Raw genomic sequence first — 230686 nt, 5'->3', positions numbered from 1 at the left:
AAGGCATCATCATATTTTTTGCTACTATTTCAGGCATTCTTTTTGTCAATGTTCGTCGAACCCCTTTCTCCTACTTATAGAATATGAGAAAGGGAATAAGCGGTTACGAATTTGGTGATTTTCAGGCGAATGACCTGTACAAGCTGACCTGAAATACATATGCATAATAATAAGTGAGACAAATATCAGATTGGAGGTTATTTTTAAATGGATAGTAGAAAACACATCACTTGGTCTCAATCACAAGTCTCAAAAGAAAATCGGCAAAAATTACACAATCATAAAAGTTGTATGGTTTGGTTAACTGGATTATCAGGTTCTGGTAAATCAACCATAGCAAATATTGTACAAACTAAATTATACGAATTAAATATGAGTACTTATCTATTAGATGGTGATAACTTACGGCACGGTATCAATAAAAACTTAGGATTTAGTAGTGAAGATAGAAAAGAGAATATTCGACGCACAGCTGAAATAGGCAAATTATTTGTAGATGCAGGTATTGTTGTTTTGGCAGCACTAATTTCCCCGTTCGAGGAAGATCGAAAGCTAGCCCGCTTTCTTTTTACCGAAGATGAGTTTATTGAAATATATGTGGAATGTTCTTTAGAAGAATGTGAATTGCGAGATCCTAAAGGACTTTACAAGAAAGCCCGTTTAGGAGAAATCAAAAATTTTACTGGCATTGATCAAATATATGAACCTCCGCAGTCTCCAGACCTTGTTATTTCGACTAACTCAAAATCACCTGAAGAGTGTGCAAATGAACTTGTAAACTACTTAATTGAGCGACTTAAGTGAAGGAGGAATAATAGAAATGACAAACTCTATTCCACATGGTGGACATTTAATAAATAGAAAAAACATAAATGCAAACACGAGCCATATCACTAAGCATATCAATCTCGATGTTACCTCTTTATCTGACCTTGAACTAATTAGTAATGGTGCTTATAGCCCTTTAGAAGGTTTTCTATGTTCAGCTGACTATTATTCTGTCCTGCATGAAATGAGACTAGCCAATCACCTTATCTGGAGCATTCCAATTACATTACCTCTATCAAAAAAAGAAGCCGAGTTGTTAAAAATCAATGATAAAGCGAATTTAGTCTATGATGGTTGTGTTTATGGATATATTGAAATTAACGATATTTTTCTGCCAGATAAACAAAAAGAAGCCAGTATAATTTATCAAACACTCGACCGCAATCACCCAGGTGTCGACAAACTTTTTAATCGTGGTGAAGTTTATGTGGGTGGCAACGTCACATTGACAAAAGAAATCAAAAAACCATCTTTTCTTCAAGGGTTTCAATTAGAACCAGCAGAAGTAAGAAAATATATTGCTACCCAAGGATGGGAGACGGTTGTGGGATTTCAAACAAGAAACCCCGTTCATCGCGCACATGAATATATTCAAAAATTAGCATTAGAATTAGTCGATGGCTTACTGCTTCATCCCCTTGTTGGCGAAACAAAAAAAGATGATATTCCAGCAGAAACAAGAATGAAAAGCTATCAAGTTTTACTAGCACATTATTATCCGCAAGAAAGAGTTTTATTGTCATCTTATCCACAGGCAATGAGGTACGCGGGCCCAAGAGAAGCACTTCATCACGCGATTGCACGAAAAAATTATGGATGTACACATTTTATTGTTGGCAGAGACCATGCTGGTGTTGGTGATTATTATGGCACATATGATGCCCAGAAGATATTTTCAACATTCCCTAAGGAAGAACTAGGAATAACCATATTACCTTTTGAACACACCTTTTATTGCATTAAATGTGATGGCATGGCCTCACATAAAACATGTCCCCATGATACTTCTTTACACCTTCATCTTTCAGGAACAAAGGTAAGGGAAATGTTAAAACAAGGAACTACTCTCCCGAAGCAATTTAGTAGGCCAGAGGTTATTGAAATAATTATGGATGCTATGAAAAAGAAGGATTAAAGAATGTTTTGGGTTTTTCCATTCCTCATGGAGATAACTTCGTCTCAAATATAATTCTGTAGACCCTTTCATACATGCATTTGCTATTGGTACCTTGTCCTTATAAGCCAGGAATTAAAATCTCAACCAACTCTAAATAGTTATCATGTATATAGTATTTATCTAAGGGTTCCTGGCTGATTTCAAACAATTAGTACCATCGCCTTTGAGCAAATACCTCCTTCATCTTTACCTATGCTGCCATTAATCAATCCGCTTATCTGGAGGATTTGTTCTTAGCTTATTGGACATCCTCTTAATAAACTCCCTTAAAATTCTTGAAAGCCCATTATTCTTATGATAAATATAACCAAATGCATACGTATTATTAAGCGGGGGAGCGAAATCGACAATAACAAACTCACTACTTTTTGATAAACCGACATCTGTCTTAAAAGCATAATCAAATCCAATGTTGATTGCTGTATTGTTCTCTAGTGAATTCTTAATCGTATCAATATTATTTGTTATAAGACGAATATCTAAAGCGGGTAAATTAAACCTTTTCATAAAATCAGATATATAAATATCATCATACAAGATGATTGGTTGTCCTTTAAGCATTTCTTCAGTAATTTGGCTGTATTTTGTTAGTTGAGAATTCTTATTTATTGCAGCTACCATATGTCCATCCAATAACTTATTAAAGATCAACGCACGATATTTATGTTCTTCCTTCTCGTTATAAGTAATAAGGCCAACATCAACCTCACCATCTTGAACTTTTTTAATAATTGCTTCTGTACTATTCTCATAAACAGCCGTTTTAATATCCGGATAATCCATTTTTAGTTTTGAAATAACTTCCACCAAAATGCCCATGGGGCCAGGGTAAGTAGCAACTCTTATTTCCCCACTCATTGTATTTGTATAAGCTTCTGCTTCATCAATAAAATCTTGGTATGCTAATAGGACATACTTTGCTTTTTCGATAAGTTTATGCCCTTCCTCAGTAGGTACAGATCCCCTTCGTGAACGATGAAACAAAGTAATATTTAATTCACCTTCTAAACTTTTAATCGATTGACTTAATGCAGGTAAAGTCAAATGTAATTCATCTGCTGCTTGTTTTAAAGAACCTGTTCTAGCTATCACAACAATATATTTCAATTGTTCAATATTCATAAGAAGCATCCTCTTTAGTTAAGTTTTGATTAACCTTAGTTAATAATAACTAAATTTATCATAAGGTAAATTAGTTGTATACTTTTAATCGTAACAAATTATACAAAATATTTAGGGGATGTAATGATATGAAAGCATTAAGATGGCATAACCAAAAAGACATTCGTCTAGAAGATATTGACGAACCTATCGTTCAATCAGGGCAAGTAAAAATAAAAGTCAAATGGTGCGGTATTTGCGGAAGCGATTTACATGAATATCTAGGCGGACCTATTTTTATACCTGTTGATAAGCCACATCCATTAACAAATGAAACAGCTCCGATTACACTAGGACATGAATTCTCTGGAGAGATTGTCGAAATTGGCGACAGTGTAAGTAAGCTCAAAGTTGGTGACCGAGTAGTAGTAGAACCAATTTTTGCGACACACGGACACCAAGGTGCTTATAACTTAGACGAACAAATGGGATTTTTAGGCCTAGCAGGAGGTGGCGGTGGTTTTAGTGAATACGTAGCCGTTGATGAAGAGCTACTTTTTAAACTGCCAGATGATCTCTCTTTTGAACAAGGAGCCCTTGTCGAACCTGCTGCAGTAGCTCTCTATGCAGTACGATCTAGTAAAGTGAAAGCTGGAGATAAGGTAGCTGTATTTGGCTGCGGCCCAATCGGTTTACTTGTAATAGAAGCTTTAAAAGCCGCTGGCGCAACAGATATTTATGCTGTTGAACTTTCACCTGAACGACAAGCAAAAGCAAGAGAATTAGGGGCAACTATAATAAACCCAGCCGAAGTAGATGACACTGTTGCGGAAATTGCTAGATTAACTAATGGTGGTGTGAATGTCTCTTTTGAAGTTACTGGCGTACCAGTTGTACTTAAACAAGCAATTCAATCTACTGGAATTGGTGGGGAAACAATTATCGTAAGCATTTGGGAAAAAGGGGCAGAGATCCTTCCAAATGATATTGTAATGAAAGAACGGACTGTTAAAGGAATCATCGGATATCGTGATGTTTTCCCTGCCGTATTATCACTTATGCAAAAAGGCTACTTCCGAGCCAGCCAACTCGTTACGAAGAAGATTACCTTAGACGAGGTAATTGAAGAAGGTTTTGAAACATTGGTTAAAGAAAAAGCACAGGTCAAAATTTTAGTAAAATCTGAACAATCATGACATTACCACCCTAGCCAGCTATTTTAGCTGGCTACTTTTATATGAATTTAGATTCATTTCTCTTTAGCAAAATCCTCTATATCATTTCCCCATAAATGAGGTATTCCATTTGAGAAACACCTCATCTCATACACTTTCCATGCACTCTTGTACAAAAAAATCATATGTTAAATTAGATTACTTTTAAAGGGGAAGGACTATGAGGAAACTAATTATTTTTGCCTTTATTGGTTTTTTTGCACAGTTAATAGATGGCTCCCTTGGCATGGCGTATGGCGTAACTTCATCAACTCTTTTACTTACTTTTGGAATCGCTCCTGCTGTCGCCTCAGCATCTGTCCATTTAGCCGAAGTTGTAACGACTGCTGCCTCAGGTGCATCACACATAAAGTTTGGCAATGTTGACAAACAAGCGGTTTTTCGTTTAATTATTCCGGGATCAATTGGTGCATTTATAGGAGCTTGCTTCTTAAGTCAACTACCTGGTGATGTGGTTAAACCTTATATTGCTGGATTTCTACTTCTTTTAGGTTTATTTGTTTTTTTTCGGTTTCTTTTCCAATACGAAGTAAAAAGACAAAAACAAACTTTACATTTATCGCGAAAGCAAGCAATTCCACTTGGACTTATTGCCGGCTTTGCAGATGCAACAGGTGGTGGTGGATGGGGACCAATTGCCACACCTGTTTTACTATCCAAAAAAGGGATATCTGCTAGAAAAGTAATTGGCACAGTGGATACTAGTGAATTCGCCATTGCACTGTCTGCTAGCGTTGGTTTTTTCATTGCTTTAGGCTGGGAGGAACTGAATTGGACTTGGGTCATTGCTTTAATGATCGGTGGCATTATTGCTGCTCCTATTGCAGCTTGGTTAGTTAAAGTGTTGCCACCATATCTATTAGGAGTACTCGTTGGTGGATTTATTGTCCTTACTAACGCCAGGACGATCTTATTGACCTTCCAAACGCCTGATATATGGATTTATCTAATCTATGTCGTTATTTTCTTACTTTGGATTAGTGGTATTATTTTTGTCATCAGCAAGAATAAAAGAAATAAGAACTAGTCTCCATTACAAAAAAAGTCATCTTCTCTCGTTTTGGAAGATGACTTTTAAAATGGAAAAGAATGTGAGCGATAGTTAATTCCAAGTTCATTGAACCACTGATTGATTCCAGTCCAAAGATGCTCACAAGCTTCATATACAATTTCACTAATGTCCCAATCTCTTTGAAGAATAAGTTTCACTAATTGTTCATAGCCATGAGGTTTGGTGGCAATTCCTAATGATTCTTCAAGCATCCTTGTTTTTGAACGAAAATAATAACGATTAGCTAAGCCAATTAACTTAGCACCTTGTTCACAAAACTCCACTGCATTTAACAACAATGATGTTTCATCCTGAAGGAGCCTTAAGTTTCTTATTTTAGCCATCTTCACGTACAACTCTTCAATCATACACTTTTTCATTACATCTTTTATCTCGTAGCTAGATATTTGCAGGGGGATGCTTTTCATTTTTGAGAAAAACATAATCGGATCATAGATAGGCATCGTATGTATGAAACGTGCAACGTTTAATGACCAATCTGAATTTATTTCTTTCGCAGACGTTATGTATTGCTGTTTTTGCAGCGACTCAATGGTCACCTTAAACGGCGGATAAATAAACTGAAAATCATCGATTCGTTGTCCATCAAAAACAATCACTTGAAAATTTATATCTGAATAAGGACCATCCTCATCAAGGGCAAATGAGCCATAGACACCGATAGCCATGATTTTCTCATCATATACTTTTAATAAACGTTCCTTCACAATATCGATGAATCTGTCTTTTTCAATTCGAGATGTTGGTTGTGGAAGTAAAAACATGATATCACTGCTTTCGTTGACTGAAGATTTCCTTTAGAAAATGATAATAGGATAGGCATTCACAATATAGGATGATATTAACCGGTATACTTCTCTTCTATTATCGGTTAAATTTGAAAATAAGTCATCATTTTTGCAGAAAACTTACTTTGTCAGTTTGGCTCTTTTTACTCTATGGCTCTATGAAGGTATATATTGATAGTGAAGTAAAAATACAACTTCCATAAAAACTTTGCACGGTAAAAAATTCAAAATATTTTGATTTATTTTGAAGAACGAGTTATAATAAACAATGTATCATTAAATTATTATAAGGAGGATTATTAAAAATGGGTCATTCATATGTCAGACTTCGTATCTCAACTTTGAACTCATAAATTTAATACGTTCAAAGGCTCTGTTTTGTGTATACAGAGTAAACGGGATTAGTCTGCCCTTTTTAAATAATCTTCATTTCCTACAAAAAATATGTAATGTGAAGAAAGGCTGAGTTATGCTTTTCTTTTTTTACGTATGATTACCTTTCTTTTTTAGCAAAAAGTAGGTTTATTTGGTTGCGACTATCTAGGATTTCCCCTTATCTTATGAAGATAGGCTTTCTTCCCTCTACTCTGAATCACAGGCAGATCCCTTTGATTTATTAATTTTCGAAGGGAAGAGATAGTATGACGAGGAAGAGTAAGAAGACCCATAAATACTGTGAAAAAAAATTAAAAAGTATGAAGTTCCCCAATTTTTCTGGCCAGCATCTGATGAGTAATAAGAAATTACTTAATGAAATTATTGAACGAGCAAATATAAATAGTAGTGATATAGTTTTAGAATTAGGAGCTGGGAAAGGAGCTTTAACCTCATTATTAGCGAACAGTGCAGGAAAGGTCCTTGCAGTAGAATATGATTTGAAGTATGTCGAAATTCTAAAGAAAAAAACGGCACAGAATATTAACACGCAAATTATCCATAAGGACATTATGAAGGTTTTTTTACCCAATGAGCATTTTGTCGTTGTCTCGAATATACCCTACTCCATTACAACTCCGATCATGAAGATGCTTTTAAATAATCCATCAAGTGGATTTCAAAAAGGGGTCATTGTAATGGAGAAAGGGGCTGCAAAACGCTTTACCTCAAAGTCAGTCAAAGATTCTTATGTGTTAGCTTGGAGAATGTGGTTTGATATACACTATATCAAAGACATCTCAAGAAATAATTTTTCTCCCCCACCCAAAGTAGATTCTGCAATGGTTCTAATAACTAGAAGGAAAGAACCCATTGTCCACAAAAAATATTATTTAGCTTTCCTTGGACTGGCACAATATGCCCTAAAGCAATCTAATGCCCCTTTAGATATTGCTTTGCGAGGAATATTTACACTTCCACAGTTAAAACATATAAAAAAAAGCTTAGGTATTTCAAATGGAACACCCATTGGTTCTTTAACAAATACGCAATGGGGGATTGTGTTCAATACGATGATTAATTATGTTCAACGACCTTTATGGCCAAAAGTTAAAAAGAAGTAACTGGCTGAGGAAGAAACGAGTTATCTCTCTAATTCAAAGAAATGATTGAAAATTGAAATGTAATTATTGTACACCTATGTCAATAATTAGACCCATAAACCTGATGTTCTTCGTTTTAGTTATTTTGTACTCTAAGGAATGTCTAACTTTTGTAGACATTCCTTAGATCAATCTAATAATATTTTCCCCTTCTAAAACAAACCCGCCCCCTGCTTAAGTACGATGTTTCACAATGTGTTCATGTAATGTTTAAATTAAAGAGTTTCTTATGAGTCGCTTAGTACAATTTTTTTAGCAGATTGGTTTTTATTGAGGGATGGCTTTAGCTCAGCAATTAAGATTGCAATCATAATTAATACCGCACCCGTAACGGGTTTCAATAGAGAATTGTGCATTCCGCACATCCTATAATGTGTAAACCCGACTAGCAGACCAAAAAAACTACTACAGTAGCTAGTGACTGCAGCATTCACATTAAATTTAAGCGATAAAACGAATCATGGCAATCTCGTCACAAGCATCATTTTTAGGGCATGACATACAATCTACCCAAACCTTCTCTGGTAGTGAATGGCGAGACACTACAGTAAAATCACATTTAGCAAAGAATTCTTGCTCATAGGTTAATGAGATAAGCCTTTGTATCCCTAATTTCACAGCTTCTTCTGCCACTTTATTGACTAGCAGACGGCCGATTCCATTACCCGCATATTGATCATCTACAACAAGGGAGCGAATTTCAGCTAGATCTTCTCCCAATACATGTAAACCGGCAACGCCGACAATCTTCCCCTCTTCTTTCATTACATATAAACACTGTAAATGTTGATAGAGTGATAGATATGACCTTGGCAGGACAATGCCCTTATCAGCGTATACTTTGATTAATTGATGAATTTGTTTCACATCCGTACTAACTGCATTTAAAATTTCCATTGCCGTGAACCCCTTTTATGTGTAATATAATAAAAATACATCATAACGGATTTTTATTCAATATAATAATATGAAAAAAGGGAAAATTCAAATAAAAAATACAGATAGCTAAAAAGCTATCTGCAACTTTGTATTATTATTTTTCAACTATGCGCTTCATTGCATGAATTTGACCTAGATGATTTGCTTCATGGTAAGCAGACAACATTGCTAGTTGGCCTACAGTTTTTTGCCCTAATATTGCCTCAGGTAATTCTTGATTGAATACATCATTGGGGATTTTATTTATTCGAACGATTTGATCTTGTAGTTGATCAATTAAAAAATTTACAGACGGGACTTCTCCTGTCCAATCACTCGGCTTTGTGCCGTAACCAAATAACTGCAAATAATTCTCAGAAAGATGATCTGTGTTGTTTGGATAATTCATTATGAATTGCTCAGTCACTGTTAGAACATGTCCAATATGCCAATGGATTGTGTTATTGAAGCCTTCAGGTTGAACATCTAATAAATCTTGCGGGATGTTTTTTACTTCTCTTAATAGATTGTTTCTTGTTAATTCTAGTTGATACTTGATTGCTTCACTCATTTGTTAAACACTCCTTAAAATAAAATTTAACAGCTGCCATCTGTGCAAGCATCGCCTTGTTTAATTACATTCAATGGTTGGCTTTGCTTTTCCTCTTCGATTACTTTTGTTAATACTTCAGAAAAAACATTTGAAGGTTGAGCCCCTGAAACGGCATACTTGCGATTAAAGACAAAGAATGGAACACCTTGCACACCTAACTGCACACCCTCTTGCATATCTGCCTCTACTTCTTTTTTATATTGATCAGAAGCTAGAACAGATGTTACCTCTTCTTTATCTAATCCTACAGCTGCTGCGATATCAACTAATGATTCTATTTCCCCTACATGTTTTCCTTCGACAAAATAACTTTTAAGTAATTGCTCTTTCATTTCGCTCATCTTACCTTTTTCTTTTGCTAGGTGGATTAGGCGATGAGCATCTAAGGTATTTGTCATTTTAGCATCGTTTAGATGATAATCTAAGCCTACCTCATTCGCTTGTACCGTTACTTGTTTTTACATTTGTTCAACTTGCTCAACAGACTGGCCGTATTTCTTTGCCAGCATTTGATTCATCGTTTCTGTAGTATTTTGTGGAGCATTTGGATCCAATTGAAAGCTTTTATACACCACTTCTACCTCATCTTTTTGATTGAAGCCATCAAGTGCATGTTCAAACTTTCTTTTGCCAATATAACAGAAAGGGCAAGCAATATCTGACCAAATTTCTACTTTCATTTTATTCCCTACTTTCTATAAACCTTTTAGTATTTGTTTAGTGACTGATAGTGCATCCATTACACGATCACTATTTGTTTTCGTACTGCTCATTACATTTATACCTTGAATGATCACCATAAGAAACCGCGCCAACAACAAGCTGTCTGTATGCGAAGTTATTGATTGATCTTTCTTTCCTCTATCAATAGCACTAATAAATACTTCTTCTATTTCTTGAAATTGCTCATTAATGAGCTGACAAAACGCTTGATCATGTGGACCCATTTCAATCGCTTCATTGCTTGTCATGCAACCACATGGTAAACCATCCTCTGCATGAACAATTTTTAATAAGAAGGTTTCTATTGCCTCATAACCATTAACGCCATTTTGTATGATGTCCTGAAGTTGTTTGAGCTGTTCCTCATGATACATACGAAAGGCGGCTATAAATAAGTCATATTTATTACCGTACGCTTGATAAATACTACTTTTACTTAAACCGGTGACTTCTTGTAGATCAGAGAGAGATGTTGCATGATATCCTTTTTTCCAAAACAAGATCATGACAGCTTTTAATTTTAATTGCGGATTAAAATTTAATGGACGAGCCAAAATGTCCTCCCTCCTTAATAAATGTAGTATACCAATTAAGTACCGATTAGTCCAAAACTAAAGTTACGCCATATATATAAACAGATCCTTTACTATGCAGGTCTGTATAGAAAAAATTTCCTTATAGCAAAAGGTTAATATTAAATGACCCGCATTGAAAATATAATTACAATTTTAGGAGAAGACGCCATACTTCCAAAAAATTGCGGCATGCTATAACAAATAATTGTTGATTGAGACCATTATATTATACATATAAAAGGTAAGATAAATAGATAACTAAAGATACAGTTAAACTGCTTAATAATGTAGAATAGAGCACAATTTGAGCAGTCAACTGAGGTTCCACGTTATATTCAAGAGCAATTGTAGCTGTATTTCTTGAAGTAGGAAAAGCACTGGCAATAAATAATGATTGTGCTAAAATCCCTTCAATTCCAAGAAGTGTAATAATAAGAAATGAAAGAGCTGGCCCTAATAATAAACGTCCAATTAAGCTCCACGTAATCACACGATGAAACGTTTTTAATTGTATTTGTGATAACTGCGCACCTAACAATAATAAAGCTAAACCAATAAACCCAGCTGCCAATTGATCTAAAGGAATCTCTATAAAAGTGGGAAGAGGGATGTTGAATAATAAGAAGAGATATCCTAATAGAAGGGCATGAATCACAGGCAATTTTACGAGCGACAATAGAAGTGAACCTATCGATCGGCTAGTTGAAAGAAGATTATACATACCATATGTAAAGGTTAAAATATTTTGCACTACAATTATAATAATTTGTACGGAAACACCTAGTGGATTAACAGTAAAAACAAGTTGACTCACAGGCAAACCATAATTATTTGAATTCATCAAGGAAATACTATTTTTTAACGTGGCTGCCTCTCCCTTATTTAAAGATAAACACTTCGCCATGATTTGCCCGATAATCATTAAAGCCACCGTAAAAATAAACAAATAGCTCAACAGTTGGCCTAATAAACTCGCATCAAAAGATGAGCGATAAATATGTAAAAAAATAGCTGCTGGCATAAAACAATTGGTTACTAACGTAGATAGTTGCTTCAATTGAAAAGAAAACTTTCTTTGCAAGAAAGCACCTAATGCCAATAAAAGAAGAATAGGGAAAATAATTTGCAAGAATATCTCAATAAAAAATGGCATATAGAAAAACACCTTTCCATTATAAACCTTCTATTCTTAGCTTAAGCAACACTAGGCCATAAGTAAATTCAATATTTATTATGTTTTTCAATAATTTTTCCTAATGTTCTGTTTGCATTTCTCAATAAATTGTTTGACAAGGATGGATTGTTCCTCGTTTTTACGTGTACAAATGGCAATTCTATGTTGTACAGAAACGCCCTCTACATAAACCCTTGCTAGTTGCCCATTTTTGATATGGTCTTTGACAACGAGTGAGGAAATAAAATTTGCTCCATATCCGGATATGACCGTAGAAATTGTTTCACTTAGTCCATCAAATTGCAGGGCAACCTTCGGCGGATTTAATTGGTTAGCATAACAAAGCGAGACCAAATGCTCACGCATGGAACTGCCTTCTTCTCGCATAATGAATGGCTCTTTGACCATTTCTTCAAGTTTAATCGTTTGATTAGCTAATCGATGATTTGCCCCTACAACAAACCATAGTTCATCTTCTAATAATTCGTACCAATCAACATTCTCCGGGCGTTCACCAATTCCACCATATATAGCAATATCTGCTTTATAATGTTGAAGTTGATCAAAAGCATCTTTCGTATTACTTGTAGAAATGACCAAATTGACCTTTTCATGTTCACGCTTAAAACTGGCTGCTAACTTAGGTAATAATAAGTTTGCAGGTAAATAGGTGGTAGCAATCCTTATCGTTCCTTCCTCACCATTACGGTAATCATCTATAAATGCTTCAATTTGCTTTTCTAAAGAAAACAAATGCTCTGCTTTACCAGCCAAAGCTATACCAAATTCAGTAAGAACGGCTTTTCTACCATTTTGTTGAAATAAAGGCACACCAATTTCATGTTCGAATTTCTTAATTTGGCTAGAAACAGCCGGTTGGCTAATATTTAATTGCTCAGCCGCTTTAGTGAAACTGCCGATTTTTGCCACTTGATAAAATAGTCTTAATCCATGTGTGTTCATTCAATCACCCTTTATTATAATTATTATTTATAAAACTATAAAAATAATATATTTTTTTTATTATAAATCATAACATATACTTAAAATAAAGAAACATACATTTTTCATAAAAGGGGAGATAATGATGGAAGATAAAATTGTGTGGTCTGATGTGGATGATTACTTAATCGACAAATTAATTACAATTGATAGTGAGCTCGAAGATATACTACGAGCAAATGAGGAAGCAGACTTACCTGCCATTGATGTATCACCAACTCAAGGAAAGCTTCTTTACTTAATCACAAAGTTACGTTCCCCTAAAAACATTCTAGAAATTGGCACCCTTGGAGGCTATAGTAGTCTTTGGTTTGCAAAAGCACTCAATAAAGGGGCTAAAATTTATACATTAGAAGCTAATTCAAAATATGCCAATGTTGCTCGTAAAAACATTGAACAGACTCCATTTTCAGATCAAGTTGAAATCATTGAGGGTAAAGCTTTAGAAACATTACCTATTCTTGATGAAAGAGAAGTGCAATTTGATTTAATATTTATCGATGCTGATAAAGAGAATAATCCAGCATACTTAAATTGGGCCTTAAAATTAGCTAATAAGGGAGCAGTAATTATTGCCGACAATATCGTTAGAAATGGAGAAATCATTGAAGAACATAGTACGGACCCTCGCATACAAGGTGTACGCTCCTTCTTCGACCTTCTTGAAAATCATCCCCAAGTAGAATCTACAGCTATACAAACAGTTGGTCAAAAAGGTTACGACGGATTTGTATTAGCCATTGTTAAATAGAAAAAAACTGAGTGATGATTATCACTCAGTTTTTTTATTAGTACAGGTATTGTCGGGATTCCTTTTATAGCTTTCTAACTTTTACTTCTGTCACACTATGGCCTTCGCCTTTTTCAATAATTAAATCAGCACGGTTCTTCGTGGGTAATATATTCTTCTTTAAATTTGTATGATTCGTTTCCTTCCAAATTCGGTCAGCAATTGCTAAAGCTTCCCCTTCACTCATTTTGGCAAACTTATTAAAATAAGATTTCGGATTTTTAAAAGCCGTACTCCTAAGTAGTTGGAATCTTTCTTTGTACCATTTCTCAACATTCGCTTCCTCAGCGTCGATATAAATAGAGAAGTCAAAGAAGTCTGAGATAAAGGGCTTATCTTTACCTCTCACATTTTTAGGTGGCTGTAAGACATTAATTCCTTCAACAATGACAATATCAGGCTCCGTAAGCGTTTGCATCTCATCACGAACAATATTATACGTTAAATGTGAATAGACAGGTGCCTGCACAACTGATTGACCCGATTTTAATTCAGAAAGAAACTTGAAGAGCTTACTAATATCATAACTTTCTGGGAAGCCTTTCTTCTTCATAAGTCCCTTTGATTCTAATATTTCATTTGGGTAGAGAAATCCATCCGTTGTTACTAGGTCTACCTTAGGCTGTTCAGGCCACTCCGAAATCAAATATTGAATCATTCTAGCCGTTGTACTTTTACCAACTGCCACACTTCCTGCAATACCAATAATATAAGGAACCTTCTTTGTTTCCATCTGTAAGAAATGATTGCTATCTTTATGCATGTTTTTTGCATTTAAATAGTACAAATTCAAAAGTTGGGAAATAGGCTGATATACTTCTGTTACTTCTGACAATGATAATCGGTCATTTACCCCTTGTAATGACTGCAAATCCAAATCCTCTAAAGGAATGGTTGATCTCCTACTGAGTGCTGACCATTCACTTCGATTAAAAGTTAAATAGGGTGAGTAATCCTTTGTTAATTGTTTATTCAACTTTTTGTCCTCACTAACCTTAACATTTTCAATTCTTGAGTTTATTTTAACATATCATACAGTTTTTTCAGCTTTTTTATTTTTCCAAATGGAAAAAATCGATTTTTCAAGCGTTTATCTATTATCCCGTACTACAACGTCACTATACTTCTTACTTTACTCCGAATATAAGATTTTAATCATATCGTCATTACTTTCCCCATTCTTTCACTCCACATTCCAATTACCATATCTAACCTTAATTTTCGTCTTTTTCTTACATGTCTTATATGGTTTCACCCCTCATTCTCATTGTTGTTAGGTGTTCACTATATATCATCGAAAAAAAAAGCACTGCGACATGCAGTACCTTTTTCAATATAATTGTTAATTATTCTTTAATCTTATCCCTACTAAATGGCCACCTCTTTCCAGTGGGCCGTTTCGCATAATCAAGTAGGATAAAGCCATACCGCATAAACCAGCGAATCCTAATATGTGAATGAATGTAAGTAAATGATTAATAAATAAGTCAATTATTTTACCCATTCCTTCATTTGTAAACCAAACAACCAATATGCCACCGAAAATCGTTATCCCAATTAATAGCCTAATTGTACCTAAATAAAACCATAGACTATTGACTAATAATAAGACACCAAATAAAAACACACACAGCACAACATCAGCCCACCAATAAAGAACTGGATTATCACTTTGAAATAATAAGCCAACATGTTGCAATTGAACTGGATTAACATTGTTCTCTGATAAATATAAATTTAACTGATACATCACATTAAGAAAAGCCGTATTAATACAGATAAATAAAACTGTATTAATTATTGTACTTAAAAGATACTGCCGCCTTGTTCCTCCTAGTGAAAGAACATACTTATATGTTTTATTATAGAGTAAAAACGGATAAATGAGAAAAAATCCATATATAGGTCCAAAAATCGCACCAGTGAAATTCTCACCAATTAAATAGCCACTAATAGAAAATAGAATAAGTATGCTCACAGTAATAGAGAGAATAATAATTGTCTGTTTCTTCAAATCTTCGAACATTAATTTAAACGGTCCATTAAATGTAGAGAACATGTTAATCTCTCCCTTCCTGCGTCATTGTTTTGTGCACCAGATAGTCTTGCAACGAAACATTTTCTAGACGAACCTTATTTGCATTCGCGATTGTGTGCCATTCATCTGTTATTACATCATCAATCATTACTTGCATTTGGTTACGTAACTTTTTCTGTTGAAGTATTTGGTGGTGACTCTGCACTAGCTTTTGCACTTCTTCTACAGGCCCAGTTAACATGAGCCCCCTTCGCTTTAACTCTTCCGTATCGGTATAACTAGCTAATGTTTTGTTATGAATAACAGCTATTTTCTCACATAGTGGTTCAATTTCCTCTATATGATGAGAGGAAAGTATAAACAAACGTGGATGGTCTTCATATGTCTCTAACAATACATCATAGAATTGTTTTCTTCTAAATGCGTCTAACCCATTTGTCGGTTCATCCATAATTGTTACTGGCGCCTTACTAGCCAAGCCAATGACGATTTTTATCATTGTTTGCATCCCTTTAGAAAATTTCCTTATCAGCTTCTTCTTAGGTAATTCAAATAATTCCACCAGCTCTTCAGCATATTGCTGATCCCAATTTGGATTGAAATACGCTCCAAACATTAATGCATCTTTCACATTCCAAAACTCAGAAAACGGATGATTTTCCTGCATATAAGCAATATACTTCATCCCTTCTGAATGATTGTAGGGCGAGATTCCATGAATATCAATGACGCCATTTTTGGGTTTCTCCAAACCTGCCAACAGCTTCATTAATGTCGTTTTACCTGCGCCATTCCGACCCCAAAGTCCCATAATAATGGGCTCTTCTTCTACTAAGTTTACATTCTTTAAAGCAAGTGTGGATCCGTAGTTAAAATCGAGCCCTTGAATCTTAATCATCATTCTCCCCCCTTATAAGTCGAAGAATTTCTTCTTCATTTAAATGGATGCGTTTCGCTTCATCTAACATAGGTAGCACATATTGTTTATAGAAATCTGCTTGCCTTTCTTTTAATAACAACGCCTTCGCTCCTTTCGCTACAAACATGCCAACACCTCGCTGTTTAAATACCAGCTCTTTATCTACAAGAAGCCCTAAACCTTTTTGTGCTGTTGCTCGATTGATTTGATAAAACTGAGAAAGCTCTGTCGTCGAAGGTACTTGATCTCCCTCTTTTATGTGACCATCAACAATATCATCTGCTATCGTTTCTGCCAATTGTTGAAATATTGGCTTAGAATCATCAAAGACTGATTTCACTTTTAACCCCTTCCTACCTAGTTGATAGGTTGATTACTCGTGTAACCAACTATACATCATTTTATGTACCTTGTAAAGTCAACGTGAATACTTTTTGTAATAACCTTTTGATCACTATCAAGAAAATATAAGAAAAATAAAAAAGAACTGCCATTAATGACAGTTCTCAAAAAAATTTACCAAGGTCTTTTAGGACCCCAACCGCCTGTTTGACAAGGGTTGTAAGGCTGACCACACATGATATGTTGTTCTTTACACTCATTTACAACGGATTCAGTGTGTGGGAAGTAATGTTTGTGCGTAATACAGTGTTTATTAACATTTGTAGTATGACTAGGGTGTACATGATTGATATTTGTGTTTGAATAATTCGGCTTTACATATTGCTGAGTTGGAGAAACTTGAGTTGGACCTTGTTGTGCTGGTGAATGAGATGGGGATAAGAATTGCGGTTGACCACCCCATGGACCAGTTTGAGCACCTGCTACTTGGTGAGGCAATTGTGCACCTGTTTGCGCACCTGCCACTTGATGAGGCAATTGTGCACCCGATTGCGCACCTGCCACCTGATTTGGGTTATTCCATTGTTTATAGCTCACGCTAAGACCTCCATTCTGTTTTATTCCTTAATAAGGTATGTTGGAAGGTGATAAGTTGTCTAATACAAACACCTATATTAAGTACAGAAATTTCATTTGGTCCAATGGCTATTTAGCTGTAAACGCATAAACAGATAATGGCGTGATTTCATTTGTCACACGAAAATCTTCTAACATGGACATTTGGGAAAAGATAAGCGACTTTAACTTTTCAGGTATTTCTCCTAATTGCTCTAACTCAGTATGCAAGTCCCTTACTAATTTAGTCACTTCCCATTTTGCATCTTGCAACTCTGGAGAGAAAATAATATGTTCTTTCTCTATATCCCAGCCTGCCTCCCTCACCACTTTTTGTATATCAAAAGGGGTAAACAATGTACGAATATTAGCGTCACTCTCTTTTTTGAAAGACTCATATTGTGCCTGAATGAGAACTGATAATAAATGTGGATACTGTTCAACTACACTTATTCTCGTATCCCACTCAGCGAAACATAGGTTCTTTCCCCATTTTTTCACTTTTTTCATTAATGCGGCAAACTCCTCAATTGAGTTCATATACCATGCACAATGTGAAAAAACGATATGATCAAAAGATTTTTCCAAGAACTCAATTTGGTCAGATAATAAATCCATATGGAAATCGATATGAATTTGTTTGCCAATTTTTGAATTTAACAAATAGGAAATGGATTCACCTAGTGTGATTGGTGTTCCATAAGTAGGAGAAGCAATATCAATACCGTGAACAAACCCTTCCTCACCGACTAAATAAGCTAGTACTGCTGTGGTGTCACCTTGGCCACTACCTATTTCTAAAACACGATCGCCTTCTTTAATGCCCCAAAATTCTGCCAATTTCAACCGATGTACTGTTTGTACCTTTTGTATTTCAAAATTTGTCGCCATACAATCTGTAATGATGTCGACACCATTCATAGGTCCACCTGCCGCTTCAAATTTTATAAGAATATTTGCTATACTTTAGATAAGTATACTTCATTAAATAAAAAGGGGGTAGAAAAATTTGCAAGCACTCGCAGTCTTTTGTGGTTCAAGCCAAGGGGCACATCCCTCTTATATGAAAGGGGCACAGGTTTTAGGAGAGCAATTAGCTAAAAGAAGCATCACACTCATATATGGCGGTTCAAGTATTGGTTTAATGGGGGCAGTAGCAGATAGTACATTAGCCAACGGCGGAAAAGTAATTGGTGTCATTCCTAAATTCCTTCAAGATAAAGAAATTGCCCATCCGAACTTAAGTGATCTAGTCATCGTTGATTCTATGCATGAAAGAAAACATAAAATGGAAGAACTTGCCGATGGATTTATTATGCTTCCAGGTGGCTGCGGAACATTAGAAGAGTTTTTTGAAGTATTTACTTGGGGACAGTTAGGATTACATCAAAAACCTATTGGTATCCTCAATATTGATCACTATTTTGACCTCTTAATTTCACTGATTGCTCATATGAATGAACAACAATTTTTACAGGACAAATTTTTAAAAATGGCACTAGTTAGCGAGAGTCCTGCTGATTTAATTCAGCAATTTTATACTTATACGCCTCCTGAGGTCAAAACATTTATTAGAAAGAGCCAAACTTAAACCCTCATTTTTTTGAATAGATTTTAAAAAAAATGTGTAACTCATAAAAAAAAGGTTATATATATAGTACAATCTATTTCTAAAAAGGAGACGATCCAAATGGCTAAGAAATTATTTACAGCAACAGTTACAGTAAGTGGTGGTCGAGAAGGTACAGCGGTATCGGAGGATGGTAACTTTAATGTCGCAATAGCAATGCCAGGAACACCTAGAGCGAAAGAAATGCCCGAAGCGACAAATCCAGAACAATTATTCGCTGCAGGATATGCTGCTTGCTTTGAAAGTGCCCTGCAAGGTGTATCTAAAATGGATCGGACACCGATAGATACGGAAGTAATTGGCAATGTCAGTCTCTTTAAGGATGAAAAAGAAGGCTATAGCTTACAAGTGAAATTAAATATTAAAGCAAAAGGAACCGATCAAGCGACATTAGAAAAACTGGTTCATAAAGCGCATGAAACTTGTCCGTATTCTAAAGCTGTACGCAATAACATCGAAGTCATCTTAGAACCGCATGCAGTAGAACAATTATAGTAAATCAAAGTTAAAAAAACTCGCCAAATGGCGAGTTTTATTTTGTTTCATCCTCAACATATACTCTTTTTACAAAGAAAGATAAAACCAGTCCGATGATTGAAGCAATTAGCCCAAGATAAAACGCTGTTTGAACACCAGTTGTTAGTGCTTCAGCTGCGATAGCTGTATTTGCCATACCTTCTTTAGGTATATAGCTGGATTGGCCTGCTGCCATTAAACTAATAGCAACGGCAGTACCAATAGCACCAGCAATTTGCGATAGTGTATTCATAATAGCTGATCCATCTGGATAATGCCTTCTTGACAGCTGATTTAATCCATTCGTTTGAGCTGGCATCATAATCATCGCCACGCCGATTAACATCACCGTATGAAGGAAAATAATCAAAGCTGAACTCGTTTCCGTCGTTACTCTAGTAAATAAAAAGGTCATAATCGTTGTTAAAACGAAACCAGGTATAATTAAATACCTTGGACCAAACCGGTCAAAAAGTCGCCCTGTAACTGGAGACATTAAACCGTTAATTAAACCACCTGGTAGTAATACAAGACCTGCTGCTAGTGCAGTTAGTAATAATCCACCTTTTAAGTAGAGTGGTAATAGGATAGCAGACGATAAAATCATCATCATACATAAGAAAACCATAATGGTTCCTAAAGAAAACATTGGATGAGCGAAAACACGTAAATCGAGCATTGGCTCTGGGCTACGTAACTGGCGGATAGAGAATAACAATAAACTAATTACACCAATTACAATTGGTAAGAGTACCAAAGGACTAACCCACGAACCATTTCCCTCTCCTGCACTACTAAACCCGTATACAACGCCACCAAAACCAATCGTCGATAATAACAATGAAACAAAATCAATTCGGGGCTTCGTAATGGTAGAAACATTTTGCATAAAAGCCATTCCAACAACTAAAGTAATGATTAATATAGGTAATGATAACCAAAATATAGAATGCCATCCCCATTGATCAATTAATAACCCTGAAATGGTCGGACCGATAGCAGGTGCACACATAATGACTAAGCCCATAAGTCCCATCACACTTCCACGCTTATTTGCAGGGAAAATAAGTAGGATCACATTCGTCATTAATGGTAATAGCAATGCTGTCCCTATCGCTTGGATCACACGACATATTAATAGCATAGGAAAACTAATTGATAACGCGCCAATCAATGTACCAATAATCGAGAATATAAGGGAAGCAGCGAATAATTGCCTCGTACTGAACCATTGAATAAGTAATCCCGAAACTGGTACTAAAACACCAAGTACTAATAAAAACCCTGTTGTCAGCCACTGAACCGCATGAGGTTCAATCTGATAGTCCACCATAATATTCGTAAAAGCCATGTTAAGTGCCGTTTCACTAAATAATCCAATAAAAGCAGCAATCATTAACACAATTGCAATCGGCAAAGGCTTGATCTCGACTTGTTGTAAATCATTTATCTTCTCTGTCATTTTCTTTCTCCTTCTATAATATCTCAAATAAAACACCATCCCTCCTATTCTACATGATTCACGCCGAATTTGCCTATCAGTTAGCTCATCTTTTCAATTTGCAAATATATGCCACTTTCGTCTCTATAGAAAAGTCAATTTCCTTTTAGTGTTCTAAATTACGGTTATATAAGACGGTTGCGCTAAGCTCTTCTGCTTTTTCAACAAGTTTGACTTCTTTTAAGCCACTTGAGGTAACTACGCTTCTCCTGAGAGCCGTAGTCTCTCCTTTTTTGAGAATCATATTCTAAATGGTTACACTCTAATACTCCAACATATTATAGACTTTCAACTTTCCAAAAGAAAAAGCCAGCTCATCGCCGACTTCTCATCCTTTTGACATATCTCCAAACCCCTCACCAAACACATCGCGTACATCATGTATGGCAACAAAGGCTGTGTGATCCGTTGCTAAAACAATTTTTTTCAATTTCATAATTTCTTGTTTACTAATGACAATATATAGTACTTCCTTTGCTTGCTTTGTATAATATCCTCTTCCGTTCATTACTGTTACTCCACGGTCGAGTTTTTGATTGATTTGTTGGGCAATCGTGTCTGACTCTTTTGATATAATTGTGACAGCCTTTTTAGGATTTAATCCTTCAATAATAAGCTCCATCACTTTTGTACCGACATATAACATAATAAGTGTAATCATTACTTTCTCTGCACCAATAATGAAATAAGAACTTAAGACAACAAGAATATCAAAAAATAATAAGCTATAACTAATACTCCATCCTAAAAACTTATTTGTCATCTTCGCAAGAATGGTTGTTCCAGCTGTAGTACCACCAACACGAATAATTAATCCGATACCAACTCCAGAGAATATTCCTCCAAAAATGGCATTAACTAATATCTCATTCGAATCAATGTTCCACCCTTCAGTTAAATGTAAGGAAAGAGAAAGCGAAATAACAGCAATAATCGTATATATAACGGTTTGTTTCGTTAAAAATTTATAACCTGCAATCAATAAAATGGCATTTAATATGAAACTCACTAATCCTGGAGACCATTCAAAAAGATAATAGAATATAATTGTCAATCCAGTAACTCCGCCCTCACTAAGTTCACTCGGGATGACAAACAGATTAATAGCTAATGCAAAAAGAAACGCACCAAAGACAATGACAATACTATCCCATATATATTTTTTCATGGCTTCTATCCTCCATCATTCAATTCGCTCTCTATTTGAGGCACCACTGCATTTTATCATGGGGTGATTAGTGACGACAATAGATTTTAGAAATAATGAATGAAAATCATTCATTAAAAAATAATTATGAATTATCTTTTAACTCAAAGGTAAGGAAAAAAACTTATCATTACTTTCTACAATTAAAAAGTTGCGAGTGCCGAGCATCTCGCAACTTTTTCACACATCTTAAATGATGATATAGTTTACCTAACTCTTTTGTATCTCATGTTGACTGACAGCTAATCGCTTAACTATTTGTTCACTATCATCGTTTAAACCTCGAACTCTAACGGAATTTCCGTTTTCTTTGAGCTTCAAGATCGCTTTATCCAACGCACCAACACCTGAATCATCCCAAATATGAGCTTGAGTGAAATCCAATACAATCGTCTCTTTTTTTACGTCAAAATCTATTTTTTCTAAAAAAGCATCAACAGAGACAAAGAATATTTGGCCTTGAACCTGATAATTTGTTAAACAATTTGTGTGGTCGATTGTCTTTGTTATTTTTACCTTTGATATTTTCGCTGCGAAGCATATAGCACTTAATATGACACCTGCAATAACACCTTTAGATAAGTCATGTGTGTACACAACGATCCCGACTGTAACTAACATCACTAACGAATCAGATAATGGTGCCTTTCTCAAATAAGCAAAAGAAGACCAATCAAAGGTACCTATAGAGACCATAACCATAATACCTACTAACACAGGCATTGGAATTTGGACAACGACCCCTCCTAACACAAGGATTAAAAACATTAATACAAGTCCAGCTATAAGCGTTGATAGACGTCCTCGACCACCCGACTTCACATTGATAACGGATTGTCCAATCATTGCACAACCTGCCATTCCCCCAAAGAAACCCGTTACAAAGTTAGCAATCCCTTGCCCTCTTGCTTCTTTATTCTTATCTCCAACAGTATCAGTCATATCGTCAACAATTTGAGTAGTTAATAATGACTCAAGCAACCCAACAATTGCCAAAGCAACAGAAAAGGGGAGTATAATCATCAATGTTTCTAAATTAAATGGGACATTCGGTATGAAGAAGCTTGGTAATGTTTGTGAAATCGCTCCTAAATCCCCGACCGTTTTCATATCAGCTTGAAAAAAGATAGCGGCGGCTGAAAGGAAAACGATCGCAATGAGTGGAGCCGGTATGACCTTGATAAATCTTGGTACAATATAAATAATTAAAAGAGTAATAGCTAAAAAGATGAAAGTCATATAAGACTCTCCTAAAATATGGGGCACCTGAGCCATAAAAATGAGAATGGCAAGTGCATTAACAAACCCCATCATGACTGCTCTCGGGATAAATTTCATTACCTTAGCTATTTTAAATACACCGAATAAAAACTGAATGACTCCTGTTAAAATAGTTGCAGCAAGTAAATAATCCAAACCGTATTCTTTTACTAAAGGAACCATTAAGAGTGCCATTGCTCCAGTTGCTGCAGATATCATTCCGGGTCTCCCACCTGTAACAGAGATAATAATAGCAATACAAACAGATGCATATAACCCTACCATTGGATCAACACCAGCTATAATAGAAAAGGCGATTGCCTCTGGGATAAGTGCGAGTGCAACTACAATGCCTGATAAAATATCTCCTCTAATATTTGAAAACCACTGTTCTTTCCATGTGATCAATCCTAAACACCTCATTCACGTCTTTTTTTAGGCAATGAGAAGATTTTAACACAAAAAGTTTCATAAAGGAACGTTTTTGGGATTAATTATGTCATATCAAGAAATTTTCAGGTGATGTGATATGATATCTTTAATTACGTATGCAACTATTAGTTCTTATTTCATTTTAAGAAGAAAAGGAGCAATGATTATGTTCGCAGGATATTTACGACCTCTACATGATTTAGATATAGATGAGCAATATACTTACTTAAAAGATTGCGATATATACTTTCAAGAAGCACATACCTCACCAAAAAGAAGAAATAAATTAAAGGATTTATTAAACCATTTGCAAAAAGGTGATACAGTGATTGTCGCTAGACTGAACGTATTAGCTGACTCCACTAATCATCTCGCAGAATTATTAAATGAGTTAGATGAGCGAAAAATCTATTTCCAAGCAATACATGAAGAAATCGATACAGGTGATGAAACGGGTAAGCATTTCTTACCAATGTTAAATAAGCTTATTTCCTTTCAAAGTGACGTAATCAGTGAAAATACCAGAAGGGGATTAACAAAAGCAAAAGAAAATGGAAAATCGAGTGGTAGACCAAAAAAGCCTGATGAGAATGTTAAAAAAGCGATCGAAATGTATCAAACAAAAAATTTCACTTTATTAGAAATTAAAGAACAAACAGGGATCAGTAAATCTACATTATACCGATATTTAGAACAATTAAGTTAAAAACAACTGATTCAATGGCATACTAATAAAAATAGTTATTTAATAGTTTGTTTATCTACAAGTCCAACAGGGAATAACATGACTATCCGAGAAAAAGGAGAGGTTTAAATGGACGGTAATAGAGAAGCTTACTATATCAACCTTGAAAACGGTACAATACTTGACACAATGGATGGTCATGATTGGCAGTTTAGAGTATATGCAACAGGTGCTGAAATTGCTGAGCTAAACCGCTTTTTAGATGAGAACTATAATGCAGAGTTAAAAACCTTTGCTAGAGCTCAAGTTCCTTTTCTTGAGTATCATAAAAAATCGCCTAACCCTGAATATGATCAAATTTTGATGCGTCTTTATGAGATGATCTATCAATTAGGTGATCAAGAGGCAAAAAATCATATAAAAGAGATGAATATTATCGATACTGATAAGATATAAAAAGAAGCCACCTTCAATAGGGTGGCTTCTTTGCTTCTATTAACTTTCGGACGACTTTTCTTCTTCTCTTGTATACTTCTTCACTGCTGGAATAATGTCATTCCCAATAATCTCTATATTTTTCATTACATCAGCGAAAGGTACTCCACCAAAATCGATTTGTGCTAAAAACCTTTGCATCCCAAATAATTCATATTGATAGAGGATTTTCTCAATAATTTGCTGCTTACTCCCAACCATTAAAGCATCCCTTACATCCGGCGCTTGTGTGAATTGCTGAATAGGGTAACCCCCTCCACCTCTGATCGCTTGAAAGCCACCATTTAGATAAGGATACATTCCTTCAAGCGCTTCTCTAGTTGTATCTGCAACATAAAACAAACTCGTTGTTGCAATTGGATATTGGTTGGCTTGGAATCCATTCTCCTCTAACGTCTGGCGATAAGCATCTACCGATATTTTGAAATTATCTGCTGGACCACCTAATGTTGTTAATACCATTGGAATGCCCATTTTACCTGCTTTAACGGCACTAGCTGGTGGACCGCCAACACCTCTCCAAATAGGAAGTGAACCATTCAGAGGTCGTGGAAGCACTTCAGCATTATCTAATGGCGCACGGAATCTTCCCGACCATGTCACCCTTTCTTCCTCATTCAGTTGCTTTAATAAAGCCAACTTTTCCTCAAAGATATCTTCATAATGAGCCAAGTCTATACCCAATAATTGATAAGCTCCTACTCTAGAACCTCGACCCGCGACAATTTCAGCACGGCCACCTGAAAGCAAGTCAATTGTAGCAAAATCCTCATATACCCTAACAGGATCAGATACACTTAATACTGTTGCTGAACTTGATAATTTTATTTTTTTCGTTGCCTGGGCAATCGCACCAAGTACAACGGTATGTGCTTGAGTTGTAAAATAAGTTTGATGGCTCTCACCTAGGCCAAATACATCAATACCTGCTTCTTCAGCTAATTGACTTGCCTCAATGATTTCATTTAGTCTCTTTTGCGCGGATATTCGTTTGCCTGTTTTACCACTAGGAATGTGATCACCCAATGAGTACAAGCCGAACTCCAGACCATTCTCTTTATTTATCCGGTATTTTTCCATTATTCATTCTCCTCTATAGGTTTAAGCATCTTTTCTATTTCTTCTCGGCGTTCTTCGAGGAATGGCGGAAGATCTAAAGTTTCTCCTAAATGCACGAGATCGGTATCAATTGTGAACCCGGGACCATCTGTCGCAATTTCAAAAAGGATACCATTAGATTCTCTAAAGTATAGGCTTTTAAAATAATAGCGATCGATAATACCATTTGTTAAAAAACCTTTTTCTCTTACTTTACTTTCCCAATATTTCAGTTCCTCTTCGTCTTTTACTCGGATTGCTAAATGATGAACACTACCTCGTCCTGGTCTCTCATCTGGTCCATCTTTTTCAATCACCACAATTTCACCGAACGGTTCTCCTGCTAATGATTGATAGACCGTTAATTTTTCTTCTCGATAAGAAATAGAGTAGCCAAACATATTCACTAGCGTGTCCTGTAACTTCTCGGGTCTTCTCACTGTCATTTCAACTGGGCCCATGCCCATAATTTGATGCTCCTTAGGGATAAGTGATTGAGACCAACCTCTCCAAAATGACAGGCTTTGCTCAGAGACAATAAGCACTAATTGCAAGCCATCGGGATCTTCAAATGATAGACTGGGGCGTTGCGTATATTCTGTAATTTCTCCATGTTTTACTTTTAATTGCTTAAAACGTTCAGACCAAAACAGTAAACTCTCATAGGATGGAACAAGTAATCCAATGCGGGTAATACTATTTGTTCCTTTATGGGTTCTACCTGCCATCGGTATTTCAAAAAATGTTAATTCTGTGCCTGGACTTCCGATTTCATCTCCGAAAAACAGATGATACATAGAGGGATCATCCTGATTTACAGTCATTTTAACCCGTCTTAAACCAAGTATATTCTTATAAAAGTGATTATTTTTATTCGCATCCTTTGTAATCATCGATGTATGATGATGACCTGCAATGTACGTCATTTAATCCTCTCCTATATAATGGATTTTTTCTTCTGATCACTATTTTTTTGTAGTTTTGATAATAACTGATAAAGAATCTTCTGCTCATCCTGTGATAGTGATTCATCAAAAAAGGAGGTTTGAAAATGTAATTGAGCCTCATATGCAGCAGCTAGTTTTGTCTTCCCTTTTGCTGTAAGAGAAATTTTTTTTGTTTTCCATTTTACTTCTTTTATAATCAATCCCTCTTTTTCTAGTTTTGAAAGCATTCTAGATACCCCCCCTTGGCTTACGGTTAATTTATCAGCTAGCTCTTGTTGGGTAATGGGTTCGTAAGCTGCTACCTGTGTAAGAACATCAAATTGGGAAGCAGTTAATTGATATTTTTTTAAAAACTCATTAGATAATAAGTTACTTTGATGTGTAAATCTAGCTATCCTCATCCATAATAAAGACCCTAAAGTATGCTTTTTCATTTTTAAAGTCACCTCGTTATATTTATCACTTTACCACTCAAATGATTTATCTTCAAGTGAAATATCTCGAATTAATAATATATTTTTTTCTATTTCATGCTACATTTACAAATAAAACGGGAAGTATGTACATATGAAAGGGGGAATGTAGTTATGAATACTGTAGCGATTATTTTAAATCCTAATGCAGGGAACAAGAAATTAATGAATCAAATTGAAGAAATTGAAACAGAATTAAAAGAAACTTTTACAAATGTGAAAATATATCAAACAAAACAGGAGGGTGACGGCGCTAAATACGTGGAAAAACTTGCGTCTTCAGTGGATTTAATTATCGGCGCTGGCGGAGATGGAACAATCTTTGAACTAGTCAATGCATTAGCACCATTGCAAGAGAGACCAGCATTTGCTATCTTACCTGGAGGCACATGTAATGATTTTTCAAGAACCATTGGCATAAGTCAAGAACCAATATTAGCCGCTAAACAGATTAAAGAAAAAAAGATAAAACAAATAGATATCGGTACTTTTAATAATCAATACTTTTTGAACTTCTGGGGAATTGGCTTAATTTCCAAAGTATCAGAGCAAATGGATAATAATAGTAAAAAACTTGGTAAAATGTCTTACTATATTCAAGCGTCTAAGCTTATTTTTCAAAACGAAGTCTTCCATTTAAAAATTGAAAGTGATCATTGCACCTATGATGATGATGCTGTCATGGTGGTAATAGGAAATGGTTCTTATTTAGGCGGTATGCAATCCTTCTTTCCTCAAGCAAATATCCAAGATGGCTTACTTGATGTGTTAATTATTAAACAAGCCAGTATGCAAAATTTTTGGACCTGGTTCCAATCACAAGTAAAAGACGATTATCCAGATAAAAATAATGATGAAATCGTCTATTTCCGAACAAAATCATTAAAGATAGAAGCTCAACCAATTCAAAAAATTGATTGTGATGGAGAATTAATTGCCGAAACACCCACTTCAATTTCTATCTTACCTCAACATATGACAATGGTAGTCGGCGATGTTTGACTAGGAGAGTCTGCTCAACAAATATTTAGTAGGGCAGACTCTCTTGGCAACTCAGTAAGGATAAGTTTCTTATTTTAGTTGCTCTTGCTCAACTGCCCACTCCTTCCTGTATTCATTGTGAGGTGGGATAAAGACAGCTTCATGACTACCTCTTACGACTGAAAAATGATCAACATTATAGTGACCATGAAGGGTTTGATTATGGTGAGCAATTATTTTCTCAGCAGGTAAAACTGTTGAATCAATTGTCGAGTGTCCATCTTTAATTAAAGTAACATCAAAACCATTAACAGTTGCATATCGGACAGCTGTATCAATACAATATTCCGTTTGACATCCTGCAATAATTAGATGTTGAATATTCCTCTCTTTTAAGTAATTTAATAAACCAGTTTCGTAAAAAGCATTCGTCGCAAGTTTATTAAACATTTTTTTGGAAGATTTTTCAGGTACCTTAATTAAGTGATGTACTTGAAAGCCATCTCCACTCCCACCGCCTACATCTAGATCTCTTACAAATATAACGTCAATATCATTTTTCTCCGCTTGTTCAATTAATATATTTATTGTAGTAATCAGCTGCTCTTTTTGATAGACGGGCGTTTGACCGTTTTCCCCCTCAATTAATGCTTCTTGTGCATCAATTATTAATAAAACTTGATTCACTTCACATCTTCCTCTCTATTATTACTTAAACTATACTCATTCCTGCTCTGATTGAAATACTCCTTCTTTACTTAAAGAAAAATTGAAAATTAAATGAAGTTCTCTTTCTTCACTATCAATCAGGAAATTTGCACTGTATCTAGGAAAAAAATATAGGTATAATAATAAAGGTGGCAATAATGTAATGTATATAATAGACTGCCGTGCATATAATAATAGAAAGAAGGGACAACCTCTATTATTTTTCATTAAAAAGGAGTTTTCATATATGCTTGATTCAATAGAAAGACAATTGATGGAAAGAGAATTGCATTTTTTGCAAGATATGAAAAAACATATTACTAACCCCCAAGATCCAAGAATTCATATTATCGATGAACATATCTCTCTTTTGCAAGAAGTGATCGATACTGATCAAGTTGTCGATTAAATGTGGTGGTTTCCCAATGTCAAAAAAACTTTCTAGAATCCGTAGTCTTTAAAAAACTTGTCCTTTTATTGCTTGAGCGAGACATTTATTTGATCCATAGATGTTTCTATGACAAAGAAAACTTCTAATTTCCTATGCCCTAAACCTACTTAACTCCTCCATTACCTACCCACTTTATACCTTTTCGTAACTATTGATTAATCAATACAAGTTCAATCTGTGCAGATTTTCCATGACTTTTTAAATAGGTGCTCAAATTCTAAATAAGAAGAGTTCCCCTCCATATTCTTCCTATCATTTGTCCATAAAGAAACTGCACCTCCATTTGTTAGATTCTAACAATTGAGATGCAGTCCAATTTGTTCAGATGAATGATTCATCCTATGCTTCTATACATTTATTTGTGTCTTTTCATCACGATTGGCAACAGTGAAGAAGAGGGTAAAACCAATAAAGGATGTAACGAACAAAATGGCTCCCATCGGTATAGCTGTTGATTCATTCAACCCTACTAATGGAGAAACCGTCGCTCCTACCACAAGAGGAAGCATTCCTAAAATGGCACTTGCACTGCCTGCACGATGTCCTTGGAATTCCATTGCTAATGTAAACGAACTTGTCAAAACCATTCCCATTGAGAGCATATAAATAAAGATTGGAATGACGATTAATGCAAGCGGTCCTTTTATAATCGTCATCAAAAGTAAGAATAATGTCGACGATGCAGCGACTGTGACCGCGATTTTTAACAATTTTTTCTCTGTCACTTTTCCACCTAAACGACCTACGATGATGCTCCCGGTTATAATTGCAAGTCCATTTATGCCAAATAGAATACTAAATACTTGCGGTGAAACACCATAAATCCCTTGATAAACAAACGGTGTACCTGAGACATAAGCAAAACTTCCTCCATGAACAAATCCAACGATTAAAGCATAGCTAATAAAAGAACGGTCTGTACTCAACTCTGCCATTGTCCGAAACGTGGATTTCAAAGAGCTTGGTCTTCGCTTCTCTACAGGTAAGGATTCCTTAAGTTTTAAAAATACAATTAAGAAAATGATTAAACCTATGATTCCTAAGCTTATAAATATCCAATGCCAACTCGCAGAAGGAAAAAGCAAAATGCCTCCCCCTGCAATGGGAGCGACTAACGGAGCAACCGCATTAATGACCATCAATAGCGCAAAAAATTTCGTTAGTTCTCTTCCACTAAATGTGTCTCTAACAACCGCTCTCGATAAGACAACTCCCGCAGAGGCAGTAGCTCCTTGCAAAAATCTTGCAATAACAAGGGTTGTAATATTAGGGGCAACTGCACATAAAAAAGAGGCACCAGCAAAAAGTAGAATAGAAATTAAAAGTGGTTTTCTCCTTCCTTTTGCGTCACTAATCGGTCCAATCACCAATTGTCCAAAAGCCAAACCAATTAAACAAGCCGTTAAACTCAATTGGACCATAGAAGCCGATGTCGCTAAGTCCGAAGCAATACTCGGAAAGCTTGGTAAATACATATCTATATTTAATGGTCCTAATGTCGCTAGCATCCCTAAAAGTAATGCTAGTATCAATCGTTCTTTACCCTTTGGATTATGAGTCAATGAACTCCCTCCTTTCTAATATAGGTAAGAGCTCGACTAACTTATTGATTTCATAAGTGGGTGTAATGTCTGTGTCATTAGCTACTTTTGCAACATTCATCCAACAAGCATCCATTCCAGCAGCAAGACCACCTTTTATATCAGCTACTAAAGAATCACCAATAATGAGTGCTTTTCCACAATTAAACTGATCTATACGCTGGAAACAATAATCGAAGTATGCTTTCATAGGCTTATGAAAACCAGTTTCTTCTGAGATAAAGATATTTTTAAAATAAGGAAACAACCCGGAATCACGTAACCTGCGATTTTGCGTTTGCGCTACACCATTCGTCATAATAAAAAGTTCATATTGTGTCGATAGTTGTTGAATAAGCGAAAGCGCTCCATCTAATTGTTCATGTCCTTCGGATAAGAAATTGCGGTAACTCCGTTCCATTGTTAAGCCGTCTACTTGCTTTCCATGAAGTCGGAAGAACTCGGTAAATCTCGTGTTTAAAAGTTCCTCTTTGCCAATCTCTCCCCGTTCATGCGCATGCCATAACCCTTTATTAAAGCGGTGATAATCCCCTTTTATGTCATCAGTTAATACGATATTTTCTTGTTCAAACAAACGCTCTAATGCCCTTTTTTCCGTATGTCTAAAATCTAATAATGTGTCGTCCACATCAAAAAATAAATATTGATACTTTTTCATATATAGCCTCTCCTGTTGTTTCATTCATATAGGGACGAACCAGCCATTTCCCGCAGGCCCTCCCAATCTTTAATCTGAATCCATTTGTCTTTTCTTTCAACTAAACCAAGTTCACTAAACTGTTGAATCACTCGATTTAAGTGGCGATAACTCGTTCCAATGAGATTAGCAGTATCTTTTAAATTTTTTGTACTATGCATACCCGTCACTAATGAGTGTTCCTCATCAAATGAATGCGATAATAAATAGCTAGCTAGTCTGACTTCTACTGGATAAAGCACATTCAATTTTAAAAAATTTGACTTTGCATTAAATTTATCCGTAATAACCTTTAGCAAAAACATAAGAAACGGTGAATATTGTTCGCAATGTTTACGGAGAAATTTATATGGGATTTTTATAACTGTTACTGAAGATACCGCTTCAACTGTATTGATAATATCAATGTTTTGGATATATTCAATATCCCCGATCAACTCAATCGGTGTTTGAAATGAAAGTACAAGTGTTTTTCCTTCCATAGATGTTGTAAATACTTTTGCTTTTCCTTTTACTACGATGTACAATGCCTTCGCCTGTTCTCCTTGTCTACAAAGCTGCTCTCCCTTTTCTACAGTATGCAAGCTCAGATGAGGATACAGCCTTTCCGGTAACACCTCGTGCAGATTATATTTATCCATATAAAACTGAACGTCCACTCGACTCATGTCCAACACCCATCTCCTCTTCATTCCTTTTCTTATTTAAAGATAACAAACATTTTTTGAAAAGGACATATGTCCCAATAATTCGTACTTTAATAAAAAAATAACAATAAAGAATGTAAGGAATCGATTATTTTTTATGAAGAAATTGTGGGAGGATGTGAAAGGGGGACAAACAATAACCTACAAAAAACGTGAGCCAAATGAAATATTATTTAAAATCCTCATTTGCCAAATCACCTGAAACTGTTATAGCAGTACGCGAACCATCGCCAACAGCAATCGCTACTTGAGAAGGAGATATAAATGCAGCGTCACCAGTCGCATACACACCAAATATAGTCGTCCGATTATGAAGATCACGAACTACTCTACCATTTACATCTTTCTTGCAGCCTAATCCATATAAAATGGTGCCATTATGTTCCCATCTTGGACTGACAAAAAGGGAATCAACCCTTTCAGTTCTACCATTTGTAAAGAGTATAGCAGAAAGACTTCCTGCTTCTCCAACTAATTCCTTAATCGGAAAATCTATGATAAGGATTTGTTTACTTTGTAACTGATCCCTTGTTCTACTATCTATCGGAAAACCATTAGTACATACTACTATGTGTTTAGTTATTTGATGAATAAGTTTGATCAAATGTAGCGAACCAAGATGATCGTATAAAACAGCAATTTTCTTCTCTCTCAACTCCCAACCATCACAATAAAAACAATTATGCACACTTTTTCCATACAAAGAGGCTAATCCTTTAATTTGGGGTAGTCTTTCTCTAATTCCGGTTGAAACGATGATTTTTCTTCCTTCGAATACTTCTTTATCTAACGTCACTATAACGAAAGATTGGTCATTTTTCCTTGCATGGATTACTTCATAATTTTTTATTGTAACAGAAGGGTAATGCATGATTTCCTCATAAGCTGTCTGTCTAAACTGTTCTACTTCTATACCATCACGTGTCAAAAAACCATGTGAATAGGTGGTAAATCGGTTCCTCGGACGATGATGATCAAGTATCAGTACAGTTCTATTTGCTCGACCTAATACTAAAGCTGCGCTTAACCCCGCAGGACCACCGCCTATAATGATACAATCATACATCATGCTCGTCCAACCCCCTTATATATCATTCAGTAAAAGCTACTTTACCATCCTATGCAACGGCATTTTAAAATATCCTCTCCTTTTACTTAGAATCATATTTTGCATTCGAACATCGTTAATATTAATAACTAAACTGAATTCCATCAAAAAAATCTAAGTAATCGTGATGATGCACTGAAAAAGAAATGAAGAAAACATTTGAACTATTTTTTTGGAAATACTCACGATAAAAGTCCCCCATTATACAAAAATTCTTGTTCTTCTTTGTTATTCTAAGGAAATTCTATAACAAAAACCCTTCTTTTCTCCTCTATCAAAAAAAATAGAAAATAGTTACTATTATGTTGAAAAATAGATTATTTATTATATGGTTTCGAGTGAAGATTAAAAAATGAATACAGAGGAGTTGTGTCGATTTTGATAAGGAAAATTACTTTTTTATGTCTTACTATTATCCTCGTAATTTCTTCTTTACCAAGAATTTATCAGGCAGAGGCAGCAGAAACGAATCATTTTCCAAATCCTTTTAAAAGCAAAGTAGATATTCGCTTATTGGGGACGACTGATATTCACACCAACCTTTCCAACTACGATTATTATCAAGACAAAGAAGTGGAGGATTTCGGACTAGCAAAAACAGCCACATTAATTAAAGAAGCAAGGACGGAGGAGAGCAATAGCTTTCTTTTCGACAATGGTGATCTGATTCAAGGGAATCCATTAGGGGATTATAAAGCTAAGATCAATCCGATCAAACCTGGAGAATTACATCCGGTATTCCAAGCTATGAAGCTTCTAGATTATGATGCTGCTACTGTAGGGAATCATGAATTTAATTATGGATTATCATTTTTAAATGAAACATTAAATGATGCCCCCTTCCCTTATGTGAACAGCAATGTCTATCACGTAAAAAAAGGGAAAGGGAAGGAAAAGCAGTATTTCCAGCCATACAAAATCATTAGAAAAATAGTAAGAGATGAGAGGGGATTTCCTCACTTATTAAATATCGGTGTAACTGGTGTTGTGACACCACAAATAACTGAATGGGATAGAGCGAATTTAGAAGGGAAAGTCTATACGAAAGATATCGTCCAATCTGTTAAAGAAACCATTCCTAAAATGAAAAGAGCCGGTGCCGATCTAGTTATTGTCCTCGCTCATTCTGGAATGGGAACGGAAAATTATACAGAGATGGATGAAGATGCTACATATGCGCTAACAAAAGTAAAAGGAATCGATGCTATTATTTCTGGTCATAACCATAAGCTCTTTCCAGGAGACTTTTCAGACTTACCGGGAGTGAATGAAGAGAAAGGGACAATTAATGGTGTACCCGTTGTTATGCCTGGTAACTGGGGTAATCATTTAGGTGTCATTGATTTATCACTTACCACTTCCTTTGGACATTGGAAAGTAAACAATGTCCAGTCTGAATTGCGAAGCGTATATAATTCAGAAAGCGAAACCAATACAATTGCCGATCCAGACATACTCGATGCCATCCAACTTTCTCATGAACAAACTTTAGAATATGTAAGACAACCTGTTGGCAATACGACTGCCAATATTCATAGTTACTTTGCATTAATAAAAGATGATCCCTCCATTCAAATTGTTACAAATGCACAGAAATGGTATTTAGAAAAACAACTAGCTGGCACACCAGAAGAGGGTACTCCGATTTTATCTGCTGGAGCTCCTTTTAAAGCTGGCGGACGTAATGGAGCAAATTATTATACTTATATACCTGAAGGAACGATAGCGATTAAAAATGTCGCTGATTTATATTTGTATCCAAACACGGTTGCAGCCATTAAAGTCACCGGCGCTGATATAAAAGAATGGTTAGAAATGTCTGCTGGTCAGTTTAATCAAATCTTACCTGGTGAGGAACAAACACAACCTTTAATAAATGAGCAATTTCCAACATATAACTTTGATGTGATAGACGGAGTCACTTATGAAATTGATGTAACAGAGCCTGCCAAATATGATACTGAAGGAAAGTTGATCAATGAAAATGCGAATAGAATCAAAGGTTTAAGCTATAATGGTTCACCGATTAATCTTGAGCAAAACTTCATTGTAGCGACTAATAATTATCGCGCAAGTGGGCAGTTCCCAGGTGTAAGAAACCAACAATCAGTTACTATGTATCCAGATGAAAACAGACAAGTAATCATTGATTACATTCTTGAGCAAGGCACCATCGATCCTACGGCAGATAATAACTGGACATTCACGTCTGTTTTAAATACACCAAATATTCAATTTGAATCGTCCATAGAGGCTAAAGATTTACTTAATGAAAATAGCCCCATTCAATATATTGGGCTAAGTAATAATGGATTTGGTCTATACTCCATCACAATAGAATAGAGAAGTATTGTTTTTATAAAGAGGCTTCGAGTAATTCTCTTAGCCTCTCTATTAAACTAACAATCATTTGAGAGGAGCGATTTTACATCAGATGACTACGACAAAGAAATTTTCTATCTTGCCCGAAGAGAATCGATTAAATAATATTCACCTCCACCAGATACTCCTAAATATTTCTGATGGCTGCTATTATTTAAACAAGGATATGCAACTTTTATTTGTTAATCGTTCAGCAGAAAATATGTTTAATATCGTAAAAGACGAAATACTAGGCAGAAATATTTGTGAGGCTATACCAGATTTATGTAGGAAAGTATGTAAACAGTTATATCAATCATACAAGAAGCAAAGAGGGATTAGTTTTGACCTCTCATACGCAAATACTAATTATTTTAAAGTGAAAACAATACCCGATACAAAAGGTCTTCTAGTGATTATGCAGGATATAACAGAGACGAAGAAAGAAAATGAAAGAAGAGCTTATTATGAAAAATTACGGTTGATTGGGGAAATGGCAGCTGGTGTAGCGCATGAAGTGCGTAATCCACTAACAACTGTGAAAGGCTTTCTTCAGTTAGTAGAAAAAAATGAAGATTTACTAAAATACCAAGAAATTTTTCTATTAATGATTAATGAAATTGATCGTGTCAATTCCATTATTAGTGAATTTCTAGATATGGCCAAGAATAAGCCTAGTCGAAAAGAGAAGGAACATCTCAACGAAATTATTCAATCTATCTATCCATTGCTAGAGACGAGAGCCATTAAAGAAAATAAAAAAATCCATCTTCAGCTGCACCCTTTACCACTATTAAATTTAGATCAAAACGAGATTCGTCAATTAATTATTAATATGGTAAATAATTCTTTAGATGCAATGCATGCGAAAGCATCTATACATATCAGTACATACTTAGATCGTGGTCAAGTCGTATTATCTATAACAGACGAAGGTACAGGAATTGCCCCTGAAGTAATGAACAAGATTTCTACCCCCTTTTTTACAACAAAAGAAAAGGGAACTGGTCTAGGGCTAGCTATCTCGTTTGCCATTGCCAAAAGAAATAATGCTAATATTGATTTTACTACAGACTCTTCTGGGACAACCTTTTCCATTCGTTTCACGATTCAAGATCATTACTAATTATTCAAAGGGGTTGATTTTCATTCAACCACTTTTTTTATTCCCAAGTTCTGCTGCGATTAATTTCACTCTTTTGTACAAAGGCTTTCTCTAAATCTATATCTAATTTATTCGCTAGCTCGCACACATTCCATACTACATCATATAGCTCTAAACCTAGGCGTTCTTTCACCACTTCCTTATCCTCTTCCCATGAAAGTGATAATACTTCCTTTGCCACTTCACCTACCTCCGTCATTAGAAAGAGTGCACGAGCCTCGACGCTGTTTTTATCAAAGCCTTTTTCTTTACTAAATTGTCCAACCTCTTTTTGTAACTCTGCTATATTAATCATTCGATGCTTACCTACTCCCATGTTTTATTCAATTGCTCGCGATAAAAATGAATCGCTTCTTGATAAGCAGTAATTGATTCATCCCTTGAAGTATTAGCCAATAATCTCAACAAATGATTCATCGCTAATTCATGTTCCCCTAAGTTATATAAAGTCATCGCTAAAAATGTCACTAGTGCTCCGTTATGGGGAAATTGATGGAATCCTTCCTCTAATACTGCTTTAGATTTTTCATATTCCCCTAACGTTCTAAGTGTACTGCCTAAACCAATATAAGCCCCTTCCAGGTCCTCTTTCATTCCTTTTTGAATGGCTTTTTCATAGAGGGGCACGGCTTTTCTTTCTTCACCGAGCAAGTCGTAACTCCAAGCACTTTGGTATAAAAGGTTTGCATCATCGGGAAAAGATTCCAACATCTTCAAAAAAAGCTGATTAGATAATAACCATTCACCTTGCTTTCTTAATCTTAACGCTTCCATTATCTCATCTTGCATACTTGCCTCCTCCCTTCATTTAGACTCTATGAGGCAGAATGTTTAAATAAATCCAGGGATTATAATGTATTTCCCCCAGCTTCACTTTTATTTTATTTTTCCGACGATCACTTCAAGGTCAACCGTAATTTGATTATGATCACCCTCAATAAATAACCTCTTCGTATTTTCTTGCCCACTCCATGTGAGGGGCGTCATTTTTACAAGTTGTTTCTTCTCTTCACTACTAAGTTCTACAGTGTAATGCAAACTTTTTTGACTGATAACATGAAAATGTTCTTTAAACAATTGTAGTATCTCTTGATTATCATAGTGATTATTTTTCGATAACGCACTTCTTAACTCAAATAAATAATTAGGACGGGGGACAACCTTAATTACGATGCCACCCTCTCGTAACACCCTTTTAAACTCCTGATAATTAGAAGGTGATAGAATATTTAATAGCACATCTACAGAATGGTCGGTGAAGGGTAGATTCGCCAAATCCCCAACAAGCCATATCCACTCATCATCATTGCCCGCTGCCATTTTAACTGCTTCTTTAGCAATATCTAAACCGACTCCTACATACTTTTGCTCAGTTACATTTAGCTTTTCTAAGATCATATGTAAATGCGAGCCTTCACCGCAACCAGCATCAGCAATCATCTGTCCTGGACTAAGCTCCTTTATATGCGAAATAATTAATTGTTGTAACGGATTGTATAGTTTTGTTTTTGTGATGATTTGTTTTCTTGCTTCAAATAACTCCTTATCATAATGACTGTTTACTTTATGAGTTAGGACGTTGATATAGCCCTGCTTTGTAATATCAAAACTATGAAGGTGGCTACAGATTAGTCGGCTATTGTCTTCTACCTTCAAATCTCCCTTACAAATAGGACATCTTAATGGTGAATGCAAACGTGTTATTTGCTCAATTCTCTTCTGCTTTTTATTCATGGTTCATTCCTTTCTCAATTTAGTGGGTTATATAGTTAACGTCGAACTAATAATACGCCTCCACAATGAGAGATTTGCTTATAATCTACTTTAAACTTTAATGCTATTAATTCTTCCTTTATTTCCTCATAGACGGTATAAAATTCACTATGATCCCAATCCTCATAACTTCTGTTTTTACATTGATCATGCGCACTTCTTGTTTCAAAGGCAATATCTCCAATAATAATTGACCCTCCTTCATGCAACGAAAAGGAGAGCTGTTGAATCCATTCAATTTTTTTTCTATCTGTTACATGATGAAGTGCATAGGTAGAGATAATGGTATGAAATTTTTCCTTCTCAAATTCGAATGGAAGACCTTCTTCCATATTTTTTTGAAAAAGATTAGCGTTAGGCATTTTTTCCTTAGCAATGGCTATCATTTCTTTTGAGAAATCAATTCCATAGATGTTATGGCCGTCATCGTACAATCGCTTTGTTAATGTCCCCGTACCAAACCCTACATCTAAAATGGTTGATGACGGTTTATGTCCTGCCATATGATATACAAGATTAATTACATCTTGATAACCAGCAAAAGGATAAGCCTCTTTTCCCTCAGATAATCTTACGGATTGATCATAATCCTTCGCCCATTCATCGAACCCTCTATGATTTAATACCAATTAACATTCCCCCGTACCTCTATTATTTTGTCACCTGCACATATTTAATAATTACTTCCTGTTTCATCTCGAACACTTCTCTCCATTTTGAATATTTTTAGTTTATCACATGCCACGTGAATAGTGGGATAACCGGTAATAAATTGCTTTAATACTGTCTCGACAAAAGTTTTGTGAATGAACGAATACAATAAGACAATCATTATTATTCAATTATAAATACCATAAGCAGTTTGATTAGAAACTCCCCCGCGCAAATTAGTTGAGGAATAATTTATAATTAAAATGGATGGTGTAATAAAATTTCTATGAATGTTTAAAAGTATCTCATTGTAAAGGAGATTTTGGAATTGAGAATACCGATTTATCAAATTGATGCATTTACTAATGAACGTTTTAGAGGAAACCCAGCGGCGGTATGTCCGTTAAATGAGTGGATCAAGGATGAACTCATGCAAAAAATTGCAAATGAGAATAATTTATCTGAAACAGCCTTTTTTGTAAAAAAGGAGAATGAATATGAGTTAAGATGGTTTACTCCAAAAGGAGAAATAGATTTATGTGGGCATGCCACATTAGCATCAGCTTATGTCATAAACTCATATTTAGATGAGAATTTAAAAAATATAAAGTTTACAACTAAAAGTGGAGTTCTAGAGGTTATTAATGAAGACAGCCTTTATACTTTATGTTTCCCTTCAAGAAAAGGGAAACAATCTAATCCCCCAGAAGCTTTGATTAAAGGTTTAGGTAAAGTACCTGAAGAGGTCTATAAATCTAGAGATTACATGGCAGTATTTGAGACAGAGCAGGATATTTTAACTCTTGAATTAAATATGGATGAACTAAAAAAATTAGATGGTTTTGGTGTAATAGTGACAGCAAAAGGAAAAGAAGTAGATTTTGTATCAAGATTTTTTGCTCCAAAGGCTGGAGTAGACGAAGATCCCGTTACAGGATCTGCTCATTGTACTTTAGTTCCTTTTTGGAAAGATAGATTGAATAAAGATAAGCTTATCGCATTACAATTATCAGAAAGAGGAGGAAAACTATATTGTACTGATTTAGGTGAGATTGTAAAAATAGCTGGAGAAGCTGTAGCTTATTTAGAGGGGTATATAGAGGTTTAAAAAGAGTTTCTAAATTTATGTTCTCCAACAACAGACAGCGTTAGCACAACCATAAATGATTTTGGTTGTTATTGTAAATGAGGCCATTTGTTGTACAAAGGGAGGATAGATTGAGCATATTTTCTATACTCAACTATCCTCTTTAAACAAGTATTATATCCATTAATATCAATAGTATATTAGAATGCTGCTGTCCAACCAGCATCAGCAGTAATGACCGTACCATTCACGAAGCTAGATTCATCCGAAGCTAAGAATAAAGCCACTTTCGCAATTTCTTCCGGCGTACCAACACGTGGCATGACTGCAGACGCTAAACTTGTACGACTCATTCCGAATTCATTTGGTTGTTTTAAGGCTGACGCAATATTTGTTGCCACCCCACCCGGTGCAATAGCATTACAACGGATTCCTTCTTTTGCATACATGAAACCAGTGTTTTTTGTTAAGCCAACAACTGCATGCTTAGATGCACCGTAAGCTGCACCAGCATGCGCACCGTTTAAACCACCTGTTGAAGCTGTGTTTACAATCACGCCTTTTCCTTTTTCGAGGAAAATCGGAATAGCTTTGCGCATAGCTCGCATCACACCTTTTGTATTGATATCAAAGATAAGATCCCATTTTTCATCTGTAATATCTCCTACAGGTTCCATTGCATCCATGATACCTGCATTATTGACTAGAATATCTAACGTACCGAATTCTTTTACCGCAGCATCAATCATTCCTTCAACTTCATCTAATTTAGCAATATTCACACTAAGAGCTATTGCTTGACCACCATTTGATTTAATGGTGTCCACAACTGCTTCTACACCCTCTTTATTTAAATCGGCTGCAACCACTTTTGCACCTTCTTTTGCGTATAACTCAGCAATTGCTTTTCCCATACCAGATGCTGCACCTGTTACAATGGCTACTTGATCTTTTAGTTTCATAGAAAATTACCCCTTTCATTTATGCACTTTCATTAAAGCGCTATCAAAATAGTTTGTACTCTTTCAGTTTAATCTTCTATAATTTAAGTAACAATATGCAAAACAGATAGCATTTGTTCAATAATAAATACATTGGCTATCACTTGTATATTAATAAAAGTTAATCAACAAAGGGAAGGTGAATTGTTGATGAAAAATGATCGAAGAATTCATAAATCTAAAAAAGGGCTAAAAGATGCTCTTATTACTCTAATGGCTGAAAAAGAGTTTGAAAAAATCACAGTGACTGACCTTGTACAAAAAGCGGATTTAAATCGCGGCACCTTTTATAAACATTTTCAGACGAAAGAAGAATTATTGGAAGAATTAACTAACGATATACTAGATGACCTTATTCGGAGCTATCGCGAACCATATATCGGCATTGGAAAATTACATATTGAAAATTTAACAACATCAAGTGTAAAGATTTTTGAACATGTATATCAATACGGAAGTTTCTATTCAGTTATGATTCATTCTCACGCACTCTCTGGATTTCAAGATAAGATTATTTCCGTTTTAACGCAGCTTTCCTATGATGAAATTGGCTTTGATCATATCCCAAATGCCATTAATCATGAATTATTAACAAACTATCATGTATATGGCCTCTATGGACTTATTATATCCTGGGTAAAAGGAGGCTTTAAATATAGTCCGACTCATATGACGGAACAGTTGATAGAAATGCTGAATTATACCTCTAAGCTGCCAATCGTTAATATTAAACAGAAGGAAGAAAGAAAACCTTAAAACATTCGGAAGTCAGGGCGCTACTTTTACGCCATTAACTATTTGTATTGATGAAAAATTCAATTCGCTCACCTGAAGGATCCGGTAGCATCTGATCTATAAATAATGGTTAAAGAAAATAACTCGGCGACTTGACACTACTTTTAGTCGCCTACTCGTCAGGTATCCAATTAATTTTTTCTACCGTCATGGATTTTTGACGCGTTTCTTACCTTTTCCTATCAAATTTTTCTCTCGACACGGATTTTTGACGCGGTTCTTGTCTTTGCCAATCAAATTTTTCTCTCGACATGGATTTTTTGACGCATTTCTTACCTTTTCCTATCAAATTTTACCATCGACTCGGATTTTTGACGCGTTTCTTACCTTTGCCAATCAAATTTTACCATCGACTCGGATTTTTGATGCGTTTCTTGCCTTTGCCAATCAAATTTTCCTCTCGACATGGATTTTTGACGCGGTTCTTACCTTTTCCTATCAAATTTTCCTCTCGACACGGATTTTTGACGCGGTTCTTACCTTTTCAAATCAAATTTTACCCTCGACACGGATTTTTGACGCGGTTCTTGTCTTTTCCAATCAAATTTTTCTCTCGACACGGGTTTTTGACGCGTTTCTTACCTTTTCCAATCAATTTTCACCATCGACACGAATTTTTGACGCGTTCCCCCCCTATTCTGATCATCATCACATGCACTAAATGCGAACTAGAAAGAACAAACATCGAACTGCCCACTGCCCAACTTGCACAGCAAATAAAAAAACTCGAACACTGTATTGTTCGAGTTCAAATGATGCTAAGATCGCATACTTAATTACTTCAAATTAAAAATAATCCCTACTAAAGAATAAATAATTACCGTTGAAAAAAGGACTGTCATATGGATAAGTGAATAGGCGAATAAAGCGTTTGCCCATTTCTTCGGATCCATCTTCTTATAACCATAGATACTAAGAATTAACCAACCAATACCAAGTAACAATGATACAAGCGTTAACCCAGGGCTTAATGGCCAAAATAAAAAGCTTGTTAAAATTAACAAAACAAGATAGACATTTGTCTGTAAATAGGTGCGACGTATTCCTTTTACAACAGGTAACATCGGAACATTTGCCGCTTTATAGTCATCATGTTTACGAATGGCAATCGCATAAAAATGTGGCATTTGCCAAATAACTTGAATGACGAACAAGCCTAATATTGCCGGGTGTAAAATATCTGGATGAATAGCAGCCCATCCAATTAAAGGAGGCATTGCTCCGGAGATACTCCCAACTTCCGTATTATAAATGGTTCTTCTTTTTGTCCACATAGTATAAGGTACAACATAAAAAAACCAACCTAAAAAACCGAGCAATCCTGCTAGCGGAGTTGCTAATGATAACAAAATAATACCTACTAATCCCATCACTGTCGCTAGAATTAACACTGATTTAGTAGTGATATCTCCTGTTACTGTTGGCCTAGTCTTCGTACGCTCCATGATAGAGTCAATATCTCTATCATAAATATTATTGAAGGCACCGGCAGAGCCGATAATAAAAATAGAGCCAAATAAGGCAAATAATATTGCTGGTATCTTGTCTAAAATACTATAATCATACGTATATAAGGCTAGCGTTAACCCTGCGAACATCGGAAACAAATTGGATTTTATAATCCCTGTTTTAATGGTAGCAGCTAGAATTCTTGTAATTGGTTGACGCTTTTCGAGTTGCTGCATTGAATTATTCATGCTAATACCTTTCTCCATAACAAGAGGAACTTTCCCTTCCATAAGAAATTTCAATTATATTGTAACACTAAAAAAGTATTTATAACTTTTTAAGTAAACCTTTTCACAATATCTTCAAAAAGAAGTGACAATCTATAGCTATAAAAATACAACCTCTTCCATTATAATCATAAGAAAGACATTTGACTAGATACCCCTAGATGATTGAATAAGTATGAGAAAAGGAGAACCTCATGACTGTATTATACGGCATTATAATCTTTTTACTCATTGTTGCTATTGTTGGTACTTTGTTATTGACAAGTCGCAGTGATGACAATTATCGATCTTCTACAAAGAAAAACAGTAGAAACCTTTCACTTATATATATTATCCTGATTATCCTATCTATTATTGCACTAGGTTTATATATTATCATTTACTAATACTTCTAATGAAGGAGATGATTATGATCAACCAACAATTAACTGAAGTGACTACCATTCATACAATGCTCCCAAACTATTGGCCACATTTTATCGCTTCACCTTATGCCTATTATGATCATGAGTCTGTTTGTTTATATCATCATCCACATTTTAATGGTCAAGAAGTCATACTACCATGGAACAATCAATTTACGGGCTCTACCTCAATAATTTTCGAAAATGAAGTAACAGCCATTGTCGACATAAATAATCTTAATAAAGAGGAAGTATACGCCACCCTTATTCATGAGCTTTTTCATTGCCATCAATATCATAAGAAAGAAAAACGTTTTCCCAATGAATTAGTAGGAATTGCTTATCCTCTTGAAAGAGAAAATATTCAATGGAGAATCCAAGAAAGAGAGTGTCTTAACCACGCATTACGTATTACTAATATCAATAGACAAAGAGAAGCGATTCAAGCCTTCATATATTGGCGAGAAAAAAGAAAAGAGCAGTACAATGAGTTGGTACAGTATGAAAGCCGTATTGAAACAATTGAAGGACCGGCGTTTTTTATCGAATTCCTTGCATATAAAGATATCGTCAACCAAACAGATGAACTGGTACTTGAGCGTTATATTAAGTCATTAACAGACTACTCTATTATGACAAATAGAATAAGACATAGTTGCTATCCCTCAGGTTTAGCTCTTTGTTTATTACTTGAGAAATTCTCTCCACAATGGAAAGAAGAATTATTCGAACATCAACTAACTATTTATGAAATCTTACAAAAAGAATTTGAACCAATAGCTAGAGCACCAAAGAAAATGCATCTGCCATTTTCCTTAGACGATCTTATTCAGGAAGCTGAAATGAATAAAGAGCTTGAAATTAGCAGTTTTAAAAAAACAAATGGGTTCCTTCTAACACTGATAGGCAAAGGAAGGATTCAACAATTTGACCCTATGAATACCATACAATCGCATAAAAACTTCCTTCATAAAAACGGTTTGACCATACGTCTTCAAGAGCAGTCCATATATTTTTCACGACCTGTATTAGCCTTAACAGAAAATAGATTAAACGATGTGTTACAGCTACAATTTGTCATTAATCACCCTCCGGAACAGACAATAGATGGCATCTTTATAGAAGGGATTGGCCATTTTTTGGGAGAGATCAAGCAAGTGGGTAATAACATCTATATCATATTAAGTAATTAACCTATGAATCAATATTGAACAAAGTTTTGGAGAATTTTCTTCCCCTTATCCCATATCATCTTTAGCGCGTTTTTCCTTAGCGAATGACGCCTAATTTTTTTCTGCTCGGATCTTCTTTTTAGCTACAATTCTCCCTTTTTTTTCTTCTTGAGTAAGATATACATCTGTTTTATATTTTCACGTAATCAATTTCCACTTACAATGAACGGCAGATTACATTGAGATTATTTCAAGCGACATTTCTACTTTTACGGCCATTCCATTTTCACTTCTATAACCTGACCCTTTATCTCTTTTTTATAAATCACAAACCTCATCCTTTCCAAAAATAATTGCCTTGGTATCAATGACCAAGGCAAAACATCATTCATTATCTTAAGGGGTCATAAGGAGTAAGATCAAATGGTAAAGTATGATTCAAAGCGATTTCACTAGCTACTACGCCTATGTAAGGCCCCATTGTTATCCCCGACGGCCCCAAGCCTGTGGCTATAGTGACATTATGATGTCCTTGCAGTTTACCTAATAACGGAAGGGTGTCGGGTCCCATTGGTCTAAAACCTACACGCATCTCGGAAATTGAACTATTTTCTAATGATGCTGCCATCTCCAGTCCTGCTTCAATTACTTCTTTCACTCCTCCAGCTGTCAATCGATAATCAAATCCTGCCCCCGTTTCTCTCGTTGCACCTACAACGATTCTTTGATCATCAAAGGCAAGCATATAGTAACTAGAATCCGGTATAACAACTGGCCAGTCTGAAGTAATATGTTCCTTTACACCGAAATGAATAATTTGCCCACGTTGTGGTTTAATAGCAATAGAACAATGAAGGGGTGAAAGAAACTCATTTGTCCATGCGCCAGTCGTTACAATGATTTGGTCACACGCATATAATTCTCCATTTACCTCTGCACCAACTACATGCCCATTCTTTAGAGTAAGACATGCTTTGCCTTCTACAAATTGAGCCCCATGTAAGGAAGACGCTCTTTGCATCGCTTGACAAAGTAAATGTGCATCCACTCTAGCTCCCCCACTCACATAAAGTGCTTGATATTCTATATTCAATAGCGGGAATAAACCTCGTGCTTCCTCCCCTGATAAGCGCTTAATATCTCCTACCTCAGGCGTAGCCGCAGCTCGTTTGCTCATTGCCTCCGCTTGAAATTGTTTTATTACCTCATCCTCTTTGCTTATTGCCAGTGCACCAACCTGTTTATATCCTATATCCCATTCACCATCATTTTCTAATTCTTTAGTGAGCTCTCCATAATACAAAGCTCCCCTTCGAGCCAATGTATACCAATCTGGATGTTTATGATGAGTAATCCATGGACAAACAATTCCAGCTCCTGCAGCAGATGCCCTACCTTCGTGGTTCGCATCAATTACAGTAACATCGATGCCGTTTCTACTTAAATGATAAGCAGCACTCGCTCCAACTATGCCTGATCCGATAATGATCACCTTAATTGTTAACATCTCCTTAATCAAACTGTGATATTTGCCGTTTTTTTATGAACGGCACCCTTTTTTTGAGAGGATTCACTATGTATACATATACTAATATAAAGGCTACTTCAGAGGTCCATTACAAATTTTATAGAAGGAGGAATGTCCATTGATATCTTTTAAAGTTCTACTTATCCTTCTCATCTTTTTGTTTTCGATCTTGATAAGCTTACTTTTCAGAAAACTCACCTTTCAGTACTTTGATAGCATTGTCTTTCTTCTCATATCTATCGCCTCTTGCATTTCTATATTTTTCCTAAAAGGGAGTCATCAATATTTCTTCCTAATAGCCTGCATAAGCAGCTTTTTGCTTTCCTGTATATATTTTTTTCTCTCATTCTATGAATAAGAATTATATATTTTGTTTGATTGTTAAAAACATTTTTTCTATTACTGTTTCTGGTATAACCGTAACTGCATCACCAAAACTAATTTCAGCAAAATACTCGTTATCTTTCTTTTGAACTCTAGATGTGATACCCACACCGCATTCCTCATACACCAATTTCAACAATTGTTCTATATCCTCGATGTCTTTTTCAAAATAAAGATGGAACATATTTGATTGGGGTATTTTTGGTTTTGTATATAAACCATTTATTTGATTAAATCGCACAGCGAAGAATCGTGATATTTCATAATATCTCTTCATTTTATCTTTTCTTTTTTCATAATAATAGTCTGCTGGAATGATATAAGGGTAAAGACTAATGAGATCTCCGCCGAACCTTTTTTTCCAAATCTTTGCTTCTTCAATAAAAGACTCATCACCTGCTAAAATTGCTCCAGCTATCCCACCTACACCTTTATAAAAAGAAAGATATACACTGTCAAATAATGCACTTACTTCTTCTGCGCTCTTTTCATAATAAGGAAGCACTTCTAATAATCTCGCACCATCTAAATGTAGTTTAATATTATTCTCGCGGCAATGATTCGCCATTTGCAGAAGTTCTGAAAATGGGGGTACGGACCCGCCTATTTCTCTCTGCGGCAACTCTAATAACAATGCAGCGAACGACTCATCTAAGTGACTAATCTCTTCATAGCCTACAGGTCTACTTTCTTCACTGACGAATGTTACATCAAACTCGTGTAGCATCTTAGGGCCATCTTGTTCATGAATTTCTAGGTGGCATAATGGATGATAGGCAATTTTTTTTGATTGTTTTTTATCACTCCAGATTCTCAGAGCAATTTGTTGCGCCATTGTTCCACTCGGAAAGAAGACTGCTTTTTCTTTTCCTAATAATGTTGCCATCTTTTTTTCAAATTCTGCAATGATTTGACCTTCCCCGTAAAAATCGCTAGTGACATCTTCTGGTACATGACGGAAGGCTTCTTTAAGCACTTCCACTTGTCGCACTCCATGACCGCTTAAAGTGTAGAGTGATTTTTGATAAATATCTTGCAATAGTGTCAAAGGTAGCGACCTCCTCATTCTGAATTTTCATAAATTATTATAACATGCCTAGAGGTGATTGGTAGGTAGAAAACTTCGCGTTACGAAATGATTGTAGTTATTTTATCAAACTCTAAAAAATCTTAACTACTTTTATCCTCGATGGCAGACAACAATTTCCCCCTGACAGTGACCATATTGTTTTTTTATGTGGGCTTTTTGTATACCTTCAATATTCAACGGATACACATGCGCCAAAACTGGGGTTAGATTACCTTTTTCTACTAATTGTTTTATCTGTTCTAACCCCTTCTTAATTGAATATGTAGTAATATATCTTATTGACAAACATTCTTTATCAACGACTTGAAATTTCGGTTTTGTGAATTTTAGCACTTCTGCTTCTGGCTTCAACCACCTTAACGCACTTAAATATGGATAGCCTTGTCCAATTGTATCAATTAGTAGATCAAAGCGTTGTTGCTTATGAATAGGATCCAGACAATCCCCATCAATATGAATGACATCTTTCTGCTTTACATCTTCGGAAAGTATGCCTACCACTGTGCCCATTGCCTTTAATAATTGAATGAGCATCAAACCTACATTCGTTTGACTACCTAAAATTAGAACATGGCTTCCTTCCCTCACCCTCCCTTCAACTGTTGCTTGCCATGCCGCTATACTACTTTCTAATAGAGCAGCCGATTCAATGAATGTTAAATTATTAGGCATGAGACAAACATTAGATGATGGTACTAACGTTTCGTTGGCATATGTCCCATATGTAGAAATAGTTGTTAGAAAGAAAACTTTGTCACCAGCTTTGAACTGGGAGACGTCTTTTCCAATTGCTTTAATGATTCCGGCTCCCGAACTTCCTAGAATGACCGGTAAGTTAAGATTGTCACTCAAACGTTGCCCCGACCTTAATTGCCAGTCACTCTCTAACACGCCACTCGCTTTTATTTGAATTAATATCTCGTCATCACCAACTGGTGGTGTTACTAATACAATTTCACGTAATTGGTGAATATCGCCATATTGAAGAATGCCAATTCCCTTCATAGAATGCCTCCGCTTATTATTACTGTTTATATTGTTCATTTTTACCAACTAGATATATTCTTAAAAATACATCTTGCACACATAATTTTATTGATGTATCACATTCTAATGATAATAATGTTTTTAGAGGAGGGTAAACTTGAGTGCAGCTAATTTCTTTCGTGTATTTAATGCCATCATCTTATGGGGAACGATGTTTTTTATTCCTGGTAAATCAATTAAAAGGTTTCTTCCTGTTACTTTATTTTGCTCTTGCATCCTTTTAATTGAAACATTATTTTCGTTTGTTTTTAAATGGTGGAGGGTAAAGGGCGGAAAGAAATACATGCTTTATGATTCAATTGCCTTTATATTGGGACCCTTATTCACAATTAATATTTGGGTGTTCCATTTAACATACGGGAAGTTTTTTCGATATGTCGGTCTTAATCTAATTATTGACCTTTTATTTGCCTATCCTTTCAATGCTTTCTTTCAAAAAATTGGTCATTATAAATTGTATAAATTCACATCATTTTCATTATTTATTTCTGCCTTCGCCTATGCATTAATTAATTATGGCTTTCAAGTATTATATGAACGATATCCGAAAGAATATATAAAAATGGATAAGGTGAGTAAAACAGAACCTACTGTTAAATGACCTTATCCTCTTTTATTCGGGAAAAAAAGCATTAGATAATTTTTGCTATTTTTTCAAGAGAAGTATTGATGGTAGATATTTGCTGTTGAAGAGAACATAATTGTTCATACGAATAAGTATTAAATAAGGCATTAATATAGGCCGCTCCCTCTTGTGTTAAACGAACACTAACAATTCGACGGTCATTATGTGCTCTACTTTTAGTTACAAAACCAAGTACCTTTAATTTATCACTCATATTCGTTGCAGCTGCTGGGGACATATAGAAATCTGTAGAGATATCCGTGATTTTCATTTCACCACGCTTTTTCAACTTCATCATAAGCCAAATAAGGTTATCATTGAGCGTTTCTTGTTTATGCAATAACACATTAATAAAGTATTTATTACTGGCCATTTCCCCAATTAGGTGCTGTATAATTATTTCATTCCTTGCGTTCATTTTTTCATTTCTCCTAATCTTTTATGAAGTAAAATAATTAAGGAAGGTTGACGCTCGGCTGTATAACCGAACGCCTATACAATTATTCTTCTGTCAATATAGTTTTTGCTAATGTATCATCTAATTCTTCAAAATCATCATAGCTGATTGTTTGATATAGTTCTTTTCTTGTTTGCATATTAGCAAGTGCATCTTTTTGTGACCCTGTTTCTTTAATGATATTAAAAACGTTTTCATATGCCTTCGCTGCCACTCTTAATGAAGTAACAGGGTAGATAACCATTTGAAAGCCCATTTGTGAAAATTCATCCGCTGAGTAGTACGGTGTCTGACCAAATTCAGTCATATTTGCTAGTAAAGGAATTGAAATCGCTTGTGAAAATAGACTAAACTCTTCTTCCGTTTTTAATGCTTCTGGGAAAATAGCGTCCGCTCCAGCTTCTGCATATGCTTTCGCTCGTTCAATCGCTTCATCAAGTCCTTCCACCGCTCGTGCGTCTGTTCTTGCTATTATCATTAGATGAGGGGCAACTTCTTTAATTACTCTAATTTTTTGTATCATTTCTTCTGATGTTACAAGCTGTTTTCCATTTAAATGGCCACATTTTTTCGGTAACTTTTGATCCTCTATCTGCACAGCAGCCACTCCAGCTTCTTGCATTTCTACAGCTGTTCTTGCCGCATTTAATATCCCACCGAACCCTGTATCAATATCAACAAGTAATGGCAAATTAGTTGCTCGAATAATTTCTTTCGCCCTTTCTGCCATCTCAGTAGATGTAACCATACCTAAGTCTGGCAGTCCTTTACTTGCCGTATATGCAGCGCCTGATAAGTACAGAGCATGAAAGCCTGCTTGTTTTGCCATTAAGCCTGCCATTGCATCATGCGCCCCAGGTATTTGCAATATATTCTTATCTAGCATTTTTGAACGAAATTGCTCAGCTAAATCTTGTTGAGTCACAGGTTTATGAACAATCCATGCCATCTTGCATCCCCTCCTAGATTAAGAATAAATTCATAAATTCATTTACTGCCATCTCTTTTAACGTTTCTTGATCGGAAATAGCTCCAGCAATGCTTTTTTGTGCCTTGTTTGAAAAATGAGTTTTAATATTATACTCGAATTTCTGCAATACTTTTGGAATCGCTTCGTCACGGCGGAATCGATGACCTAATGGATATTCACATTCAATCTTCTCAGAAGAAGTTCCATCCTTATAATGGATTTGAACTGCATTAGCGATTGAGCGCTTGTTCGGATCTAAATAATCCTTCGAGTATTGCAGATCTTCCACTACCTCCATCTTCTCTCGTAAGGTGTCTACTCGGGGGTCGCTAGCTACATCATCCTCATAATCCTCAGCGCGAATATTTCCTTTTAATAAACCAATAGCTGTAATGTACTGAATACAGTGATCGCGGTCAGCTGGATTATGTAATGGACCTGTTTTATCGATAATCCTAATCGCTGATTCATGTGTGGTAATCGTAATTCGATCGATATCGCTTAAATCACCCACATCGCCATTTTGATGAAGTGAAACGGCACACTCCGCTGCAGTTTGCGCGTGAAATTCTGCCGGATAAGAAACTTTGAATAACACATTTTCCATTACATAAGCACTTAACTCTCTTTGTAGGGTAAGTTTTTGCCCTTTAAACAGAACGTCTTCAAATCCCCAGTTAGGTGCAGATAAGACACTGTTATAGCCCATTTCACCTTTCACAGCCATCATAGCTAACTGAACACCCCTACTTGTCGCATCTCCAGCAGCCCATGATTTTCTTGAACCCGTATTTGGCGCATGACGATATGTCCTTAATGCAGAATTATCCACCCATGCAAGTGATAATGCATGAATCACCTCTTCTTTTGTTGCACCAAGCATCTTTGCCGTAACAGCAGTTGTTGCCACTTTAACAAACAGTACATGATCTAAACCCACGCGATTTAAACTATTATCTAGCGCTAATAATCCTTGAATTTCATGAGCCTTGATCATCATTTCCAGGACTTCAATCATTTTAACTGGCTCTTTACCAACTGAAAGACGTTGCCTACTTAAATAATCTGCAACTGCCAAAATACCACCAAGGTTGTCAGAAGGATGCCCCCATTCAGCAGCTAACCATGTATCATTGTAATCCAGCCAGCGAATCATACAGCCAATATTAAATGCACCTCTAATGGGGTCTAATTCAAATGATGTACCAGGGACTCTTGTTCCATTAGGTACAACCGTTCCTGGCACAACAGGACCAAGTAGTTTTGTACATTCAGGATAATCAAGCGCTAATATTCCACAACCAATTGTATCGAGCAAGATATAATGTGCCGTGCGATAAGCCTCTTCACTTGTTATTTCATAATCCAATACATAATCAGCAATTTCCGTTAAAATAACATCGGTTTCAACCTTTTCATTCGTTTTCAGCATTTACTCGTACTCCTCCTCAATTTGGTAAAGTATGACGTGCACCTGAATAAATGACCCGCGGTCTAAATAAGCGGTTGTTTTCATGCTGTTCAATGACATGGGCACATAAACCAACCGTTCTTGCACTAAAGAAAATCGGTGTGTAAAGTGGGATAGGAATTCCTAACATGCCATAAACCGGTGCGGCATAATAATCTAAATTAGGGTATAGCCCTTTCTCAACTTCCATGATTCTTTCTCCTGCTTCACATTTTCGAAGCAACGAATCATCTCCATTTTGTATGGATAACTCCTGTAGAGCTTCCTTCATCATTAATGCTCTTGGGTCCATTTTTTTCATATAAACTCTATGACCAAAGCCCATAATCTTTTCTTTTTTAAATAGTTTTTTATAGAAGAGACCTTCCACGCCAGCGACACTTTCCGCTTCATTCAACATGTACATAACCGCTTCATTTGCACCGCCATGCAAGCTACCTTTTAAACTTGCAACTGCGCCCGTTAACGCTCCAAATAGATCGGATTGCGTGGAAGCAATTACTCTTGCTGCAAATGTTGAGTTTGGCATTTCATGTTCACTATATAAAAGTAATGATTGGTCAAATACTCTTTCTTCTAAATCGGAAGGTACTCTACCAGTTAACATATAGAAAAAGTTGGCACTATATGATAGGGATTTATCCGGTTCAATTCTCTCCAGACCTTGTAATATACGATAACTGTTAGCTACAATTGTCGGAACTCCGCCAAGTAGACGATAAGCTCTTTCTTTATTTGCTTGCTTCGACCTATCATCTAAGGTCGAATCATATCCAGCCAAGCTTGAGATGCCAGTGCGGAGCCCATCCATTGGATGTGTTCCTTTTGGTAAATGAGTAAAAACCTCCATTACGGCCGTTGGTATTTCATAATAGGACTTTAACGTATTAGCTAATGAATTTTTTTCCTCGTCTGTTGGTAATTGATCTTCTAGAAGTAAATGGATAATATCTAAATAGCTTTTCGTTTTTGAAAGTTGAATTAAGTCATAACCTTTTATGACAATCTCTCCATGAACAGTATCTAAAAATGAGATGCTGGTCTCAGAAGCTATGATTCCCTCTAACCCTGGTATATACTTCTCCTCCATGCTCACAATCATTTTCCTCCCATCCAATTACATCATGCCTGACAATGCTGTAAGCCCTTTCAGCATTCCTTAAATATATTTGGATCTTCTCTTCTTCTACAGAGAGTGTTCGGATGTCTTCTTTATACTGATCTAATACTCTTTTTAAACTATAACTCTCAGCAGAATAGCTGTTCATCATGATCGTTGATTTCATTATGTTCACATAATAAGGAACGGTTCCAAACAAAGCTTTTTCCTCCGTTCTTGCTCACCTTTTTACCATATCAATCCATTAAAAAAACAACTTCTAGAAAGAAGTTGTTAAGTTCAAACGAATACTAAAATAAACATGCGACCTTGGCATGTATTCATTACCCGTACTTAACACCTCCTATATCCACGTAGGAATTGATGTTTACACTAAACAGGCAGGTCTCCTGGCTTATGGTCAACATGATACGAAACCTTCCCATCTCCATTTTTAGGAAACAGTGGTATCTTTCATATCACTCGCAAATACAGTTGCGGGACAGCGACGGAATCCAACCGTACTTCCCTTTTAAGTAAATAGACAAGCGAGCATTCTATTTACACCTATTTTTGAAAATATTCAATTGTTCTATTTAAATATATCAATATTTTAGAAAATTGACAATTATTTTCTTAATTGTACTACTTTTCACTTTTAACTAACACTTGTTATTATAACAATTTAAATGTCGCCTACAAACATCTCTTAAAAGAAATACAATTTTAACATAACATTTACCATTTTACAGAAAAAAATCTATCGCCCATAGACAGACAAGACGGCTTTTTGTTATAGTATATTAGTTACCATTGATAACTATTTTAAATGAGGTGAATATTATTATTGCTAGCCAAAGGTTCTTTCATCACTTTATGATGCTTTATCGCCCTTTTGAGAATAGACTAAACAGCTTATTAACGAAACATCAATTACAACGGGCACAGTGGACAATCCTTTATTATCTCTACCATTTTGGTCCAACAACTTTAGTAGAGATTGCTGCATATCAAGGTGTCGAAAAGCCAACAGTTACGAGGACCATAAATCAGCTTGAGGAATATGGATATGTAGAAAAAATCCCAAGCATGGATAAACGTGAAAAGAAAATGAAAATAACGAACGAAGGTGAACGCATATACAAAAAAATCCGCATTCCGATTGATCAGTTCGAAATGGAAATATTAGAGGGAATCACACCTGAGGAACAAGAAGAATGTATTCGTATTTTTGATAGTATTAAAAGCAATTTGTAAGGAGGAAGAAAAGAATATGAGTTCAACAAAAGAAAAATTATGGACCAAGGACTTTATCACCGTTTCTTCCGTAAACTTTTTTCTAACATTAGTGTTTTATTTATTAATGGTTACGATTGCGGTGTATGCCGTTGAAGCACATCATGCGACCGCCAGCCAAGCTGGCTTAGTTACTGGCATATTTATTATAGGAACATTGGTAGGAAGATTGTTTATCGGTAAATATATTGATCGTATTGGACGGAAGAAGACTTTAATCATTGGCTTACTATTATTTAGTTTATCAACAAGTCTTTATTTTATTGAAATTGATGTCAATTTCTTACTTATTACCCGCTTTATCCACGGTTTAACATTAGGGATGGCAAGTACAGCAAGTGGTACAATTGTCGCTTCAGTTATACCGCAAACAAGGAAAGGTGAAGGAATCGGCTATTTTAGTATGAGTAATACTTTAGCGACAGCAATAGGACCTTTTATCGGTATGTTAATGAGTCAATACACAACTTTTCATACGATTTTCATTTTTTGTTTGATTCTTGGTATTATTGGCCTACTTATCGGGTTAACTGTGAATGTGAAAGAGTTAACTGAAGATCAAAAAGCTCAATTTCAATCATCTGGTTTTCAATTATCTAGCTTTATTGAACCAAAGGCACTTCCAATTGCACTCGTCACATTAACAGTCGCATTTTGTTATTCAAGCGTCTTGTCTTTTATTAACTTTTATGCAATTGAAAAGGACTTAGTAAATGCTGCTAGCTTTTTCTTCTTTGTCTATGCCATCGCTGTCTTACTATCCCGTCCTTTCACTGGTAAATTAATGGACAGCAAAGGGGCAAATTACGTGATGTATCCAGCGTTCATTTTATTTGGAGTAGGTCTATTCTTACTTAGTAATTCATCAAATGGTGTTATGTTATTAGTGGCGGGGGCTTTGATTGGCTTAGGCTTTGGTAATATGCAGTCTTGTACACAAGCGATTGCGGTCAAATTAACGCCATCCCATCGCATGGGGCTAGCTACTTCCACCTTCTTTATCTTTCTCGATGGTGGTTTAGGTTTTGGACCCTATTTATTAGGTTTACTGATTCCTATAACTGGCTACAGTATGTTATACATTTACATGGGGATAGTGTCGATTGCTTCAATTATTCTTTACTTTTTAGTTTATGGACGAACCGAACATAATGGGAGTAAACAGACACATCAAACAGCATCAATGTAAAATAAGGTATGCTATAATGAAAGAAGAGACTCCACGTAATGGAAGTCTCTTCTTTCTAATTAAAATGGTTTATTCGGTTCATATGTCGGTTGTTGATTCGTCACTTCATACTCATAACTTTTCTCCATTGCTGCTTGTACTTCTTCTGACTGTTCTAATTCTGTATCCATTTGATTGTATTGTTGAGCTTCATTTTGAGCAGCAATAATTTTCTCATCCACTTGATTATCATACTTTTTTTCCATTGCTTTCACTCCCCTTTTATAAGATGTCTCGCCTATTTTCCCCCTCAAAAAAACGATTTATACAAAATAATAAAAAAGGAGACTGTTCCATGAAGGAATTAATTAAAAACCATCTCCCGCATCTTCAGGAAATACAGATTGAAAGCAATCATTCTGGTTGGGATCATCATATTTATATTGTTAATCAAACATATGTCATCCGAATACCAAAAACAAAACAAGTATTAGTGAAAATAAAAAAGGAAATAAAGCTACTTCACCAGCTCTCATATCTTTCTTCCATTATTGAAATACCAAATTATCTTCCATTTTATAATAAAGACGGACAAATGATTGGTGTTTTTTACCACTTCATTAAAGGACAAGCATTATCTCATTCATTGATTACTCCTCCTTTATATGAAGCCAAGCGGTTAGGAACATTTCTTACAGAATTACATCGTCTGGATATAGATGAAGCAAAGAAATGTAATATAGAAGAACTACATAGTGAAAATTATTGGGCGCAATTACATCAAGCCCTGATTAAAAAAATATTTCCGTTCTTAAAAGACGCAGAAAAAGAAGAAATTGATAAAATGTTTTTAGCGGTGTCAAAATTTAAAGAAGCAAAAGTGGTGATTCATGGTGATCTAACAAGTGCCAATATCCTTTATCATCCAAGCAAAAAGGAAATATCAGGAATTATAGACTTTACAGATACGCAAATAGGGGACCCGGCGTTTGACTTTGCAGGGCTATATTGGGATTTCGGAGATCAATTCACCAAAGAAGCTCTCGCATCTTATCAAACAAAATTCAATAAAGATGAAATGTATAGAAGAGTCACTTCCTTTTACGGCTTACAACCAATATTTCACAAATGGTTGAAAAACGTCAATGACCAGGATGAAAAAGTTGTTCGACAATCCATAAGTACAGGAATGACCAAAATACAAATTATGCACAGATAAGTTTAACAGTATTCTACAACTATTATTAGAAACCGGACAAATCCATATAATTTTGTCCGGTTTCTTGCTTATTATTACTTCGTTATTCCATCCACGCTGGCTTTCCAAATCCTTGAAACTCTTCGTCGATAATTTTTTCAAATTCTGCAGACTCGACCACTTCTTTTAAGTCTTTCGCATATTGTTTATCTTCAAAGTCTGCTTTAACTGCAACCACGTTGCGATAATCATCAAGCATATTTTCTAGTGCTAATGCACTTAATAAGTCCATATCGGCTGCCAACGCAAAGTTACCAGGAACTGCAGCAAGATCCACACCCTCAAGAGATCTTGGTAATTGTCCTGCTTCAATCGGTTGAAAAACTAAATTCTTTTTATTCTCCTTCACATCTTTTTCAGATACTGTTAGTGGATCGGCGTTTTCATCAATCGTAATTAGACCTTCGTCATTTAACGTATTTAAAGCGCGTGCTGCATTCGTTGGGTCATTTGGAATAGCAATGGTTGCACCGTCTTTAATCTCATCAATTGAATTAAACACATTCGAGTAAATCCCCATTGGGGCTGTTGGTACAATAATTAATGGTGCTAAGTCCATGTTATTTTCTTTCTCAAAATTCTCCAAGTAAATTGTATGTTGGAAAAGGTTAGCTTGTATATCATCTTCATTTAAAGCTTTGTTAGGTTGGATATAATCGCTAAACTCTACGACAGTTACTTTATATCCTTTTTCCTCTAGACCAGGTACAATAGCTTTTTTCAACATATCACTATAAGGACCGGCAGTAGCACCAATTTTTAGTTCTTTCGTTTCATCCACCTTTTCTCCACTCGTGTCTGAACCTCCGCCACATGCTGTTAGTAAACAAACAGTTGCAATGAATAAAACAATTAGCCACTTTCTCATTATGTTTCCTCCCCATAGCTGTAACCAGAATTTTAACCAATAAAAAAAGCCACTATTCATCATCTGAAAGAGGCATTGGTTTTATTCCGCCTTATCTTTCAGAATGAATGGATATCATTCTGCAGGAATTGGCACCTTCCCAATATTGGGGGTTGCCGGACGTCATAGGGCCTAGTCCCTCAGTCTCTCTGGATAAGCTTTTCATTTAATTTTTATGATATGATATTACTACTCTCTTTTATTTTTGTCAATGTTCGAAATAATGCTACATCCAATCTCCCAAGAAAATGGGTTTAGTGATCCAACTACCTTTCCTTTATTCTTTTAAAACAAAAAAGGAAATCGAATATTTCCTTTTATATAAAATTAACTGGACAATTTGTCTTTTTGGTTATAAAATGCGTTCGTATATAGATTAAATGAATGAAGGTGGATTAAAATGGAATTATCGCATCGTTTGAAGCAATTACCTCAACAATTTTTTGCTTCCCTTGTTCAAAAAGTTGCTGCTGCAAAACTTGAAGGCAGAGATGTTATTAACCTAGGACAAGGCAATCCCGACCAGCCAACACCTGCACATATTGTACAATCACTTCAGCAAGCTGCAGAAGACCCAATGACACATAAATATTCTCCTTTTAGAGGAATTAATGAATTAAAGAAGGCCGCCGCTTCCTTTTATGCGCGTGAATATGGGGTAGAAATTGAGCCTGAAAAAGAAGTAGCTATCCTTTTTGGCGCAAAAGCAGGTTTAGTAGAAATTCCATTATGCCTACTCAATGAGGGAGATTTAATGCTCTTACCAGATCCAGGTTACCCTGATTATGAATCTGGTGCGGTTTTGGCAAATGTAAAATACGAAACCTTTCCTTTAAAAGAAGCAAATCAGTTTCTACCTGATTACTCGCAATTTACAGAAAAACAAAAAAAGGATGCCCGCCTACTATTTTTGAATTATCCTAATAATCCAACAGGCGCGACAGCTGATTCCACATTTTTTGAAGAAACTGTTGCTTTTGCTAAGGAAAACAACATTACCATCTTGCATGATTTTGCTTATGGTGCTATCGGCTTTGATGGAAAGAAACCTGAAAGTTTCTTAGCCACAGCCGGAGCGAAAGACGTTGGTATTGAAATGTATACATTATCAAAAACATATAATATGGCTGGGTGGAGAATTGGATTTGCAGTTGGAAATGAACAAATCATTGAAGCCATCAACCTTCTTCAAGACCATATGTATGTAAGCTTATTCCCTGCGATTCAAAAAGCTGCAGCCGATGCATTAAATGGGGATCAAACAAGTGTAGACGAACTTGTTGCTCGATATGAGAGACGTAGAAATGCATTCATGAACGCTTGTGAAAAGGTTGGCTGGCACGGCAAGTCTCCTTCAGGATCGTTTTTTGCTTGGATGCCAGTGCCTGAAGGATACAATAGTGAAGAATTTGCTGACTACTTACTGGAAAAAGCTGATGTAGCTGTTGCCGCAGGAAAAGGCTTTGGGACCTTTGGAGAAGGTTATGTTCGGGTGGGATTACTTGTCGATGAAGAACGATTAATTGAGGCAGTAGAAAGAATTGGCCAACTCAAATTATTTTAATATAAGAGGTATGGCAGCCACAAACCTAGCCCATAGAAACATGTATAACTTATGTTCCTATGGGCTAGGTTGTGTAACTTGGAGGCTTTTATGAACGAACTAAAGCTTCATATTCTCTTCCTTTTAAATTCGCATTCCCGTTACAAGGTATCATCTTCATTGTTACATATGTCTTTACTTAGTTTTTTCGGAACGTATCGTTATCCGACAATCTTTTCTTTTAACAAAGCCAACCTATAAACACATGTACAAACATATACATTATCCAAGTAGGCTCTCAGTTTAATAAATGTTCATATAGCATGATCATTTATCACTGATTGAAGAAAACTTTGTAACGATTGTTCCGTATGAACAACATTTCTTAATTGATAAGGCTGAAGTGCTTTTGCTAGACTCGGATTTATACCAATGAGTCTCACTTCTCCTCCTGTCATTAGAAGAATGCTCTTGATTAAAAGCTCTAAGCCGCTCGTTCCCTCTTTATATACTTTAGCAACCGCTGTTAAATCAATCAGTATCCACCTGTAATCATGATCTGACAGACGGGCAAGCGTTTGCTCCATAATCGTTGTAAATTTATCGCCCGTCATATCGCCAAACAAAGGAATATAACAGATCTCTTTTGTTAAAGAGATAAAAGGACCTGATAATTCATCCAACCTTTGCAATGTTTTTTCTAATGTTTCCTTCTGCTCATAAAGCTCAAAATCTGTCTTTGCTAATCTGTTTTGTAGGGCCTGTAATTTCTCCATTAATGGTTCATTATCATCATCTTTGAATAAAAATTGCATGGACGCATTACCTTGAAAATCCCAACTGATATGAATATCAAATAGTGCTATCGGTATACTTCTTGTTTTTAAATTAGCTTCAAATCTCATACTCTTTTCTGGTATGGCAGCTACCCTTTCAAACTTAGAGATACTCCCTTCATCAACTATACTTTTAATCATACCTTCTGATAAATCAAAGACTTCATCCGCTTTAGATGTATAGCTAATGATTTCACCATTCTTATTAGCTAGTATATACGGTATCGGCAAATGTAGATCAATTAATCGCATTTTTCCTCCCCTCCGTATTAAAAGCAGTGATCCATTTATCTACAGCATATAAGTTTGAAATAATTTCCGGCTTAATAGCGGTAAAAGAAGCTAAATCATATAAATTTGTCAATCTTCCACCTAATAAAATCCTAGGTTTCTTTGGTAAATAAGAAAAAGCTTCCATATATTCCGTAAGTGCCGGTAAATGGGTAGCAATCGAAACTGATAAGCCAATTACATCTGGTTTCCAATCCTTCGCAGCCTGCAATGCATATTGTACAGGTAAATTTGCTCCTAAAAACTTGGTTCTCCATCCATTCTCTGCAAATATACTGGCTACCATCTTTAATCCCAAATAATGCTGCTCTCCTGATAAACAAAGAAACATGGCGGTCGGTGCATCCTTAACAGGTTTAAACTTGTGCTTTGCAGCTAATCTTGAAAGAATGAAATCGCAAACTCCAGATGCCAAATGTTCATCTGCAACTGTTATCTCAAAATTTTCCCATTTAAGACCAATATTAACCATAGCTGGTGTAATAATATCTTGATAAATTTCTACATTAGTCAAATAATCGAATCGCTCAATATATTCCCAAGCATCAGCAACAGCTCCAGATAAAAGGATTTCTTCTAGATCTTCTCCTCTCGTCACTGTGCCTCGCCTCCTTGAACATCTCTTAAAATAGACACAGCCTCTCCTAACAAACCAATATATGCAGAACTAATTTCACTTTCTACCACCGTACATTTCTCTAATTCCTCTTCTAAAAAAAGAAAATTATCAATCAAGGTTTGCGTCGTCATACCATATTTAATTAAGATACCTCTTAACCAAAGGGCATAGTCAGTGAAAATCTTTGACGTATTTAATTCCATTGCCGTCTTTAAATAATCTAAGTGATGCATATTATCAATAAATGTTTGATTTCTCCCACGTTCACCATATCGTTCAATTAATGTAGGGTCTTCTCGAAATATCCTTTTTGTTACTTCTTCTGCGATTATTTCATATTTACTCACTTTACCACAACCTTATATTGCGACACTTTTGGAATGACTGCTGCTAATTCTTTATCTGGATATTTCTTTTCAAGATCATGAATTCGTTGAAAATCTTTACTTCTTACCCAGCGTAAATAATCTTCCTTTGTTTCAAAAATTAATTGTACTGTCAATTCTCCTTTACGTTTATCATTCTGAAGCAACATAAAGTCGACGAACCCATCTGCTTTATCGACTAAACGTGAACGATTCTTATATATTTCAATCACTTCATCTGCTTTACTTTCATTTACATCAAAAGTTGAGAATACGGTATACATAACTTCACCCTACACATTTGGACTTGTGTTACTTCTCCATTCCATTACAATGGTTGGAATACTAAATCCGAAAATGGAATCATTCATTTTTCCTACTTGTTTAAATCCTTTTGAATGATAAAAATCCAAAGCAGAATCATTTCGCATCACAACAGAAACCGTAATTTTATTGACATCATAAAAATATTCAAACATCGCTTTTAGTAGGGCTGTACCAATACCTCGGCGGTGAAAACTCGGCAATATATATAAAGCACCTAATTCTATTTCTTTCTTAATATTTATTAATGAAAAATGAACGAAACCAATAACTTCTCCTTCTTCTTCAGCAACCAATAAAACCGAAGTAGATAAACTTCTCATTAAAGCGTCTTCAGTATATACAGATAATAAAAAATCAACCTGTGTTCGCTCGGGAATTAAGCCTTCATATGCGTAACGCCAACTCTCCCTAGCAACAGATTGGATTTGTGTACTATCTTTTCTTGAGAATAATCTAATTTTCATGTTCAATACCCACTAAAAGGAAGGAAATTTCCTTAAACGTATTTTATCTATAATTGTAACAGGAAATGAGGTTAAGAAAAAGGCAAAGGCAAGAATGGTATTGTTCATAAAATAAACAAACGTAAGTTTTTACTCAAAGCTTGTTCCAAAAAATCATTCTATTGTATAATAGGACTAGATAAAGGCATATATTAGAAAAGATCGGTGGTGCGGCAACACCGTCCGATCTCGCAATAGCATTAGCCAATGAACAATTGACACCATCCACCTATACATGAGGTGGATTATTTTTTATCATCGTTTTTGAATTGTAGCACAGCCATTATTAAACTTGTAAATGTACAAGCAAACACCAATGCCTCAAAAACTGACAAAGCAACACCCCCCTTCTACGGGGAATAATGGCTAAATTGACTATTGCTATTCTTATTATAGCACCACTATGTATATTTTTGGAATTTTGTGAAAAAATCACATAGATGCGATCATTCAATAGCAATTCAGCAAAAAAAGAGTTGAAACGAAAGAATAAATTTTTCATTCCAACTACTTCTCATTTCATGATTATTTCTTAAGTCCCCGTTTTAAGAGAGTGATTTCTAACTTAAAATTTCTTAGTGCTTCTTCCTTTGATTGATCCTTAGAAAATGTTTCGATAATACTCCTTAGTAAAACAGATGTAAGTATTTTCATTAAATACTTAAACTCTTCCTGATTTGAGATATGCAATATTTCTTTATTTACCTTTGATTCGAATTGGATAAACTGCTGATTCGTTTCATATCCATTGAAACTTCGACCAAATTCATGTTCCACTTCATATGTCATATTTAAAAATAAATTTTTGAGAAAGTTCCGATTCTCATCTTGTTCAGTAATCACCTTTTCGAAAAAAGCAATCATCATTTCAAAAATATCCCCATTGTGCTTATTCAATAAAAAGTAAACTTCACTTTGATTCCTTTTTACTCTCTCTTCTAGCAAGTAAAAAAAAGCATCTTCCTTATCTTCAAAATATTGATAAAAACTCCCCCTTGGAATACGGGCAGATTTTACAATATTACTAATGGATGCTTGCGATAGTGGAACACGAGAAAACTCTTGCTTTACAGCATTGATAAGCTTTTCGCGTTTTTCAATTGATAAATTATAAAAAGTGATTTTTGGCATTATACTCCCCTCCCTAAAGGAATCAATCTAAAACGAGGAACGGCGCTGTTCTTCACGCAGAAATTCCATGAATTGTGCAAGCGCCATAACAGGCTTCTCATTAATTATTATGATATATCTTTTTTTCATTTGTTCAGTTGCTATTTTGCTGTCATTAATACGTTGGATCATATAATCAACGCTTGTTTTCTCAATTGCTTTTCTGCGGATTTTCGATTCCTTAGATAAAGCCATACCTACAGCACCTAAAATGGAGTAGATGAGCAAAGTAATCCAAGTGTTTTCATCCATGGGCATGGTGAAAAGAACAATGATGATATTCATGATTGAGAAAACAACAAGCGGAAATGAAAATAACGAAAATCGAGAAGCAACTCTCATCGCTGGCGCTAAACGTTCATTTAATAATTCAATTTCTTTCTTAACAAATACAGGCATATCAGTAAAAGGATTCATATTCATGTGAATGCCATCCTTTCTATTTTATTTAATCACAAATAGGGTTTTCCCCTATCTATAGTTTCCCCTCACCTAATGGGAATACTGCCGGTAAATACATGCCGATGTTACCAAAATCAGTTGTGCATATTCCTTAAACCTTGTGGCTTTTTACATATAGAAACCTTTATACCCTGCAAACGAAGTTTCTTAACGATTTGGTTTAATGGCGTATTCAATATTTCCCCTCCCGAAAATGACAGTGTGTCATAATTAATTTTAATTTTAAATGACAACGTGTCATCTGTCAATTGAAAAACGAGTGGATTTATTTTGTAAGTCGAAACTATTGTCAACTAAACTGGACAGGAGTATAATTTAACCATAACGTTATAGTTTGGAGGTATCATATTGGGAACGAGAAACTAAAAATCGGTGAATTAGCAGAAAGAGTAAATTTAACTAAAAGAACCATTGACCATTATACAAACCTTGGGTTACTTGAAGCAGAACGTTCTCCTTCAAATTATCGCTATTATGACGGATCAGCCATAGAAAGATTACATTTAATTGAAAAATGGAAATCAGAGGGTATGTCATTAGTGGATATTAAGAAAAAGTTGGATGAAAAAGATGTTCACGAAGCAGAAGAAATTGATGTACGTGAATTAAGAATTAAGATTAATGGGTTAAAGGATGATGTTTCAGAAGTGCTTGCCCATTTAAACAAGACTGATGTAACAAGTCAGGAGTATATTAAGAAAAATGTCTCTTCCGAAAGTATGTCCCTTATTCAAACATTGCTTTTACTCTTAAAATAAACAAATAAAAAGGCATTGCTTATAGGAAAGTTGGACAATGTAATGGTAAGACATGAATTCTCGTCACTTCCTGAGACTTACATTCATGAAGCAAAAAAATAGGAGGTGAAAGTCTTACCAAAAGTAAGACGATTACATTTTGACGGTAACGTTAAATTTAATATTACTTGTTATACTTATTGCTTTAACTGCTTTTTTCGTGTCGACGGAATTTGCAATAGTTAAGGTTCGAATGTCTAAGATTGATCAATTGATAGCGGAAGGGAATAGTAAAGCTGTTTCAGCAAAAAAAGTAGTCACCCATTTAGATGAATATCTATCCGCATGTCAGCTTGGAATCACTGTAACAGCACTTGGATTGGGGTGGTTAGGTGAACCCACAGTACTCAAGTTATTACAGCCATTATTTAATAATTTAAATCTTAATGCCTCTCTTACACATGTGATTTCGTTTGGTGTATCATTTGCGATTGTGACTTATTTACATGTGGTCCTTGGTGAATTGGCCCCAAAAACGATCGCTATTCATAAGGCAGAAGCCATTACCCTTGGTTTTGCTAAACCTATTATTTGGTTTTATCGCATTACCTATCCTTTTATTTGGGTGTTAAATGGATCAGCCCGTCTAATTGTAGCGCTTTTCGGTTTCAAACCTGCATCTGAGAGCGAAGCAGCACACTCGGAAGAAGAGTTACGAATTTTAATGTCTGAAAGTTATAAGAGTGGTGAAATCAACAAAAACGAATTAAAGTACATGAATAATATATTTGAATTCGACGAAAGAGTAGCGAAAGAAATCATGGTACCACGAACAGAAATTATTACTTTTTCTATCGATGATTCCTTTGAAAACCTTAGAAATATTATTAAACAAGAACGTTACACTCGTTATCCAGTTGTCGATGGTAATAAAGATAATATTGTCGGTTTTGTTAATGTTAAAGAGTTTCTTACCGCAAACCTTCAGCCTGAACAAACAAAGAAGCTTTCTATACATGATTTCATTAATCCTGTGTTGCGTGTTATTGAAACCATTCCAATTAACGACTTATTAATAAAAATGCAAAAAGATCGTATACACCTCGCAATCTTAATGGATGAGTATGGTGGAACGTCTGGATTAGTAACCGTTGAAGATATTGTTGAAGAAATTGTAGGTGAAATTCGTGATGAATTTGACGAAGATGAAATTCCTGAAATTCGTAAGATAAAGGAAGGCCATTATATTCTTGATTCTAAAGTATTAATTGAAGATGTTAACCATTTGTTAGACCTTGACTTGCCAGATGATGAGATTGATACAATTGGAGGATGGTTCCTCACATTAAATTTTGATGCGAAACTTGGTAGTCAATTAGAGTTGGATGGATACTTGTTTACTGTAACCGAAATTGATGGTCACCAAATACATTATCTCGAGGTAAAAAAAATGGATGATCCTATCATGACAAACAAAGAGCCGCTTATTGATTAATGAACGGCTCTTTGTTTTCACTTATACTAACTTTTTATCATCGAGTTTGAGCTGTTCTTCTAATTCTCTTCTCATTTTATCCGTTTCTAATAAATAATTTTGATGTTTTAATTCTTCTAATTTTATTTGATCTTCAATTATTTTCGCCTTTAATTCGGTTTGAGAACTTAAATGGCTAGTAATAATCGCAACGATCGGTATACCAAAAATCATTATGACTGATACTAATCCAATAATCATTCTGCCTATCCCTCCTCTAACAAATCGATCTTATTTACTATATTCTATGTTCAAAACAGCATTTCCTTTACCCTTAAACAACAAATGAGGTAATGTTTCACTTTTCAAAAGGCAAGTCCTGACCTATATTAATTCAAAATATGAAGTTACTTTCTTGGTACGAACCTTTCTATATATACGGTTTATGCGAAAAAAAGTTTCATCTTTCAGGTATAAATGACTATTTCAAAATAAAAAGGACACCGTCAATCGATGTCCATTCGTTAAATTTGTAAATTTTCAATAATGGTGGATATACCGAGTCCACCGGCGATACAAAGTGTAACAAGAGCATATTTCTTTCCTGTTCTTTCAAGTTCATGGATAGCCTTTGTTAAAAGAATTGATCCAGTTGCTCCAATTGGATGCCCCATAGCAATGGCCCCTCCGTTCGGGTTTACTTTTTCTATGGATAATCCAAGCTCTTTTATAACAGCTAGAGCTTGAGCTGAAAAAGCTTCATTTAACTCAATAATATCCATATCCTCTATTGTTAATTGAACTTGTTTTAACGCCTTTTGTGTGGCAGGTACAGGGCCTATCCCCATATATCTAGGGTCAACACCAGCAGCTGCTTGAGCAATGATTTTCACTTTCGGTTGAATTGAGAACTCATCTGCTTTCTCCCTTGACATCAAGAGTAATGCAGCTGCACCGTCATTTCTACCACTGCTATTACCTGCAGTGACTGTCCCTCCTTGTTTGAATACTGGCTTCAGCTGTGAGAGTTTTTCTATTGTCGTTACACGGGGGTGCTCATCCACCATAAAAGTTGACGATTTTTTTCTTTCATTCACAGTGTAAGGAAGAATCTCCTTTTCAAAAAAGCCAGCAGTAATAGCTGATCTTGCATTTTCTTGGCTTCTTAGCGCAAATTCATCTTGTTCCATTCTTGAAATTCGATACTTTTCTGCTAAGTTTTCAGCGGTCATCCCCATCGTTAATTGCCCATATTCTTCCACAGGTTGTGAACCAGGCTGACTTTCCGTATTAGGATCAAGTAAAAGCCCATTTCCTGACTTAAGGCCGAAGCGAATATTCCGCATATAATATGGTGCTGTGCTCATAGATTCCGCTCCACCTGCAATAACAACATCGGCGAATCCACTCATGATTTGTTGGGCAGCTGAGTGAACGGATTGTACTCCTGAGCCACATTGGCGATGTAAAGTATAACTTGGTATACTTTCAGGAAAACCTGCTCTTAATGTAGCTAGCCTGGCTAAATTAGAGGCATCTGCACTTTGTTTTGCTTGTCCGATAATAATTTCATCGATTTCATTTTTAGGTACCTTCATCTTTTCCATTAACCCTTTAAGTACATGGCTAGCTAAGAAATCGACCGTTTCATTACCTAAACTACCACCTAGTTTCCCAATCGCTGTCCTCTTCGCTTCTACAATCACTACATCTTTCATCGCGTTTGCCCCCCGTTATTATGGCAATCTTCATTAAAAGGAGCTTCCGTCTTTTCTCTTATTTCTTCAATAGTGCTATTTGGCATTATTTCTATACAGTATAATTCTCCATTTCTCACCTCAAAAACAGCGAGCTCGGTAATAATTAAATTGACACTTCTTGTGGATGTTATTGGATAAGTACATTCTTTTAAAATTTTGCTCGTACCATCTTTGGATGTATGAGACATGGTCACAATAATTTTCTTTGCCCCTGTAAGTAAATCCATTGCACCCCCAACACCCATAATATTTTTTCCTGGAACTGCCCAATTGGCAATTAACCCTTTGGCATCTACCTGTAATACACCTAATATCGCCACATCTACATGTTGTCCTCGAATCATAGCAAAGGACTCCGCACTATTAAAATATGAAGCTCCAATTGCTTCACCTACAGGTAACTTACCAGCATTCACTATATTTGGATCAATATCAGCCTCGTTAACATCCGTTACCCCTAATAAGCCATTTTCTGTATGGAAAAATATATCACCATCTGCAATATGATTGGCAACAAGAGTCGGAATACCAATCCCCAAATTGACAACTGAGCCACTTTTTAGTTCTTGAGCAGCACGTTTAGCAATTAAATTTTGCATTTCATTTTTATCCAACACTCTTCACCCCATCTTTCGTTAAAATCTTCGTTGCTTTCACGATCCCATTTACAAATAGATGGGGTGTAATGATTTCTTCTGGAGATAGTTCACCAGGTTGCACAATTTCGTCCACTTCGGCAATCACATAATCAGCAGCTGTCGCCATCATAGGATTAAAGTTTCTAGCTGTTTTGTAATAAACAAGATTCCCTAATGTATCAGCTTTCCACGCACGAACTAATGCTACATTTGCTTTTAATGCGGGTTCAAAAATATATTTCACACCATTGATCTCTTTTTCTTCTTTTCCTACGGAAAGTTCAGTGCCTACACCGGTTTTCGTGTAATAGCCACCAATACCTGCACCACCTGCACGAATCGATTCTGCCAAAGTTCCTTGTGGAAGAAGCTCTAGCTCTAACTCACCTCTTTGATAGGCATCTCCCACATCTCGATTACTCGTAAAATAAGAGCCAATTCCTTTTTTTACTTTCTTTTGATTAACGAGTATACCTAAGCCTTTTCCCTTTTCACCGAGATTGTTAGAAATGATTGTTAATCCTGAGACGTCTTTTTGTGTAAGTTCATCAATTAATGACAGCGGTGCACCAATCAAGCCAAAGCCGCCAACCATGATTGTTTGATTGCTTTCCAATTTTTCAATTGCTTCTTTTGCCGTAGAAAAAATTTTCATTGCTCATGCCCCATTCTTAAAGAGTCGCTTGCTTCGAACCAAGCTGGAATACCGGCTGTCAATAAACAAATGGCACCTGTTTCAGCTAACTCGGGCTCTTCTGCCCCACTTCGTCTCGCTTTTTCCATCCACGTTCCCGCTATCTTACCATTGAGAACAGTAATATAAATACCGCTCATTAATAAAAGCTTGTTCTTACGAGAAACATGACCATCTCGGAGAATGACCTCTTCCATATCTCCGCCATCTTTTTTCGTTTGTAGCACGTTCTCAATAAACGCAGCATTCTCACTACCGATCATTTGTATATATTGACACAATATTTCTTCAACAGTATCTATATTTATTCGGTCTAATGTCTCGTCACCGACTAACTCACAAGCATATTGCATGGACTTTAAACCAGTTAGAAGAGCTTGTTGTCCATTATATAAATAACTAACTAATAAATATTCTGCTAATTCCGGTAACGAAGCTCCACCATCTATAGCACCCTTCGTATGGTAGACCATACTCCTTTCATATAATCTCGCCGCATTCATACCGACAAGTAATATATCTTTTTCTTTTACAGACAAAGCCCCCGGTTTCATAATGTCCCCACGGAGACTTGTATACTGATCGAGCATGTTTGGACTATAATCATGCATCTGTTGTACCCATCCAGGAACTTGATCATATACTTTTTTAAAATAGTCCAATCCCTTACTACTCATATTAATATCCCACCTTTTTATAAATGTTTATTTATACGCAAAAAGGCTACTTTAAACGAGACGCCTACAAAAAGGGTAAGAGTCTGAAGAGTTTAAAGTAGCCAGTATGTCCAATAGCTTAATTAAAAAAGTTCGTTTTCTAACGGCTAATGAATAGGCTTTCATTCTGTTTGTTTTTATTTTACACCACTTTTGAAAAATTTCAACTAGTCGCATCAATATTTCTTAAAAAAGCTTTTATGCTATTGTAAATTTCTGGTCTTGAAGTAAACACTAATGTATAGTGATTGCATGGCGTCGTTATTTTCTCTATTTGCTTAGCATATACCATTGTATCAATATAATCTTCTGCATGAAATAACGGGTCCATTGCACCAATTCCACCCTCTGCATGAACAAGAAAGACTGGGCAATTCACTTCTTTAAATATTTCTTTAGGATCAAATGTATAGAAACTGTCAAAATCGGTTTTAATCTTTCCTTCACTTGCATGATTTCTCCACTTTTGACCGATTTGATGAATCTCATATAAGCCAACGTTTTGCATATGCTCATCCCAAGGCACACCTAAGTTTTGATAAATTTGTTTAATCTCATCTAAGTATGCTTGTTCACTTTCATACGCTTTGCTCAATCGGGCAAGAGAGGGTTCAACAATCTTCTTTTGATGTGGTGTACATGTCGCTGCACCATCTAGCAAGATTAATCCTCGAACTTCAGATTGAAGTCTACTGGCCACAATAGAACAGATAAAAGCGCCCATACTATACCCCATCAAAATTGGTTGATCAATATTTAACTCTTTAATCAATGCTTCAACATCTAAAGCATGCTTCCATATGCTCGTATCCTCATCCGCATCCGCACTTTGCCCTCTACCTCTGACATCAATACTTACAATACGATAATCTTTTAAACTTTCTGCATAATAGTGCATTTGCATATAATTACCCGTTAACCCATGGACAGCAATTATCGTCCCTTTCTCACCTGGGTAATCAGCTATTTGTATACTTCGACCATTAATATTTTTTTGATAACATTCCATTATGACACCTCTTTATAAAAATATAAAACTAGTTATACTCCTTATTATTTGAAATGTCAAAAACTTTCCCCATCGTTATATCCTGTAAAATCCCTTGTTGATGTTGATGGTTATACTATAAATACCACTTGTTTTTTAGAGCAATTATAAGAATAAAAAATGATACGTTTAACTATTTACTTTTAGTCATCTTTTCGAATTTGATTAATAAATTATATTGAAAGTGGAAGAATCAAATGGATGATTTCTCTTAATCTTTTATTTTACAAATCAGCTAAAGTGGGTATAATGAATAGTAACTTGAAAGAAAGGTGGGGTACGGATGACTGGCAAAAAGATATACTCTTTTGGATTACTTATCATGTTCTGTGCATTTTTAGTTGTCCACTATCCTAGCGATCATTCAAGTTTGAGCACTTGGGGAGACCATCAGCATGCAGTCTTTAACGACTCCCATTTAAGTGATACCTCTCCATTAAAAGATGAGCTCAAAAAACATCCTCTTGTTTTCGAGCATGTTTCACTGATACTCATCAGCTTACTCTTACTTGGCATCTGCCAACTCGCTTATGTTTCTATGCAAAACAGTAGACATAAGCAGCCGATTTTCTTCCAATCTAATTATCTCTAATTATTCCTTAAATTTGTAAGAATATAACACAAATTTAAGGAGGATATGATAATGATTGTTCGTATGATTATGATTAGTATGTTTTCAATAACTGCAACTACACTTTTATTTTTCCAAGGATTAGAGATTTTTCAAGCTTTCTTCGACTATTATAAAAATAAATAAATACGTTAATTTAGCCGCTCACTTTACTTGAGCGGCTTTTATTTTAATCACTTCTATTCCTTGTTTTTAGAAACAACCATTAGCAGGGTAACTAATTATTATTCTAAAGTCATTGCGATTCGCCTCATAAACCACTAGATATTTTTAATGGGCTTTGGTGGTATAGTAAAAAATGGGCAAAATCCATCCAGCCATACTGTTGAGATAGAACTAGATATTAAATTAAACAATAAAACAAGGTCGCCCATTCACTACAAGTAAAAAGACCAGAATAATTATCCTGGTCCCCTTCTATATAAAAGCTTTATTTCGCTTTTTCATGCCTTTTTTCTAAACGTTTTTCGATGACTTCAAGCTGATCTGGATTTTTTAATAACTCTTCTTTATTACGACGAACTAATTCGATGTATGATAACTTTTTCTTTCTCATAAATATTTCTCTCCTTATTTAAATGACTTTATTTTCTGAAAATAAAGTACATATCTTTTTAGAAGAAAACAGTTTTGTAAGATTTTCTGACAAAATTAATTGTCCATACAAAATCCTTTTGAGTTTTCTTTAAATTCAGATTAATATGAAACAGAAGAAATGTCAAGACTTTTGAACCAAAATGCTATCTTTATATAATTATGTCATAAAACCTTCACAAAATTTTAACAATTAAACAAACCTTATTAAATACTGTTTTATAACATATTCAAACAATATTGAGCTGTATTCATATAGGAGAATTTTCTTAGACCCATCAAATATCTGGTATATCAAAAACATATTGACATAAATACCCTTTTATATTACATTTTCTTATTTATTGATGTAATCTCCCCTCTTTAGCTAAGGTCCCAGACATAGAAAATTAACATGAAAGCCAAATAGGCAAATTTTCTGTGGTAGAATAATCCATAAATAACCGGTTTGGCTGGTTTAATAATACATTTAGCGATAAGGAGAATTTACCTTGGAATTTAAACTATTAGAAATGAATGATTTAACTAAATGCTCGGAAACATTTATTGAAGTATTCAATGATGAGCCATGGAATGATGAATGGACATTTACAAAGGCTAAAAAATATTTACTGAGTTTTTATCAGACACCTGGATTTTTAGGCGTTTTAGCAGTAGAAAACGACGAAATTATCGGCTTTATTCTTGGTGTAAAAAGAGTATGGTGGAGCGGAGATGAGTTTTTTATTAATGAAATGTGTGTAAAAACACAAAGTCAAAATAATGGTATTGGAAAAGCGCTGTTAAATCATTTAATAAAAGAGCTTCATAACAGTAATATAAGTAACATTACACTTCTCACAGATAGAGGTATACCTGCCGAAGAATTTTATAAGAAAAATGGTTTTGAAGAAATAGAAAGAATCATTTTCTTGCATAAGAACATCCAACTTTAGTTCTAGAAGTAGATTTATCCATTTTAATTGGATAAGAAAAGACTGGTGTTATAACCAATTATTGATAATAAACACCCAAATTGTAAAAGAAGGTCTTTTACTAACCAGAGTTTCTTTAGTTAAAGAGCCCATCTCGATTGAGAAGGGCTTTAGGTTTATTCATCTCGATTATCATTATCATTCATATCTTCCGGGTCTTCCACCGCATCTTCTGGATCCGGATCACTATCTTTTTCATCATCTTTAAACATAGTATCATCTTCATCTACTCCAGGTATGTTCTCATCACCATTATTATCATTTTCTACACCATTATTGGTTTCTGGAGGTGGATTCTGATCTTGATCATCATTCGCTCCACATGCTGCTAACGAGAAAGACAATAAGATACTTGAAAGAATGAATAAAAACCTTTTTGCCATAACTTTCAACTCCTTTTAAATTATTGACTCTTAAGTCGTAAATATTTTCCCCTTTTATAAGAAAAATATTTATAAAAAAGTAAACCTCCCACTTAGAGGAGATCTACTTGGAAGGAGTTATACACCAATAGTATGTTCTTGACGTATAGAAAGTATCCTTTTAATAAGGTTATTACTCATACTTAAAATATTGATCAACATAATTGAAGTTGACATCGCTTCTTGTTAGTGCATCCAATACAGAAAAACGCATTCAGATTTTAGTACTAAAAGAGTAATATGACAGAGCCAAGCTGGTTGTTAAGTATCCGATAGAAGATGAAGTGAAGTCAACTAGACTAAAAACTCAAGATGGATAAACGTACTATGGATATTTTTAAAGAACTTATTTGAAGTAACACTTGAAAAACGTAAAGATATAGATGAAATCTCAATTCACGGACTACACACGGAAGTATTTTGTTTTATAAAGGTATTTCTCTCTAAGGCATGCTGATGTAAATACAACCAATACACGCAGTTTAATAAGGGAATTAAGAAAAGTTGATGAGGATTTTACAGTGAAAGTTCTAGCAGCTTTATAATTCTTTTAAAAAATACCATTTACAAACACTCCTAAAACCTGATATTATAACCTATTGTTGACGTGGTTCGAAACCATCCCACGATAAAAAACTAGGAGTGTAATCAAATGAATATTAGAATGATTGTAGCTAATGGTCTTTTGGCTGCTATGTATATTGCCATATCAATGGTATTACAGCCAATTGCTTTTTCAGCTATTCAGTTTCGTTTTGCTGAGATATTTAATCATCTCATTGTTTTAAATCGTAAATTTATTTACGGCATTGTCCTTGGTGTTTTCTTAACGAACCTATTATTTTCACCAATGAAGCCATTTGATTTAACATTTGGGGTCGCCCATTCCATTATCTGTTTACTAATTAGCTTAGTACTTTTTAAATTTGTTAAAAATATTTGGTTACGGATGTTAGTAAACACCATCGTCTTTACTGTAATGATGTGGATTATTGCCTTACAATTAAAAATTGCTATTGGTCTTCCATTCTTATTCACATGGCTCACAACTGCCATTGGCGAATTTGCTGTTTTAATTATCGGGATGCCTATTATTTACTTTTTATATAAGCAGTTGTATAAAAGTAATTTAGATTTATCTAATGATATGAAAAAGCGTTCAACCTTTTAAAGAGGTGAACGCTTTTTTAATAACTCCAATCAAAATTTTACAATTGTTCTTTTTCTTCCTTTAATGCCTGATCTAAACGGTCGTCGTCTCCAGCTCCATCTTCATCAATTTTTTCTTTAGATAAGAACCAACCGCCTACTGCGATAAGAATAAGAACGATGTAGAACGTTGCTTTCCAAGCGGTTGAATGAGAGAATCCCTCCGGTAATACAGCCAGTGCAGGGTGTGCAAGAGTCGTAACTGCTAACTTTACACCTACCCAACCGACGATCAAAAAGGCAGTAATTTCTAACCCAGGACGTTTATGAAGTAAGTCTACAAAGATATTAGCTGCAAACCTCATAATAATTAGCCCAATCATACCACCTGCAAATACAACGAGGAATTGTCCTGTATCCATACTTCCAATTGTACCAATACCAGTTGGTGGTAATGCCATCGCTAAAGCAATTGCTGCCAAGATTGAGTCTATTGCAAAGGCAATATCAGCTAACTCAACTTTAAGAACCGTCATCCAAAAACCTGATTTCTTTTTCGGCTTGGCTGAAGGATCAGGCACGTCATGCTTTTTGACCAGAAACTTCCGGAATATATGATTCGCTGCGATAAAGATTAAATAAATTGCACCTAATGCTTGAATTTGCCATACATCAACAAGAAATGAAATAGCGAATAATGAAGCAAACCTAAATACAAACGCTCCAGCTAAACCATAAAATAATGCTTTCTTTCTTTCCTTTTCAGGTAAGTGTTTGACCATAATGGCTAGAACAAGTGCGTTATCCGCTGCTAATAATCCTTCTAATACGATAAGAACTAAAAGCACCCAACCATACTCTAATAATAATGCTGCTTCCAAATGAATTTCCTCCTTCATTTATGTAACATCCCCTGCGAATATCATCTTCAAGTAAGAAAAACAGTATTAGCATTTACTTAACATTCCCTGTTTATTTCACTTAAAAACAAAAAACCTTTACCGATATTCGGTAAAGGTTTAAAACATAAAAGACCTTCACCGAATTTGGTAAAGGTCTTGCTAACAACGATCAGAATTGTTGCCAACAAAGCCGAGAGCATGATACTCCGAATTGACGACTTTGCTGTAAAAGCTACTCCCCTTTGGAGATGCTATTCATTTGATACCTCTATCATATGCAATCATACCTCAGCTGTCAATCATTTTTTTGCTGTTCATGTATTTTTATTAAATGGGCTAATAGTTTTGGTAAAGTTTCGAAAGCAAAAGGAATTTGCAGACGCTCTGTTTTTTGATGTGCATCCCTTCCCATTGGTCCAACATTAATTACAGGGGCAGTTATCTTTGCCATTTCCTTAAATGGGATGGAATACAATTTCTCTCCTCCTGGCAAATTATCGTTATAAATATCCATATCCTTTAAATCAGCATGTAGGCCCGCATAACTCAAATCAGATATACCATTGAAATAATTGACTGGGTGAATACGCTCTTGATATTTTGTGTCAGCAAACTCTATTAAAGAAGAAGATAATTCAGCAATACACTCATTCTCACTAGAATTAACAGCAGGATAATACGGTGGGGCATAAAATAAAATAATCATCGGACCTAATTCTTGACACAGCATTGCCAATTGGTCGACAATTTGTATCGTTTGATCACGAATATCGCCCTCGGTCTCTTTGGCAATCGATTGCTCTAGTATATCTATATACTCTGCACTTGTTTTCTTGACTGCGTAAGCCCTGATTTCCTCATACAAATAAACGTGAATATGTGATAACTGTGACTCATCCAAACCATTTAATCGATATTTATCTCTTATAAATGCTTCCATTTTATCAGCGGCCTTTATAGCCACTTTCTTCATTTCATGCATGACATCAACAGGATTTCTTTTCATTAATAACACATTATAAAGACTTGCTGAACGATGAGGAATTTGTGTCGTATAGCCTTTTTTCAAATCTCTTTGCCAAAGCAATGTCGGTGGAGGAGACATCACACCATTTACCTGTTCTGAAAGCTCTTCATTCCACTCAACTTCATTCGTTAAAATAGATGACATCCAACAAGCATTCATCCCAGAAAACGGCTCACCGACATGAGATTCTTTCCCAAAACACAATGCTCCCGGCATAATTTTGCCTATCGTTCCTGTATAAAAATAATGATTATTATCTTGGGGAACTTGAGAAAACATCGGCTCGGAATTTAAATATAATGTATAATTGAGGCAATGTTCTTCTCCAAGAGAAACTAATCTTGGAATCACTTCTCTCATACCAACTGAATTCACTTCCTCGTCTGGGACAGCTACTAATAACAAATTGATGTTCCAGTCTTCATTCGCCGCTTTTTCTAACAAAGACATATGTTGAACTAATCCGCATTTCATATCCATCATACCTCTACCAAACAACCAATCTCCACTAATTAAATCTTCTTTTGCATCTTCCGGTAAGGTATCAAGACGATTATGCAGCTCTCTCGTCAATTCAACAGGATTAAAAGCGAGATGCTGCAGGTCACCATAGTCTTCAATATCTACTACGTCAAAATGACTAATCATCACTACCGTTTTTTCTGCTAAGTTATTTTTATATAGAGCCGTTAATATAGAACGACCATCTGAAGTCGGATGATTCACTACATACCCGGGATATTTTTGGTAATAAGGTAAAGATTTTAATACTTGTTCCACTCTTAAAGGAAAGTATTTCTCTCCTGGTGAAAGGCTAACACTATCAATGGACACAAGCTCTAATAAAGTGGCCAACATTTGACTTTTAGATTGAATAAACATATCTGTGCTCATATCACTTGCCCCCCTTATTATTTTCATCACCTAGGTGGTTGCCCTGAGATACTATATGCTTATGAATTAGTATAATGATGCGTGTTTTTTACTACTGTTTAAAGAATATATTAGTCCTTTGTACCAGCTAAGTAAATATATTTTTAGAAAATTGGAAAACGGGGTATATGTTAAACAATTAAAAACTTTAACAGAAACTACTCACAGTATTCATTCACATTCAGTAACTTAGGTATAGATAACACAAAGAACCTGCATATACACTTTTCTACCAGTGTATATGCAGGTTTCCCTACAGACCCCTAACATAGCTTTATCCAATTGGTAATGCGACCTCTGCAAAAAATTCTTCATACAATGCCTGAACAGCTTTCTTCTCATCTACTTCTTTAACCGCAAACATCATACTTACCTCTGAAGATCCTTGGTTAATCATTTCAATATTAACATCCGCTTTGGCTAAAGCATTCGCAGCCCGAGCCATCGTGCCAATGTTATGACGCATACCTTCGCCAACAACCATAATCAACGCCAAACTATGTTGAATATGTACTTCATCGGCTACTAATTCACTTTCTAAACGTTTAAGTAAAACTTCTTCTTCATCTTCTTGTAGTTGATTCTCTTTAATAATCACAGTCACATCGTCTATACCCGATGGTGTATGTTCATAACTAATCCCGAACTCTTCTAAAATGGCATATAATTTTCGACCAAATCCGATTTCACGATTTAATAAATATTTACTGACATAAATACTACAAAAACCAGTAGCACTCGCAATACCGACAACTGGCCCATTTTGATTTTCTCTTGTCCGTAAAATCGTCGTGCCTCTTGCCCTTGGATTATTCGTATTTTTGATTTGCACAGGGATTCCTGCTTGAATGGCAGGTATAAGCGCCTCTTCATGTAAAACAGTAAAACCTGCATACGATAATTCGCGCATTTCTCGATAAGTTAATTCTTTAATTTCTTTTGGCTGTTCAACGAAAGTTGGATTTACTGAAAAGACTGCATCCACATCGGTGAAATTTTCATATACATCTGCCTTTACCGCATATGCTAAAATCGACCCGGTGACATCAGAACCACTACGAGAAAAAGTAAATATCCCTCCGTTTTGGCCATAACCAAAAAATCCTGGAAAAATAATCAGTTCACAAGACTCACGTAGACGTCTAAGCTTTTCATAAGATTTAGGTAACACTTGCGCATTGCCATGCTCATTTGAAACAATTAGCCCTGCTTCTCTAGGATTCATATACTTAGCTTTCACGCCTTGTTCTTGGAAATAGCATGCAACCAATTTAGCATGGTTATCTTCTCCACTTGCTTTTATACAATCTAAGTATTGTTCAGGGTTGTTTTTATCTCCAGCCAGCCTCACTAATAAATCATTTTGAATCGTCTCAATGATGGTTGGCGGTAGTATAAGGTCGTCAGCAATTTCTTTATACCGAGCGACCACTTGCTCAATATAAGGACTCGGATCTTCATTATTGATTGCATGCAAACCACATGAAATAAGTAAATCAGTCACCTTTGTATCATTCTCATGTCTTTTACCCGGAGCCGACACCACAATTATTCTTCTTTCATTGTCAGAATGCACAATATCAAACACACGCTTTATATGCTTAGCATCGGCAAGCGATGAACCGCCAAATTTAACAACTTTCATCAAGACATCTCCCAATTTATTCTCTATTTTATATCTTCATTCTACTACTGAATGAGAAATAATCAAGAACTTTTTCTACTCAGTGAGAACAAATGTATTTTTAGAAAGGACATAAATGTGATGAAATGAACAATTTGTTAGTAGATACCAATGCGAAAAATTCTTGTTTTTGTAAAGAAAATCAGTGAAAATACCACTCATTTTTCTTCAAATGCCAATGATATGCTTTTTCTTAACAACAGCTAGTTGAAAATAATTTAAGCACTACTTCTAAACAATCTTTAATCGATATTTTCCTATTGCAACTATTACTCCATTCCTTACTTCAGCACTTTTGTCTTTTACTGACCTTAGGAAACTTATCTAAAAACACCGTAGACATAGTCTACGGTGCTTCAGTTCATTCATACGGGTATTTTATCAGCTATATTGATTAAATATATTGCTTTGGTGTTTGAGACTTCTCCGTCATCCATTCATATTGCTTCCATTTTAACTCAAATAATTTTAATGGATCATGGTAGACTTCTGGATTACTTCTCATTATCTCTAGTTCTTTGTTATCATTTGCAATTGTCATATGAGATTCTTTTACTGTTTCTTCTAATACCGCAAATGGTGATTGGAAAAACATTTGAATATCACGATCCAACGCTTTCTCAAAAAGTTCAAATTGCTGGATAAAGTTGTCTGTAATTTGACTTGCTACCTCACGATAGTCCTCATTGTCAACAAATTGTTTATACTTATTGTAAAGCATTGTTTTATTTTGTGGGATGAGTCCAAAGATCTTCCCTGCGCTTTTCAATAGCATTTGCGTTGGTGTATGACGTAGCATAATATTCGCTTTATCTAACCTTACAGTACCGTGAGTCAGGCGGTCAGCATCGCGCTTCCAATCTTCGAGAATACGGAAATCACAGTTTAATTGTAATTTTTCAAAGCCGTATAATTCATTGAAGCTATCCGCCATCTCTACTAAGAAAGCCTGGCCTGTCAAAAATTCTTGCTCACTTTCCATAATCCAAGCTTGAATGGATTCCCTATATTCCGGTAATACCTTTTCGGATATATACTGTTGGACTCGTTCATTCATTTCATTATTCAACTCGATATGAAGCTTACTAAAGTCACTATCTTCTCGAATCAATTGGCTACACTCACGTAAAATATCTGGAATAGCTGCGGCTAGCTTATCTTCCATCGTCTTTTTAATATCACGATAAGAGTGACTGATATTTTTCACTTTTTCTTCTTCCATATCTTCTAATTGATGAATAGCACCATTCAACTTTGTTAACATTTCTTCATGCCAGTTCATATCATCAATTAGCGCATTTTCTTTTTCTATTCGTTTATCAAGAAGAAACTTAATCGATTTTTGAATATAATGCAGCATCTTCTCTGTCCGCTCTTGCATTAAATGACGTCCTTCATTCAATCCAGCTAAAAATACTGCAAAATCTTTCAACTGTTCTGTTGGATCATATTGCGGTGAGTAAGCAAAGATTGTTGCTCTTGGAAAATAGGTAGAAACTCTATCAGCAGTTTCATCCATCCACTGCATGGCTTCTTCCTCACTACTAGCTGCATCCATATGATTTAAAATAAAATGCACCGGTAGACTAGGTGATTGCTCTCTAATTTTTACGGCAACATCTAATTCTCTATCTGTTAACGGATACTCTGCATTTAAGATAAATAACAGGCTATCGGCAAAATGCAAATATTGAAATACATCATTTCTAAACTTGTTACTGCTAGAAAGGCCTGGTGTATCCATAACCGCCATTCTTTGTTGCGATAGGAAAGGTAGAGAATGTTTATAATCGACCAATACTTGGTCCGATCGTTTTTCTCCTGTTCTTAAATCATCCATAGAGTCAAGCGGGATAATAGCAGTATCAGAAATGGAAGTGAGTTCTTTATAATCAGCATGCTTATACATCACAGTTGCCGTTGTATTCTCTGCTTTCACATGATCTCCAAGTAATTCTTGGACAAACTCGGTCTTTCCACTCCCAGACATCCCCGCAATGATGACATGATTTGTTTCTAAATCAAGTAGTTCTTTTACCATCCATTCAAATCTTGCACCCATTAATACATCGTGTTTTCTTGCCCACTCCATGATGGATTGGAATAATTGATAATTCTCTTCAAGCGTATGCTCCACTGGCGCTGCTTCTTCTATCATTCTTTCCGCATCATTCATCACTTCAGCATCAAAACTCTTAGTAAATAGATCACTCCATGCAAGAACTGAAGCCGATGCAATAAGGCGGTAAGTATCTGAAGAGATTCTCAACCAGTTTTGCAAATGAGGTGGAACGATTTTAGAAATCCCTTTTATTTGTTTTTCGCCATTTATTAATTCGAAATAAGTATCATGATAAATAACCGATAATTCGTTCCAATGATACCCGCTTTGTGTATCTAACTTTTGCATAAGTTGGTTAAATTCATCTAACCAATTAAAATAGTATTCTTCCCCTTTATAGCTTTGCCAAAATGCGACAGATACAGCTTCGAACTGGCGAACATCATTTTGATAAAGAATCGTTAACGCCTCAATAAAATACTTGGGAGCCGTTTTTTTCGTTTTCCCTTCTATAACATATCCCTTTAATGTGTGGAACCAGCTAATTTCTTGCGTTCTCATGGCTTCATTTACAGCTAATTCCACTGCATTTTGCCAATCTTGATGGTCTTCAAAAAAGACGCGTGCGATTCTTGTTACATCTGGATAATCCGGATTTAAGAAGACTGCTTTTTTAATAGCATCTACTGCCTTCTCTAATTTTCCCTGTTGTATGTATAGAGAGAATAATTGGAGGAGTACTTCTATCTTCAATACATCTGAATCTGTATCAATTGATAAATAAATTTCCTCCGCAGTACCTAAGAGGTCTAATTCAAAATAGGCATCTGCGACATTTTTCCGTGCCCATGGTTGAAACTCATTATCTATATTTTCCCATTTAAAGATGGCCGCTTCATAATCTTTATGATGAAAATATACTTCACCTTGTGCAAACCGAATCATTGTCAGGTCTGGCGATTCTTTTAAATTCTCTTGCATATAAGCATTCCCTAATACTTCAACGGGATGTGTATGTTCATGATTAATTGTAAATGTGTCATGGAATTGTTTATTAATTAATTGATTTTCTATACTCATGATTGTTCCCTCTCTTTGCAATTTAGGATAGAACCATTATCCTATCTGCTTCTATCCTGTTATTCTAACAAAATAATCACTGCAAATAATTTCATTTAGCTATCATTTTTGATACATAAATGTTGAAGAATGTAATATTTTTAACTTACATTTATATTATTCGTTGCATTGTTACCTTTTTTGCACGTTGAATAGGAATTAGTTTTTGATAGGATTATATTTTTTAGAGTATGCCGAGTTTATACTATACATACCTCTCATCAATTTCTTTAAAATGAAACCTTTTTTATCCTGAAACGTCTATAATCTTAGTGAAAGGAGCGTCATACGATGAAGAAAAAATCGAGGGTTTTATCTATTATAACAACTATTACCCTATTATTCTCATTACAAACCACTGTTTTTGCTTCAACAGGGTCAGCCGATTCTGAGGAAAGTATTAATGAGAAATATGGATTACCAATTGTTGCCTATGGTGAGGCTTTAAGTTCAAGCCAGAAAGAGGAAACCAAAAAGCTATTAGGTGTAAAAGAAAACAGTAAAGTAGAAGAAATTATTATTACTGCTGATGATATTGTTCATTATATTAAAGGTGATCCCCGCTCTAATATGTATTCCTCCGCGAAGATTACGCGCACAGATACAGGTAAGGGTGTAATCATCAACCAAATGACACCTGAAAACATTACTGAAGTAACTGATGAAATGTATGCCAATGCCTTACTTACAGCTGGTATAGAAGAAGCCATAGTTGATATCGCTTCTCCGGTAAAAGTCAGTGGTCACTCAGCTTTAGTTGGAATATACAAAGCCTATGACCAAGGTGAAGGCGAGAAGTTAGATGAGGAAAGAACAGAAGTAGCTAACGAAGAACTAAGTATTGCGACAAATTTAGCAAAAAAAGAAGGTATGGACCAAGAGAAGGTAACCGAACTGCTCACTGAAATCAAAAAAGAAATAGCTGAGCAAAACCCTGCAACAAAGGAAGATATCCAACAAATTGTTGATGAACAAATGCAAAAGCTAGAAATACAGCTTAGCGAAGAAGACCGCAAGCTCCTCTATGACCTTTTTGAAAAAATGCGAGAACTTAATATTAACTTTGATAATGTCAAATCCCAATTAGAGGATTTGGCCAATAGTGTACAGGAAAAAATTTCAGAAGCAGTTGGTGATAAAGGTTTTCTTCAAGCTGTATCTGACTTCTTTAAGAATTTAATCGATTCTATAAAAGGAATTTTCTCCTAATAAATTTGAACCAACTCCAATTACGGAGTTGGTTCTTCTCTTTTTGAAAGATTTCAGTAGGACACACAAGACCAATTTTGCGAAACTCACTTACTTTTTTATTTCTAAAGTAGTAAATGCATGATAGCAAACTATCAATATATAAGTGAAGAGACACCATGCGGGTAATCACAATAGATAGCTGGTGAAATCGAGGGTGCACGGGCTTCTTTGGGTATTCAGCATAGTTAGCTGAGCACAAATCGAAATTGCTCGGCCTTCTTGGGAGTTTTCAGCTTACTTAGCTGGACAAACCGAGATTGCTTGGGTTTCTTTAGAGTTTTCAGCTTACTTAGCTGGGCAAAACTCATGTGTTTGGCTATCACTTGAATTTCTGGCAGCAAACCTCTATAACTTTGTTAATCACCCAAGGGGACCAAACGATTGACATATAGCCTTTCTTCATTGACAATCACCAAACGATGCTATTTCTAACTAAAAATCTGCCATCAAATTCAATCGGAACGCCTTTTCCGTCTTTTTCAGCATGAATATGTAGATGTGGTTCTGATGTATTACCTGAATTGCCAACTAAACCGATTGGCTCGCCTACTTCTACCCTGTCACCTGATTGAACACGTACACTACCTTCTTGCATATGTGCTAGTAAAACCTCTACACCTTCACAGGATATAACAACTGAATTACCTGCTGCATTTTTAGGGTCTGCATTGGGAGGGACTAAATCTGCTAAATCATTCTCCGCTTGGACAACCTCTCCAGTACACGGACTTGTTAGCTCATCACCGAATATTTCGTATTTATCCAACTCATTGGGATAAATTCCAGTTGCTCGACTACCTAGCGCATTTAATTTCACGATATCTACCGCATAGGCTTGACTCTCATGAGCATGATGATAATTGATTTGGACATGACTGCCACCTTGCCCAACATAATAAACCCCATCATGCAGCGGGAAATCTAACTGTACTGCCTTCATATTCGTTGAGAAACCACTAAATGTCGATACATTATAATAACCAAAAACAAGAATAAGAAGCCCGTAAATGACCATTGATATTTTTTGCGATAAATTGAATTCTGTCTTAAACGTTAGTTTGTTCACTTTCTTCCAAGATAAAAATACAGCAGCAATGAAAAAGACCAAAATAAGAAATCGTAAGTAGTAACTAAACAAATCCCACGGAGAGGAAAAGAACAGCCAAAGGATGAGTAAACTTGTCATCGTAGCCTGTAAAAGCCAGTCTAGCTTACTATGAACCTTTCCTTTCCATAATGAAAAAGAAAAAACAACAGGTAAAACAAACTGAATAAACAATAAAAAGAGGATATCAAAGGTCATCGAATGTCTCCTTTTCTCGTAAAGTTATCTAAGATACGTCTGACGACTATTAAATGTTCCCTTTTTTTTATGAAAATGACTTTTACCCTGTAGAGCGACTGAATAAAGTACCTTCATTGCTCAGATATATTTTGTAATAACCTCTCCACTCTGTCCAAACTAATAAATAAAACAAGCATTGATCCTATGCCCCAAAAGTGCCAATATCTTGTATTATGGAAGAGTAGAACTGCTCCAACGAAAAACATTAGTAAGGAAAAAACGATACTAAGTAAGACTTTCTTATCTTTCAAAATAGTCGTTTTTAAAGAAACTCTCCTTTTTCTTACTACAATAATAGCCAAGAAACACATCCCTAAAGCAATAATATGCATAATTCCATTTCCGTTTCTACCTAATTGATCAACTGTTAAAGATAACAAAAAGCTTCCAACTACAATCATGCTCACACTTAAAATGACGCGCATTTCACCCCTCACTCCCTCTACTTAAACATCGGATCCACTCATATTCAATAGCAGGTAGCCCTTCTTCGTTATCACTACTATAGGCTATCTTTTTAAATCCTTTGCCTTCGTAAAACTGCTGTGCTTTTTTGTTTACTTCGAAAGTATATAACTTTAAACGCCCGCATGAACGAGCTTTCGCATGCTCTAATAATGCCCCACCAATCCCCAATCCTTGATGAGCTAAATGTACATATAGTTGATTAATCTCGCCTTCATTATAAGCAATCATGCCAATTGGCGTTTCATTTAGCACCGCTAAATCTACTTGAAATTGTTTTGTTAACATATGATTGAGAAAATAGATATGCTCTGTCATACTATGTATTTCCTTTTGACCAATAGCAGCTTCTTTACTCTCCCTCCAAAAGCTAACTGTCGAGAGGGCATACTTCTTTTCATAAGCAATGATTCGCCAGCCTTTCACCATATAACTCTCCCCTTCATTGTCCAACCTTATATATATTCATGACAAAAAGTTGATCCCCTCCTTATTTATATAGAGAAAAACTTTTTAAGCGCGCTTTTTTTGTATATAATAGATAGAATCAACAGGCACTTTATTTATAGGCTTATTCAGATTAAAATAAGGTAAAGAACAAGGTAGAAAGGCTGATATCGGATTGGAACAATCAAACTTTATTCGTACAATTATTAAAGAAGATTTAGAAAATGGAAAGCGCGACACTGTTGTAACCCGTTTCCCACCTGAACCAAATGGCTATCTTCATATTGGACATGCCAAATCCATCATTATTAACTTTGGTTTAGCAGACGATTTTAACGGGCAAACAAACTTACGCTTTGACGATACAAACCCACTAAAAGAAGACCAAGAATATGTCGATGCCATTAAAGAAGATGTAAAATGGCTCGGGTATGATTGGGAAGAGCTACATTATGCATCCAATTACTTTGATGAAATGTATAACCGTGCAGTGCTTTTAATTAAAAAAGGCAAAGCATATGTCGATGATTTAAACCAAGATGAAATTCGTGAGTACCGTGGGACTTTAACTGAGCCTGGTAAAGAAAGTCCTTATCGTAACCGTTCAATTGAAGAAAACCTAGACCTATTCGAAAAAATGAAAAACGGGGAATATGAAAACGGTCAAAAAGTTTTGCGTGCAAAGATAGATATGTCATCACCAAACTTAAATTTACGCGACCCTGTCATTTACCGTATCTCTCATGCGACTCATCACAATACGGGTGATACATGGTGTATTTATCCTATGTACGCTTTTGCCCATCCGCTTGAAGATGCAATCGAAGGTGTAACGCACTCATTATGCACGACAGAATTCGAAGATCAACGTCCTCTTTATAATTGGGTTGTAGCGGAATGTGAAATGGAAAACCAACCACAACAGATTGAATTCGGACGCTTAAATATTACAAATACAGTAATGAGTAAGCGAAAACTAAAGCAATTAGTAGATGAAGGAATTGTTGATGGCTGGGATGACCCAAGAATGCCAACGATATCGGGTCTGCGTCGCAAAGGGTATACTGCTAGTGCCATTCGTGAATTTGTTCAAGAAACTGGTGTCTCTAAAGGTAGTGGTGCAGTGGATGAAATGATGCTTGAGCACTATGTGCGCGAAGATTTAAAACTCAGTGCCCCACGAACAATGGGAATCTTGAAACCTTTAAAAGTTGTAATCACCAATTACCCTGAAGGCGAATCCGAGTGGTTAGAAGCGGAAAACAATCCTGAAAACGAGGAAATGGGCACAAGACAAATTCCATTCTCTCGTGAAATATATATAGAACAAGAGGACTTTATGGAAAATCCTCCAAAAAAATATTTCCGTCTTTTCCCTGGAAATGAAGTGCGCTTAAAGCATGCTTATTTCATCAAATGTAATGATGTGATTAAAGATGAAGATGGTAATGTTGTTGAATTACACTGCACTTATGATGTTGAAACGAAAAGTGGTACAGGTTTTACAGGTCGTAAAGTCAAAGGTACATTACACTGGGTTGATGCAAAAAGTGCCATCCCTGCTGAATTCCGTCTATATGAACCTTTAGTATTAGACGAGCAAATGAAAGAAGAAGCATCAGAAGACAAAGATTTCTTAGACTATATTAATCCAAATTCACTTGAAGTGGTGCAAGGATTTATTGAACCAAACTTGAAAGATGTTCAACCACAAGATAAATTCCAGTTTTTCCGTCACGGTTACTTCAATGTCGATTCTAAATATAGTACACCTGAAAAACCAGTCTTCAACCGAATTGTATCGTTAAAAAGCTCTTTTAAGCTAAATAAGTAAGATATCTTACGCGAATGATTTGAGATTGATGAACATTCGGGTGTGTATTATAAACTGTGTAAGTAAAAGAATGTGTGGCTTTTACTGCACAGTTTATTATTTTTGGTAAAATAAAAGTTAGGAGATTTATTTTACTAATAGGAAGCATAATCAAGAGTCGTTGATTTAGTGAACTTATCTTAGAAAGGTATCAACCAGAATAAGGTGGAAAGTATGTAAAATACTTAAATAATTTATTATCGTATGTTTGATTTCTAGGCTATGATGAAGAATCAAAAGATACTCTTGGTTTATGGTATAATGAACAGAAAATAACCAGAAATGGATTCAAATTTGATGAAATCAAATCTAGAGGTGTAGAAGGTATACTTTTTTATTGATGGATGGTGACAGTAGATTAAAGAATAGTACTTTTGCATTTTACTGATATTATTGCTGAAAAATGTAATCTATTTGATTCCTAACCATTTTAAAATATGTACTAAGTAAAGAATTTCTCCCTAACCTTAAGTCAAGCGATATTGCGTTTTAAACCTTCAAACCAGTGATTTTCCTATACCAGAGTATAGATCTATGGGTTCAGACTTTAACAAGTGGACCACTTATTTTATTATGGAGCCATTTGTAAATTAATTCCACAACAAATACCGTAAAGAGTATCCACTCACTCTCTTCGAAAGTTGACGAAAAAGGGAGCATTTCAAAATGACAATGCCCTTTTTAAACTCAACTATAAACTCATTAAATAATTAAGAAAATAAAAATGGAATCGGATTACAAAGCTATTCTAAATTAGATAAATAAAGGTATTCATTTCTTTCATTATATTGAATGGTTCCTTAACGATTTTTATTGAATCAGTAGGACACCCCTCAATGGCATCTTCAACATCTACTAATAAAGTTTTCTGGAATTTCTACCATTCCTAAATTATCATCTAGTGAAACGAAGCAATCCCCTCATCATCATAGTCATATATTTCAGGTGCTGTTGCTCCGCATGCCCCACATGCAATACAAGTTTCTTTATCAATTAATATATAACTCGCCACTTGAATTATCTCCCTCTTTTAATAATTACTTAAGATCTTAACGTGTAATTTCAAGCATATAAATAAACATTTTTACTAAGTTATCCACTATACTAATAGTGAAAACCATCACTCTAAATGCTACAACTAGATATCAATCCCTTCCGTGTTAACAACATTTTTATTTCGAAAATTATTCACTATAGTCAAAATAAATACACCTACTACTATTAATAAAAGGACGAGTGAAATAGGTCTTTCAACGAAAATCATATAACTTCCTTGTGAAAGTGATAATGATCTTCTTAAACTCGATTCGATAATTGGCGCTAAAACAAAGGCTAGTATAAAATAAGTAACCGAAAAATTCAGTGTTTTTAAAATATACGCTAATACTCCTAACACTAAAGCAACCCAGAGATCAAAATAAACCCCATACGAAGTATAGACTCCCACTAAAGAAAACATGATTATAGATGGTATGAGATATGAGTCTTTTATGACTAATACCTTGGCAAACATTCCTGTCATAAATTTACCCATGATGTACATCCCGATGGTTGTAAAAAGAAAACCAATAAAAATTGCATTAATCAAATCAGCATTTTTTTCTAAAACGTGAGGTCCCGGTTGGATGCCATGAATAATAAAAGCACCAGCAATAATGGCTATAGATGCAGAACCAGGTATCCCTAAGGTCAAAAGAGGGAGAAGGGAACCACCAACAACTGCATTATTTGCTGATTCGGGAGCGACAATACCCTCAGCACTACCATTCCCAAATTCTTCTGGCTTCTTGGAAGTTTTCTTTGCCAAAAGATAAGCAAACCAACTAGATGCATTAGCACCAAGTCCTGGAATAATACCAACAATTGCTCCAATAATTGATCCAGTCGTAGTAGCTTTTCTTACCTTCCAATACTCTTTAATACTTATTTTTATTTTTAAATCCTTGGCAACTATCTTTCTATTTTTATTAATATCATTTTTTAACATTTGAAAAATCTCGGTAAAAGCAAACAAACCCACAACTACAGCTATTAAATTTATGCCACCCATCAACTCAATAAATCCACCAGTAAATCGGGCTTGCCCTGTGAATAAATCAAGTCCAATAGTCGCTGTCATAAAGCCTAATATAATTGAGATAAACCCTCTTATTTTATCCTTAACTCCTAATGAAGCTACAGCGACTAACCCTAATAAACCTATTAGAAAATACTCAGGATCCCCTAATTTTAAAGCAACATTAGCTATCGGCTTAGATAAGAAAATTAGTACTAGCCCGCCAAATAAACCTCCTATTGTTGATGCAGTCAAAGAATACGCAAGAGCCTTGCCAGGGGATTTTTTTTGAGCATAAGGTTGTCCATCTAATTTTGTAGCTGCTGCCATTGCAGTACCAGGAATCCCTAATAATATAGCAGATATTGAACCTCCATATTCAGATCCTTGATAACAAGCTAGCAATAATAATATAGAATGGAGCGGACTAAGAGCATAAGATAACGGTAACAGTAATGATATTGCTAACATTAACCCTAAGCCGGGCAATGCACCTAAAAACATCCCTACAAATAAGCCTATTGAAATAACCAAGACACTAACAATAATACTCATGAAATCTAAACTAAGTAATTCCAAGTGAATCACCTCCCATTAAAAAGTTATTTTCATCATCTGGTCAAATATGATATAGACAAATAAAACTAACAGTACAGAAATAAATAAATTTTTTATTATTAATTTTTTCTTTTCTTTCAAAGACCTTTGATAGTACGTAAACATAAGAAAAAGAAATAAAAAAGTCACTATATAAAAGTAACCAACCACTTGCCAAAAAAAGATATACAGACAGATGAACAAAATTAATGTAGTAACTTTCTTTAAAGAAGCAAACTTTATTTGTTTATTCTCTTTTTTTCTAGCAACTTGAAATATGTTTATCAAACACAATACTATCAAAACACCTGATAATATATTGGGTAAATAGTCAGCACCTAAGTCCGTCTCTGTAAGTGGTGGAGCAAGACTACTAGAAGATATGTAATAAATCACACCTAAAGCAATCAGAGCGATTAAAGCCATATAATTCAAAGTTTTTTCGTTCATACTCTTTCCCCTTTTTAATTATCTGAAAGACTTCTTATTTTAAAGAATTATTCCCCTAAGCCCGTTTCTTTTATTATTTCACCAAATTTTTCATAATCACTTTCAGCTACTTGTTTAAATTCATCCGCATCTGCATATTTGGCATTCATCCCTTGCTTTTTTAACATATCTATGGTTTTTTCCTCTGCTAACCCCTTTCTAAATGCATTAGATATAATATCTTGAATTTCCAGTGGCAAATCTTTTGGCCCAAATACTCCTAGCCAGGTTTCTGTCTCAAAATCAATTCCCTTTTCTTGGAGAACTACCGAATTAGGGAAAATAGTAGATGGAGATGTAGCAAATATAACTCTTAAATCCCCTGATTCTGTATAAGCTGTCACTTCTGAGTCCTGTACTACCGCGCCTTCAATTTGCCCCCCTAAAAGCGCGGTTAAAGCTGGAGTAGAACCTTCAAACGGAATTTGAGTAGTTTGCACTTCCGCACTTTTACTAATTGACTCCATTGCTAAATGACTAATTCCACCTGTTCCTTGCGTTCCATATCTAAATTCCCCTGGGTTTTCCTCAACGAACGCCAACCAATCTTCATATGTTTTAAATTCCGAGTCAGCTTTAACTGCTAGCACTAAGGGTGTTGAAGTTAAACGAGATATCAGTGTAAAATCCTCTAGACCATAATTTGTTTGCCCAAAATGGGGTAGTATCGAAACAGGACTTAATCCTGTAATTCCAATTCTATATCCATCATTCTTAGATCTTAAAACCTCTGAAACTCCTAGTATTCCAGCAGCTCCAGCTTTATTCTCAATCACCATTATTTGATCGTTAGGTAAATGTTTGTTAGCCTCCTCTGTAACGATACGAGCTAATGTATCTGTAACCCCACCGGGAGCATATGATACTACTAATTTAATTTGTTTTACTGGGTAATCCTTTTTAGCGGATTCACTAATCTGACATCCAGACAAAAGCAAACTAAATATAATAAATATTAAAATAATTTTTCTCGAAATATATTCCATGATAACCCTCCTTCTATAAAACTATAAAATCTATTAAACAAATTTAGTCCTATTAATTCATTAGATACTCCCTCCCATATTTAGATTATGTTAGCGTTTTCAAAATATAATGAAATACAGCAGCTGTACCTTTACATTATCCCTCACTTTCGAATATAGACTAACATAGTTATGTATCGAATAAAATATATCTGTAACTATATACGGTACAATTTATATAAAAATTTTATTTTTTCGTTTTATTCTAAATTTATTAATGTATTAGCATTAATGCTATAATTAACTAATATTAAGAAAAAGGAGAGAAAATCATTATTAAAACTGAAAATAGTTATTTACTTAGCTCTGTTAAAAACGCATTAAAAGTACTAAATGCTTTTACTATAGAACAACCTGAATGGGGAATTAGGGACTTAGCTAAACATTTAAATATTTCACATAGTTCCATTAAAAGAATTATGTATACATTAGGTAGTGAAGGATTTGTAAATCAAGATTCTATAACCAAAAGATACAGATTAGGGGCTCGTATTTTAGGCTTTAATAAAATTATTACAGACAGTTTAGAAATTCATCAAGAAGCTCTACCTATTCTGAACGAATTAGTCAAAAAAACAAATGAAACAGCTCATATATCTGTATTGGAGGGAAATGGAATTGTATACCTTCATAAAGTTGAGCCAATAAAATCAATCCGTGTTTTCACAGAAATCGGAAAGGCTGCACCTTGTTATTGTATAGCAGGTGGTAAAGCGATTTTGGCACATCAAACAGGAGATCAAATAGAGAGCGTAATTGCGGAAGGGCTAAAACCTTATACAAATAAAACAATTACTGATCCTGAAGAGTTTAGGAATCATTTGAAAGAAATAAAAAGTAAAGGGTTTGCAATAAGCCATGGGGAATATTTAAAAGAAGGTGAGATACTATCAATAGCTTCACCAATATTTGATTACACTGGAAGAGCTTTTGCAAGCGTTTCCTTAGTTGGAATTGCAGAAAAAATAACCCAATCTATGTTAGATTACAATATTTCTCAAGTGAAAAAAGCAGCAAAAATCATATCTAAAAACTTAGGTTATTACCAATAAAGATGAATAATTAATGAAATAAAGCACCATATAAACTGGTGCCTTATTTCATTTAAATTTACTGTTCAGTTAATTAATTTGATTCATTTCATGAAGAATAACTGTAGTCGCCTAATCCCTTTGCAAATTCTATCTGAATTTGATTAAATTCATCTGGTTTTTCCCATTGTGGCCAATGTCCCGCATCTTTTACTATTTGAAGTTTACTATTTGGAATAAGTTGTTGTAAATATTCTGCATCCTCTATTGTAGCTGTAGGGTCATGATCAGACATGAGTATAATGGTTGGCGCTGTAATTTGATTTGTCCATACTGAATTCCACATGTAATGTTTTCTGGTTTCCCACTCTTGCAAAACAACGATATTTTTCACAGCTTCCTTAAACTCCGGTTGCGTATAAATTTTATAGCGGGACTCCACTAATTCCTGTGTAACAAAATTAGTATCATAAAATAAAAACTCTAATCTACTGCGTACAGTCTGATTATCTGCATATAAAACTGCCTTTAAAGTAGACTCCTTTAATTTTTTCATAACTTCTCTATTACCCTTTATATTACCGGGTGTATTTAATAATAACGTTCTTACATGCTCCGGATAGCGTGCCGCAAACCACGCTGATAACCAACCACCTAAAGACTCACCAGACAAGTGTACTTTTTCCAAGGAAAGAGTACGAATAACTGACAGTAAATGATCTGAGTACTCATTTAGCGTATATGGATGATTAGGTTTTCCTGTATAACCATGCCCTAACATATCTATCACAATAACACGAAAATGTTCACTTAGACTTTTGATATTTCTTGCATACGCCTCAATATGCCCTCCGATGCCATGCAATAATATCAATGTCTCACCCATCCCTGCTTCTACTACACGGGTATTCACTCCATTTGCATCAATAAAATATTGTTTAAACTCAATCCCCGAAAGTTCATTCCATATACTCACATCATATTTACCCATTTTATATCCACTCTCCCCTTTTCTAATTCTTACTAAATTGAACTATTGCCATCCCTGTTACCCATTCTGGAATAGGCTCATAATAGACCGTTTGTGCTTTAAAGTTTTTTAGTATCCCAAGTAGTACTAGCCAATTATGAATTTCTTGGCCTCCATTCCCACCACTTTTCTCAATGGATTCATAACTCCAATTCTTCAGGGTATCATGATTGCCAGCTATAATAGCTTCTAAAAACTCCCTATCCCAACTTTCATTAACTGGACCTTCAGTAATTTTTGTTACCCTCTCTTCCTTATTTTTTTTATATTCTTCAGGATTCTCTATAACTGAATGTCCATGAACCAATATATTGATCATATTTTGATCTTCTGGTTTTTTACTATCTACTTTAGGAGTAGGAACCCAATGAGATAATCCCCCTGAAGCAATGATTGCTACCTTTTTCGTACCATCTTCCCATGATTCAATAGCATTTTGTATAATTTCACCTACTTGGAAACATCGTTCCATCGTGGGTAATGGTGGTGCAGATGTATTTACTGCGATTGGAACAATAGGTATATCTAAATCCGAATTTAATAAATAAATGGCTTGGGTATGTCCATGATCAACCTTCATAGACATCGTAAATGCAAAATCCACCCCTTGAGATAATCCTTTTGTTAATATATGATTAGCCAATTCCTTTTCTACAGGGATTTTATATTTAGGAATTTTCCAATCCCCCCACCCTTCACATTCACCAATTCCAATGGTGAATGATGGCATATGATTGTAAAAATAACTATTAAAATGGTCATCTGAGATTAAAACAATAACATCTGGTGACTCACTTTTTATCCATTTTTGCATTTCTTCAGCTTTATCTAAAAACATTTGACCTTTTACTCCACCAGCTTCTTTATTAGTCATAATAAACGGACTGTGTGACATCGCAATGCCAGATATAATTTGCGCCAAACTAATCAACCTCCTATATAAATGTATTTCATAATCTATTTATCTCCTCAACTAGTTGCTTTTTACTGAAGTTTTCCCCTATGAAAACTGCTACATTATTCTCTTTCTTTCTACTAGAAATCCTCATCATTTCTAGTTCACCATGTGCATACTGAAATAACATTGGCCCCTTTTTATCTTTAAATTGAATTATCCCTTTGGCTCTATAAATCTCTTTAGAAAGATTATTAAACAGGCTTTTGAACTGTTCGACTGTTAAGAAATAATCAAAATAGTGAGTATAAACATGGACATGTGTATGGAGATTTTCATGATGATACCCATTATTAATTGCTTTCGGTTTCAAACCGTTACTTTCTAATATGGTGTAATCTATTTGGCAGTGTGAAGTCTCTTTCACCAAAGCATGTGGATTATGCTTTCGTATAATTCCTTTTAAAAAATGAATATCCTCGAAACTCACCTTATCACTTTTATTCAAAAGGATTAAACCACCGCTTTTGATTTGTTCTATAATTAAAGAAAGTGTATAATTTGACTCACTTCTTCTAAATAAATCAATTACGTAGGCAGCATCGATAACAGTAGTAATCAACTGCAAATCTATTTTCACCCTTAAAGCCACTTCTGATAATAAACTAATAACTTCCTGTGGATTTGCAACACCTGTTAACTCAATAAAAATACTATCTATATGGTAATTTTGTTGTAAATCAATAATCGTATCTCCCAAATCGTTTCCAACTGTACAACAAATACACCCACCTAATATTTCTTTTTTCGGAATATCATCATCTATATATTCCCCATCAATATTGACCATGCCTATTTCATTAATAATGACCGCCATTTTTTTATTTTGAGTCTGAAAATATTTCAAAACATTAACCAAAAAAGTAGTCTTCCCACTTCCCAAAAATCCAGCAAAAAGATAGATTGGTATAGTGTTTGAACCACTCTCTTTATTTTTTTTTGTGTACATCAAATAGAAAAACTCACTTTAACTTCGCCTAAATTTGCGAAGCTCGCCTTGAAGTTGTCTCCTTTGTTTGCCTCAATGGCAGCTGAAAGTGCGCCGGATAATATCACTTCACCTGCTTCTAGTGCAACTCCATACTCATGTAATGTATTAGCAAGCCACGCAACACTTGTTACAGGATTTCCTAGTGATGCAGAACCCACTCCTTTATTCATGATTACTTCATTTTTATATAATGTAACCTCCTCATTAATTAAATCAATTTCAGAAATATCAAATTTTCTATCACCTAAAATATATAGACCTGATGAAGCGTTATCCGCTATGGTATCTTGTATAGTAATCTTCCAATCATTACGACTATCCACTATTTCAAGAGCAGGTAAAATATAATCCGTCGCTTCAATTACGTCTTTATTAGTAATATTAGGCCCTTTTATTTCATTTTTTAATATAAAAGCTATCTCTGCCTCTACTTTAGGCTTTATAACTTTTTCCCACTGAATAGTCCCCAGATTAGGCACTGTCATTCCATCCATTAAATGTCCATAATCAGGTTGGTTAACTCCTAATAACTCCTGCATTGCTTTAGAAGTTAAACCTATCTTCTTTCCAACAACTTTTTCCCCTTCTTTAACCTTCTGTTCAATTGTCTTTAATTGAATTTTATATGCATCATGTATTTTGATACCTGAATGCATGGTAGTTATGGGGGGAACTCCTATACCATTTCTTTCTGCCCGCAGTAAAGAATCTGAAAAACGCTTTATCTCAACGTCATTATATACACTCAAAAACAATCACCTCGATAAATAAAAAATATTCAAAAAGTTACAGATGCATGGATGGGTGGGATATCCGTCTTTATTTCACCTGAGAACACTTTCATTGCATAATCTGTTTTTTCTAACGGAAAAACATGTGTAGATAATAATTCAAGTGGAAGAACATTAGATTCTATTAATTCAATCGCTGGTATTACCGTTCTAAAATCTCTACCATATACCCCTTTTATCGTGAGTTCTTTCCTAAAAATAGTATCACTCATAAAGTCTGGAACAGGTTTATTCTTTGCTCCAGCTAAAACAATTGTGCCTCCTATTCGAGCCAACTCTAGCGATAAGGAAACTGCCATTGTAGCTCCAGTAGTTATATCCATAACCACGTCCGCCATTTCCCCGGATGTAATGTTAGAGACAGCCTCAATTGGATCTTCTTCTTCAACATTAATTATATGATGAGCTCCGAGTTCTTTCGCAACCTCAAATCGTTTACTATCTTGATTCATCCCTGTGACTATAATGCAACCTGCACCAAGTTGTTTGGCAGCAATGACACATCCTAATCCATGCTGGCCTGGACCCTGAATGACTATTGTTCCACCAAGCTTCAATTTCCCAATATCTTGTACCCATCTAATTCCATTTGATATCGGGATAAACATAGGTGCTACTTCACTTTTCACATGGTTTGCGACTTTATAAACCTGGGTATTGGGATGAAGATACATATATTCACTAAACCCCCCCCATAATGATGGCTTAACTGATATCGGTACTTGTCCATATCTCCCACCATTCTTACATAATTGATAATTTAAAGACTTACATTCTCTACAATATCCACAAGGAAGAGGTTCTTCTATGACAACACGATCCCCCTCTTTTACTCCCCACTTCTTCTGTGCACTCTTTCCTATTTTTGTGATTATACCAACACATTCATGCCCTAAAATCATGGGCTTTGTAATGTTTTTATACAAGAATATATCTGCTCCACATATTCCTACAGATTCGACTTTTAATAATGCATCATCATGGCCAATTTTTGGTAGATTAAATTGTTGAATTTCTGTTATATTTGGTGCAATTGCTACTGCAGCCTCACATGTTTTCTCCAAATATCTCCCCTCCTTGTTAATATGGTAAATAGTTTTCTAAATAAGTTAAATCTAATCGCGTTAGACATTCTACTTGCAAAGGATCAAGATAAACCGTTCTTTCTCTAAGAACATCTGTTATACATAATCTTGGTCCATTTGCGCTGTTCTCGATATATACCTCTACTGTTGCAAATTCATTTTTTATTTTTATCGTTTGGTATTTATTCTCCATACAATCATCCTACATTCGTATTTAAAATAGTCTTTAGATTAACATACGCTTATTGTCAATTAGTCTTCTATTATTGTCTTATGCCAATGTTTTATCATAGCTCTAAAAATCGTATCATCACTTATATTCCCACCAACTTCAAACCCTGAAAGTTCTTTTATTTCCAAGTCATCAGAGTAACTCAATTCCCTCTCATAACCCCTAGATAAATTATTCCATTTGGTGAGTTGAGATTGATATCCTGTGTTGCACGCTTCAAAGGCTGCAATATCGTCTGGAGTACCATGGCCTACTGGACCTAAAAAATCCATATAAGCCTTTAATTGCCTTTCTTTATACATTTCCGTTTGGCCTTTAGGAAAATATGCACGCCCTTCGATTTCAGTTCTATCCACAGTTTGAGGTTGAATCACTCTAATTTGTAAAGCTGGGCCTTCCATGATCAATAAATTCGGATAAATCAACAAATGCATAGAAATCTTTTTTGTCCACTTTGCCATTAATGGGCCAACTTTTTCTTCCCATTCATCATTTCGAAAACTACTGTTAAATAACTCTTCTTTTGCATACCCTGATTTCAAAAAATCTCTATAATGGACTGTTACACCATGCCCTCTTCCAAGATAAAATTGATGATCACTCTTCCTCTCTTTAAATTGCAGAGAGGCATTATCTCTTTTGACACCTCTATTTGCAACAATATCAAAGTAACTTTTATGAACAAATAATGGATGATAATAATCTAAAGCGTTTTCTGTTTGCAATTTCCAGTTACCTATATTACCGTATTTAGTTACACCTTTAGCTACTTCAATCCCATCAGCAAACCGATCAATTACTATATCCAAGTATGGTTTTGCATTTCCTAAGTGCTCTTCTAATGAAGGGACATCATCAGTTAGACTTGCAAAAATAAACCCTCTATAAGACTTTACATGTGCTACTTTTGTTAAATTGTGATTTTTCTTATCAAATTGTGACGGATAAGCACCCTGATCAGCAACACCTACACATTCACCACTATTCCTAAATGACCAACCATGATAAAAGCAACGAAAATTTTTAGAGTTACCTTGATGCTCTCGGCAAACAGTCGCTCCCCGATGCGGACAGCGATTAATTAGCCCATGGATATTACCAGATTTATCTCTAGAAATAATAATAGGTTCCCTACCAATTTTGGTTAAAAAGTAATCGTTTGCATTTTTGATTTGATCCTCATGACCAACGTAAACCCAAGACTTTGAAAAAATCTGCTCCATTTCTCTCTCAAATAAATCTGGGTCTGTATATATATTAGAATTCACCAAAAATTCTTTTCGTTCAGTATCATCGATAAAATATTGATTTTTTAATGCCATTTCTATCACGTCACTATTCATTTAAATTCCCTCCTACTTTAGAATTTTTATATAATCATGAGATGACCACGCTTAATATTGTCGTTATTCACTATCACTTTTTTATATGTTATTAGAAAGGAATCCCCCTTACTTATAAGGTGATGCTCCATATCTCCACCAAAGAATTGTTGGACCCCCTGATTAAAACCTGTGCGAAAATCGTGTAAAAACCATTTGCTACTGACTTTGAATTCGTTTACATTATTTTGTTCAATTCTTATATTAGTGATATATCGCGTACTTCTAGGCAACGGTACCATTACATGAGCATCACCTGAATTAAGCCTCTGAACATATTCATTAATATTTTGTTTATTCCAGTATATTAAAGACAGTTCTTGACTCGGCTCCACCACCAATTGACTTTCAGTCTGCCAACTCGGAATCCAATATTTGCAATTTTCATCGTACATCTCTGCCCAATCTTCATATTGGGCGTTATCTAATTTAGCTGCTTCTAAATAAATAAAACTTTCTACTTTCTGAAACAAGAATTTACCCTCCTTCTAGCAGTATACATATTTGAATTTTTGAACTATTAAAACCAATTTAACACAATACCGTCACACATATAATACCATTGTACCTATATACGATACACGGAAACGGTTTTTTTACAATTTTCTATTCATTTTAAATTATTAAAAGTCAAAAACTAATTTTATAAAGGAGTGGTATTTCATTATCAAGTGATACAACAAATAACCACTTGTCCTAATCGACATCGAAATACAAATTGTAAGGAATGAATAAAGTATTACTTTATTGATAATCTTTACCTTAGTCATCCTACTTTCCAAAACACAATCGAGATAAAAAAATAGTGCATGTTAGGTTAAGTGAGATTTTTAAGAAAGACACTACTGATATATGTGCACCTTAAAACGACGGAACACAAGACATATAGTCATGTAAGCTAAACAAGGATTTGTGAATAAGTACCCTTTCTCTGTGATACCTGCAGAATAAAAATACTTTTTTGGAATAATCACTAGGTTATTGAGAAACTTCGGTAGAATGGGATGTTTTATTGCGGATATTTTTGATTGGGAATTATCGTGGGACAAAAATAATTGTATCTTCTTCCATTTTATTATTAGATTAAATTAGAAATCGTAAAATGGCATAGGAATTATACAATGTTGCGTTTATGCTAAAGATCCAGCTTTTAGTCCAACTCAAAGGTAAGAACAAAATACCTGGCGTAAGATAAAATTACTAATTTTTTGTCATTATTAATCGCTGTATTTTAATTGTAAACCCCTCCCCTTCTTAGTTGTATAATTAATTTTTTAGCAACTGATTTTTCCCCATCAGCTGTATAGGAGAGGTTTACTGACTAGTGATTCCTAATTTACAAATAATGCTCAAAATAACCATTGACTTTGTTTCTATATTTTTTGTATATGTGTTACTTTAAACCCTTCTTCATATTTAAGACCGTATCCTAAGGCTCTATCCATACTAATGTGAGCAGACCAGATCAAAGATGCCATCAATAATATAGGTTCCTTTATTACAAAATAAATTCCTAAAATCAATAGGGGGAAAATAAATGTATGGCCTATATTATAGAGAATCGCCCCTACTTTTTTGTTGAGGAGATAGCCAAACATAAAGACGTCTGGTAAAAACAAAAAAATAACAAAGGCAAGTATTGAGAATTCCCAAGTAATATAGGCTACTACTGTTAATAATAGTAAAAGAATATATTCCCATTTAACAATAATGCGATTACTCATTTTCCACACCACCTATTTTCATCTGTTCATATACATGGTGAATGACTTGATCTAAGTTTCTTTGGTTCTCTTTAAAGTTTCCTTCCTTTATCATGAAACGAATCTCTTTTAAAGCTTCCAAAGCAACTGTCAAAAAGTGAAGTTTCTCTTCAACACTATCAACCTTTACACCTATTAACTGCTCCGATTTTATTTTACAATCCTCTGACGGCTGAGTCCGATCTAATATAAACAGTTCACTGATTTCTTGTAAAGAGAATCCTAATTGTTTTAACACAATGATATATTTGAGTTCTCTTTCATTTTTGTCTGTATATAATCGATACCCATTTTCAGATCTTTCTGGAGTAATTAAACCGATTTTTTCATAGTAACGGATTGTCTCACTAGAAATATCATATTGAGAAGCGATTTGTTTAATATACATTTCCTTCCTCCTTTTCTTCTTATTTTGAAGATAACATTGGAGCTTACTACAAGGTCAATATATTTTTGAATTTTTCCAATCTTTATCTTGCATCACAGCGATACAATCATTTCTAAAAAATGTGATACGACATACACTTAATAAGATAAAGAGTTGAAAGGTGATGACCATGTACCCTTATTCATATAATGAAGTGCGAAACAAAGAACGAAGATTACATGTGAATGGTTTAGGAAGACTTTCCGTCCAACCTGATATAGCCACTATTCATATCGGTGTCATATCGGAAAATGAAAAAATACAGATAGCTGAAAAGGAAAATACACAAGCCACAGAATCTTTCCTTTCTGCTTTAAAACAAGCCGGTATCAATGAAAAGCAAATACAAACGACTCACTTTAATGTACATCCCATCTACCATCAACAAGATGATTCTTCGCAGATTTCAGGCTATCAAGTGACAAATGAAGTCCGCGTTACCGTCAGTCAACTTAATCAAATAGGTACAATTATTGCTTTAGCAATGGAACACGGAGCCAATCAAATAAATAGTCTTGAATTTGGATTAACGGAGAAACAGAAGTGGTATTATAAGGCATTAAATGAGGCATTAGTGGATGCGATAAGTAAAGCCCAATCTATAGCTAATGTTTTAAATGTAACAGTAGATCTTACCCCGATAAAGATTACCGAAGACAGCAGACAAATACAGCCCTTCACACAGAAAATTGCTCTTCAATCTATTGCTTCTCCGCCCATTGAACCTGGTGAAATCATCGTGGAAGCCATAATAATTGCCGTTTTTCGTTATTCATAACATGCATCTTAATCATTCATGGTGTATGATGGTCGTATAGAAATGGAGGCCATTACATGTTTTATCGACTGACAAAAGAACAGCAACAACAAATGATTGAAGAAATCCAACAGTTTTTTCTTCAGGAAAAAGACGAGGATCTTTCCGAATTCGCTGCTGAACGTGTGTTAGATTTTTTTAAAGAATCACTCGCCCCTCACTTTTACAATGCAGCTATCCAAGAGACTCAATCCATGCTAAAAGAACAGTTTGCTAGTATTGAAGATGAAGTATTAACCTTAGAACGCCCCATTCGACGTTAATAAAAAAAAGTGGCCAATTCAGCCACTTTTTTGTCTATTCCATTTATTGATAGTTGGATACAAATTCATCACAGAAATCGGTCATAACCACCTCAACGCCTTGGTTGAGTAGTGATTGAGCATCGGACCATCGATTAATTGTATAAGTACGTAATGGGATTTTGTTTTCTATTGCCTGTATACCATGTATGGATTGCACAAATTCTTTTTGACAATGAATAGCATCGGCTCCAATATTCTGAGCTACCTTAATTGCATTAGCATGTATACCTAGAATTAAATACCCTGTATTTATTTCATTATCTAATGTTCGTATTCTCTTCACACTCTCAGGGTTAAAAGATGAAAGAATGATTCGATCTCTTAAACCATATTGCTCAATTAAAGTTAACACCTTCTCCTCCATACCATCGTAACGAAAGACATCATTTTTCAATTCTACATTTATAACCAATTCATTATTCTCCTCTTTCGCCCATTGAAAAACCTCTTCTAATCGTGGGATTCTCGCATGGTTAAATTCGGTGTTAAACCAGCTCCCTGCATCAAATTGCACAATATCTTTATATTTAAAATCCCTGATAAACCCTGTCCCATCTGTTGTCCGATTGATTTTCTCATCATGAATGATGACAAGTTCACCATCTTTAGATAATTGGACATCTAATTCGATTCCGTGAACACCAGCTTTTCTTGCAGCTTCAAAAGCAAGCATTGTATTCTCCGGAAAGCGACCACTTAATCCACGGTGGGCAAATATCATTGCTCAACCATCCTCTCCCTTTTCTACAATTGTATAAAAATTATTTAAACACAGTATGAATCGTTTGTAAAAAATTCCTTTTTATTGATGTTAAAGATTAATCGAATGTAAGCAGGGTATACTCTCATATAAAGACATGTAAAGGAGATAAAATCTTATGAGAGAGTATGATTCTGAGCAACATTATATGCCTATCACCTCAACAACGAGCGGTATGATTGTTAATTCTGCAGAAGGTGTTGATTATATAAACATTCAAATCGTTAATGTTTGTTTTGTTAAAACAGCAGAGGATGCATGGGTCCTTGTTGATGCTGGTATGCCAAAATCAGCCCAAAAAATTATTGAAGCTGCAGAAGAATTATATGGAAAGGGTGCGAAACCTGTTGCGATCATATTAACACATGGACATTTTGATCACGTAGGTGCGATTCATGAGCTATTAGAAGTATGGAATGTCCCTGTTTATGCTCATTCGATGGAATTACCTTATTTAACTGGTCGGAAAGATTATCCAGAACCTGATAATACAGTTGATGGTGGATTATTAGCTAAGTTTTCGAATTTATTCCCTAATGAAGGTATTAATATTTCTCAACATATAAAACCTTTACCAAGAGACGGTCATATTGACGAAATGCCCGGTTGGCAGTGGATTCATACTCCTGGACATACAGAAGGTCATATCTCGCTTTACCGCAAAAGCGATGGTGTCTTAATTGCTGGAGATGCCTTTTGTACCGTTAAACAAGAGTCCCTTTTTAAAGTGATGACACAGGAGCAAGAAATTAGTGGTCCCCCAAGGTATTTAACCACTGATTGGCAACTAGCAAGAGAATCTGTCAGAAAACTCTCTGACCTTAATCCTCATATCGCCATCACAGGACATGGTATTCCTATGGCTGAACAAACTCTCCAACAAAGCCTTATTACTCTTGTAAGGGAGTTTGATGACATCGCAATGCCTGAAACTGGTAGATATATAAAAGACGACGAATAATAGTAATATTCAATATCTTTTATTTCGGTATCCTGAAGATTTTGCTATTATTAAGGGTAGACTTGAAAAATTTCTACCGATGGAGGATACCTTATGTCTAAAAGAAAAATGATTATCACACAAAACTTAAGCGAGGAACTTAAAACAGCCATTACAGAAATCACTCCTGATTGGGAGCACATCATAGGGAAGGATAACGAGGTTTGGGAGAGTCATATGAAGGATGCAGAAGTGATTGTTGCTTGGAAACATCGTATGCATGATACCTATGCGAATAATGCTAACCTTCGTTGGATTCAAACATGGAGTGCTGGTGTGAATTATTTGCCACTCGAAGACTTTGACAAGAAAAACATCCTTCTAACAAGTGCAAACGGGGTACATGCTTATCCAATTTCGGAGACGATTTTTGCATTGATGTTAGGTTTAACAAGAAGTATCGACCGTTATGTTAAACAACAACAAGAAAAAGTATGGGATGGAACTGGTAACAAACTCGAAATGCATGGAAAGACCATCGGTATAATTGGTGTTGGAATGATTGGACAAGAAACTGCTCGAATTGCCAAAGCGTTTAATATGCACGTCATTGGTGTTAGACATTCAGGCAAACCTGTCGATTACGTAGATGAAATGTATACTTCACTGGAACTTGACGACATCCTACCTAAATGTGATTATATTGTCGTCACCCTGCCTTTAACGAAGGATACATACCATATGTTCAGTAAAGAACAGTTCAAACGCATGAAACAAACAGCTTTTTTTATTAATATTGGACGCGGTGAAATTGTTGATGAAAACGCACTTTATCATGCTCTTTCAGAAGGAGAAATTAAAGGTGCTGGTATTGATGTTTTTGAAAAAGAGCCGCTCCCTGAAGATAGTCCATTATGGGGATTAAATAACTTAATCATCACCCCACATACATCTGGATCAACCGAACATTACAACGAAAGAGTCATTAAAAACATCTTCATTCCTAACCTAAAAAAATATTTGAATGGCGATGCTCTTGATACGAATGTAGTGGATTACAAAAAAGGATATTAAAAAACAAAGTCCGAACGATTATTTAAACGCTGCTAAAGCTTCGAATAATCGTTCGGATTTTTCACCCCTTTTAAGAGGAAATTCATTTACAAACCTATTTGTTTGCCACGTTTTTTTCTTTTATTGGCTTCATCTTCTCTGTTCTTCTTTTTCTTAATAATGATTCAATCGCACCTGATCCAAGGAGTACACCAGGAATGATAAAGACAAGACCAACCCAATGATAAACCGTGATTTGCTCCCCTAAAAATAATGCCGACCCGACAAGAGCAAAGAATGTATTTAAGTTTAAAAAGATGGCGGCTTCAGCAGGACCAATTTTACTAATCGCATAATTGTAGCCCATTTGTCCAATAGCCGTTGCTAAAATGGCAGATGCTAAGAATAAAATCCATAAAGAACTTGGAGCATCTAATAAATTTGTAAATGCCAAAGGCTCTGAAATCAAACCTATGATGGCGAGAATTATGCCCCCAAAAACCAGCATATATCCAGTGAGTAGTCTACTATCAATAGTTTTCGCTGCCTTACTGATAAGAATAAAGCTGAACGCTTGGGATAAAATCGATAAGAAAATATAAATATCTCCAAAAGAAAAACCAGATAACCCTCCATTACCGATTACAACGATAAAAGAAACACCAATAATGCCAAAGATAAAACCTATAATCTGCATACGTGAAGGCATGGTTTTAATGATAATGGCGGAGAGAATAGCCGTCAAGACTGGCCCCGAACCTAAAATTAATCCTCCGTTAGCACCAGTTGTTTCCATTAACCCATGTGCTAGGAAAAAATGATGAGCCGTAATATTAAAGAGACCACCATATATAATATATTGAAATTCCTTCCGATTTGGTCTTCTAACTTTCCCTATAACTCCGAGCATAAGAAAAACAAAAAATCCCGCAACTAGAATCCTGATAGCAGTAATCGTAATCGGTGGGAAAGATGAGACAAGGATTTTAATAGCGGAAACATTAAATCCCCATATCATCATTAATATTGTCATAAATAAAAATAGACCGAGCTTGTTCATTCCCATCCTTCTTTCCGTCTCTGTAATGAAGTAAATTTTAACATATATTTTCTTCATATGGATAGAAAGTAAGCAATTGATAAGCAAGAAAAGGTGGAAGCATCCGCCCCCACCTTTACAGAACTGAACCTTACCTATTTTAAATCCTCTTCAAGAAACATTTGTGGCTCTACCTTTTTCTCTTGTTGCTTTCTAGGTTTGATCATCCGATCAATTTGCGCTTGTTGATATACCGCCGTTCCAACAATACTAGCTACATCCTTTAGTTTTTCCTTACTAATTTTATCAATCGTATCATCTGGTGTATGGTACCAAGGTTCTGAAGGGCTGTGAATAAATAAAGCTGCTGGAATACCTACTTCGGCAAATGGCACATGATCACTGCTGCCGCCACTTCTAATCGGTGTCGCTTCTCCATTTAACCTCGAGCTAGTCTCTTGAGCTAACTCGGTAACAAGGTTTGGCTCCCCATCAATTGTGGCCAAAACTAAATTACCTGCATCTCTACTCCCGACCATGTCTAAGTTAAAATTCGCCACAATTCTATTACGCTCATCTTCAGGTAAACTATTTACATAATGTGTAGAACCAAGTAATCCTACTTCTTCAGCACCAAATGTAATAAAACGAATTTCTGTATCAGTTGGGAATAACTTAAGTACCCTTGCCAATTCAAGAGTCATCGCTGTTCCTGAAGCATCATCATTGGCCCCTGGTGCACCAGCTACAGAATCATGGTGAGCACCGATCACAATAATATCATTCGTATCTCTTAATTTTGAGGTTGGTTTTTTCGTCGCTATGACATTATGAGATGTTTTTTCTCCTGTACTTGCCCCTTCTATATTGATAGTCGCTTCTGTAACCTCTCCGGCTTCTATACTAGCAAGCAACGCATCTCCCTCTGCTTTTGACAAAGAAATCGCAGGAACAAATTGATCATTATGTGCTCCCAAAGTTCCATTTAAAGAGCCCTCACTATTATTATAAATAATTACACCCGCTGCCCCTGCCTCTCCTGCATTCAACACTTTCTCACTGAAGCTTAACTCTCCGCGTTTGATTAAAACAATTTTTCCTGTAACATCGCCTAATTCCTCTGGTTTACCTAGACCGCCATAGACGATGTCCCCATTCACATTCCCACTAATAGAATACGTAAAGTAGTCAGGGTTTAGTTGTTCATTATATCCATCGACTTGTAGTTCAATCGTATGTGGGGGTGTATACCCAACATAGGTAAACGGTTGAATATCTGCACGATAACCGTAATTCCTAAACTCTCTTTTGATAAATTCGACAGCCTCATCTTCCTCAACTGTTCCCGCAACTCTCGGCTCTTTTGCAAGATGAGCAATATTGCGATAGATTTTGTGCTCATTTACTAACTTTGTAATTAAATAGTCATAGAAGTGATGTGAATGACTCTGTGTATCAGCAGCTTCAACAGGTTTAACAACATAGCCATGAACACCTAATGCACCAAATACGAGAGTAGTAGCCAAACTAAATTTTAAGATAGATTTCTTCATTTTTTTCCTCCTATTAATCGATTTTCTAAAAGTTTAGACTATTAATTCCGAGTTAATAAGTGTAGTATTCACTATCTTTCAATAGGGAAAAAATGCTAGTTTCTCATATACGAACCTTTTAACTACAAATGATAGATGACAAATGATGGATAGAAGAGGAGGGTTACTCTCAGGTAAATATAAATAAAAAGGAGTGATAATGAGAAGGTAATTTAATAGAGAGCTTATATTTAAACAATTTCACAGATCCTTACATTCCATAAAATTTCAAATCAAAAAGTTTTCCAATACATTAAGAATGCAAAATCAGCCTTCAATTCTAAGTAAATAGGCATGTTCTCCAACAATCAATTTCAAATCAAAAAAGCTGACTATTACAGTCAGCCTTCTTAAACAACTACTATTTATTTCAATACATCATGGTCAACATAACGCTCACCATTTATCTCACTAATTACATTAATAGCTACCTTCGCGCCATCACCAGCAGTAATAATTGTATGTACACTTACACCTGCTGTCGTACCTGCAGCCCAGATGCCAGGAATATTGGTTTGACCTGATGCATCTACATCAATAATGGTTTTTACTCTTGGCTCTGTTCCCGGTTTCGTTTGTACACCTGCTTTTTCGGCTAAATCAGCCAAGAACCCTGTTGCTAAAATGACATGTTTCGCTTCATAACTACCTTCAGAAGTAGTAACAACGAAACCTTCTTCTTTTTTCTCAATAGATTCTACTGTTGCATCTACTAATTCTGCCCCAAATTTCTCTGCCTGTTTTTTCCCTGTGCTAACCAAATCCGGACCTGATACCTCTAATACACCATAATGGTTTTCAACCCAAGCCCTTTTTGTTACACCTTTGTCATTATCAATAACAATCACTTTCTTCCCCGCTTTAGCAGCAAATAAAGCTGCACTCGCACCAGAAGGCCCTGCTCCAACGATTAGAATATCATACATGTTCCATTCCTCCTCAAGAAATACTCTCTCTTTTCTAGAATAGACAAAATAATTAGAAATGTAAAACATTCTATCCTTTTAGAGGTCAAAGCTGCTTTTGTAAAATCACCATATGAATGAGTTGTTTACCACCCTCATAAATAGGGCGGTCATAATGTTTCACAAAGAAATCATCAATCTGATGAGAAATATGAAATCCACACGCCTGGTAAAAAGGGATCGTAAGGGGACTATCTCCCGTTCCTACTTGAAGCTTGCGGGCTCTCCCTTTATAGAAATCTTCCACAAGCTGAATCATCTTTTTGCCATATCCTTTTCGTTTTAAATGTGGGGCAACAGCCAGATTCTTTATTTCATATATATCTTCATTCTCCTTTGTTACAACACAAACGCCGATTAACTTTTGTTTTTCCTCGAAAATATAAAGGTCTCCCCGCTCTAAATACTGATCAATCATATTCTCTTGTTCATCTGCAAGCAGTAGCAGATCTATATATCTTTTCTTATCTTCATTAACGAGCTTTAACTTCATCATGTCACATCCTTACGTATTAATCTTCATCCTTTATATCCCGATCTTCTGGAATTGGTTCCTTCGATAACTCTTCCACCAATTTTTTATATTTTTCTAATTGTTGAAAATGGGTTTTAAATTGATCTTTATAAATGAGTACTGCTCCCTCGCTATCATGAATGACACGAATTTTACCTTGGAGGATCAACTCTTCTACATAACTGACTGATACCGATAAATATTGAGCTGTCTCTTCTATTGTTAAATACATGATTACTTCATCTCCTCCAACTAGTTTCTACTATTATAACTTATTTCTTTAACGCTTATTTCTCCTACTATCATACTTAATTATTAAAATACTCAATCTTTAATGGCAAAATTTTTCATAATCGATTACTATAAAGTATAGTGATTATTTGTTTTACAGAACAGGAGCATAGATATGAAAACAAAATTCTTAATCTTCTTTTTTTTAGGAAGTATCATTTGGGTCATTTCAACAAACCTACTCATTAGGGAATTTCATACATCATCCAACTTAATCTCCATGATACATATAAAAGAAATTTTATATATCTCCTTTACAACTTGTCTCTTCTACTATTTTATAAAAAGAATTGAAGAACTAAATACATCCAAAGAAGATAAAGAGAGATTATCCACACTTATTAATGCAATGGTCGATTTCGTAAATTTTAAAGACGAAAAAGGGAGATGGATCGAAGCAAATAAAGTCGCCCTTGAACTATTTAATCTTGAAGAAGACCAATATCGAGGAAAAACAGATATTGAACTCGGCGATCAAGCAAGAAGTTTTTACAAAAACTCCTTCGCTCATTGTATGATTTCAGATGAGGAAACATGGGATAGTGGAAAAATTGCGAGAATCGAGGAAAATATATTACAACCCGATGGAACAAAGAAGATATTCGACACAATTAAAGTTCCTCTTTTTCATGAAGACCGAAGTAGAAAAGGGCTTGTAATTATCGGTAGAGATATTTCCGAAAAAAAGAGATTGGATGAATTATTACAAGAAAGTCAACAGCAATATAAATCGCTGTTTTTGTACAGCCAAGATATGATCGTCATGATGGATTTATCCGGACGGATTACTCAAGCAAACCCCCAATTTAAGGAGATAACCGGTTATCAGCCAGAAGAAGTACTCCAACAACCCATCACCCACCTATTTCCTAAAGACTTACATGATGAATTATTTAAAAGTCTTGAACACATACGACAAACGAATCAACATATACAATGTGAGATGGCGATGAACCATAAAAATGGTCCTCAAATCATCTTAGAATGTACAGCTGTGCCTATGATTATCAATAATAAACAAGCTGGTATTATTTGTTATGGGAAAGACGTCACAAAGCTACGATTAGCTGAAGAACAATTAAGAAAAACGGAAAAATTATCTGTAGTTGGTGAACTATCAGCGAGTGTGGCTCATGAAATAAGAAACCCACTCACTTCGTTAAAAGGATTTGTACAAGTATTAACGACAGAAGACAGTAAACATGAATTTTATTATCGCATTATGGAAGAAGAATTGGATCGCATCAATCATATTGTTAGCGAACTATTACTACTAGCCAAACCACAAGAGATTAAATTCATTCAAGCAGATATCTATGAATTACTCCATAATGTCATTTCACTATTAAAAACGGAAGCATCACTCCATAATATCCAAATTCAATTAAAGTCATATTTACGTACGCAAATTTCTATACTGTGTGAACCTAATCAACTTAAACAATTATTTATCAATTTAATAAAAAATGCTATTGAAGCCTCAACTGACGGAGACGGTGAAATCATGATTTCATTAGAAAAGGAAGAGGATACTGCTATCATAAAAATATCTGATAATGGCGATGGCATGTCTCCAGAATTATTAACAAAACTCGGCGAACCTTTTTATTCATCCAAAGAAAAAGGTACTGGTCTTGGTTTAACAGTCAGCAATAAAATAGTTCAAAGCCACAATGGTTCCATTCATTTCTCAAGTATTTTACATGAGGGAACAACAGTAACTGTCAAGCTACCGATACAAATCGCTTCGCGTGTACCAGTTGGATAATGAAACAGCCAAAATGCCGGTTTACAGAAGAACATCGGTATTTTGGCTTGGCTATTCTTTAGTCTTTTAACATAAGTATTGATACTTTCTAGACATGCTCTTTCAGTTCAATTATTCTTCCATCTAAAAAGGCACGGATAAATACTAAATTAGCATTTATCCGTGCCTAATGAATTATTTATCTTTTACTTCTAATAGTTTTAGCCTCAAGTCGTTTTCCATATGGGCTAGATCACTTTCGGCTTGTTTTCTTTTATGTCGACCTTCTTCTTGGATGCGCAATGTTTCTTCAATCGTTTCGACTAGGTTTTGCTGGGTTTTCTTTAATGTTTCTATATCTACTAAACCGCGTTCGTTCTCTCTCGCTGTTTCTATAGTGTTCATTTTTAGCATTTCTGCATTCTTCAATAGTAAGTCATTCGTTGCCTTTGAGACATGCTTTTGCGCTTCTACTGCATGGCGTTGGCGAATCAAAGTTAAAGCAATAGAGACTTGATTCTTCCATAATGGAATAGCAGTCATAATGGATGATTGTATCTTTTCTACTAGCGCTTGATTTGTATTTTGGATCAGTCTAATTTGTGGCGCACTTTGGATGGTGATTTCTCGACTTAACTTTAAATCGTATAAACGTTTATCCAATCTTTCAGCAAATTGGACTAAGTCATTCACTTCCTGTACTTTCATTTGATCCTGTGATGATTCAGCTTTCTTTTTTAGATCCGGAATCGATTGTTCTCTCATTTCCTCAAGCTTTAGTTCCCCTGCAGCGATATAAATATTTAAGGCATGGAAATATTCTTTATTGCTTTCATACAGCTTATCTAGCATAACAATGTCTGAGAGAAGCAGGTTTTTACTTCGCTCTAACTTCACACTGATGCGATCAATTTGTGCGCCTACCTTTTGATATTGCGACAATACTTCATGGACAGAACCTGAAAGCTTGCCAAATATTTTTGAGAAAAAGCCTTGTTTTTCATGCTTTAAATCATCCGGGTTCACTTCATTAAATTTTTGCATAAGTTCGCCCAAAATTGAGCCTACTTCGCCGACATCTTTTCTTTGCACATGGTCAAGCATCGCATGTGAAAAATTGAGTAACTTTGATTGAGCAGGCGTACCATATGAAATCATAGCTTGATGATTACTTGGGTCGATTTGTTCAGCTAATTGGTAAGCTTTTTGCCTGTTTTCCTCTGGAATGACATCAATCAATTTTACACGACTAGATGAGTCCTCACTTTTAACCTTTGTGACTGTCTCGTCGTCATTACCAAAAGGGTCCGCTAAAAGATCATCCAATATATCTGCACCAAGGGTAGGTTGATTTGACGTATTTTTTTCTTTTGTCATTTTAATCGCCTACTTTCATCATTCGTTTTCTCATCTTTTAATTTCTTAATGTTATGTTTGGCTACATCTATTTCATAATGAAGATCATCAATATCATTCGCTAGCACTGAACGTAAATCCTTATCTACATGAACCATTAGCTCTTGCAAAGTTTTTCTGGTCTCTGTTAATGATTGCTCAAGTTCCCAATCTTTCTTTGGTTGTGAGGAAAGAAAAACATATTTTTCAGCGAGTTCTACCGCTGAATCCAAATGCGAATAGAAGAATGATTCAGCTTGATAAAAGCGTCTCGGCTCCTTTTGCACAAGCTGGTAAATCCTTTTTGTCACTTTAATAAAATCTTTACGTTGACGACCAGATGGCCAATGGCGAATTGCCATTAAAGCACGATGTAAACGACTCATCTTGATTCGGGCATCATCTAAATTATCTTGGATAAAACGAAACTCTTTCCGCTTGAGTCCCTTACTTTTCATCCAACGATGGACAATAATTATTCCACTCAACCAATACGTAAATACACCCACACCAGCACTAATTAGTCCACTCATCCAAAAACCGTAATTCATAAAAAAGTAGCTAATTAACCATGTCAACACAGACACAGGTACAGTGATAAGTATCCGTAGAAAAAACACATAGAACGGGTTCAAAATTATCGACTCCTGACTTTACCGCTTATACTATTTACGTAATTCGTCTTATTTAAGTTTCAAAATAAGTGAACTTATTTTTACTTACCCTTACAGTATAAGAATACAACATTTGAAGGAGTTTTTTCCATGGACTAAGATTGTAATTCCAACTAAGCCTTAAGTCTTAAAGCAAATATTTACAAAAAAACTCGCTTAAATAGCGAGAAAGGCTGAAATAATGATCAAATATAAAAAAATGCATTTTCAAAATATTAATGCATTCATTTATGTATCATTCTTAAAACGATGAATCCTTTTATGAATAGCCTAGTTCAACGGTTACTATTGTACCGCCACCTGGTTTACTATCAATCTTCATCGTTCCATTATGCTCTTGGATAATTTTATTGCTAACAGTTAGTCCTAAACCGATTCCTTTATCCTTAGTAGTATAAAAAGGGGTACCTAAATAATGCAAACGATCTGAGCTTATACCTATACCCTCGTCTTTAAAATTTATTCTTACTCTTTTATTTCTTAATACTTCTATAGCTATAATTACTTCTCCACCATTTGGCATTGACTCTATAGAGTTTTTTAAGAAATTAATAAATACTTGCTTTAATTGATTTTGATTACAAAGTAATTCAATTTGTTGATCTGGCTTTAAGAATCGAATTTGAACATTACACATCATGGCTTGTGGGTGAAGAAATTTGAATGTAGCTTCTAAAATCTCATAAAGGTCAAAATAATCATAATCAACTACTTGCGGCTTAGCTAAAGACATAAATTCGTTGACAATTCCGTCAATACGCTCTAGTTCATGAGAAATAATTGATAAATACTCTTTCTGTTTATCTTTCTCCTCCATATAATGTAATAGTTTTGAGAAACCCTTTAACGATGTCAGTGGATTTCTGATCTCATGTGCCACACTGGCTGCTAGTTGACCAATAATGGATAGGCGATCTAAATTTCTTAGAGCATCATCATTTTTCACACGATCAGTGACGTCCCTACCGACACAAACATACAATTGAATTTCATTAAATTCATTAAAAATCGGAGAAATATTAGACTCAATATATATGATATTCCCACTACTCGTTTTCATGCGTGATTGAAGAATTTGGGATTCTCCGGTATCATTAATTTTTTTATACAATAACTCACTGTACTCTCTTTCTTCTTTATTCATATGATCCATTACACCTTTCCCCAGATAGGTGCCTTTTTCCACCCCTAATAATTCCTCAAAGGACGGGGATACATAAATTACCTTCTTATCTAGTCCGTACAGTAAAATTAAATCTGACGTGTGCTCTGTAATTAATCGACTGATCCCTAAATTATTTGAGACAATATCCTCTATACATTCAGAATCCGCCAATTCTTTAATAAATGTAATCCCACCAGCAATTTGCTCTAACGAATCATAAATGGGATAATGCGATAATTCCAAATTAATAAGATGGCCATCTTTATGAATACCCTTTGCTTCCGCTTTATCTTGAAAGGGCTTTAATATATTGTACTTCTTCAACCGCAAATGAGTATATAAATTCGTACCAAGTGCATCTTGTTCACGGTAGCCCAATAAGTCCGTATACGATGGATTAATTTTATTTATCCGATGATTTATGCTTGTCAAAACGATAGCTGCAGATGTATGGTTCATTAATAAGTGAGTAACCTCAATTGGGTAAACCACCTTTAGGCTACTATGATTTTGAAAAAGCGCATCATTCTTTGACATAGAAACCTCCAAACTTCCTCTAACCCAGTTTATTCTACAATTTTATTTCTTTTCAGTGGTCTTAAACTGAATGACTATCAATATGTTGAATGTTTTCATATAACATTTGATTTGTGGTTGGTTGTGCTAGCTTGTGCTTTTTATACAATGCTATTACCGTTCCCGCAAAAAGCTCCACTTCACTTTTCCTTCCAGCCTCGACATCTTGTGCCATAGACGGCTTACCCTCTGCATTTAATTGATTGAGAACATTTAGCCAATACGATAAGTCATCTTCTGTTAAAGTGACCCCTTCATACTGTGCTATACGGATCACTTCTCGCATTGCTGCAATCATCGTTTCTCTCGGCTCTCCCTCTACTTGAATTGTTCCATAATTCCCCCGATAGACTGCAACTGTCTGATTCACACCCACATTCAACATGAATTTGCCCCACTGTCTCTTTATCATATTAGTATCTACTTCATACGGAATACCTGTGCGATCGAAAAATTCAGCTACTTCCTTTGTCATTTTTGATGTCTCACCAGCCTCCTGATCGCCAAAACAAATCATCCCCATATGATGATAGCTTAGTATATTGTTTACTTTAACAGCATCCATCCCTTGGGCTACGCTATATAAAACTTTGTCTTCTCCAAATACACTACCTAATATGCGTTCACTTGAAATCCCGTTTAATAAAGAAAGAATGATTGTATGCTCATTGACAATTGGCTTAGCTAATTCAATGGCAGCATCCAACCCATCTGCTTTAACTGAAAAGATGAGTAAATCAACTGGTTTTTTTATACTTTCTGGTGTTCTATAATCAAAATCGCAAAACTGTTGGTTTGCATAAATTCCTTTCTCTTTATATTTTTTCACTCTTGCCTCATCAGCAACAAATGTAAGTGCACCTTTTGGTAATGAAAGGTTCATTTGGCTACCGAAAAGAACGCCCAACGCACCCAATCCAATAAAAGAAACTGATTGAATCCCCATTCATCTAACCCTTTCATACTTTTATTGAAAATTTTATCACAAAATTCTAAAAAAATAAGGGGCTAGAGAAAGTTAGTTTAATAATTTTATATGAATAAGGATTTCTTACCTATTTATTGCTCTATATTTTCGTCTTAAGACTATTTAACTCTCTCGGCATAAATAATATATCTCTCAGGTGCATCTCCCACAAAACTAAAAGGGTAACAAGTAGTAACAATTAATTCTTCTTCTGTTTGTTGCAATGTAATGACACTTGTATCTTCTTTATCGACAATTTTTGTTTTAGTAATTTTATAATCAAATTCTCCATATGGTACTTTTATAGTGAAAATATCATTTAATTTTAACTTGCCCATCCCTCTAAAGACAGTGTCCCTATGACCTGAAAGTACAATTTGACCTCCTTCATCGGGATATAAACTCCCTAAATAATGGCCAACTCCTTTAGCCAGATCATCTGCATCAACTCCCTCAATAATGGGTAATTCTGCATCAAGCTTCGGTATCAAAAGTATCCCTGCTGCTTCTCCTTTTTTCGGCAAATAAGCTTCTGCCTTTTTCGCCCCTTCAGCTACCTTTGCCTTGGCCACTTGTAATGACTGGGATTCCTTCACATTACCAGCAACAATTGTCCAAACACTAAATCCGATAAATAATAAACCAATAAACATCATACTAAGACCGACTTTTTTCAAGCTCGTCTACACTCCATTCAAAAACGAATTAATCTACTAAATCTTAATTCCAGTATATAGTAAATCGCTAGTAATCTGGTAGCAATATTTTATTTTTTCCACCCGCTGTAAATAATAATAATTACGATTTATATTTAAAAAACTGCATACCAAAATATAGTCAACAAGTGCACAAAAAGACACTACACTTTCTGGAACATTGAATAGGATGGATTAAATATCCTTACTTATGAAGCTGGTAATCAGGTGGTTCGGTATTCGTTCAAACGAGTGGATGGAGATCAAGCCGCACCAAAGTTTGTGCAATTTAGTGACCATCGTATTTATCCAACACCAAGCGCTCATTTTCATATGTATCTAGGTAATGACATCAGAAAACTCTCCTAGAAGAACAAATGGGCCAACTTATGATCCATCAGATTTGGGTGGAGAAGAAATTGTTCACGATCGTACATTAAGACCTAAATGATATATAAAAGCTAGGTTTGTAAGAGAAAAGAAAACAGGTTTACTCACTATGAAACTAAAATAGAACACGAAAAATTTTTCGTGTTCTATTTTAGTTTAACTATTTATAATGTCTTTGTATGATGAATGGCTTGTGCCAATGAAGAATAGATTTTAATATTACGGAAATTAATACCTAATTGAACAGCTGTTTGCGCAATTTCTGGTCGAATACCTGAAAGACTGGCGACGGTACCAATTAATTTCAAGCCATCTATAACCTGAAAAATTTGAGCAGCCACCATTGTATCTATGATTGCTACGCCAGATAAATCAATTACAAGCTCTTCAATTTGCATATCGTTACATTGTTCGAGTGTCTTATCAAAAATGACTTGAGCACGATGAGTATCAATATCTCCAACTAGAGGGAGAATAGCTACATCCTGTTTAATTTTTATTACTGGTGTACTAAGTTCAATAATCATCTCTTGCTGTGCTTTTAACATACGATTAGATTCTTCGATATTTCTTCTACTAAATTCACTCATAATTTTTCTAAATGATTGCGAAATCAATCGATTAAGCGTGTTAACCTCTTTATGTGATAACACTGTCGTTGATTCTTCAATATAATTTTGAACTACATCGAAATATTGTTCTTGCACACTAAGAAATTCACTAATGATTTCATCTAAGGGCGTGCTTAAATGGGCAGGGTCCTTTGCAATAGAAGTAACCCATTCATCAAATGCTTCTGTTGGTGCCTCAGATTCTGTGTTAAATAACTCTGCAAAGATTTCATGGAATGCATGATTTTGTTTCTTTAATATAGTAATTTGAGAATCGTCTGTTGTGCTATAGACACCATCTTTACTCTTATCTAATTCCGCATACCAATTCTCTGTTAAATCCCAAGTTTTCTCCTTAAAGTACTCGTAAAATGATTTCATCCGCATTTTCTCCTAATCATCAACATTGTCAGTATCACTTTCCCCAAAATATGATACCAGAATTCTTATACCCAATCACCTAAAACTATAAACCTATTTTTATAAATTTTTTTAAATTAAACTGTTTTTACATGGAACGCCTTTTTCAACCAATCTTTTCCTTCTACTAATCTACTAACCATCATCGCGCACACCGTATTACCTGTTGAGTTCAGAAGTGTGGCTGGCGCATCAATAATTGTACTGATCACAGCTATAATCGGCAGTACTTCAGGCGGAAATCCAAATACACTCAAGATGAGCATTTCACCAATTAATCCCCCACTAGGTATCGCTCCCATAACCGCACCTACTAAAAAGGCGACTGCAATGATACTTAATATTGTTGGCAGATCTGTCATACTTTGCCCAAACAAGCTAAATATAAAAACAATCTTAATCACGCCACCAAAAACCGAGCCATCTTTATGGGTGTTTGCTCCTAATGGGATAACTGTTTCAGCTATATCTTTAGGTACGCCCATTTTCTTCGTCGCGTCAAGATTAACTGGAATACTTGCCGCGCTTGAACATGTTGCAATTGCAGTCACTGAGGGTGAAATCGCATTTTTCCAAAATACACTGATTCCCTCTTTCCCACCAGCAATAAAGGCATACAATGTGAAAAAGCCAAAATAATAGACAAGTGTTATACCTAGATATAAAACAAAAGCACGAACATACCCACCTAAAATCTGCGGTCCTAATTCACCAATGATCGTTGCAAAATAACACCCTAGACCAATCGGCGCATAATACATAACAATCTTTACAATTTTCATCATAATATCTGTGCCTGATTGTAAGAAGGTAGCCATTGGTCTGCCTTTCTCACCTACTAGTGCGGTAGCCAAGCCAAATAAGATTGCGAAAACAATAAGCTGTAACATATTGCTCTTAGAGAATAAAAGATGAAAATCATTAACAGTCACCGTCTCAACTAGTTTTGCAAGTAACGAAATATTCTCAGGTTCCTCTTCTGCCACTTCCGCCTCATCCATCATAGCAATAATACTTGAAGTATCCGTATCTTTTAATGGATCGAATAGAGAGGTACCTGCGAATCCTAATACAGCAGAAACGACTGCTGTTAAAAAGAAAACGAGGAATGTACTTCCCATAATTTTACCTAAACGTTTCATCCCACTAATATTCGCAATAGCCGATGCTATACTAAAAAAGACGAGTGGAACAATAATCATAAACATTAAATTTAAAAATAAATCTCCAAAAGGTTTCACAACTGATGTCGCAGGCCCAAACACTACCCCTGCTATACCGCCAATAAGAATAGCAGCTAATAACAAAATAGTCGTACGATAGGTCGAAAATAACTTCTTCATTATAAAAAACTCCTTCCTCTCTTATTTCATGACACAAAAAGAAAACTCACCCATTGGCGAGTTACTAATGGTAGCATTCAAATGTTCTAACTAAATTGATAACCCTTGTATTTTAGCGTATTTTCAACCTTTAAGCTAGCTATTAATGATTGGAAATGAGATTCGCTAACCCTACTTTCGCTTCTCTTATAATGCCTTCATCCTGTTTATCCATCCCATAAAAAAGTAAATAGCACATCACATGCAGCCCTCTGAACATAGCTAACGATTCCGTTTCTTTATCAATTTCACCATAAATAGAAAAAAAGCTTTCCCTCATATATGATGGAACGAACGTATAAGCAACAGCTAAATCAACCGCTCGATGGCCAAGATGCATATCCCCAAAATCAATTACACCTGCAAGTCTTAAATTATTACAAATCAGAAAGTTGCGGAAATAAAAATCCCCATGAACCAATGTATTCCTTGCCGTTACACTCGTATTTATTGCTAGTTGAATAATGGCTAAAAAAGGTTTTCGGGAGTCAATAACTTCATTTGCCTCCATCCATTCTAATCGTTGAATAACTTCTAGTTTTTTTGCATGAACGTCTAGCCTGCCAATTTCATCCCCTATGATTCCAAGAAAATGACTACTTGGTATTTGATGAAGGGCTTTTAAAAATAAGGCAATGTCCTCAACGATAGCGCCACGATCTTTCACGCTTATCTCTCGTTCATTGGTAGAAACACCCTTAATCAACGGATAACCTGTGAATGGGTATGGAAACTTACTACTTGGTTGACCAATATATATAGGTGTAGAAATTTGAATATTACTGTGTAAGTGTTGCTTTAATTGTGGTAACCATCTATTTTCTCTTTCTATTAAGGGTACAGCAATTTTTCTTCGTGGGAATCTAAAAATGACCGATTCATTTACAACGAAGACTTTATTATCCCATCCTTCACCGCTCTCTTTAATAGAGACAGGTTCAAGTATCGGAAACTGTTCCCTAATTATTTGTTGTGCTTCGTCTATAGTAACTTCAACATCGCTATCCCATATCGCAGACAAATTTCAGCCCTCCTCTTTAATAACAGTTTGCTATTTACACCTAAATCCTATATTATCACACTAACTAAAGCTTCCTTATTTATGCTTGTAAAACTTCAATTTTAAACTCCTGAGTAATAGTTCTTTTAGACACGAAAAATTCCCCTTTAACAGTCAGATTTCTTGAAAAATTTGACTACTAAAGGGGAGCATACAATCACACTACACCTGCTTTACTTTTTATTTAAGTTGTTCCGGTACGTCTGTCATAATGACCTCGACACCTGTTTCAACTAATTGTTCCTTTACTGCTCTTTCGTTTACCGTATAGACACGAAGAGGAAATCCTTTTTCTATCGCATCTCTTCCATAAGTAGAAAGAGCGAAACTTGGTTGACAATGAATGGCATCGGCACCTATATCCCTTGCTACTTTAATAGCATCCTGTTTCACACCAGCAATTAAATAACCAACCGAGATATTCGGATTTATCGCTTTTACTTTCTTTAAACTAGGTGCATTAAATGAAGAAATAATTACTCGGTCTTGTAATTGGTACCGATTAATCAAATCTAAAACTTTTCTTTCCATCCCCTCATAAGCAATGATATCGTTCTTTAATTCTATATTTAATGTAAGGTCATTGCCCTCCTCTAAAAGCCACTCTAATACTAGTTGAAGTGATGGTAAACCCTCGCCGATAAAATTAGAAGAAAACCATCCTCCTGCATCTAAGCCAAGGAGTTCGTCTAAAGTTAAATCTTTAACATAACCCTTGCCATTCGTAGTACGATTAATTTGTTCATCGTGAATAATGACCAGGTGGCCGTCCTTACTCATTTGCACATCTAATTCGATTCCCTCAACTCCAGCATCTAAGGCTGCTTGGAATGCAGTCATTGTATTTTCAGGAAAGGTACCACTCATTCCACGATGAGCATAAATAGAAACTTCCTCCACCCTCTCACTGACTCCCATTTTTTCTGTTCGCTGCCTCTAATGACTGATCTATTTCTGCTGCCGCACGCTCCAATGCTTCTTTCGGTTCAACACCTTGATATAGGCTTTCCATTGCGCTCACAACTTTTTGACGCGCTTCTGGGAAGACAGAAATTAATGCCCCTTGAGTCGCCTCAGATGGAATTGTATTTTTCAACTGATCAACTGTTACTTTTAGCTGTGGATACTTCTCCCACTCTTCTTGTACAAGCGGTAAGTCGTAGGCTGCTGGGTTAATAGAAAAATAACCTGACTTTAAATGCCATTGTGCCTGTACTTCAGGTGTAGTCACATACTTCATGAACTCCCATGCAGCACGCTGTTTTTCCTCATCAATATCTTTCGCCATCCATAAAGAAGCGCCGCCAATAATTACCCCTTGTCTGTCTACTCCATCCGGTACAGGTAAATATCCTGCGCCAACCTCAAACGGTGCATTATCAACTGTAGCTCTAATACCTGCTGATGAATCTAGATACATAGCAATTTTGCCAGATTGGAAAGCAGCCCGGATATCATCCCAATTTTGTCCAGTATTATAGAAGGTACCTTCTTTATGCATCTCACTAATTAATTCAAAGACTTTTAGTCCTTCTTCACCGTTAAATACTGCCTTTTCCGCATTACCAGTGCGTCCGTTATCATTATCAACAAATAATCCACCTTGGACCGCGATTAATTCCTCAATAAACCAGCCGTAATTTAAAATTGAAAAGCCCACCTGGTCATCGTTCGTTAATTTCTTAGCCGCCTCTTTTAATTCACTATACGTCTCAGGCGCTTTCTCTGGATCTAATCCAGCTTCTTTAAAAGCATCTTTATTATAAATAAGTACCGGAGTGGATGAGTTAAATGGCATGGAATATTGCGTGTCATCTACAGCATAATAATTAGTGATATTCTTCTCCCATTGATTCATATCGTATCCTTCATCATCAATAAATTTCTGCACTGGTTGTATTTTCCCTGAATCAATCATATATTTCGTCCCGACTTCAAAAGTTTGCATGATTGCTGGTGCATCTTCTGTTCCAGCTACCGTATTAAACTTCGTAATCGCTTCTTCATATGTCCCTTGAAAAACTGGTGTCACTGTAATCTCATCTTGTTCCGCATTGAAACCATCAGCTACTTCTTGCACAACACGCTCAAGCTCGCCACTCATCGAATGCCAAAATATCACTTCTGTTTTTCCATCTCCACTAGCTTCCTCTGTAGTTGCTGAATCATTTGAACATGCCGTCATGAATATGAGCATACATAAGATACTGACCACCCAAAGCTTCTTCATTCTTTTCATCCTCTCCCCACTTCTACTTTATTGCTCCTCTAGTTAACCCTTCCTGTAAACGTTTTTGACCAACAAAGATTAATAGTAAAGTTGGCAAAATGACGAGCATCACCCCTGCCATTACCACCCCCCATTCAGACGCAATTTCTTGTGTCTGCATCTGCTTTAAGCCAATTTGGACGGTCCTTACCTTTTCATCATTCGTGACAAGCAATGGCCATAAGTACATATTCCAAGCCGTCAAGAAGCAATAGATTCCAAGCGTAATTAAACTTGTTTTCGAAATCGGCAAGACAACCGTTAAGAAGAACTTAAAGCGACTCACCCCCGAAACCTGGGAAGCTTCATATAATTCAATAGGAATCGTCTTAAACTGTTGTCTAAGCAGAAAAGTCCCAAAGGCCATAGCGAAGAAAGGAATCGTTAATCCTGGAAAACTATTTAACCATCCTAATGACTGTATCGTTTGAAAGTTTGGTACCATCGTCGCTTCCCAAGGAATCATCATCGTGGAAATAAAAAGCATAAACAAAAGGTTTTTCCCTTTAAATTTTGTAAAAACAAAAGCGAAGGCCGCTAAACTGCAGAGTAGTAATTGTCCCAACATAATGACTGTGGATACGACCAAGCTGTTAATCAAATACCGCAGTAATGGAACCTTTTCGAAAGCATGAAGGTAATTGGTTAGTGTGAAGTTTTCTGGTATGAGCTTTCCTTGCAGAACTTCTCCCCCTTGCATAAAACTAATCATAAAAGCGTAAACAATGGGGAAAAACATGATAAAACCTGAGAGAATAAGGACTAAATATAATAAGATCTTCTTCCCGATTGTCATTGATAATGCACCTTCCTCTCACCGAGCTTGAACTGGATCACTGTCAAGATGAAGACACATAGAAAGAGAAGAACCGCCTGTGCGCTGGCAGAGCCAATATTATAGTTAATGAAGGCATCTTTATAAATGGAATACACAATCACATTGGTCGAATCGATTGGTCCTCCCTTTGTCAAAATATCGATTTGCCCAAATGACTGAAATGAATTAATCATCGTCACTGTAAGAACAAAGAAAAGTGTTGGTGATAGCATTGGGAGTGTGATTTTTCTAAAGGAATAAGAAGAACTTACCCCAGCAATTCTTGCGCTTTCATATAATTGGGAATCGATATTTTGTAACCCCCCTAGCAAAATGAGGAACGTAAACCCTGTATTCATCCAAATCGTCGCGATTGCGACTGAGAGCAAAGCAGTATTCGGATCTAATAAGAAATGCATATCAGCAAAACCAAAAAAGTTTAGTATTTTGTTTGCTATACCAATCGATGGGTTATAAATAAACATCCATATGACTGATGAGGCAGCTACACTCATGCCCATCGTTGAGGAAAAGATGGTTCTAAAGAAACCAATGCCTTTCAATTTCTGATTAGCTAGTAACGCCAAAGCAAGAGCGAGAATCACGCCAACTGGTACCGTGTATAAAACAAATAAGAAAGTGGCCTTAGCACTTGTTAAAAAACTAGTTGAAGAAAGCAATGTGGTAAAGTTTTCCCAACCCGCAAAAGACAACGGTTTTCCTTGTGTATCAGTATAGAAAAAGCTCAAATATACCGTCCTAACCATCGGATAAAATAGAAAAATAATAAATAAAATAAAAGATGGTAGTACATATAACCAGCCCTCTAAAGATGCAAGGGAAAATCGATTTTTTCTTAGAGATGGCCGCTTTGGGTCAACGTTCATATTAAGTGATGGCATAAAACTAAATCACCTCCACACCTTCAAGAAAAGTATTCTGTTTCGTTTGATCATCAAAAAAAACTAAGTCCTCTATTTTGATAGCAAAAGAAACCTTCTCTCCTAAAGGAATCGCATGCTGACCTTGCCACCTTGCTGTCCACTGCAATTTATCCGTTAACTGAAAATTAATTAGTGTTTCTGTACCAAGCATTTCTACATTCGTAACGGTAGCTTGCAATGTGGCTTCATCCGTATTCGTTGCTCTTACTAGATGCTCAGGTCTAATTCCAATCGTGAATTCACCAGCTAAATTCTGATGAATTTGTGGGAGCCTTGTCTCGCATGGGAGATGGACATTTCCATTTTGAATATATCCATTAACCATATTCATTGGCGGTGCGCCAATAAACGATGCCACAAAAGTATTCGCCGGGTGATTATAAATATCAAGCGGCTTCCCAACTTGTTGCACTTCACCTTGATTTAAAATCATCATGCGATCGGCCATCGTCATCGCCTCTGTTTGATCATGTGTGACATAAATCATCGTAATACCCAATTTTCTTTGTAACTGCCTTATCTCTGAACGCATTTTTGTTCTCAATTTTGCATCAAGATTTGAGAGTGGTTCATCCATTAGACATATAGGATCTTGTGTAACGATTGCTCTAGCGAGTGCTACACGCTGTCTTTGACCACCCGATAATTCTCTTGGTTTCCTTTTCAAATATGGTGTGAGTCCAAGCGTTTCTGCCGCTTCCTGACACCTCTGTGATTGTTCAACTTTCGTCAGTTTTTTCACATGTAGACCAAAGGCAATGTTTTGTTCAACTGTCATATGAGGAAACAGAGCATAATTTTGGAACACCATAGATAATTCTCTCTTACTTGGCTTTAACTTATTTGCATAAGCCCCGCCAATATAAAGCTCACCACTACTTATTTCCTCTAATCCAGCAATCATCCTTAACAACGTACTTTTTCCACAACCAGATGGCCCGACTAACACAAAAAATTCCCCAGGCTCAATCACAATATCAATCCCTTTTAACACTTCTATATCCGCTTGGTAAGACTTTCTCATCTGTTTTAATTCCAAAGCACGCATATTCTCTCACCCCTTTTACCGCCCCCTAAAGAAAGCCATATACCGATGAAGTAAAAACCCTTTACTCGTCGAATATACGGCTTTTTGAAAGAAGGCAAGTCTTTCCACTTGTTATATATTCATGATACTTTTGGAATATGAAGGAAATATTAGATTCTCGTATAATAATGTTAAATACGCTTTAACTTTATGGATGTACGGTAAAAAAGTGGTGAGAACAGATAATATAATCGGTTGTTCACATCGCCGTTACCCCATCCAGCTACCTACTTCCTATTTACTCATCAAATAAAAAAAAGAACATACATAGAGATATGCATGTTCTTATTCCAATATATGATTACTCGATGATAGACCATTCCTTTAGCTCTAATCGACGAGCATGATGGACAATATATGGGTCATTTTCTGCTAATGTCATAGCCTCATCATAACTATCAGCATTGTATACGACTAGCCCGCCAGTTCCATCAGCAAAGGGACCTTTAGCGAAGATTTTCTGTTCTTTCTCCAGTTTGTTTAAATACGCTAGGTGATCTGGACGAATCTCTTTACTTTTTTCAATATCTACCATATGCAGTATTGCCGCAAAATAAGCTATGACGATAACCTCCTATGAATCTATTTACTTTTTTCTAGATTATACACCAACACCAAGAGAAAAAAGAATAACCGCTAGTACAACAGCAACAATTGGAACCACTACAGTCATTAAACCGAATGCAGGATAAGCATCTTTATGCGTTTCCCCAGCAATAGAACGAATGGTTGTCACCGCATATCCTCCATGTGGTAATGAATCAAGCGTACCTGAAGATAAGGATACCGTTCTATGAAGCGCTTCTGCATTCACACCCATATCTAAATAATGAGGTGCTAAGATTGGTAAAGCAATTGTTTGCCCGCCAGATGAGGAACCGGTTAATCCAGCGATAACCATAACAGACAATGCCCCTCCAATTAATGGTGAACCGGGAATACTGGTCATAAAATCTACAGCAGAAGAAAACGCAGGAGTGATTTTTGCTACACCGCCAAAACCAACAACAGCAGCCGTATTTCCAATTGCTATAAGAGCTCCCATTGTTCCTTCGCCAACAGCTTCCCAGAAATTTCTGAAATATTTACGATTAAGTAACCATGTAGCGATAACACCACCTGTTAAGGCAAGAATTAATGCAGATTGCGCTAAAGAATCGTGGAAAACAAATGCAACAATAAGAACAACTAATAAAGGAATAAGGCTTAATAAAGGATGAGGTAATTCACTTCTTATTTCATTGTTATCCGTATCTCTTCCAACAAATTTCTCCCCCTTCCTTACCGCCCTCCGTATCACTTTCATCAATAACCAATAGCCAAATATAAGCATAAATATCGCTGTTATTAAACTAACTTCCCATCCGGCATAAGGGTTTGTCCCTAAATAAGGAATTGGAATCCAGTTTTGTATTTCTGGTGAACCTGCAGATGTCATCGTAAAAGTCGTTGACCCAAAAGCAAGTGCAGCCGGAATAAATCGCCGAGGTAAATCGGCTTCTTTAAACAAACTTACTGCCATCGGGTAAACAGCAAAGGCAACTACGAATAAACTAACACCACCATAGGTTAATACTGCACAAGAAAGGACTACTGCAAGCACAGCATGCTTCATCCCGATTTTAGTTACAATCCAATGGGAAACGCTTTCAGCAGCACCGCTATCTTCCATTACCTTCCCAAATATTGCCCCGGCTAAAAACATCAAGTACCAAGAAGTAATAAAACCGGCAAAACCATCCATATAACCCGTAATGAAATCTACTTCATCCTTACCTGCAAACTGTGGAAATAACGGAACACCGTTCAGCACTGCAACAAACAGTGCTGAAAGTGGCGCCACAATTAAAAGGTTCATCCCACGCATCACAAGGACAGTAAGTAAGACTAACCCTCCAATTAAACCGATCATACTTAACATTGAATATCACCTACTTTTTATCAAGTTAAAAGCTCATTTACTGTTGATTTCCGTATCTTCTCACACGTAGTAAAGCTTGTTCTGCATGACCTGCGAAATTCTCTAATTGACATAAACGTGCAGCATATTCACCAATATAGGCACTTTGTTCTTTTGATGTTACCTTTTGATAGGTCACTGTTTTAAGAAACTTTCCTACCCACAAGCCACCAGTATACTTCGCTGCCCCTTTTGTTGGTAGTGTATGGTTGGTACCAATCACCTTATCACCGTACGCTACATTCGTTTCTGGTCCTAAGAACAAGCAGCCATAATTCGTCATATTCTCTAAAAAGAAGTCTGGGTTTTTCGTTAATATCTCTACATGTTCAAATGCAAGTCTATCTGCTTCTTTTAAAGCTTCCTGTTCGTCCTCAACTAAAAGGATTTGTCCATAATCATTCCAAGAAACACGTGCTACATCAGCAGTCGGTAATATCTTTAATTGGCGTTCAATTTCTTTCACTGTTTCCTCTGCAATTTTTTTAGAGGTAGTTATTAATGCACCTGGAGATGTCGGTCCATGCTCTCCTTGACCTAATAAGTCAGTAACAATCATTTCAGGATCGCTGGTTTCATCAGCCACGACTAGTGTTTCCGTAGGTCCAGCGAATAAATCGATACCCACGCGACCATATAATTGACGTTTGGCTTCTGCAACAAAAGCATTTCCTGGACCAACAATCATATCAACCGCTTCCATTGTTTCCGTGCCAATTGCCATACCAGCCATTGCCTGGATGCCACCTAAAATATAAATTTCATCTGCTCCTGCTTTATGCATAGCGTACACCGTTGCTGCAGGGATTTCACCATTGATGGGAGGAGTGCAAGCGATGACCCTTTTTACCCCAGCAACTTTCGCAGTTAAAACACTCATATGTGCTGAAGCCACCATTGGATAACGTCCACCTGGAATATAACAACCTACACTATTAACTGGAATATTCTTATGACCTAAAATAACACCTGGCATTGTTTCAACTTCAATGTCTTTCATTGATTTTCTTTGCTCTTCGGCAAAATTTCTAATGTTATTTTGAGCAAACTCAATATCTAAAATAGTTTGTTCAGGAATCGAAGCGCAAATCTCCTCTATTTGTTGCTTACTTAAACGAAAAGTTTCTGGAGACCATTTATCAAATTTTTCCGATAGTTCTTTTAAAGCCTGATCCCCTTCTCTTTCAATTTTATTAATTGTGTTTCTTACAATCTCAGAAACTTTTAAATCTTCTTGTTGAATATCCTCTTCTACTTTTCCTCGTTTTAGGTAAATGACCATCATTAATTTCCTCACTTTCTGGATTTTTGCATACGTATGCAAAAGCATTCAAAAAAATATATCATTCTATTTTGCATACGTATGCAAAGGTTATGAAATAGATGATAAATGAAGCGTTTTCATTTGTCAAATATATATTTTGTTATTTTCCTATATTCAGAAATTTTTACATAAAGAAAAATCCTTGGGCTGCAAGGACTTTCCTTCTTTTATTTTGTCGTTTGACGATGGATAAACTTACCTTGAACCTTTACTGTCTTATGTCCGGTTTCCCGCTGATTTCGTTCAAGAAGGCGAATGGTTTCATCCACCATCTCTTCAATAGGTTGAACCCATGTAGAAAGATTATAATTAGGCCAAGAGGACATTTTGATATCATCAAAACCAATCACCATTGTCTGTTCTGGCACCTTTATTTCCTTGCTTTTCAATGCATCAAGAGCACCTAATGCCGTAATATCATTAGCCCCAAATATCACATCTGGTACATAATCTTTTTCAATCAATTCTTTTGTTAAGAAAAAGGCTCTCTCGTATGTATAGTCACCTTCAAGAATCTCGACGGGGATTCCTTTGTTTTTGAAGTAATTAACAAAACCTTCTTGTCTTTCCTGACTAGTTGATGTATTTATTTTACCTGTAATAAAGACGATTTTTTCACAGTACAGGTGATCGACATATTTTGCTATTTCATTTGCTGCATTGATATTATCACAACTGACAGAATTACACTCAAGATTCTTATCATAGCGATTAAACAATGTCACGGGAATATGATTATTTTTTAGTTTAGTCACGATGTTAGATGAGAGCATTGCATCTGTAATTATAATCCCCTCGACATTATATTCAAGAAAGTGATTGATTTCTTCTTGCTGTATCTCTTCATTTTCTGTATAGACAAATAAAACTGAATATCCCTTCGCTTTTAGCTTGTTCGTAAAAATCCCTAATACTTCATGGTAAAATGGGTTTTGAATATCCTTCATTGCTAATCCAATCATATTTGTTCGTTTCGTTATAAGACTTCGTGCAAGAGCATTCGGCTGATAGTTTAACTGCTCAGCCACCTCAAGCACTCGCTGTCTTGTCTTCTCGGACACACTTGCACCTGGAGTAAATACTCTTGATACAGTTGACTGCGAAACATTTGCCAACCTCGCCACTTCTATCGCCGATACTATCCTTTTCACTGTTTTTTCGACCCCTAATCCTTTTGATATGTTATAGTTTAACATTTTTTCGAGTGAATGTTAGAACCCTAACATGACGTTATCAATAAAGTTCTATTCACGAAAAAAACCTAGCGGATCAATAAACTAGGTTTTTCCTTCTCCCTTATTTAACGACCTCCATATGATCCATCGGCCAAATAACCGCTTTGGCTTTCCCAAGGATTCTTTCTTCAGAGATGACACCTATGACCCTACTATCAAGACTTCGTTTTCGATTATCTCCTAATACAAAATAATGCCCCTCAGGAACAACGGTTTGACTTACTTTCGTATCTTTGAGCTCAAAATCATCTGTAAGCATGCCTCTTTCTAGTGCTTCTTTTAACTCATCTAAATAAGGTTCATCGTATTCCTTACCATTTATGTATAAATGATCATTTTCATAGGTAATTTCATCTCCTGGCAGGCCAATTACTCTTTTAATAAAATTACGCTCTCCATCACTATCAAACACTACAATATCAAAGCGATCAGGTTCACCTAATTTACTCATAACAACTCGGCTTTGGTCATGTAATGTCGGTTCCATTGAAGCCCCATCTACAACGACAGGAGAAAAGATGAAAATACGGATAAGAAAAGAAATAATTAGTGCAATTATCAATGCTTTGATCCACTCAAACATTTCAGTTCGGACTTTTTGCACACACAATACCTCCTAATATTTCTCCATTTTCTATTCGCTATCAGGCGAGCAAACTCCTCCTGAATGTAAAATATATACATCTCACTTGTTATATTTTCTTATACATCTCTCACAAACACAACTTTTTCCCCTATTCTCCTGAGGAATTAATTCTAAGAGCGTTTGTGGGATACCACCAATATGGAAGCACCAACAATTCTTGAGCTTGCTCTCTTCAAGCCCACAGTTGTTTTGCTCACCGCAAACTGGACATTGTTGTTTATTCATCATTTCACCTCTCACCCAATACTACTCAGCTTTTATTATGGCATAAACAGGAGATGAAGTTCACAGAAAAAATAGGAAAAGCATGTAGCCTTTCCTTTAGCATCTATTCACTAAAATCAAGATTTTGCGGTTCTTTTGGTAGACTCTCTTGAAAAGAAAGGTTCGTTGTTGGCACATGTTCACTGACTTCTACTAATTGAAACCCATCCATCCAGACCTTCCCTTTTCCAATGAGTAATACCCCGAAATGAATGGACATACTCTCTTCAGACACATCTAATACAATGGTATAATGATTCCACTCATTTGTACCCGTAATGGGGCGATTATCCATATTATCGAACTGTAGTACATCACCATTATTGTCATCTACTCTCATCCAAGCCCCACATTTCTCTACATCTTCCGTCTTTATATAACATGTTAGTTTCAGTCTTTTCCCTCTATATTTCTCAGCTTGGAACTGTTGCATAATAGTAGCGAATTGCTGGCTATTCACATCACTAATATTTTTAAGTAGAGCAGATTGATGCCCAGTATGGAAAGTTTGTTGATCCAATGTCATTTGATAATGTTCTGGGGCGCTTCCACTTAATATCCAGCCATGAATAATTGTTTCTTTCGTCATCTTATTGTTCTCCTCCTTTAAATGGATAAGACTAAATAACTTACGGTACTTGCCCGGTGGTAGAGAATAAATCTCTTTAAAAGCTCTCGTAAAAGCCTCTTGAGATTGAAAATGAAGCAAAAAAGCAATCGAAAGAATAGATTCATCACTTTCTATTAATAACGACACTGCTAAAGCAAGCCTACGAAAACGAATATATTCACCAATTGTCCGACCTGTTTCTTGTTTGAATACCCTTATTAGATGAAACTTGGAATATCCTACATTCCTTGTTAAATCATCAAGTTGAATCTTATCTAGTAGATGCGTTTCTATAAAGCAAATTGTTTTTTGCGTCGTTTCACTATACTGCACTCTCACTCACCTCACCTTTATTTTACGATAGTTGATTGAGGTTTTTTTGATGGGGATTGCTAAAATAATTAATTATTATCCTACAGGGGGAATTTATTCGATGGTTACTTGTTGCTCATATATTGTAAATAAATGTTTAAAAAGTAGAATCAATATGAACTTCTTTTATAGAAGTTCTTCCCCGTCCGAAAACGCGAAACTCAAAGACTTCTGATTAAACACTTTAAATGACAAAAGGATTAGTCCTTTATTTTACGGCTCTGTTTTCTTTTGTACTTTCCCTTCAAATCAGTACTTCAATTATCCTGCTCATGAGGGCTATTACTATCAGTTTACTTCATTTTTTATTTGGAAGCCCTCTCTGTTCATATGGTATAATTTAACTAAATGGGAGTGATAAGACATGAAAACCATAAGCAAAGGGAAGTATCTATGGCTTTTTTTATTAATGGCGGTTCTCTTTTTCAATACCCTTCTATATCAGACCTCAGTTGGTGCATTGATTCTACCGGCAAATGCGCAAGACGTTGTTTTAGGTTCATTGATTGACTTCATGATCATGTTGCCATTATTTTTCATGTTATATAAAGGGAAGTTTTCTTTAAAATCTGCATTGTTACTTTGTGCGAGTGGCTGCCTTTTGGCAAGATTGATTATACCAGCGGAATTGCTGGCGCCATATTCCTCTTTTGTATGGGGCGTTATTTTAATCGAGGGTATATTTATTTCTTTAGAACTTTTACTTATTGTAACCTTTATAAAGTATATGCCAAAAATTATTAAGGAAGTAAAACAAAGCTCATTACCTACTGTGTTCTCATATTCAAATGCTGTTGATCACTACACAAAGAAGTATCAGATTATTCGTATTGTTTGTTCGGAATGTTTGATGTTCTATTATGCTTTTGCTAGTTGGAAAAAAACACCGCGAGAGGGAATAACACTTTATAAAAACTCCAGTTATATTGCTTTTCAGATAATGCTTATCCATGCCATCCTCATTGAAACTATCGCGATTCATTGGTTAATCCATCAATATTCTATCGTTTTATCAATGATCCTATTTATCAGCAATGTGTATGCTGTTATTTTTTTCATTGGTGACATACAAGCAATGAAATTAAACCCTATTTATTATCAAAACGGTACTCTATACCTATCACTCGGATTAGTGAAACGAGTGGTTATTCCAATTGAAAATATTAAAACACTGATGGAGGAAAAATCAGTACTTCAAGGGAAATTATCAAAGGATACCGTTGAATTTATGACTAGAGATTTAGAAAAAGTGTACCCAGATATCATTCTAGAACTAAAGGAACCTGTTCATGTAACTTATTTTATGGGATTTAAGAAAGCCTATAAAAAAGTAGCGATTCGCTCTGATTCTCCTTTACAGTTGAAAGAGTGGCTCACTTTATAAATCATCTTCCCACCTTCAAACCTAAAAAGAGCGTGCACCTCAGGATTGTGCACGCTCCTAGCTTATTTATTGATCTCTTCTGCCACTACATGACTTAAAATTTCGATTCCCTTTTTAATTTCCTCTTTACTCGCATAGCTAAATGATAAACGTAAGAAGCTTTTGCCTTCATCTTGGTGTAAGAAGAAGTATTGGCCAGGTACGTATGCTACGCCTGCTTTTTTCGCTTTCGCAAGCATAGCCGTTGTATCGACCCCAGGCACTTCAATCCACATAAAGTAGCCACCTTCTGGGCGGTACCATTTCACACCCTCAGGCATGAAATGAATCAATGCTTCGTATAAAATGACTGCTTTTTCTTCATATTTTTCTGTTAGTAAAACAGAACGATGGGCTAAATTCACTTTTTCTAGATAAGCAGACATTACCGACTGGGCAAAGGGATGCTCTAAATCCTTCTTGAACCAGAAAAGCGCTTCTATCCACTCACTATGTGCAGCGATCCAGCCAATACGCATGCCTGGAGCGACTATTTTCGATAGCGAGCCGACATAAAACACACGATCCTCTTCATCTAATGATTTTAATGTTGTTGGACTCTCTCCAAACGCAAGCTCCCCGTAAGCATCATCTTCAAGAATGAGAAAATCATACTCTTTTGCTAGTTTGATTAATTTCTCCCGCCTAGCGAAAGATAACGTCGTGCCTGTTGGATTCTGGAAGGTTGGAATTGTATAGAGAAGCTTTGGAAGAGGTTCTTCCTTCTTCGTCCGTTCGATTAATATACCTTCCAATTGTTTCGTGTCCAAACCATCTGCATCAATAGGGATTGTGATGATGTTTTTCGTGTAATTTTGGAAGATTTCCAATGCCTCCATATAAGTCGGTGACTCGACGATAATGAAGGCATTTTCATCTAATAAAATACGAGCAATAAGATCGATGGCCTGACAAGCACCTGAAGTCACAAGTACTTCATCCTCTTGCACTTCCATCTTTCGTTCGTTCATACGCTCAATCAATTGTGTTTTTAATTGATCAATTCTTGGACTACCAATATAGTGAAGCGGCAAATCTTGTTCTTCTGTCAATAATCGGTCTGTAGCTTCCTTTAATTCAGTTGACGGAACAAGGTTAGCAGCCGGATAACCCGAGTTCAGGCGAATACATCCTTCCGGTACTGCCGACATCCATGACCCTGGAGGTATATTGCTGAGGGCCTGCTTAACGACCTCAGGGAAATAGGCTTCTCTCTTCAATTGTACCAAGCACCTTTCTGTTTTCATTTATAAAATTAAATAGATTTTAAGCTTTCTTCTCGTATTAATGATAACAGTTCTTCTTTGTATTGTGCGAATTGATTTGTCGCTTTCACACTAAAGTCTCTTGGTCTAGCAATATCAATCGGCACCTTTTTCTTCAGCCTTCCTGGTCTAGCTGTCATTACATAAACCGAATCAGCTAGAAAAATTGATTCATCGACATCATGCGTAATAAAGAGAATCGTTTTCTTCGACTTTTCCCATGCCTTTAATAAAACCTCTTGCATAATATTTCTTGTTTGCGCATCAAGTGCACCAAACGGTTCATCCATCAATAATACCTTCGGGTCATTTGCTAACGCACGAGCGATGGCCACACGCTGTTTCATCCCTCCAGAAAGTTGAACAGGATAATGATTCTCAAATCCCTCTAATCCAATTAATTGAAGATAATGGCGAGCGAGATCATCTCTTTCCTTTTGTTTTGCTCCCTTTAATTTTAAGCCAAAAGAAATATTTTCTTTCACCGTCAACCAAGGATATAGAGTATACGATTGGAATACCATGCCCCTATCTGGGCCAGGCCCATCGATAGGTTGGCCATCTAATAATACCTCACCAGTTGTCGCTTCTTCTAAACCAGCAACAATTCTTAATACCGTTGATTTACCACAACCGGAGGGACCAAGAATCGTGACAAATTCACCATCATCAATGGTAAAGGATGTTTTTTGTAGTGCGGTTGTGTCGCCGCTTTTTGTTCTAAATATTTTATCCACATCTTTAATTTCAAGCTTCGGTGTAGTCATATTACAATCCTTCCTTTCTCATCCATGAAAAAGATTTACGGTAAATCCATTTAAAGATGAGGTCAGTCAATAATCCTAATAAACCAATAATCAAAATACCAACAATAATTTTATCAGGTTGTAGGAATCTTGATGCCTGCATAATCATATAGCCGATTCCACTGGAAGCACCAACAATCTCTGCCACAACTAAATAAGTCCACGCCCATCCAAATGTAATTCTTAATGTATCAACAATCCCAGGCATGGTTGCCGGGAGTATTACTCTCGTAAATACTTGTAACTTAGAAGCACCTAATGTATAAGAAACATCAATTAAATCATTATGCACATTCTTTGTTACATCCATGATCATTAGCGTTAATTGAAAGAAAGTTCCGAGAAAGATAACACTCATTTTTTGCGTTTCTCCAAGACCAATCCATAAAATTAATAATGGAATAAACGCTGAAGCTGGCATATAACGAATAAAACCAATGAGTGGCTCAAATGCGCCTTGCATAATTTTTAGAGAACCCATTAATATCCCAAGTGGTACACCAATTAAGGCTGCCACTAAGAAACCGACTAATACTCTTGAAAAACTAATGCCTATATCTGAAAGAAGATTTCCATTGGTAAATAAATCTATGCCTGTAGTTAATACCGCCGTAGGTGTTGGTAAAAACAACGGGTTAACGAGCCCAGTATAAGTAATCCCTGCCCATATTCCTAATACAATAAGAAAAGTGATAATGCCCACTGATGAATAAAGGGACTTTGGAATTTCTTTATTCGGGGTTAATAATTTTCCTAACATTTTTTCTCACCCATTTTCTAATTTTTCCTTCTTCAACCAATTACCAGAGATAAAAATAACCTGAGCCTAACCGCTGACTGCTTGCGGTTAGGCTCCAAATGATTCATATCATTACTTGATAAAAGTGGGGTTAATAATATCTTCTGCTGCTGGTTCAGCTGTAATAATCTCTTGTTCTTTATAGAACTTTGCCGCGTTTTCAGTCGATTGGTAAATGCCGCCTTTAGCGTCTTCTGTACCAAATAATTCCTTATTCGCCTCATTATCCAAGAACTTTAATCCTTCTGCCGTTGCAACAAATTCTTCTACATCAATTTTTAAGCCTTTTGCCATGATTTCATTCGCTTCATCTTCGTTTTCTTTCCAGTAGTCCATTGCTTGACCCATGGCTGTTACAAATGCTTGTACATCTTCAGGACGCTCTTCAATGACTTTTTCCGTGAAACTAACTGTATCAACAATAATACCAGGAAGATCTTTCGTTGTTAGTAATACTTTACCGTTCGCTTCAGAACCGTTAGATAACCAAGGCTCCCATGTAACTGCTGCGTCTACTTTACCAGCTGCAAATGCTGCTCCTGCATCCCCAGCAGACATTGGTACAACTTCAACATCTTTTTCAGTTAAGCCTCCATCTTTTAGTGCTGTTAAAGCTAACATATGACTTGTAGACCCGACTTCAAAAGCAACTTGCTTGCCTTTTAAGTCACTGATTTCTTTAATATCATCTTTGACTAAAATACCGTCTCCACCGTAAGAATCATCCAATAACCATACCACATTTAAAGGAATATCTGATGCAGCTAATGATACTTGCACATCAAGTGCAGTTGCCATTCCATCGATTTGTCCGCTTGCTAGGGCTTGTTTTCTTTCTCCAAGACCTTCAACAATTGAAAGTTCAACATCTATTCCATTCTCTTCAAAATAGCCTTTTTCTTTTGCTAAAAATAGCGGTCCATAACCTGTCCATGTTGGTAAAGTAACTTTTAATGGTTCTTTGTTTTCGCCAGAACCCTCTTCAGATTCACCAGATCCGCCGCAAGCAGCTAATGTTACAGCAAGGACCATCATTGTAATTGCTAAAAACCATTTTTTCATGACTTATTTTCCTCCATTAACCATTCTATTTATTTTTTTAACATGTCTTTTCCGTATTCATCTGCTTGCTTGACAGCTGTGATAACCATATCTGGTGTCACCGCAAATGGCATATTCTCCATATCTTCAATAGTCACTGAAACGTCTCCAAGTTCCTGCCACTGTGATTCAGACAATTCAGGCACATTCATTTGCTGTAGTGTATATGGTAGATTCACTTTTTGATAGTAAGCAATTAACGCTTTGATTTCGCTTTCTTCTTCATTTTCCATTGCTAGCATCGATAAAATACCAAAAGCAACAATTTCACCATGATACGTTTCATGTATTTCTGGGAATATCGTCAACCCAGAGTAAATGGCATGCGCACCTGCAGTTCGACAATCATCACCGCCGTACCCACTTACACTTCCACTAATTAACAGAATCGCATCAATCATATCTTCAAGCTCAGTTGACAATTCCTTATTTTTCATAGATGCAACTGATTGCTCACCGATTGCTAACATCGTTTTGTATAACTGATTAGCAATAGCAATCGCTGTTTGATTCCTTGCATTTGGTGTTGCTTTTTTAACTGAAGTCTTCGTTTCGAACCACTTAGCTAACGTATCACCAATTCCAGCAATCAGATATCGGACAGGCGAGTGCAAAATAACTGTTGAGTCAACAACAACCATTTCTGGCACCTTCGCATCTCGACTGATGGCAAGAAATTCACCTTGTTCACTATATGTAATCCAAATAGGAGTCGTTGCTGCGCATGTCGCTGCAATCGTCGGGATTGCAACAAGAGGTTTATTTACGTGTGCGGCTACTGCCTTAACAGTATCAATCGCTTTCCCTCCACCACATACAAGGATGACATCATAATCGATTGTACTGAGTTCTTCTATTAATCTCTCAACATTTTCTCTAGAAGATTCTCCACCGTACCAAATGGAAGCATCCAGTGTCATTCCCTCATTATTGAAACTGTCTCTTATATGACTTTCCACTATTTCACGACTCTTTATCCCACCAATAAGGACGACTTTTTCTCCAAATTTCTTTACATTACTGCCAATTTTCATAAGTGCGTTTGGCTCTCTTATATACTCCGGTGTACCTACTGTTATTTTCATTAGAAAGAACCCTTTCTATCCAATTGCATAGATATGAATATTTATTAATTTTATTTAATCAATATACGACTTTCCACCTAAGCTGTCAATGAAAAATTGTGATTTTACCCTGATAAAATTTGTTGTACCAGTCAGTTTTTAATTAATATAAATAAAGTGATTTTTCTAAGTTCTTATAAAGATAACTTTTTGAAAATAAAAACGAATGGTTTGTGGAAAAAGAGGAGGACTTTTAGCAGCTTGGAAGGCAGAGATAAATACAAAGTTATAGTATAATCAGCCTTATCAAAAACGATGGGAGACCTGTTTGTGAAAAGTAAAGGTGTGATTTCTTTCGGTGAAGTAATCATGGATCGCATTATTTCACCTAATAGCCAATCATTCATGAAAGTAGGAGGAGCAACCGCTAATGTAGCCATCCGTCTAGCTAGGAAAAGTGTTCCTACCTTTTATATGACAAAAATAGGTACTGATGAGCATAGTCAATATGCCAAACAGCAATTAGAAGATGAAGGTATTAATATGTCTGGTACCATTACTTCAGTTAATAAAAAGTTATGTATAGTATCAATTGTGCAAGAGGATGGAGAGCGTGAATTTCAATCTTACGAAAATGACACCCCTCATATATGGTTAGAAGCAGACGAGTTGAATGAAAGCATCTATCAAAAAACGCATATCTCCTATTTCGGTTCCGGGACGCTTTTTCATGACATCGCAAAGAAGACAAGCTTGAAAGCACTTGAATTAGCAAAGAAATATCAGCATTTCATCGTCATGGATGCAAATATCCGTTTAAAGAGATGGAAGAATGAATCAGATTGTAGAAAGACAATCAATTCCTTTTTAAAAGAGGCAGATCTAATTAAAATGACGGAGGAAGAGCTGCTATTTCTTTGTAAAGCCAAAGATTATAGAACAGCATTACAACAGCTTTCTTCATGGTCTAATCAGTGGATACTGATTACTAGGGGTCGTTTAGGTGCAACATTACTTCATAAAGAGAAGAGTATAACCGTTGAAGCACCTACCGTAGATGTTGTTGACACAACTGGAGCAGGAGATGCCTTCTTATCAAGTATTTTGCACGATATTTATTATCACGGGATTCCATCAAACGAGCTGGAATGGAAACATGTACTCCTTCGAGCAAATACAGAAGGAGCACATGCTGTTTCTATTTTCGGTGCTTATTAAATAGTCTACCATTTAAAGCAAAGACAATCATAAGCTGAGGCAGAGTGGGTAATGCCTCTTCATTTATATTGAACTTGGGATGATGGTTTAGGATAGCGACTATTTTCACTTCATCCCAACATTTACAAATGCAACAACCTTCCCTTTATATAAATCCAAAATCTTTTAGCTCCCGTTGAAGGTTCTAGCTCGGAAAAAGTATCCTTTCAAACGGTTCATGAACCTTTACCTTTAGAAACTTTCGGGATGATTATATGTGGGAGGCTTCCATGGTATGAAATGACATGTTTAATAATGGATGAAGTATTAGTTCGTTATCTACTCAAATTGCGCCGCGCTCAGCTTCTACTTTTGCTTCAAATGCGGCGATTCCCTACTCAATTTCGTATCATTCTGAAAGCAGTGATTCATCGGCTCATTACTACCTTTCAAAATATATCTACCCATATTTTCACAGCTGTAGCTAGTATTAATAATGCGAGAATCATTTGCAGCACTTTCGTATTCATTTTTTTACCTGCCATTGCACCTAAAGGTGAAGCAATTAAACTAGCAATAACCATGATGATTGCCGGATAATAGTCAACTTGCCCAGTAGTGACTTTTCCAACAGTTGCACCAATGGATGATATTAAGGTAATAGCAAGAGAAGAAGCAATCGTCATTTTTGTTGGGATTCTTAATACGGTTAACATAATCGGGACTAATAAAAAGGCACCTGCAGCCCCAACAATCCCTGCTGCCACACCGACGACAAGCGCAAGAGCTGCCGCTAACCATTTATTAAAAGTCACTTGATCAAATGGGATATCATCTAATCCCTTTTTAGGTATAAACATCATGACTGCAGCAATTAAAGCTAGTATACCGTATACGAGATTAATGCCACCTTCTGACATGAGCTTCGATCCATAACCGCCTATAAAACTACCTATTAAAATACTAGCCCCCATATAAATGATTAATGTTTTATTCAAATATCCACCTTTACGATATGCCCAAACCCCGCCAATCGTAGCGAAGAAAACCTGGACAGCACTAATACCTGACACTTCATGCGCAGTAAAAGTCGCGACACCTAGTAATGGTGGAATATATAATAGCATCGGATATTTAATGATAGAACCACCGATACCAAGTAATCCTGATAAGTAAGAGCCAATAAAACCAATTAAAAATATCGTCACAATAAATGCTAAATCCATTATGCTCATCTCCTTAAAGCTGACCTAAAAAAGGGACCAATCTCCGGTCCCTCTATATGAATATTTCTTTATCTCACCGCACAGCGATTGGGTCCAATCTCCATCTCTCTTTGTTTATCATTATCTGGAGTGATTTTCCCCATATTTGTTTGACGTATTTCTTGATACGCATTGGGTTGCGGTGGGAGATTTTCAGTGACAATCTTTCTAAATTCACTTTCGTCCTCAATATTTAACCCATGGTTCTGTTTAAAAAGAACACCTAATTTTTTGGCAACACTGCCATCATCATTCAATTCATCAATCATCATAAAATGGGCAGGTAAAACGATGAGTTCACTTGATAGTTGTTTATATCGCTTATATAAACTCTCACGTAAATCTCCAACCCAGTCATCTGCAAGCCCAGCTAAATCGGGTCTACCGATAGAATCAATAAACAATATATCGCCTGTTAATAAATACCGTTCATCTACGACAAATGAAGTCGAGCCAATGGTATGTCCCGGTGAATAAAGGGCATGAATATTGATAGATGTTTCCCCAATTTTTACTTCACTACCATCTTCTAGTTTGGCATAATTGAATGTTACTTCCCCTGCATCTTTAGGTGGTAACCAATAAACAGCGTCCATCTTTGCTGCGATGTCACGTCCGCCAGAAATATGGTCTGCATGTAAATGCGTATCAAAAACATGCGTAATTTTCACCTTTTTTTCTTTGGCAAAATCAAGATATACATCTATCATTCTCGTAGCATCGATAATTGCTGCTTCACCATCTGAAATGACCATATAAGATAGACAGCCTTTACCCATACGGACGAATTGATACATTTCTCCTCCTGTACTCAATTCCCCTACTTTAACAGGCTCTAAATGCTCACTCCACGCTTTCATTCCACCTTCTAAATAACTGACCTCCAACCCTTCATCTGATAGCATCTCCGCCACCATGATAGAAGAGCCTTCTTTCGCACATACAACTAAGATAGCTTGATCTTTAGGCAGCTGCTCAATGATTCCTTCTACACCGTCTAATAGGTCAAAGTAAGGTATATTCAAATAGTTAAAATCATGACCTTCTACCTTCCAATCTTGAAAATCAGCTTCATTACGAACATCTAGAATAAATAATGGCTCTTTATTTACTACCATCGTTGTTAATTCACTTGCTTTCATTTTATTAAAAGACATCATTATACCCCCAATGGTATTTATTATTTCAAAATTTTTTGTGCTACAACCATATTTTCATTTATTATTTTTAAATTCCTTCCACTTTCCCATTCCAACTATTCATACCTGGCACAACATTGACTGCTTTAAATTCCTTACTTTCTAAAAGTTGTGCTGCCATATCACTTCGGTTACCGGTACGACAAATAACATAAATAGGCTCATCTTGATTAAGTTTATTTAGTTCTTGCTGCAAACGTCCAAAAGGTACAGATAACGCACCAGGTATGTGACCAAAAGCATACTCCGCTTCTTCTCGAACATCTAGAATCTGTATAGACTCCCCGTTAGCGATTTTCTCTTTCAGCTCATCATTCTTAATGACATGTGGATGGTGCCGTTCTGGTTGTTCCTCATAATCAGAAGCCTTACGAACATAATGCTTTAGTACTTCCCCTTCCTCTACAGTACCTAGATATTGATGTCCTGTACTTTCAGACCAAGCTTTGAGGTCAGCTTTAGACCCTTTGTCAGTTGCTAGAATTTCCATTACTTGCCCTGCCTCTAATTCCTTCATGGCCTTTTTTGTCCGGACAATTGGCATCGGACAAGCTAACCCTTTTGCGTCGACTGTTTGATTTGCTTTCACTTCATTCATCTCTTTGGCCCTCCTTATATACCTATATGGGTATATTTAAATGTAAAAAAAATTATACTACCTTACCATCCCATGCGAGCATTCCACCTGACATGTTCTTCACACGATAACCATGTTGTTCTAATAAAGCTGTTGCTTGCCCACTTCTTGCCCCTGAACGACAAACCATTATATAATCTTTTGATTTATCTAATTCATGCATTCTGAACTCTAATAATCGTAATGGTATATGAATGGCTGATGGAATTTTTCCTTGTTCTACTTCTTCCACTTCTCTTACATCCACAATGCTCACATCATAGTTGTTTTGCAAGAGGTCTTTGACACTTTCTGATGATACTTGAATCATAATAAAACTCCTCTCTTACCAGGCATTCATCCCGCCTTTTATATTTGTGATTTTTGTATACCCTAGTTTCTTCAATTGTTTCGCTGCTTGCATACTCCTCAAACCACTTTGACAAATGACTACTACTTCTTTGTCTTTGTTTAAATTCTCTGCTTGATCCTTCAATTGCTGCAACGGAATGTTTTGGAAAGAAGGAATAGACCTACCTTTAAACTCTGAATGAGTTCGAACATCAACAAACTGTTTTTCCTTATCTTTTAGCACCATTCGTAAATCGGCAGTTGAAATCTGCTTTATTCCTTTCACTGATATAAAACGTGTAAGAAAAAAGGCAGTAATAAAGAATAAAAGGACATAATTGATCATTTCCATTTCATATCCCCCTATTGATTAGATAAATAAATTCACATTCCCATCTTCAGCATCTGCTAAATAAGCAGCTACACCTGCATACTCAATACCGTCTAATAGTTCCTCCTGTTGTAACCCCAACAAATCCATTGTCATTGTACAAGCAACCAGTTTGATATCTTGTTCTTGTGCCATTTCAATTAAATTAGGGAGAGGGACTGCATTATGTTTTTTCATCACATTTTTAATTAATTTTGGGCCCATACCTGCAAAGTGCATATTAGATAGCCCCATGTTATCGGCACCTCTAGGCATCATTTTTGCAAACATCTTTTCCATAAAACCTTTTTTTACTGGTACTAACTCTTCTTTTCTTAAAGCATTTAGTCCCCAAAAAGTGTGAAAAATTGTTACTTCATGATCGTAAGCTGCTGCACCATTAGCAATAATGTAAGCCGCCATAGCTTTATCATAGTCCCCACTAAATAAGATAATAGTTGTTTTTTTCTTTTCTACCATAATAGCCTCCTTCTTACCCTTTTTTAATCCAGAATTTAAAAACATTATTTTCTTCAGTATGATCGACTAATTCATGGCCACCAGATTTAGCCCATGCTGTTAGATCACTTTTTGCTCCTTTATCTGTTGCGTGAATTTCTAAAACCTCACCACTTTGCATGTCATTCATTGCCTTTTTCGTTTTCACAATCGGCATTGGACACGCGAGCCCTTTGGCATCTAATACTTTGTTTGCATTCATTATTATTTCCTCCTTTTTGATATACATATACCCCTATAGGTATAATAAAAGATAAAAAAATATATTGTCAAGAGAACTCTATCTACTTTTTACTAACATCGATACAGCCTCTTTTACCATTTCTTCATTACTTGATCCTTCAGTCCCATTTAGTACGCATTCAACTAAATTATTGCTGACGATTAAACCAATCGTCCGATCTGCTGCAGAACGAACAGCTGAGAGTTGTGTTACAATTTCCCGACAATCTTTATTATCTTCCATCATTTTTACGATACCGCGTAATTGTCCTTCCATTCGTTTTACACGGTTGATCATTTGTCGATTATATTTCATTAATGCCTCCCTCCTTACAACAACCATCATATACCCCTATAGGTATAATGTCAAATGGAAGTAAAAAGAAAATATTAAATTTCTAATATCCCTCTAAAATATTGTTTTACTCCAACCTTATTTGCCCAGCTTTTTGTTCCATATTCATAATGCCACCACTCATCTATATTCGAGATGAAACCAGCATTCAACATCGTTCTTTTTAATAGTTTTCTATTGGCTAGGTAAATATTTTCGAGCGAGGTCAATGGTTTTTTTTCCTCAAAATAATCTAACTGCGACCTTTCATGAAATTCATCAAATTCACTTCCCATTGGTAAGAGCCCATTGCCATCAAATAAGGTAAGGTCAACTGCTCCACCACTTAAATGCGGAGAAGGGTGATCAACATCTTTTGTAGGCTTAGCCACATATTTTGCTAGTTCCCTTTCTAAAGAAACACCTTGAAACCCCTTTAGCATTAACTCCTTCTTTGTTGCTTCATAAATGGCAAGCTGTGTTTCAAAAGAGCGCCATCCATCCCATACGTTAACCCCGATTCCTTCCGGTAGAAAAGTAACTACTTTCAAAAGTTGAGTAGCAACCTCACTTCTCACATAGCATTCGTTATGAGTACCGTTTAGTCCTATTTTGTAGTAGTACGGTTCAATTTTAATTCTTTCCGATAAACGAGAGAGCGGCACCATTCGTTCGGTCATTCTTTGTTCACCTCTTTTCACGTCATTTTCTATATTTAATTTAGTAGCTTCTCGTCTCTGTTATTCTTAAAAGTCATCTTTAAGCATCTCAAAGATTCATGTCCTAATTTACCAAAAGTAAATTAGGACATACACACTTTGCTTGACAATTCCCTACTTATTTTTGGGGTGTGATCTGGTTGACTTTCCACTCAGTTGTATTTGTTTTTCCTATTTCCTTTTTCAAAATTTTCCATCTCATCCTGCTGATTTTCATTCTGGATGTTTTATCATTTATTTATTCGTTACTTATCGCCATTACCCTTTCTAGTCATTTCATTTTCTTTCCTCATTGGCTCCAACATTTACTGAAACATTAACCAGAGATTTTTCACATGTGCCAGCTTCATCTTTCTGATACTATGTGATCGTTTTTCTTGAATATATTACACAGAACTGTTCTGTGTCACTGGTATCCAAATAGCTGTTTTCACTTGATCAGCAGATAAGTCTTTAGTTTGGATAGAGACAATTTCAGGTCCTTCAAGTTGTTGGTAGTTAGTTGAAGGAAACCATTCTGCGTATATTCTTCCCCAAGCTTCTTGCAATGTCTTTGGAAATGGGCCGATTGTTTCAAAAATTGCCCATTCCATAGCTGGCACTTCAAGTGCTGAATATCCTTCCACTTTATTTGAGATAGAAGCAACACCAATATAATGATCGAGCTCTCCTTTTTCTTCCATTCTTCCTTCAGAAAAATTGGTTGAGGCTTGGATGATGCCATTTGGTTCAACATTTGATAATGTTAATAGCTGTTGAATCTTTTTCTCATCTAGTTGATGCCACATTTCTTTAATTGCTGGATTTACACCCTTAAATACAATTGGTACTCTTTTTTGTAATCCGATAATCCAAAAAGCCTCTTTTTTTACGATATGATAATCCATTTCTACTCCTCCCTGTATGATTAATTGGAAGGTCATCTTAGGAAAAACTTTTAAAACATGTTGATTATGTCTTACCATTCTTGGAGTAACTCCATGAAATGAATAAAATGCTCTAGAAAAGGCATCAGCGGAACGATATCCATATTTTACAGCGATATCTATTACTTTCAGATTCACATGATCTTGTATATCTATTGCTGCTAATGTTAAACGTCTTTTTCTTATATACTCAGATAAGGGCATACCCGCTAAGAAAGAAAAAGTTCTTTTAAAATGATAAAGTGAACACCCAGCTACCCTAGCCATCTCTTTTTCATTCATTTGTTCAGTTAAATTTTTTTCGATGTAAGCTAGAGCATCATTTAACCCTTTCATTTGATTCATTATCTGACCTCCCATAAATATAGAATAGCAACAGATACTAAGTAAGAGTCCGACAATTCTTGCACTAATATTATCGGGAAGAAGTTATCCTCCAAGTTTTGGGATTGGGGATTTGTCCTAGCTAAGCGGAAGCCCATCTCACTTGAAGATGTCGATATTTCTGTTGAGACAAAGTTTTTACGAATGAGGTATTAGAAGGACTCACTGCATTCGGAAAAGATATCGATGAGAAAATGAGAGATAGTAAAGGCATGCCTATTGAGCCGGAAGTGAATACCTTAATCCATCCAACCTTAATCGAGAAATATGAACGTGCTTGGAAGAGCTATTAAAATAGAATATCTTACACTCACTCTTAAGTAGTTTTGTCCTTTCTCTACCTTTTTTTCATATGAAAGACGTTTTATTACATCTTAGTTTCCTCGTTGCTTGAATGAATACGGAATTTATATTCTTATATATCTGTTGTTATTCGTTCAAGCAAACTTGTTTACGATTATTCTTTGCTACTATCAAGAAGATGGATTTTCTAATTGCATGCCTAATTTTGAACTCCTATTCCTGATTAATTCAGTAGCAATAATAAATATAGAATGAGCTGGTTGGTTTAAATTTTCGTTAAGGTTACCACTTAAATAGCTTTACTTTTATTGTTATAAATGAGAAAAGGAATGACAGTCGCCATCCCTTTATTTTCCTACTGGTTCGTAGCATATACAATTAGTCACATGATCATTAACCATTCCCACAGCCTGCATAAAACTATATATGGTTACAGGACCTACAAATTTAAATCCCTTCTTTTTTAAATCTTTACTTATCTGGCTAGATAATTCCGTTTGAGCAGGGACTTGATCTTCGGATTGCCACTCATTCTGATAAGGTATATGATCTACATAGCTCCAAATGTACGCTGCAAAGCTGCCGTATGTTTTTTGAACTTCCAATAAAACGCGAGCATTATTTCTAACTGATTGTAGTTTGGCTAAATGCTTAATCACACCGTGGTTCTCTTTAATGGCTAATAGGTCGGCGTCTGTTAAACTTGCACAATATTCAATATCAAAATTATGGAACGCCTCATGGTAGTTAGCTCTTTTAGATAGAACAATCTGCCAAGATAGACCTGCCTGAGCACCTTCCAATGAAAGCATTTCAAACAAATAGCGATCATCTTTACTAGGAATACCCCATTCCTTATCATGATAAGTCTGCATTAATTGATTGCTATTTGACCAAGAACATCTATACATATATATGCCTCACTTTTTTTCTTTGACTATAACATTGTTTAATGGTCATTGCATGTATAAGAAAGACAAGATTATTTTACTAAAATATAATTCCAACTTTATACCCTCAATCAAAAGAGGCGTAAGGTTAGGGAGCTCATCCTAATCGATAAAGCAAGCATGATAACATACGATTCGGCATATTTACCATAAAATACTGATAGGATAAACAGGAAATTATTTTACAATTCGAACAGAAAAGAGGAATGGCGATGAGTAAAGTAAAAGCTTCTCTATGTGCATTATTAGTTATTTGTCTTATCCCTATTACTGCTACGGCTAGTAGTGGATGGGATTATTTAGGTGAACAGAGTTTATCAAGTAACGGAGCAGAAAGTGAAATTTATGCTTCTACTGGTGGCGACTATATGATTTGCCGTGATAACTATGTTGGTCCAAAAGGAAAAGTGAAAGTAGAGTTATGGGAGTACGATCCCGAAAGCTATAATGATTATGTCGGCTATCGCAATATTGCAAGGGGAGAATGCGGGATTTTCCGTAGTATCGGTAAATTTGTTGACGGAGGAAATGAAGCAGAATTTTTCGCTAAATCTCGTACCAGTAGTAATATTCATTTAATTTTTTACGATTAATAAGCAAAAAGTGCGCGCCGGCTTACGAGGTAAGAAGCTGGTGAGCACTTTTATCTATGGGTTATCTTTTCACCCTTGAAATGGTTAAACCATCTCCTATTGGAATTAAAGTAGACTCTAGTTGAGGATGACTAGCGACTATTTGATTAAATCTCTTCATATTTTCTGTATAACGTTTAGGTTCACTACTTTCATCCGCTACACTTCCATTTGCAAGTACATTATCACAGACGATTAATGCACCATCCTTTGCAAGCTTAATACAAGCAATTAAATAATTTTCATAGTTTTCTTTATCGGCATCAATAAAGAAGAAATCAAATTGTCTCCGTTCCTCTTCAAGTACTGCTAAACTTGTAAGAGCTGGACCTACGATATAAGATACTTGCTCATTAAACCCCGCTTTAGCTAAATTGCCTGAAGCTAGTTCGGCATAGCTTTCTTCTATTTCTAAAGATGTTAGTTCTCCCGACTTCCCAAATCCTCGTGCTAAACAAATGCCACTGTATCCACCGAGCGCACCAATTTCTAGAACATTCTTTGCTCCTGATGTTGATACGAGCAATGTTAAAAGCTTCCCGGTAGAAGGAGAGACAGAAATGGCTCTCATTCCATTTTCATTAATTGATTGAAGTACCTCCTCTAGGAGCTCATCGTATTGATAAAACACCTTATCAATATATCGATTAATTTGTTTCATGCTCATCCCCCTTATCCGTATTCAGTTCTGACTCTCTCGCTAATTCGTTCAAATGAAAATGATGGATGTATTCTTCAATAATCATATCTATTGCTCTCAACTCTCCCACTAATATAGGGTTAATGGTCTGCAATTCTGGTGATGTTAATTGTTTCTTCAAAATCGATTCCTTGAGCCTTAAGCTCTCTAAAAAAGTGAGCGCTCGTCCTCTACGAAATGTTTTAGCCCCCTCTTTATGCGGGCGGTTTCTTTTGCCCCTTCGCTCACCTCTAGGATGATCCTCGAATTCACTTTGTTTATCTTTCATTATCTCACCTCCTTCGTACATTACAATTGTATACAAACGTATACAATTAAGTCAATCTAGATTATATGGGTGACTGTTAGTAGCTAGTGAATGTTCACTTGCCTTTTTCTTGAGTCATCCCCCTCACACATGCTACCATTAAAAGTGACATAAATCGGAGGCTGTGACTATTGACAATACAAATAGAAGAACATTTACAGCAAATAACTGAAAGAATCATTACTCAAAAATCTTTATTAGCAGAAAAGCGACATATAGCAGCTAATCAATCCTATACAAAGAAAACACAAGTGGATATCAAACTTTGGCGAGAAAAGTTAATAAATATTTATGCTCAATCTATCTCAACATCCGAAGAGCACACGTTTGAAACCTTACAAGAATGGGGAAAAGAAACGGTTAATTTATGGGCAAATCTTAACTTGAATCTTGAAACTGCAATTGAGGAAGTAAGATACTATCGATCACTGATCGGTGAAATCATCAAGAAAACGGCCAATGATTTCGCTCTAAGTATTGATGTATTTTACGATATCATTTCAAAATTTGATGCTGTAGTAGATCGTGCTGTTTATTGGCTGAGTATGTCTTACTCGAAACAGTTTAATCAGCGAATCCTTAGTGCAGAAACTGCAGCCGAAGAACTTTCAATTCCCATTGTAAGAATTACAGAAAAACTCGGGGTCATCCCTTTGATTGGTATTATGGATACAAATCGTGCACAAAAACTGATGCATGTCTCAATAACGTCTGCTTCTAATCTTGAATTAGAGCATATCATCTTTGATTTATCAGGCGTACCCATTATTGACACGATGGTCGCCAAGCAATTATTCGATGTAATTGAAGCACTTCAATTAGTCGGCATTTCAGCGAAAATCTCGGGTATTCGCCCAGAAATCGCTCAGACAATGGTTTCACTTGGCGTTAGTTTTAAAGTAAAAACCTACTCTAGTCTCCACCTCGCTGTAAAGGAAATCCAATAAATGAGAAAAAGAAGGGGCCAGCTTTGGCCACCTCCTTCTTTTATAAATGTGTATAAAAATCTCTGACACATTATTTCACTCCCCAAAAACAATTGATTAACTCTAGTCCCTCATCCAAGCAACAGAATTAAGAGAAAATATGTATATTGGATAGACAAAAAAGCCTGCAAGAATAAATAATCCTGTAGAGGGATTAGGGCTGTCTCCAGGATAGGTAATAGGAAACAAGACGCTGTTTACATAAGAGAAAACAACTAAATAAGGAAGCCATAAGAGAAGCGACCAATAATGAATCTTTCTCTTTTCAAACCATTGAAGAATAAGAAAAATAAGCCATACTGTGATAGCAATAAAGCCGATCAAAATAGCACTTATAATAATGATATTCACTGTTCTAGTTTCAAAACCTGATAACCGTGCAAATCGATAAACGTTTGCCATAAGTGTTATTGGAAGATAAAATATAAGAGCTAAACAGATGCTAATGACATTTATGCGGAAAAAGTTCTGCAAGAATTGCACTCCTTTTCTGTAAATATATAACTGTATATTAGTAATATATTTATCGAATTTCAATAAATAATATTGCTAATACAATAAATACATAAGGATTCCAACCCATTAGGCACTAGCTAATCCAACTCAAACCGACAAACATATTGATCATTTATCTCCCAGTTTTTTCGCGAAACTTCTCCTAAGAAAATCGATTGTTTCTTCCCATGAATGCACGCTCGCTTTTGCTGTTTGTGCTTTTGTACCACCGGTAAAGCCATTGGCTACAATCGGTAAATACGGTATTCCAATTTCATGGCCTGCGGCTTCATAAAAATGTTTTTGAATATGTTCATGTGTACATACATCATGAAAAACAGAAGAACGAAAATTAGCGTCTTCTTTTCCAGATATCAATAAGAATTCCTTTTTGGTTTCTTCAATAGGGATAATGGCTTTATTGAGTTCATACAAACAATCGTACCAGTACGATAATGGATTCCCTCCTTTCATCCATCGTGCCCTACAGTAAGATGCTACCTCTACAGGGTTTTCTTTAGAGGCATAGGGTAAGGCTTGTCCGCGAAAATTCCAAGCAGGCGGTAACGTTCTTTCTTCAGACCATGGCACAATGCCTGCAAAAGAAACGGCTGAACCATTAAGAGAGACAGCTGCTGTGATTTCATCAAACAAGACAGCCGACCACAAAGCTAGCTCACCACCCCTTGATGTTCCATGGATTCCTATCCAGTTCGGATGAGCATCCCTTCTATTGGTCAACCAAATAATTGCATTTTCAATGAGTTCTAGAGGGACCTCTACCAATCTATCATTTAATCCTTCTTCACCAAAATAAGCTAAAGCCAATGTGTTAAAGCCATATGCAGTTAATGCACTCGCTGCAAAATCGTTTGTCCCCCCTTCAGAACCTGAAACGACTATAAGGGAAGGTCTTACTTTATAATCCCGATGATAATAATATCTCCCAATCAAGCCATCACCATTAATTGGAATACTATCCACTTTTTCATCTTTATACCATTTCTTCACTATTATTTTCTTATCTAAACAAATATTATCTCTATAAAGAGCAATTTCATATTCATGAGGATTTAATCTTATGTACGGCTCGCTTTTATGAATAATAGTCATCTCTTAACCTACTTTTCGATATTTTGTTGCTTCATTTCTCTTTCAATTGAACGGACCATTTCTTTTAGCTCTGCTATCTCCGTCAGCAATTTCTGCTGATCTTGTACTTTTGGTTGAAAAAACAACCGATAAAGCTGCGAAATTCCCCAATATACCATATATAAACTAATACCAAATACAAGGAATATAATCGCAATGGGTATAATATTCTCCATTAACAATACACCTCCATTTGTATTTCTTTCCTTTGTCATTCTCTCTTTAGAAGGTTTTTCAGATAACTATATTATATATCACAATTTACTTTTTTGTATTTTTTTTACAAATAAACCATAGTTTTTTTACTTCTATTAAATTAATAATGGAAAATAATGTAATAATTCTAACTTTTGAGTGCTAAATTGGTATCGATGCCGTGTGAAGTATAAGGGATTGCTTGCCTTATATAGTGGGGGTTATTCTATTATTAAGAAAAAGAGTTCTATAGGGAAATATCCAAGTTGAGCTGCAACCCTTAAGTGAGATGGTAATTAAGAAAAGAACAAAGACTATCTTAGCTTTGTTCTTTGAATTCATAGCATATAATTGTTCCATTCATCATTTCTTATTGAGCTGCAACCCATGGCGATAGTTGCAGACTTACATCACTTGTATTAATGTTTTGGCCAATAAAAAACCCCTGCAAATTTTGTGCTCTGAAATTAATTGATGGTGCATCTTGTGTACTCGCATAACCTGCCGTTTCAGCACCAATATTACATCCATTTACTTGATTATATACAGCTAAATAGTATTGTTCTTCTGCTAGTAATGTGACTGGTGAAACGAGTGGTAAGTTGAATACTCCTGGTGTAATTGTAGTAACAAGAGGTGTGACCGCTATTACGGTTGCATTATTATTACCCACAGGACTTAAGATAGCCATTTGAAAATCGCCTGTTACGTTCCCATCTTGAACAATGTAGCAGGAAAGTTCTGATACCGTTTGCTCTGTTTGATTAAATACTAATGCACCGACTGCCTGAAAGTTCCCTCCACCTGCGTTAAATGGTAATTCTGCATTGATGCTACCCATTGTTAATGTTTGAAGGAAATTTCCACCACCTCCACCACTTGGACCAGTTGCACCCGTCGGACCTTGTATGCCTATTCCTGTTGGACCAGTGGGGCCCGTTGGACCTATGGGACCTGTTGCTCCTGTCGGACCTGGTGGGCCTCCCGCTGGACCGGTTGCACCCGTCGGACCGGTGGGACCTCCCGCTGGGCCGGTGGGACCTGTAACTCCTGTTGGACCAGCAGGGCCGCCTGATGGTCCTGTGGGGCCTGTAATTCCTATTCCTGTCGGACCTGTTGGACCCGTTTGTCCTGTGGGACCAATCGGGCCGGTTGCTCCTGTTGGTCCCGGAGGTCCTCCTGCTGGACCGGTGGGCCCAGTAGGACCGGTAGGACCACCGAATGGACCAGTGGGACCTGTGACTCCTGTTGGTCCTGGAGGTCCTCCTGATGGTCCAGTTGGACCGGTTACTCCTATTCCTGCCGGACCAGTGGGGCCTGTTGGACCAGTTAAACCGGTTACTCCAACTCCAACTGGACCGGCTGGACCCGTTACACCAGTCATACCGGTAACTCCAATTCCAACTGGACCGGTTGGACCCGTTACACCAGTCATACCGATAATGATTGTACCAGGACAACATATATTACAGTTATCACAATGGGAGTAATATCTTTTATTACATTTACGACAATATTTCTTTTTCTCTCTACTAACTAACACGATGAAACCTCCCTTTTTTTAATCTATATAATTATGTTATTTGTACAACTTCCTTTTGATTGTATTCTTGCCTATAGGCTAATACTTTGTCATATCAATTCAAAATAAAAGAGCTGCCTCAGCAGGCAGCTAATTCTAAAAGCTTCAATCATATGGTTGATACTGAATAGGGTGAAATTGTTTTTGTTGAGTATGTTGAGTTTGAGAATTAGGTTGGTAATAGTGTTGATGGGGATTATGATGTTGGGTTGTTTGTCGTTGACAATCCGCCGATGGGCCAATGATTACTGTGTTAGTAATAGGTGAAATCGCTTCTTCCCATTTATTCTGATCAAGACAATAGTTAGCAGACATCACTTTACTTGGAGTTAATCGCAAAATATCTGAGCCATATATAGCTTGTGGATAAGGAGCATCAAAAATAGCTAATAATTGCGTGTTATCCTCGGTCGCTACCTCATAATGCCAAAAACCTTGAGGGACATTTGCTACTTGCCCTGGTTGAATTGGTATATTTTTCAACTCATTCGTAAAGGGATTAATAAAAGAAACGACCGCAGAACCTCTCACACAATAGACCAGTTCTGAAGCATTTTGATGAATATGAGGTTCTACATATTTCTCTTTACTAAGAAAAATATCTAACATTGACACATTCCCAAGCGTGTTTAGCTGATCCCTCCCTAAAGCATTAATATAGTTTTGGTTATCCCTTTTGAAAAGTTGGTTATTTCGTAAGTCATACATATATTGGTTATTAGGTGATTGATAATCTATATATAAAACAGCCATACCACTCACTCGCCTTCCTTAAATCTCATTCGCTTTAGTATATGGGCTGGGCTGTAAGAGGTGAATACTTTTTATTCTGTGATTTGATTCCATGAAAATTCTTTAGAATCAAGTATCATAAGGAATTTGAAGTTTCTCATACGACAGTGAAAAAGATTGGTTATTATAAGGAGCATTTCATTTAATACATCCCACTTTCCGTTATCAGTCGTCAATACAGCGTGCGGGGCAGTTAGCTAAAACTATACCCTAACAAAAACCGGATTAAGGATATGTCTGTTCATCACCTTTGAAAAGAGGGTAAGGACGATGATGCCTATGGATAATCAACTCTTCCTATCTATCATTGTATATCTTCTCTATATTAGAAAATGATGGCTCAACAATCGAACAAAATGATCATCTGCCTTTTCTAAAGACCTAATGAATAAAAACCCCAGTGGTTTCTTCCTCTATCCATCATGAAAAAGAGCTTAACTCGGGAATAAATGATGGTTGCACATGTGAAAGTAACCATTGATGAGGTCAAAACATGCAGATGACTTCTTTGAAAAGGTTGTCTATTAGCTAAGACCAAGATCGCCTCATCATGATTCCCCTTGACTTTAGAAATATCATTACTAGAAAACATGTCTAATTACTATTTGTACTTTCTAATCGAAGGAAAAATAAATAAAACTGACACCTTTTGAGGAGTCAGCTTATCGTTTAATTGTATATCTACAATTTTAAGAGAGTAATTAACTAACTTACTTTTTTACCTTTTCCATTATCTCAATCATCTCTCGATACCCTCTATCCCTCGCATGTTGCAAGGGTGTTACCCCATCTTTGTCTGTAATCGTAATATCTGCTCCATGATCAATAAGTAATTGAACAATTTCTTGATGTGTTTTCCCACCATCACTTAAAATGATGGCCTCGAGTAATCCTGTCCAGTGCAAATTATTGATATGATTCACATCCGTATCAGAATGTGTGAGCAGTTCCTTTACAACTTCAATATGTCCCCGTTCACATGCCGGAATAATGGCAATGCCACCGTAGCGATTAGTGATTGTTGTATCGGCCCCTGCTTGGATAGCTAATTGAACAATTTCAAGGAGTCCTTCAGCACCTGCGTATAAAAGCACATTATCTAATCGTTTATTTCGAATATTGATATCTGCACCCTGCGCTATTAACACTTGCACAATTTCCACTTGATTTTGTTGGGTCGCAGCCATAACGGCTGTATTCCCCTCGTCATCTAGTGCATTTATATTCGCCCCGATATTTAACAATGTTAATAAATGATCTTTGTCTCCATCTCTAGCTGCCTTTATTAATTGTAAACTCACAATAACTAACCTCCATCTTTAAAGTGTACCTCTATATATGTTTATAGTTATGAGGGGGCAAATCCTGCTTGACTGATATAGATTTGTTCTGGTGGGAAAACTTTTTTAAATCTTTTCTCTACGCAAGTGATAACAGACGGTTGATACCATTTTTCCAATCCTAATGCGTGATACTTCTTTTCAACACCTAAACGACTTGTCCGTTTTCCACCACTGCCATCACCCATAAAATAATCATCGATACATACACGATCAACATATTCTTTTAATTTTGTGGGAAATTCCTCACTGCTAGGCAGTATGGGGGCAACTGCAACTTGTGTGGGGATATTGGCATCTGCTAGTTTTTTTAAGGCATTCATTCTCGCCTGAATAGGCGGTGCTTCGTTTGCAAACTGCTTACGTATTTCTTCATCATCGGTCTCAATCGTCATACTGACTCGAACCCTGTTTCCTAATTTCTTTAGTAAATCAATATCCCTTGTAACAAGCGGGCTTCGTGTTTGAATAAGGAGAAAATCTGCTGGGTTGCTAACAAATACCTCTAAAAGTGACCTTGTGACTTCTTCCTTATACTCCACCGGTTGATAAGGATCTGTACTCGAAGACATGAAGATTGTGACGGTTCCTTTCTTCTTTTCCCTGTTCAATTCTTTGTTTAACAACAGAGCAGCTTCCTTTTTTACATCGACCCACTCACCCCATTCTCCTTTTCGAAAAAGGGAAACAGGCATTTGTCTTACATAACAATATTCACAGGCAAATGTACAGCCCGTATAAGGATTCAGAGTATGTGTGTATCCTGAAAGATAGCCAGTTCCTTTATTGAGAATCGTCTTCGGTTGTTTATAAAGATACTCTTTTGTCATCTTCCCAACACCCCATTATGAGTTAGAATACTTTACGACTATAAATAGTCAATGAGACCGCCCAAGAAATCAAATAAACGAAACTCACTAATACAGCGAGGAGCAGTATTTCACTACCATTTAATGAAACCATATACTCAAAAGTAGACATTAAAGTCCCAGCCATATTCAAGTCGAAAACCCTCGCTACTACCATAGTTACCCCAAATAATCCCAGTGTACCAATTAATAAATATTGACTCTTAAATTGATAAGAAAACGGAAATAGGAAAGAAATAGCCAACATTACAAGACCAAAAATAAGTAATGCCTCTTTCCAGCTTGTAAACGTCGCATGAATTGAAATATTCCAAACAAATACTACCAGAACGACTAATGCGGTGTATATAAGTGTACCAAAATATTTTGAGCTTACGATTTCTTTTCTTGTATAAGGTAATGCATTGAGCATTTTGTTAATCTCCGGTTTTTCATCAATGGCAAATGCATTCATCGCCAAGGCAATACTGAAAATGAGCGCATTCCATATGCTTGAAGAATTTTGGGTTAAGAATAAAATAAAAATTGGTAGCAAAAAAATCATCGTGTTCCTTTGTAAGATAAAATCTTTTTTTAACAAGTTAAACATGCCTCTCTTCCCCCTTTTTCGTATAAAACATTAAATCTTCAATTGTTGGCTTTTCAGTGACGACTAAATCACCAAATACGTCATGTACTCTTCTTTTGTTCGCTGTTAATCCTTCAAAACCTGATGAGGATTTGCGAATACCAATGAACTCTTTTTCCGTATCGCGATCTAATAACTCGATGCCACCCTTAACAATAGCGTAATCTTCTTCAATGCGAAAAGCTTCTTTTGTGAAAATATGCTCACCATTATGAATGAAAGTAATATAATCTGCTATTCTATCTAAATCCGAAGTAATATGAGTAGAGAAAAAGATCGTCTTCGTCCCATCTTCCATAATTTCTTGTAAAATATCTAATAATTCTCGCCGAAAAACTGGGTCTAAGCCAGATGTCGGTTCATCCATTATAATCAGTTCAGCATGATGCGACAAAGCAACTGTTAAAGAAGTCTTCATTAACATGCCTTTGGAGAATGTCTTAATTTTTTTCTTTAAAGGCAGCTCAAATTTTCTTACATACTCATCAAACAATGCATCATCCCAATTACGATAAGCAGGGCGTAGAAGTTTGCGTAATTGAGCAAGAGTAATATGTTCATAGTAGACATTCTCATCAAAAACAAAGCCAATCCGTTGTTTGATTTCTTTTTCAAATTGTTTATATTCAAGTCCAAATACCTTCACGTCGCCTTTGTCCGGTTGCAGTAAATTCATCATCAAATTGATTGTTGTGGATTTCCCTACCCCATTTCCCCCGATAAACCCAGTAATAAACCCTTTTTTCACAGTTAGGTTCATGTCTGTTAATTGAAAACTCCCGAATGATTTATGGACACCTTTTAACTCAATTACATTCTCCATTAATTTTCCTCCCTGTATAGAAATGAAAGTAATTCGATTAATTCAGTAAGTGGAATGCCTATTTCCTTACTATTTTCCACGGCAGACAGTAATTGTTCTTCAATTACCTTCATTTTTCGTTCTTTCATCATTTCATTATTTTGTTCGGATATGAATGATCCTTTACCAACTACAGAATAAATAAAGCCATTCTTTTCAAGCTCTTCATAAGCACGCTTTGTGGTAATGACACTGATGCCAAGATCCTTCGCTAACTGCCGCATAGAAGGCAAAGCCTGCCCTGCTCCAAGCTCGCCTTTCAGTATTTGCGTTTTCACTTGTCCACAAATTTGTTCATAAATCGGTTCTTTCGATTGATTAGAAATGATTATTTGCATCATTAACCCTCACCAACATATTGTATATATACTTTATATACAATATACACAAATAAATGAAGGTATGCAATACTTTTTACAAATACAAAAAAAAGAAAAGCATCTCCCACTTAATAGAGCGCTTTTCCTTCCAACAATATGACTATTCAATTACTTTTTCCCAACCAATATTAAAGGCAACTTTCCAGCTAACCATTAAATATAGAACTGCTAAACCTAAATAGATATAGGTTCCATAAGGATATATCGTACTTACATAATGCAAAATAGCGAATACACCAGCCAAGAACATCAGGAAGAATGCGATGATTCCATTTCCTGTTTGAGTATATTGATCAAAAGACTCTGTAAACGGAATGGCTTTTTTAAGAATCGCAAAACAAATAACAACAAATGTAAAGGCATTAAGTAATACAATGATTAATTCTGGAATAATCTTCAGACCATACAAAAAAGTAAAAACCAAACTTAGGAGTAAAAACGGTGGTAAAAACAGTTTCACTAAGAAGGCTTTAATCGTTCCAGAAAAAATCGGCTTTAGCTCAATAATTGGAGCTGTTCTGTAAATCCAGGCCCCTTTATACTTAACGGAATACGGCATTAGCAACATAATCGTCGGAATGACAAGTAAACTAAAATAAATTGTTAAATAGGTATGACTATTTGCTAGGTCTTCCCCATTATCACCTAATACACCGAAAATGAAGATAAAAGGGATTACTATTGAAAACCCTAACGACGGATAAGCTTTCAGTTTAAAATCTCTTTCATTTTTCATCATCGCACTAGCAAAACGGTAAAATGCTCTTTCCTCCTGTGTGCGACAGAAAAGTTGAAGTAGCCATTTTCGCCATTTCGCCTTCTTCATCCCCTTTGACTTCCCTTGATAAGTCAGCTTCTGCAGGCTATGTTCAAACATATCATTGAATTTTAAATATAGGATGATCGCTGTACATGGAACGATGATGCTTAAGGCGGCAAACAGAAGATAAAATCCCTCTGTGCTTTGGTTTAAGAGTAAATCCATATTGGCGGCGAACCACATAGGAAAGATAAATACTTGCCACCACTGCGGTTCAATTGTGATGGTTAAATTGATGATTTCAAATGATCGTGCTAGTAGCTGATAACCAACCATAATCATCAATGACAACCCAATTTGTACATAATTGATTAAATCTTTAAGTTTCTCACCATCGAAAAATTGTAAGATTAAGAAATAAAATAAGGCAGTAAGAACAACCACAAATAAATTAATGAAAATAAGATTAATAACAGCAAGCAGCAAGAAAAGAATGCCATGTCTAATCAGACCAACAATTAATGGAATCGTCACAAGGGCAATAGATAAATACCCTAAATAAATAATGATATGCATCATTTTCGCCGCACTAACCGTTCTGCGATTAATAGGCTTAGGGTAAAGAATATTGCGGTCGCGAATATCTAACAATACACTGGAAAAGTCTGAAATCATCGAAGTCATAATAAAAAAAGTAAACATACCGAAAAACATACTCATTTGAAATAAATAATGCTCACCAATAAAAAGCAAAGGGATCATAAAGAGCCCAAATAATACATATAACCATAATGACTTAATAAATTGATTACCCTTATCCTTCTTTTGCGAGTTTAGAGCTAACATTGTCGGTGTGCGACGACCATCCATCGTTAACTTCACCTTTAATATTGCTCTCATCACTTCATAATCAATATCAAATTTCTCGAAGACTTTTTTCAAAGGATCGAGTAGTTTAAGTGTTGGGATGTCCTGCATTATGCCATCTCCTCTACCACTGAAACAAATCGTTCTCCGATTTCCTTTTGTTGATTAAACCCTGTAAGTTGATTAAATATTTGCTCAAGCGTGCCTTCTGTATTCTGACTTTTCAGCTCATCAAATGTACCGTCTGCGGCGATTTTCCCATCATGGAGCAAAATAATTCGACTACTGATTTTCTCAACGACATCCATAATATGAGAAGAATAAAAGATTGTCTTCCCTTGCTGGGCAAGTCTCGTCATAATTTCCTTGAATATCATTACACTATTAGCATCCAATCCATTAATTGGTTCATCGAAAAACAACACATCAGGGTTATGTAGTAAGCTTGAGATAATTAATAGTTTCTGGCGCATCCCTTTCGAATAGGATGAGATACGAGAACGAAAGACCTCTCCAATCCCAAAAAGCTCCATTAAACGCTTCGCTTTGTATTCCGCAAAGTCAAACGGCAAACCATACAACTCACCTATAAAGGTTAAATACTCCTGTGCCGTTAAATTATCATACACTTCTGCCATCTCTGGTACATAGCCAATCCTTCTTTTATAATTAACGTCTCCATCAGCAATATCACGACCAAAAATCTTTACTTCTCCATTAAAATCTCCTTCAATCCCTAGAAGAATTTTCACTGTTGTACTCTTTCCCGCGCCATTCGGTCCAATATAACCAATAATTTCTCCACGTCTTACCTGTAGTGAGACACCATTCAACACCAACTTAGATCCGTATCTTTTGTATAAATTTTGAATATCAAGAATGATATCTTCCATCTTTCCCCCTCCTATCTTTTCACCATTATAACGTAAAAATGGGTTTATTTGGTTTGATGTCGAAAGGTTTATACGAGTGAATGTTGAAGATTAGTTGTATCGAACTTTTAACCTACTAAAACGTTCAGCTAAAATGGCAGGAAATATCCCTTGCTTTTTATCATATATATCAATAAATGTAAGAATGAAACGAAGTATGAGGAATGAAGAAAATAATTGTCATTTTTGTTATTAGTTTCCATCCTGTCTGCCTGCAATGACTCGCCTTATTTATATAAGGGAGAAAGTGAACATTCGGAAGGAGAGCTTCGTTATATCATACTGTCAGACGAACGTGGAGAGTATAAGCTTACGATTAAATATAAGGGGAATCCAGAAGGGTTAAAGAATTTTTCAGATTATAGCTTTAGCTTCGAGACAAGTCAGTTTGCTGGTGGAGGAACGAGAGCTTTCGATGAAAATGAAGATATACCTAATCCGCGGGTATTTAGAGATAGTGGTAGTTTAGACAACAGCTTGCATTTACTAAAGGATGAAAAGATTGATGTAACGGTCAAGTGGGGAGAACAAATAGAGGCTTTCACCTTAACAACTAATAAAGAGTAAGGTTGTTCCCCCTCTCGTAACAACCTTACTTTTTATGAAAAACTCTCTTTTTCAAAAAAATCATCACTATAACAATAAACACAAGAGCAATGGCGCCATAAACAATATAGGAATACATATCCATATAACCGACCACGGACTCCCATGATTCTCCTACCGCAGCGCCAATAAGGACGAGGACGATATTCCAAATCAATGTCCCAGCCGTTGTCAAAATAAGAAAAACAAGAAAATTCATATGCGCCATCCCTGCCGGTAAAGATATTAAACTCCTAATTAAAGGGATAAAACGACAAAAGAAAACGGTCCACTTTCCGTATGTTGAAAACCAACCGTTTGCTTTATGAATATCTTTTTTGGTTAATCTTAAAATATGACCCCAACGTTCTACGATTCGCTCCACTTTTCTGATGTCAATCAGCAAGCCAACACCATAAAGAACCACTGCGCCACCTACTGACCCTAAGGTCGATGCTACGACAACGCCAGCTACACTTAAATTCGTAGTAGTCGTCATAAATCCACCAAAAGTTAAGATTACTTCAGATGGAATGGGCGGAAAGATATTTTCCAACATAATCAACAAAAAAATCCCAACATAACCAAACTGCTCCATCACACTTGTAATCCAGTTCTCCATCTGCCTTTCACCTACTACTCTATGATTCTATTACCATACCCCTTCTTTGGTGAAATAACCAATGAGTTGGAGCAATCTGATAAAATATTGCTTAAAATAGGGTGCTATATAAGCAGTTTATATAATAACCATTCATCTCGAATAGGAATACCATTACTTGCCACAAATGGTATGGAAGGTTTTACAGTTCGCGCTTTCTCTACTGCGTTTGGATAAACTGCTTTTAATACATAGCCGCGTTTTTGATAAAAAGATAATGCATGTAGATTATCGTTGGTTGTGATGAGCTGAACCGCCTTTGCCCCCAATTCTCTTGCCTTTTCTTCAATAACACACATCAAACTTGAACCAATTCCCTGCCCTTCATATACACTGTCTAACGAAATGACTTCACATATATCTTCATTATGCCTAATGTAAGTCACTAGGCCAACAATCTCACCTTTAGCACTCTTATATACATAGCCATCCAGCTCATCACAATGATAGACGCCAGAGGAGAGAACCATCTCTGTCGTTCCCCAATGATTCGCGAAAAAATCACTCACTTTTTCTCTATTATCCTCGTCTATCATCTCAATCATAGATAACATCCGTTCTCCATTGTTTAAACGCTGGACTTAACTCACTCCAAACATCAAATTGATTGCCATTACAATCGTAGAAAATAAAGTTCTTGCCCGCATGACCACGATCTTCAATTGCTCCTACCAACACTTCTTCCTCTATAAAAAGGGTATGCAATCTTTCCAGCTCAGCTAACCCGTCCACTTCAAAAGTAACAGAAAAATGTTCTCTGCCTTCTATGTCAACAAATTGGGAACGCTCTCCACCTTCTGCTTTTACTAAAAAGATACTTTGATTCGCTAAATCTAGAATAGCTTTATGTTGATCCCTATAATTAACAGCTGCACCCAGATGTTTCTGATACCACTTTGCTGATTGTTCCACATCTATTACAGGTAGATAAGTCGTTCCTATTCTTACTAGACGTTCCTTCATTTCTTTATCAGCTCCTTATTGCTAAAATATTCGCCTTTGCTCTTAGATTTCCTTTTCACTTAATGAAAATGGAAGGATTCTAACAGTTGAGAAGCGAACACTTTATTAGCATTAAAACTAATAAGGAGGCAGCATCATTTGAGAATCGTTGATACAGTTGGAGATTTTGTGAGCCATTATCAACCAACATCCGAATACTTAGAACAGTACTATCATCAATTTCAAGCAGACTATGAAGTTTATTTCGCCCATCATTGTTTACATATTGAAACAAAAAAACGAGCAGCATTGAAGAAACACCCACCTAAGCTAGCAGAACTTTTACCGATGAGAGACTTATTTCTTGAACACATACCAAATATACTTCAACGATATGAAGCGATGTTTAATGTGAAATATACTAAAACAGTCCGCTTGCTCGTCGGCTTATATGGGAGCAATGCCTTTGTGTATCAGCAATATCAACCTGATGTAGCCTTTTGTCTAGAAAAACTCCCCTATAACGAAACCTATATTAAAATTATTATTGCCCATGAGTTTGGACATGTCATGCATTATTTATATAATGACATCTATTCGCAAGACTGGCATCTTGTCAATTGGACTCATCCCTATACATGGCTCTTACAAGAAGGCATCGCAACGACCCTTTCCACGCTATTAGTAGAAGCACGATTAGACGAACATTTCGCCTTTGAAGAAGACAGAAAGTGGCTTGACTTCACTCAAAAAAATGAAAGTTTAATCGCGAAACAGTTTCTTTATGATATGAAGACCATTAACGATAGTCATACAATTTATAAAGAATGGTTCTCTATTAATGGAGGGAAAAACTTCAAGCAGACCCGCTTAGGCTATTACCTTGGCTATCAAATCGTTAACGCATTATTAACACAGTATGATATAAAAGAAACATTCACCATTTGGAAAGAAGATGAATTTGTTTCTATAATGGAACAACAGCTTAGAAATATGACCTGACAGACAATCGCGATTTGTAGTGGTCCCCCATCTACTAATCGCGATAATCATTCATGTGTGTAAAAGTCCTTTACACCCCCTTCACGCAACTTTTACATAAATTAGAACAAAAGTGCGATTGCCACAACAAATTCAGCAAGCATTCTTTCCTTTCAATCGTAAAAACCCTTCCAAATCACTCCTTTCCGCCACTAATTACCCATTTTTTCTTCTTTACTCTTTTTTCACCCTCTCTTTATCAACCGTTAAAAATTCGACCTTATAGTTATCTTGTACAAACCATTTTAGGGGGGAAGAAACATGTTGAAAAAGACTTGGAAAAAGAAACTATTGTCACTCGCACTTGTATCTACCATTGCTGTCGGGGGCATCTCTACCGTACTACCTGAGCAAGAAGTAGAAGCGAAAGGAAAGCCAAAGGGGAAAGATAAAGCACAAAATGTCATTTTCCTTATTCCTGACGGTTTTTCCGCGGCCTATGCAACAAACTATCGTTGGTATAAAGGTGAGGATACCGTTCTTGACTCGATGAACATCGCGATGCAACGTACATACTCAGCGAACTCCAATATTACAGATTCAGCAGCTGCCGGAACGGCGATGGCAACTGGCGTAAAGACCAATAATGGTATGATAAGCACCGATCCGACTGGTAAAGAACTAAAAACAATTTTGGAAGAAACAGAAAGGAAAGGGAAATCATCTGGGCTAGTTGCCACTTCAACGATTACCCATGCGACTCCAGCAGCTTTTGCTTCACATGTCGCTTCTCGTGCAGATGAAGCAGATATTGCCCCTCAATTACTCGACAATGATGTGGATGTCATCTTAGGTGGAGGACAAAAATACTTTACTGACGAATTAATTGATGAAGCGAAAGACGAGGGCTACCAATTAGTTACAAATAAAAGAGAATTGGATCGTGTGAAGAAAACGAATAAAGTGCTTGGTTTATTTGCCGAAGAAGGAATGGCACCGGAGCTTGATCGCGAAGACACACAACAGCCTAGTCTAGCAGACATGACAGAAACGGCTATCGATACATTGAAAAAGAATAAAAACGGCTTCTTCTTAATGGTGGAAGGAAGTCAAATTGACTGGGCAGGGCATGCGAATGATGCAGCATGGGCAATGAAAGACAGCGAAGCATTTGAAGAAGCTGTCATTGAAGCAATGGATTTCGCTAAGAAAGATGGCAATACGCTTGTTGTTGTTGCTGGAGATCATGATACAGGCGGAATGTCTGTTGGCGGTTACGGAAATGGTAGTGCAAATGTGGAAATGCTACGAGATGTGACGGCTACAGGTGACTATATGGCATCCAAACTTAATAAGAAACGGACAAACGCTAAGAAAGTGCTAAAAGAATATGCAGCGATTGATTTAACGAAAGCTGAAGTCAATGCAATCAAAAATGCTGATAATCCAGCTTCATCTATCAATCAAATCATTTCAGAAAGAGCATCTGTCGGTTGGACAAGTACCGGCCATACAGGAATTGATATCCCCGTTTATACTTATGGCCCAGGATCAGAACTGTTTACTGGCACAATGGAAAATACAGACCTACCAGTAAACATGGCAAAAGCGATGAAAATGAACTTTAAGCCTGGAAAATAAAAATGAAACAAGCCATCTCCAATCAGTTGGAGATGGCTTTTTAATCTACTAAAACTAACCTTCCTGCGCCTCTTTCTAGTACATCCCCTGCACCCGGAAATATAAACGTCCATGGCATTGACGTATTTGGCTCAACATGTATTTGATTCGTTGTAAAAATATGTTGAGCAAGTTGGGTTCCATCCTCAGCTAAATAAGACACAACAGTATGCTCTAAAACAAAAGCTTCTTTCGTTGTATTTTGAATTAGTACCGATATCAATAAGTCCTCTCGGTGATTTTTTGCTTGCCAAATAGAGGTAAAACCAATCATTCCCTTTTGTAGATGAGGAACAGATTGACTATAAATCCCCTCAATCTCTTTACGGTCCTTTTCTGATAAGGTTGAGGCCCATTTTTCTTGAAAAACTAATGAATGCATTGCTTCATCCCTTTCCTATTAACTTAATATTAGACATTTAACTGATAGAAGTAAAATGAAATAAAATTACCTTAATTAAGAAGGACAAGCTTTAACGGACGGTTCGAATAGTAAGGACATTATTAGAATAACCTTATTTTTACTAGGATTGGACAAAGACAATCCTATAAAATTTAAAAGTGCTTAGGCATGAACTCAATTTAACCTATTAAAAGCACCTCCATGTTCAATATACTTTACAAAACGAAGTCCTTATCTTGATTGTAGGTACTATTTATATAACCTATTCTATATAAGAACAGTGCAAAAACTCTTAACAAAGGATACATTAGCGAAAGCGCTTGGCTATCACTTGCCACAAACCAACTGGCTAGAACCTTATCCCCTTTTAAAAATCCTGATAAAAGCACGTGGACAACAAAGTTGAAAAAGTATTGTCATTTACATAATTAAAGAGGAAATAAATTTAATCGCCAAAACAGTCATGATTACAGTCATAACGGCATGGGTAAAGAAAAAAAAGGGAACCACACAAGATTTGTGTGGTTCTACAATGAAGATAGATTCATTTGACTAGCTACCGAACATCAATTCACTTTTCTATGTTGCTGATTTAACTTCTGGATAATAGTCTGATAAAACTCCACTTTTTCCTTCTGCAACAAAAACATCTGATGATTAGGGTTCTCCTCTTGCATTGGTCGTAAATCATCAAACAACGTTTTATGAACATTTACAACATCCTTAAGAATATCAATAACGGCATCTAATTCCTTTTCATTCAATCTCTGTGACATAACGAGTCCATCTTTCTATATTTGAATTGAGTTTCTTATTTCCACTTGAAAATGAGTTTAATATATTTTTTACCTCCCTACTTGATATAGTATGAGTTTTATTTATTCAATATTTTAACTCAATTTTCTAGATAGGATAAATTCATGTCATATTTGAAAACACTAATGTTCTAAAAACTTCTCTAAATATTCTTCGTGGTTTACTGCTAATAGGATTGAACCTAAATCATGCATAATTTGTATTGCACTTTTACATTTTTCAATTCCTTTTTCTTTTTTCTGTGTTTTTATATCGTACAAACCTTTTAAGAATAATAGTTTGGTTTTCTCAAAATATAGGACTTTATTTTCAAGCATTTCATCTACTATCTTGATAAAATATAATGATTCTGAAATTCTGTTGCCTTCAATACAAAAAACAGTTGCATTTAACAATATACCTACAACTTCATCTCTATTTACATTTAAATTCATATAAAGTTTAGACCTTTTAAGTATCTCTTTCGAAAACAAAATAACTGAATCAAGTGTTAATATACTCAAAGAATTCCCAAACAAAATATTTTCATAATAACCCCATGTTTCAACAGACAGCAAATAATCACTCAAATAGGTTTTATCTTCGGCTGATATATCGTATTGATTTCTCAAATCACAAACTAAGGCACTAATCATTATTGAGTTAAGTTTATATGTATTTCTTTTGGTTTCACTATATTTTGCTAATTCCTTTTTTTTAAGGGTTTCTAATAAAATAATATTATTACTTTCATACGCAGATCTTACGTTATCTAACATTACTTCGTGTTCCATAAGTTTGTAATCATTTGCAATAAAACGAAATTCTTCTAATGTTATATTCATCTTATTAAGTAATGAATAAAACTTAGAAAGAGAAATATCTGATTCATCACGTTCGAATTTTGATAAAAATGAGACACTAATATCTCCTTGTGCTATATCTTTTAATGAGAGGTTTTTTGCCAGCCGTATGGTTCTAAATACATGACCAATTTTATTCATAGTATCCTCCGATTTTCATATATGAAAAAAAACAGGAATTATTATTTATTTATATTATCATTATTAGGAATAAATTCATACAAAGGTGGTATGTAAATTGTTAAAAATTATCTTCAAATTACTCACAACTAGCTTGGGCATAACAGTAATTATCGGTGCGAGAAGCATCATTACTACTTTATAGATTTAATACTATTTTCTCCTAGAGCCCTATCAGGGTTCATTCTTTTTATAGGGCTTCCTACATGTTATTTTACATTTTTTACACATTACATAATAATCTATAGTGTATTACTAAATAAAAAGCTATACAGTTTACAACCAACAAAGAATTAACCTTCGTAACCAGCGAATCATACTTTACTTCAATATATATCTACTATCTACATTATTTTTTTATTTCTCTACAAAACCCTACTAAGGTATTTTTCCTTCAATACAAATATCAGAATTCTAGTTTGCTTAACAATAAGCATGAGTTAACTATCTATTTACCTTTTCGTTAATAATTAAATTATAAGAAAAATAGTCCTGAATAAACAGAACTATTTAACTATTTCTTCATTCAACTTCATTTAATATTTAATATGATAGTATCAAATAGTTTTTCATTAGTGTATAGAAGTAGTGCCCATTGTCCAGTTTTTGGTAACCTTACAGATGAAGGGGCATGTGCAGCTGCTTTATTATTACTACCCGATAAGTCCATTGACCATCCTGTCGTTAATATTTGATGCACGGTTTTCGAATCTTTATGATATCCGACAACAGTTAATTCTGTTTTTGTCGGGTCCTTTATCCCCCAAAAATGCCACATCCACTTTTGATTGTGTTCAACACTTGGTAAGTCGGCACCAATGATACCAGTTTTATTTTCATTACCTATCATATTTTCATTAAATTCTATCGCTTTCTCATTCCAATCAATATTTCGAATCTCATCTTTATTTACGAAAAGAGGTAGATCGTAATCTGGAACATATAGAACAACATCCCCATAATATTGATTATCAAATTGAATTTCTAATTTCCATATGCCTGTTTCGGGTAACGCAAATACTGTAGTAAATCGATTTAAGCTGTCGTATCCAGATGAAGGTTGGGTAATGGCTTCTGTTGTTAATACAGTTATCCTCTCCCCATTACTTTTATTTATGGCATAGATGGCTAGTTCCTTTCCCTCATACTTTTTAAAAGGTTCTTTAAATGAAAATAAATAGCTATATTCACCATTAACCGCTAAATTTGGATCAGGGAAGACTGAAAACAATTCACGACTATTAATGCTAAAAGTATGTCTAACATCCCATGTTCCATTTATCATCATATCATTCATTTTTGTAAAAATAGGCTGTTTAGATAATACAAATAGAATAAAAAAAGTAGTTGCTATTGTAGCGATGTAAAGAAGAAATTTATGTTTAACTGGTTTCCTTGGCTGATACTCAGATTTTATTTTTTCTTTAATTTTTATTTTCTGTGTAGTGGTAAAATGCTCTCCTTTTAGCAGAGAAGTATCCATTGCTTCTCTCAACTTCTTTAATTCCTTATCCATGCACTTCTCTCCCCTCCATCAATACCCTTAATTTTCCCCTCGCTCTTTTTAATCTTGTTTTCAAAGTATTTTCATTCACATTGAGGATATGACTAATTTCCACAATTGAAAGCCCATCATAATAATATAAGATGATGACTTCACGATACTTAATAGGAAGTGATAATACAGAGGCTGATAAGAAAAATCGTTCATTATTCTGAATCATTTGTATCTCAGGAGGTCGCTCTATACTTTGTTTCAACTCCAATATACTCGAATTAAAAATCATTCTAAACCTATTCGAGTGCTTTAGTATATCTTTACTCTTATTAATCGTCACCCTGTATAACCAAGCCTTCAAAGAGTGTATTTCTTCTAATGTGTCAAAATGCTTATAGCAAATAATTAAAACATCTTGAATCACATCTTCTGCTAAATTCCAATCCTTTAAATAGTTAAAGGCTAACTTTGTTAAAGCTTCTCCATAATTATCCATAACCTTTTCGAACCAAATATCATGTTCATGATTAAAAGAACTCTCCGTATTCCCTGTCACCTCATCACCTCTATTTTCTCATACCCTTAAGACGACCAAAGTTCTTTTTCGTTTCAAATTTTTTCATTTAAAAAGAAAAACTACCTCTACCTCCTCCCCCGTTCCCATATCTTTCACGTTGTACTTATTGTTCTTCACTTCATTTTCGCCAATAATAATGACTTTTTTTATGTTTTCTTTATTTGCACGTTCAAGTGCTCTGCGAAGCTTCATTTTACTCATTTCTAGCAATACATTGTATCCTTTTTTCCTTAAGTCATTGGCAACTGTTAATGCCTCGATATTTTTACTAAGTGGTATCACATAATAATCAACTGGAGAGGGGCTTAAATCCTGAACATTTCTCGCTATGAATGCTGTAGAAATGACATCTAAACCAAAGGATATTCCCACTGTTGGCATGGTTTCATTTGTGCCAATAAGACCTCCAATCGCTTGATCGTATCTTCCTCCACTACCAATACTTGATGTAATTGTTTTATCCACAAGAAAGATTTCATAAATTGTGCCGGTGTAAATTTCTAACCCTCTCGCTAAAAAAGGATTAAAATTACATTGTCCCTCTATAGATAAGGCCTGCAAAAAACTTTCTAGTTCAGCGATTTCTTTGACCCCTTCTTGTACTTGAGTGGATTCATAAGATTCAAAAGAAGATAACGTTGAGTTTTCCTCATCTTCTAAAAACCTTTGAATACTACTTAATGTATTTCCTGAGAGATTGAGATGATTAAGTTCTTTCATCACGCCATCGGCACCAATCTTATTCAGCTTATCAATGACCAATATCACTTGATTGAGTTGGCCTTTATCGACTCCAAAGAGTGCCAACATTCCGCTTAGGTATTTCCTATTATTATATTGAATCTCCACCTGAAGACCAATTCTCTCAAACGCATCAAGGGCCATAAGCATTAATTCGGCTTCTGCCATCTGACTTTCAATGCCAGTTACATCTACATCACATTGGGTAAACTCTCTAAGTCTGCCCGTTTTAATAGGACCGTCCCGAAAAACCTTCCCAATTTCGTAACGTTTAAAAGGCATCCTCAATTGAGGGTTCATCGCTATCACTTTAGCAAATGGAATGGTTAAGTCATACCTCAGAGCCAGTTCTCTTCGTCCTCTGTCGGATAAATTGTACATTTCCTTAAGGATCTCATCTCCACCGCTATATTTGGAAGCCATTAATTTTGAATAATTCAGTATCGGTGTCTCTAGCGGTTCACATCCGTATTGAACGAATACCTCCTCCAATGTTCGAGTAATGTCTCTTCTCACCTTTGCAATTTCCGGTAAATAATCTTGCGTCCCTTTTACGTTTTGTTCTTGCATTTTCTTCATTCTACATTCACCTTTTTTATATAATAAAAAAACCGCACTTGATATAAGTGTGAACTTAATCAAATACGGTTGAATGAAAAATAGCCTTCCTATTTACGATTTTCAAGATCGAAATAGCAAAGCTAGATTATATGATGATGCAATTGTGAAAATGAGCAATTATCTTTTATAGGCATCATTCTTCACCTCAATTTTTTTATTAATCTATCATATATTCCTTCATTTATCAAATTGAATTGACTGAATTATATTTTTTCTTATGAAGAGTCATCAAAATCAAACTTATTAAATATAATAACCAAGCTAAACCAGCTATAGCGAAGAATCCTGGGGTTAATGCAAAGTAAAGTGAACAGGGCAATGACCAAATAACAGCAATGAGCATGATGAACTGATTCGAGACCCTTATAAATATAATAATGAACAAAGCAGGGAGTGCCAACAAGAAGAAGGTTAATAAGGCTGTACCTATTCCTACAAAGTCAGAAGAATAAGGGTTAAAAAAAGTAAACATTCCCCAAATTATCATACTTATTAATCCCGCTATGAACCCGACCACTCTAGATATCTCTTTCAACCCAATCTCCTCTCTTCCATTGAACTAACTCCCCTTATACACAGCCTCTCTATGTTTATAATCTAATAACTCAACTTCCGTAGATGCTAAACTCTTATTGTTTTTCTGTGTGTTTAAGGATTGAGGCGAAATGCCAAAAGTAATTGTATCAATACCCAATTGACTAGACTTATTATTATCATATGGCAATACCGTTAAACTAATCAGAAAAGAATGTCCTAGTTCATTACCTTTCTTCCATTGCTTCATTTCAACAACGTTATAGTCTTTTGCTTGCCAGTCAAATTGGATTACAGTATCCTTTTTATAATAATCATTTACTGCATTCCTTACCTCATCATTCAATATAGCTAATACAAACTGGTCTACCACTTGTTCCTTATCTTTGGCATCATGTTGTTTATACTCTTCAGCATGTACCTCCTCCAGACTTACATGGCAAGCGAGTAAATATATAAGCAGAAAAATGGCGAATTTTCTCATGAAAAACATCTCCTTTTTAACCATTTTTTGCTAACGGGGACCGTTTTATACGATACTAATTTCCCTCAAAATAATAAAGTGCAGATTGTTTTAATAAATAACGAATACCCTTTTGATGATAAGGCATCCAAGATTCCGCTTCTGCGATACTCATCCATCTCACCTCTTCTATCGTCTCCCTATCATTTATTTCAATCTCTCCACCAATGACTTTCGCCTTAAAAGTAAAGAAAATCGCATGAAAATTTTCCTGTTCCATAAAAGCTTCATTAATTGAGACAATATCGCCAAGTTCAATATCCAAACCTGTTTCTTCCTTCGTTTCTCTAATTGCTGCCTCTAACAATGTTTCTCCTTTCTCTACCCCTCCACCAGGTGGGGACCAATTATTATGTTTAATATTCTTTACCATCAAGATATTTTCTTCGTTTTTATCGACAATCAGTGAATAAGCTACATCTACTCGATTCATTAACCTTTCTCCTTTTGTAATTATTTTCATCATTTAGATTTTAACGACAAAAGATGATAAGAACAATATTTTAATTGGCAAGAAATATATATGTGGGATTTATGGAAAGATAAAAAGGATTCGACGTACAACCTAAGGTAATTAGTTACAGGATATTTACATACAAATTCCATATTTTCTACACATTAATGTCATGAATCTAACATTTTTTCTACATTGGTGTTCTCATTTTTAATTGATTGTGTTTAATTGTTAAGTAAAGGGGCCGCCTATCGCTACTTAAGAGATTGTTTTGTCATAGCAGTATTTTAGAAATTCACAAAAACGACACCAATCGTACACAGGTAAAAGGTTGTATCTCCTTTCCCAATTTAGTACGCTAATTACGAAAAAAAGTTTTGGAGGTCATGATATGAAAAAATTATCTATGCTACTGTTCGTAGTGACATGTTTATTAATTAGCACAAATACCGCTTTTGCACATACTCATTTAGATAGTTCAAACCCTGAAGATGGTGCGACTGTTACAGAATCAATTGATACGATTCAATTATATTTTGACACTGTTATAGAAGATAATGCTTCTTTGCAAATTGAAAATAGTGAAGGAGAAGTAGTCGAGGCGAGTGACATCACTGTTAAGGAAGATGAGTTAATTGCTACTTTCTCTGAACCAATCGCTAACGGTAATTATACGGTAAGCTGGGAAATCATCGGAGTAGATGGTCATATTATGCAAGAATCTTACGGCTTTGAAGTCAATGTTCCTGAAGAAGAGGTAGAAGAAGATACAGCAGAAATTGCTCCAACTACAGAAAATGAGGAGCCAACTGTAGAAGAAGACGAGACAACACCATCCAACGAAACAGCGGATGAAACGGAATCAAACTCAAACGGGTTATTGATTGGTATCATCCTTGTTGCCATTGTTGCGATTATTGCGATCATCTTATTAAAAAGGAAAAAATAAACGATGTTTTTTATAACCATTTTGAGTGAGGCACTTCTCTATTTATGTTTTGCTCTCCTTGCAGGCACCTTTATTTTACGATGGGTGCCTGCAAATTCTAAGCCACCTGTAAATGTATCCATCTCAATACAATTAGTGGCGACAATGGGGATTGCCGTATTATCTTTCATTCCCTTAATACAATTAGTTACCCATCTCACCAAACTTGATGGGCTGGGTTCTGCCTTTGAAAATATATTACTCAGTTTCCGCGTAGGGAATGCTTGGCTTTTCACATTCATCATTTGTATCGTTCTGGCATTTTACATTACCCTTTTTGGTGAGGATAAAAGAAAGATTTCCATTATTGGAGAAATGATTCTTCTCTTCCTTCTTACCATCGGTGTAGCCTGGTCAAGCCATGCTGGCAGTATACAAGGAGTTTATGGGATTGGAATTCATGCCCTTCATCTAATTGCCGTTTCTACTTGGGCAGGGGTATTACTCGTCGTATCCTGGTTTTCACGGCAAACAACTAGTTGGTTGCCTTTTCTAAAATGGTTCCATCTAACAGCCATTATCTGCTTTTTACTAATTGTTTTAAGTGGTATTCTTCTAACGAATGTGACGACTGCTGAAACAGATTATAAAGATGCCTTATTGGTTTCATATGGTCAAGGCCTATTGCTAAAACTACTTTTTGTTATGCCTTTAACTGTTTTCGCTTTGATCAATGGGTTTTGGATGAAACACCGCCTAAAAAGAGAGTCTTCATTCAACCCGAAGCCATGGGTTCGTGCAGAATTTCTTATCATAACCATTATCTTTATCCTTACAGGTATTTTTAATGAGCAGTCTCCCCCAATGAACATTGACAATCTAATTGCTCATAGTGGCTATGCACCGATATTAAATCTGTTCTATCAAGGAACACTTGAAGGAATTTCAGTTTCATTTATTTTCACTGAAGTGGGCATCATATTCGGCATTCTTGCCCTTAGCTGCCTTGGTGGAAGCTTAGTCCTCTTTAAAATGAAACAACATGTTGCACTTTCCTTTTTAGCTTCTGTTTTATTTGTATTAATGGCTTACTTCGCAATGATACAAAGCATCGCAGTTAATTAACATTGCAACTATCTGTAACACGAAAAAATATTGGTTTAACATTAACATTTTTTCGTGTTATTTTTTTTCGCTTCTTTCAATTTCATATGATTAAAGCAATGTTTGACCTCATTTTTTAGCCTATTACTTCTTCTTATTCAGGTCATTCTCCTTAATACACTTCCCTTTCAATTTGAATGATACATGGCCCCCTTTTTACAATCACTTATATAACGATTATGATTCATTCCAAAACGATCTATACATTCATAATGGGGGATGAATATTCCTAAACCCAGAGCCCATCGCAAACCTATTTAGAAATTTTTCGAAACAGATAGTGATTTTTTACATATCATGTTATATAATCTATTTAGAGATATTTCTAAATAGATTAAAGAGGTGTTATCGTGGGGTTTCCAGATACATTTAAGGCTCTTTCAGACCCTGTGCGTAGAGAGATTCTTGTCTTACTGAAAGATAAAAAGCTATCTGCCGGTGAGATTGGGAAGCATTTTGAAATGACAGGAGCAACCATTTCTTATCACTTATCACAGCTAAAAAAGGCAGATCTTATACTTGAAAGCAAGTATAAGAACTTCATTTATTACGAATTAAATATTTCTGTATTTGAAGAAATTATGCTGTGGTTTACACAATTTGGAGGGAAAGAAAATGACAAGAAAAATGAATAGGACACTTGTGATTACGACGTTACTTTGTTTACTTCCTATTATTCCTGGCTTGATTGTATATCCTGATTTACCTGATCAAATCGCCATCCACTGGAATACAGCAGGTGAAGCTGATAATTTCACCTCTAAGGCCATTGCTGTGTGGGGATTGCCCCTATTAATGGCCGCCATTCACTTATTTACTATTTTTATGATAAATAATGACCCAAAGAAAGAAAATACCGCTAAAGCACTCAAACAATTAATTATATGGTTAATTCCAATTATGACTCTTATCATCGTACCCATCACCTTATTCAAAGCACTCGGCTATGACATCCGTATTGAATCTATTGCCCCTATTCTGGTAGGACTCATTTTCATCATTTGTGGAAATTATATGCCTAAAAGTAAGCAAAATTTCACGGTAGGAATCAAGCTACCTTGGACACTTACAAGTGAGGAAAATTGGAATAAAACCCATCGATTAGCCGGTTATTTGTGGATTATTGGTGGGCTTGGTATGATACTCACTGGATTTATCAACTTTGCTCAGATTCTGATCATGATTATTTTAGTTGTGATTATTGTCATCATACCAACTGTTTATTCTTTTGTGCTCTATAAAAAAGGGATATAAGTATAACAAAAGCCTTCTCCTATATAAGGAGTAAGGCTTTGTTTTATTTTATTTCAAAGCTGATGGATATTCGAACAAGTTCAGATCAAATACCATTGGATATAGGAAGTATACAAATAAAATAATCAGTACAGTGGCTAAAATGGTAACTAGTGTTCCTCTTCTTAACATATCAACAATCGTTACTTTCCCTGTACCAAATATAATTGCTTGAGATGGTGTACCAATCGGTAGCATAAAAGCAAAACCAGCACCTAAAGCAACAGCTGTCATTAATGGTAACGGATGTGCATCAATTGCTAACGCAAGCGTAGCCGCAATAGGTACAAATATAGTTGTCACAGCAGTATTAGGTGCAATCTGAGTAATACCAATTGCTAATAAGGTCGATATAGCCAGAATGACAATATATGGCGTTCCTTCTAACAATAATAGCTGACTACCAACCCATGATGATAGATCCGTTTGACTGAATCCAGCCGCAATGGCTAAACCTCCTCCGACCAAAAGCAAGACATCCCAAGGCATTTTCTTAAGAGAATCCTGACCGAGTAATCTTCCTCCGTGCTTTTTAGATGCTGGGATTAAATAAAGTAATAAGGCACCGGTAATCGCAATCATTGTGTCACTTATGCCCGGAATGATATCCGTCCAGAGGAAAGATCTTGTTAACCACATAAAAGCCGTTAACGTGAATACTAACCCTACTGCCTTTTCCTCAAAACTCATTTTTCCGAGATTTTCCTTCTCATCTATTACGAATTGTTTTCCTGATTGCAGGCTTTTAACATTCATGGGGTAGGCGATTTTAGTTAAATAAAAAGCTGTTGCAATACCTAGAATGAGGATCATTGGAAAAGCAAACAAAAACCATTTAGCAAATGATATTTCTATACCGAACATTTCAGTTACTAATCCTGCCAATATCAGATTCGGTGGCGTTCCAATCAGTGTCGCGCTTCCTCCGATAATTCCACCAAAGCCAATAGAGAAAATGATAGATTGAGTGAACTTCTTTTCTTCTGCAAAAGTATACTGTCCCTCTTTTTTCATTAATTCTCCTACTTTGAAAGCAATCGCTGTTCCTATCGGTAACATCATCATTACAGTCGCCACATTAGAAATCCACATAGAAAGAAAACCTGTTGCGAACATAAATCCATATACTAAACCTGACGTACTTGTTCCTACAAGACTAATGATTGACAACGCGATCCTTTCATGAAGATTCCATTTCTCAATCGCAAGCGCAATCGCAAACCCGCCAAGAAAGAGGAAAATATTAGGATCGCCATAACTACTTGCTGCTTCACTACCAGATATTGCTCCTAATAAAGGTAATAATACAATCGGTAACAAGGAGGTTAATCCTAAAGGCATGACCTCCAAAATCCACCACGTTGACACCCAGGCTGTAATAGCCAGGACTGCTTTTCCTTCATCACTCAATCCATTTAATGGAAGTATCAACCAGATCATGAAGAATAGAACAGGACCTAATAGTAATCCGATAACCTGACTAGTTTTATACGAACCTGGATTGTTTTTACGATTATTCTTTTCCTCTTTAGCGCTTGATGAGGTTGATGTCACACTTGTCTCTTTCACTTCACGTAAACTAGCAAATGTTAATAAATCCTTCGAACGCTTATGCGATTGCCAAAGCGTTTGATTCACTTGTTTAAATAGATTACTCATTTTATCTAACTCCTTTTTTAAAAACGCTTTCATTATGGGTAAAAAAAATGGCCCTCCAAAAAGCAACACAGTTAATAAGTGCTCTTTTTAAAAGGCCGAATAGTTTATCTAGTTTTATTTCAAGTAGAGTCTTGAAATCGTAAATAAACGGGCAATTATTCAATTGGTTTTTTTAGAAACGTATCACGATACTTCTGGTGCGCGACTTTTAAGGCTACAATTAAAGCTTGTTGTGAAGGAATAATACAGTTCATCTCTATATCTAAAATCAAGTCTGATATATCTATACTAAAATCTGTCCCAATAATCATTCTCTTCAAATAATCTTTGGCAAGTCCTGTCATAAAAGTAGAATCGACATTAACGATTGTATGACTTTGTTTATTTATCTCTAGCATGATTCCAATCTGTTTATTATTTTCATACATAGGCGTATTTTGGGGAGCCTTCGCATACGCAGTTAAGAAAGCTGTTGACATCGCCATTTATAACACTCCTTTAACCATACAGTTAATTATATTCTATCAGAATATTCTGCCCTAACCACTTTTTTATCTTTGGTAAAATTCAACTTTATCCTTATCTATTTCCATTCCAAATCCATGACCGTCTGGAATAATTAACTCAAAATTTTCGAAGCGCAAATTGTCTACTGTTATACGATCCTTAAATAATAAAGGACCAAACAATTCAGTACCAAATGTAAATTCACCTATTGTAGAGTAAACCGAAGCACAGACAGCTGTTCCTAATGTTGATTCAATCATTGTCCCACCATAAAGGCCAAATCCAGCACCTTCAGCAATAGCTGCTACCTTCTTCGTTTCTAATAATCCACCATGCTTACACGGTTTAAGGGCAATGCTATTCCCCGCACGCAGTTTAGTAATCTGAAAAACATCATGGATAGAATTAGCTGCTTCATCAGCCATAATTGGAACAGCATATTTCTCTGTTAATCTAGCCATTCCCTCTAAGTTCCAAGTGGGTAATGGCTGCTCTACCATTGAAACACCACCTTCTTGAAGTGCTGCAATACAATAATCAGCAGTTGTTTCATCCCATGCCTGATTAATATCTACCGTTACTCTTGCTCGATCACCTACGGAGCGAATAATCTCCAATACATGGTTCACATTTTTATATGGATCGCCCTTCCCTATCTTTAATTTAAAAATTCTATGACGTTTTTCCTCTAAAAATCGTTCCGCCTCTGCGATGTCTTTAGCTGTATCGCCACTTGCCAATGTCCACGCAAGTGGGAGAGAAGAATGGATTTTCCCTCCAAGTAATTCATATGCTGGTAATTGTTTTTCTTTTGCAGCTAAATCAATTAACGCTGACTCGACTACAGATTTAGCGAAATAATTCCCTCTAACCACTTTATTTAAATCGGCCATTATTTTCGCGTAATCATTTGCATTTTTACCAATCAAATGCGGTGTAATGTAAGTATCAATATTGACCTTAATCGCTTCCGGTGTACCTTCTCCATAAGATGCACCGCCGATCGTAGCTACTTCTGCCCAACCTTCTTGACCTTCTTCGTTTTGAATACAAACCAATACTATCGCTTGTTTAGTAATTGTGTGCATCGCCAACTGATGTGGTCGAATTGTTGGAATATCTAAAATAAAACTGTTAACTGAACGAATCTTCATTCTGTTCTCTCCCTTTGACAATCCATAAAAAACCTTCTAAATAAATGGATAGCAGTACACCATCTATATTTCAAAGGACGGGCGTTTACTAATGGAGATTAAAAAAGGGAATTTTTAATCGTTAATAAACAGGCTGCTTTACAGAAGTTCTTTTTTAAAATCATTGTTCCTAAAATTAAATCCATATCTGGTTACATCATTCATGCATCTCTAACGATTCCATTTATCTCCTATGCTCTTTTCAAAACTAGTAATTGGAGATATGCGTACATGCTTCATGATGGAGTATTTCCACTCTGAAGCTTTCATTTAATATATTGATTACATATTAACTTTTCAAAGCGCTTACATGATTATTGTCACAAAACTAACTACTCTCGTTTACCCATACCAATATAAATAGGCTATCTCAAATACAACTGTCACCATACATTTGACAGTTATAGTTTAAGATAGCCATTCGTTCATTAGTTATTATTAAAGAAGGTTATTCTCTAATAGCTAATGAATAGGCATTAAGTTTGATTAGTTACTATTATAATCTCTAATTCTGAATTTTCAAGTACTTTTTTCTATTTTAAATAAAAAGGTCCCTTCGCCGCTATTAAGGTCAATTCTTCTGCAAGTTTTTGCGATGATATCGGAAATCCCTCTTCTAGCCACCATACAATGGACCCAATCGTACCGCTTAGAATATGAACTTCCCTTACTTTTCTCTCCGATTCGCTTAAGGTAGGAGTTTGTGTGACCGTACCAAAACCTTGGTTAGTAAATTTAATCATCCATTCTCTTAAAGCTACTGTAAATAATGGCAAACGATGCTCAACTAATAAGCAATGATAAAGCTCTTGTTCACTTTTAATATATTCTAATAATTGCACTAAACCTGGATAAGGCTCTTGTAGTGATTTATGTTCTGGAAGAGAAGGAACACTATTTACGATATCCGACCAATGTTGGAAAAGGCGATTAACATAATAGGTAACAAAAGCTTGTAAATCGGCAAAATGTAAATAAAAGGTCGTGCGGTTGATTTTCGAAGCTTCCGTTAGCTTCTTAATATTGATTTGCTCGAGGGCATCTGATTGGAGTAAATTTGTAAACCCTTTGCACAACAAATCAAAAGTTTGCAACACCCTTGGGTCTTTTATCACGAAACCACCATCCTCAACACATACTTTATTTATGTCTATCTTCTTAGAAAAGAAGGTTTCTTTGTACCTAACAACATCTCAAATAGTTTATCATTTAAATAGACAAGGTGTCTAACACTGAACTTGTCGACCAATTTTATTCGCAAAAGGGGATGTTTATATGAGTAAGAAAACAGCAGTTATAACAGGTGCAGGTGGAGGAATTGGACGCGCTTCTGCGATTAAATTAGCAGAAGACGGTTTTAACTTAGTTATCGTTGACTTCAATGAAACAATTGCCAATGAAACACTCGATCTAGTAAAAGAAAAAGGCGTAGAAGCCATTTTCATTAAAGCAGATGTATCTAATGCGGATGATGTTAATCATTATGTCCAAAAAGCAGTGGATACTTTCGGCACCATTGATGTATTTTTCAATAATGCTGGAGTTGTACAAAAATTCTCGATGTTCACTGATATCGAAGAATCCGAATTCGATCGTGTGATGAATATTAATACTAAAGGAGTATTCCTTGGTATGAAAGCGGTTTTAAAAGTGATGGAACAACAAGGCCATGGACACATCATCAATACCGCTTCTACTGCAGGCGTTCGCTCTGAGCATAGTGCTGCAGCCTATTCTGCAAGTAAACATGCTGTAGTTGGTTTAACAAAAGGGGCTGCACTCGAATATGTATCAAAAGGGATCCGTGTAAATGCCATCTGTCCTGGTGGCGTAGCCACTCCGCTGACTAAAGGAGTGGAAGAGCAAATGAAAACAACTGGTTATGTCCCTGCTGAAATCAGTGTGATGCGTATGGGTAGATATTCTGAACCTCAAGAAATCGCGAACGTGGTGAGCTTCTTAGCATCTGATGCATCAAGCTACATGACTGGGACAACAGTGATGGTTGATGGTGGCTTGACACTATAATTTTCCATAATAAACCACACCTAGCACAAAATCAATTTTTAAAATGATTTTATGAAGGGTGTGGTTTTATTACTACTTGCACAAATGTCTTTATTTGATTATATCTATACATTAATCCTTAATCAACGCAACTTTTCTACATTGCTAGTAAAGCTCTCGATTTCTTCAGCTGGATAAGCATTTGTCCAATGAAAAGGTTGAAGTTCACCTAAAGGAACAAACTTAAGTAGCTTTTCTTTTGTCGTTACTCCGACTCTCACTTCCGGTCCCCAATAGCGCAAACGCTCTTGACAAATACCACATGGTGAAAGAACTTTAAAGGGGCTATTCTCATTATCACGGACGACACATAAACAATGTGTGACATCAATATTGAATTTATGTGCTTCACAAATGGCACCAACTTCAATACATAACTCCGTACTAGCGTTAAACGTGACTGGTGCGACACTAATGAGATAACGTTCATCACCAGTATGAATCACAGCCGCTCCACCCCACCCTTTAGGATAGCGCTGTTCAATAAATGTGATGGCTCGATTGTACATTTCTTCTTCAATCATTCTATTTTCCTCCTACTTGACAGTTACTATCATTTTAAAGGAAAATGAAGCTCTCTAATAGCGTAAATAAGCTTATGTAGAAGAGGAGTGAGTGTATTGTATGAAAAAAATCATGGTTATAGGTGTATCTGCAGGTGTTGGCAAGTCCACTTTTGCTAGAAAACTTAGCAAGAAGCTACAAATAGATGTCCATCATTTAGATACCTTATACTGGCTCCCCAATTGGAAAGAATCAACAGAAGAGAGATTCGTACACCTTCAACAAGGCATTATAAAACAACCTGAATGGATTATTGAGGGGAATTACACTAGTACCTTCCCCATTAGAACAGCAGCAGCAGATACAATCATCTACTTAGAACTCCCTCTCTCCACCTGTCTCTACCGGATTTTTAAACGCCGTATCCAATTTCATAAAAGATCAAGACCTGATATAGCTGAAGGCTGTCATGAAAAAATTGACTGGATATTCTTTAAGTTTATCGTGACTACTTATTATAGAAGAAAGACAAAAATGCATGAGCGGTTTCGTAAATATAAAGATACTAAGCCAAATTTGAAGATAATCACACTTAGAAGTAGCAAGGAAATAGCAGCGTTTTTAACAAAAGGAAGAACTCTAGAGCCTTAACCCCTCTAGAGTTTCCCTTTGCAAATTACATCGTTTTCTCTATTTGATAAACTTCATTTCTCTCTAAATATGATACCCAACCCTCTGATTGTTCGTATACTTCACCGATGGCTAATACTTTCCCTTCCTCAAACATCCTTCCCATGATTTGGAACCCAATAGGTAGTCTTTCTGATGTAAAACCACAAGGAACCGACAATATAGGTAGCCCTAACAAATTCCCTAGTGGTGTCTTGCCTAATCGAAAAATATTATTCATCGATTCTTCGGGACCAACACTTCCAATATCAAAAGGCGGTATTATATTCGTTGGTGAAAAGAAGACATCAATTTGTTCTGCTTGCATTTTATGTTCGATATGTTGTTGGAAGGCTTGCTGATATTGTTTGGCCTGAATGTATTCACTTGCTAACACATCTTTTCCAGCTTGTAAGCGGAACTGTATATCCTCTCCATAGAGGTGTGATTTATCCATAAACATAGATTCATGAAAAGCATAGGCTTCTGCTTTAAAAATTATTTTTTGTGCTTGTAGCGCCTCCTGTATACCAACAATATCTACTTCAATTATTTCTGCTCCGAGATTTTCAAGCTTAGCTAATGCCTGATGAATATGAATGGCTATCTCTTCATCCATTCCTTCAAAGAAATACTCTTTGCAAATAGCTACTTTTACACCTTTTAAATCCTTCAGTCGGATACTAAGATCGACTTGTTCTAACTTTTTGGCATCTGCCATGACTTGAAGGAGTATACGACTATCAGCAACCGTTCTTGTCATTGGCCCAATATGGTCCAGACTCTTACTTAAAGGCGTACATCCATCGGTACTAATTAAATCATATGTTGGTTTTAAACCAACAACACCACATAAAGCAGACGGTAAGCGAATGGAACCTCCTGTATCCGTACCAATAGCAGCAAATGCCATCCCCGCTGCAACGGCTACAGCAGATCCACCACTCGATCCACCAGGAATTTTCAATATATTCCATGGGTTTCTTGAAGGACCATAATGAGGATTTTCTGTTGTCGCCCCCATCGCGAATTCATGAAGATTTGCCTTCCCTATTATAATTGCCCCTGCTTTTTTTAGTAGCTTTACGATTTCGGCATCCTTTTGGGACATGAAGTTTTCAAAGATTCTAGAACCAGAAGTAGTCACGCTCCCCTTCGTTTCAAATATATCTTTTAAGGCAATTGGTATGCCATGGAGTGGACCCCTAATAATCCCTTCTTTTAATTCTTTTTCAAGTACCGTAGCCTGCTCTAATGCATCTTCACTCATCAAAGTGATATATGCATTTAATACAGGGTTAATTGATTGAATCCGTTCAAGTAACTTTTTCGTTAAATCTATAGGCGATACTTCCTGAACCTTTAACATCTGTGCAACGGACTCAATATCTTTGAAAAACACATTTTCCATGTAAACCCCCTCCATTTTATATGACAGATTGCTTGCGATAGTAATCTCCTAAATCCCCATCTAATGTTAGAATGGAACTTAATAGTTTTTGTGTCACTTCATGTTGAGGCTTTCTAAACAAATCGATTGTAGGTGCCGTTTCTATCATTTTCCCCTTTGAAAGGACAGCTACACGATCACAGAAGTAAGCAACTAAATCTAAATTATGGGCTATAAAAAGGTAGGTTAATTGAAATTCTTTCTGTAGCTCTATTAAAAGATTCATAATCTGAGCTTTAACTGAAACATCTAAAGCTGATACAGGTTCATCTAGGACAAGAAATTTCGGTTTCACGATCAATGCCCTTGCAATACCTGCTCGCTGCCTTTGACCACCAGATAATTCATGTGGATATCGGTGGTAAAAGTCTGAACGCAATCCAACTACATCAAGCATTTCAATCACCTTTTTATACTGAATCTGAGCTTCATTACCGGGATAGAATTTATTCAAAGGATGAAGAATTTGCTCCCCAATCGTTTTTCTTGGGTTGAATGCCGAACCAGAGTCTTGAAATATGATTTGCATCTCGTTTCTTAACTTATCCATCTCTCCCTTCTTCATCGACAGAATGGACTTACCTTTATATTGAATGTCGCCAGCTGTTGCATCAATTAATCGCATCACCATCCGACCAATCGTTGTTTTCCCGGAACCAGACTCACCAATTAAACCAAACGTCTCTCCTCTCTTAATAGAAAAGCTTACCTTATTAACAGCTAGTATTTCCTTTCGTGGTACGAACAATGAACCTTTGTTACCATATACCTTTGTTAGACCACTTACATCTAATAAGGACTCACTTTGCATAGGATTCTCTCCTTTCAGTTAATAGACAACGAACGGCGTGGTTCAAATCAAGTGCATGCACTCTTTTAAGGTCTGGTTGTTTAGCATGACAAATATCTTTAGCCATATGACAGCGACTTGCAAATCGACAACCACTACTTATATTCATTAAATTGGGTGGCTCCCCTTTAATTTGAAATAACGGTTTCTTTCCCACATTATCTTGGAAAATCCAATCTAAATCGGGTATACAGTTGAGCAGACTATTTGTATAAGGATGTTGTGGATTGTAAATCACCTCACTCGTCTTCCCTTGCTCAACAATTTGTCCAGCATACATCACAGCCACACTTTCTGCTATTCTAGCAACTACGCCGAAATCATGTGTAATGATAAGAATAGCTGTCCCTAACTCACGATTAATCTTTTGGAATAGCTCAAGTACTTGCAATTGTACAGTGGGATCCAAAGCAGAAGTCGGTTCGTCTGCAATAATAAGATCTGGATCACAGGCGAGAGACATGGCAATAACTACCCTTTGTCTCAGTCCTCCACTCAATTGATGTGGTAATGATTGAAACACTCTTTTGGCTTCATCAATCCCCATCTCCTCTAATAAATATATGGCTTTTTCTATCGCCTCCCTCTTAGATAAATTTGTTTTATCTAAAATAATTTCGATAATCTGTTTACCCACACGATAAGAAGGATCTAGAGAAGTCATTGCATTCTGAGCAACGAGTGAGATTTTTTTTCCTCTAATCTTCTTCATCTCCTTCTGCCCAATGTCCAAAATACTTTTCCCTTCCACTTGAATTTCACCTTCATAGCTATCTAGTAAATTCTTCGTTATCATTTGTAAGATGGAATGGATAGTCATCGATTTCCCCGACCCTGACTCTCCTACTATTGCCATGATTTCACCATTATCAATCGATAGATTAATATCATCAAGTACTGTCATTGAACCGTCTGGTGTATGAATCTTCGTCGTTAAATGGCTTACATCTAGAAACGCTTGCTTCTTTCCTACCGCCTGAATCATTTCACCACCACATCCTTCATTTATTATCAAGCGACCATTGGTTTTTTAGCGGTCACATTTTCCTTTTTCACCTTCGACCTTTCATATGGATCGAGTGCGTTTCTCAATCCATCACCAATCATGCTAAAGGCAAACGACAGAATTAAAATCGCAATTCCTGGAAAGAAAGTAACAAAGGGATGTCCTAGCATTAGTAAATCACTACCGTCACTAGCCATTCTGCCCCAGTCAGCTTCAGGTGGCTGAACACCAAGCCCGATAAAGCTCAGACCAGCTACTGTCACAATCGTTACCCCAGCAAGTGTTGTACTATAGACAATTAGTGATGGCAGGACATTCGGTAAGATTTGTTTAAACATAATTTCCGTACGGCTCACACCAAAAGCCTTCGCTGCTTCAATGTATTCCTTCTGACTTTCTTGAAGGGTATCAGTATATACAACACGAGTCATATAAGGAATTCTGACAATGATCATCGCAATAATTACATTAAGTAAACCCGGTCCTAAAATCGCAGCAATAGCGATTGCTAACAACACGGCAGGAAATGCGAAGAAAATATCCATTAAACGCATAATGATATTGCCAACAATTCCTTGATAAAATCCTGCAATAATTCCTAATCCAATACTTATCATTGCCGCAATTACGACAGGGACAACTGCTGATATGAGTGATGTTTGTGTCCCAAAGATAATTCGGCTTAAAATATCTCTTCCTTGTTGATCTGTTCCTAATAGATGCCCATCTGTACCTGGTGGCATGAGCCTTATGCTACCATCAGCCACTTCATTCGGGTGATAAGGTGCGAGCCATGGAGCGAATAATGCGACTAAGAAAGCAATAATTATAATCAATGCACCAATTGTTGCTACTTTATCTGTTAAAAAAGCCTTATAGGCTATCTTCCATCCCTTCATATATCTTCACCCCGCATTAGATTTAATTGAATCCTGTAACTTTGGACTAAGCCATACATTTAAGAGATCAACAATAAGATTAACGATGACAAATGTAATGGCAATCAATAATATTCCTGCTTGTATCGTTGGATAATCATTTGATGTCACAGCAACATATAACGCTTGCCCAATGCCAGGCCAATTAAAAACAACTTCGCTAAATAGGGCGCCGCCCATTAGGTAACCCACTTGCATACCAGAAATATTAATGATTGGAGGCAAGGAGTTTCTTAATACATGTACAATATTTATCTTCGAATTTGATAATCCGAATGACTGAAAGTACTTCACATAATCCTTTTGCAACGTATCAATAATTGTACTTCTAGTCAGTCTAGCAATCACCGCTAATGAAACTGTTGATGTTGCGAAAGCTGGTAATAGTAAATGATGTAGTAAATCTGGTAATCCTCCAGGACTTCTCATATTGTACATGCCACTTACAGGGAATAATCCCATTTCTAAAGAGAAAAGCCACATAAGCATAAGCGCAATCCAAAACACCGGCATGCTCGCACCAATTAAAGCTACACCCATGCTTGCTTTATCAAAAATACTGCCCTTTCTTAATGCACTAATGAGTCCTAAGATTACTCCAAGAACCACACATATGAAGAGACTGGCAACAGTGAGAATCATACTGTTCAAAAATCGTGGGAGAAGCTCTTCTGTAATCGGTGTATGAAGTGTATGTGAATAACCTAAATCTCCCTGTAACAGATCCCCCATCCAGCTCGTATATTGCACAATCATCGATTCATTCAATCCCATTTCCACTCGCAATGCCTCAACCGCTTCAGTTGTCGCATCTCCTCCTAAAATCGACTTTGCAGGATCACCAGGAATTAATTGAATTAATAAAAAGACAAAGATGGTTACTCCTAAAAGTACAGGAATTGTTGATAATATTCGTTTGAATAAGAACCTTGTCATTTACTTCTCCTCCCAGCACTTTTTATTGATCAATCCAAACAGGTGCGAGCGTATACCATTCTTCTGATGGAACCACAAAGCCTTTCACTCGCTTATTCACTACATAAGGTGCCGTATCATGAACAATTGGTGCGAAAGCCGCATCTGTCATAATCTTTTCTTCTGTTTGTCTCCATATTTCTAATGCCTCGACATCGTCTGTTGCTGTAGACGCACGGTCTAACAATTCATCTGTTTCTGCACTTGCATACTTACCTGAATTGAAGCCACCGGGAGCAACAAAGTCCGAATGAGCGACCATTGATAAAAAGAATGGCGATGTTCTACCAGCAGACATTTGATTCATAGCAATAGAAGAATCCATGCCATAACTATATCCTGAGAAATAAGTAATCCATTCCTGCGTATCCAATGTGACGTCAATACCTACCTTTTTCAAATCTCTTTGAATCCATTCAGCAATATCAACAGGCATTAATTGCCCCGAACCATCTACAGAAGTTTGTAATATCATGTTAAACCCATCTTCTAGACCCGCTTCGGCTAATAAATCCTTTGCCTTTTCTGGGTCATACTCATACCATTTACGACTCGGATCAAAGTTCACCGACCCTGGAGATTGTATGGTATAGGCAGGAGAAACCGTTCCTTTTAACAACTGATTGGCAATTCCCTCTCGGTCAATTGCATAATTAATCGCTTGTCTAACCCTTTGATCTTGCATATATTCGTTATCAAAGTTAAATGTTAAGTACCATACATGTGGCGGTGTGCCCGATAAAATATCGAATCCTTTTTCTTCTAAATTTTCAATCCCATCAGGCGGTGGTACAGCAATGATATCCACTTCATCATTTTGCAAGGCTAATACTCTACTAGCTGGATCAGACATTGGTCTAAAAATAACTGTGTCTAACTTCGCTTTTTCGCCCCAATAGTCTTTATTTTTTACTAGCGTTATATTCTCTCCACGATTACGATTATTAAATTTAAATGGTCCCGTTCCAACGGGATTTTCCCCGACGCTATCATTGCCCCATGTAATGATCGATTCTGGACTAACAATTTGTAATGAATTAATCTGAGCTAGCATTCTTGGAAACTCAGAAAAAGGTGAGCTCAAATGAATATTGAGGGTATATTCATCCACCACTTCACTTCTATCAAAAAACTTCCATGTTCTAAATGTACGACTCGACCCGATTTTATCGAAATATTCAAAATTCCCATCCGTTAATCTTTTTATATTAAAATCCACAGCCTCTGCATTAAATGGTGTCCCATCATGAAACTTGACACCCTCTCTTAAGTGGAAAGTATACATCTTTCCGTCCTCAGATACTTGCCAACTCTTCGCTAACACTGGAATGAGCTCTGGTACAGATGCTTCACCAGAAGATTTGCTCAAATCTTCCCCGATTAATGGTTCAAACATTTGATAGTTAATCCTCATCGTTACCCACCCCCCTGCCCGGTGGGGGTCTAACACATCCGCTTCTGATTCCATACCAATGATTAATTCATTCCCATATGTTTTTCCATTGTTTGCTGCACTAGGCATAGTGGTACAAGCTGCTAACGTTGTGACAAATAATAGTAGGATAAAATAGTGGTACATCTTCTTCATTACCGTTTAAGCCTCCTCACCTCTAATTCGCCGCTTCCTTTAATTTATCTAAATGAATGAAGTAAATATGGCGTGGTCTTCCTTTTTGATTCATGGACTCCTTTCCCGTTATTTCTGCTACCTCTTGATCACATAAGCTTTTTAGTATTCTCGAAGCATGTCTCTCACTCGTATTCATGCCCATACTAATATCTCGCGTTGTTACCTTTGTCTTTCTCACCAAGAATAACCATGCATATAATCTTCTTAGTGTTAAGGTAATATTCTTTCGGTTACTGAACAATAATGGATAACTAACTGATTCCTTTGTTCCTAACGGGCCATAAATTCTCTTATCCTCATCAATAAGATAACAACTTCCACGCTCATTCGAACTTGCGTGTTCAAGTGCCTTCTGTGCATTAAAATTAGCACTTTCTGCTGTATCGCCTATACCAATCCCTAAGTGAACTAGCAATTGCTTCTTGCGATTCATAGCTTCAATAAATGTAAAATCTGTTCGCTCCTTACTTACCTTTTCAAACACACCTCTTGTTGAAAACAAACTAACGACCATATTCTCTACATTACTTGTACTCAATAAATAGTTCTGTCCGAAAATAATAATTTCAGTAATCATTTCCTTTACAGCCTGCTTATCATGGACCCCTATCGCCTTAATTTCAAAACGTAATACCGTCAGCTGAAGCTCCTTTTTCTTTATGTCTTGCTCCTTTAATATCGCCTTAACTAACATATCGCGGTTTGTGGATTTCGTATGTTTTATTAAGAAAACGGGAACGTCCTGCGACTTTAGCTGCTCATAAACCGCGTTCATTGTCGTTGCAATCACTTCAACTTGTTGATTCTTTAATAACTTTAAATGATAACGGACTAAAGCGTTACTATCTAAAAAACCATCCTTGTGAGAATGTAAAAAATAAGGAATAAGAGTCAGATTATTTTCCTCATATACTTCTATTAAATAGTCTTGATCTACAATATCGTAGCTAATGACTGGAAATCGGTTATACTGCTCATATACCTGTAAAAGTAATCGGTAAATATCCGCTCCTTCAAAAGGAATATAATAAGCCATACTTGAATTTGGAATAAATTTTAATGCTAGTTGAAATGGTGAAGGACCAGCAAAAATATACATATCTACTGGGAATTTATAGTTTTCAATCAACCTTGGTGATTGTTCTGCAGATTCATAAAATAGTGGAATCACATCTATCCCCTCAAACTCTGAGGCAATGTGACAAATCTCTTGACCAAGTGGAACAGGACCAACAACCGCCATCTTCAATTCAATAAAAACACACCTCCCAACTTCCTTGTCTTTAATATGTCGTTAATTATCTTTGTTATAAAAGGCAACGTCAACAAACTTGTAAGGAAATGTGACATAAAAACACTACAAAACAAGAAAATTCAGATTATTTTCCTATTACAATGCTTTTATGAGAGCGCTATCAGGTACTTTTTATGGATATAAAAGCACTTGTTGGTTGTTATATAGGATAACTTGTTAGATTTTTTCACATATATTAAGAAAGCACATGATGCATGCATCATGTGCTTTCTTATGTATCCTTTTGTAATGCCATTGATTTTACCTTAAAGATGATAATAAGCTTATTCTTGCACATCTATCAAAAGCACCCTACACTCGAACCTTCCTCTTTGTTGAGCTTTTGTCCTTCTAATCGCATCTAATTCATCAACTGACATTTGTTGAGCTTCTGATAATGCATAAACGACTTCGAGAATATCAGCTAGCTCTTCACCTTGATCCTTCAAGTGCCCTGCCTGTAGATATTCATTCACTTCTTCTTGAAGTTTACGTTTAAGTGCCATTGTATATTCAGAGTGAGATAGTATTCTTGTATTGTATAATTTCCCTGACTTTTGGATGATGTCGGGAATTCTGTCACGTACTAGTTTGTTATAAGTTGGCAAGAGAAGTCTCCTTTCTATCTATCATAATCGAGATTGATTCACGCTAATACTAATCAAAATTCACGGAACTAGCTTTAGCGCTACTCATTTCTGCGAATTCAATGGCAGGGTAGTCTTTTATTAGTAGCGATTTTACTGGTTACCCTACTTATCTCTCTAATTCTTCTTTTATTAGTAGCAATTCCACTGGTTACCCTACTTATATCACTAATTATTCTTTTATTAGTAGTGATTCCACTGGTTACCCTACTTAATAACTAATTCTTCTTTTATTAGTTGCGATTTCACTAGTTACCCTACTTATCTCTCTAATTCTTCTTTTATTAGTAGCGATTTCACTGGTTACCCTACTTATCTCTCTAATTCTTCTTTTATTAGTAGCGATTTTACTGGTTACCCTACTTATCTCTCTAATTCTTCTTTTATTAGTAGCGATTTTACTGGTTACCCTACTTATCTCTCTAATTCTTCTTTTATTAGTAGCGATTTTACTGGTTACCCTACTTATCTCTCTAATTCTTCTTTTATTAGTAGCGATTTTACTGGTTACCCTACTTATCTCTCTAATTCTTCTTTTATTAGTAGCGATTTTACTGGTTACCCTACTTATATCACTAATTCTTCTTTTATTAGTTGCGATTTTACTGGTTACCCTACTTATATCACTAATTCTTCTTTTATTAGTTGCGATTTTACTGGTTACCCTACTTATATCACTAATTCTTCTTTTATTAGTTGCGATTTCACTGCTTGTCCTGCTTATATGGCAATAACTCCTTGATTCTCGAACTGACCCTTCGTACGTATATTATCATTCTGATTTATACTCTTCCTTTTCTTCACTAATCATTCCAGGGAGCTCCATTAAAGGAACGAATGATTGCTTATTTATTGAATCTTGAATTTGTCCACGAAGAAGGCGTGCTTGGTCCCACCTTTTCTTAGCTTTATTACAGCTAATAGAAAGATTGAAATAATAACCGCTTGTTAAAATTATTTTTGTCATATTTTTATTAAATGGTTGCATTTCATGAATATGTGCTAGAGAAACAAATGTATTATCAATATCGTATTGAGATGAAAAATAGAACCAATACATATCCTGAGCCCCCCAAATACGAATAGGCGGTGTACTTTTTTTATCTAGCTTGTACTTAGCAGCTTGGAGAGCCCCTTTATAGGTCATTCCATACTCTCTCAAACTGTCTTTTACAATGGCTATTGGTGGTTTTTCCACAATAAAAGTTGTATTCTTTCCTTCGATTACTTGTGTATGAATATAGTTATTATGTACATTTATCGCTTTTAAAGCTTCCGTTTTGCTCTTCAGTAAATAATCAGTATGGTTTAACATTTTTATCCCCTTTCTTATTTACTTATTTTCAATTAAGTAAATTAAGGGTATACTAACATCATGTTGGTATACCAACTGCACAGCGCTCAAGTCCGATGTCTGCCAGGACTGACTTGAGTGCTTTTATTTTAATTAGCTCTCCCCTAAGCTTCACCTCCTTGTCTATCGAACCAAAGAATGAGATTACAAAAACAATGCATGTTATTATCAAGAAGAACATCTGATTACTTGCTTTCAATACTCTTTTAAATGACTTACAAACTGGATATTGTATACTCGAACTACCCCTTAAATCCCTCCATTTCTTTTTTTATGAGCTTCGTATTTGAAAGAGGAGATTTATAAACAATATTCATAGATTAGACTTTGTTTAATGGCCATTGCTTCTTTGCCAACAGGGGCCAAAATGAAATGAAGAGTCCTTTATCCCCCATTGATTCATGTCGGCAACTAATGGTTGAACCATCTTCTCATCTCGATATTTCTCCGCTAACTCTTTCTCTATACGTAACTGTGTTATTACTTTTTAAAAATGACGCGTTCTATGAAGACCTTTAATCTTAGCCCTTATAACATATGGAACAAATTCTCAACCTGACATTGTCTTCATGTTAAAATAAAAAGTGAGAAATAAAATGGTTCGTTATTCTTTAATACTCGAATAAAGTCCCTCATCTCCCACCGCTCACTTATCTCTATCTTTCTCTTCACACTCTCATCAAAAGAAATAAAGATATTCATCGTTTCTAAAAGACATTTTGTCGTATCTCCACCTATTGACTCAAACCCAAGCACAAGCCTTTCACTGTGACTAGTACATCAATACTATAAATATGATTAACTACCAAGACCTTTATCTTAGTAATTATACATATTTTTCTAAATATTTAAAATGTATTTCGTCATATTTTTTCATTTTTTTTATTTACTTTAACTCTAGCACTTAAATCCTTCTAGTTATTCACCTTTATCGCCTTCATACTGACAAGACTTATTTGATCGTACACAATTGGTCTTAGATCTTACATAATAGTAAGTTTTAGAAAAGCTAAATAAACACCAGGACACAATCCTGGTGTTATCTGAACCGTTTATTTATCCTTATCTAACCATACAAGGTTTCTTCGGATTAAACTGCCAATTTGGAATTAAGTATTGCATACTTTTGGCATCATCTCTGCTGCCAAGTCCGTATGTTTTATAGAGTTGATGAGCATCTGCTAGTTTCTCTCTATCTATCTCAATGCCTAAGCCTGGTTTTTTTGGTACTTCGATTTTTCCTTCTTTTATTATGAAGGGGTCTTTTGTTAGATGCTGACCTTCCTGCCAAATCCAGTGTGTATCAATAGCTGTTACCTTCCCTGGTGCACTAGCTGCAACATGGGTGAACATCGCCAGCGATATATCAAAGTGATTGTTAGAATGGGAACCCCATGTTAAGCCAAAGTCCTTGCATGTTTGGGCAACTCTCACAGAACCTTGCATCGTCCAAAAATGGGGGTCGGCAAGAGGTATATCAACAGCTTGTAGGCGAATACTATGTGCCATTTGTCTCCAATCTGTGGCAATCATATTAGTTGCGGTTGGTAAGCCTGTTTCTAAACGAAACTCAGCCATAATTTCTCTAGATGAGAAGCCATTTTCAGCCCCACATGGGTCTTCTGCATAGGCGAGTATATGATTTTTCCCTTTACATAATGCGATGGCTTCATTTAAGGACCAAGCCCCATTAGGATCAAGTGTCACTCTAGCATGAGGGAAGCGTTCTTTAATGGCTATAATGGATTCCATTTCTTCTTCTCCATTAAACACGCCGCCTTTTAGTTTAAAGTCTTTAAATCCATATCTTTCGTATGCGGCTTCAGCAAGGGCTACCACCTGCTCTGGTGTTACGGCCTCTTCATGGCGTAACTGAAACCAACGATTATTATCGCTTGTTGGTGATTCATACGGGAGATCTGTTTTATGACGGTCACCAATATAGAATAAATAGCCTAATACTTCAACTTGATCACGCTGCCTACCTTCTCCTAGCAAGTCCGATACAGGTACATTCAGATATTTACCAAGTAAGTCAAGGAACGCCGATTCGATAGCTGTAACTACATGAATGGTTGTACGCAAATCAAAAGTTTGTTGTCCTCTTCCTGCTACATCCTTGTTAGCAAATGCTTCATTGACCTGTTTAAGCACTTGTTGATAAGCACCAATTGAACTCCCAATAATTATCTCTGTTGCAGCTTCTAGCGTTTGACGAATAGATTCTCCTCCAGGAACCTCACCTACTCCCATTCGGCCAGAATGATCATGCAAAATTAAGATGTTCCGAGTGAAAAAAGGGGCATGAGCGCCACTTAAGTTCAAGAGCATGCTGTCTCTGCCTGCAACAGGGATGACCTCCACTTTTGTGATAACAGGTGCTTCTTTGGCTATCATTTTATCTACTATATTTGCTTCCATACCTTTCTTCCTCCCCTATCAAACTTTCTTCAATTCTACTCGCTTAATTTCACCTACAAGGAATAAATAACTTAATATTGCGACTAAAGCGCTCGCACCAACAAACAACAACGCCATATTAAAAGATCCAGTCGTGCCTACAATATAGCCAATAATGATTGGAGTAGTAATACCTGCTACATTACCAAAAGTATTAAACAATCCTCCACTCACCCCTGACATCTCTTTCGGAGAAGTATCCGCAACAACGGCCCATCCCAGAGACCCAAATCCTTTGCCAAAAAAAGCTAGGGACATTACAAAAACAACTACCCATTCTGTGGTCACATAGTTAGCAATGACAAGGCTCATAGAGAGAAGTACACCAGTAATAATTGGTATTTTCCTTGCTGCCGTTATCGAGACACCCTTCTTCAATAAGAAATCAGAGAACGTTCCTCCCAATATACCACCAATAAATCCACAGATAGCAGGTAATGAAGCAACTAAACCTGCCTCTAATATATTCATACCTCTTTGATCCACTAAATAGACCGGGAACCATGTTAAGAAGAAATAGGTCAATGTCGTTATGCAATATTGTCCTAGGTAGACGCCGAGAAGCATTTTATTGCTTAATAATTGCTTTATATATTGCCAGTTCGGCCCTTGCTTTTTCTCTACTTGATTGGCCGCAGTATCCATATCAACTAATGCGCCGCCTTCTTTTATATAATCCAACTCTGCTTGATTAATTTTAGGGTGATCTTTTGGGTTGTATATCGTTTTTAACCATACAAAGGCTACAATGATTCCGATGGCCCCCATGAAAAAGAAGACATATTCCCAACCAAATGTGAAGGTGATATACCCCATGATAGGTGCGAATAGTACAGTAGCAAAGTATTGGCCTGAATTGAAGATTGCTGCGGCAGTCCCTCTTTCCGCACTCGGAAACCATGCAGCTACAATTCGGCTATTTGCAGGGAAAGATGGTGATTCTGCCAACCCTACAAAAAATCTTAAGGCAAATAAAATGATAACAACTGTTGTGACTGATTGAAATGAACCTATTAACCCTTGTACTAAAGTAAACAAAGACCAAAGGAAAATACTCCAAAAATAAACACGCTTAGAGCCAAATTTATCAAGCAACCATCCACCAGGAATCTGCCCTAATACATAGGACCACGCAAATGCTGAAAATAAATACCCCATCATCACTGAATTTATACCTAGATCACTTGATAGCGCTGGACCGGCAATTGATAAAGTAGCACGATCAGCATAATTGATAACTGTGACAATAAAGATCATTAGAACAATTAACCATCTCGTTTTTGTTTTCTTTCCTGTTGCTGGTGTTATTTGTCTTTCCGATTTAAGGACTGCCATGGTAATCACCCTCTTTTATTTTATTGAATGTAAGCGTAAACAATCTACTGTTTTTTTAAATGATGAGTAGGTCGCGCTGCCCACTCATCCTGATGCTAGCCTTTTACAAACACAGTTTTAATAGATGTAAAGAATTCTTTTGCTGCCTCTCCTTGTTCACGTGAATGTGAACTCGATTCCTTCATACCACCGAATGGTGCTTGTAATTCAACACCAGCACTTTCAGCGTTAATCCGGATCAATCCCGCTTCCATCTCTTGAACAAATTTCAGCATTCTTGTAATATTTTGCGTAAAAATCGAAGCACTTAAGCCATAAGCAGAATCATTAGCTACTTCAACTGCGCTCTCTAATGACGAAACTTTTATGAGAGCGATAACCGGTCCGAAAATCTCTTCTCTAGCAATAGCGATTTCTTGATCTGCTACTTCAAAGATCGTTGGTTCGACAAAATAGCCACCACTCTCCTTGTCTTCATATGGCTTACCACCTAGAAGCAGCTTTGCACCATCACTTACCCCTGTTTGAATAGCTTGTAATACATTTTTATATTGCGACTCACTTGCACATGGTCCCATCCAACTACTTGCATGAAGACCTGATCCAATCGTAATCTTTTTCGTTTCAATCACCAATTTTTCTACAAATCTATCATATACCGCTTCTTCTACAATCACTCGGCTCGTTGCTGTACACTTTTGTCCAGTAGAGAGAAAAGCACCTTTAATAACAGCGTCGACTGCTAACTCTAAATCAGCATCCTTGGCAACGATTACTGGGTTTTTACCACCCATTTCAAGTTGATACTTCACGCCTCGTTTCATTGCCTCATGTGCGATTGATTTACCAACTGCATTTGACCCAGTAAAAGTAATTCCTTTTATATCTGGATGTTTAGCAATCCCTCCACCGACTACAGCGCCAGAGCCAGTGACCATATTTAGTACACCCTTTGGTAATCCTGCATCAGCAAAGCATTGAGCAATTTTCGCAAAAGTAACTGCGCTTTCACTAGCAGGCTTAATGACTACTGTATTTCCATATATCAGTGCTGGTGCCACTTTCCATATTGGAATAGCAACAGGGAAATTCCAAGGAGTGATAACGCCCACAACTCCAAGTGGTACTCTTGTCGTAAACATCAATGCTTCATTATCGGTAGATGGAATGACATCACCTACTTTTCTCATTCCTTCTCCTGCATAATATTTTAAAATCGCTATGCCACGTTTCGTTTCACCCTTCGTCTCCGCAAGTGTTTTACCCATTTCCTTCGTAGCACATTCAGCAATTTCTTCTAACCGCTCCTCCATTAATCCAGCTACTTTATAAAGTATTTCACCACGCTGGGCACCACTTAAATTTCTCCAAGGTTTCTGAGCATGCTTCGCTGCTTCAACAGCTTTATCTAGATCATCTGTTGTTGACGATTGAATCACACCAACTATTTCACTCGGTGCCGCCGGATTGATACTTTCAATTGTTTCATTTGAATTCGACTCTATCCATTCCCCATTAATATAATTTAAGTAGTTTGCCGTTGTCACTGTACTCATTCCCTTACCCCCTGACAATCTTTTGCTTTTTTGGATACTTCTCTTTTGCTCGTTGCAAAATACTTTCTAATTGTTTGTAATGTTCAAGTTCTACAGGTGTGAAAGGTGCACGAACCTTGTTCTGAACTGGTAACCCTGACAGTTCCATACCTGCTTTAATTAAGGAGACTGCATAGCCTTTTCGCTGCTTACGGATCTCATTTATTGGTAAAATAATATCTTTATATATCTCGTGGACAATTTCATTTTTCCCTTGTAACAAAGCATCATAAAACTGTCTAGAAATATGAGGGATATAATTTGAAATTGCAGAGGAATACGAATCAAACCCTAATGGAATATAAGCTGGCATTGTTACCTCAGCCATAGGCATGCCATTCAACCAGCTTAAACGTTTACCGATACGATTGGTTAAACAAATATTCAGTTCCATATTCCCTACACCATCTTTTAGGCCAACCAGTTGCTCTAAATCTAGTAATTTCTCTAATGTGCTAGGTTGTAGAATCGCGTTATTCCTTTGATAAACAATAGCATTAAGTGATGTTTCTGAGATTACTTGATACAGATAATCATATAATCCCTCTTGTTCACCTTCTGCTAAATAGGGAGGTAATACAAGAAAGCCATCTGCTTTTTTATCCTCTGATAAGCGCGCATATGAAAGGGCATCCTGAATATTTCCACCTACACCTGTATAAACAGGTACCTTACCACCTGCTTCTTGGATGGCAACATCAAGCATGATTTCATATTCCTCTTTACTCAATGATTGGAACTCTCCTGACCCACATGCGATAAAGATTGCCTCTAATCCTTCTTCAATCAAATATCGAATATTAACTTCTAACGCTTTTTCGTCTAACTTTCCATTTTCATCAAATGGAGCTACAGGAAATCCGAGAATACCTGTAGGTGCTTTTCTAGGTGAATGCATATTTCATTCCTCCCCTTTCAATTTGTTATGTATAATTGTAAGACAAATTAAATTAACTGACAATATGTTTTTTGAAAATTTTTATTTATTTTTCTAAAGGGCTTGCTATTCTTTTAATTCTATTTGTATTACAATTAGATTAATTAAACTATTGTAATTTGGATGGTGGACAATTGTGAAGAAAGATGCGCTTGATTTAATTAGTAGCCAAGTCGTACGAAAAACATTGGCTCAGCAAGTAGAGGAACAAATAATTGAGTTATTAATTTCAAATAAACTTAAACCCGGTGACAAACTACCTCCGGAAATGGAATTAATGGAACTTCTAGGTGTCAGTCGTCCCGTCATGAGAGAGGCGATGACTTCACTGGAATCTCTTGGTATTGTAAAAAGAAAAACGAGAGATGGTACTTACTTTACTGAGAGTATAAGTAATAAACCATTTTCAACCATGCTTTCCCTTGTTAGTGACAATATTGAAGCAATCGTTGAAGCACGCACCTCTTTAGAACTAGGTCTTGTTACATATGCAGCAGAAAAAATGACAGATGAAACTCTTGAAGCTTTGAATGACACAATTATCAAAATGGAAAATTCAGTCGACAACGAGTATGGTGAACATGATCTTATGTTTCATCGAATTATAGCCCTTAGTGTAAATAATCCTGTCTTACAAGGAATGATTGATTCGCTTTTACTCTCACATGTAAAAATCAACGCACAAATCAAATATCGAGAAAAAGAAAAAACAATCAGACATCATAAAGCCATTTATGAAGCACTCAAGAAAAAAGATCCTCAGGCTGCATTTCAAGCAATGTACAATCATTTGAAGTTTGTTGAAGGAAAAGTATTAGAATAAAAAACGAACCCAAACCGTATGTAAAGAACGGTACTGGGTTCGTTTTTTTTATCTAATTAAGTAATCGGTGCAGGATTAAATAGAGCTAAATCATTATGAAGCCCCCATTGATCTGCCCAAGTCTTTCTTTCTCCACTTGCTACTTCAATAATGTGATGGAATATTTCCCATCCCACATCTTCAATTGTTGATTCACCTGTGGCAATCGTTCCCGCATTTACATCAATTAAATCATTCCACTGTTCTGCTAAAGCATTTCTTGTGGATACTTTTATGACAGGTGCCATTGCTAATCCATACGGTGTGCCCCTACCAGTTGTAAATACCTGTAGATGCATGCCAGAAGCTAACTGTAATGTACCGCATACGAAATCGCTTGCCGGAGTAGCCGCATAAAGGAGACCTTTCTGTGTTGCTTTTTCTCCTGGTGCGAGCACACCAGAAATAGCACTACTACCAGATTTAACAATTGAACCTAATGATTTCTCTACTATATTAGATAGGCCTCCTTTTTTATTGCCAGGAGATGGGTTCGCACTTCGATCTGCTTTACCTTTTTGAAGATACTCATCATACCATTGCATTTCTTTAATTAAAGCGTTTCCAATCTCTTTCGTTTCGCACCGAGGTGTCAAAAGATGGACTGCATCCCTTACTTCAGTTACTTCAGAAAACATGACTGTAGCACCAGCTCTTACTAAAAGGTCAGCAGCATAACCAACAGCAGGATTAGCTGTAACACCTGAAAAAGCATCACTTCCCCCACATTGTAAGCCAACCACTAAATCGCTTACTGAGCAGATTTCTCTTTTGCGAAGGTTTAGTTTCTCTAACTTTTCTTCGGCCATATTCATAATATTTGTTACCATATCTGAAAAACCTGCTTGTTCTTGTAAAGACAATATGTCGCGATCTTTACCATCAGGTGCGAGCATTAATGGTGATAACTTTTCACACCCAAGACCGATGATTAAAGCTTCCCCTCCAAAGTTCGGGTGCTTAGCTAAATTCTGCAAAGTCCTTATCGGGATGATTGCTTCTGGCGCTTGAATGGCTACTCCACATCCGTACTGATGATTAATAGCTACGACATCATCTACATTTGGATAGTTTGGCAGTAATTCATTTTTTATTCTCTTCACAGCAAAATCAAGTACACCTACAACACATTGCACACTTGTTGATATTCCCAAAACATTCTTTATTCCTACACTTCCATCAGGATTGCGAAATCCTCGGAATGTATACCCCTCTAATGGTGGGAGGGCATCAGGCACACGAGTTGCTATACTTAACTTATGTAAATCTGGTGGAATAGGAAGCTCAACCATTGACTCTTCTACCCAACTTCCTTTCTTAATAGGTTTCAACGCTTTCCCTATCACCTCTCCGTAACGGATAATCTCATCCTTTTCAGCTATTTCTTTAAGTGCTACTTTATGTCCTTCTGGTACTCTACTAGTAAGAACCAGCCCGTTAGAAAAGGTTGTACCTTCCTTTAACCCACCAGCATTAACAACAATTGCTACATTGTCTTTTTCATGGACTTTTATAAAAAGGGGCTCTTCTTTTCGTTCTGTGTTCAATCGCATAATTCATCCCTCCTCATTTTGTATTATTGTAAGACAAATAAACTAAATGGTCAATAAATAGTGAGAATATTTTAAATAATATTCTCTCATTTGCATTGGTGACAAACTTTTCTTATAGAAAAGTAAGTATAGAGGAAAGCCAGTAATATATTGCTATTTTTGATTCAGTATACAGAATACACAAATAGCGTTATAATTTATATTGTCGACAATGTACAATTGTAATATCAATTTAATCGGCAAATCCTAGGTAGGAACCATGGTAAAACTTTTAGAAAGAAGGGGTTAATATGAAAGGCTGGGAATTTACAGCAACCAATGTACCATTGAAAGTAGTTGAAAAACCAGATCCAGTAGCAACTGAGGGTCGTGTAATTATCGATGTGAAGGCAGCTGGACTTTGTCATTCTGATGTAGGAGCTTTACATGATCCAAAATGGATGGATATTATCGAGAAAAAACCAATCATTATGGGACATGAAGTAGCAGGTATGATTACTGAAGTTGGCGAAGGTGTAACCGATTTCAAAGTAGGTGACCGCGTTGGTGTTTGTCCTGTTAGCTTAGTTGGTATGGGACCTGGATATGGTTATGATGGAGGCTATTCAAATAAAGTATCTGCTCCCGCGATTGACCTTGTACCCATTCCTGATGGTGTAACTTATGCACAAGCGGCAGCTGGCACCGATGCAGGAATGACCTCTTATCACGCAATGTTCAAACGTGGTGAAGCTAAACCAGGAATGAAAGTAGCAGTAATTGGTATCGGAGGATTAGGTCAAATTGCTGCTCGTGCAGCTGTTGTGGCTGGCATTGAAACGTATGCAGTAGATGTAAGCCCTAAAGCACGTGAATTAGCCAAAGAAATTGGTGTAAAAGATGTATTTGAAGATATTAAAGAATTAGCCGATATTGCACCAGATTTAGTAGTCGATTATGCTGGCTTCGGTACCACAACAGCTGGCGCAATTGATATAGTTGCACCAGGTGGTAAAGTTGTATTAGTAGGTATGGGGAAACTAGAATCTACAATTAATACTGATCCACTTATCTTAAAAGCTGCAAGCCTACTCGGAAGTGTTGGTGGAGATAAATACGATATTGCAGAAGTATATAAATTAATGGCTTCAGGCGATATCGATCCAGCCATTACTGAAATCACCTTTGATGAAATTGGGGAAGGTTTAGCTCGTTTAGAACGTCATGAAGTGACAGGACGTTTAGTAGCGATTATGGATTAATAAGACATTTAAGATACAAAATGGGTTTGGATTATCTTCCAAGCCCATTTTATCTTTTATAGTACATCATTCGCCAACGAATTTAGTAGGGTGTAAGAGGTGGACATGCAAATAATCCTTTGTGTCCTAAGTATGTTCAATCACACGTTTAAATCCTGATCATGTTTACTTTGACATGTCGTAATCAATACACAACCACTAAAAAGTGAGCAAACTTGATAATTGCAACCTTAAACTTCTAACTTTATTCCAATTCAAAAAAAAAACGCACGGCTCAAGCCGTACGATTTTCTATGATTATGCCTTATTTATTTCCTCTTTCAACTCTTCTCTCATTTTCTCTGTCCTTTGTGCATTCCAAGCAAAATAATCACTCATAAATGTCACAACTGCTTCACTATAGTTCATTGCCCATTGTTTATTAAACAATATGGCACTTGTGCGTCGCATAAAATAATCGGTTGGGGTTTCGGTCATTTCTTCTTCTAAGCTATAGATTAATGTAGCATAGGCTTCAAGGGATAGATTGACTTTATCATGCTCACCCTTAGCTTTTTTAGCAATTTCAAATACGTTTTTGATATTAGAGCCATAGCGTTCGACTATGCGCTTTGCTTCTTGTTCTGTAAATCCGATTGCTGTACCATTCTTTATTTGCTCTTCCACAAAAGACTGGTAGCCATTAGAACCACCTACATCACCGCCTGATAAAATGATGTGATCTGTTTGACATGATTGGGTGTTTCCTAATCTCTCTGCGACAACATCGACTGTTTTTTCGGCCATTTTGCGGTAGCCTGTTAGTTTGCCACCTGCTATGGTGATGAGCCCAGTATCAGAATAGAATATTTCATCTTTACGTGAGATTTCGGATTCTTTTTTTCCTTCTTCGTAGATGAGTGGACGAACACCCGCCCAATGTGATTCAATCTGGTCTTTAGACAATGATAATGTTGGAAAAACCAGTTCTACTGTTTTTAGTAGATAATCACGGTCCTCTTCTGTCATTTCTGGATTTACGAGGTCTCCCTCATATTTAGTATCTGTTGTGCCTAGATATGTTTTTCCGTTACGTGGAATGGCGAATACCATTCTTTTATCTGGTGTGTCAAAGTAAACAGCGTTTTGTAACGGAAAGTCTTTTTGGTCAAATACTAAGTGGACACCCTTTGTATGAAATAATTTCTTACCGCTTAGAGAGCCATCTTTTTTTCTTAGTCCATCTACCCAGATGCCTGTAGCATTAACAACTTCCTTCGCATAAATAGGGAAAGCTTCGCCTGAAAATACATCAACTGCATTTACACCAATGACTTTGCCATTTTCATATATAAAGTCGTCTGCTTTGACATAGTTTGCTAAGGTTGCACCGAGTTCATCTGCTTTTTTAGCGACTTCAAGTGTGAGACGGGCATCATCTGTTTTATATTCTACATAGTAACCTGCACCTTTCAGGGTGTCTTTTACAAGTAATGGCTCTTTTTTAATTGCCTCTTCTTTAGATAGCATCTTCCGTCTTTCACTCTTCTTAACACCTGCAAGAAAGTCGTAAACCCTTAATCCAATACCAGTAGTAAACGGTCCAAATGTACCTCCTTTAATTAACGGAAGCAGCATCCATTCAGGATTGGTAACATGGGGTGCATTCTCATAAACGATGGCTCTTTCTTTCCCGACCTCTGCCACCACGCCTATTTGCATTTGTTTTAAATAACGTAGCCCGCCATGAACAAGCTTAGTTGAGCGGCTACTTGTGCCAGCAGCAAAATCCTGCATATCAATTAGCCCTGTATCTAAGCCACGTGACTGGGCATCAAGAGCAATTCCAGCTCCGGTAATCCCACCTCCGAGTACAAGTAAATCAAATTTTTTGTTTTTCAATTCGTTTAAGTTTGCGTTTCTATTCATCATAATCCATCCTTCCTTGGATAAATGAAAAGACCGCAAATAGCCCTTATGTACAGGGTTGATTTGCGGTCTCTCATTCTCCAACATTTTATATTAACTTGTTTTATTGAAATGCGATTGTTGCTTTAATTGCTTTCTTCCAGCCGTTATATAATTCGTCACGCTTGCTTGATTCCATTTGATTTTCAAATGAATCTCCAATTTTCCAGTTATTAATGATTTCTTCTTTTGTCCAGAAGTCAACAGCTAAGCCGGCTAAATACGCAGCTCCTAAAGCCGTTGTTTCATTAATTTCTGAGCGTTCAACAATAGTGTCTAGTATATCACTTTGGAATTGCATTAAGAAATTGTTTTTCACAGCGCCACCATCGACACGTAACTTCTTCAGCTCAATACCTGAATCACTTTCCATTGCTGTTAACACATCTTTTGTTTGATATGCGAGGCTCTCTAATGTGGCACGAATAAAATGTTCCTTCGTCGTTCCACGCGTCATTCCAAAAGCAGCTCCTCGAATATCACTTTCCCAATAGGGTGTCCCAAGTCCAACAAATGCAGGTACAAGATAAACACCATCAGTTGATTCTACACGCGTTGCGTAGTCTTCACTTTCTGGGGCAGTCTTAATCATTCTCATGCCATCTCTCAACCATTGAATAGCCGAGCCAGCAACAAAAATACTACCCTCTAATGCATATTCTACCTTACCATCCAGTCCCCATGCAATAGTTGTGAGTAAACCATTTTCTGATTGCACTGGATTTTCCCCTGTATTCATAAGCATAAAGCACCCTGTGCCGTACGTGTTTTTTGCCATGCCTTTCTCAAAACAAGCCTGACCGAATAAAGCAGCTTGTTGGTCACCAGCAATACCGGAAATGGGAATCGTGATATCGCCAAAAATCTCTTTCGCTGTTTCCACATACACTTCAGAACTGGATTTCACCTCAGGCAGCATAGACTTAGGAACTGTAAGAATATCTAATAATTCGTCATCCCAGCTCAAATCGTAAATATTATACATTAATGTTCTTGATGCATTCGTGTAATCTGTTACATGTGCTTGACCGTTAGATAACTTCCAAATAATCCATGTATCAATCGTTCCGAAAAGCAAGTCGCCATTTTCTGCCTTTTCACGTGCTCCTTCAACATTGTCTAATATCCACTTTACTTTTGTACCTGAAAAGTATGCATCAATTAATAAGCCCGTTTTCGAACGAAAAGTATCATTTAAGCCTTTTGCTTTTAATTCATTGCAGATTTCACTCGTTTGTCTGGATTGCCATACGATAGCGTGATAGATTGGTAAACCGGTATTTTTATCCCATACAACCGTTGTTTCCCTTTGATTAGTGATCCCAATAGAAGCAATTTCACTGCCTTGTATATTATTTTCACTTATGACACCCGCCATAACAGAAAGAATAGAAGCGTAAATTTCCATCGCATCATGCTCAACCCAGCCTGGCTTTGGAAAATGCTGTTTAAACTCTCGTTGATATTCACCTACAATATGACCTTCTTTATTAAAAAGTATCGCTCTTGAACTTGTTGTTCCTTGATCTAGTGATAAGATATATTTTTTTGTCATGTCGGCATCCCCCTATTTATTAGAATAAAGATTGAAATACAAATGTTGCAAGAACAGCCCCAACTAATGGACCTACAACTGGAATCCAAGCATAGCCCCAGTCCGAAGACCCTTTGCCTGGGATGGGTAGTAATGCATGGGCAAGACGCGGTCCTAGATCACGAGCTGGGTTTATCGCATAACCTGTTGTTCCCCCAAGGCTCATACCAATTGCGGCAATAAAGAACCCAACGATAAGAGGATTTAATCCCTCAGCAAATGAATTTAACCCAATCGCATTCAAACCAAAGACTAAAATAAATGTTCCGAGTACTTCACTTATGAAGTTAAATGGCGTATTTTTAATTGCTGGGCTTGTTGAGAAAACGCCCAGTTTCGTGCCTTGATCACTAGTAGCTTTCCAGTGTGGATAGAAGTATAAGATAACAAACGCTGCACCAATAAATGCACCAATCATTTGTCCTGATACATAATATGCAACAACTCCCCACTCAATACTACCAGCTAAAGCTGCCGCCAATGTTACCGCTGGATTGAGATGGCCACCCGCACCAAAGAAATCTGAAACGTAGACACCAAACGCGACAGCAAACCCCCATGCAAACGAAGTGACAATCCAGCCACCACCATTAGCAAATGTCTTGTTTAAATTCAAATTGGCCCCAGCACCAACACCGAATACGACTAATATGAAAGTGCCAATTAGCTCTCCTATAAAAATATCAGACATTCAGTAATCCTCCTAATCATTTAATAGACTATAAAACTACTTTTTACATTACCCTTTCAAGAGAAAACAAAAAGAGGCATGCGAAAGAAAATAACGATCAAACGTTATTTCGCATGCCTCTCTAAATCTCCGACAAAATAAATTAACTTGTACGAACCATATTATAATAAAATGAAAACGATTGCAAATAAATAATTAAATTTTTTAGAAGAATAAGATAAGAGACATGTAAAGAAAAATCACCAGACCGATCGGTTTTTAACAACAAGTAAGATACTTATCCCCATGTTCACAGCAATCCGAGTCGATAAGTAAACAAATCTGACTGAAGATGAGCGCCCTTCCAAGTCATTATATTTCTTCAGCGAATAGAAAATGCAATCTTTTTGCAGTAATAAAAAAAGCCATCCTTTTCTACCAACCTGCTGTAAGTAGAAAAAGATCGCAGTTAATTATAGCTCCCATAGATCCCTGTTAGATGTTGAAACAGAGATAGCACCGGATTCGAGGGCTGATTCAATCTCTGATTTCTCCCTCACCAAGCCACCAGCAATTATTTTTATATCCGTTTTCTCATGAACTTCGCGAATGATTTCTGGAATAATGCCAGGTAACACTTCAATATAATCTGGCTTTGTATTCTTCAACAACTCTAGTCCATTCTCTAACGCCAGGGTATCAATGGAGAAAAGCCTTTGAATGGCTAGTACCCCTTTTTTCTTGGCTGTAATAATCGCTTGTCTCTTGGTCGAAATAATCCCAGCCGGTTTAATTTCTTGGCAAACGAATAAAGTGCCACTTTCATCATTCTTTAAACCATCAATCATATCCATATGAATGAGGATTTTTTTATTATGCTTCTTAGCTGTTGCTACAACACTTTTTATTTGTGTAATGTGAGAATCCAGTAAAATCATATACTCATATTGCGAAGAGATGACTTTCTCGAAATCCTTCATATTACGAATAGCTGGTAGGATTGATTGTTTGATCACTAAGATCAACTCCTTCTTCATTGCTCATATCTATCCATTAATAATAGAAACAGGTAAAGAAAAAAGCAATTACACTAAATACCTGTCTTAATTGTTTATCTTTGGCTTCATTCATTATAAAGCATCTTCTACACAAAAAAAAGAAAGCTAGATACTCACTGAATCCAGATTAAAAGTGTTCCCTATTGATTTAAAAAGAAAACCTTAGGTATATACAAGACATTATATAAAGATAAAAAGACCAACATCTTTATCAGATGAAGGTCTTCTAAACAATTATATAATCGCTTCCTTCACAGCAACAGCACCTTCTCGGTCTCTTAAATCTTCATAAAAGTGTGCATGCGCTGTTAAAAAGTATGGGCCAAGCCAAAGAAACCCAATTCCAAGCGTTAAGATACATAGAAAAGCCCAACCGATGAAGCTTAAGTTCAAACAAAAATATCTCCACTTATGACCCTTCATCATTTTTCGACTTTCAGTTATCGCTTTGTTAACAGATAATTCTGGGCGGTCGCGTAAAATATACATCGCTTGAGAATACGAAAGCGACTTAATGATGCCTGGGATAATCAATAATAAGAACCATAAGAAAATATAAATGCTTTGTAAAATCGTTAATCCCAAAGCTCTTAAGAAACTCAAATACTTAAAGCCTGTAAATAATTCCTCCACTGGAAGCTTAGACTCTCTAATTAATGTAATGTACGACAATGAAAGACTTACACCAAATGGAATTAAGATTATACTAATTGCAATACTAATTAAATTATACCCTGCAGCATACTCCCATTCAGGATAAGGAATTAATAGTATTTCAATAATAAATTCGGGGATGAACGTAATTAGAAAATATAAGAATGAGAGCAATACACCCTTTCCCCAATTGTCTCGCAATGATGCGAGAGCAAGTTGTTTAATTTGTTTACTTTTCATCTCGTTTCTCTCCTTTCACAACCAACATATTGTAACACAAGAAAAAAATGCCATCAATTGTATATTTTTCTTTTTTTATATTTTTTTACCTTAAGCTATTAGCTTTAAAAAACGCAAAAACATCTTTGATAATATCAAAAAATTTACCAATATATAATAATTACTACTAAAAGTTCTAGCATCCGATAATGCGCATACTCCCCCTCTAATAAGTTGTGATTATTCTTGTCAACTTGGGCTATTTTTTAATTAAAGAAAGTAGCATCACGAGATGATCACCACTAAAAATTCCAAGAAGGTTACTCTATCCCAGAGCTCTTTTGTTCTTTTCCGAAATTAATTACTTATGATTAATGCTTAGAAAATTTATTGGAGGTAAATTACGTTTTTTATTTATTCTCTTACTCTTTCCCTATAAATGCCCGATAAATTTCACCGATGAGCCCATCCATTTGATGAATACCAAGCTCAGTATTCGTCAAAATTATTATCCCTTCCTTCTTTTGCGGGTATAGAGCAAGCAAACTTTGAAAGCCTACTCCCCAACCAAGGGAACTCAATTCAAATCCATTGGATGTATTTCCTAAAAAGCAGCCAAGCCCTGACCATTCACACTCACCCTGTGATGTAAACATTTCATTTATAGTTAGGGGTGAGAGGCCGAGCTTACTATCACCAACGATTGCATTCATGAGTTCAATCATCAGCATACTAATGTCTTGAGATGTTGACCATAACCCTGAAGCAGCTGGATAAGGATAATGTGGGTATTTCTCTTTCACTGTTGCTCCGTTCCTATCATGTCCTTGAGAAATATTTTTCGCATAAGTAATCTCATAGGTACTACACGTCATACCTAGTGGCTGGAATATCTTCTCTTCCATTAATAGTGTGAAAGATTTACCTGTCACTCCCTCTATTAACTTCTCTATCAAGCAAAAATTAGCATCTGCATAATGAAATCTCCCCACCTGATTCTCTTGTCTGATAATAGGCTCTCGACAATATTCAGTTTTCCCAAGAAAAAGTTGTTCTACTGTAGGGTAACCCCAACGTTTTTGATAGGGTAAAAAACTATTTGGCGGATCAATGATACCTGATTGGTGACTTAATAATTGTCTAAGGGTGAGTGTGGTTGAAGGTGTATTAGAGGGTATTGTCCATGTTGTGACCACTTCATTTATTGGTGTATCTAGTTGGAGGAGCTGTTCATCTATTAGTTTGCAAGCTAAGACCGTAGTAAGCAATTTACTTATAGAGCACACATTAAACATCGTATTTCCCATAACAGGAAATTGGTCGTGTTTATTACGCACTCCATATTCACTTTGAAAGATTTTCTTATTTTTAATCATTGTTATTGTTAATCCTTGTATGTGTAACGCCTTCATTCTTTCTGCTATATTTAATGCAGTCACTATATATCACTCCTTTTTTAAAAGGTAACACAAACATACGTTCTATTCAATGAAAAAAAAATCCCGCTAAATAAAACGGGATCTCTTTTCTATAGAGTTACTTCTTCTGTTTGCTGATGGTCATTATTTAAAAAGCGAATGGTTTGAGGGGTAATGGCTAATATGACATAGTTTGGATCCTCAGGCCCTTCAAACCAACGGGAGAAAGAATCCTGCCAAATTTTCTTTTTTATCTCTTCATCTTCACTAATTCGACATTGTCCCTTGACTTCAATGTATTCATCATTCAGACCTTTACCAGTATAACCTAAAAGAATAGAAGTATGTCCATTCTCCTCAATCTCTTCAACCTTTTCTGTATTTTTCTTTGTCGCACTATAAAGAGTGAATCCCTCGCTATCTTCACAATAAAAAGCCATATAACGAATATGTGGCGCATTTGATTCTACCGTTGCCAATACACCGATAGGATGATTCTTGATGATTTCTTTTGCTTTTTTCATTACTTTTTCATTTGACATCAACTTCAACTCCTAGTTTAACGGTTTGAATTCATTGATACAACTTTGCACTAAAGTTACCCCTTGACTAATTGACGCTCCGCCACCAAAGGCTGACGAAACAGCAATGGTTTCCATAATTTCTTGTTCTGTGCACCCTTGATCGATACAGCCTTTTGTATGAAAGATGATGCAATATTCATCTTGTGCTTGCACACTAATTCCTAGTGCAATTAACTGCTTTTGCTTGGCACTAACTGCACCTTCTTTGAAACATTCCTCTGTAAACTCGTTAAATTTCTCTGCATATGTTGGTAAAGTGTGCGATAAATGAGCCAAACCCTCTTTAAATTGAAGAATGGATTCTGCCATATTTGATTGTTGTTCCATCTCTTTTCCCTCCATATTTTCAATATTTACAGATGTAGTATGTGCTGTTTCACATTTCTTAAGCACTAACTCGATCTAATGAAATCAAGAAGAACCTCAGTATTCAAAAAAGGCTCCTCAAAAAATTTGAGAAACCTTGTGTTCATATCTATTTTATTTACTACTATAATCATGTTCGTTCTTCGATGATGAACTCGATTTATTTTTTTGTTTTTTGCCTACTTTTTCCTCTTTTACTTCTAGTTCAATATCTTTAAGTGGTAATGGATCAACATGAGGATCTTGTTCTATTTTTTTCTTTTGCTCTTTTTTAACAGATTCTCTACTCATCTTTATAGCCACCTTCCTTATTACTTTTGTATTTACCCTTTGAGGGAAAAATAAAACAAGGATAGCTTCAATAAATAGGTAGCCCTCATTTTTAGAATAATTTTTTTAGGGGATCACATGTGATCTATTTTACTATTTGAGTATATGCTATTTTCTTCACACTCAATATATTGTTCCTTAGCAGACATTTGATAGGCAATTAGTTTCCTCTTCGTTTGTTTTACAACAGTTAGATATTTTTCTTCAATATAAAGGTATAATTGTATCTTTTTCTTTCCTTTACTATAACAAATATGATAGGGAACTGTTTTTTGATTATGCGGCATAAATAAGTCTTCATTACCAGGATAAATATGAATTCTTTTCAAAAAACTAGCTTCATTATACATGGTAACTACTTTCTCCTTAACCTGTCCCTCTATCAGTTGGCTATCATATACTAATGTAATCTCTTTTTCATTTATTTCTTGATGGATGGCAAACTTTTTTAATAACCATGCGACAGCCGCACTTGGTGGGCTAGTAATCATCTTGATTAAAATACCTAGTATTAATACAAAACCCATTGTCCATGTCATGCCTTGATCCTCCTAAAACTTTTAGTCATAAGCAATATATATAGCTAAAGCAATGATGGACAAAGCAATCACCACTATATAAATCATTGTTAAGTTTAGATTATTTTTTCTTGAAGATGATTGATAATTATCATCACTCCTATTCGTAATCAATAGGGTAGCAATAATCGCAATCATTAGGATGCATATAATTACGCCGTATAATATGATCATCTTTTATGCTCCTCTTTTATGTATTTCGCTTTCTCCTTTATCTTAATTGAAACGAGCATATTTATGACCAGCCAATTCATCTATTTTTTTACCATCCACTTCATTTAAGTAAGTGCCAATGCAGCACTAAAGCGTTGGATACCCGTTCTTATTTGTTCTTCATTTGCTCGTCCAAAGGTAAACCGCACAAATAACTTCTTTGATCCCATCATCATTCCAGGAAAATAAATAACCCCTTGTTTAATAGCATTCTCTAACAACTTCATTTCATCAACGTCTCTGTTTATTTCACACCAAATATGGATACCACCTTGAGGAATGGTAAACACCACCTGATCCCCTAAATATTTCTTTAAACTAGCAACTACTTCGTTTCTTCTTTGCACTAGTTCTGTTTTGATCCTATCTAAATGTACAGGAAAATGCTTTGACTCCAAAAAATCATTAGCAATCCATTGTGTATAGCTAGCATGACCAAAATCAATCTGCTGCTTTGCATCCGATAATCTTTCTATTACCGAGTTCGGCCCGATAATCCAGCCAATCCTTAAACCAGAAGCAACTAATTTTGATAACGAACTGATATACAATACATTTCCGTTTTGATCCATCGATTTCAATGTAGAGACAGGATTGTTATTAAAAGCAATTAAGCTGTATGGATCATCCTCAATCACTGGGATCCCGTATTCAGAAGATATATCCAAAATCTCTTGCAATTGCGCTTTCCTAAACAGCCTCCCTGTTGGATTTTGAAATGCTGGATTTAAAAAAATCATACTAATCCGGTGTTTTTTATGTAATGAAAGAAGCTCGGCAGAAAGAGCCCTATTGCTTAGTGCTGATAGGGTAAAGACTTGAATGCCTGCTGATTTGAAAATGGGTAAGTTGTAATGATAAGAAGGATCTTCAATTACAACAGCATCACCAGGTTTTAATAAGCATTGCACAACAAGATGCAGGGCTTGTTGTGCTCCAGAAGTAACAAGGATAGAAGCTGGTGTTGTTTGAATATTTCTGTATTTCTCCACATGTTTCATAATGGTATATCTTAATGCTTCACTACCTTGAGGATGGTCGTAACCTAGTCTCCCAATAAACGCTTGCATTTGCGTAATTTCTCTTAAAATATCGGTTGGATATAAATCTTCTGACAACTCACCACTCGCCATATTGATAAGTTTTCTTTTTTCCATTTCCTTACGAATTTTTTGCGTAATCGGCAAATTAGGTAAGAACGAACCTGCTTCAATATATCTGTTCCAACTTGGCATACGCTTTTTTGTCATGCCCCAAATATCTTTACTTATGACTGTACCACTTCCGATTCTCCGTTCAATTAATCCTTTTGATTCAAGTTCATCATAAGCAGCAACAATCGTACTTCTATTAACTTGAAAAGTTTTAGCTAACTGTCTTTCCGATGGTAGATTTTTATCAGCTGGAAAAGTACCGTCAGAGATTCCGTTCTCTATTTCATCGGCAATTTGTTTATAAATCGGCTTCTTTAATTTACGGTTGATTTTTTCATCCATGATATACATCCCTTTTTAGTTAATACATATAGTGTAACCAACTTATTTAATAATGGAATAGTACTTTGTTTTCTGAGTGAAATGAATAACATAGAAATTCACTACTCTATTTAGCATTGAAAAAAGGGAGAAGTTAAAAGACAATTAGTATTCGCTAATGCTTCCTATCCGTTTCTCTTTTCACTTTTTTAATTCCTTCCGTCCCAACAACACAACCAATAAGTGCAAGTATCATACTAGTCGAAATGGCTTTAATAGCATAATAAAACGCTGTGCCAGTCACACAGTCTAAAATAATGAAACGTTTAATCGTTGATGCTTTTATCGAATAAAATACGACTTGGTTTTCTTGTACTCTTTTCAGCGCGGCTCACGCACCTTTCACCTAGACATACTAAAAGTTACGTAAAGAGATTTTGTCCTATGCCTACTATAAGAAATACAATGAATTTACATACCAAGAGTTGCATTCATAAGAATTAATCTTTTTTAAATACGCAGGAACCTCATAAAGAATCCACTGGGAGCTTTTTTTCATCAAATCTTTTTTTCCCTCTACAAAACTTAAATTTAGATGTACTTTCATGAGTTAAAAATGACGGGGCATTTTCTACGTTTAAATGAATACAAAAACTTTGATATTAAAAAATAGACAGATATAATGGTTGCTAACAGATGTTTTTAAAGGAAGATAAGTTTGGAGGGTTAGAATGACGGGTAAAAAACGTTTTATTAATCTAGATAATGTAGAAAACACTAAATCATTCAATGATTTTCGTCGTTGGCAAAAAGAACGAAGACAAAATAAAAAAGATCTTACTATCCAAATTGAGCAATCCCCAACAAAAGAAATTATACGATTAAACAAAAATAGAAAAGAAGCTTCTATTACATGGATTGGCCATTCTACTTTTTTCATTCAAATAGATGGATTAAATATCGTTACTGATCCCGTGTGGGCAAAACGTATGGGTCTCGGTAAACGATTAACAGCTCCCGGTATTTCTATAACTGATTTACCAGATATCGATATTGTCTTAATCTCTCACGGTCATTATGATCATTTAGATTTTCCATCAATTAAAAAACTAAAAGGAGACCCCACTTTCTATGTACCAATTGGTTTAGGGAAAAGTTTTAGCAAACGGGGATATCAGCATATATTTGAAGCGAACTGGTATGATTCTTTTAGACTCAATTCGTTGTCCCTTTCTTTTGTACCCGCTCAACATTGGACGAAAAGATCACTAACGGATACGAATACATCTCATTGGGGTGGTTGGATAATAGAAAATGAGCCACACTCTATTTATTTTGTCGGTGATACAGGTTACTTTCGTGGGTTTAAAGAGATCGCCGAAAAGTTCAACATCAAAACTGTATTAATGCCCATTGGCGCCTACGAACCAGAATGGTTTATGAAAGTCAGTCACATTAACCCAGAAGATGCAGTGAAAGCATATATAGAATTAAATGGCGCTACCTTTATCCCTATGCATTATGGTACTTATCATTTAGCAGACGATACCGGACCAGAAGCTATTGCTAGACTAGATGCTGAATGGGAAAAGCAACAATTAGATGCCAATCAACTAAAAAAATTATTAATCGGCGAAACATTTTGGTTGTAACTGATTTGGATCGACTATCAAACAGCATATTGATAAAGTTGACTAGGAAAGAAATTATGCATCAATACTTCCCTAGTTTCCCCTTTTATCGAAGTGACTTCCCAGCCATTGCAACGAGTTTAGAGAGGATATTTCTTCTGTAAATAACTGATTGAACTATTAATTAGTTGCGCTAATATTTCTATATCAATGTCAGCAACTTTATTAATATACACACATGACTTTCCGGTAGTATACTTACCAAAATCATTCAATATGTTTAGGCGATTAGGATCACATGCAGCTAAGTAAAGACTTATTTTAGCTTTACGCGGTGAAAAACCAACTAACGGAGCCTCTCCAGCATGCCCAGATTCGTATTTGTAATGATATTTTCCAAATCCGATAATACTCGTTCCCCACATTTTCGCTTGATAACCGGTCGCTTCAATAAAGATATCTAATAACTGATAAGCATCCTCCCGCTTCTTTACTGAATCCACTTTTTCGATAAACATTATGACGTCTTCATCCGTCTCTTTTGTCTTTAATTGATACATGTTTTCTTCCTCCTTTTATCCAGTGATTCTCTAGGCTTTTTATTTTCTTTTTACAGGAAGTATCTATACAACATTATAGGCAAATAAAAAGCTCGCCATCAATGACGAGCTGTTATTTAACCTGATATTGTTTGGTCTTCTTTTCTTTTTCTATTTTTAATCAACTTCAAAATAAGTGGATAGCATAAAGATAATACTGTAAGAATCATCAAAATAATAGAAATCCCAGAAGAAAAGAAAATACTTAGACTTCCATTAGATGATGTCAGAGCCATACGGAAATTTTGTTCCATATCTGTTCCCACAATTAGCGCTAGAACTAATGGAGCAATAGGAAAATCTAACACTTTCATAACTAAACCAATGAGACCGAATAACAATAATAAGTAAAAGTCAACTGTAGAATAACTCAACGTGTAAGTACCGATAAAAGCCAACATAATGATAAGCGGATACAGTACTTTAGCTGGCGTGTGAAGGACCTTTACGAGTAACCCAACTAATAGTACATTAATAATCACTAAAGCAATATTACCGATAAACATACTGTTAATAAGTCCCCAAACCATAACCGGATCATTTTCAAAAAGCATCGGACCAGGTCTAACGCCGAGCATGATTAATGCGCCGAGCATAACAGCAGTGGTTCCTGAACCTGGAATCCCCATTGTTAATAACGGAATCATCGCCCCAACTGAGGCAGAGTTATTTGCCGATTCTGGTGCTGCTAAACCTTCTACAGCTCCTTTACCAAATTCCTCTGGTTTTTTAGATAACTGCTTCTCAGTAGAATAGCTAATCATTGATGCAATGGTTCCCCCCGCTCCCGGAAGTACACCAACAATAAATCCAAGAGGTGCACTCCTGAGAATGGGCCATTTAGAACGTTTCCATTGCTCTTTGGTGAACCATGTTTTACCCATGTCTTGATTTTCTTTTTGCTTTTTCTTTTCTTTATAAATCGTTAAGAAATTATAAAATACCTCACCTACCGCATAGATTCCAATGATGACAATTAGAAAATCAATACCTTCTGCTAAATGTGGCATCCCAAGGGTAAAACGATGAACACCGGTTTGCGGATCAATGCCAATTGTACTTAATAATAACCCTAAGCACATTGCTATAAAACCTTTAATCATTTTTCCTGTTGATAGCGAAACAATAGCTGAGAGGGTTAATAGCATAAGTAAAAAATATTCCGATGGACCGAACTGCAAGGCAAAGCTTGCTAACGGCTTAGCTAAGGCAATAAATCCAAAGGTGGCTAATATCCCCCCGATAAAAGAAGCTACTGCTGATATGGCCATTGCTTGACCAGCTTGCCCTTTCTTTGCCATCGGATAACCATCAAAGGTGGCAGCAATTGCCGAACCATCGCCAGGTGTATTTAATAATATAGAGCTTCTAGATCCGCCGTACATCGCACCATAATAAATGGCAGCCATTAATATAATGGCACTTGTTGGGTCCATTCCAAAAGTAACTGGGATTAAAACCGCAACAGCCGTGGCTGGACCTAACCCTGGTAACATACCAACAACTGTCCCCAAGAATCCTCCTATTACAATCCAAATAATATTAATTGGTTGTATGGCTGTCATCAATCCTTCTACAAAACCCTCCATATGATTCCCTCCTTTTCTATGGCAAACTTACACCTAATAGTTGACTAAATCCGTACCAAGTAATGAAGGAAAAACTCACAGTAACGATGACGTTAACGAGCCATTTTCTCCAACCATTCAGATAAAATAATAAGACACCTAAGAATAAAATCGTTGAAATTAAAAATCCTAGTGTTTCAAATGTCAAGGCATAAATGATACCGAGGATGATCGTGACAACAATTAACTGTATGGCCCTCTTACTAAAGACATCTGTCAGTTTCTCTTCTTTTTCATGGATATTTCTCAGCTCATTCACCAGATAAATAACACTTAGGATAAGCATCAGTGCACTGATGCCAATAGGAAAATATAGAGGCCCATTGGCACTACCTAATGTAGCTTTTGGGATCTGAAATGAGCTAATTAGAAAAACTAAACTAACGGCTATCATTAATATGGGTAAACCTATTTTGATGATTCTCACTTAACAAATCCTCCCTTACTGAACCAGCCCTGATTCGCCAATTAAATCCTTATATAATTCTGCTTGTTCATCGAAAAACGCTTTCGTATCACTACTATTCTGGTAAAAATCATCCCAATCATTATTTGTTAAAAGTTCAGCCCATTCTTCACTCTTAACCATCTCTCCCAATTTTTCATCCCAATATTTGATTTCTTCTTCTGTCATATCTGGTGGCCCCATAATACCTCGCCAATGGGGGAAAACCATGTCAATACCTTCTTCTTTTAATGTAGGTACATCTTCTAATTCTTCTAATCTATCTTCCGAAGACACCGCTAAAATCTTTAGCTTGCCAGCTATATGTTGTTCCTTAACTTCTGATAATGAAGTCGTGACCGCGTTTACATGATTTCCTAAAAGGGCTGTCACTACGTCCCCACCACCGCCATCATAGACGAGGAAATTCAAGTCTTTTGCTGCGACATCCCTCATTCCTGCCGCTTGCACAAATGATAGATGATCATCATTGCCTAGTCCTGGTCCTACGCCAATTTTTATAGATGCTGGATCATTCTTAATATCTTCAAACAAGTCATTTATATTTTCATATGGAGCATCTACTGATACAGCAATGGCCTGCCATTCGGTTGCTAAGGTCGCAAGAGGTGTAAAATCCTCATAAGTTAACTTACTTTGTCCTAAGAAATGATTGGTTAATAGCAGACTAGAGTTTACCGCAAGATAATGACTATCCTTCGTATGTAAATAGCTCCATCCAACTTCACCACCGCCACCTGGCTTATTAATGACATTAATGTTATTATCCACCAGGTTATTATCCTTAAGAATTTTTTGCACAGATCGAGCTGTTAAATCCCATCCGCCACCAGGTGAGGCAGGAGCAACTACTTCTATATTTTTTGTTGGATATTCCCCATTTCCTGAAGTTGAATTGGAAGAACACGCTGTCAATATAAGAACAGCTAGAACGAAAACTACCAGCTTTTTCACTATATCCACTCCCCTTATTTCGTTAAATTCTGAGTTAATATTAAATTCTGAATAAATAAATGTAAACGTTTTCTAAAAATTGTCTATTAAAAACTTAAAATTAATTAAATTCATTGTGTTCATTTGTGCTTTATTTCACAATAACTATAAGTGGCAATACGACATACCATTCACCGACGTATGTTTTCCCTCTTATACATAAAAAAACCGGTCCCTTTACGACCAGTTTTTCAACGATAAAAATAGTTCCTCTCGGGTCTCCCCACCACTCCATATACTTGTTCCACATAAGCTTTGTTTATACTAACTAAATATTCTAAGTAGCGGCGGGCTGTTGTACGAGATGCTCCCATTTTCTCTCCGACCTTGTCAGCTGTTAAACCTGTTCCTCCCTTTTGTAGAATGGAGCGCACTTTCTCAAGCGTAACGTGATCAATTCCAGCTGGCAAACCGGTTTGTTTATGTAATATGTCTGTTTGCGTGCGACCAAAGAAATAATCAGCAACCTGTTGATTGACTTCAGTGACAGAAGCGAATTTCCCCTTTTCTTCTTTGTACCTTTCTAAGGTTGCAATAAATACATCCAATGAAACCGGTTTAATTAAGTAAGAGATTACTCCATATTTTAGTGCTTTCAATAAATAATCTTTCTCATTCGCTGCTGTAATTAAAATAATATCTACAAGAGGATACTTCTCCCTTATTTCCTCTAATAGATCAATTCCTAAACGATCCGGCATATATATATCCATAAGTAATAAATCAACTGGATGCTGTTGTAACAGTTCCATCATTGCATGAGCATTTAAACCTGTTCCAATTACCTTCATCCCATCTATTCTAGTTATATACTCTTCATGAAGTTGCGCAATCCGATAATCATCTTCGGCTATTGCTACATTAATGATTCCCATTTTTACTCCCCTCTTTCTTTGGTAAATATACAGTAAAGATTGTACCCTTATGCTCATCACTGCTATATTCAATCACACCATTTAGAGATTCTATCTCTACTTGAACATTAAAGAGCCCGTAACCACGATTTTTCCCTTTAGATGATTGTCCCTTCTCGAATAGTTGTTGTGTCATTTCTTCAGCAATTCCTGTTCCATTATCTTGGATTTCAAAAATAACCTCGTCTCCAATATCGGTAACAAAAAATTTCACTTCCTTGGGCGCATTCTCTTTTACTGCATCGAAAGCATTACTAATTAAGTTTCCTAGAATAATGATAAGTGACGATAAATTGAGGTTATCTGGTAACCCTTCTAAAGAACTCTCTTTATCTATTACAAAGTCTATTTTCTTTTCGGAAGCTTGTGCTAATTTTCCTAATAATATCGCTTGCACGCGTTCATCCTTTATTTTTGTAAAAATGATTTTTTCTTCTTTTTTTAATAATGTTGCTTCGCTGTTTATGAATTCAATCGCTTTCTCCTTTTTATCTAATTGAAGTAAGCCTAAGATGGCATATAACTTATTCGTAAATTCATGTGATTGTGCTCGTAAATCATCAGAGTACTGTTTCACTTCAGATATGGCATCTATCATTCGTTTAATTTCAGTACGATCTCGGAGGCTAGCTACTGTACCTATTCTCTTCCCAGCTTCTATAATCGGTTGTGTATTCATGATAATGGCTTTCTCATCAATTTGTATTTCAACATTTACTTGTTTCTTACAACTCTTCAGTCCTTCAATCATTACCTCTGAAGAAATGACTTCCTCTACTAATCTCCCTTCTACTCCACTCTCTAATGTCAATAGCTGAGCAGCGGAAGTATTGACCATCGTAATCATCCCTTTTTCATCAATAGAAAGGATCCCTTCCTTCACTGAATGGAGTATAGCGTTTCTCTCTCTGAACATGGCAGCAATTTCATAAGGTTCTAAATTTAATGTGTCTTTCCTAATACTATTAGTCAATGAATAGCCGGCAAAGATGCCAAGAAACAAGATTATCACAGATACTTTAAGTATTTCTCTAATATCCTCCCAAATGGCTTCATATAATTGGTTCACTTCAAAAAGGACAATGACTGCTCCCTCTACTTTTTTATATTCACCATAATTGACCATTATAGGGGCAACGGCCTTAATCACTTTTTTATCTTCTTCTACTGTTTGCATCACATAAGAGCTTCCATAAATAAGTGCTTTTTCATGCTCTTCTATTGTTAATTCTCCAAAAGTAGATTCATCATCAGTCGAGGCGATAATCATGCCATTGCGTTTTTGAAAAAACACTTCCATATTGTCTATCTTTTTTACTTGATTTACTACATTTCCTAAAGTATTTACTAGTTTATAAGGGTTGTAAAAGTCATGTAATGCCGGCATATAAGAAACGGTCTTTGCTGTCTGCATTGTTAACTCTTCAGCCTTAGCCATATCATCATTTAATTTCATCACGATATACATCGCAGATAACAAAACAATAATAGAAATAATTAAAATGACTATAAGGACGAGAATCTTAATTTTTATAGGAACTTTTAATAACTTTTTCATACAGTTCTCCAGTATTTATAGATTCTTTACATTATAGCAGGATTCTTTCTGAATAATCTATCAACTCATACAATCAATTCTCTATAGGGTGGGCATAACCATACGAAATAAGACGATAAAATGATACAACCTATATTTTATTGATAGCGTAAGATTTTACCGAAAATTCCTAATGAAATAATCACTAACTCAAAAAAAAAAACGAACAACCCAAGTTTAGAGATTGTTCGTTTGCATTTGCCATCTTATATAAGCTCATTCTCCTGATGGCTTTAATATTACCTTTACCGCTTCTTTTCTTATGCCTGCATTAAATCCTGCTTCTGCCTCTTCCAAAGCATACGTATGTGTAATAAGTTTTTCATATGGATACTTTCCTGATGCTGCCATGGCAATCGCACGCTTCATCGTTTGTTCTGTCACTCCGTATATTCCTTTTATATCAATCTCACCACGTACAATTTCACTAGTAGCTATGGTACTTTCTTGCGGGCTAATCCCAATAAGTAAGACTTCCCCACCTTTTTTGCATATTCTCACAGCATCTGTCAGCGAACCATTAAACCCACTCGTTTCAAAAACATGATCTACGCCATTTCCGTTCGTCTTATGAGCAATTGCCTCTAATAAGTTTTCATCATCAACATACACTATATCAGTAGCACCTAGCTCTAATGCTAATGCCAAACGGCCTTTGTCCTTTGTTAATCCAGTGACAATCAATTGTTTAAATCCATAGTTTGATAGGGAGGCAACCATTGATAATCCAATGGGTCCAGGTCCAATAACAACTGCTGTTTCACCCGGCAGAATGTTCGCCCTTTCAATTGCGCGCACACCAATTCCAATTGCTTCTAGCATACCTGCCACTTCAATAGTAACTTCCTCGGGAAGCGGGAGTACATTCCGATAATCGATAGAAGCATACTCTGCCATTCCACCATTTTCTCTAAAACCGTATCGTAATGATTCTGCCGGCACTTTACTCATGGAACCTTTGCCATGGTCACATAGATTCGTTTGCCCTTTCAAACAATTCTCACAATGACCACAAGGAATATACGGATTAATGACTACATCTTTTCCAATCAAATGAGCGTGATTCTTATGACCCACTTCCACTACCACTCCAGCAAATTCATGTCCTAGTGTGACAGGGGTAGATACCCATTCATACGCATTCATCCCTTCGTGCATATGAAGGTCACTTCCACAAATACTGGCAGCTAGCACTTGTACTAGTACATCATTCTCTTTTAAAGTAGGCAATTCTACATCTTTTATTTCAATACCTCGTGATCTATTAGTTTTTACTACTGCTTTCATAAAAAGCTCTCCTCCTTTCTTTTACCATTCTTCTATCGCTAAAGCTCTTATTGGTGAGCCCGTCATTCCTTTTAGGTTTAGTGGCGTTCCCATAAAATAAAAATGTTTCTTTGTTAACTTCTCTAGATTTACTACATTCTCAAAAATCATGATATTTCGGCCAAGTAACTCCATATGAACATTACGTTGCATATTTGTATTAATATCAGCATTAGGAAGATCAAGACCAATCGCTTTTACTTTTTGTTCCACTACCCAACTAGCAACAGAAGGATCTAATGATAAGCAGTCATGAAAACCTGCAGCATTCCATTCTCCTGGCCAGCAGCGAAATAAAACGATATCATCCTTCTTCACTTTAAGATTGTCACGACGAACAACCTCTTCAACCAAATCTCTTGTTACAGGCTCATTTGCACTCTTTTGAGAAACATCTACCAACACTGCATTCCCCATTGTTGCCTCCACAGGGATTTGCTCAATTGTCCAACCATCTTTAAAGAAATGATAGGGAGCATCCATATGTGTGCCACTATGATCTGACATGATTATCGTTTTACTCGCATACCCTTCACACGGCGCTTGATATCGCGGTTTTGAAAAATCATGTGTAACATGATCCATAAATACCACCTTTGGGTGAGACGGGAAAGATACCAGACCGTCGTATAAAACAACAGATAAATCGACTACTTTCATTATTAGCTCCTCCTTTTATAGTAAGTAACCCCATATTAAACAAGCTGCAATATAAATAATTCCTACATAAAACATAATCATTACTAAATAACCCATTATATCTTTAAGCTTTAGTTTCGATAAAGCGAGCGCTGGTAAAATCCAGAAAGGTTGAATCACATCATTCCATGCATTACCAAGCATAACAGACATAGATGTTTGGCTAAGACTTGCACCTAACTCCTTCGCCGCATCAATCATAAATGGTCCTTGAACAACCCAGTGACCGCCGCCAGATGGAGCAAAGAAATTAATAAAGAAAGAACTAATAATTCCCCAGAATGGTAAACTTTCAGCAGTTGAAAAATTAACAAATATAGCAGCAATTGTATCAACTAGACCCGATGATGCCATAATCGCCATGATTCCTGCATAAAACGGAAATTGTAGAATGATTCCTGATATTGTACCAATTCCACTATTTAAGCTTTGCGTATATTTCGCAGGTGTCCCTAGAAGAATAATTCCTAAGAAAAGGATAATAAAGTTAATAATATTAAGATTCATTGTGTTACCATCGATGAAATAGAAAAGGATATAAACTAAACCAATGATACCAATAGCATAACTAAGTAATCGGCTATTATTAATCTTTGAGGCAAAAGTATCATCGCCTAATATATTCACTGATGCTTCTTTTTTCTCTTCATATAATGCAGGATTTATCTCTCTTACATTCTCTTTATTCTTTGGGTGAAGAGCAGCATTCACAAGTGGCAAAGTAATTAATAAGACAACCGTTGTTATTACCATTGGTAAAGAGAAAATGGTTTCACTTAAACCGATTATGCCCATTGCTGCTTCCATTGGATGACCTGGTGTAGAAATGAGCACAGGAATACTAGCTGATAAACCTAAACCATAAAAGGTAAAACCGCTATATGCAGCTGCAATAATTAAGGGATAATGCACACCCTTTACATTCATTGCTAATTTACGAGCGATAATTCCTCCAATAACTAACCCAAATCCCCAGTTTAGATAGCTACCAATCGACCCAACTAAAGTGGCCACTATAATTGCACCCTTAGGTGTTTTTACTTTAGCCGCAATTTTATTTAATAACCTATCCGTTAGTGGTGCAGTTGCTAAAACATAACCCATAGCTAAAATAACAGCCATTTGTGTCGTAAACGCTAATAAATCCCAAAACCCATTTCCCCATGCTAGCACAAGTTCTTTTGGTGTTTGTCCCTCAATCAACATGGCTAGAATCATTGTTAAAATCGTTAATCCAATAGCAAATACAAATGCATCAGGTAAATACTTCCTCATTAAATTTGTGAAAAAGTTTGTCATTTTTTCCATCTAGTTCCCCTCCTTGTTGTCTCTATCTTTAAGCGCTTTCATTATTTGCAAAATTGCGTTATTCTTCTCTTCTACAATTGCTTGTACATTTCTATCTTGCCAATTATAAAAACCTTTCCCACTTTTTATACCTAGTTCTCCTGCTTCTACCTTTTTCACAAAAAATGGATCAGGATCTGTCCGATTTTCGAGATCTGGATATAAGTATGAAGCAATATGAAAATGAACATCTAGTCCATTTAAATCTCGTTGTTCAAGCGGTCCGCTAAATAATAACCGAGGCGCTAAACTATAACGAATAACTGTGTCAATGTCTTCTGCTGAAGCGACACCTGAAGCTAATAGTGAAATGGCCTCTCTTGCCATTGCATGTTGAATGCGATTGGCAATAAATCCTGGGATGTCTTTTTTAATCAGTACTGGCCTTTTGCCAACCTCTTTTAATAGTGACATCACTTTGTCTGCAACTGCTTCCGATGTTGCTTTTGCTTTTACCACTTCAACGAGTGGAATGACATGAGCTGGCATGAAAAAATGTGTACCCATCATCCTTTGTGGATAGGTTAGGCTTTCAGCTAAGCTATCAATAGACAACCCAGAAGTGTTTGTTGCAATGATCGTCTCCTCCGCACAAAACCTCTCTATTTCCTGTAGCACCTGTTGTTTCAGGTCTCGTTTTTCCGGAACTGCTTCAATAATGAACTCAGCTGTTTTCACTTCACTCATTTCAACAGTCATAGAGACAGATGCCAACACACTTTTAACATCATCTGAATTGGAAAGAAGAGTAGAAAGTTGATATTCCATTCTCTCTTTTGCTAAATATAATGCTTCTTTATTCACATCCACTAACGTAACTTGATACCCATTTGTAGAAAACAATTGGGCAATCCCGATCCCCATTGTTCCTCCACCAATAACAGCGATTCTTTTAGTCATTCTAATAACTCCCTCCTCCAGCATTTATACGAATTACCTTAATTTAACAAAAACAAAAAACCTAGCTATCCCAGGAAAATAAGAAAATTACTCGACTCTTATCTCCTTGAAAAAGCTAGGTATCCTTAAGTGTTATGAAAGGTGAATTTCATCGTTAAGAAGACGCTTTTCTTCAGAAAGAATAATATATTCAAATCATTTTGATAGTATTATCATATTTTAAAAGATTTAGATAGTCAATGGAAAATTTTCAATTCTAAAAACCTTTGAAGTTATATGATAAAATAGAACTGTTTAGTAAACCGAAATAGAAGGGAGCCACTATCATGGCACAAAATGAACTTAGCTCCGTACTTGTTACTGCTTATGCCAAAGCTCCACAAGGAACAGCGATGTATGAAGTATACAAACACGCAGGTATTGTTCTCGAAATCAATTCTACTAACCATAAGATTATCAACGCAGAATTTACCTTTATAACTGGACTGACGCAAGATTTCTTTAAGAGATTAATGATTGGATTTGACATGAGTACCGACCTTCAAGGCCTTATCAACCGGATAGAAAAGCACTATTTCGCACCATCCACCACAGCAGTAATTGTTGCCTTAAAAGGAGCCCATAAAAGATATCATGAGAAATTAAAGCAATTGGAAGAGGGAGAATAAAAGCCAAACCGTTATATTGCCGGTTTGGCTTTTATTCTCCTCCAACTAGATTATCGTAAACAACAAAATATCTTTCTTAACTAAAAAATAACCAGCAAGGCATCCCCATCCCTCACTGGTTATAATGAATTATTTTATATTACCCCTTAGTTGATCTTACTTAATTCCTCTTGTGGCTTTGCCCACAACCATTCTTTTAACGGTACTTCGTATAATTTTGTCATCCAACCAAGGATCTTACCAATAAAATAAGCGGCTATAACTGTGCCAACCCCGATAGCTCCTAGTGAATGGACAAAGATAAGGCAAACAGCACCGGCGACACAGACATTCAATAAATCGCTTGTAATTTTCGCCTTACTAAAAATCATCTTAAAACGCGCACTGATGGCATAGGTTAAGGCATCATAAGGCATAAGTGGTAACTTAGCATTAAAATAACCTAACAGGCCTACTGCCACTACAAATAAACTAATAAGCAAAAAGATAATTTTCATCCCAATTGTTTGAGGTGCTGGAAAAATTTGAACTAAAAGCAAAGTTAAATCCATAAATCCACCGAATAAGAACGAAATAATCAGTTGACCAACAACCTCTTTCACAATAAAAGATTTAGTCAAAATGCTTCCAACAATAATGAATAGAATATTCGTAGCGACAGTCATCATACCGATTTTCATACCAGTACTTAAACTTAACGCATAAGGTAATGATGATACTGGTGAAACTCCTAAATCCGCTTGAATAGAAAAACTAACGCCTAGTGATAAAAAAAATAAGCCTAGTACATAAAGAACTAGTCGTTTAGCCATAATTTGTTTCACCCGATTCTAAATTTGTTCAATGTTTCACTTACTCATTTTATCATCAGAACAAATATATAAAAAATATATATATGATAAACTAGTTATATCAAATTACATATGATGAAAGGGGAGAAATTATGGATATCAGACAGCTTCAATATTATAAAACAATCGTCGATCAAGGCAGTATTTCTAAAGCAGCAAAAGTTCTGCATATGGCGCAACCCCCTTTGAGCCAAGTTTTAAAGAAGCTAGAAACCGACTTAGGTTCTACCTTAATTCATCGTTACCGGGAAAAATGGGAGTTAACAGAGACAGGAATCATTTTGTACAAATATGCCACACAAATGTTAATGGAAATGCAAGTTGTAGAA

At 36.0% G+C, this 230686-nt stretch carries 242 protein-coding genes, 3 pseudogenes and 3 riboswitches (2 of these 248 cut by a window edge); of the genes and pseudogenes, 56 read left to right on the top strand and 189 right to left on the bottom strand.

Features of this window, described 5'->3' with window-relative positions; translation table 11 throughout:
• Positions 1-49, bottom strand: the start of a protein-coding gene (locus MKX78_RS05755; protein ID WP_307318596.1) for a sulfotransferase family 2 domain-containing protein. Its footprint begins 722 nt before the window's first position; the window shows 49 of its 771 coding nt (coding positions 1-49); the start codon lies at positions 47-49; its stop codon lies beyond the left edge, outside the window.
• 158 nt (positions 50-207) lie between these two features.
• On the opposite strand from MKX78_RS05755, the gene cysC reads away from it, so the two are divergent.
• Both cysC and sat read left to right on the top strand, forming a co-directional pair.
• A complete protein-coding gene (gene cysC / locus MKX78_RS05750) occupies positions 208-804 on the top strand; it encodes an adenylyl-sulfate kinase (RefSeq protein WP_322909990.1) in 597 nt (198 codons plus the stop codon).
• Between the two features lie 16 nt (positions 805-820).
• Positions 821-1963 (top strand): sulfate adenylyltransferase, encoded by a 1143-nt coding sequence (sat, locus tag MKX78_RS05745; RefSeq protein ID WP_095370237.1) that lies wholly within the window; start codon positions 821-823, stop codon positions 1961-1963.
• Between the two features lie 243 nt (positions 1964-2206).
• Here the strand turns inward: sat and MKX78_RS05740 are convergent, their stop codons facing one another.
• Positions 2207-3127: a LysR family transcriptional regulator gene (locus MKX78_RS05740; protein WP_328199618.1), complete on the bottom strand. Its 921-nt coding sequence runs from the start codon at positions 3125-3127 to the stop codon at positions 2207-2209.
• Between the two features lie 128 nt (positions 3128-3255).
• Between MKX78_RS05740 and MKX78_RS05735 the strand changes: the two genes are divergently transcribed.
• Together MKX78_RS05735 and MKX78_RS05730 are read left to right on the top strand one after the other, a co-directional pair.
• On the top strand, positions 3256-4302 hold the full coding sequence (locus MKX78_RS05735) for a 2,3-butanediol dehydrogenase (protein WP_322909987.1): 1047 nt from the start codon (positions 3256-3258) through the stop codon (positions 4300-4302).
• Between the two features lie 199 nt (positions 4303-4501).
• Positions 4502-5368: a sulfite exporter TauE/SafE family protein gene (locus MKX78_RS05730; RefSeq protein ID WP_095370240.1), complete on the top strand. Its 867-nt coding sequence runs from the start codon at positions 4502-4504 to the stop codon at positions 5366-5368.
• Between the two features lie 47 nt (positions 5369-5415).
• On the opposite strand, the gene MKX78_RS05725 is transcribed toward MKX78_RS05730, so the two are convergent.
• On the bottom strand, positions 5416-6177 hold the full coding sequence (locus tag MKX78_RS05725) for a kanamycin nucleotidyltransferase C-terminal domain-containing protein (RefSeq protein ID WP_095370241.1): 762 nt from the start codon (positions 6175-6177) through the stop codon (positions 5416-5418).
• Positions 6178-6842: 665 nt separating this feature from the next.
• Here MKX78_RS05725 and erm point away from each other — a divergent pair.
• The gene (erm, locus tag MKX78_RS05720; RefSeq protein ID WP_307318606.1) at positions 6843-7700 is read left to right on the top strand and encodes a 23S ribosomal RNA methyltransferase Erm; all 858 of its coding nucleotides are present in this window, start codon (positions 6843-6845) and stop codon (positions 7698-7700) included.
• Positions 7701-7966: 266 nt separating this feature from the next.
• On the opposite strand, the gene MKX78_RS05715 is transcribed toward erm, so the two are convergent.
• From MKX78_RS05715 to MKX78_RS05685, 7 genes and pseudogenes are all read right to left on the bottom strand, one after another.
• Entirely contained in the window at positions 7967-8095 is a 129-nt protein-coding gene (locus MKX78_RS05715) for a hypothetical protein (RefSeq protein ID WP_263624095.1), read from the bottom strand.
• 85 nt (positions 8096-8180) lie between these two features.
• A complete protein-coding gene (locus MKX78_RS05710; RefSeq protein WP_095370245.1) occupies positions 8181-8636 on the bottom strand; it encodes an N-acetyltransferase in 456 nt (151 codons plus the stop codon).
• Between the two features lie 136 nt (positions 8637-8772).
• Positions 8773-9228: a DinB family protein gene (locus tag MKX78_RS05705; RefSeq protein ID WP_095370246.1), complete on the bottom strand. Its 456-nt coding sequence runs from the start codon at positions 9226-9228 to the stop codon at positions 8773-8775.
• Between the two features lie 26 nt (positions 9229-9254).
• Positions 9255-9950 (bottom strand): annotated as a pseudogene (locus tag MKX78_RS05700) (DsbA family oxidoreductase).
• Between the two features lie 15 nt (positions 9951-9965).
• Positions 9966-10547 (bottom strand): TetR/AcrR family transcriptional regulator, encoded by a 582-nt coding sequence (locus MKX78_RS05695; RefSeq protein WP_340978146.1) that lies wholly within the window; start codon positions 10545-10547, stop codon positions 9966-9968.
• Between the two features lie 247 nt (positions 10548-10794).
• Positions 10795-11721 (bottom strand): AEC family transporter, encoded by a 927-nt coding sequence (locus MKX78_RS05690; protein ID WP_341050187.1) that lies wholly within the window; start codon positions 11719-11721, stop codon positions 10795-10797.
• Positions 11722-11808: 87 nt separating this feature from the next.
• Positions 11809-12705, bottom strand: coding sequence for a LysR family transcriptional regulator (locus tag MKX78_RS05685; protein WP_095370250.1), 897 nt, complete (start codon positions 12703-12705; stop codon positions 11809-11811).
• Between the two features lie 124 nt (positions 12706-12829).
• Here MKX78_RS05685 and MKX78_RS05680 point away from each other — a divergent pair, with 124 nt between their 5' ends.
• Entirely contained in the window at positions 12830-13495 is a 666-nt protein-coding gene (locus MKX78_RS05680) for an O-methyltransferase (RefSeq protein ID WP_095370251.1), read from the top strand.
• A gap of 64 nt (positions 13496-13559) precedes the next feature.
• Here the strand turns inward: MKX78_RS05680 and coaA are convergent, their stop codons facing one another.
• The 6 genes from coaA to MKX78_RS05650 all read right to left on the bottom strand — a co-directional run bounded on the left by coaA (position 13560) and on the right by MKX78_RS05650 (position 18369).
• Complete coding sequence (gene coaA / locus MKX78_RS05675) at positions 13560-14510, bottom strand: type I pantothenate kinase (protein WP_095370252.1); 951 nt, start codon at positions 14508-14510, stop codon at positions 13560-13562.
• A gap of 366 nt (positions 14511-14876) precedes the next feature.
• The gene (locus MKX78_RS05670; RefSeq protein WP_095370253.1) at positions 14877-15593 is read right to left on the bottom strand and encodes a hypothetical protein; all 717 of its coding nucleotides are present in this window, start codon (positions 15591-15593) and stop codon (positions 14877-14879) included.
• A gap of 1 nt (position 15594) precedes the next feature.
• Entirely contained in the window at positions 15595-16470 is an 876-nt protein-coding gene (locus MKX78_RS05665; RefSeq protein ID WP_341050185.1) for an ABC transporter ATP-binding protein, read from the bottom strand.
• Complete coding sequence (locus tag MKX78_RS05660) at positions 16463-16831, bottom strand: GntR family transcriptional regulator (protein WP_341050182.1); 369 nt, start codon at positions 16829-16831, stop codon at positions 16463-16465. The genes MKX78_RS05665 and MKX78_RS05660 overlap by 8 nt, the downstream gene beginning before the upstream one ends.
• A gap of 176 nt (positions 16832-17007) precedes the next feature.
• Positions 17008-17430: a CotD family spore coat protein gene (locus MKX78_RS05655; protein WP_233435294.1), complete on the bottom strand. Its 423-nt coding sequence runs from the start codon at positions 17428-17430 to the stop codon at positions 17008-17010.
• Between the two features lie 108 nt (positions 17431-17538).
• The gene (locus MKX78_RS05650) at positions 17539-18369 is read right to left on the bottom strand and encodes a class I SAM-dependent methyltransferase (RefSeq protein WP_224934994.1); all 831 of its coding nucleotides are present in this window, start codon (positions 18367-18369) and stop codon (positions 17539-17541) included.
• A gap of 88 nt (positions 18370-18457) precedes the next feature.
• Here MKX78_RS05650 and MKX78_RS05645 point away from each other — a divergent pair, with 88 nt between their 5' ends.
• Together MKX78_RS05645 and MKX78_RS05640 are read left to right on the top strand one after the other, a co-directional pair.
• Positions 18458-19039: an LOG family protein gene (locus MKX78_RS05645; protein ID WP_322909981.1), complete on the top strand. Its 582-nt coding sequence runs from the start codon at positions 18458-18460 to the stop codon at positions 19037-19039.
• Between the two features lie 99 nt (positions 19040-19138).
• Positions 19139-19573 (top strand): organic hydroperoxide resistance protein, encoded by a 435-nt coding sequence (locus MKX78_RS05640; RefSeq protein WP_095370258.1) that lies wholly within the window; start codon positions 19139-19141, stop codon positions 19571-19573.
• 37 nt (positions 19574-19610) lie between these two features.
• Here MKX78_RS05640 and MKX78_RS05635 read toward each other — a convergent pair whose 3' ends face one another.
• From MKX78_RS05635 to MKX78_RS05625, 3 genes are all read right to left on the bottom strand, one after another.
• Positions 19611-21056, bottom strand: coding sequence for an MDR family MFS transporter (locus MKX78_RS05635; protein WP_095370259.1), 1446 nt, complete (start codon positions 21054-21056; stop codon positions 19611-19613).
• Between the two features lie 367 nt (positions 21057-21423).
• Positions 21424-22263 carry a YitT family protein gene (locus tag MKX78_RS05630; RefSeq protein WP_251162892.1) on the bottom strand — a complete coding sequence of 280 codons (840 nt, stop codon included), beginning with the start codon at positions 22261-22263 and terminating at the stop codon, positions 21424-21426.
• 249 nt (positions 22264-22512) lie between these two features.
• Positions 22513-23970 (bottom strand): SulP family inorganic anion transporter, encoded by a 1458-nt coding sequence (locus MKX78_RS05625; protein ID WP_328199623.1) that lies wholly within the window; start codon positions 23968-23970, stop codon positions 22513-22515.
• Between the two features lie 121 nt (positions 23971-24091).
• Between MKX78_RS05625 and MKX78_RS05620 the strand changes: the two genes are divergently transcribed.
• On the top strand, positions 24092-24700 hold the full coding sequence (locus MKX78_RS05620; RefSeq protein WP_340978142.1) for a recombinase family protein: 609 nt from the start codon (positions 24092-24094) through the stop codon (positions 24698-24700).
• A 108-nt stretch (positions 24701-24808) separates the two neighbouring features.
• Positions 24809-25135 (top strand): hydrolase, encoded by a 327-nt coding sequence (locus tag MKX78_RS05615; protein ID WP_095370262.1) that lies wholly within the window; start codon positions 24809-24811, stop codon positions 25133-25135.
• 39 nt (positions 25136-25174) lie between these two features.
• Here MKX78_RS05615 and MKX78_RS05610 read toward each other — a convergent pair whose 3' ends face one another.
• From MKX78_RS05610 to MKX78_RS05600, 3 genes are read right to left on the bottom strand one after another with little or no spacing between them, the layout of a single operon-like run.
• On the bottom strand, positions 25175-26254 hold the full coding sequence (locus tag MKX78_RS05610; RefSeq protein WP_322909979.1) for an LLM class flavin-dependent oxidoreductase: 1080 nt from the start codon (positions 26252-26254) through the stop codon (positions 25175-25177).
• On the bottom strand, positions 26254-27198 hold the full coding sequence (locus tag MKX78_RS05605; RefSeq protein ID WP_095370264.1) for a ring-cleaving dioxygenase: 945 nt from the start codon (positions 27196-27198) through the stop codon (positions 26254-26256). The genes MKX78_RS05610 and MKX78_RS05605 overlap by 1 nt, the downstream gene beginning before the upstream one ends.
• A gap of 11 nt (positions 27199-27209) precedes the next feature.
• Positions 27210-27653, bottom strand: coding sequence for a MarR family winged helix-turn-helix transcriptional regulator (locus MKX78_RS05600; protein WP_095370265.1), 444 nt, complete (start codon positions 27651-27653; stop codon positions 27210-27212).
• Positions 27654-27806: 153 nt separating this feature from the next.
• Here MKX78_RS05600 and MKX78_RS05595 point away from each other — a divergent pair, with 153 nt between their 5' ends.
• Positions 27807-28694: a diacylglycerol/lipid kinase family protein gene (locus MKX78_RS05595; RefSeq protein WP_095370266.1), complete on the top strand. Its 888-nt coding sequence runs from the start codon at positions 27807-27809 to the stop codon at positions 28692-28694.
• A gap of 69 nt (positions 28695-28763) precedes the next feature.
• Here MKX78_RS05595 and MKX78_RS05590 read toward each other — a convergent pair whose 3' ends face one another.
• Positions 28764-29360, bottom strand: coding sequence for an isochorismatase family protein (locus MKX78_RS05590; RefSeq protein WP_095370267.1), 597 nt, complete (start codon positions 29358-29360; stop codon positions 28764-28766).
• A 268-nt stretch (positions 29361-29628) separates the two neighbouring features.
• On the opposite strand from MKX78_RS05590, the gene MKX78_RS05585 reads away from it, so the two are divergent.
• On the top strand, positions 29629-29790 hold the full coding sequence (locus MKX78_RS05585) for a hypothetical protein (RefSeq protein ID WP_157733771.1): 162 nt from the start codon (positions 29629-29631) through the stop codon (positions 29788-29790).
• A gap of 389 nt (positions 29791-30179) precedes the next feature.
• Here the strand turns inward: MKX78_RS05585 and MKX78_RS05580 are convergent, their stop codons facing one another.
• The 4 genes from MKX78_RS05580 to MKX78_RS05565 form a co-directional block, all read right to left on the bottom strand.
• Positions 30180-31394, bottom strand: coding sequence for a Bcr/CflA family efflux MFS transporter (locus MKX78_RS05580; protein ID WP_341050177.1), 1215 nt, complete (start codon positions 31392-31394; stop codon positions 30180-30182).
• A complete protein-coding gene (locus MKX78_RS05575; protein WP_322909977.1) occupies positions 31384-32091 on the bottom strand; it encodes a YjjG family noncanonical pyrimidine nucleotidase in 708 nt (235 codons plus the stop codon). The genes MKX78_RS05580 and MKX78_RS05575 overlap by 11 nt, the downstream gene beginning before the upstream one ends.
• A gap of 20 nt (positions 32092-32111) precedes the next feature.
• On the bottom strand, positions 32112-32798 hold the full coding sequence (locus tag MKX78_RS05570) for a Crp/Fnr family transcriptional regulator (protein WP_095373514.1): 687 nt from the start codon (positions 32796-32798) through the stop codon (positions 32112-32114).
• Between the two features lie 208 nt (positions 32799-33006).
• Positions 33007-33906 carry an NAD(P)/FAD-dependent oxidoreductase gene (locus tag MKX78_RS05565; protein WP_341050175.1) on the bottom strand — a complete coding sequence of 300 codons (900 nt, stop codon included), beginning with the start codon at positions 33904-33906 and terminating at the stop codon, positions 33007-33009.
• A gap of 417 nt (positions 33907-34323) precedes the next feature.
• Between MKX78_RS05565 and MKX78_RS05560 the strand changes: the two genes are divergently transcribed.
• A complete protein-coding gene (locus tag MKX78_RS05560; protein WP_341050173.1) occupies positions 34324-36288 on the top strand; it encodes a bifunctional 2',3'-cyclic-nucleotide 2'-phosphodiesterase/3'-nucleotidase in 1965 nt (654 codons plus the stop codon).
• 91 nt (positions 36289-36379) lie between these two features.
• A complete protein-coding gene (locus MKX78_RS05555) occupies positions 36380-37432 on the top strand; it encodes an ATP-binding protein (RefSeq protein WP_341050171.1) in 1053 nt (350 codons plus the stop codon).
• A gap of 37 nt (positions 37433-37469) precedes the next feature.
• Here MKX78_RS05555 and MKX78_RS05550 read toward each other — a convergent pair whose 3' ends face one another.
• The 4 genes from MKX78_RS05550 to MKX78_RS05535 form a co-directional block, all read right to left on the bottom strand.
• Entirely contained in the window at positions 37470-37763 is a 294-nt protein-coding gene (locus tag MKX78_RS05550) for a MazG-like family protein (protein WP_095373515.1), read from the bottom strand.
• 14 nt (positions 37764-37777) lie between these two features.
• A complete protein-coding gene (locus MKX78_RS05545; RefSeq protein WP_341050169.1) occupies positions 37778-38260 on the bottom strand; it encodes a tetratricopeptide repeat protein in 483 nt (160 codons plus the stop codon).
• Positions 38261-38347: 87 nt separating this feature from the next.
• A complete protein-coding gene (locus MKX78_RS05540) occupies positions 38348-39205 on the bottom strand; it encodes a putative RNA methyltransferase (RefSeq protein WP_095370274.1) in 858 nt (285 codons plus the stop codon).
• Between the two features lie 35 nt (positions 39206-39240).
• A complete protein-coding gene (locus MKX78_RS05535) occupies positions 39241-39873 on the bottom strand; it encodes a class I SAM-dependent methyltransferase (RefSeq protein WP_328199633.1) in 633 nt (210 codons plus the stop codon).
• Between the two features lie 350 nt (positions 39874-40223).
• Between MKX78_RS05535 and MKX78_RS05530 the strand changes: the two genes are divergently transcribed.
• Positions 40224-41003, top strand: coding sequence for a PhzF family phenazine biosynthesis protein (locus MKX78_RS05530; RefSeq protein ID WP_341050166.1), 780 nt, complete (start codon positions 40224-40226; stop codon positions 41001-41003).
• A gap of 179 nt (positions 41004-41182) precedes the next feature.
• Here MKX78_RS05530 and MKX78_RS05525 read toward each other — a convergent pair whose 3' ends face one another.
• Complete coding sequence (locus MKX78_RS05525; protein ID WP_095370277.1) at positions 41183-41944, bottom strand: SDR family oxidoreductase; 762 nt, start codon at positions 41942-41944, stop codon at positions 41183-41185.
• A 189-nt stretch (positions 41945-42133) separates the two neighbouring features.
• On the opposite strand from MKX78_RS05525, the gene MKX78_RS05520 reads away from it, so the two are divergent.
• Positions 42134-42739 (top strand): TetR/AcrR family transcriptional regulator, encoded by a 606-nt coding sequence (locus MKX78_RS05520; protein ID WP_233435297.1) that lies wholly within the window; start codon positions 42134-42136, stop codon positions 42737-42739.
• A gap of 815 nt (positions 42740-43554) precedes the next feature.
• Here the strand turns inward: MKX78_RS05520 and cyoE are convergent.
• Positions 43555-44475: a heme o synthase gene (cyoE, locus tag MKX78_RS05515; RefSeq protein ID WP_307317071.1), complete on the bottom strand. Its 921-nt coding sequence runs from the start codon at positions 44473-44475 to the stop codon at positions 43555-43557.
• A gap of 233 nt (positions 44476-44708) precedes the next feature.
• Here cyoE and MKX78_RS05510 point away from each other — a divergent pair, with 233 nt between their 5' ends.
• On the top strand, positions 44709-44900 hold the full coding sequence (locus tag MKX78_RS05510; protein WP_095370279.1) for a hypothetical protein: 192 nt from the start codon (positions 44709-44711) through the stop codon (positions 44898-44900).
• Positions 44901-44923: 23 nt separating this feature from the next.
• Positions 44924-46111, top strand: coding sequence for a hypothetical protein (locus tag MKX78_RS05505; RefSeq protein WP_341050163.1), 1188 nt, complete (start codon positions 44924-44926; stop codon positions 46109-46111).
• 370 nt (positions 46112-46481) lie between these two features.
• Here MKX78_RS05505 and MKX78_RS05500 read toward each other — a convergent pair whose 3' ends face one another.
• The 3 genes from MKX78_RS05500 to MKX78_RS05490 all read right to left on the bottom strand — a co-directional run bounded on the left by MKX78_RS05500 (position 46482) and on the right by MKX78_RS05490 (position 50097).
• Positions 46482-47597, bottom strand: coding sequence for an NAD(P)/FAD-dependent oxidoreductase (locus MKX78_RS05500; RefSeq protein WP_341050161.1), 1116 nt, complete (start codon positions 47595-47597; stop codon positions 46482-46484).
• A gap of 382 nt (positions 47598-47979) precedes the next feature.
• Positions 47980-49068, bottom strand: coding sequence for a threonine aldolase family protein (locus tag MKX78_RS05495; protein WP_445662658.1), 1089 nt, complete (start codon positions 49066-49068; stop codon positions 47980-47982).
• A gap of 114 nt (positions 49069-49182) precedes the next feature.
• A complete protein-coding gene (locus MKX78_RS05490) occupies positions 49183-50097 on the bottom strand; it encodes an NADP-dependent oxidoreductase (RefSeq protein ID WP_341050158.1) in 915 nt (304 codons plus the stop codon).
• Positions 50098-50236: 139 nt separating this feature from the next.
• Here MKX78_RS05490 and MKX78_RS05485 point away from each other — a divergent pair, with 139 nt between their 5' ends.
• Positions 50237-50740, top strand: coding sequence for a hypothetical protein (locus MKX78_RS05485; protein ID WP_233435300.1), 504 nt, complete (start codon positions 50237-50239; stop codon positions 50738-50740).
• A 31-nt stretch (positions 50741-50771) separates the two neighbouring features.
• Here MKX78_RS05485 and MKX78_RS05480 read toward each other — a convergent pair whose 3' ends face one another.
• The 5 genes from MKX78_RS05480 to MKX78_RS05460 all read right to left on the bottom strand — a co-directional run bounded on the left by MKX78_RS05480 (position 50772) and on the right by MKX78_RS05460 (position 54981).
• Positions 50772-51182: a MarR family transcriptional regulator gene (locus tag MKX78_RS05480; RefSeq protein ID WP_095370282.1), complete on the bottom strand. Its 411-nt coding sequence runs from the start codon at positions 51180-51182 to the stop codon at positions 50772-50774.
• 82 nt (positions 51183-51264) lie between these two features.
• Positions 51265-52170: a methylisocitrate lyase gene (gene prpB, locus MKX78_RS05475; protein WP_095370283.1), complete on the bottom strand. Its 906-nt coding sequence runs from the start codon at positions 52168-52170 to the stop codon at positions 51265-51267.
• Positions 52171-52183: 13 nt separating this feature from the next.
• Entirely contained in the window at positions 52184-53623 is a 1440-nt protein-coding gene (locus tag MKX78_RS05470; protein ID WP_341050156.1) for a bifunctional 2-methylcitrate dehydratase/aconitate hydratase, read from the bottom strand.
• A gap of 16 nt (positions 53624-53639) precedes the next feature.
• Positions 53640-54761: a citrate synthase gene (mmgD, locus tag MKX78_RS05465; RefSeq protein WP_341052718.1), complete on the bottom strand. Its 1122-nt coding sequence runs from the start codon at positions 54759-54761 to the stop codon at positions 53640-53642.
• Complete coding sequence (locus MKX78_RS05460; protein ID WP_307317097.1) at positions 54706-54981, bottom strand: hypothetical protein; 276 nt, start codon at positions 54979-54981, stop codon at positions 54706-54708. Before MKX78_RS05460 ends, mmgD begins: the two co-directional genes overlap by 56 nt.
• A 163-nt stretch (positions 54982-55144) precedes the next feature.
• A riboswitch (cobalamin riboswitch) is annotated at positions 55145-55347 on the bottom strand.
• Positions 55348-55574: 227 nt separating this feature from the next.
• Between MKX78_RS05460 and MKX78_RS05455 the strand changes: the two genes are divergently transcribed.
• Complete coding sequence (locus tag MKX78_RS05455) at positions 55575-56018, top strand: MarR family winged helix-turn-helix transcriptional regulator (RefSeq protein WP_224934930.1); 444 nt, start codon at positions 55575-55577, stop codon at positions 56016-56018.
• 16 nt (positions 56019-56034) lie between these two features.
• Positions 56035-57246 (top strand): MFS transporter, encoded by a 1212-nt coding sequence (locus tag MKX78_RS05450; protein ID WP_095370288.1) that lies wholly within the window; start codon positions 56035-56037, stop codon positions 57244-57246.
• 59 nt (positions 57247-57305) lie between these two features.
• Here the strand turns inward: MKX78_RS05450 and MKX78_RS05445 are convergent, their stop codons facing one another.
• Positions 57306-57491: a hypothetical protein gene (locus MKX78_RS05445; RefSeq protein WP_095370289.1), complete on the bottom strand. Its 186-nt coding sequence runs from the start codon at positions 57489-57491 to the stop codon at positions 57306-57308.
• Positions 57492-57580: 89 nt separating this feature from the next.
• Between MKX78_RS05445 and MKX78_RS05440 the strand changes: the two genes are divergently transcribed.
• Positions 57581-58444: an aminoglycoside phosphotransferase family protein gene (locus MKX78_RS05440; RefSeq protein ID WP_095370290.1), complete on the top strand. Its 864-nt coding sequence runs from the start codon at positions 57581-57583 to the stop codon at positions 58442-58444.
• Positions 58445-58526: 82 nt separating this feature from the next.
• On the opposite strand, the gene MKX78_RS05435 is transcribed toward MKX78_RS05440, so the two are convergent.
• Positions 58527-59351, bottom strand: coding sequence for a MetQ/NlpA family ABC transporter substrate-binding protein (locus tag MKX78_RS05435; protein WP_307317105.1), 825 nt, complete (start codon positions 59349-59351; stop codon positions 58527-58529).
• An 88-nt stretch (positions 59352-59439) separates the two neighbouring features.
• A riboswitch (SAM riboswitch) is annotated at positions 59440-59550 on the bottom strand.
• Between the two features lie 240 nt (positions 59551-59790).
• Between MKX78_RS05435 and MKX78_RS05430 the strand changes: the two genes are divergently transcribed.
• Positions 59791-60954, top strand: coding sequence for a pyridoxal phosphate-dependent aminotransferase (locus tag MKX78_RS05430; RefSeq protein ID WP_095370292.1), 1164 nt, complete (start codon positions 59791-59793; stop codon positions 60952-60954).
• Positions 60955-61247: 293 nt separating this feature from the next.
• Here the strand turns inward: MKX78_RS05430 and MKX78_RS05425 are convergent, their stop codons facing one another.
• The 7 genes from MKX78_RS05425 to MKX78_RS05395 form a co-directional block, all read right to left on the bottom strand.
• On the bottom strand, positions 61248-62021 hold the full coding sequence (locus tag MKX78_RS05425) for an STAS domain-containing protein (protein ID WP_095370293.1): 774 nt from the start codon (positions 62019-62021) through the stop codon (positions 61248-61250).
• Positions 62008-62658, bottom strand: a complete 651-nt coding sequence (locus MKX78_RS05420; protein WP_341050151.1) for a cobalamin B12-binding domain-containing protein — start codon at positions 62656-62658, stop codon at positions 62008-62010. The genes MKX78_RS05425 and MKX78_RS05420 overlap by 14 nt, the downstream gene beginning before the upstream one ends.
• On the bottom strand, positions 62655-63026 hold the full coding sequence (locus tag MKX78_RS05415) for a hypothetical protein (protein ID WP_095370295.1): 372 nt from the start codon (positions 63024-63026) through the stop codon (positions 62655-62657). The genes MKX78_RS05420 and MKX78_RS05415 overlap by 4 nt, the downstream gene beginning before the upstream one ends.
• Positions 63023-63328, bottom strand: coding sequence for an antibiotic biosynthesis monooxygenase family protein (locus MKX78_RS05410; protein ID WP_095370296.1), 306 nt, complete (start codon positions 63326-63328; stop codon positions 63023-63025). The genes MKX78_RS05415 and MKX78_RS05410 overlap by 4 nt, the downstream gene beginning before the upstream one ends.
• A gap of 9 nt (positions 63329-63337) precedes the next feature.
• A complete protein-coding gene (locus MKX78_RS05405; protein WP_095370297.1) occupies positions 63338-63835 on the bottom strand; it encodes a GNAT family N-acetyltransferase in 498 nt (165 codons plus the stop codon).
• 564 nt (positions 63836-64399) lie between these two features.
• Complete coding sequence (locus tag MKX78_RS05400; RefSeq protein ID WP_095370298.1) at positions 64400-65005, bottom strand: TetR/AcrR family transcriptional regulator; 606 nt, start codon at positions 65003-65005, stop codon at positions 64400-64402.
• Positions 65006-65032: 27 nt separating this feature from the next.
• Complete coding sequence (locus tag MKX78_RS05395; RefSeq protein ID WP_095370299.1) at positions 65033-65467, bottom strand: DUF5392 family protein; 435 nt, start codon at positions 65465-65467, stop codon at positions 65033-65035.
• Positions 65468-65835: 368 nt separating this feature from the next.
• Here MKX78_RS05395 and MKX78_RS05390 point away from each other — a divergent pair.
• From MKX78_RS05390 to MKX78_RS05380, 3 genes and pseudogenes are all read left to right on the top strand, one after another.
• Positions 65836-66012, top strand: a pseudogene (locus MKX78_RS05390) (MerR family DNA-binding transcriptional regulator); the annotation flags it as partial.
• Between the two features lie 33 nt (positions 66013-66045).
• On the top strand, positions 66046-66264 hold the full coding sequence (locus tag MKX78_RS05385; RefSeq protein ID WP_233435301.1) for a hypothetical protein: 219 nt from the start codon (positions 66046-66048) through the stop codon (positions 66262-66264).
• 139 nt (positions 66265-66403) lie between these two features.
• The gene (locus MKX78_RS05380) at positions 66404-67738 is read left to right on the top strand and encodes a hemolysin family protein (protein WP_370873364.1); all 1335 of its coding nucleotides are present in this window, start codon (positions 66404-66406) and stop codon (positions 67736-67738) included.
• A gap of 21 nt (positions 67739-67759) precedes the next feature.
• On the opposite strand, the gene MKX78_RS05375 is transcribed toward MKX78_RS05380, so the two are convergent.
• The 6 genes from MKX78_RS05375 to MKX78_RS05350 all read right to left on the bottom strand — a co-directional run bounded on the left by MKX78_RS05375 (position 67760) and on the right by MKX78_RS05350 (position 72534).
• A complete protein-coding gene (locus MKX78_RS05375) occupies positions 67760-67978 on the bottom strand; it encodes a hypothetical protein (protein ID WP_095370302.1) in 219 nt (72 codons plus the stop codon).
• Between the two features lie 263 nt (positions 67979-68241).
• Positions 68242-69435 carry a thiolase family protein gene (locus MKX78_RS05370; RefSeq protein WP_095370303.1) on the bottom strand — a complete coding sequence of 398 codons (1194 nt, stop codon included), beginning with the start codon at positions 69433-69435 and terminating at the stop codon, positions 68242-68244.
• Complete coding sequence (locus MKX78_RS05365; RefSeq protein WP_095373519.1) at positions 69432-70076, bottom strand: 3-oxoacid CoA-transferase subunit B; 645 nt, start codon at positions 70074-70076, stop codon at positions 69432-69434. The genes MKX78_RS05370 and MKX78_RS05365 overlap by 4 nt, the downstream gene beginning before the upstream one ends.
• 7 nt (positions 70077-70083) lie before the next feature.
• Entirely contained in the window at positions 70084-70770 is a 687-nt protein-coding gene (locus MKX78_RS05360) for a CoA transferase subunit A (RefSeq protein ID WP_307317116.1), read from the bottom strand.
• Positions 70767-71486 (bottom strand): carboxymuconolactone decarboxylase family protein, encoded by a 720-nt coding sequence (locus tag MKX78_RS05355; protein ID WP_307317118.1) that lies wholly within the window; start codon positions 71484-71486, stop codon positions 70767-70769. The genes MKX78_RS05360 and MKX78_RS05355 overlap by 4 nt, the downstream gene beginning before the upstream one ends.
• Positions 71487-71688: 202 nt before the next feature.
• A complete protein-coding gene (locus MKX78_RS05350) occupies positions 71689-72534 on the bottom strand; it encodes an alpha/beta fold hydrolase (RefSeq protein ID WP_095370306.1) in 846 nt (281 codons plus the stop codon).
• A 322-nt stretch (positions 72535-72856) separates the two neighbouring features.
• Here MKX78_RS05350 and MKX78_RS05345 point away from each other — a divergent pair, with 322 nt between their 5' ends.
• A complete protein-coding gene (locus MKX78_RS05345; protein WP_095370307.1) occupies positions 72857-73165 on the top strand; it encodes a hypothetical protein in 309 nt (102 codons plus the stop codon).
• 469 nt (positions 73166-73634) lie between these two features.
• Here the strand turns inward: MKX78_RS05345 and MKX78_RS05340 are convergent, their stop codons facing one another.
• The gene (locus tag MKX78_RS05340; protein ID WP_095370308.1) at positions 73635-73760 is read right to left on the bottom strand and encodes an FbpB family small basic protein; all 126 of its coding nucleotides are present in this window, start codon (positions 73758-73760) and stop codon (positions 73635-73637) included.
• 529 nt (positions 73761-74289) lie between these two features.
• On the opposite strand from MKX78_RS05340, the gene MKX78_RS05335 reads away from it, so the two are divergent.
• Positions 74290-74733: a GNAT family N-acetyltransferase gene (locus tag MKX78_RS05335; protein ID WP_095370309.1), complete on the top strand. Its 444-nt coding sequence runs from the start codon at positions 74290-74292 to the stop codon at positions 74731-74733.
• 155 nt (positions 74734-74888) lie between these two features.
• On the opposite strand, the gene MKX78_RS05330 is transcribed toward MKX78_RS05335, so the two are convergent.
• The gene (locus MKX78_RS05330; protein WP_095370310.1) at positions 74889-75155 is read right to left on the bottom strand and encodes a hypothetical protein; all 267 of its coding nucleotides are present in this window, start codon (positions 75153-75155) and stop codon (positions 74889-74891) included.
• Positions 75156-75795: 640 nt separating this feature from the next.
• Positions 75796-75840, top strand: a riboswitch (PreQ1 riboswitch).
• 6 nt (positions 75841-75846) lie between these two features.
• Between MKX78_RS05330 and MKX78_RS05325 the strand changes: the two genes are divergently transcribed.
• Positions 75847-76365 (top strand): QueT transporter family protein, encoded by a 519-nt coding sequence (locus MKX78_RS05325; protein ID WP_307317121.1) that lies wholly within the window; start codon positions 75847-75849, stop codon positions 76363-76365.
• 37 nt (positions 76366-76402) lie between these two features.
• On the opposite strand, the gene MKX78_RS05320 is transcribed toward MKX78_RS05325, so the two are convergent.
• The 4 genes from MKX78_RS05320 to MKX78_RS05305 all read right to left on the bottom strand — a co-directional run bounded on the left by MKX78_RS05320 (position 76403) and on the right by MKX78_RS05305 (position 84031).
• A complete protein-coding gene (locus MKX78_RS05320) occupies positions 76403-77242 on the bottom strand; it encodes a TerC family protein (protein ID WP_411674999.1) in 840 nt (279 codons plus the stop codon).
• Between the two features lie 298 nt (positions 77243-77540).
• A complete protein-coding gene (locus MKX78_RS05315) occupies positions 77541-79166 on the bottom strand; it encodes a M20/M25/M40 family metallo-hydrolase (RefSeq protein WP_095370312.1) in 1626 nt (541 codons plus the stop codon).
• 313 nt (positions 79167-79479) lie between these two features.
• Positions 79480-80850, bottom strand: a complete 1371-nt coding sequence (locus tag MKX78_RS05310) for an aspartate kinase (protein ID WP_095370313.1) — start codon at positions 80848-80850, stop codon at positions 79480-79482.
• 433 nt (positions 80851-81283) lie between these two features.
• Positions 81284-84031, bottom strand: coding sequence for a GTP-binding protein (locus MKX78_RS05305; protein ID WP_341050146.1), 2748 nt, complete (start codon positions 84029-84031; stop codon positions 81284-81286).
• A gap of 330 nt (positions 84032-84361) precedes the next feature.
• Between MKX78_RS05305 and MKX78_RS05300 the strand changes: the two genes are divergently transcribed.
• Positions 84362-85279 (top strand): DUF1002 domain-containing protein, encoded by a 918-nt coding sequence (locus MKX78_RS05300; protein ID WP_224934877.1) that lies wholly within the window; start codon positions 84362-84364, stop codon positions 85277-85279.
• Between the two features lie 451 nt (positions 85280-85730).
• Here the strand turns inward: MKX78_RS05300 and MKX78_RS05295 are convergent, their stop codons facing one another.
• The 3 genes from MKX78_RS05295 to MKX78_RS05285 form a co-directional block, all read right to left on the bottom strand.
• Positions 85731-86624 carry a M23 family metallopeptidase gene (locus tag MKX78_RS05295; RefSeq protein ID WP_341050145.1) on the bottom strand — a complete coding sequence of 298 codons (894 nt, stop codon included), beginning with the start codon at positions 86622-86624 and terminating at the stop codon, positions 85731-85733.
• A gap of 113 nt (positions 86625-86737) precedes the next feature.
• Positions 86738-87091 (bottom strand): hypothetical protein, encoded by a 354-nt coding sequence (locus MKX78_RS05290; protein ID WP_095370316.1) that lies wholly within the window; start codon positions 87089-87091, stop codon positions 86738-86740.
• A 1-nt stretch (position 87092) separates the two neighbouring features.
• Complete coding sequence (locus tag MKX78_RS05285) at positions 87093-87560, bottom strand: GNAT family N-acetyltransferase (protein ID WP_322909956.1); 468 nt, start codon at positions 87558-87560, stop codon at positions 87093-87095.
• Positions 87561-87753: 193 nt separating this feature from the next.
• Here MKX78_RS05285 and MKX78_RS05280 point away from each other — a divergent pair, with 193 nt between their 5' ends.
• Positions 87754-89412: a glutamine--tRNA ligase/YqeY domain fusion protein gene (locus MKX78_RS05280; RefSeq protein ID WP_307317141.1), complete on the top strand. Its 1659-nt coding sequence runs from the start codon at positions 87754-87756 to the stop codon at positions 89410-89412.
• Between the two features lie 787 nt (positions 89413-90199).
• On the opposite strand, the pseudogene MKX78_RS05275 reads toward MKX78_RS05280, so the two are convergent.
• From MKX78_RS05275 to MKX78_RS05260, 4 genes and pseudogenes are all read right to left on the bottom strand, one after another.
• Positions 90200-90463 (bottom strand): annotated as a pseudogene (locus tag MKX78_RS05275) (ferredoxin).
• A 126-nt stretch (positions 90464-90589) separates the two neighbouring features.
• Positions 90590-92086: a tripartite tricarboxylate transporter permease gene (locus MKX78_RS05270; protein WP_341050142.1), complete on the bottom strand. Its 1497-nt coding sequence runs from the start codon at positions 92084-92086 to the stop codon at positions 90590-90592.
• Positions 92087-92101: 15 nt separating this feature from the next.
• Entirely contained in the window at positions 92102-92554 is a 453-nt protein-coding gene (locus MKX78_RS05265) for a tripartite tricarboxylate transporter TctB family protein (protein WP_341050140.1), read from the bottom strand.
• Positions 92555-92601: 47 nt separating this feature from the next.
• Positions 92602-93579 carry a Bug family tripartite tricarboxylate transporter substrate binding protein gene (locus tag MKX78_RS05260; protein WP_341050138.1) on the bottom strand — a complete coding sequence of 326 codons (978 nt, stop codon included), beginning with the start codon at positions 93577-93579 and terminating at the stop codon, positions 92602-92604.
• 308 nt (positions 93580-93887) lie between these two features.
• Here MKX78_RS05260 and MKX78_RS05255 point away from each other — a divergent pair, with 308 nt between their 5' ends.
• Positions 93888-94670 carry an IclR family transcriptional regulator gene (locus MKX78_RS05255; protein ID WP_341052715.1) on the top strand — a complete coding sequence of 261 codons (783 nt, stop codon included), beginning with the start codon at positions 93888-93890 and terminating at the stop codon, positions 94668-94670.
• Between the two features lie 88 nt (positions 94671-94758).
• Here MKX78_RS05255 and MKX78_RS05250 read toward each other — a convergent pair whose 3' ends face one another.
• The 10 genes from MKX78_RS05250 to MKX78_RS05205 all read right to left on the bottom strand — a co-directional run bounded on the left by MKX78_RS05250 (position 94759) and on the right by MKX78_RS05205 (position 103266).
• Positions 94759-95640, bottom strand: coding sequence for an alpha/beta fold hydrolase (locus tag MKX78_RS05250; protein ID WP_341050135.1), 882 nt, complete (start codon positions 95638-95640; stop codon positions 94759-94761).
• A gap of 22 nt (positions 95641-95662) precedes the next feature.
• On the bottom strand, positions 95663-96601 hold the full coding sequence (locus MKX78_RS05245; RefSeq protein ID WP_341050133.1) for a DODA-type extradiol aromatic ring-opening family dioxygenase: 939 nt from the start codon (positions 96599-96601) through the stop codon (positions 95663-95665).
• 28 nt (positions 96602-96629) lie between these two features.
• Positions 96630-97583, bottom strand: a complete 954-nt coding sequence (locus tag MKX78_RS05240) for a CobW family GTP-binding protein (protein WP_341050130.1) — start codon at positions 97581-97583, stop codon at positions 96630-96632.
• Positions 97583-98374, bottom strand: a complete 792-nt coding sequence (locus MKX78_RS05235) for a 2-keto-4-pentenoate hydratase (RefSeq protein ID WP_341050128.1) — start codon at positions 98372-98374, stop codon at positions 97583-97585. The genes MKX78_RS05240 and MKX78_RS05235 overlap by 1 nt, the downstream gene beginning before the upstream one ends.
• Before the next feature lie 29 nt (positions 98375-98403).
• Positions 98404-99480 carry a zinc-dependent alcohol dehydrogenase gene (locus MKX78_RS05230; RefSeq protein WP_341050125.1) on the bottom strand — a complete coding sequence of 359 codons (1077 nt, stop codon included), beginning with the start codon at positions 99478-99480 and terminating at the stop codon, positions 98404-98406.
• Positions 99481-99496: 16 nt separating this feature from the next.
• Complete coding sequence (locus MKX78_RS05225; RefSeq protein WP_341050123.1) at positions 99497-99694, bottom strand: hypothetical protein; 198 nt, start codon at positions 99692-99694, stop codon at positions 99497-99499.
• A 59-nt stretch (positions 99695-99753) separates the two neighbouring features.
• Positions 99754-101076, bottom strand: a complete 1323-nt coding sequence (locus MKX78_RS05220; RefSeq protein ID WP_341050120.1) for an aromatic ring-hydroxylating oxygenase subunit alpha — start codon at positions 101074-101076, stop codon at positions 99754-99756.
• 26 nt (positions 101077-101102) lie between these two features.
• Positions 101103-101588, bottom strand: coding sequence for an aromatic-ring-hydroxylating dioxygenase subunit beta (locus MKX78_RS05215; RefSeq protein ID WP_341050118.1), 486 nt, complete (start codon positions 101586-101588; stop codon positions 101103-101105).
• A 900-nt stretch (positions 101589-102488) separates the two neighbouring features.
• A complete protein-coding gene (locus MKX78_RS05210) occupies positions 102489-102839 on the bottom strand; it encodes a DUF4260 domain-containing protein (protein WP_307317147.1) in 351 nt (116 codons plus the stop codon).
• Positions 102832-103266: a MerR family transcriptional regulator gene (locus MKX78_RS05205; protein ID WP_307317150.1), complete on the bottom strand. Its 435-nt coding sequence runs from the start codon at positions 103264-103266 to the stop codon at positions 102832-102834. The genes MKX78_RS05210 and MKX78_RS05205 overlap by 8 nt, the downstream gene beginning before the upstream one ends.
• A 169-nt stretch (positions 103267-103435) precedes the next feature.
• On the opposite strand from MKX78_RS05205, the gene MKX78_RS05200 reads away from it, so the two are divergent.
• Positions 103436-104083 carry an SIMPL domain-containing protein gene (locus tag MKX78_RS05200; RefSeq protein WP_341050114.1) on the top strand — a complete coding sequence of 216 codons (648 nt, stop codon included), beginning with the start codon at positions 103436-103438 and terminating at the stop codon, positions 104081-104083.
• Positions 104084-104139: 56 nt separating this feature from the next.
• Complete coding sequence (locus MKX78_RS05195) at positions 104140-104385, top strand: DUF2164 family protein (protein ID WP_095370322.1); 246 nt, start codon at positions 104140-104142, stop codon at positions 104383-104385.
• A gap of 43 nt (positions 104386-104428) precedes the next feature.
• On the opposite strand, the gene MKX78_RS05190 is transcribed toward MKX78_RS05195, so the two are convergent.
• A complete protein-coding gene (locus MKX78_RS05190; protein WP_095370323.1) occupies positions 104429-105148 on the bottom strand; it encodes a glycerophosphodiester phosphodiesterase in 720 nt (239 codons plus the stop codon).
• A 157-nt stretch (positions 105149-105305) separates the two neighbouring features.
• Here MKX78_RS05190 and MKX78_RS05185 point away from each other — a divergent pair, with 157 nt between their 5' ends.
• Positions 105306-106148 carry an MBL fold metallo-hydrolase gene (locus tag MKX78_RS05185; RefSeq protein ID WP_224934858.1) on the top strand — a complete coding sequence of 281 codons (843 nt, stop codon included), beginning with the start codon at positions 105306-105308 and terminating at the stop codon, positions 106146-106148.
• Between the two features lie 93 nt (positions 106149-106241).
• Positions 106242-107201, top strand: coding sequence for a D-2-hydroxyacid dehydrogenase (locus tag MKX78_RS05180; RefSeq protein ID WP_341050113.1), 960 nt, complete (start codon positions 106242-106244; stop codon positions 107199-107201).
• A 94-nt stretch (positions 107202-107295) separates the two neighbouring features.
• Here the strand turns inward: MKX78_RS05180 and MKX78_RS05175 are convergent, their stop codons facing one another.
• From MKX78_RS05175 to MKX78_RS05155, 5 genes are all read right to left on the bottom strand, one after another.
• Positions 107296-108240 (bottom strand): DMT family transporter, encoded by a 945-nt coding sequence (locus MKX78_RS05175; RefSeq protein ID WP_233435304.1) that lies wholly within the window; start codon positions 108238-108240, stop codon positions 107296-107298.
• A gap of 134 nt (positions 108241-108374) precedes the next feature.
• On the bottom strand, positions 108375-109772 hold the full coding sequence (locus MKX78_RS05170; RefSeq protein WP_095370326.1) for a M20/M25/M40 family metallo-hydrolase: 1398 nt from the start codon (positions 109770-109772) through the stop codon (positions 108375-108377).
• 404 nt (positions 109773-110176) lie between these two features.
• Positions 110177-110737 (bottom strand): NAD(P)/FAD-dependent oxidoreductase, encoded by a 561-nt coding sequence (locus MKX78_RS05165; protein WP_095370327.1) that lies wholly within the window; start codon positions 110735-110737, stop codon positions 110177-110179.
• An 85-nt stretch (positions 110738-110822) separates the two neighbouring features.
• Positions 110823-111269, bottom strand: a complete 447-nt coding sequence (locus tag MKX78_RS05160; RefSeq protein ID WP_307317167.1) for a GNAT family N-acetyltransferase — start codon at positions 111267-111269, stop codon at positions 110823-110825.
• 19 nt (positions 111270-111288) lie between these two features.
• Positions 111289-111522, bottom strand: a complete 234-nt coding sequence (locus tag MKX78_RS05155) for an excisionase family DNA-binding protein (protein WP_095370329.1) — start codon at positions 111520-111522, stop codon at positions 111289-111291.
• Between the two features lie 174 nt (positions 111523-111696).
• Here MKX78_RS05155 and MKX78_RS05150 point away from each other — a divergent pair, with 174 nt between their 5' ends.
• Positions 111697-113349: a PAS domain S-box protein gene (locus tag MKX78_RS05150; RefSeq protein ID WP_095370330.1), complete on the top strand. Its 1653-nt coding sequence runs from the start codon at positions 111697-111699 to the stop codon at positions 113347-113349.
• Between the two features lie 174 nt (positions 113350-113523).
• Here MKX78_RS05150 and MKX78_RS05145 read toward each other — a convergent pair whose 3' ends face one another.
• The 5 genes from MKX78_RS05145 to MKX78_RS05125 all read right to left on the bottom strand — a co-directional run bounded on the left by MKX78_RS05145 (position 113524) and on the right by MKX78_RS05125 (position 118761).
• The gene (locus tag MKX78_RS05145; RefSeq protein WP_095370331.1) at positions 113524-114705 is read right to left on the bottom strand and encodes a toxic anion resistance protein; all 1182 of its coding nucleotides are present in this window, start codon (positions 114703-114705) and stop codon (positions 113524-113526) included.
• Positions 114702-115358: a 5-bromo-4-chloroindolyl phosphate hydrolysis family protein gene (locus MKX78_RS05140; protein ID WP_341050103.1), complete on the bottom strand. Its 657-nt coding sequence runs from the start codon at positions 115356-115358 to the stop codon at positions 114702-114704. The genes MKX78_RS05145 and MKX78_RS05140 overlap by 4 nt, the downstream gene beginning before the upstream one ends.
• A gap of 298 nt (positions 115359-115656) precedes the next feature.
• On the bottom strand, positions 115657-117099 hold the full coding sequence (locus tag MKX78_RS05135; protein WP_341050101.1) for a PAS domain S-box protein: 1443 nt from the start codon (positions 117097-117099) through the stop codon (positions 115657-115659).
• Positions 117100-117160: 61 nt separating this feature from the next.
• On the bottom strand, positions 117161-118084 hold the full coding sequence (locus MKX78_RS05130; RefSeq protein WP_341050099.1) for a ketopantoate reductase family protein: 924 nt from the start codon (positions 118082-118084) through the stop codon (positions 117161-117163).
• A 140-nt stretch (positions 118085-118224) separates the two neighbouring features.
• A complete protein-coding gene (locus tag MKX78_RS05125) occupies positions 118225-118761 on the bottom strand; it encodes a class D sortase (protein WP_370873367.1) in 537 nt (178 codons plus the stop codon).
• 240 nt (positions 118762-119001) lie between these two features.
• Here MKX78_RS05125 and MKX78_RS24495 point away from each other — a divergent pair, with 240 nt between their 5' ends.
• Positions 119002-119169, top strand: a complete 168-nt coding sequence (locus MKX78_RS24495) for a ZinT/AdcA family metal-binding protein (RefSeq protein WP_095370336.1) — start codon at positions 119002-119004, stop codon at positions 119167-119169.
• A gap of 185 nt (positions 119170-119354) precedes the next feature.
• Here the strand turns inward: MKX78_RS24495 and MKX78_RS05120 are convergent, their stop codons facing one another.
• The 15 genes from MKX78_RS05120 to MKX78_RS05055 form a co-directional block, all read right to left on the bottom strand.
• Positions 119355-120182 (bottom strand): STAS domain-containing protein, encoded by an 828-nt coding sequence (locus tag MKX78_RS05120; protein WP_095370337.1) that lies wholly within the window; start codon positions 120180-120182, stop codon positions 119355-119357.
• 116 nt (positions 120183-120298) lie between these two features.
• Entirely contained in the window at positions 120299-121564 is a 1266-nt protein-coding gene (locus MKX78_RS05115; protein ID WP_095370338.1) for a dicarboxylate/amino acid:cation symporter, read from the bottom strand.
• A gap of 142 nt (positions 121565-121706) precedes the next feature.
• Entirely contained in the window at positions 121707-122624 is a 918-nt protein-coding gene (locus MKX78_RS05110; RefSeq protein WP_095370339.1) for a phosphotransferase, read from the bottom strand.
• A gap of 219 nt (positions 122625-122843) precedes the next feature.
• A complete protein-coding gene (locus MKX78_RS05105) occupies positions 122844-123563 on the bottom strand; it encodes a glycerophosphodiester phosphodiesterase (protein WP_341050096.1) in 720 nt (239 codons plus the stop codon).
• Between the two features lie 4 nt (positions 123564-123567).
• Positions 123568-124893, bottom strand: coding sequence for an ABC transporter substrate-binding protein (locus MKX78_RS05100; protein ID WP_095373522.1), 1326 nt, complete (start codon positions 124891-124893; stop codon positions 123568-123570).
• 22 nt (positions 124894-124915) lie between these two features.
• Positions 124916-125728 carry a carbohydrate ABC transporter permease gene (locus tag MKX78_RS05095; protein WP_095370341.1) on the bottom strand — a complete coding sequence of 271 codons (813 nt, stop codon included), beginning with the start codon at positions 125726-125728 and terminating at the stop codon, positions 124916-124918.
• Positions 125725-126636 (bottom strand): carbohydrate ABC transporter permease, encoded by a 912-nt coding sequence (locus MKX78_RS05090; RefSeq protein ID WP_328199651.1) that lies wholly within the window; start codon positions 126634-126636, stop codon positions 125725-125727. Before MKX78_RS05090 ends, MKX78_RS05095 begins: the two co-directional genes overlap by 4 nt.
• Positions 126637-126655: 19 nt before the next feature.
• On the bottom strand, positions 126656-127741 hold the full coding sequence (locus tag MKX78_RS05085) for an ABC transporter ATP-binding protein (RefSeq protein ID WP_095370343.1): 1086 nt from the start codon (positions 127739-127741) through the stop codon (positions 126656-126658).
• A 340-nt stretch (positions 127742-128081) separates the two neighbouring features.
• Positions 128082-128342: a YciI family protein gene (locus tag MKX78_RS05080; RefSeq protein WP_095370344.1), complete on the bottom strand. Its 261-nt coding sequence runs from the start codon at positions 128340-128342 to the stop codon at positions 128082-128084.
• Positions 128343-128381: 39 nt separating this feature from the next.
• The gene (locus MKX78_RS05075; RefSeq protein WP_307317187.1) at positions 128382-129701 is read right to left on the bottom strand and encodes a GntP family permease; all 1320 of its coding nucleotides are present in this window, start codon (positions 129699-129701) and stop codon (positions 128382-128384) included.
• A gap of 37 nt (positions 129702-129738) precedes the next feature.
• Positions 129739-131022 (bottom strand): histidinol dehydrogenase, encoded by a 1284-nt coding sequence (gene hisD, locus MKX78_RS05070; protein WP_341052712.1) that lies wholly within the window; start codon positions 131020-131022, stop codon positions 129739-129741.
• Between the two features lie 209 nt (positions 131023-131231).
• The gene (locus tag MKX78_RS05065) at positions 131232-132215 is read right to left on the bottom strand and encodes a LacI family DNA-binding transcriptional regulator (protein ID WP_095370346.1); all 984 of its coding nucleotides are present in this window, start codon (positions 132213-132215) and stop codon (positions 131232-131234) included.
• Between the two features lie 145 nt (positions 132216-132360).
• Entirely contained in the window at positions 132361-132903 is a 543-nt protein-coding gene (gene lepB / locus MKX78_RS05060) for a signal peptidase I (protein ID WP_095370347.1), read from the bottom strand.
• Positions 132904-132984: 81 nt separating this feature from the next.
• Positions 132985-133170, bottom strand: a complete 186-nt coding sequence (locus MKX78_RS24490; protein ID WP_218971972.1) for a cysteine-rich CWC family protein — start codon at positions 133168-133170, stop codon at positions 132985-132987.
• Between the two features lie 103 nt (positions 133171-133273).
• Entirely contained in the window at positions 133274-134152 is an 879-nt protein-coding gene (locus MKX78_RS05055; protein ID WP_095370349.1) for a helix-turn-helix domain-containing protein, read from the bottom strand.
• Positions 134153-134555: 403 nt separating this feature from the next.
• Here MKX78_RS05055 and MKX78_RS05050 point away from each other — a divergent pair, with 403 nt between their 5' ends.
• Positions 134556-135575: a beta-carotene 15,15'-monooxygenase gene (locus tag MKX78_RS05050; protein WP_341050091.1), complete on the top strand. Its 1020-nt coding sequence runs from the start codon at positions 134556-134558 to the stop codon at positions 135573-135575.
• A gap of 62 nt (positions 135576-135637) precedes the next feature.
• Here the strand turns inward: MKX78_RS05050 and MKX78_RS05045 are convergent, their stop codons facing one another.
• The 5 genes from MKX78_RS05045 to MKX78_RS05025 all read right to left on the bottom strand — a co-directional run bounded on the left by MKX78_RS05045 (position 135638) and on the right by MKX78_RS05025 (position 140670).
• Entirely contained in the window at positions 135638-136834 is a 1197-nt protein-coding gene (locus MKX78_RS05045; protein ID WP_095370351.1) for an aminotransferase-like domain-containing protein, read from the bottom strand.
• A 35-nt stretch (positions 136835-136869) separates the two neighbouring features.
• Positions 136870-137646, bottom strand: coding sequence for an ABC transporter ATP-binding protein (locus MKX78_RS05040; protein ID WP_095370352.1), 777 nt, complete (start codon positions 137644-137646; stop codon positions 136870-136872).
• 1 nt (position 137647) lies between these two features.
• On the bottom strand, positions 137648-138445 hold the full coding sequence (locus MKX78_RS05035; RefSeq protein ID WP_328199647.1) for an ABC transporter permease: 798 nt from the start codon (positions 138443-138445) through the stop codon (positions 137648-137650).
• 111 nt (positions 138446-138556) lie between these two features.
• Positions 138557-139546 (bottom strand): ABC transporter substrate-binding protein, encoded by a 990-nt coding sequence (locus MKX78_RS05030; RefSeq protein WP_095370354.1) that lies wholly within the window; start codon positions 139544-139546, stop codon positions 138557-138559.
• A 29-nt stretch (positions 139547-139575) separates the two neighbouring features.
• Complete coding sequence (locus MKX78_RS05025; RefSeq protein ID WP_341050088.1) at positions 139576-140670, bottom strand: iron-containing alcohol dehydrogenase family protein; 1095 nt, start codon at positions 140668-140670, stop codon at positions 139576-139578.
• A gap of 309 nt (positions 140671-140979) precedes the next feature.
• Between MKX78_RS05025 and MKX78_RS05020 the strand changes: the two genes are divergently transcribed.
• Positions 140980-141867: a carbohydrate kinase family protein gene (locus tag MKX78_RS05020; protein ID WP_157733776.1), complete on the top strand. Its 888-nt coding sequence runs from the start codon at positions 140980-140982 to the stop codon at positions 141865-141867.
• Between the two features lie 428 nt (positions 141868-142295).
• Here the strand turns inward: MKX78_RS05020 and MKX78_RS05015 are convergent, their stop codons facing one another.
• From MKX78_RS05015 to MKX78_RS04965, 11 genes are all read right to left on the bottom strand, one after another.
• Positions 142296-143072 (bottom strand): sulfite exporter TauE/SafE family protein, encoded by a 777-nt coding sequence (locus tag MKX78_RS05015; protein WP_095370357.1) that lies wholly within the window; start codon positions 143070-143072, stop codon positions 142296-142298.
• Between the two features lie 68 nt (positions 143073-143140).
• A complete protein-coding gene (locus tag MKX78_RS05010; protein ID WP_095370358.1) occupies positions 143141-144268 on the bottom strand; it encodes an MBL fold metallo-hydrolase in 1128 nt (375 codons plus the stop codon).
• Positions 144269-144338: 70 nt separating this feature from the next.
• Positions 144339-144908 (bottom strand): sulfurtransferase TusA family protein, encoded by a 570-nt coding sequence (locus MKX78_RS05005; RefSeq protein ID WP_095370359.1) that lies wholly within the window; start codon positions 144906-144908, stop codon positions 144339-144341.
• Between the two features lie 52 nt (positions 144909-144960).
• Positions 144961-145257: a rhodanese-like domain-containing protein gene (locus MKX78_RS05000; RefSeq protein WP_095370360.1), complete on the bottom strand. Its 297-nt coding sequence runs from the start codon at positions 145255-145257 to the stop codon at positions 144961-144963.
• A gap of 15 nt (positions 145258-145272) precedes the next feature.
• The gene (locus MKX78_RS04995; RefSeq protein ID WP_095370361.1) at positions 145273-145629 is read right to left on the bottom strand and encodes a rhodanese-like domain-containing protein; all 357 of its coding nucleotides are present in this window, start codon (positions 145627-145629) and stop codon (positions 145273-145275) included.
• An 18-nt stretch (positions 145630-145647) separates the two neighbouring features.
• Positions 145648-146127 (bottom strand): DsrE/DsrF/DrsH-like family protein, encoded by a 480-nt coding sequence (locus tag MKX78_RS04990; protein WP_095370362.1) that lies wholly within the window; start codon positions 146125-146127, stop codon positions 145648-145650.
• A gap of 13 nt (positions 146128-146140) precedes the next feature.
• The gene (locus tag MKX78_RS04985) at positions 146141-146368 is read right to left on the bottom strand and encodes a sulfurtransferase TusA family protein (protein ID WP_095370363.1); all 228 of its coding nucleotides are present in this window, start codon (positions 146366-146368) and stop codon (positions 146141-146143) included.
• Positions 146369-146446: 78 nt separating this feature from the next.
• A complete protein-coding gene (locus MKX78_RS04980) occupies positions 146447-146704 on the bottom strand; it encodes a metal-sensitive transcriptional regulator (protein WP_095370364.1) in 258 nt (85 codons plus the stop codon).
• 74 nt (positions 146705-146778) lie between these two features.
• Positions 146779-147402 carry a M15 family metallopeptidase gene (locus tag MKX78_RS04975; RefSeq protein ID WP_328199644.1) on the bottom strand — a complete coding sequence of 208 codons (624 nt, stop codon included), beginning with the start codon at positions 147400-147402 and terminating at the stop codon, positions 146779-146781.
• Positions 147403-147827: 425 nt separating this feature from the next.
• A complete protein-coding gene (locus MKX78_RS04970) occupies positions 147828-148712 on the bottom strand; it encodes an AraC family transcriptional regulator (protein ID WP_095370367.1) in 885 nt (294 codons plus the stop codon).
• Positions 148713-149401: 689 nt separating this feature from the next.
• Positions 149402-149965 carry a DNA-3-methyladenine glycosylase I gene (locus MKX78_RS04965; RefSeq protein WP_095370368.1) on the bottom strand — a complete coding sequence of 188 codons (564 nt, stop codon included), beginning with the start codon at positions 149963-149965 and terminating at the stop codon, positions 149402-149404.
• Between the two features lie 251 nt (positions 149966-150216).
• On the opposite strand from MKX78_RS04965, the gene MKX78_RS04960 reads away from it, so the two are divergent.
• The gene (locus tag MKX78_RS04960; RefSeq protein ID WP_095370369.1) at positions 150217-150597 is read left to right on the top strand and encodes a hypothetical protein; all 381 of its coding nucleotides are present in this window, start codon (positions 150217-150219) and stop codon (positions 150595-150597) included.
• A 61-nt stretch (positions 150598-150658) separates the two neighbouring features.
• Here the strand turns inward: MKX78_RS04960 and MKX78_RS04955 are convergent, their stop codons facing one another.
• Positions 150659-151297, bottom strand: coding sequence for an O-methyltransferase (locus MKX78_RS04955; RefSeq protein ID WP_095370370.1), 639 nt, complete (start codon positions 151295-151297; stop codon positions 150659-150661).
• A complete protein-coding gene (locus tag MKX78_RS04950; protein WP_095370371.1) occupies positions 151284-151604 on the bottom strand; it encodes a hypothetical protein in 321 nt (106 codons plus the stop codon). The genes MKX78_RS04955 and MKX78_RS04950 overlap by 14 nt, the downstream gene beginning before the upstream one ends.
• Positions 151605-151774: 170 nt before the next feature.
• Between MKX78_RS04950 and MKX78_RS04945 the strand changes: the two genes are divergently transcribed.
• Entirely contained in the window at positions 151775-152590 is an 816-nt protein-coding gene (locus MKX78_RS04945) for an STAS domain-containing protein (RefSeq protein ID WP_341050081.1), read from the top strand.
• A gap of 102 nt (positions 152591-152692) precedes the next feature.
• On the opposite strand, the gene MKX78_RS04940 is transcribed toward MKX78_RS04945, so the two are convergent.
• From MKX78_RS04940 to MKX78_RS04885, 12 genes are all read right to left on the bottom strand, one after another.
• On the bottom strand, positions 152693-153103 hold the full coding sequence (locus MKX78_RS04940; protein WP_328199642.1) for a hypothetical protein: 411 nt from the start codon (positions 153101-153103) through the stop codon (positions 152693-152695).
• Between the two features lie 150 nt (positions 153104-153253).
• Positions 153254-154237, bottom strand: coding sequence for an acyl-CoA thioester hydrolase/BAAT C-terminal domain-containing protein (locus tag MKX78_RS04935; protein ID WP_341050078.1), 984 nt, complete (start codon positions 154235-154237; stop codon positions 153254-153256).
• An 8-nt stretch (positions 154238-154245) separates the two neighbouring features.
• Positions 154246-154452: a hypothetical protein gene (locus MKX78_RS04930; RefSeq protein ID WP_095370375.1), complete on the bottom strand. Its 207-nt coding sequence runs from the start codon at positions 154450-154452 to the stop codon at positions 154246-154248.
• 389 nt (positions 154453-154841) lie between these two features.
• The gene (locus MKX78_RS04925) at positions 154842-155906 is read right to left on the bottom strand and encodes a hypothetical protein (protein WP_445662670.1); all 1065 of its coding nucleotides are present in this window, start codon (positions 155904-155906) and stop codon (positions 154842-154844) included.
• 252 nt (positions 155907-156158) lie between these two features.
• On the bottom strand, positions 156159-156806 hold the full coding sequence (locus tag MKX78_RS04920; protein ID WP_180317000.1) for a cupin domain-containing protein: 648 nt from the start codon (positions 156804-156806) through the stop codon (positions 156159-156161).
• A gap of 749 nt (positions 156807-157555) precedes the next feature.
• Positions 157556-158146: an ankyrin repeat domain-containing protein gene (locus MKX78_RS04915; protein ID WP_341050074.1), complete on the bottom strand. Its 591-nt coding sequence runs from the start codon at positions 158144-158146 to the stop codon at positions 157556-157558.
• A 47-nt stretch (positions 158147-158193) separates the two neighbouring features.
• Complete coding sequence (locus MKX78_RS04910) at positions 158194-159015, bottom strand: SPL family radical SAM protein (protein ID WP_341050072.1); 822 nt, start codon at positions 159013-159015, stop codon at positions 158194-158196.
• Positions 159016-159037: 22 nt separating this feature from the next.
• Positions 159038-159643, bottom strand: coding sequence for an ABC-2 transporter permease (locus MKX78_RS04905; protein ID WP_095370378.1), 606 nt, complete (start codon positions 159641-159643; stop codon positions 159038-159040).
• Positions 159636-160505, bottom strand: a complete 870-nt coding sequence (locus MKX78_RS04900; protein ID WP_340978101.1) for an ABC transporter ATP-binding protein — start codon at positions 160503-160505, stop codon at positions 159636-159638. Before MKX78_RS04900 ends, MKX78_RS04905 begins: the two co-directional genes overlap by 8 nt.
• Positions 160505-160882 carry a GntR family transcriptional regulator gene (locus MKX78_RS04895; protein WP_322909937.1) on the bottom strand — a complete coding sequence of 126 codons (378 nt, stop codon included), beginning with the start codon at positions 160880-160882 and terminating at the stop codon, positions 160505-160507. Before MKX78_RS04895 ends, MKX78_RS04900 begins: the two co-directional genes overlap by 1 nt.
• A gap of 142 nt (positions 160883-161024) precedes the next feature.
• Complete coding sequence (locus MKX78_RS04890) at positions 161025-162662, bottom strand: hypothetical protein (RefSeq protein ID WP_341050070.1); 1638 nt, start codon at positions 162660-162662, stop codon at positions 161025-161027.
• Entirely contained in the window at positions 162662-163444 is a 783-nt protein-coding gene (locus MKX78_RS04885; RefSeq protein WP_307317243.1) for an ABC transporter ATP-binding protein, read from the bottom strand. Before MKX78_RS04885 ends, MKX78_RS04890 begins: the two co-directional genes overlap by 1 nt.
• A gap of 216 nt (positions 163445-163660) precedes the next feature.
• Between MKX78_RS04885 and MKX78_RS04880 the strand changes: the two genes are divergently transcribed.
• The gene (locus tag MKX78_RS04880) at positions 163661-164050 is read left to right on the top strand and encodes a hypothetical protein (protein ID WP_341050068.1); all 390 of its coding nucleotides are present in this window, start codon (positions 163661-163663) and stop codon (positions 164048-164050) included.
• Between the two features lie 25 nt (positions 164051-164075).
• Here MKX78_RS04880 and MKX78_RS04875 read toward each other — a convergent pair whose 3' ends face one another.
• From MKX78_RS04875 to MKX78_RS04865, 3 genes are all read right to left on the bottom strand, one after another.
• Positions 164076-164690 (bottom strand): DedA family protein, encoded by a 615-nt coding sequence (locus MKX78_RS04875; RefSeq protein ID WP_341050066.1) that lies wholly within the window; start codon positions 164688-164690, stop codon positions 164076-164078.
• Between the two features lie 104 nt (positions 164691-164794).
• Entirely contained in the window at positions 164795-165274 is a 480-nt protein-coding gene (locus MKX78_RS04870) for a GNAT family N-acetyltransferase (protein WP_095373525.1), read from the bottom strand.
• A complete protein-coding gene (locus MKX78_RS04865; protein WP_307317251.1) occupies positions 165267-165692 on the bottom strand; it encodes a VOC family protein in 426 nt (141 codons plus the stop codon). The genes MKX78_RS04870 and MKX78_RS04865 overlap by 8 nt, the downstream gene beginning before the upstream one ends.
• Positions 165693-165830: 138 nt before the next feature.
• Here MKX78_RS04865 and MKX78_RS04860 point away from each other — a divergent pair, with 138 nt between their 5' ends.
• Both MKX78_RS04860 and MKX78_RS04855 read left to right on the top strand, forming a co-directional pair.
• A complete protein-coding gene (locus MKX78_RS04860; RefSeq protein WP_341050064.1) occupies positions 165831-166673 on the top strand; it encodes a hypothetical protein in 843 nt (280 codons plus the stop codon).
• A 300-nt stretch (positions 166674-166973) separates the two neighbouring features.
• A complete protein-coding gene (locus MKX78_RS04855) occupies positions 166974-168293 on the top strand; it encodes an alkaline phosphatase (RefSeq protein WP_095370387.1) in 1320 nt (439 codons plus the stop codon).
• 40 nt (positions 168294-168333) lie between these two features.
• Here MKX78_RS04855 and MKX78_RS04850 read toward each other — a convergent pair whose 3' ends face one another.
• The 9 genes from MKX78_RS04850 to MKX78_RS04810 all read right to left on the bottom strand — a co-directional run bounded on the left by MKX78_RS04850 (position 168334) and on the right by MKX78_RS04810 (position 175500).
• The gene (locus tag MKX78_RS04850) at positions 168334-168714 is read right to left on the bottom strand and encodes an SLAP domain-containing protein (RefSeq protein ID WP_095370388.1); all 381 of its coding nucleotides are present in this window, start codon (positions 168712-168714) and stop codon (positions 168334-168336) included.
• A gap of 587 nt (positions 168715-169301) precedes the next feature.
• Positions 169302-169511 carry a hypothetical protein gene (locus MKX78_RS04845; RefSeq protein WP_095370390.1) on the bottom strand — a complete coding sequence of 70 codons (210 nt, stop codon included), beginning with the start codon at positions 169509-169511 and terminating at the stop codon, positions 169302-169304.
• 162 nt (positions 169512-169673) lie between these two features.
• Positions 169674-170534 carry a helix-turn-helix domain-containing protein gene (locus MKX78_RS04840; RefSeq protein WP_224934713.1) on the bottom strand — a complete coding sequence of 287 codons (861 nt, stop codon included), beginning with the start codon at positions 170532-170534 and terminating at the stop codon, positions 169674-169676.
• A 571-nt stretch (positions 170535-171105) separates the two neighbouring features.
• Positions 171106-172089, bottom strand: coding sequence for a DUF4871 domain-containing protein (locus MKX78_RS04835; protein WP_341050059.1), 984 nt, complete (start codon positions 172087-172089; stop codon positions 171106-171108).
• Entirely contained in the window at positions 172082-172627 is a 546-nt protein-coding gene (locus MKX78_RS04830) for a sigma-70 family RNA polymerase sigma factor (protein WP_341050057.1), read from the bottom strand. The genes MKX78_RS04835 and MKX78_RS04830 overlap by 8 nt, the downstream gene beginning before the upstream one ends.
• A gap of 63 nt (positions 172628-172690) precedes the next feature.
• On the bottom strand, positions 172691-173968 hold the full coding sequence (locus tag MKX78_RS04825) for a histidine--tRNA ligase (RefSeq protein ID WP_341050055.1): 1278 nt from the start codon (positions 173966-173968) through the stop codon (positions 172691-172693).
• A gap of 226 nt (positions 173969-174194) precedes the next feature.
• Positions 174195-174545, bottom strand: coding sequence for a hypothetical protein (locus tag MKX78_RS04820; protein WP_095370393.1), 351 nt, complete (start codon positions 174543-174545; stop codon positions 174195-174197).
• A 24-nt stretch (positions 174546-174569) separates the two neighbouring features.
• A complete protein-coding gene (locus tag MKX78_RS04815; RefSeq protein WP_157733777.1) occupies positions 174570-175028 on the bottom strand; it encodes a DUF3888 domain-containing protein in 459 nt (152 codons plus the stop codon).
• 55 nt (positions 175029-175083) lie between these two features.
• Positions 175084-175500 (bottom strand): NUDIX hydrolase, encoded by a 417-nt coding sequence (locus MKX78_RS04810; RefSeq protein WP_341050053.1) that lies wholly within the window; start codon positions 175498-175500, stop codon positions 175084-175086.
• Positions 175501-175912: 412 nt separating this feature from the next.
• On the opposite strand from MKX78_RS04810, the gene MKX78_RS04805 reads away from it, so the two are divergent.
• The 4 genes from MKX78_RS04805 (at position 175913) to MKX78_RS04790 (ending at position 178867) form a co-directional block, all read left to right on the top strand.
• The gene (locus tag MKX78_RS04805; RefSeq protein WP_328200060.1) at positions 175913-176470 is read left to right on the top strand and encodes a copper resistance CopC family protein; all 558 of its coding nucleotides are present in this window, start codon (positions 175913-175915) and stop codon (positions 176468-176470) included.
• Between the two features lie 3 nt (positions 176471-176473).
• Positions 176474-177574: a copper resistance D family protein gene (locus tag MKX78_RS04800; RefSeq protein WP_095370397.1), complete on the top strand. Its 1101-nt coding sequence runs from the start codon at positions 176474-176476 to the stop codon at positions 177572-177574.
• Between the two features lie 389 nt (positions 177575-177963).
• Entirely contained in the window at positions 177964-178248 is a 285-nt protein-coding gene (locus MKX78_RS04795) for an autorepressor SdpR family transcription factor (protein WP_095370398.1), read from the top strand.
• Positions 178229-178867, top strand: a complete 639-nt coding sequence (locus MKX78_RS04790; protein WP_095370399.1) for an SdpI family protein — start codon at positions 178229-178231, stop codon at positions 178865-178867. The genes MKX78_RS04795 and MKX78_RS04790 overlap by 20 nt, the downstream gene beginning before the upstream one ends.
• A gap of 48 nt (positions 178868-178915) precedes the next feature.
• Here the strand turns inward: MKX78_RS04790 and MKX78_RS04785 are convergent, their stop codons facing one another.
• The 4 genes from MKX78_RS04785 to MKX78_RS04770 form a co-directional block, all read right to left on the bottom strand.
• Positions 178916-180565, bottom strand: a complete 1650-nt coding sequence (locus MKX78_RS04785; protein WP_307317273.1) for an SLC13 family permease — start codon at positions 180563-180565, stop codon at positions 178916-178918.
• Between the two features lie 155 nt (positions 180566-180720).
• Entirely contained in the window at positions 180721-181050 is a 330-nt protein-coding gene (locus MKX78_RS04780; RefSeq protein WP_095370401.1) for a DUF3870 domain-containing protein, read from the bottom strand.
• Positions 181051-181116: 66 nt separating this feature from the next.
• A complete protein-coding gene (locus MKX78_RS04775) occupies positions 181117-182226 on the bottom strand; it encodes a muconate cycloisomerase family protein (protein ID WP_307317276.1) in 1110 nt (369 codons plus the stop codon).
• Positions 182227-182798: 572 nt separating this feature from the next.
• On the bottom strand, positions 182799-183380 hold the full coding sequence (locus tag MKX78_RS04770; RefSeq protein ID WP_095370403.1) for a TetR-like C-terminal domain-containing protein: 582 nt from the start codon (positions 183378-183380) through the stop codon (positions 182799-182801).
• A gap of 160 nt (positions 183381-183540) precedes the next feature.
• Here MKX78_RS04770 and MKX78_RS04765 point away from each other — a divergent pair, with 160 nt between their 5' ends.
• Positions 183541-184293, top strand: coding sequence for an SDR family NAD(P)-dependent oxidoreductase (locus MKX78_RS04765; RefSeq protein ID WP_095370404.1), 753 nt, complete (start codon positions 183541-183543; stop codon positions 184291-184293).
• 122 nt (positions 184294-184415) lie between these two features.
• Here MKX78_RS04765 and MKX78_RS04760 read toward each other — a convergent pair whose 3' ends face one another.
• Positions 184416-184856 (bottom strand): cytidine deaminase, encoded by a 441-nt coding sequence (locus tag MKX78_RS04760; protein ID WP_095370405.1) that lies wholly within the window; start codon positions 184854-184856, stop codon positions 184416-184418.
• A gap of 100 nt (positions 184857-184956) precedes the next feature.
• Between MKX78_RS04760 and MKX78_RS04755 the strand changes: the two genes are divergently transcribed.
• On the top strand, positions 184957-185487 hold the full coding sequence (locus MKX78_RS04755) for a topology modulation protein (RefSeq protein WP_341050046.1): 531 nt from the start codon (positions 184957-184959) through the stop codon (positions 185485-185487).
• 25 nt (positions 185488-185512) lie between these two features.
• Here MKX78_RS04755 and MKX78_RS04750 read toward each other — a convergent pair whose 3' ends face one another.
• The 13 genes from MKX78_RS04750 to kdgD form a co-directional block, all read right to left on the bottom strand.
• Positions 185513-186916 carry an amidase gene (locus MKX78_RS04750; protein WP_341050044.1) on the bottom strand — a complete coding sequence of 468 codons (1404 nt, stop codon included), beginning with the start codon at positions 186914-186916 and terminating at the stop codon, positions 185513-185515.
• Between the two features lie 16 nt (positions 186917-186932).
• Positions 186933-187766: an ATP-binding cassette domain-containing protein gene (locus tag MKX78_RS04745; protein WP_307317288.1), complete on the bottom strand. Its 834-nt coding sequence runs from the start codon at positions 187764-187766 to the stop codon at positions 186933-186935.
• Complete coding sequence (locus MKX78_RS04740; RefSeq protein ID WP_341050040.1) at positions 187756-188790, bottom strand: ABC transporter ATP-binding protein; 1035 nt, start codon at positions 188788-188790, stop codon at positions 187756-187758. Before MKX78_RS04740 ends, MKX78_RS04745 begins: the two co-directional genes overlap by 11 nt.
• A gap of 26 nt (positions 188791-188816) precedes the next feature.
• Entirely contained in the window at positions 188817-189710 is an 894-nt protein-coding gene (locus tag MKX78_RS04735; protein WP_341050037.1) for an ABC transporter permease, read from the bottom strand.
• 6 nt (positions 189711-189716) lie between these two features.
• Complete coding sequence (locus MKX78_RS04730) at positions 189717-190685, bottom strand: ABC transporter permease (protein ID WP_307317294.1); 969 nt, start codon at positions 190683-190685, stop codon at positions 189717-189719.
• 22 nt (positions 190686-190707) lie between these two features.
• Positions 190708-192312 carry an ABC transporter substrate-binding protein gene (locus MKX78_RS04725; RefSeq protein WP_341050033.1) on the bottom strand — a complete coding sequence of 535 codons (1605 nt, stop codon included), beginning with the start codon at positions 192310-192312 and terminating at the stop codon, positions 190708-190710.
• Positions 192313-192334: 22 nt separating this feature from the next.
• Entirely contained in the window at positions 192335-193603 is a 1269-nt protein-coding gene (locus MKX78_RS04720) for a hypothetical protein (RefSeq protein WP_341050031.1), read from the bottom strand.
• 329 nt (positions 193604-193932) lie between these two features.
• The gene (locus tag MKX78_RS04715) at positions 193933-194256 is read right to left on the bottom strand and encodes a nucleoside triphosphate pyrophosphohydrolase (RefSeq protein WP_307317302.1); all 324 of its coding nucleotides are present in this window, start codon (positions 194254-194256) and stop codon (positions 193933-193935) included.
• 811 nt (positions 194257-195067) lie between these two features.
• Positions 195068-195610 carry a competence protein ComK gene (locus MKX78_RS04710; RefSeq protein WP_095370415.1) on the bottom strand — a complete coding sequence of 181 codons (543 nt, stop codon included), beginning with the start codon at positions 195608-195610 and terminating at the stop codon, positions 195068-195070.
• Positions 195611-196711: 1101 nt separating this feature from the next.
• Positions 196712-198070, bottom strand: a complete 1359-nt coding sequence (gene gudD / locus MKX78_RS04705; protein WP_233435307.1) for a glucarate dehydratase — start codon at positions 198068-198070, stop codon at positions 196712-196714.
• Between the two features lie 18 nt (positions 198071-198088).
• Positions 198089-199444 carry an MFS transporter gene (locus tag MKX78_RS04700; protein WP_341050025.1) on the bottom strand — a complete coding sequence of 452 codons (1356 nt, stop codon included), beginning with the start codon at positions 199442-199444 and terminating at the stop codon, positions 198089-198091.
• A gap of 95 nt (positions 199445-199539) precedes the next feature.
• Entirely contained in the window at positions 199540-201000 is a 1461-nt protein-coding gene (gene gucD / locus MKX78_RS04695; RefSeq protein WP_095370417.1) for an alpha-ketoglutaric semialdehyde dehydrogenase GucD, read from the bottom strand.
• 4 nt (positions 201001-201004) lie between these two features.
• Positions 201005-201937 (bottom strand): 5-dehydro-4-deoxyglucarate dehydratase, encoded by a 933-nt coding sequence (gene kdgD / locus MKX78_RS04690; protein ID WP_095370418.1) that lies wholly within the window; start codon positions 201935-201937, stop codon positions 201005-201007.
• Between the two features lie 175 nt (positions 201938-202112).
• Here kdgD and MKX78_RS04685 point away from each other — a divergent pair, with 175 nt between their 5' ends.
• Complete coding sequence (locus MKX78_RS04685; RefSeq protein WP_341050023.1) at positions 202113-202799, top strand: FadR/GntR family transcriptional regulator; 687 nt, start codon at positions 202113-202115, stop codon at positions 202797-202799.
• 56 nt (positions 202800-202855) lie between these two features.
• Here the strand turns inward: MKX78_RS04685 and garD are convergent, their stop codons facing one another.
• Positions 202856-204391 (bottom strand): galactarate dehydratase, encoded by a 1536-nt coding sequence (gene garD / locus MKX78_RS04680; protein WP_307319024.1) that lies wholly within the window; start codon positions 204389-204391, stop codon positions 202856-202858.
• 290 nt (positions 204392-204681) lie between these two features.
• Between garD and MKX78_RS04675 the strand changes: the two genes are divergently transcribed.
• Positions 204682-205632 (top strand): zinc-binding dehydrogenase, encoded by a 951-nt coding sequence (locus MKX78_RS04675; protein ID WP_095370421.1) that lies wholly within the window; start codon positions 204682-204684, stop codon positions 205630-205632.
• Between the two features lie 297 nt (positions 205633-205929).
• Here MKX78_RS04675 and MKX78_RS04670 read toward each other — a convergent pair whose 3' ends face one another.
• From MKX78_RS04670 to MKX78_RS04615, 12 genes are all read right to left on the bottom strand, one after another.
• On the bottom strand, positions 205930-207543 hold the full coding sequence (locus tag MKX78_RS04670; protein ID WP_341054446.1) for a glycerol-3-phosphate dehydrogenase/oxidase: 1614 nt from the start codon (positions 207541-207543) through the stop codon (positions 205930-205932).
• Between the two features lie 100 nt (positions 207544-207643).
• Complete coding sequence (gene glpK, locus MKX78_RS04665; RefSeq protein ID WP_307319031.1) at positions 207644-209134, bottom strand: glycerol kinase GlpK; 1491 nt, start codon at positions 209132-209134, stop codon at positions 207644-207646.
• Positions 209135-209153: 19 nt separating this feature from the next.
• Positions 209154-209864: an MIP/aquaporin family protein gene (locus tag MKX78_RS04660; RefSeq protein ID WP_341050019.1), complete on the bottom strand. Its 711-nt coding sequence runs from the start codon at positions 209862-209864 to the stop codon at positions 209154-209156.
• A 452-nt stretch (positions 209865-210316) separates the two neighbouring features.
• Complete coding sequence (locus tag MKX78_RS04655) at positions 210317-210859, bottom strand: glycerol-3-phosphate responsive antiterminator (protein ID WP_307319033.1); 543 nt, start codon at positions 210857-210859, stop codon at positions 210317-210319.
• A gap of 276 nt (positions 210860-211135) precedes the next feature.
• Positions 211136-211795, bottom strand: a complete 660-nt coding sequence (locus MKX78_RS04650; protein WP_095370425.1) for a DUF975 family protein — start codon at positions 211793-211795, stop codon at positions 211136-211138.
• Between the two features lie 401 nt (positions 211796-212196).
• A complete protein-coding gene (locus tag MKX78_RS04645) occupies positions 212197-213213 on the bottom strand; it encodes a serine hydrolase domain-containing protein (RefSeq protein WP_307319039.1) in 1017 nt (338 codons plus the stop codon).
• 89 nt (positions 213214-213302) lie between these two features.
• A complete protein-coding gene (locus tag MKX78_RS04640; RefSeq protein WP_095370428.1) occupies positions 213303-213734 on the bottom strand; it encodes a pyridoxamine 5'-phosphate oxidase family protein in 432 nt (143 codons plus the stop codon).
• Between the two features lie 12 nt (positions 213735-213746).
• The gene (locus tag MKX78_RS04635) at positions 213747-214103 is read right to left on the bottom strand and encodes a carboxymuconolactone decarboxylase family protein (protein WP_095370429.1); all 357 of its coding nucleotides are present in this window, start codon (positions 214101-214103) and stop codon (positions 213747-213749) included.
• 153 nt (positions 214104-214256) lie between these two features.
• Positions 214257-214433, bottom strand: a complete 177-nt coding sequence (locus MKX78_RS04630) for a hypothetical protein (RefSeq protein ID WP_157733782.1) — start codon at positions 214431-214433, stop codon at positions 214257-214259.
• A gap of 113 nt (positions 214434-214546) precedes the next feature.
• Complete coding sequence (locus tag MKX78_RS04625; RefSeq protein WP_095370430.1) at positions 214547-215011, bottom strand: YfmQ family protein; 465 nt, start codon at positions 215009-215011, stop codon at positions 214547-214549.
• Between the two features lie 21 nt (positions 215012-215032).
• Entirely contained in the window at positions 215033-215224 is a 192-nt protein-coding gene (locus MKX78_RS04620) for a hypothetical protein (RefSeq protein WP_095370431.1), read from the bottom strand.
• 104 nt (positions 215225-215328) lie between these two features.
• Positions 215329-216759, bottom strand: coding sequence for an aminotransferase-like domain-containing protein (locus MKX78_RS04615; RefSeq protein WP_095370432.1), 1431 nt, complete (start codon positions 216757-216759; stop codon positions 215329-215331).
• 710 nt (positions 216760-217469) lie between these two features.
• On the opposite strand from MKX78_RS04615, the gene MKX78_RS04610 reads away from it, so the two are divergent.
• Complete coding sequence (locus tag MKX78_RS04610) at positions 217470-218390, top strand: MBL fold metallo-hydrolase (protein ID WP_307319052.1); 921 nt, start codon at positions 217470-217472, stop codon at positions 218388-218390.
• A gap of 119 nt (positions 218391-218509) precedes the next feature.
• Here the strand turns inward: MKX78_RS04610 and MKX78_RS04605 are convergent, their stop codons facing one another.
• The 10 genes from MKX78_RS04605 to MKX78_RS04560 all read right to left on the bottom strand — a co-directional run bounded on the left by MKX78_RS04605 (position 218510) and on the right by MKX78_RS04560 (position 228838).
• Entirely contained in the window at positions 218510-218929 is a 420-nt protein-coding gene (locus MKX78_RS04605; RefSeq protein WP_322909924.1) for a DUF1801 domain-containing protein, read from the bottom strand.
• 116 nt (positions 218930-219045) lie between these two features.
• Complete coding sequence (locus MKX78_RS04600) at positions 219046-220557, bottom strand: tripartite tricarboxylate transporter permease (RefSeq protein ID WP_095370436.1); 1512 nt, start codon at positions 220555-220557, stop codon at positions 219046-219048.
• A 16-nt stretch (positions 220558-220573) separates the two neighbouring features.
• The gene (locus MKX78_RS04595) at positions 220574-221023 is read right to left on the bottom strand and encodes a tripartite tricarboxylate transporter TctB family protein (protein WP_095370437.1); all 450 of its coding nucleotides are present in this window, start codon (positions 221021-221023) and stop codon (positions 220574-220576) included.
• 15 nt (positions 221024-221038) lie between these two features.
• A complete protein-coding gene (locus MKX78_RS04590; protein ID WP_095370438.1) occupies positions 221039-222016 on the bottom strand; it encodes a tripartite tricarboxylate transporter substrate binding protein in 978 nt (325 codons plus the stop codon).
• A 230-nt stretch (positions 222017-222246) separates the two neighbouring features.
• Positions 222247-222924, bottom strand: coding sequence for a response regulator (locus MKX78_RS04585; protein WP_095373527.1), 678 nt, complete (start codon positions 222922-222924; stop codon positions 222247-222249).
• A complete protein-coding gene (locus tag MKX78_RS04580) occupies positions 222917-224527 on the bottom strand; it encodes a sensor histidine kinase (protein ID WP_095370439.1) in 1611 nt (536 codons plus the stop codon). Before MKX78_RS04580 ends, MKX78_RS04585 begins: the two co-directional genes overlap by 8 nt.
• Before the next feature lie 255 nt (positions 224528-224782).
• Positions 224783-225853, bottom strand: a complete 1071-nt coding sequence (locus tag MKX78_RS04575; protein WP_095370440.1) for a zinc-dependent alcohol dehydrogenase — start codon at positions 225851-225853, stop codon at positions 224783-224785.
• Positions 225854-225874: 21 nt separating this feature from the next.
• Positions 225875-226552, bottom strand: coding sequence for a cyclase family protein (locus MKX78_RS04570; protein ID WP_307319065.1), 678 nt, complete (start codon positions 226550-226552; stop codon positions 225875-225877).
• A 15-nt stretch (positions 226553-226567) separates the two neighbouring features.
• Positions 226568-227899, bottom strand: a complete 1332-nt coding sequence (locus MKX78_RS04565) for a short-chain fatty acid transporter (protein WP_307319066.1) — start codon at positions 227897-227899, stop codon at positions 226568-226570.
• Positions 227900-228838: a 3-hydroxyacyl-CoA dehydrogenase NAD-binding domain-containing protein gene (locus tag MKX78_RS04560; protein WP_307319067.1), complete on the bottom strand. Its 939-nt coding sequence runs from the start codon at positions 228836-228838 to the stop codon at positions 227900-227902.
• A 326-nt stretch (positions 228839-229164) separates the two neighbouring features.
• Here MKX78_RS04560 and MKX78_RS04555 point away from each other — a divergent pair, with 326 nt between their 5' ends.
• Positions 229165-229506: a DUF3870 domain-containing protein gene (locus MKX78_RS04555; protein ID WP_307319069.1), complete on the top strand. Its 342-nt coding sequence runs from the start codon at positions 229165-229167 to the stop codon at positions 229504-229506.
• 146 nt (positions 229507-229652) lie between these two features.
• On the opposite strand, the gene MKX78_RS04550 is transcribed toward MKX78_RS04555, so the two are convergent.
• A complete protein-coding gene (locus tag MKX78_RS04550) occupies positions 229653-230318 on the bottom strand; it encodes a YczE/YyaS/YitT family protein (RefSeq protein ID WP_341050003.1) in 666 nt (221 codons plus the stop codon).
• 131 nt (positions 230319-230449) lie between these two features.
• Between MKX78_RS04550 and MKX78_RS04545 the strand changes: the two genes are divergently transcribed.
• Positions 230450-230686, top strand: the beginning of a protein-coding gene (locus MKX78_RS04545) for a LysR family transcriptional regulator (RefSeq protein ID WP_307319074.1). The gene runs 648 nt beyond the window's last position; only the first 237 of its 885 coding nucleotides appear in the window; it begins with the start codon at positions 230450-230452; its stop codon lies beyond the right edge, outside the window.

The organism is Cytobacillus sp. FSL R5-0569 (assembly GCF_038007265.1).
GTDB classification, from domain to species: Bacteria; Bacillota; Bacilli; order Bacillales; family Cytobacillaceae; genus Cytobacillus; species Cytobacillus kochii.
This window is presented reverse-complemented; position numbering and strand designations above follow the sequence as displayed.

Excerpts from the sequence above, each read along its gene's own strand:
- MKX78_RS05325 (WP_307317121.1), top strand. The coding sequence starts at position 75,847 with ATGAATATTAGAATGATTGTAGCTAATGGTCTTTTGGCTGCTATGTAT.
- MKX78_RS05240 (WP_341050130.1), bottom strand. The coding sequence starts at position 97,583 with ATGTACACAAAAAAAAATAAAGAGAGTGGTTCAAACACTATACCAATC.
- MKX78_RS04895 (WP_322909937.1), bottom strand. The coding sequence starts at position 160,882 with ATGCAAATAATCATTTCTAATCAATCGAAAGAACCGATTTATGAACAA.
- MKX78_RS04890 (WP_341050070.1), bottom strand. The coding sequence starts at position 162,662 with ATGCAGGACATCCCAACACTTAAACTACTCGATCCTTTGAAAAAAGTC.
- MKX78_RS05050 (WP_341050091.1), top strand. The coding sequence starts at position 134,556 with ATGAAAACCATAAGCAAAGGGAAGTATCTATGGCTTTTTTTATTAATG.
- MKX78_RS05360 (WP_307317116.1), bottom strand. The coding sequence starts at position 70,770 with ATGAAAATTTTTTCTACGGCAAAAGAAGCAATTGAAAAATTGGAAAGC.
- MKX78_RS04605 (WP_322909924.1), bottom strand. The coding sequence starts at position 218,929 with ATGTATCAATTAAAGACAAAAGAGACGGATGAAGACGTCATAATGTTT.
- MKX78_RS04710 (WP_095370415.1), bottom strand. The coding sequence starts at position 195,610 with ATGTTAAACCATACTGATTATTTACTGAAGAGCAAAACGGAAGCTTTA.
- MKX78_RS05365 (WP_095373519.1), bottom strand. The coding sequence starts at position 70,076 with ATGCAAAATTTAATTGCTAAACGTGCTGCTCAAGAACTAAAAAGTGGC.
- MKX78_RS05225 (WP_341050123.1), bottom strand. The coding sequence starts at position 99,694 with ATGGAGAATAAATACCAAACGATAAAAATAAAAAATGAATTTGCAACA.
- MKX78_RS04575 (WP_095370440.1), bottom strand. The coding sequence starts at position 225,853 with ATGAAAGCAGTAGTAAAAACTAATAGATCACGAGGTATTGAAATAAAA.
- MKX78_RS04875 (WP_341050066.1), bottom strand. The coding sequence starts at position 164,690 with ATGGAGAACTGGATTACAAGTGTGATGGAGCAGTTTGGTTATGTTGGG.
- MKX78_RS05680 (WP_095370251.1), top strand. The coding sequence starts at position 12,830 with ATGGAAGATAAAATTGTGTGGTCTGATGTGGATGATTACTTAATCGAC.
- MKX78_RS05545 (WP_341050169.1), bottom strand. The coding sequence starts at position 38,260 with ATGCAAGATGAGATAATGGAAGCGTTAAGATTAAGAAAGCAAGGTGAA.
- MKX78_RS05300 (WP_224934877.1), top strand. The coding sequence starts at position 84,362 with ATGAAGAAAAAATCGAGGGTTTTATCTATTATAACAACTATTACCCTA.
- MKX78_RS04580 (WP_095370439.1), bottom strand. The coding sequence starts at position 224,527 with ATGAAAAAGTTATTAAAAGTTCCTATAAAAATTAAGATTCTCGTCCTT.
- MKX78_RS04910 (WP_341050072.1), bottom strand. The coding sequence starts at position 159,015 with ATGACAAAAGAGTATCTTTATAAACAACCGAAGACGATTCTCAATAAA.
- MKX78_RS04900 (WP_340978101.1), bottom strand. The coding sequence starts at position 160,505 with ATGGAGAATGTAATTGAGTTAAAAGGTGTCCATAAATCATTCGGGAGT.
- MKX78_RS04615 (WP_095370432.1), bottom strand. The coding sequence starts at position 216,759 with ATGGATGAAAAAATCAACCGTAAATTAAAGAAGCCGATTTATAAACAA.
- garD (WP_307319024.1), bottom strand. The coding sequence starts at position 204,391 with ATGCGATTGAACACAGAACGAAAAGAAGAGCCCCTTTTTATAAAAGTC.
- MKX78_RS05375 (WP_095370302.1), bottom strand. The coding sequence starts at position 67,978 with ATGATTATTGGATTAGTATCAGTCATAATGATTTTTGGTATACCGATC.
- MKX78_RS05500 (WP_341050161.1), bottom strand. The coding sequence starts at position 47,597 with ATGTTAACAATTAAGGTGATCATTATCGGATCAGGCATAGTTGGAGCG.
- MKX78_RS05350 (WP_095370306.1), bottom strand. The coding sequence starts at position 72,534 with ATGGAATGTTATCAAAAAAATATTAATGGTCGAAGTATACAAATAGCT.
- MKX78_RS05640 (WP_095370258.1), top strand. The coding sequence starts at position 19,139 with ATGGCTAAGAAATTATTTACAGCAACAGTTACAGTAAGTGGTGGTCGA.
- MKX78_RS05370 (WP_095370303.1), bottom strand. The coding sequence starts at position 69,435 with ATGAAAGATGTAGTGATTGTAGAAGCGAAGAGGACAGCGATTGGGAAA.
- MKX78_RS05190 (WP_095370323.1), bottom strand. The coding sequence starts at position 105,148 with ATGATATTTGCCCACCGTGGATTAAGTGGTCGCTTTCCGGAGAATACA.
- MKX78_RS04745 (WP_307317288.1), bottom strand. The coding sequence starts at position 187,766 with ATGCAAAGTGAGTCCTTATTAGATGTAAGTGGTCTAACAAAGGTATAT.
- MKX78_RS05005 (WP_095370359.1), bottom strand. The coding sequence starts at position 144,908 with ATGAATGAAGTGAAAGCAAATCAAACAGTCGACGCAAAAGGGTTAGCT.
- MKX78_RS05400 (WP_095370298.1), bottom strand. The coding sequence starts at position 65,005 with ATGCCAAAAATCACTTTTTATAATTTATCAATTGAAAAACGCGAAAAG.
- MKX78_RS05480 (WP_095370282.1), bottom strand. The coding sequence starts at position 51,182 with ATGAACGCAAGGAATGAAATAATTATACAGCACCTAATTGGGGAAATG.
- MKX78_RS05450 (WP_095370288.1), top strand. The coding sequence starts at position 56,035 with ATGAGTTCAACAAAAGAAAAATTATGGACCAAGGACTTTATCACCGTT.
- MKX78_RS05405 (WP_095370297.1), bottom strand. The coding sequence starts at position 63,835 with ATGAAAATTAGATTATTCTCAAGAAAAGATAGTACACAAATCCAATCT.
- MKX78_RS05075 (WP_307317187.1), bottom strand. The coding sequence starts at position 129,701 with ATGTTAAGTATGATCGGTTTAATTGGAGGGTTAGTCTTACTTACTGTC.
- MKX78_RS05030 (WP_095370354.1), bottom strand. The coding sequence starts at position 139,546 with ATGAAAAAATGGTTTTTAGCAATTACAATGATGGTCCTTGCTGTAACA.
- MKX78_RS05285 (WP_322909956.1), bottom strand. The coding sequence starts at position 87,560 with ATGGTGAAAGGCTGGCGAATCATTGCTTATGAAAAGAAGTATGCCCTC.
- MKX78_RS05470 (WP_341050156.1), bottom strand. The coding sequence starts at position 53,623 with ATGCTGAAAACGAATGAAAAGGTTGAAACCGATGTTATTTTAACGGAA.
- MKX78_RS04885 (WP_307317243.1), bottom strand. The coding sequence starts at position 163,444 with ATGGAAGATATCATTCTTGATATTCAAAATTTATACAAAAGATACGGA.
- MKX78_RS05340 (WP_095370308.1), bottom strand. The coding sequence starts at position 73,760 with ATGAGAAAGAAAAAGTTATCATACATCGAATTAGTTCGTCGTAATAAA.
- MKX78_RS05595 (WP_095370266.1), top strand. The coding sequence starts at position 27,807 with ATGAATACTGTAGCGATTATTTTAAATCCTAATGCAGGGAACAAGAAA.
- MKX78_RS04855 (WP_095370387.1), top strand. The coding sequence starts at position 166,974 with ATGTTGAAAAAGACTTGGAAAAAGAAACTATTGTCACTCGCACTTGTA.
- MKX78_RS04905 (WP_095370378.1), bottom strand. The coding sequence starts at position 159,643 with ATGTTTAACTTGTTAAAAAAAGATTTTATCTTACAAAGGAACACGATG.
- MKX78_RS05195 (WP_095370322.1), top strand. The coding sequence starts at position 104,140 with ATGTTTTATCGACTGACAAAAGAACAGCAACAACAAATGATTGAAGAA.
- MKX78_RS05095 (WP_095370341.1), bottom strand. The coding sequence starts at position 125,728 with ATGACAATCGGGAAGAAGATCTTATTATATTTAGTCCTTATTCTCTCA.
- MKX78_RS05670 (WP_095370253.1), bottom strand. The coding sequence starts at position 15,593 with ATGTTCTCTACATTTAATGGACCGTTTAAATTAATGTTCGAAGATTTG.
- MKX78_RS05740 (WP_328199618.1), bottom strand. The coding sequence starts at position 3,127 with ATGAATATTGAACAATTGAAATATATTGTTGTGATAGCTAGAACAGGT.
- MKX78_RS04630 (WP_157733782.1), bottom strand. The coding sequence starts at position 214,433 with ATGAGTAGAGAATCTGTTAAAAAAGAGCAAAAGAAAAAAATAGAACAA.
- MKX78_RS04930 (WP_095370375.1), bottom strand. The coding sequence starts at position 154,452 with ATGGAGAATATTATACCCATTGCGATTATATTCCTTGTATTTGGTATT.
- MKX78_RS04995 (WP_095370361.1), bottom strand. The coding sequence starts at position 145,629 with ATGGAAATGATCAATTATGTCCTTTTATTCTTTATTACTGCCTTTTTT.
- MKX78_RS05410 (WP_095370296.1), bottom strand. The coding sequence starts at position 63,328 with ATGTATACCGTATTCTCAACTTTTGATGTAAATGAAAGTAAAGCAGAT.
- MKX78_RS04750 (WP_341050044.1), bottom strand. The coding sequence starts at position 186,916 with ATGGAAAATGTGTTTTTCAAAGATATTGAGTCCGTTGCACAGATGTTA.
- MKX78_RS04840 (WP_224934713.1), bottom strand. The coding sequence starts at position 170,534 with ATGAATAAAATTGGTCATGTATTTAGAACCATACGGCTGGCAAAAAAC.
- MKX78_RS05265 (WP_341050140.1), bottom strand. The coding sequence starts at position 92,554 with ATGAACGAAAAAACTTTGAATTATATGGCTTTAATCGCTCTGATTGCT.
- cysC (WP_322909990.1), top strand. The coding sequence starts at position 208 with ATGGATAGTAGAAAACACATCACTTGGTCTCAATCACAAGTCTCAAAA.
- MKX78_RS05010 (WP_095370358.1), bottom strand. The coding sequence starts at position 144,268 with ATGTCTTTTAATAAAATGAAAGCAAGTGAATTAACAACGATGGTAGTA.
- MKX78_RS04850 (WP_095370388.1), bottom strand. The coding sequence starts at position 168,714 with ATGCATTCATTAGTTTTTCAAGAAAAATGGGCCTCAACCTTATCAGAA.
- MKX78_RS04935 (WP_341050078.1), bottom strand. The coding sequence starts at position 154,237 with ATGACTATTATTCATAAAAGCGAGCCGTACATAAGATTAAATCCTCAT.
- MKX78_RS04825 (WP_341050055.1), bottom strand. The coding sequence starts at position 173,968 with ATGAAGAAAATGCAAGAACAAAACGTAAAAGGGACGCAAGATTATTTA.
- MKX78_RS04700 (WP_341050025.1), bottom strand. The coding sequence starts at position 199,444 with ATGGCAGTCCTTAAATCGGAAAGACAAATAACACCAGCAACAGGAAAG.
- prpB (WP_095370283.1), bottom strand. The coding sequence starts at position 52,170 with ATGGCATGGATTGTTCATAAACCTGTGACTCAACAAGATTTAGCTGAG.
- kdgD (WP_095370418.1), bottom strand. The coding sequence starts at position 201,937 with ATGCATTCACCTAGAAAAGCACCTACAGGTATTCTCGGATTTCCTGTA.
- MKX78_RS04960 (WP_095370369.1), top strand. The coding sequence starts at position 150,217 with ATGAGTAAAGTAAAAGCTTCTCTATGTGCATTATTAGTTATTTGTCTT.
- MKX78_RS04740 (WP_341050040.1), bottom strand. The coding sequence starts at position 188,790 with ATGATTCAGGCGGTAGGAAAGAAGCAAGCGTTTCTAGATGTAAGCCAT.
- MKX78_RS05040 (WP_095370352.1), bottom strand. The coding sequence starts at position 137,646 with ATGACTACACCGAAGCTTGAAATTAAAGATGTGGATAAAATATTTAGA.
- MKX78_RS05585 (WP_157733771.1), top strand. The coding sequence starts at position 29,629 with ATGCTTGATTCAATAGAAAGACAATTGATGGAAAGAGAATTGCATTTT.
- MKX78_RS05315 (WP_095370312.1), bottom strand. The coding sequence starts at position 79,166 with ATGAGCACAGATATGTTTATTCAATCTAAAAGTCAAATGTTGGCCACT.
- MKX78_RS05150 (WP_095370330.1), top strand. The coding sequence starts at position 111,697 with ATGAAAACAAAATTCTTAATCTTCTTTTTTTTAGGAAGTATCATTTGG.
- MKX78_RS05540 (WP_095370274.1), bottom strand. The coding sequence starts at position 39,205 with ATGAATAAAAAGCAGAAGAGAATTGAGCAAATAACACGTTTGCATTCA.
- MKX78_RS04775 (WP_307317276.1), bottom strand. The coding sequence starts at position 182,226 with ATGAAGATTCGTTCAGTTAACAGTTTTATTTTAGATATTCCAACAATT.
- MKX78_RS05170 (WP_095370326.1), bottom strand. The coding sequence starts at position 109,772 with ATGAAGAAATCTATCTTAAAATTTAGTTTGGCTACTACTCTCGTATTT.
- MKX78_RS05180 (WP_341050113.1), top strand. The coding sequence starts at position 106,242 with ATGTCTAAAAGAAAAATGATTATCACACAAAACTTAAGCGAGGAACTT.
- MKX78_RS04780 (WP_095370401.1), bottom strand. The coding sequence starts at position 181,050 with ATGGCGATGTCAACAGCTTTCTTAACTGCGTATGCGAAGGCTCCCCAA.
- MKX78_RS05445 (WP_095370289.1), bottom strand. The coding sequence starts at position 57,491 with ATGGAAAAAAAGTATGATAATCAAGTGGATGAGAAAATTATTGCTGCT.
- MKX78_RS05115 (WP_095370338.1), bottom strand. The coding sequence starts at position 121,564 with ATGAAGAAGTTATTTTCGACCTATCGTACGACTATTTTGTTATTAGCT.
- MKX78_RS05175 (WP_233435304.1), bottom strand. The coding sequence starts at position 108,240 with ATGAACAAGCTCGGTCTATTTTTATTTATGACAATATTAATGATGATA.
- MKX78_RS04765 (WP_095370404.1), top strand. The coding sequence starts at position 183,541 with ATGAGTAAGAAAACAGCAGTTATAACAGGTGCAGGTGGAGGAATTGGA.
- glpK (WP_307319031.1), bottom strand. The coding sequence starts at position 209,134 with ATGACAAAAAAATATATCTTATCACTAGATCAAGGAACAACAAGTTCA.
- MKX78_RS05510 (WP_095370279.1), top strand. The coding sequence starts at position 44,709 with ATGACTGTATTATACGGCATTATAATCTTTTTACTCATTGTTGCTATT.
- MKX78_RS05395 (WP_095370299.1), bottom strand. The coding sequence starts at position 65,467 with ATGAATATGAATCCTTTTACTGATATGCCTGTATTTGTTAAGAAAGAA.
- gucD (WP_095370417.1), bottom strand. The coding sequence starts at position 201,000 with ATGAGTACAGTGACAACGGCAAACTACTTAAATTATATTAATGGGGAA.
- MKX78_RS04730 (WP_307317294.1), bottom strand. The coding sequence starts at position 190,685 with ATGACAAGGTTCTTATTCAAACGAATATTATCAACAATTCCTGTACTT.
- MKX78_RS05690 (WP_341050187.1), bottom strand. The coding sequence starts at position 11,721 with ATGCCATTTTTTATTGAGATATTCTTGCAAATTATTTTCCCTATTCTT.
- MKX78_RS05000 (WP_095370360.1), bottom strand. The coding sequence starts at position 145,257 with ATGATTCAAGTATCATCAGAAAGTGTCAAAGACCTCTTGCAAAACAAC.
- MKX78_RS04640 (WP_095370428.1), bottom strand. The coding sequence starts at position 213,734 with ATGTCAAATGAAAAAGTAATGAAAAAAGCAAAAGAAATCATCAAGAAT.
- MKX78_RS04620 (WP_095370431.1), bottom strand. The coding sequence starts at position 215,224 with ATGATCATATTATACGGCGTAATTATATGCATCCTAATGATTGCGATT.
- gudD (WP_233435307.1), bottom strand. The coding sequence starts at position 198,070 with ATGGAAGCAAATATAGTAGATAAAATGATAGCCAAAGAAGCACCTGTT.
- MKX78_RS04675 (WP_095370421.1), top strand. The coding sequence starts at position 204,682 with ATGAAAGGCTGGGAATTTACAGCAACCAATGTACCATTGAAAGTAGTT.
- MKX78_RS04560 (WP_307319067.1), bottom strand. The coding sequence starts at position 228,838 with ATGACTAAAAGAATCGCTGTTATTGGTGGAGGAACAATGGGGATCGGG.
- MKX78_RS04970 (WP_095370367.1), bottom strand. The coding sequence starts at position 148,712 with ATGAATCAAATGAAAGGGTTAAATGATGCTCTAGCTTACATCGAAAAA.
- MKX78_RS04790 (WP_095370399.1), top strand. The coding sequence starts at position 178,229 with ATGACAAGAAAAATGAATAGGACACTTGTGATTACGACGTTACTTTGT.
- MKX78_RS04800 (WP_095370397.1), top strand. The coding sequence starts at position 176,474 with ATGTTTTTTATAACCATTTTGAGTGAGGCACTTCTCTATTTATGTTTT.
- MKX78_RS04810 (WP_341050053.1), bottom strand. The coding sequence starts at position 175,500 with ATGAATCGAGTAGATGTAGCTTATTCACTGATTGTCGATAAAAACGAA.
- MKX78_RS05570 (WP_095373514.1), bottom strand. The coding sequence starts at position 32,798 with ATGAGTCGAGTGGACGTTCAGTTTTATATGGATAAATATAATCTGCAC.
- MKX78_RS04550 (WP_341050003.1), bottom strand. The coding sequence starts at position 230,318 with ATGGCTAAACGACTAGTTCTTTATGTACTAGGCTTATTTTTTTTATCA.
- MKX78_RS04975 (WP_328199644.1), bottom strand. The coding sequence starts at position 147,402 with ATGACCGAACGAATGGTGCCGCTCTCTCGTTTATCGGAAAGAATTAAA.
- MKX78_RS04805 (WP_328200060.1), top strand. The coding sequence starts at position 175,913 with ATGAAAAAATTATCTATGCTACTGTTCGTAGTGACATGTTTATTAATT.
- MKX78_RS05155 (WP_095370329.1), bottom strand. The coding sequence starts at position 111,522 with ATGTATTTAACAATAGAAGAGACAGCTCAATATTTATCGGTATCAGTC.
- MKX78_RS04815 (WP_157733777.1), bottom strand. The coding sequence starts at position 175,028 with ATGAGAAAATTCGCCATTTTTCTGCTTATATATTTACTCGCTTGCCAT.
- MKX78_RS05725 (WP_095370241.1), bottom strand. The coding sequence starts at position 6,177 with ATGTTTTTACTTCCACAACCAACATCTCGAATTGAAAAAGACAGATTC.
- MKX78_RS04650 (WP_095370425.1), bottom strand. The coding sequence starts at position 211,795 with ATGAAAAGTAAACAAATTAAACAACTTGCTCTCGCATCATTGCGAGAC.
- MKX78_RS04660 (WP_341050019.1), bottom strand. The coding sequence starts at position 209,864 with ATGTCTGATATTTTTATAGGAGAGCTAATTGGCACTTTCATATTAGTC.
- cyoE (WP_307317071.1), bottom strand. The coding sequence starts at position 44,475 with ATGAATAATTCAATGCAGCAACTCGAAAAGCGTCAACCAATTACAAGA.
- MKX78_RS04785 (WP_307317273.1), bottom strand. The coding sequence starts at position 180,565 with ATGAGTAATCTATTTAAACAAGTGAATCAAACGCTTTGGCAATCGCAT.
- MKX78_RS05205 (WP_307317150.1), bottom strand. The coding sequence starts at position 103,266 with ATGTATATTAAACAAATCGCTTCTCAATATGATATTTCTAGTGAGACA.
- MKX78_RS04555 (WP_307319069.1), top strand. The coding sequence starts at position 229,165 with ATGGCACAAAATGAACTTAGCTCCGTACTTGTTACTGCTTATGCCAAA.
- MKX78_RS05635 (WP_095370259.1), bottom strand. The coding sequence starts at position 21,056 with ATGACAGAGAAGATAAATGATTTACAACAAGTCGAGATCAAGCCTTTG.
- MKX78_RS05425 (WP_095370293.1), bottom strand. The coding sequence starts at position 62,021 with ATGCGATTAATTGATCTACATTTGCCGATACCGTATATACTAGCTAAT.
- MKX78_RS05525 (WP_095370277.1), bottom strand. The coding sequence starts at position 41,944 with ATGAAACTAAAAGATCAAGTAGCCATTGTAACAGGTGCAGCATCTGGT.
- MKX78_RS05615 (WP_095370262.1), top strand. The coding sequence starts at position 24,809 with ATGGACGGTAATAGAGAAGCTTACTATATCAACCTTGAAAACGGTACA.
- MKX78_RS05555 (WP_341050171.1), top strand. The coding sequence starts at position 36,380 with ATGACTACGACAAAGAAATTTTCTATCTTGCCCGAAGAGAATCGATTA.
- MKX78_RS05120 (WP_095370337.1), bottom strand. The coding sequence starts at position 120,182 with ATGAAATCATTTTACGAGTACTTTAAGGAGAAAACTTGGGATTTAACA.
- MKX78_RS05630 (WP_251162892.1), bottom strand. The coding sequence starts at position 22,263 with ATGAAAAAATATATATGGGATAGTATTGTCATTGTCTTTGGTGCGTTT.
- MKX78_RS04870 (WP_095373525.1), bottom strand. The coding sequence starts at position 165,274 with ATGATTGAGATGATAGACGAGGATAATAGAGAAAAAGTGAGTGATTTT.
- MKX78_RS05505 (WP_341050163.1), top strand. The coding sequence starts at position 44,924 with ATGATCAACCAACAATTAACTGAAGTGACTACCATTCATACAATGCTC.
- MKX78_RS05210 (WP_307317147.1), bottom strand. The coding sequence starts at position 102,839 with ATGAGTAATCGCATTATTGTTAAATGGGAATATATTCTTTTACTATTA.
- MKX78_RS05575 (WP_322909977.1), bottom strand. The coding sequence starts at position 32,091 with ATGAAAAAGTATCAATATTTATTTTTTGATGTGGACGACACATTATTA.
- MKX78_RS05710 (WP_095370245.1), bottom strand. The coding sequence starts at position 8,636 with ATGGAAATTTTAAATGCAGTTAGTACGGATGTGAAACAAATTCATCAA.
- MKX78_RS04965 (WP_095370368.1), bottom strand. The coding sequence starts at position 149,965 with ATGTATAGATGTTCTTGGTCAAATAGCAATCAATTAATGCAGACTTAT.
- MKX78_RS04845 (WP_095370390.1), bottom strand. The coding sequence starts at position 169,511 with ATGTCACAGAGATTGAATGAAAAGGAATTAGATGCCGTTATTGATATT.
- MKX78_RS05430 (WP_095370292.1), top strand. The coding sequence starts at position 59,791 with ATGGAATTATCGCATCGTTTGAAGCAATTACCTCAACAATTTTTTGCT.
- MKX78_RS05345 (WP_095370307.1), top strand. The coding sequence starts at position 72,857 with ATGACTGGCAAAAAGATATACTCTTTTGGATTACTTATCATGTTCTGT.
- MKX78_RS05705 (WP_095370246.1), bottom strand. The coding sequence starts at position 9,228 with ATGAGTGAAGCAATCAAGTATCAACTAGAATTAACAAGAAACAATCTA.
- MKX78_RS05220 (WP_341050120.1), bottom strand. The coding sequence starts at position 101,076 with ATGAATAGTGACGTGATAGAAATGGCATTAAAAAATCAATATTTTATC.
- MKX78_RS04625 (WP_095370430.1), bottom strand. The coding sequence starts at position 215,011 with ATGACATGGACAATGGGTTTTGTATTAATACTAGGTATTTTAATCAAG.
- MKX78_RS05025 (WP_341050088.1), bottom strand. The coding sequence starts at position 140,670 with ATGAAAATAACAGTAGGTACACCGGAGTATATAAGAGAGCCAAACGCA.
- MKX78_RS05320 (WP_411674999.1), bottom strand. The coding sequence starts at position 77,242 with ATGAAGGAGGAAATTCATTTGGAAGCAGCATTATTATTAGAGTATGGT.
- MKX78_RS05310 (WP_095370313.1), bottom strand. The coding sequence starts at position 80,850 with ATGAAAGTTGTTAAATTTGGCGGTTCATCGCTTGCCGATGCTAAGCAT.
- MKX78_RS05165 (WP_095370327.1), bottom strand. The coding sequence starts at position 110,737 with ATGTATGATATTCTAATCGTTGGAGCAGGGCCTTCTGGTGCGAGTGCA.
- MKX78_RS05435 (WP_307317105.1), bottom strand. The coding sequence starts at position 59,351 with ATGAGAAAGTGGCTAATTGTTTTATTCATTGCAACTGTTTGTTTACTA.
- MKX78_RS05305 (WP_341050146.1), bottom strand. The coding sequence starts at position 84,031 with ATGAGTATAGAAAATCAATTAATTAATAAACAATTCCATGACACATTT.
- MKX78_RS05135 (WP_341050101.1), bottom strand. The coding sequence starts at position 117,099 with ATGTCAAAGAATGATGCGCTTTTTCAAAATCATAGTAGCCTAAAGGTG.
- MKX78_RS05260 (WP_341050138.1), bottom strand. The coding sequence starts at position 93,579 with ATGGAATATATTTCGAGAAAAATTATTTTAATATTTATTATATTTAGT.
- MKX78_RS05730 (WP_095370240.1), top strand. The coding sequence starts at position 4,502 with ATGAGGAAACTAATTATTTTTGCCTTTATTGGTTTTTTTGCACAGTTA.
- MKX78_RS04565 (WP_307319066.1), bottom strand. The coding sequence starts at position 227,899 with ATGGAAAAAATGACAAACTTTTTCACAAATTTAATGAGGAAGTATTTA.
- MKX78_RS04610 (WP_307319052.1), top strand. The coding sequence starts at position 217,470 with ATGACGGGTAAAAAACGTTTTATTAATCTAGATAATGTAGAAAACACT.
- MKX78_RS05610 (WP_322909979.1), bottom strand. The coding sequence starts at position 26,254 with ATGGAAAAATACCGGATAAATAAAGAGAATGGTCTGGAGTTCGGCTTG.
- MKX78_RS05125 (WP_370873367.1), bottom strand. The coding sequence starts at position 118,761 with ATGATGTTTATTGGTTTATTATTTATCGGATTTAGTGTTTGGACAATT.
- MKX78_RS05035 (WP_328199647.1), bottom strand. The coding sequence starts at position 138,445 with ATGTTAGGAAAATTATTAACCCCGAATAAAGAAATTCCAAAGTCCCTT.
- MKX78_RS05495 (WP_445662658.1), bottom strand. The coding sequence starts at position 49,068 with ATGAGGAGGTCGCTACCTTTGACACTATTGCAAGATATTTATCAAAAA.
- MKX78_RS05665 (WP_341050185.1), bottom strand. The coding sequence starts at position 16,470 with ATGATTAAGATTCAAGGGCTCGATTTTAACTACGGATCCACACTTGCT.
- MKX78_RS05600 (WP_095370265.1), bottom strand. The coding sequence starts at position 27,653 with ATGAAAAAGCATACTTTAGGGTCTTTATTATGGATGAGGATAGCTAGA.
- MKX78_RS04755 (WP_341050046.1), top strand. The coding sequence starts at position 184,957 with ATGAAAAAAATCATGGTTATAGGTGTATCTGCAGGTGTTGGCAAGTCC.
- hisD (WP_341052712.1), bottom strand. The coding sequence starts at position 131,022 with ATGGTCATTTACCTAAAACGAGGAAAAGTAGAAGAGGATATTCAACAA.
- MKX78_RS04985 (WP_095370363.1), bottom strand. The coding sequence starts at position 146,368 with ATGAATGCAAACAAAGTATTAGATGCCAAAGGGCTCGCGTGTCCAATG.
- MKX78_RS05355 (WP_307317118.1), bottom strand. The coding sequence starts at position 71,486 with ATGAGTAGTAAGGGATTGGACTATTTTAAAAAAGTATATGATCAAGTT.
- MKX78_RS05685 (WP_095370250.1), bottom strand. The coding sequence starts at position 12,705 with ATGAACACACATGGATTAAGACTATTTTATCAAGTGGCAAAAATCGGC.
- MKX78_RS04955 (WP_095370370.1), bottom strand. The coding sequence starts at position 151,297 with ATGAAACAAATTAATCGATATATTGATAAGGTGTTTTATCAATACGAT.
- MKX78_RS24490 (WP_218971972.1), bottom strand. The coding sequence starts at position 133,170 with ATGAATAAACAACAATGTCCAGTTTGCGGTGAGCAAAACAACTGTGGG.
- MKX78_RS05090 (WP_328199651.1), bottom strand. The coding sequence starts at position 126,636 with ATGAACGTTGACCCAAAGCGGCCATCTCTAAGAAAAAATCGATTTTCC.
- MKX78_RS05490 (WP_341050158.1), bottom strand. The coding sequence starts at position 50,097 with ATGAAGGGAATTGGCATTCTTCAATATGGCGATATTCACCAATTACGT.
- MKX78_RS05520 (WP_233435297.1), top strand. The coding sequence starts at position 42,134 with ATGAAAAATGATCGAAGAATTCATAAATCTAAAAAAGGGCTAAAAGAT.
- MKX78_RS05100 (WP_095373522.1), bottom strand. The coding sequence starts at position 124,893 with ATGAAGAAGCTTTGGGTGGTCAGTATCTTATGTATGCTCATATTCATG.
- MKX78_RS04725 (WP_341050033.1), bottom strand. The coding sequence starts at position 192,312 with ATGAAGAAGATGTACCACTATTTTATCCTACTATTATTTGTCACAACG.
- MKX78_RS04635 (WP_095370429.1), bottom strand. The coding sequence starts at position 214,103 with ATGGAACAACAATCAAATATGGCAGAATCCATTCTTCAATTTAAAGAG.
- erm (WP_307318606.1), top strand. The coding sequence starts at position 6,843 with ATGACGAGGAAGAGTAAGAAGACCCATAAATACTGTGAAAAAAAATTA.
- MKX78_RS04920 (WP_180317000.1), bottom strand. The coding sequence starts at position 156,806 with ATGGCTGTTTTATATATAGATTATCAATCACCTAATAACCAATATATG.
- sat (WP_095370237.1), top strand. The coding sequence starts at position 821 with ATGACAAACTCTATTCCACATGGTGGACATTTAATAAATAGAAAAAAC.
- MKX78_RS05290 (WP_095370316.1), bottom strand. The coding sequence starts at position 87,091 with ATGCGCGTCATTTTAAGTGTGAGCATGATTGTAGTTGGAAGCTTTTTG.
- MKX78_RS05295 (WP_341050145.1), bottom strand. The coding sequence starts at position 86,624 with ATGACCTTTGATATCCTCTTTTTATTGTTTATTCAGTTTGTTTTACCT.
- MKX78_RS04570 (WP_307319065.1), bottom strand. The coding sequence starts at position 226,552 with ATGAAAGTAGTCGATTTATCTGTTGTTTTATACGACGGTCTGGTATCT.
- MKX78_RS05620 (WP_340978142.1), top strand. The coding sequence starts at position 24,092 with ATGATATCTTTAATTACGTATGCAACTATTAGTTCTTATTTCATTTTA.
- MKX78_RS05250 (WP_341050135.1), bottom strand. The coding sequence starts at position 95,640 with ATGGGTAAATATGATGTGAGTATATGGAATGAACTTTCGGGGATTGAG.
- MKX78_RS05130 (WP_341050099.1), bottom strand. The coding sequence starts at position 118,084 with ATGGGGATTCAATCAGTTTCTTTTATTGGATTGGGTGCGTTGGGCGTT.
- MKX78_RS05650 (WP_224934994.1), bottom strand. The coding sequence starts at position 18,369 with ATGAATGGTGTCGACATCATTACAGATTGTATGGCGACAAATTTTGAA.
- MKX78_RS05440 (WP_095370290.1), top strand. The coding sequence starts at position 57,581 with ATGAAGGAATTAATTAAAAACCATCTCCCGCATCTTCAGGAAATACAG.
- MKX78_RS04600 (WP_095370436.1), bottom strand. The coding sequence starts at position 220,557 with ATGGAGGGTTTTGTAGAAGGATTGATGACAGCCATACAACCAATTAAT.
- MKX78_RS05605 (WP_095370264.1), bottom strand. The coding sequence starts at position 27,198 with ATGACGTACATTGCAGGTCATCATCATACATCGATGATTACAAAGGAT.
- MKX78_RS04735 (WP_341050037.1), bottom strand. The coding sequence starts at position 189,710 with ATGAAGGGATGGAAGATAGCCTATAAGGCTTTTTTAACAGATAAAGTA.
- MKX78_RS04980 (WP_095370364.1), bottom strand. The coding sequence starts at position 146,704 with ATGAAATATAATCGACAAATGATCAACCGTGTAAAACGAATGGAAGGA.
- MKX78_RS05565 (WP_341050175.1), bottom strand. The coding sequence starts at position 33,906 with ATGATGTATGATTGTATCATTATAGGCGGTGGTCCTGCGGGGTTAAGC.
- MKX78_RS04990 (WP_095370362.1), bottom strand. The coding sequence starts at position 146,127 with ATGGTAGAAAAGAAAAAAACAACTATTATCTTATTTAGTGGGGACTAT.
- MKX78_RS05200 (WP_341050114.1), top strand. The coding sequence starts at position 103,436 with ATGTACCCTTATTCATATAATGAAGTGCGAAACAAAGAACGAAGATTA.
- MKX78_RS05330 (WP_095370310.1), bottom strand. The coding sequence starts at position 75,155 with ATGGCAAAAAGGTTTTTATTCATTCTTTCAAGTATCTTATTGTCTTTC.
- MKX78_RS04925 (WP_445662670.1), bottom strand. The coding sequence starts at position 155,906 with ATGACTGGTGTAACGGGTCCAACCGGTCCAGTTGGAATTGGAGTTACC.
- MKX78_RS05015 (WP_095370357.1), bottom strand. The coding sequence starts at position 143,072 with ATGGATTTAGCATTTATTGTGACGATATTTTTAATTGGTTTTATTGGC.
- MKX78_RS05160 (WP_307317167.1), bottom strand. The coding sequence starts at position 111,269 with ATGAAGTTAAAGCTCGTTAATGAAGATAAGAAAAGATATATAGATCTG.
- MKX78_RS05715 (WP_263624095.1), bottom strand. The coding sequence starts at position 8,095 with ATGCACAATTCTCTATTGAAACCCGTTACGGGTGCGGTATTAATTATG.
- MKX78_RS05145 (WP_095370331.1), bottom strand. The coding sequence starts at position 114,705 with ATGACAAAAGAAAAAAATACGTCAAATCAACCTACCCTTGGTGCAGAT.
- MKX78_RS04835 (WP_341050059.1), bottom strand. The coding sequence starts at position 172,089 with ATGGATAAGGAATTAAAGAAGTTGAGAGAAGCAATGGATACTTCTCTG.
- MKX78_RS04865 (WP_307317251.1), bottom strand. The coding sequence starts at position 165,692 with ATGAAGGAACGTCTAGTAAGAATAGGAACGACTTATCTACCTGTAATA.
- MKX78_RS04950 (WP_095370371.1), bottom strand. The coding sequence starts at position 151,604 with ATGAAAGATAAACAAAGTGAATTCGAGGATCATCCTAGAGGTGAGCGA.
- MKX78_RS04670 (WP_341054446.1), bottom strand. The coding sequence starts at position 207,543 with ATGATGAATAGAAACGCAAACTTAAACGAATTGAAAAACAAAAAATTT.
- MKX78_RS05085 (WP_095370343.1), bottom strand. The coding sequence starts at position 127,741 with ATGCGTGCTTTGGAATTAAAACAGATGAGAAAGTCTTACCAAGCGGAT.
- MKX78_RS04760 (WP_095370405.1), bottom strand. The coding sequence starts at position 184,856 with ATGATTGAAGAAGAAATGTACAATCGAGCCATCACATTTATTGAACAG.
- MKX78_RS05185 (WP_224934858.1), top strand. The coding sequence starts at position 105,306 with ATGAGAGAGTATGATTCTGAGCAACATTATATGCCTATCACCTCAACA.
- MKX78_RS05735 (WP_322909987.1), top strand. The coding sequence starts at position 3,256 with ATGAAAGCATTAAGATGGCATAACCAAAAAGACATTCGTCTAGAAGAT.